This is a genomic window from Mesorhizobium sp. RSR380A (assembly GCF_054719385.1).
Map to the genome: position 1 here is coordinate 841,608 of NZ_JBTTIB010000001.1, position 227,306 is coordinate 1,068,913.

Below are 227,306 nucleotides of genomic sequence, written 5' to 3' on the forward strand. Positions count from 1 at the left end.
ACTTCGGCAAGGAGGACCGGAATGTGGCGGACCGGTCCGCCAACGGCGCTGAGATCATCGCCGTGATCCGCCATCACTCCGGTCGCTCCCCAGCCTTGCCCTCGTGAGCCTTCGTCCCCTGCCGAAGCTGCAAAAGCCTGGCTCGCGCCTGCGCCCCATAGGCGGCCAGCCGTCCAGGCTCCCAAACTTGAAAGAAATTGCCGCGGCCGACAAAGGCCACTTCGCTCGTGATGCCCGTATGCTCGCGGATGAAATCGCTCATCGTGATGCGGCCATCCTGATCGAGCTTCAGGAACGTCCCGTCGCCATGGCAGAAGAACGACATATCGTCCGCCGTCTGCAAAAAAGGGTCTTCCAGCGCGATGCGCTGCTCGTAGCGGTCGAGCAGATCGAGCCCGCCGACATCCATCGCAGGCACGTCCAGTCCGCGCAGCGCGTAGAGCTCCGAATAGCCGCGCTTCTGCACGACCGCGCGGAAATGCGCCGGAACGGAGACCCGCCCCTTCGCATCGATCCTGTTCACCGCGCTTGACACAAACCGGTCCATGACACGCTGCAGCCGCTTCCGCCGCCGCACCCCTCTCCATGTTTTCGTCCGCGCCGAAGCGCGTCCCCTGCCGAAAATCCGCTTCGATCCCAGCGGCAAAACCCCGCAAACGCACAGCCGCCGCGGCTGCCCGATTGGCGTACGCTTTACCCTGACGCGGAACGAAGGCTTTGGTATCGAAATGGGATATCATGGGGCACTATGGGCGTCAACGGGAACAGGCTTCACAAACGCGCGCGCCACAACCGGTGAGAGCAGCTCTGACAACACTCCCGTCTTTATCTCCCATTAAGCCTAACGAACCGTTTAGAGCGGGCTGGCCCAAGCGGAAGCGGCTTGCCGCGCATCACTGCCGCGAATAGCGTCGTCAGTCTTTTCGCTGAGCAACAAGGTCAGAAATCCATGTCCGAAACAGCCAGGTCCCGCGCGGCCTCCCTTGCCCATCTGCGTCGCGACGGACTTGCCAAAGGCGACCCCATCCCATTGCCGCTGACCATGGCCGCTATTTTCCACAACCCGGGCGACGGCGCCGGCTACAGTCAGTACGGCCGTTACAGCAACGCCACCTGGGATGCAGTCGAGCACATGCTGGCGCATCTCGAAGACGCGCCATGCGTCGGCTTCCCCTCTGGAATGGCGGCAATCTCGGCGGTGTTTTTCGGCCTGTTGAAATCCGGCGACCGCGTGCTTTTGCCTTCGGACGGCTACCATGCCACACGCGCGCTGGCCGAACGTTTCCTCAAGCCCTTCGGCGTCGCCTATGATCTGCGGCCGACAGCTACATTCCTCGACGGCGGCTTCGACGGCTACCGCCTTGTCTACGTTGAAACCCCGTCAAATCCGCGATTGGACATTTGCGACATCACAGCGGTCGCCGAGGCCGCGCACCAAGCGGGCGCGATCGTCGTCGTCGACAACACCACGATGACGCCGTTCGGCCAGCGCCCGCTCGATCTCGGCGCCGACATCGTCGTTGCTGCCGACACCAAGGCGGCCAACGGGCATTCCGACGTGCTGTTCGGCCATGTCGCCAGCCGCAATCCAGACATCATCGCGGACGTCACCGGCTGGCGCGAGACCGCGGGCGGCATTCCCGGCCCGTTCGAGGCTTGGCTGGTGCATCGCGGCCTGGAGACGCTGGACGTACGCTTCGACCGCATGTGTTCTTCTGCCGAGGTGATCGCGAAGCGCCTGAAAGACCATCGCGCCGTTAGCGGCTTGCGCTACCCCGGGCTGGAGGGCGACCCGTCGCACAACCTCGCCCGGGCGCAGATGGAGCGCTTCGGCTTCCTCGTGTCCTTCGAACTCGCTTCCGAAGACAAGGCCGAGGATTTCATCAACAACTGCACGCTGATGCAGGCGGCAACGTCGTTCGGCGGTGTCCACACCTCCGCCGAGCGGCGGGCCAAGCGAGGAGATTCGGTTCCGCCCGGCTTCGTGCGCCTGTCGGTGGGCTGCGAGCCGGTGGAAGAACTCTGGCAGGCGATCGAGGCATCGCTGGACAAGATCGGCGTCTGAACTGGTGGATTAAGTCGTCCGCATCGATACTGCGCCGGCCGTGAAGTGCGCGCGGGATTTCAAGCTGTATACGGACCATACTGTACTACAATTGACGTCGCGACCTTCGCTGTGCCACCGAAAAACCCTCGGAGTAAAATTTCAAATACCGAAAACTAAGATGGCAAATATGTCGATAGTAAAAATAACTGACAAAGACCATACGGCCACTTTATATGGCCTAATAACTTTATTTCTTTCCCGTATGAACTCAGGTGTAATTTCTTTGCTTTCCCAATCTATGCGAACTTTTCCTGCCCCATCGTTATGCGCAAAAGATCCATACCCTTGTATTTTTTTACTAGCAGATGGTCCCTGATGTTTAGTGCCATCAAGGAGGTGCCCCAAGAGATTATTGGGAGTAATAAAAGGAGCGACTTGACCAAGCTCAACCAGACGCCTCCTTGCAACAGCTATCTTTCACTTCTGAGAGTCGCCTACCGCGCTTATCGCAGCATATTTGGCCCGCAAGCGCTCAATGAATAGAGGCCCATCCACTTTTCTCCCGCTCTCAAGGTCATCAGACAACCTGTCCTGACGTGCTTTAGCCTTGATCTCGTCCATCGACGCAAATCGTCCCGGGCCGCTGTCGATCCCCTCCTGAAGCAGCCTGCGCAGTTCCTCGACCGTATAGCCGAGCAGATCGCGGCGGTCTTTTCATTGCCGCAGTGCGTCACGGATCACTTCGCTGGCCGAGGCATATTCGCCGGCGGCCACGACGTCGTCGGACCGCCGCCGCCAGCGAAAGCGTGATGCTGCGTTTGTCGACATGACCCATGGCGTGCTCCTTGATCCATCCATCACCATGGTTATGGTACGATTAATCGCACCAGATTCAAGAACGCCATTACTCTCAGCCCACCCTACACCGCTGACTCGAGTGCTGAAGCACATGAGGCAACAGCTGCGCCGTGGGCGCAGACTGCTGATCTCAAAAGATCTTCGACCTCGCTGAGAGTTGCCAGCTGGCCTGTAAGCCGGGTTTTGTATGGCCCTCGCCCCTTTCGGGGCGAGAACGTGGCGGCCATTCATCTTGGGCGCATGTTGCCATGCGCCTCACGCAACCTACCCGGACGGTGAGCCGGAAACAGCCCTCGAAGGTTTCCCCTCGCACCGTCCCTATTCGGTCTTGCTCCCGGTGGGGTTTACCGTGCCGCTCCTGTTGCCAGTCGCGCGGTGGGCTCTTACCCCACCCTTTCACCCTTGCCCCGATAAATCGTGGCGGTTTGCTTTCTGTGGCACTTTCCCTGGGGTCGCCCCCGCCGGCCATTAACCGGCACCGTGTCTCCATGGAGCCCGGACTTTCCTCACCCGCAGCCTTTCGGCTTTGCGGGTGCGGCCGCCCGGCCAGCTGGCAGAGCGTATAAAGGGGTTCACGTTCCAAAACGCAAATGAAAAAGCAGACTTTATGCCGGCGATCCCAATGCCGCCAACTGCACCTTGACCTTGCCGCAATACGCCGCCGACACCGGGTTCATCCGCGTCGCGGCATGGCCGGCATTGTATTTCAGGATCGTGCCGCAGGTGGTGCCGCCGCCGAGATTGCGCGCCATGGCAAGGTACTTCATGCCGTATTTGATGTTGGTGTCGGGATCGAACAGACCCTTGGCGGAGCCGCTATATCCCATCATCCGCGCTGTTGCCGGCTTGATCTGCATCAGGCCGATTTCACCCGCGCTGCCGACGATGTTCGGCCGGTAGTTGCTCTCGATCTTGATGACCGCCTGGGCCAGCGACACCGGCACGCCTTCGGCCGCGGCATAGCGGGCAATGATTGCCGAATACTGGCCGCCAAGCGCGGCTGCCGCAGTCGACTCCGCAGCGGTGCTTGGGCGGATCGATGCGGTCGTCGTCAGGTCGACGCTCTTCCTGTTGCGCTCAAAATGCCTCTTGGCCGTGGCTTTTCTGGCCTTCACCACGGCTGCTTTGCGCACTTTCGCGGTGATTGCCCTTTTTGCTTTCGGGTTTGCCTTCCTCATGGTGGCTTTTGCGGGTGCGGCGATGAAGCCCTGGTCTGCCCTCTGGCTCAGTGGTGCGGCATCGGCCGTGCTGAAGGCAAAAGTCATTACGCCGGCAGCAATAGCTGCCGTTACAACGGTCAATTTCTGCATGTGGTCCTGTTCTGTTTGGCCGCGCGAAGATCTTCACGCAGCAACGCCTAATCAATATCGGAGCATCCGAGGGGCTCGAGGTCCGATAACTTGCACGAACTGCCTTTGAGGGCGGAATTTGTGTCGAACAAGGCGAGGCAATTCACTTTCAGTGACAGGCTGTAACTTGAATATCAGGAAAAGATTATTTAGACGCAACTGACCTAAGGGAAGTCAGCAGGCTTTGCAGCGTGCTAGACGTAGAGCCGTCGGCGACGCCATCCACCATGCGTGGTCGGAAATGCCGCTGAAAAGCTTCGACGACGATTTCGGTCTGGCGGTCGAAGACACCTGATATCTCGACGCCATAGCCATAGAGCGCCAGCATCGACTGCAGTGCCTCGACCTCGGCGCCGGCATCGCCGGCTTTCAGCACCGCGCCGCGCCGAACCGGCGCCGCAGGCACGAGATGGCCGACCCCGGCCGCAAACAGCGCCTTCCAGGGGAATTTCTCGCCCGGGTCGATCTTGCGCCCCGGCGCGATGTCGGAATGGGCAAGCACCCTTTGCGCCGTAATGGAATGGCGTTCGATGATACCAAGGCAAAGCCCGATCACCGCTTCCACCTGCCGCTTGGGAAAGGCCGAATAGCCGAGCAAATGGCCGGGATTGACGATTTCGATGCCGACCGAACAGGAGTTGATGTCGCGACGACCGAACCAGGAACTTGCACCGGCGTGCCAGGCGCGGTCGCTTTCGCGCACCATCTGGATGATGCGGCCATCCTCATGGACGAGGTAGTGCGACGAGACTTCGCTTGCGGGGTCGCACAACCAGGCTTCCGCGGCAGCACCCGTCGCCATGCCGGTATAGTGCAGCACGATCATGTCGGGCCTGAGCGTTTCGCGTCGCGGGCCGAAATTCGGCGACACCCTGACCTCCGCGCTTGGCTCGTCGGGCGGGAAGCCGCTCATGCGTGCCTGAGGCCCCGCTCGATCATTTCATAGGCCGCATTGATCGCCGCGACCCTGGTCGTTGCAATCTTGATGAATTCCTGCGGCAGGCCGCGCGCGATCAGCCGGTCCGGATGATTGTCGGAGACCAGCTTGCGGTATCGCTTCCTGACCTCCTCGAACGGTTTCCCGCGCTCAATGCCGAGCACGATATAGGGATCGCCGGCGCCGAGATTGACGTGCCTGGCCAGGATGGCCTCGTAGTGCACCTCGTCGATGCGGAAAATCTCGGCAATACGGTGCAGGAAAATCCCTTCGCGCTCATGCACCAGCCCGTCCGCCTTGGCGATATGGAACAGACCGTCGAGTATGTCTTCCAGCATGACGCAGTTCGAATGGCCCGAGCCGCACATCTGCGCCATACTCTCGGCATAGGTCTCGAACCCGGCGACGTCGCGCTTGGCCAGATCGTAAAGCCGCGCCACATTGCGGGTCTGTTCTCGCGGCACCTCGAATATTTCCTGGAACGCGCGAACCTCGTCCTGGGTGACGATGCCATCGGCCTTGGCCATCTTGGCTGACAGCGCAATCATCGCCACAGAGAAGGCGACGCGCCGGCGCAGATCGGCGTCACCGGAGAAAACCGTGCGCACGGCCTCGACCACATCGGCGACGCCGGACGTGGCTGAAGATGAAACGCGGTTGATGAAGTCGCCGAGGCGATCCCAAATCGACATGAGCGCTTATTAGGGCCGCCGGCCATCGCTATCAAGCCAAGACAGCGCCGCAGAGGGGATCGAATTCACGCAAGCAACCGACGCGCCAGATCCCAAACCGTAGGAAAGAGCCGGTTCAAGACCCTTGAGCCCCGAATCGACCTAAACGCAGGAAGGCCGGCGCGAAGCCGGCCTCCTCTCTCGTCACGTCAAAGTGACCGAGACTGCTGCTACTGCGCGGGGGCAGGAGCAGGTGTTGCCGGAGCCGGTTCTGCAGGCTTCGGTGCATCCGGCGTCGCCGGCTTCATGGGCTCGGCGGCTGGCGGATTGGTGCTCTGGGTGGTGGTGTTATCCGTACCGCTGTCGCTGCAGGCGGCAACGCCGAACAGGGCCAGGGCGGAAACGGAAGCAAGAATGAGCTTTTTCATGACATCTCTCCTTCAACACACGCTCACATTGCGGTGAACGGTCGAAGGCAAAATGCATCAAACGGCCATGAGTTTCGTAACGTTGCGTTTCCTGATGTAACATCCGCGCACTACCGATTGCGGGCCGGGCGATGCCGAACTAACAGTCTGGACCCAAATGCAATGCCGGAGTTCTGCGTGGACAAGAAATGGGATTTTTGGATCGACCGCGGCGGCACCTTCACCGACGTGATCGGACGTGATCCGCAAGGCGGTTTGCATCCCAGGAAATTCCTGTCGGAAAATCCCGAAGCCTATCCCGACGCGGCCATAGCCGGCATCCGCGAGCTTCTGGGGCTGAAATCCGGCACCGCTATTCCTCCGGGCCTGGTCGGTGACGTCAAGATGGGTACCACCGTTGCCACGAATGCGCTGCTGGAGCGCAAGGGCGACCGTGTGCTTTTGCTCATCACCAAGGGCTTTCGCGATGCGCTGAAGATCGCCTATCAGGCGCGGCCAGACATCTTCGCCAAGGAGATCATCCTTCCGGAACAGCTCTACGAGCGGGTCATCGAGATCGACGAACGCGTGCGCGCCAATGGCGAGGTCGAGCGCTTGCTCGACATCGCCGCCTGCCGCCCCGCCATCGAACAGGCGAAGGCTGACGGGATCGATGCGGTGGCCATCGTCTTCATGCATGCCTGGAAATATCCCGACCACGAGAAGGCGGTGGCGAAAGTCTGCCGCAAGATCGGGTTCAGCCAAGTCTCGGTCAGCCATGAAGTCTCGCCACTGATCAAACTGGTCGGCCGCGGCGACACCACCGTGGTCGATGCCTATCTGTCGCCGATCCTGTCGCGCTATGTGCAAAGAGTAGCGGGAGAACTGGGCGCGACGCCAATCTCCCCACTTCTGGAGGGTGAGGAGCGGTCGGCCAAAGGCCGAGAAAAAGCCAACGATTTGGCTTTTTCAGCGACGAACGCCCGGAGCCATAGCGAAGGGCAGTCCGCAAAGCGGCCAGAGGGGGTCCTCTCGGAAGGCACCGCCAATGCGCTGAGCCCGGTCGATCCAACCCCACCCGGCGGCTCCGCCGCCACCCTCCCCTCGAGGGGGAGGGAAAACCCTCGCCTGATGTTCATGATGTCGTCGGGCGGGCTTACCGCCGCCGACATGTTTCAGGGCAAGGACGCGCTGCTGTCCGGCCCGGCCGGCGGTGTCGTCGGCATGGTCGAGACGGCGAAACTCGCCGGATTCGAGAAAGTCATCGGTTTCGACATGGGCGGCACCTCGACCGACGTCGCCCATTATGACGGCGATTATGAGCGCGCCTTCGACACCGAGGTCGCCGGCGTGCGCATCCGTGCGCCGATGATGCGCATCCATACCGTCGCTGCCGGCGGCGGCTCGATCCTGCACTACGAAGCCGGCCGTTTCCGCGCCGGCCCGGATTCCGCCGGCGCCAATCCCGGCCCCGCCGCCTACCGGCGCGGCGGCCCGCTGGCCGTCACCGACGCCAATGTCATGCTGGGCAAGCTGCAGCCCGATTTCTTCCCAGCAATTTTCGGCCCAGACCAGGACCAGCCGCTGGACGTCGCCGCCGTGCATAAAAAATTCGCTGCGCTCGCCGCCGAAATCGGCGATGGCCGCACGCCGGAAGCCGTCGCCGAAGGGTTCGTTACCATCGCGGTGGAAAACATGGCCAATGCTATCAAGAAGATCTCCGTGCAGCGCGGCTACGATGTCACCGAATATCTCTTGAACTGTTTTGGCGGCGCCGGCGGCCAGCATGCCTGCCTGGTTGCCGACGCGCTCGGCATGGAGGCGGTACTGATCCACCCCTTCTCCGGTCTGCTCTCAGCCTATGGTATCGGCCTGTCGTCGGTTTTCGCGTCGCGCCAGCAGGCGCTCCTGAAGCCGCTTGCCGAAGAATCCAGGACCCAGATCGGCAGCCTCATCGGCACGTTGAAAAAAGCCGTCATCGCCGAATTGGCAGCGCAAGGCATCGCCGAGGACAAGGTTGCGGCAAAGCCGGTGCTGCACATCCGCTATGACGGCACCGACACCACGCTGCCGGTGAATTTCGAAGGCGACTCGATCTTCCAGGCCAGGCGCGATTTCGAAATCGCCCACAAGGCGCAGTTCGGGTTCGTCTATGATGACAAGCCGATGATCGTCGAGACCGTTGGCGTGGAAGGCGCCGAGATCGTCGAGACCACGGCCGAAGCCGTTGCGCCCGCCGGACCGGCAATGGTTGAAGCGGGTGCGTCGGGAACGCGGCGCATCTACACCGAGGGCCGCTGGCATGAGGCCGGCATCCATCGCCGCGAAAACCTGCGCCCATCCAATCTGGTCCCAGGCCCCGCTTTGATCATCGAGCCGAACCAGACCATCGTCGTGGAGCCGGGCTGGCAGGCCGAAATCACCAACCTCAATCACGTCGTCATTCGCCGCACGGAACGGAAAGTTCGCACGGCTGCCCTCGGTACCGAAGCCGATCCGGTGATGCTGGAGGTCTTCAACAACCTCTTCATGTCGATCGCCGAGCAGATGGGCGTCACGCTGCAGAACACCGCCTATTCCGTCAACATCAAGGAAAGGCTGGACTTTTCCTGCGCCGTCTTCGACCGTCATGGAGCGCTGGTCGCCAACGCGCCGCACATGCCGGTGCATCTCGGCTCCATGGACCGCTCGGTCGAAACCATCATCCGGCTGAACTCCGGCGACATCCATCCCGGCGACGTCTTTGCGCTGAACGCCCCCTACAATGGCGGCACGCATTTGCCTGATATCACCGTGGTGACGCCGGTGTTTTCCCTCCCCCTTGAGGGGAGGGTGGCCGCGCAGCGGCCGGGTGGGGTCCTCTCAGAAGGCACCACAAGAGCGTCGAGCACTGCCGCAACGACCCCCTCCGGCGGCTCCGCCGCCACCTCCCCCTCAAGGGGGGAGGAAGTAATCTTCTACGTAGCCTCGCGCGGCCACCATGCCGATATTGGCGGCACGGCACCGGGCTCGATGACGCCGCTTGCCACCACGGTCGACGAGGAAGGCGTGCTGTTCGACAATTTCCGCGTTGTCGATCGTGGAAAATTCCGCGAGACGGAGTTGCACACGCTGCTCACCGACCACGCCTATCCTGCCCGCAACCCACACCAGAACATCGCCGACCTCAAGGCGCAGATCGCCGCGAATGAAAAGGGCGTGGCGGAATTGCGCAAGATGGTCGCCCATTTCGGCCTCGACGTCGTCGAAGCCTATATGGGCCATGTCCAGGACAACGCCGCCGAAAGCGTGCGCCGCGTGCTGGAGCGGCTGCCAGATAGTTCCGAGTACGAATACCCGACCGACACTGGCCAGGTGATCAAGGTGAAGATTACCGTCGATCGGCAAAAGCGCGAGGCGACCGTGGACTTCACCGGAACGTCGAAGGTCGAGAAGAACAATTTCAATGCGCCCGAGCCCGTCGCCCGCGCAGCCGTGCTCTATGCCTTCCGTGTCATGGTCGAGGACATGATCCCGATGAATGCCGGCTGCCTGCGGCCGATCAACATCATCATCCCCGACGGCTCGATGCTGAAGCCCGCCTACCCCGCCGCCGTCGTCGCCGGCAATGTCGAGACCTCGCAGCATGTCACAAACGCCCTGTTCGGCGCCATGGGAGCCATGGCCAATGCGCAAGGCACGATGAACAACCTGACCTTCGGCAACAAGCAGTACCAGTATTACGAGACCATCTGCTCCGGCTCGCCGGCAGGCCGGATGAACTCCGGCCGCGGCTTTGCCGGCACATCCGGCGTCCACACCCACATGACCAATTCGCGCCTCACCGATCCGGAAGTGCTGGAACTGCGCTTTCCCGTCATGCTCGAGGATTTCCACATCCGCGAAGGTTCCGGCGGCAAAGGCAAATGGAGCGCCGGCGACGGCACCAGGCGCACCATCCGCTTCCTCGAAAAGATGGAATGCGCCATCCTGTCCTCGCACCGCAACCGCCCGCCGCAAGGCCTCGATGGCGGCGGTGACGGCGAGGTCGGCTCGACCAAGGTCCGCCGCCAGGACGGCAGCGTCGAGACGCTGAAGGCCTGCGACCAGACCGTGCTCGACGCCGGCGACGCCGTCATCCTGACGACGCCGACACCGGGGGGATTTGGCAAGGCCTGAACTCGCGTCAACAGGCTGTCACCCGCCTGTCATGCCCCTGAGTTACCCGCTTGCGGCAAAGCAAATGGGGAATCACTTTGCCATGACGGACGTCTCCTCGGATCTCGTTTTTCGCCGCGGCAAGGAAGTTGGAAAAGCCGTCTACCAGAACCGCCCGCTTTCGCAGGCCGGCCTTTCCGAACGACTGTTTGCGCTGCTGTTTTCCGGCCTTGTCTATCCGCAGATCTGGGAAGACCCTGAAGTCGACATGGAGGCCATGCAGCTTGGCCAGGGCCACCGCCTCGTCACCATAGCGTCGGGCGGCTGCAACATCCTCGCCTACCTCACCCGCTCGCCTGAACGCGTCGATGCGGTCGACCTCAACGCCGCCCACATCGCCTTGAACCGGATGAAGCTGGAGGCGGTGCGGCATCTGCCCTCGCAGGGCGATCTGTTCCGTTTCTTCGGCGCCGCCGACACCAACCACAATTCGCAAGCCTATGACCGCTTCATCGCGCCGCATCTCGACCCGGTCAGCCGCCACTATTGGGAGCGTCGCAGCTGGCGCGGCCGCCGGCGCATCACCGTCTTCGACCGCAATTTCTACCAGACCGGCCTGCTCGGCCTGTTCATCGCCATGGGCCACCGCATCGCCAAATTCTTCGGCGTCGATCCCGCCGGTCTCATGGCGTCGAAGAGCCTCGCCGACCAGCGCCGCTTCTTCACCGAAGAGCTGGCGCCGGTCTTCGACAAGAAGCTGTTGCGCTGGGCTACCTCGCGCAAGGCTTCGCTGTTCGGCCTCGGCATTCCGCCGGCGCAGTACGATTCGCTGATCACCTCGGGCGATGGTTCGATGGCCAGCGTGCTGAAGGCCCGGCTGGAAAAGCTCGCTTGCGATTTTCCGCTGAAGAACAACTACTTCGCTTGGCAAGCCTTCGCCCGTCGCTATCCCAATCCGGGTGAGGCCGCCCTGCCCGCCTATCTAGAAGAGGCCAACTACAAGGCGATCCGCAACAATGTCGATCGCGTCGGCATCCACCACGCCAATCTGATCGAATTTCTGGCCGGCAAGGACGCAGGCACCGTCGACCGTTTCGTCCTGCTCGACGCGCAGGACTGGATGACGAACGACCAGCTCAATGCCCTTTGGTCGGAGATCACCCGCACCGCCTCGGTCGGCGCCCGAGTCATCTTCCGTACCGCCGCCGAGCCCAGCCTGCTGCCGGGCCGCGTCTCGATCTCGCTGCTCGACCAGTGGACCTACGAGGACGAGGCCTCGCGCGACTGTTTGGCCCGCGACCGCTCGGCCATCTATGGCGGCTTCCACCTCTATGTGAAGCGCGCGGCGTGAGCGCGAGCGAGCTGCCGGCCGACCATGCCGAACTGATGGACGGCGTCTATCGCTGGCAACGCCATATCTACGACCTGACCCGCAAATACTATCTGCTTGGCCGCGACCAGATGATATCCGGGCTGGATGTGCCGGCGAATGGCAGAGTGCTCGAACTTGGCTGCGGCACCGGCCGCAACATCGCGCTTGCCGCCCGCCGCTATCCCGACGCCCGCCTCTACGGGCTCGACATCTCGGCCGAGATGCTGGAGACGGCGAGCAAGGCGATCGGCCGCGACGGCCTGTCCGGCCGCGCCGTACTGGCGCGCGGCGACGCCACCGATTTCGACGCCAAGACGCTGTTCGGCGTCGAGCGCTTCGACCGCATCTTCGTGTCCTATTCGCTGTCGATGATCCCCGGTTGGGAAAAGACGGTTTCGGCAGCCCTTGCGGCACTCGCGCCCGGCGGCTCGCTGCATGTCGTCGATTTCGGCCAGCAGGAAGGCTTGCCCAACTGGTTCCGGACATTGCTGCGCGGCTGGCTCAAGAAATTCCATGTCACGCCACGTGAATCATTGCGCGAAGTCTTGGAATCGGAATCTCGGCGAACCGGCGCAAGCTTCTGTTTCCGCGCGCTTTATCGCGGCTATGCCTGGCTGGCGGTCGTCAAGATCGCGCACTCTTACCTCCCCCTCGATGGGGGAGGTCGCGCCGAAGGCGCCGGTGGCCAGGCACCCCGCCCCGGCGCTACGCGCCGACCCTCCCCATCAAGGGGAGGGTAAAGGGAGCTAGCGCAGTGCCTTCATCAGCGCGCCGACCATCACCTGCGGCCGGTAGCCGAGCTTGGCCGGCGTCAACCCCAGCCGCACCACCACCAGTTGCTCCGACGGGATGATGGCGACCGTCTGGCCGTCATGGCCCTCCATCCAGTAGGTATCGTTGGGCAGGCCGGCGGCGACGCCGGCGCCGGGATTTCCTTCGTCCCCCGGGGCTTCGATCCAAAGTTGCCCCTTGCCGTAGACTTTCGAGGCCGGTGCCGGTTCGCGCATCCAGTCGACGAAACCGGCCGGCAGGATCTGGTTGCCGTTCCAGACGCCGCCCTGCAGCAGGAATTGGCCGAACCGCGCCCAGTCATGCCCCGTGGCATAGAGGTAGGATGAGCCGACAAAGGTACCCTCCTCGTCGGTTTCGAGCACCGCGCTTTGCATGCCGAGCGGCCCGAACAGCGCTGCCCTTGGCCACATCAGCGCCTTGTCCTTGTCGCCGATAGCATCCTGCCACAGCCGCGACAGCATCACCGCCGTGCCGCTCGAATAGGAAAAGACCTTGCCGACGTCGCCGGTCAGCGGCTTGGCCTCGGCGAAGCCCGCCATATCCGGTTCGAGGTAGAGCATGCGCGTCACATCGGCAACGTCGCCATAATCCTCGTTGAACTCGAGTCCGCTCGACATCGCCATCATATCGGCAAGGCTGATGGCGGCGCGGCCGTCCGCCTTCCATGAGCCGAACAGGCCCTGATTGGTCACCGCCATCTTGCCGTCCTTGACCAGCGTGCCGACGAGCGCGGCGTTGACTGTCTTGGTCATCGACCAGCCCAGCAGCGGCGTTTTCGCCGAAAAGCCGTCGCCATAACGCTCCGCAACAATGCGGCCATTTTTGACCACCACCACGGCGCGCATGCCGATGCCGGTCATCGCCGCACCGTCGAGGATCTTGTTGATTTCGGGATTTTGCGAGGCATCGACTCGATCTCCCTCGGGCCACAGATCGCCCTTGGTGGCCGCCGACGCCTCGGCAGAGATTGACGTGCGCCGTGCCTTGCCGACGTCGCCATCCGGAACCGAGGCGCAACCCAGGCCGGCGCGCGCAACGGCAACGCTCTTGCCGAGGAAGCCAAGCAGCCCGGCCGAGACGGTCCCCCTGTTCTTGTCGACCGACACCTTCATCAGCCTGAGCAGCGGATGGCCGGGCGCCTGCACGTCGATGGCCAGCACCTCATTGGGATCACGGCCGGCGATAAAAACATTCGAGCAGACAATCTTGGCGGAATAGCCGGAACCGACGCGGATCAGGTCGGGCGGAGCGACGTAGAGCCAGGCAAACAGCGCGGCTATCGCCAGCACGACCAGGCCGAGCAGCCATTTGATGATCTTCACGGCGATCCGCATCTTTCCGTCCCTGCTTTTCGGCTGCCCGTGGCTTGCGGCCCGATTTATGTCATCGATTTGCCGCCATTGCTTCCGCAAAATCGGTGTTCTTGTCGAGCGCCGTCAACCTGTTATCAACCATGATCGGCGATCACTGGTGCATGTCGCCCAAAAGTGCGCAGCGGTTTTGGAACAACGACATGCACGAAAATAGCGTATCAGGCGATGCTGTGGGGCGATCGCCTGAGGGGCACCTGCAACGACAACCCAACAGCGACCGGCTGATTCCGGCTCGGGAAATGCGATGCGCCGTTTCGCGGCCCTCATCACGTTGACGCTGCTGGCCGCCTGCTCGACCGCCGGCGATCTCGTGCCCTCGATGTCGCCATCCAGCAGCCCGACGGTTGCCGTGCGCGCACCGCGTTTCGAAGATTCCAAGCCGCATGAATGGGATAGCGGCGCGCCTTGGAACTATGCCGTTCACGGCACCGACGTCTCCAAATACCAGACCTCGGTCGACTGGCCGACGGCCAAGGCCAGCGGCATCTCCTTCGCCTTCATCAAGGCGACCGAGGGCGGCGACCGTTTCGACGAGTATTTCAACGAGCATTGGTCCCGCACCAAGGCCAATGGCATTCCGCGCGCGGCCTACCATTTCTTCTATTTCTGCACGCCGGCCGCCACCCAGGCGCGCTGGTTCATCCAGAACGTGCCCGTCGACCGCTCGGCCATGCCGCCGGTGCTCGACATGGAGTGGAACCCGCAATCGCCGACCTGCCGGCTGCGCCCGGATTCGGCGACGGTGCGGGCCGAAATGACCACCTTTCTCGAGATGATCGAGCGGCACTATGGCAAGAAGCCGATCATCTACACCTCGGTCGACTTCTTCGACGATAACGACCTTTCGACCTTCCGCGGCTATCCCTACTGGCTGCGCTCGGTGGCCGGCCACCCCCGCCAGAAGTACGGCAGCCACCCTTTCACCTTCTGGCAATACACCGGAACCGGTATCGTTCCCGGCATGACCGGCAAGTCCGATATCAACGTCTTCAACGGCACTGAGGCAGCCTGGAAAAAGTGGCTGCGGCAGAACACCCGTTGACACCGGCTCTGCCGCCTGCTTTTCGACGTCCCATGCGCACCTACCTGCAACCACTGGGATATCCACGCCGGAAACAGTCGAGGAGCCGATTGCGCTCCGGGCTGCTCGCGGGCCTGCTGCTCGGCGCTACGGCGATGCCGGCGGGGGCGCAGGAATGCGGCGGCGACTTCGAAACCTGGAAGCAAGGCGTGGCGGCGGAAGCCAGGGCGGCCGGTGTCGGCGCTGTCGGCCTTGACGCACTGGAAGCCGCCACCATCGACGACAAGGTGCTGGCGCGCGATCGCGCCCAGGGCGTCTTCGCCCAGACCTTCATCCAGTTCTCCAACCGCATGATCTCGGCCTACCGGCTGAAGCAGGGCGCGGCCAACCTGAAGAAATACGCCGAAGTCTTCGCGCGCGCCGACCAGCAGTTCGGTGTCCAGGCGCCGATCATCACCGCCTTCTGGGGGCTGGAGACCGATTTCGGCGCCGTCCAGGGCGATTTCCACACGCTGAGCGCCTTGGTGACGCTGTCGCACGACTGCCGCCGGCCGCAGCTGTTTCGGCCGCAACTGGTGCCGCTGTTGACGCTGATCGATCGCGGCGTCGTTCCGGCCGACGTCACCGGCGCCTGGGCCGGCGAGATCGGCCAGACGCAGATCCTGCCTTCCGACTATCTCGCGCGCGGCGTCGACGGCGATGGCGACGGCATCGTCGATCTCAGGCGCAGTGTGCCCGACGTGATCATGACCACGGCCAACAAGGTGCTGTCGCGCGGCTGGAAACGCGACCAGCCCTGGATCGAGGAAGTGCGCGTGCCCGAGGACATGCCCTGGGAGCAGACCGGCCGCACCAACAAGCTGCCGCTGTCGCAATGGGCCGCCTGGGGCGTCGCCAACCCCGATGGCACGCCGCTGATCGACAATGGCCTGAAGGCCGGCCTGGCGCTGCCGATGGGCCGCAAAGGTCCGGCCTTCCTCGCCTACGACAATTTCGACGTCTATCTCGAATGGAACCAGTCCTTCACCTACGCGCTGACCGCCGCCAACTTCGCCAGCCGGCTGGCCGGGGCAAAGCAGTTCGACCCGCGCAATCCCGAAACCGGGCTCAATGGCGACCAGATGAAGGAATTGCAGACCAAGCTCGAAGCCAGGGGCTATGACGTCGGCACCGTCGACGGCATTCTGGGCACCAACACCCGCGAAGCCATCCGCAAGGAACAGATGCGGCTCGGCATGCCGGTCGACGGCTGGCCAACGCCGGAGCTGTTGGGGAAACTGTAGCGCTCCTTGCCTTCTCCCCTTGTGGGGTGAGCAGCCGGTTTCGCGGAGCGAATTCATCGGCATGAAGGCTGGCGAACGCCGGGACGCTGCGAAGCAGCGGGGACCCGGCAGGTGGATCGGCCACCACCCCGGCCCTTCGCATAGCTCAGGGCGTCGAAGGCTCGAAAAGCCAAGCAATTGGCTTTTCGTCCGCTGAAGCGGAGAAGGAAGAAACCTAATCCGCCATCGTCTCCAAACTCGCGAATCCCTGCGGCGCATCGCCTTCATCGAAGGGTGTCGTCACCTCGACGAAGGTATCGGGATAAAAGCCGTTGAAGCGGGTTCTTAGCGACAGCGAATAGGCACCGATATGGCCGATCTCGATCCAGTCGCCGGTGTCGACGGTTTCCGGCAGCCAGAACGGCCGCGACAGGATGTCGACGGAATCGCAGGTCGCGCCGCAGACCTTGAAGGGCACGATGTTCTTCTCCTCGCCATTGCGCGAGCGGATCGCCGGATCGGGGATGAAGCGGGCCGGCAGTGTGATCTTGCCGGTCCAAGAATCCGACAGCGACGCCCAGATGCCGTCATTGATGTAGAGCCGCTTGCCCTTGCGCAGCAGCACCCGCACGATCAGCGACAGGCAGCGCGCCACGATCACCCGGCCGGGCTCGGCCACCAACGGGATCTGGTCGAACTGGTATTCCCTCAGGTCGCCCGACAGCCGCGACATGATCTGGCCGAGCGACGGCATCTCGATCTGCTTGCGATTGGGGTCATGGCCGTACTCGGCGGGAAAGCCGCCGCCGACATCGAGGCCCGCAATGTCGAAGGTCAGCCGGTTGCGCACCCAATCGGCGGAGGCCAGCGCCCGCTCATAGGTGTCGGGATCCTCGATCTGGCTGCCGACATGGAAGCACAGGCCGACCTTGTAGCCGGTGCGGTTGAGTCGCTCGGCGAGTTCCACAGCATAGGCCGGCCCGGCGCCGAATTTCTTTGACAGTTCATAGGCCGCCGAGCCCTTGGTCTGGATGCGCACGAACACGCTGATGGAGCCCGGATCGATGTCAAGCGCCCGCACCACCCGCGTCAGCTTGGTGATCTCGTCCTCATGGTCGAGCGAAATGACGCGGATGGCGTATTTTTCCAGCGCAAGCTTGATGTCCGACTGCGCCTTGACCGGATGCATGTAGAGCATCTCGGCGTCGGGTGAGACGGCGCGCACGGCGGCGAACTCGCCGGGCGAGGCCACATCGAAGGCGGTGACGCCGGCTTCGACCAGCGCCTTCAGCACGATCTGCTCGCCATTGGTCTTGACTGCGTAGGCGGTCTTGCCGGGAAACATGCCCATGAACTGTTTGGCATCCGCATTCAGCACCTGCGGGCGAAAGCAGTAGACCGGATCGTCCGGCCGAAGCGCCAGCGCCGCCTCGCGGGCATTCTCGAATCGCTGCATGGACGAATCCCCTGACTTCTCGGCTGCGCACAATTAATCCAAGCTAGCGGCCAAAGAAAACAATTCTGTGTCTGGCGGGCACTGACCCAGCGGCGCACCCTCCTGGCAGCACTGTTGCCAGCAATCAGGTTTCCGGTGGCTCTTGTCGCCGGACCCGATATGCCTTCTGCCTGAGTGGCTGGCATTGATGCCGCGGGGAAGGACGTTCACGATGGCAATAGCCACGACAGCCGTGCAGCGCGGACCGATGACGCTGAGGGACTGGGGACAGCTTCTGCTGCTCGGCGCCATCTGGGGCGGCTCGTTCTTCTTTGCCCGCATCGCCGTTGCCGAAATGCACCCGCTGGTGCTGGTGCTGTTTCGCGTTGCCATCGCGGCCATTGCACTGCAGCTCTATCTCGGCATTCGCGGTCCGTCCTTCCGCCTCGCCTTCCCGCATGCCGGCCTGTTTTTCCTTTTGGCGCTCGCCAACAATGTCGTCCCGTTCTCGCTGATCTTTGCCGGCCAGACCGCGCTTGGCGCCGGCGTCGCCTCGGTGCTCAACGCGACGACGCCGTTCTGGACGCTGATCCTCGCCAACGCGCTGACAGCGGACGAAAAGCTCTCCTGGAACAAGCTTGCCGGCATCGGGCTCGGCATCGCCGGCACCGCTGTCATGATCGGCCCCGGCCTGCTGGCCGGGCTCGGCGGCCCGGTCTGGGCGAAATTCGCGCTGATCGGCGCCTCGCTGTCTTACGCCGTCGCGCTGATGATTGCCCGCCGCTTCAAGGGCGTGCCCTCGCCGGTCATCGCCACCGGACAATTGACGGCGTCGACCATCATCATGATCCCGGTGGTGCTGCTCACCTATGGCCCGGCCGGCCTGTTCTCGGCCTCGCCGCCGGTCTGGACGGCGGTGCTGGCGCTGGCGCTGCTCTCCACCGCCTTCGCCTACATCCTCTATTTCAACCTCGTCGCCTCGGCCGGCGCCACCAACGCCTCGCTGGTCACGCTCATCGTCCCGGCCAGCGCCATCCTGCTCGGCCTCCTGTTCCTCGGCGAGCGGCTCGCTCTGTTCGAGTTCTGCGGCATGGCACTGATCGCGCTTGGCCTGGTGACGATCGACGGGCGGTTGTTTGGTCGGCGCTAATGCCTGTCGACCAAAAGTGCGCAGCGGTTTTGGGACAACGACGCGCTTTAGGTCTGGTAGCGCTGCCATGCCTCGCTTTCGCCACGGCCGCGTCACAATTTATTCACAGGCTGCCAGCGGCTTTTGCCGAAGAGTTTCAAGGCTTAACGACAGGTGGCAGGTCGCAAATTCCACAATCGCGTCGCATTGCAGCATATTTTCCGCTTGCCTGTGGCACAAATGCCCCTAGACTCCACCCATAGCTCTTGAAGAGGAGACTATGACATGGGACTTACGAGGCCAATCAACGCATTGATGATCTGTGCTGCATTTGCCTTCATTGGCGCCCTTATCATAGGTGTTCTTCCGTAACCGCCGGAGCGGAAGAACAGCAGCAATAGCCCACAAATTCGAAAGGCCGGGTGTTTCGCCCGGCCTTTTGCATTTCAGATTTCATACCACGATGAAGCTCAGGCGGCGGCGGATCCAGCTGCCTCTGTTTCATGGGAGCGGATGCCGATCATATGGCAGATGGCAAACACCAGGTCGGCCCGGTTCATGGTGTAGAAATGGAAGTCGCTGACGCCGCGCTCGACGAGATCGAGCACCTGCTCGGCCGCCACGGCAGACGCCACGAGCGCATGCGTCTGCGGATCGTTGTGCAGCCCTTCGAAACGCTCGGCCAGCCATGCCGGCACCAGCGCGCCGCAGCGCGCCGAGAAATTGGCGACCTGGGTGAAATTGTGCACCGGCAGGATGCCAGGCACGATCGGGATGTAGATGCCGGCACGGCGCGCCTTCTCGACATAACGCTCGTAGAGATCGTTGTCGAAGAAGAACTGGGTGATCGCCCGCGTCGCGCCATTGTCGGCCTTGCGCTTCAGCATGTCGAAGTCGGTGGCGAAGTCGGGGCTTTCCGGATGCTTTTCGGGATAGGCCGAGACCGAGATGTCGAAATCGCCGGCGTCCTTCAGCGCTCCGACAAGTTCGGCGCCATTGGCATAGCCATCGGGATGCGGCCGGTAGGCCGTACCGACACCCGCCGCCGGATCGCCGCGCAAGGCAACGAAGCGCTTCACGCCCATATCGGCGAATTCGCGGACCACGGCATCGACCTCATGGCGGGCGGCGTCGACGCAGGTCATGTGCGCCGCCGGCGTCAGCGCCGTCTCGTTCAGGATGCGCTTGACCGTGCGCGCCGTGCGCTCCCGCGTCGAGCCGCCGGCGCCATAGGTCACCGAGACGAATCTCGGCTTCAGCGGCTCCAGCCTGGTGACGGTGTCCCAGAGCCTGGCTTCCATCTCGTCGGTCTTCGGCGGGAAGAACTCGAAGGAGACGCGGACCTTGTCGCCAATGTCGGGACGGCGGGAAAAGCGGAACTGGTTCATCAGGCGATTTCCCCCATAGGGTACGCTTTGGTGGGTTGGGTGTCATTTGAAGGCTCGGCGATCAGCATGCGGCGGTCGCGGCCGAGCCACAGCTTGACGGTGAGCCTGGCTTCGTTGCCGCCGCGCGGCTCGAATTCCTGGGCATCCCCGAGATCGAGCCCGGCATCGGCAAACCATTCGGAGATCTGGCGGTCGGAAAAGCCCAGCCTGACATGCGCATGCTGGTCTCGCAGGAATTCCAGTGCATGCGGCGCGAAATCGACGATCACCAGCCGGCCCGACGGGCGCAGCAGCCTTGCCGCCTCGCGGATGGCGCGGGCGGGATCGTCCAGATAGTGCAGCACCTGATGGATGGTGACGAGGTCGAAGGCGTCGCGCTCGACCGGCGGCGCGAAAATGTCGCCTTGGCGGACCTGGGCATTGGCGATGCCTGCCTTGTCGAGATTGGCCCGCGCCACCGTCAGCATTTCGCGCGACATGTCGATGCCGACACCGCGCCGGTAGAGCGGCGAAAATATCTCCAGCAGCCGCCCGGTACCGGTGCCGAGGTCTAGCATCGACTGGAATGGCCGCTTGCCGACCAGCTTGAGGAGTGCGGCTTCCACCGCGCGGTCCGGCACATGCAGCGAGCGGATGTGATCCCAGCTGGCGGCGTTCTCGGAGAAATACTCGGCGGCACGGTCCTGGCGCTTGCGCTTGACCGATGCCAACCGCTCGAGATCGCGCTCGACCTGTGGATCGGCGCCGCGAATGCCAGAGACCAGCCCCATGACGAAGTCGCGCGCGGAATCCGTATCCGACAGCCGGAAGAAGGCCCACGAGCCCTCCTGGTAGCGGCCGATCAACCCGGCCTCCAGCAGCAGCTTCAAATGCCGCGACACCCGCGGTTGCGACTGGCTGAGGATCTCGGTGAGGTCGGACACGGTGAGATCGCCGCGCGACAGCAGCGCCAGGATGCGGAGCCGGCTCGATTCGGCCGCAGCCTTCAACGTATCAACCATCGTATTGAGCGAAACATGCATCGGCGCGTTCTCGTTGAAAAAGATATAAACATATGTTTATGTCAGCTTTGACGACATGGCAAGGCCTATGTCGCTTCCTGACAAGAAAATGCCGCACACATGATCCCCGCCTGAGAGAACCGCTTTTCCCTGACGATCAGCTGGAAACTTGTGCTAGGGCGAAAGCCATGTTCGAGAAGCGCGACGGCGAAAAGCTCCTGCAGACTGACCCGGCTGACATGCCGGCGGATGGCCATATCGTGTTTATCGGCCGCATCGCCTCGCCATGGACCACGCGCGAAAGCTGCCCGAAGAACATGCGCGCCGCCCGCGAGACAGGACAGGCGGCCACCGTTCTCATCGACCCACCCTATCGCGACGGCCTGCTTGCGCTGGAGCGGGCCAGCCACATCGTCCTCCTGTCCTGGCTGCATCACGCGCCGCGGGCACTGATTGTCCAGAGACCCCGCCATGCGGCTGAGCCGAAAGGCGTTTTCTCGCTGCGCTCCCCTGCCCGGCCGAACCCAGTCGGGCTGCATATCGCCAGGCTGATCGCCGTCGACATCGACCACGGCCGCATCGCCATCGACGCCATCGATGTGCTCGACGGCACCCCGGTGATCGACATCAAGCCCTATTTCGCCTCGACCGACGCCTTTCCCGAGGCGACCATTGCCGGGCGTGACGAAAAATGAGCGCGCCCACCGGCCGCCGCCGCGCCATCGCCAAGGCGCTGACCGCACTGCTGCCCCTGGCGCCCTATGCCGATATGGAGAAAATCCGCACCGAGGCCGGCGCCGTGCACATGAAGACGCTGCCGCCGGGCATCGCGGTCTGGCTGGCGACGATCGCCCATATCAGGCACGGCCATACCGACTATGAAAAGCTGCTGGCCGAGGGCTATGACCGCGACTCGGCGCGGTTCTTCGTCATCGAGCAAACAAACATGGTGCTGACCCGTTGGCGCGCCACGCGCCTGCTCGATGCAGAGGACGAAGAGGAATAACTTCAGCTACCGTCGCTTCAATACGGCAACCGCATTGTAGGGCTGGCCGTCGGCCTGGCCAACCCAGGTCCAGGACAGGTTCCCTTTGAAAAATCGGACGGTGATGCCGCCCCCGTCGATGCACTTGTCCTGGCCATAGCTGATGTTTTCCCGGTATTCCGCCGAACTGTCGTCGCGAGAAATCTGGGTCAACGATCCGCCGCAGCCGAGCGACGGATAGTCGATCGACGCGGCGCCATCGCCGATTGTCATTGCGATCGCCCAATCGGCGCCGGCAGCACCGGCCGGACTTTGATGACCGCTGCCGGTCCAGACGCCGTTGAGCCCCGCCGCGTTGACCACGCAAGGCACGTTCTGAAAGATCGGCGTCAGTTCGCTGCCCGTCTTCTCGCAACGATAGGTCTGGCCGTTCTGGCACAGCGCCTCGCCCTCGCGAGCGCATTGCGCGAAGGCATGGCCAGTGACGAAGACGAGGAAAATTGCAAAGCTGATGGTCCGAAAAGATCTGCCCATTTTGCCCCTCACGGCCGGATATTTTCAGGCCGGACCATAGGGCATATCGAATGTGCTACCTAGGACAAACAGCGATGGTTGGGTGGCCCTATGCCGCCTGCAGGGGACCACTAGCTTGACTCTGCCGTATCAAGCCGAAGGGACCAATCGCCATGAACCGAAGCGCAGCAGCGGGTAGCATCGTGCCATTGCCTTCCATGTCCGACCGCCACATCGATCCGCATTCCTATCCCGACGGCATCGCCTTCCTCGACGGCCAGTATCTGCCGATGTCGCAGGCCAAGATCTCGGTGCTGGATTGGGGCTTTCTGCATTCCGACGCCACCTACGACACCGTGCATGTCTGGGACGGGAGCTTCTTCCGACTCGACCTGCATCTCGACCGCTTCTTCGCCGGCTTGCAAAAACTGCGCATGACGATCCCGTCCGACCGCGATGGCGTGGCCGAGATTCTGCACAATTGCGTGGCGCTGTCGGGCCATCGCGCCGCCTATGTCGAAATGCTGTGCACACGCGGCGCCTCGCCGACCTTCAGCCGCGATCCGCGCCAGGCGGTCAACCGCTTCATGGCCTTCGCAGTTCCCTTCGGCTCGGTCGCCAATGCCGAGCAGTTGCGGCGCGGCCTGCATGTCGCCATTAGCGACAAGGTGCGCATTCCGCCGGTCTCGATCGATCCGGCGATCAAGAACTACCACTGGCTCGACCTCGTGCGCGGCCTCTACGACGCTTATGACCGTGGGGCCGAAACCGCATTGATTCTCGACTTCAACGGCAATGTCGCCGAAGGCCCCGGCTTCAACGTGTTCTGCGTCAAGGACGGCAGGCTGTCGACGCCAGCCGCCGGCGTGCTGCCCGGCATCACCAGGCGCACCGTCTTCGACCTCTGCGCCGAGGCAGCGCTTCCCACCACGGCCGTCGACGTCAGCGTTGCCGCGCTGAAGGCTGCCGACGAAGTCTTCATCACTTCCACCGCCGGCGGCATCATGCCGGTGACAGTGATCGACGGCGCTGCTGTCGCCGACGGCAAGATAGGCGGGATCACAAAGCGCTTGATGGCGCTCTACTGGCAAAAGCATGACGACCCGGCCTGGTCGAGCCCGGTGCGCTATCCCTGACCGGCGAAGGTCCTGCTCCACACGATGACGTGACCAAAAAGATTCCCCCTCGCCTCTGGAAAATCGCTCGACGCACCGTATATCGCGGAAGCGGAGAAGCCTCCGCTTCCCAGTTCACGGCCCGCATGGGCAAGGATTCCACGTCATGACAAGCAAGGTTTGGTTCATCACCGGATCGTCGAAAGGCTTTGGCCGAGTCTGGGCCGAGGCCGCACTCGCTCGCGGCGACCGTGTCGCCGCAACCGCGCGCGATGCCGGCACGCTCGCCGATCTCGTCGCGAAATACGGCGATAATGTCGCCGTGATCAAGCTCGACGTCACCGACAAGAAGGCTGTCGATGCGGCCATCGCCGAGGCGCACAAGCGCTTTGGCCGGCTCGACGTCGTCATCAACAATGCCGGCTATGGCCATTTCGGCGCCATCGAGGAAGTCAGCGAACAGGAAGCCCGCGACCAGATCGAGACCAATGTGTTCGGCGCGCTCTGGGTCACCCAGGCGGCTTTGCCGATCATGCGGGCGCAGGGCTCCGGCCATATCATCCAGATCTCGTCGATCGGCGGCGTCAACGCCTTTGCGTCGCTCGGCCTTTACCATGCCTCGAAATGGGCGCTCGAAGCCTTCAGCCAGTCGCTCAGCATCGAGGTCGCCGAATTCGGCATCCATGTGACGCTTGTCGAACCGGGCGGCTTCTCCACCGATTGGTCCGGCGACTCGGCCAAGGTCTCCAAAGCGATCGAGGCTTACGCGCCGGCCCGCGCCAAGATGGCGGAACGCCGCGCCAACTCGGTCGCCGGCGACCCCGAGGCCACCGGACCGGCGATGCTTGAAATCGTCGACGCGGCCGAGCCGCCGCTGCGCGTCTTCTTCGGCGATGGCGGCCTGCCGATGATCAAGCAGGAATACGCCAACCGCATCGCGCTGTGGGAAAAGTGGGACCACCTTTCCGTCGAGGCGCAGGGCGCCAAGAAGAACCGCAAGGCGGCCTGAGCGCGTCTTGAAATTCGGCTGCGTCGCCCCGGCGGCGCAGCCCGTGCCCTAGCCCGGTACTAGGATCGATAAATCCACTGCTCGGGCACGCGCACCGAGATCTCTTCCCCTGTTGTCATACGACCCGGTTTCTCGACCCAGGCAACGAGGCCGCGCAGCCGTTTCGCCGCCTTCGGGAAGGCCAGCGCGCCGGCCTCCCGATCGGCCATCCCGGCGTTTTCGGCGATCGAACGTCCAGCAAGCCGGCAAGGCCCGTTCTGCGCATCAACCTTGATCGTCACGCCACCTCTAAAGAACAGCAGCGTGCCTGACGGCAGCATCGAGAGATGCGGCACGCCTTCGATCAGCAGATTGGCGCCGATCCATTCCGGCTTGATCTCGGCCAGCCCCATCCGCTCGGCAACGACGCCGAGTTCATTCGCTGCTACGATTGATATCTGCCGCTCGTTGCGGATTTCGGTGCCGCGCGGATACCAGGGTTCGCGACCGCCGGAACGACGGGTGGCGCCGGCGTGGAAGTCGCCGTCGATGCCTTCGAAACCGAGCTGCAATGCTTCCACCGGGCGCGTCTGGAAGTGATTCGACGGTGCGGCGTAGAGCGCCGTCACCCTGGCTACGAGTTTTCGCGCTGAAATGATCTCGATCGGAGCCTCAGGGAAAAGATCCAGCATGGCTTACTCCTTGTGCAAGGCGGCATTAGCGATAGCCATGAGCCCGGTCCAGTCCAAAGCAATGATGATCCGATCAAGCGGGCTGATGGCAGCCGATCACGATCTTCTTACCGCGGATCGCATATCCTATCGTACTGCGCCGCATTGCCGCCGTGCTGCACCGGCCTCATGGTGAGACAAGTCTGCGGAGGTTTCCATGCGTCCCGGGACTGCAATCGCGCTGCTTTGGCTGATCTGGGTCGTGTCCTGGTTTCTAGCCGCCTTCTGGGCCGACCCGGCGAAAAAGCGTGCCGGCATCCAGGAGGAGCTTCGCTATCGCGCTTTGTGGTTGATCGGCGCGGTGCTGCTGTTCATTCCCGCGCATGGCTATGCCGGCCGGCTGCGATTCTGGTTTCCGACCCTTGCCGAAGCGTGGATCTGCGCAGGGCTTGTTGCCGTTGGCCTGTTGTTCGCCTGGTGGGCGCGGTTGCATCTCGGCCGTCTCTGGTCGGCTTCGGTGACGGCCAAGGCCGAGCACCGTGTCGTCGACACCGGTCCCTACAGAATGGTCCGCCACCCGATCTATACCGGACTGCTTCTGGCGATGCTTGCCACAATGGCGGCCAAAGGCACGGTCTGGGGAATCGCCGGCGCGATTCTTCTCACCATCGGCATCGTCATGAAGGCAAGGCTGGAGGAACGCTTTCTGCGCGGAGAACTCGGCAACGCCTATGATGACTATGCCCGCAGCGTACCGATGCTGGTGCCGTTCATGCCGGCCTGATTACAGCATCCGCAAAAGCGCGCCACCGATCGAATAGCCGGCGCCGAAGGCGCACAGCACGCCGAAATCGCCGGGCTTCATGTCGGCGTGGTTTTCCGACAGCGCGATGATGGCGCCAGCGCCGGCGGTGTTGCCGAGCCGCTCCAGCACCATCGGCGCGCGGTCATGGTCGACCTCGTGGCCGAAGGCCAGTTTCAGGATCATGGCGTTCATTCGCGCATTGGCCTGATGCAGCCAGAATCGCCTGATGGCTTGCGGCGTCAGCCCGTGCTCGGCGAGGAATTCGACAATGAATTTGTGGCCGGCGACGGTGACTTCCTTGAACACCTTGTTGCCGACCTGTTTGATCAGATTGCCTTCGAGGTTGATCATGTAAGGATCGTCCTGGGCGGTGCGGGTGTGATAGCCCAGATTGGTGCGGATATTGTTCGACATCTGCGTCCAGGTGCGCGTGTCCAGCACCTCGAAACGCCCCGGCCGCCTCTCGCCCTCGCCCAGCCCCTCGACCACCATCGCCACCGATGCATCGCCGAAGATGAAATGCGTCTGCCGGTCGCGGAAATTGAGATGGCCGGTGATGATCTCCGGCGTGACCACCAGCACGCGCTTGTGCGCGCCCGCCCGGACCAGATTGGCCGCAATGTGCAAGGCGGCCGCGGCCGATGAACAACCAAGCCCCATGTCGAAGCCGGCGCCCTTGGTGCCCAGCGCCTCCTGCATTTCGATGGCGATCGCCGGATAGGGCCGTTGCTGGTGCGAGGCCGAGCAGATCACCAGGTCGATGTCGGACGGCTTCAGGCCGGCATGGTCGAGCGCCTTCCGGGCCGCGGCCACTCCAAACTCGGCCTGCAGCGACAGCGCATCATCGGGCCGCGCCGGAATGCGCGGCGCCATGCGGGTCGGATCGAGAATGCCTTCGCGCTCGATCACATGGCGGGTCTGGACGCCCGAGGCATGGACGATGAAGGCGCTGTCGGATTTCTGCAGCAGCGTCTCATCCGTGCCTTGCCGGCGCGCATTCTCGGTGTCGACCCAGGCGTTGAAGCTGGCGACCAGTTCTTCATTGGTGATCTTGGCTTCAGGGATTTCAACGCCAATGCCGCTGATGATGACGCGATGCATATCCAGTCCGTCCATGCGCAGGCGTTGTCGTTCTCATGTGAACGACCAGGGGGCGCGACACAACACTTTTCTCACCCCACCGGTTTACGCCGGCTTAAACCACAGGCTGTGGCCGGATGTCATCGGGAGTGCTAGCCGGCCCGCTTGGCGACGATGAAAATGCGCGGGAAGCGCAGCAGCACCTTGCCGTTTGCGGTCTTCGGATAGGCCTTGGCGATTTTGGCCGTGTAGCTGTCGAGGAAGATTTTGCGCTCGCCGGCGTCCAGCGGATCGAGGAAAGGCTTCAGCCCCGTCGACTTCACCCATTCGACGATCGCCTCGGCGTCGGTCAGCGGATGATTGTAGGCCGTATGCCAGATATCCACCCGGTCGGAGAGCGGCGACAAGAGATTATAATAGAACGACACCGCCGGCAGCGGTCCGCGCGCAGCACCTGCCATCTTGGCGGCGAACGGCATTTCGGCGGCCGTCTCGCGCATCACCTGATGCGACGGCTCAAGCAGATTGTCGGGCATCTGGACGGCGAGCGCGCCACCGGGGGCGAGAAAGCCCATCAGCCGCTGGAACACTACCGGGTGGGTGGGCAGCCACTGGAATACCGCGTTGGCGAAGATGACGTTGACCGGCTCGGCCGGTCGCCATGTCGAGACATCGGCGAGGTCGAAATTGACGCTGGGCAGGCGCGCCTTCGCCTTCTCGATCATGTCGGGAGAGGTGTCGAAGCCGCTGATATCAGCATCCGGCCAGCGCTCGACCAGCAGCTCGGTCGAATTACCCGGGCCGCAGCCGATGTCGACCACCCGGCGCGGGAAATCCACCGGCACCTGCGCAACAAGATCGCGCGCGGGCCGCGTCCGCTCATCCTCGAATTTCAGATATTGGGCGGCGGACCAGTCAGGTTTTGCGGCTGTGCTGTTCATCGATAAACCTCACGACGGTTGCCAACCTCCACGACCAGCACGACAAGCCGGCTGTCCTGGAACTGAGTAATGATCCTGTGGTCACCGACACGAAACCGCCAAGCTTCTTCCTTTGTGCCCGTCAGGCGCTTGGCAAGGGCTCTCGGATTGGGATGCGCTGAAACTCTCTGATTCAGGAACTCCAGGATGCGCCGTTGATCTTTCGTCGAAAGCCGTTCGATGTCTTTCTCGGCGCGCGGCGTGAACTCGACACGCCAGGTCATTCAGCGGCAGGCTTCTTGCGACGCTCCTCGGCTTCACGACGTTCGAGCTTCCGGATCACTTCATCCAGCGGAATGCGCACACCGTCATCATCTCTCAGGCGTTCGTCCGCAATTGCGGCGTCGTGCCAATCTTCGATGGCCTCGAGGATCGCTTCGGCTGCAACCTGGTCGGCGGTGCGACCGCTGGCCTTGGCCATTTCGGCCAGCAGTTTCTCGGCTTTTTGCGGCAGTTTGACTGTGATCATGGACGACTCCATCCGATCAATTTAGGTCAAACGCACACCGCCTGCAACGGATCGCCGCAGCCCTACCGCGTCAGCCTCTTGTACGTCATCCTGTGCGGGTTGACGGCCTCGGGGCCGAGCCGGCGGATCTTGTCCTGCTCATAATCCTCGAAATTGCCCTCGAACCATTCGACATGACTGTCACCTTCAAAGGCCAGGATGTGGGTGGCCAGACGGTCGAGGAACATACGATCGTGCGAGATGATGACGGCGCAGCCGCCAAAGTTTTCCAGCGCGTCTTCGAGCGCCGCCAGCGTTTCCGTGTCAAGGTCGTTGGTCGGTTCGTCGAGCAGCAGCACATTGCCGCCGGTCTTCAGCATCTTTGCCAAATGCACGCGATTGCGCTGGCCGCCGGAGAGGTTGCCGACCTTCTGCTGCTGGTCCCCACCACGGAAGTTGAACGACGCGCAATAGGCGCGCGTGTTGGCCTCGAACTTGCCGAGCTTGACCACTTCTGCGCCGCCGGAAATCTCCTCCCACACCGTCTTTGACGGATCGAGCGCATCGCGGCTCTGATCGACATAGCCGAGCTTGACCGTCTCGCCGACGCGGACAGAGCCGGCATCCGGGGTTTCCTGGCCGGTGATCATGCGGAACAGCGTCGTCTTGCCGGCGCCGTTCGGCCCGATAACGCCAACGATGCCGCCCGGCGGCAGTTTGAATTCCAGACCCTCGATCAACAGCGTGTCGCCAAAGCCCTTCGACAAGCCTTCCGCCTCGATCACCACATTGCCGAGCCGCTCGCCATGCGGAATGACGATCTGCGTATCGCTCGGACGCCGCTTGTCGGCTGCATCCAGCAGGTCCTGGAACGCCTGGATACGCGCCTTGGACTTGGTCTGGCGGGCTTTCGGGCTGGACTGGATCCACTCGCGTTCGCGACCGATGGCGCGCTGGCGGGCGTCGTCCTCGCGACCTTCCTGCTTGAGGCGCTTGGCCTTGGCTTCGAGGTACTTGGTGTAGTTGCCCTCATAGGGGATGCCGCGGCCGCGATCGAGCTCGAGAATCCATCCGGTGACATTGTCGAGGAAATAGCGATCGTGGGTGATGATCATCACCGCGCCGGGATAGGCGCGCAGGTGTTTTTCCAGCCACGCCGTGGTCTCGGCGTCGAGATGGTTGGTCGGTTCATCGAGCAGCAAGAGGTCGGGCTGACGCAGCAGCAGCTGGCAGAGCGCGACGCGGCGGCGCTCACCGCCCGAAAGCTTGGTGACCTCGGAATCCTTGGGCGGGCAGCCCAGCGCTTCCATCGCCATCTCGACCTGCTGTTCGAGATCCCACAGGTTTAACCGGTCCATCTCGTCCTGGAGCTTGGCCGACTCGTCAGCCGTCTCGTCGGAGTAGTTCATCATCAATTCGTTGTAGCGCTCGATGATGGCGGTCTTGGCGGCGACGCCTTCCATGATGTTCTCGAACACCGTCTTGTTGGCATCGAGCGCCGGCTCCTGCGCGAGATAGCCTACGGTGGCGCCTTCGGCGAGCCAGGCTTCGCCGTTCCACTCCTTGTCGAGCCCGGCCATGATCTTGAGGATCGTCGACTTGCCCGAGCCGTTGGGGCCGAGGATGCCGATCTTGGCGTCGGGATAGAAGGAGAGATGGACATTCTCAAGCACCTTCTTGGTGCCATAGGCCTTGTTGAGGCCGGCCATGTGATAGATGAACTGGCGTGCCACGCGCGCTTTCCTTGATGATTGACCGAAATGTCGGATTGAATGGAGGTTGGCCGCTATGTAGGCGATGCCGGGCCGAACGGCAATCGCTTTTGCCATTTCAAGCCGGGTGTACACCGCACGTTAAGTTTTCCGCCGGTTGTAGGGAGCGTTGAAATCCCCGGTTAACCCTTCAGCGTCAAAACAGGATCGATCGCTGACCTGTCGCGATCGAAAGTAAAGATCGGACCGAAGGTAGTGCTGAACAGTTTCCTGCTCCTTGCCGAAGCGGTCGTCTACTTCAGCGTCATGGTCACGCTGTTCCGCTTCAGGGATCGCATCGGCCTCGGCGTCTTCGTCTGCGCGCTGGGCGCCATGCATTTCCTCGAAACCTATCTCGCCAGCGTCTTCTATGTCGCCCTGCCCTTCGGCATGGTCTCGCCAGGCTCGGCGGTGCTGTTTTCCGGCAAGCTGGTGATGCTGCTTCTCCTCTACATGAAGGAAGATGCGGCCACGGTGCGCCAGCCGATCTATGGCCTTTTGCTCGGCAACGCTTTGATGATCGGGCTGGTCCTGATCCTGCGCCTGCACGATATTTCAGCCTTTTCCGACGGCAAGCTTCCCGATATCGGCTTCATCGACCAGATGGGCTGGCTGATGGTGTGGGGCACGACGCTGCTCTTCATCGACGCCATCCTGATCATCCTGCTTTACGAAAAGCTCGGGCGTTATCTACGCAGGGCGCCGTTCTCCCGCATCCTGATTTGCGTCGCCTGCGTGCTCACCTTCGACCAGGCCGGATTTTTCAGCGCCCTGCATTTCGTCGCCGGCGCGCCGATTGCGGTTTTCTTCGGCGGCTGGTTCGCCAAGATGGGTGCCGCTTTTGCCTACAGCGCCATGCTTGTCGCCTACCTCAGATGGTTCGAAACGCGTCAGGTCGTGGCACCACGTGGGTTGTCCGACGTCTTCGACACCTTGACCTATCGCGAGCGCTACGAAGCCCTGGTCGAACATGTCGGCCGCGACGGCCTCACCGGCCTGTTGCACAGGGGACGCTTTGACAGCGACGGCGAACGTCTGGTCGCTGTCAGCCTGCGCACTGCCCAACCGCTCAGCCTGCTGATCGTCGACGTCGACCATTTCAAGTCGATCAACGATCGCTTCGGCCATGCCGAGGGCGACAGGGTGCTGAGATCGATCGCCCAGGTGCTGACCCAGGCGGCCGGCGCACAAGATCAGGTTTTCAGGATCGGCGGCGAGGAGTTCGCCATCCTTTGCTCGCAGCCGCATGCGGTCGCCAGGTTGCTCGGAGAAAACCTCCGCCAGGCCGTCAAAGCGTGCGTAAACCGGTTCGACATCAGCGTCAGCGCCGGCATCGCCACTGTCGATGAGACCGTAGGCTCGCTTGCCGATCTCTTCGCCCTTGCCGACGAGCGTCTCTACAGGGCCAAGTCCACCGGGCGTGACCGCGTCGTCGGCGAAGCGCATGACGATGCCGAAGACCTAACTGCGTGGACATTGCCCACGCGTGGCGTCAGCGGATAAGGCTGTCAGCTCCGCTTGCGCTGCTGCAACGCGCCGACCGCAACTGAAACGGCTATCAGCGCGATGGCCAGCCATTTCAGCACGGTGATGATCGGACTGGCATCGATGTCATAAGCGATGAACAACAGAATGCCGGGCACCAGCAGGCCGCACATGACCAGCATGATGCGGTTGATCTGCCAAGACACTTTTGCTGCCAGCGCTTCGTCACCGGCTTCGCCGACAAGACCGGCGCGCATCTCCCGGGAGATGGCCAACGCGCTCGACAGGCGCATGGAGATCGGCAAGCCAAGCCCGATTATGAGGAAGGCACACGCCGCCAGCAGAGCCGAGAATTTGAGCGCGCTGGTGTCGGCCGGCACCGGAAACAAAAGTGTCGCCAGCGGCAGGAAGACACAGACGATGCCGAGCGCGGCAATGGCGATGAAGATCGCGGCATTGACCCAAGTGAACAGCTGGTAGCGGCTTGCCCCGATCGGCGCGGCAAGCACGCGCATGCGCGCCCACTCGGCATCGGTATAGGAAAAGCCCGGCCATTCCATGCGGCCGTCTTTTATGGCGGTCATCCCCCTGGCCCAGAAAGCCAGCCGCGCCAGCGCGCCTGATGTCATGCCACTCATCGCCACCCCCGCCGAATGAAACACATCCAGACCATATCACCGCGTCACTGCCAAGCGGCAGACGGATATCCTACTGGAACCCGGCCGCATCGACCGAGCCCTTCGGACAGCCCGCCTTGGTCGTCGGCGCCGAGGCGAGCATGAGAGTGCTCAGCGAACTGTCGGGGCCGATCGGGCCGGTCAGGCCGAGCGTCAGCTCGCCGATCAGCCGCCTGCCGCTCGACGGATCGACCAGGCAGGAGACACGCACCCGCGCGCCCGCCCCGGCTCCGAAGGCGCTGTCGAAGGTGCTGCGGATCTGGTCCGAAGTCAGTTGCTTGCCGACGTTCCTGGTGAAGAGCTCGCGCACAGGCGAGGCATTCACCGCCCGCATCAGATTCAGCGCCTCGGCAAAATACTCCTGCTGGCTCTTGCCGTAGCAGGTGCCGTGCTTGATCCATTCATGCCGTTCGAGCTTGGAGGCGGTGCCAGGCATCACCTGGTCGAGTTCGGCGCGCGTATTGGCATCGAGGTTGACCGGCGGCAGGTCGGCCCAATGGGCCGGATTGTCATTGGCCTTGTCGCTCGCCGGCACCTGGCAATAGAAATTGCCGTTCGGTTGCGGCCACAGACCGTGCAAGGTGAAATGCGACGCGTCGAAGCCGCCCGCCGTCTGCGCCTGGCATTCGGGCTTGCTCGACTTGGTTTCGCAGAAGGCCGGCTGCCAGCTCAGCGCGAAAACATATTCGGGTTTTCCCGAAGCCGCAGGCTTGCCCTGATCGGCGGGCGCGGCCGGCAGGGCGGCTGCGCTGCCGCCGGTGACATGACCGCAGCTGATCTTGACCCAGCGACGCTCAGGATCGGCGCCCGGCACGCGGATGAGGTAATGCGTCGGCGCATCCTTGTTGCCGGCCAGGAGGTCGTAGCTCTGTCCAGCCGTTGTCGCGATATTGCCGGGGTTCTTGCCGCTTTTGATTGCCTGCGTCGCCGGGCAAGCCGCATCGGCCACGAAGGAGCCGCTCATCTTCACATCGGCGCGCGCTAGGCCGACACCGGCCAGCGCCACCAACACCGCACCCCATATCGCCGATATCCGCATTCCAGCACTCCTAGCGTTTCATAGCGCAAGCTAGAAACGTGCGACATGTCAGAATTACGATTTCTTTCGTCCGCCGCAAAAAACAATCGCTCGGTCGATCAGACCCCGCCCTCCTCGACCCGCTTCGTCAACATACGCAGCAGATCAAGCGCTGTCTCGAGCGCGCGAGCCTCGATGCCCTCGCTGATGCGGTTGGCCCAGACATGCTGGCGCGTGCCGATATCCCGGATCGCGGCCCGGCCGGCATCGGTCATCGCCAGGAGCTTCGCGCGGCGGTGCGCCGGGTTGTCCGCATAGGCGGCAAGCCCTTCGGCGGCCAGAATGTCGGCAAGGCGCTGCACGCTCTGGCGGGCAAGCCCCATGTCGCGGGCAATGTCGGCCACCGATTTCGGCTCCTTCAGCACCGCGCCCAGAACCTGCCAGCGCGCCGCCGTCAACCCGGCAGGCTCGGCCAGCCGGTCGGCCGCGTCGAGAAACCCGCCATTCAGCCGGAACACGGCAAGCACCAGTTCGGTGAGCACATCTCCGACTTCGGTCCTGCTTGTCATTTCTGGCCGGCCTCGATGGTGGAAACGAAAGTGTTGACGGCTTCAGCCACCGCCTCCGGGTTGTCAAGCATCACCCAATGGCCGGAACCGGCGACGGTTCTGTGGCCAATTCCGCTGCGCAGCCGAAACAGGGCCGCCGCATTGTCATTGGCCTCCGTGGCCAGCACGAAGATCGGCCCGCGATAGGCGTCGAGCGTCGGTTCGGGATTCCATTCCGCCAGCGCCTTGCCGACGCCTGCCCGAGCCGCCGGATCGACCACCGCCGCATCGGCGAGGACCTGTTTGCGGACATCTTCATTGGGGCCGGCGATCGAGGTGTAATAAGCGCTCAGGACACCGCCGCCGTTTGGCCCCGCCAGATCGCGCACGAACCCGTCGCGAATCTCTTTGGGCAGGGCGCGCGGATCGGTCGCCGGATCGACCAGCAGGATGCCGGCAACACGGTCGGCATGGCCGGCGGCATAGGCGAGCGCGGCCCCACTGCCGCCGCTATGTGCAACGAGGACAAACCGCTTCAGGCCGAACGCATCGGCCACCGCACCGATATCGTCGGCACGGCCGTCATAGCCGTAGTCGGCATCAGCTGCAGGCGCCGATGCGCCATGGCCGCGAAAATCGAAGGCGACCGCCTCACGGCCACCTGCGGTGAGCTGCATCACCCGGTTCCACTGTGTGGCGCGGCTGCAATCACCATGCGCGAACAGGATCGGCAGGCCGTCGCCGGATTTGATGTCGTAGCCGGCAAGCTGGCCCTGCGGGCCGGCAATGGTCTTCATGGTCATCTCCCTGGTTTGGCTGGAAGCAATGCCGGGCAGGAGCATTGCGGATGAAAGGCTCGCCAGCAGAAACGCGCGGCGCGAAACGGTTTTCATGGTCATGCTCCGATCCAATTGACAGTATGCTGTCATATAACCAAATTGACAGCAAGCTGTCAATAGTGGCCCCGGCTGATTTCGACCTCCCCTTGACGTCGGTCCCGCCGTCGCCCAACAGTCGCCGAGGGAGCGAGACATGGCATTTGACAAGCAGACGACGCTGGCCTCACCGACCGGGGCCACGCTCAACCTCTATGTGAAGCACGCGAGCGGCTCTCCACGGGCCGTCGTCCAGATTAACCATGGCTTGGCCGAACACGCCGCGCGCTATGCCCGCTTCGCCGATTACCTCAGCACCCGCGGCTTTCATGTCTACGTGCACGACCATCGCGGCCACGGCGCGACCAAGGCGCCCGACGCGCCGCTCGGCAGGTTCGCCGGCACAAGCGGCCCGGCCAAGGTGATCTCCGATGTCGACGCAGTCCACGATTTGATTGCGAAGGAGCAGCCCGGCCTGCCGGTCATCCTGTTCGGCCATTCGATGGGTGCGTCGGTGGCGCTCAACTACCTGCTGGCGCACTCGCCGCGCGTCCACGCCGCGGCGATCTGGAACGGCAATTTCTCACAAGGCCTGCTCGGCCGGCTTGCGCTCGCCATCCTCGCTTATGAGCGCTTCAGGCTCGGTTCCGATGTCCCCTCACGCATCTTGCCCAGGCTGACCTTCCAGGCCTGGGGCAAGGCGGTGCCCAGCCACAAGACGCCGTTCGACTGGCTGTCGCGCGACGAGGCTGAAGTGGCCAAGTACATTGCCGACCCGCTGTGCGGCTGGGATGCCTCGATCTCGATGTGGCGCGATGTCGTGGAGATGGCGCAGAAAGGCGGCAAGGATGCGGGCTTTGCCGGCATCAGGCGCGACCTGCCCGTCAGCATCGTCGGCGGCGAGAAGGATCCGGCCTCCGACTACGGCAAGGGCATCGACCATCTCGCCAAGCGCATGCGCGCGATGGGCTTTTCGAATCTGGTTTCAAAGGTTTACGCCGACACCCGCCACGAAAGCTTGAACGAGGTGAACCGCGACTCCGTCATGACCGATTTTGCCGCGTGGGCCGATAGTGTGTTGAAACGCTGACATCGCTGGCCCACCGCAAGGCCCGTGACAGCGGCATCCCGGGTTGATAGAGGCTGCGGTTCCGACCCGTTTTTGGTGATTTATGGCTGAACCTCCGCTGAAAGGCGTCCGCGTCGTCGAACTCGCCCGCATCCTGGCCGGCCCGTGGGCAGGACAATTGCTGGCCGATCTCGGCGCCGATGTTATCAAGGTCGAGAGCCCTGATGGCGGCGACGATACCCGCAAATGGGGTCCGCCCTTCGTCATGAGCCATGATGGCGAGAACCTGTCGGCCGCCTATTACCACTCCTGCAATCGCGGCAAGCGCTCCATCGCGGTCGATTTCTCGACGCCCGAAGGGGCCGAGACGGTGCGCCGGCTGGTTGCCACGGCCGACGTTCTGATCGAGAACTTCAAGCTCGGCGGCCTGAAGAAATACGGGCTCGATTACGAGAGCCTGAAGGCGATCAATCCAAAGCTCGTCTACTGCTCGATCACCGGCTTCGGCCAGGACGGGCCTTACGCCCCACGCGCCGGCTATGATTTCATCATCCAGGCCATGGCCGGCATGATGTCGATCACCGGCGAGGTCGGGCGCGAGCCGCAAAAGGCCGGCGTCGCCATATCGGACATCTTCACCGGCCTCTATTCGGTGATCGCCATCCAGGCAGCGCTTCGCCATGCCGAAAAGACCGGCGAAGGCCAGCATATCGACATGGCCCTGTTCGACACGCAGATTTCCGCACTCGGCAACCAGAACCTCAACTATCTCGTCTCCGGCAAGGCGCCGGTGCAGATAGGCAATGCGCATATGAACATTGCGCCCTATGAGGTTGTCCCGGTCAGGGACGGCCACATCATCCTGGCGGTCGGCAATGACGGCCAGTTCGCCAAATTCTGCGCCGCCGTCGGGCTCGACCATCTCTCAGCGAATCCCGATTTCGCCACCAATCCGGCCCGCGTGGCCAACCGGGTGAAGTTGCGCGAGCACTTGATCGAGACGCTGAAGAATTGGGATCGCGACCCATTGCTGGCCAAGCTCGAAGCGGCAAGCGTGCCGGCGAGCCCGATCAACGACATCGGCCAGATGTTTGCCGACCCGCAGACGATCGCACGCGGCATGCGCCTCGACCTCGACGATGGCCATGGCAATCGTCTGCCCTCGGTACGCGCGCCGATGGTGATGTCCGGCACACCGCTGGTCTATGAGCGTCCCTCGCCGCGCCTTGGCGAACACACGCAAGAAATCCTTGCCGAACTGGAGAAGTCTGGACGATGAAGACCGGTGGACAACTGATTGTCGACGCACTCGAGGCGAACGGCACCGACCGCATCTTCTGCGTGCCCGGCGAATCCTATCTCGCGGTGCTCGACGCATTGCATGACTCGCCCATCCGCACCATTGTCTGCCGACAGGAAGGCGGCGCCGCCATGATGGCCGACTGCCAGGGGCGGCTGACCGGCAAGCCCGGGATCTGCTTCGTCACCCGCGGCCCCGGCGCCACCAATGCATCGGCCGGCATTCACATTGCCATGCAGGATTCGATACCCGTCATCCTGTTCATCGGCCAGGTCGCCAGCCACGCCAAGGAGCGCGAGGCTTTCCAGGAGGTCGACTACAAGCGCTTCTTCGGCGACATCGCCAAATGGGTGGTGGAGATCGACGATGCCGCGCGCATCCCCGAACTCGTCACCCGCGCCTTCGCCGTCGCGACATCGGGCCGCCCCGGCCCCGTCGTCATCTCGCTGCCGGAAGACATGCTGACCAGCCTGGTCGACGCGCCTGCGGCCTTGCCGCACACGCCGGTCGAAACCCGCCCCGGCGAAGCCGAACTCGACGCGCTGGAGAAACTGCTCGGCAAGGCCAAACGCCCTTTCGTCATCCTCGGCGGCACACGCTGGGACGAGGAAGCGGTGGCTCGCATGCGCACCATTGCCGAGGCCTGGTCGCTGCCGGTCGGCTGCTCCTTCCGCCGCCAGATGCTGTTCGACCATCTGCACCCGAACTATGCCGGTGATGTCGGCATCGGCATCAACCCGAAGCTGGCCACCGCCATCAAGCAGGCCGACCTGGTGCTGCTGATCGGCGGCCGCATGGGCGAGATGCCGTCCTCCGACTACACGTTGCTGAAAAGCCCCTATCCCGACCAGACGCTGGTCCATGTCCATGCCGACGCCGGTGAACTCGGCCGCGTCTACCGGCCGACGCTGGCGATCAACGCCTCGCCATCGGCCTTCGTCGAAGCCTTCGCCAAGCGCAAGCCAGCCTCCGCGCCAGCCTGGGCGGATGAGACGCCAAAGCACCATGCCGCCTACCTCGACTGGTCGACGCCGCCTGAGACCGGCCCCGGCCCGGTCCAGATGGGACCGATCATGAATTACCTGGAAAAGGTTCTGCCCGACGACGCCATTTTCACCAACGGCGCCGGCAATTACGCCACCTGGGTGCACCGCTTCCACCGCTTTCGCCGCTTCGCCACGCAGGGCGCGCCGACCTCCGGTTCGATGGGTTATGGCACGCCGGCCGCGGTCGCCGCCAAGGCGCTCCATCCCGACCGCACCGTGATCGCCTTTGCCGGCGACGGCTGCTTCCTGATGAACGGACAGGAATTCGCCACCGCCGTGCAATACGACCTGCCGATCATCGTCATCGTCGTCAACAACGGCATCTACGGCACCATCCGCATGCACCAGGAGCGCGACTATCCCGGCCGCGTCGTCGCCACCGATCTGAAGAACCCTGACTTTGCCGCTCTTGCCCGCGCCTATGGCGGCCACGGCGAGACGGTCGAGAACACGGCAGATTTTGCCCCTGCCTTCGAGCGGGCCCGCGCCAGCGGCAAGCCGGCGATCGTCGAGATAAGGCTCGATCCCGAGGCGATCACGCCGACGCGGACGATGACGCAGATCCGCGACAAGGCCTAAGAACTTCGTAGCGAAGCCGAGTTCGTCACACCCCCCTCTGTCCTGCCGGACATCTCCCCCGCAAGGGGGGAGATCAGAAGTCACATCGGCCTTTGCCAATCACCAACGTTGAAGATGAGGGCCGGCGGTCAAGCTGGTAGTGTGCTGAGAGTTCTGCAAATTCGCTGAGAGGGGGCGGTCATGGCAGGCTGGTGATTGTTCACGTCACCTGATTCCCGCGAAGGAACGCCACCATGACCAAGACTGAAGTTAAGACCGCCAGCGCTGCCGTCAAAGACATTTTGCTTTCGAACCCGGATGGATTGCACGAAGTGCTCCGTGCGGTGATGCAGGAGGTGCTTGAGGCCGAGATGGACGAGGCGCTGGGTGCCTCGAAGAGCGAGCGCACGCCCGAACGGCTTGGCTATCGCTCGGGCTATTACGGCCGCACCCTTGTGACGCGGGTCGGCAAGCTCGAGCTGCGGGTTCCGCAGGACCGGGCCGGGCGCTTCTCCACCGAGCTGTTCGAGCGCTACCAGCGTTCCGAGCGGGCCTTGGTGGCGACACTGGCGGAGATGTATGTGCAGGGCGTGTCGACCCGCAAGGTGAAGGCGATCACGGAAGAACTGTGCGGCCATGCCTTCTCGGCCTCGTCGATCTCGGCCATCAACAAGCGGCTGGACGAGAGCCTCGCTGCCTTTGCCAGGCGCCCCCTTCAAGAGCCGTTTCCTTACCTCATCCTCGATGCGCGCTACGAGAAGGTGCGTGAAGCCGGTGTTGTCATGAGCCAGGCGGTGCTGATAGCGGTCGGTATCGACTGGGACGGAAGGCGCCAGATCCTGGCCGTGGAGATGGCCAATCGCGAGAGCCGCTCGGCCTGGAGGGACTTCCTCGTCGGCCTCAAGGCGCGCGGCCTCAAGGGCGTCGAGTTGGTTGTGTCCGACGATCACGCCGGCCTGGTGGCAGCGATCGGCGAGGTGATCCCCGAAGCCGCCTGGCAACGCTGCTACGTGCACTTCCTCAGGAACGCGCTCGATCATCTGCCGAGGAAGCACGGCGACGACTGCCTGCAGGAATTGCGCTGGCTCTACGACCGGCGCGATCTCGCAGAGGCCAGGGCTGATCTTGCCGCATGGCTTGCCAAATGGTCGGCACGCTATCCGCGCCTGACAGGCTGGGCCGAGGATGCCATCGAACAAACCCTGACCTTCTTCAGGCTGCCCAGACAGCACCACAAGCATCTCAAATCCACCAACATGCTGGAGCGGCTCAACGAGGAAATCCGCCGGCGCACCTATGTCGTGCGCATCTTCCCCAATACCGAAAGCTGCCTGCGCCTGGTCAGGGCGTTGGCCGTCGAGACCAATGAAAACTGGATGGAGGCCAACCGATACATCAATATGGACGACCTGCGCGAGCACAAGAAGCTCGCTCTGCGCCAAGCCGCATGACCAGCATCATGGCCGCCCCATTTTGCAGAACTTGACGCACACAACCGTCAAGCTGCCAATCTCCCTCCTTGCGGGGGAGATGGCCGGCAGGCCAGAGGGGGGTGCTGTCCCGCCGACGCTGCCAAGGCGATCGCCCCTTTCCTGATATCTACAAGCGAGCTATCAGACCGCTGCCAGCGCCTGCGTCAGGTCGGCGATCAAATCATCCGGATGCTCGACGCCGATCGACAGCCTGACCGTGGTCTCCAGCACGCCGATGCGCTGGCGCACGTCGAAGGGGATGCCGGAGTGCGTCATCGCCGCCGGGTGGCTGGCGAGCGATTCCGTGCCGCCAAGGCTCACCGCCAGCTTGAATATTTGCAGCCCGTTGAGAAAGGCGAAGGCCGCCTTCTCTCCGCCTTTGATATCGAAAGAAAATGTCGACCCGGCGCCGCTGCATTGCGCCTTGTAGGCGCGTCCCGCTGCCGTGTCCTCGCCCAGGAACGGCAGGTAATGCACCTTTTCCACCTTGGCATGATCGCGCAGGAATTCGGCCACGAGCCGCGCATTGTCGTTGGCGCGCTCCATGCGGATCGACAGCGTCTCCAGCGAGCGGCCGAGCATCCAGCAGGAATGCGGGTCGAGTTGCGTGCCGATGGCGCCGCGCAGCGCCTTGATCGGCTTGGTCACCGCCTTGCTGCCCATGGCTGCACCGGCGATCAGGTCGGAATGGCCGCCGACATATTTGGTCAGCGAATAGACGGAGACATCGGCGCCATGTTCGATCGGCCGCTGGAACACCGGGCCGAGCAGCGTGTTGTCGCAGACGATGATCGGCGTTGATCCTTGGCTTGCGCCGATCTCGTCGGCAATCTTCCGGATCAGTGCGATGTCGACCAGGCTGTTGGTCGGATTTGACGGCGTCTCGATGAGAATGACCGAGACACGCCCCTTCGCCACCGCAGCATCCGCAGCGGCCCGCACCGCCTTGTCGTCGACGCCGTCGGCGAAGCCGACAGCGCCGATGCCGAAGCCGGACAGCGTGCGCGTCAAAAGCGTCTCGGTGCCGCCGTAAAGCGGCTGCGAATGCAGAATGACATCGCCCGGCCGGGCATAGGCGAGCAGCGTGGTGGCGATCGCCGACATGCCCGACGAGAACAGGATGCAGGCGTCCGTTCCCTCATAGACCGCCAGCCGGTCCTCGACGATCTCTGAGTTCGGATGGTTGAAGCGCGAATAGACCAGGCCGGACGCCGTGCCGCTCGGCGGCTCCTTGCGGCCGGATGTGTAGTCGAAGAAGTCGCGCCCCTCCTCCGCCGATTTGAACACGAAGGTCGAGGTCAGGAACACCGGCGGCTTGACGGCGCCTTCCGACAGTTGCGGATCGAAGCCATAGCTCAACATCAACGTTTCCGGATGGAGCTTGTGGTTGCCGATGTGGGTTTTCGACGGGCGCGGCGCGGTCATGGCTTTTCCTGCATCTGGAGGAGTCTCGTGCAGCAATTTATGCGATCCCGGTCCGCCAGTCCTTGCTATTCTCGGCCTCGCATGGCTGCATCCCGGCAACAAATTGCCCAGCGAGAGCAAAAGTGCAGCAGAAGATAGCCGACGATTTCGACCGCAAGATCCTGCGCGAGTTGCAGGCCGACGCCCGCATCACCAACAATGAGCTTGCGGAGCGCATCGGCCTGTCGCCGTCGCCATGTTTGAGGAGGGTACGCCGGCTGGAGGAGGCCGGCATTATCCGGGGCTATACCACGCTGGTCGACCCGGCCGCCTTCGGCTGGAACATGGTCGCCATCGCCACCGTCCGGCTCAGCCGCCAGAACGAGGACGAGATCGTCATGTTCGAAGACGCCATCCGCGGTTGGGAAGAGGTAATGGAATGCCACCTCGTCACCGGGTCGCGCGATTATGTGTTGAAAGTGGTGACCGGCAGCCTCGAACAGTACGAGCGCTTCATCAAGGAAAAGATCGCGCGGCTGAAATGCGTCGCTTCGATCGAGACCAGCTTCGTCATGAACACCATAAAGGAACGGCGCCTCTGACATTTGGTCAAAGGCGCCGCTCTCGAGGTCGAAATTGCCTGGCCAGGCTTATTTGATCGCCTTGTCGGTGATGGCCGTGGTGTAGGCGCCGGTCGGCGCCTTGGTGATGATCTTCTGGTCGAGCAGCGCCTTGGCGGTGCGCTCGTAGGTCGCCGGGTCGAGCTTGCCGTCGGCATTGTCGATCAGCTTGGCGACTTCGCTCATCATCCGCTTCTGGTGGTTTTCGTCCTGGCCACCGCCGTCCATGACAATGCCCGCGGCCTCGTCATTGTTGTCGATGGCATATTTCCATCCCTTCATCGAGGCGCGCACGAAACGCACCATCTTGTCTTCGAAAGCCGGATCCTTGAGCTTGTCTTCCGAGGCATAGAGCCCGTCCTCAAGCAGGTCGTTGCCCATCGCCGAGTAGTTGAACACGGTGAGCTGGTCCGGCTTGTAGCCGGCATCGATCAGCTGCCAGTACTCGTTGTAGGTCATGACCGAAATGCAATCCGCCTGCTTCTGGATCAGCGGCTGCACGTCGAAGCTCTGCTTCAAAACCGTGACGCCATCCGGGCCGCCTTCGGTCTTCAGGCCGAGCTTGTTCATCCAGGCGTAGAAAGGATATTCGTTGCCGAAGAACCAGACGCCGAGCGTGTGACCCTTGAAATCGGCTTCGGTCTTGATCGGGCCGTCCTTCGGGCAGACCAGCTCCATGCCGGCCTTCTTGAACGGCTGGGCGATGTTGACCAGCGGCACGCCCTTTTCGCGCGCGGCGAGTGCCCCGCCCATCCAGTCGACGATGACGTCGGCGCCACCGCCGGCGATCACCTGCTCGGGTGCGATATCGGGACCGCCCGGCTTGATGTCGACGTCGAGGCCTTCGGCTTCATAAAAACCCTTGGCCTTGGCGACATAGTAGCCGGCAAACTGCGCCTGCGTGACCCATTTCAGCTGCAACGTCACCTTGTCGGCGGCCATTGCCTGGAACGCGGCCAGCGACATCGCGCCGGCCAGCATCGGAATGATCAGTCTTTTCATGTTTTTACCCTCTGAAGTTAACACCCGAACCCACCGCCCTATCCACCACGGACAGAGGGATGCCAAAACGTGACGGCTCTCTCGACGAGAGCGACCACGCCATAAAAGACCGAACCCGCCAGTGCTGCAACTGCGATTTCGGCCCAGACCATGTCGATGTTCATCCGCCCGACCTCGGTCGAGATGCGAAAGCCCATGCCGACCACAGGCGTGCCGAAGAACTCGGCGACGATGGCGCCGATCAGCGCCAGCGTCGAGTTGATCTTGAGCGCGTTGAAGATGAAGGGCGCTGCCGCCGGCAGTCTGAGCTTCAAGAGTGTTGGCCAGTAGCCCGACGCATACGTGCGCATCAAATCGCGCTCCATATGGCCGGAGGCGGCAAGACCGGCAACCGTGTTCACCAGCATTGGGAAGAAGGTCATGATGATGACGACCGCGGCCTTGGACGGCCAGTCGAAGCCGAACCACATCACCATGATCGGCGCCACACCGATGATCGGCAGCGCCGAGACCATATTGCCGATCGGCAGCAGACCGCGGCGCAGGAACGGCACCCGGTCCGCGGCGATGGCCACCAGGAAGCCGGCGCCGCTCCCGACGATGTAGCCGAAGATCACCGCCTTGAAGATGGTCAGCCTGATATCGGCGCCGAGCACCGGCAGGGAACTGGCGATGCGCACACCGATGGCGCTCGGCGGCGGCAAAAGGATGAAGGGAATGCCGGCGCCACGCGTCACCGCTTCCCATATGATCAGGATCCAGGCGCCGAAGATCGCCGGGATGATGAGGCGCAGCGCCATCCGCGCCCCTTTTGCCATAGGCCGAAGCCCCGACAGCACCGCCACGCAGCGCCAGGCCAGCAGCCAGGCAGCCGCGAGCAGCAGGAAATAAGGCGCCATTGCCGTGCCTTCGAACCCTGTAATGCCCGAGATCAGCATCCAGGCGACAAGGTGAGCGCCGATAAACAGCACCGCAGCCTCGGCTACCGCCGAAATTCTGATCATCGAGATCAGCCCCGCCAGCACGGCCAGGCCGATCATCGGGGTCTTTATACCGAAATAGGGGTAGTCGAAACTTGCCGTCGGGTCTGCAAGGGTGGCCGCTTCCGGCTTCGACATCGCGCCGAGCGCGACGGCGACGAGGCACAGCGCAATGGCCAGCACGGCTTGCCAGGAGGGCTTCAGCCAGTTCATGCCGGCCTCCCGCCCATCGCGCGGTCAACGAGGCGCCCGGCTATGCCGACCACCATGACCAGAAGGGCCGCCACCACCGAGCCCGCCACAAGGGCGGACCAGATGTCGATGGACTGGCTGTAATAGGCGCCTGCCAAAAGCTTGGCGCCGATGCCGGCGACAGCACCGGTCGGCAGTTCGCCGACAATGGCGCCGACCAGGCTCGCCGCCACCGCCACCTTCATCGAGGTGAACAGGAACGGCACCGAGGCCGGCACCCGCAGCTTCCAGAAGGTCTGCGAGACACTGGCATTGTAGGTGTGCATCAGGTCGAGATGCATGAGTTCGGGCGAGCGCAGGCCCTTCACCATGCCAACCGTCACCGGGAAGAACGACAGGTAGGTCGAGATCATCGCCTTTGGGATCAGACCGCTGATGCCGATCGCCCCCAGCACGACGATGATCATCGGCGCCACCGCCAGAATGGGAATCGTCTGGGAGGCGATGATCCACGGCATCAGGCTGCGGTCGAGCGTCGCCACATGCACGATGCCAACCGCGATGACGATGCCGAGCGCCGTGCCGAAGGCAAAGCCGAGCAACGTCGACGACAGGGTCACCCAGGCATTGTAGACGAGGCTTCGGCTCGATGTGATGGGCCGCAGGAAGGTGTTCTCGAAGAAGTTCACCGCCACCTGATGCGGCGCCGGCAGCGTCGGCTTGGGCTGCGACAGCGTCTTGCCGATGAATTCGACGGTGTCGTGGGTTTCCCCGGCGCGCCGGTCGAGGTCGCGCTGGAACGGCGCGTTGAGGATGACGGCGAAGACATACCAGAGCACCACCACGCCCAGGAGGATGGAGGTCACGGGGATGAGTTTTTCGCGGAAGGTGTCCATCTAGCGCGCCTCGCCAGCGGGGCGCCCTCCTCTCCCCAACGGGGAGAGGGTGGCCGGAGCGAAGCGGAGGTCGGGTGAGGGGGTAGAAATCTTTCCGTCGAGACAAGCCAAGATCGTATCCAGGACCGCTCGGCGCTCAGCCAAAACTTCGTGATTCCAGAAGCGCAGAACCGAATAACCTTGTCCGTTCAGCCAGGCTGTCCCGGCGGGACCGGTCAGTGAATCCGCGTGTTGGCTGCCATCAAGTTCGACAATCAGCCCCTGCTCGCGGCAGACGAAGTCCGCGATGAAAGGTCCGAGCGGCACTTGCCGCACAAATTTGTAGCCGTTGAGATGACGTCCTCTCAATTCCCCCCAAAGCCGGTATTCAGCTTCGGTCTCGTCAAACCGCAGCTTTCGGGCGCGAGCGGTTGCCCCGACATTTCTCTTGGTCGGATCCGTCGGCGCCGCCCCCTCACCCGACCTCCGCTTCGCTCCGGCCACCCTGTCCCCGTTGGGGAGAGGAGCCAGCCGGTCGTTCGCCCCCTCAATCATCATAGCTGTGCCCTGCCCTCAAGCCATCGCGCACGCGGGCCGCGATCGCCAAAAATTCCGGCGTCTCGCGGATGTCCAGTGGCCGCTCCTTTGGCAGCGTCGATTCGATGATGTCGGTAACCCGACCTGGGCGCGGCGACATGACGACGATGCGCGTTGACAGATACACCGCCTCGGGGATGGAATGGGTGACGAAGCAGATCGTCTTGTTGGTGCGCGCCCACAATTCCAGAAGCTGTTCATTGAGATGGTCGCGCACGATCTCGTCTAGCGCGCCGAAGGGCTCGTCCATCAGCAACAGGTCGGCGTCGAAGGCGAGCGCGCGGGCGATCGAAGCGCGCTGCTGCATGCCGCCGGAAAGCTGCCAGGGGTATTTCTTCTCGAAGCCGGAGAGGTTGACGAGCTCCATCGTGCGCTTGATGCGCTCGGCCTGCTCCGCTCTCGAAAGGCCGATGATCTCCAGCGGCAGCGCCACGTTACGCTCGATCGTGCGCCACGGGAAAAGGGCTGCCGCCTGGAAGACGTAGCCATAAGCGCGTTTCTCGCGCGCCTGTTCCGGCGTCATGCCGTTGACCGAGATCGTGCCCGATGTCGGTTTTTCCAGATCGGCGATGACGCGCAGCAAGGTGGTCTTGCCGCAGCCCGATGGGCCGATGAAGGAGACGAACTCGCCCTTGCCGATGGTCAGGTCGACATTGGAGAGCGCCTCTACCGGACCGTCATTGGTCTGAAAGGTAAGGCCAAGTCTGCTTGCCGAGACGACGGCTGGCGATTGTCCCGTCATCGCTTGCTGCCTGCCTCTCGCAGCCGCCCAGGATGAAATGCCGTTGCATTCGCGTTGATGTTGCTTTCCACTCGTCCAATCCCACCCAATCGACGCCCGGAGCCTTGCCGATGTCGCCCAAACCCACTTGTCACCTTATCCGTCCTGAAAGCACTTATGAAGGCAAGCAGGGATTGACCTATTTTGCCGGCATTGCAGCCGAGACGGTCGGCTCGTCCGGCATCTGCATGCATCTGCTCACCCTGCCGCCTGGCGCCCGCGCCAAGGCGCATCTGCATGAAAGCCATGAGACGGCGATCTATGTGCTCTCGGGCGAGGTCCACACATGGTATGGCGACAGGCTCGAGAACCACATCGTCGTCAAGGCCGGCGACCTCTTCTACATCCCGGCCGGCGTACCGCATCTGCCGGCCAATCTGAGCAACGCCCCGTCCTCGGCCGTCATCGCCCGCACCGATCCCAATGAACAGGAAAGCGTCGTCCTGTTGCCGGAACTGGATGCGCTGGTGGCCTGACGCTGACGGGACTGCCGTCATTTGCACCGCGCCACTTCGCCCATGACATTGCCGTCGTCGTCGGCGACCGTCAGCTTCTTGGCGTTCTTGGCGCTGCGCTTGATGGTGAATTTGGTCGGCTCCTGTCCCTCTTCGCCTTCCGCCTCGCATGTTGCCGTCACCACCAGCGACCCATCAGCCTGCGCTTGCTTCTCCGTGAAGGTGCAGGCGCTGGCGGCGGTGACCAATGCCTCGTCGGTCAAAAGCAGCATCCGATCGGCGGCGACTTCCTGGCCGTTGCGGTTGATGCAGCCATATTTGTCCCCATAGGGTTTCGTCAGGTCGATGCCTGCCGCAAGGGCCTGACCCGCAGCCAGAACGACTATCATCGCAACAGACGGCCCCAAACCGCGCGCGCTCATTCCCCCAGCTCCAACGTCACGAACACGGTTGCAACGGCCCCATTTCTTCAAGACCGGGAATGGTCACGAAGAACCCACCCTCGCCCTTGTTGGTGACCACAACGGTTTCAGCCGTCGTCCCCGCCTCGCCTTCGGCGGAACAGGTCGCATCAAGCGATTGCGTGCCCGGCGCCCACGTCAATTGCTGCGCGAACCGGCAGCCGCTGCCATAGGTCTCGATGCCTTCGGCGGTCAGCACGATATAATCGTCCCGGCCCTGAAAACCGGCCTTTGCAAAGACACAGCCGGCATCGTTGCCCCAGGAGCCGGCCAGCCTCTCGGCCCCTGTTGCCGGACCAGCGACCACCATCGCCACGACCAGTGAAATGAGCGCCCCCGGGCTCCGCAACGTCAAACGCCTGTCGCCGGAATGCCGGTGCGTTCCACCTTGCGCGGCGCGGTAATGTCCTTCCAGGTCGACAGAGCCCGGTTGACCGCCGCGTTCGGCTCGCGGGCGACGAATTCGCCATGGCCGGGCTTGGCCTTGACCTCCGCTTCCTCGACCGACAATTCGCCGCGCGAAAAGACGAAGCGCGGCAGGCCGGTCACCTCAAAACCTTCGAAGACGTTGTAGTCGATCACCGATTGCTGCTTCTTCGAGGTGATGGTCTTCTTGGCGCTGGGGTCCCACACCACGATGTCGGCGTCCGCGCCTTCGACGATGGCGCCCTTCCTAGGATACATGTTGAGGATCTTGGCGATGTTGGTCGAAGTCACCGCGACGAACTCGTTCATCGTCAGCCGCCCGGTGTTGACGCCCGTCGTCCACAGCACGGGCAAGCGGTCTTCGAGCCCGCCGGTGCCGTTCGGGATCTTGGTGAAATTGCCGAGGCCGTTGCGCTTCTGCTTGGTGGTGAAGGCGCAGTGGTCGGTCGCCACCACCTGCAGCGATCCCGCCTGCAGGCCGGCCCACAGCGAATCCTGGTGCAGCTTGTTGCGGAAGGGCGGGCTCATGACGCGGCGCGCCGCATGGTCCCAATCCTTGTCGAAATACTCGCTCTCGTCCAGCGTCAAATGCTGGATCAGCGGCTCGCCGAAAACCCGCATGCCCTTCTGGCGGGCGCGGCGGATCGCTTCGTGGCTCTGCTCGCAGGACACATGCACGACATAGAGCGGCACGCCGGCCATGTCGGCGATCATGATGGCGCGGTTGGTCGCCTCGCCTTCCACTTCCGGCGGCCGCGAATAGGCGTGTCCCTCGGGACCATTATTGCCGGCAGCGAGCAGCTTTTGCGACAGCGCCGCAACCACGTCGCCATTCTCGGCATGAACGAGCGGCAGCGCGCCGAGATCGGCGCAGCGCTGGAACGACGCGTACATCTCGTCGTCGTCCACCATCAGCGCGCCCTTGTAGGCCATGAAATGCTTGAACGAGGTAATGCCTCTGTCGACGACGGTGGCCATCTCGTCGAACACCTGCTTGCCCCACCAGGTGATCGCCATGTGGAAGGAGTAGTCGCAGGCAGCCTTCGAGGTCTTGTTGTCCCACATCTGCAACGCTTCCAGCAGCGATTGCTGCGGCGCCGGCAGGCAGAAATCGACCACCATCGTGGTGCCACCGGAAAGGGCCGCACGCGTCCCGGACTCGAAATCGTCGGCCGAATAGGTGCCCATGAACGGCATTTCGAGATGGGTGTGCGGATCGATGCCGCCCGGCATGACGTAACAGCCGCTGGCGTCGAACTCATGGTCGCCATGCAGGTTCGAGCCAATGGCGACGATCTTGCCGTGCTGCATCAGCACATCGGCCTTCCAGGTGCGGTCGGCGGTGACGATGGTGCCGTTTCGGATGACTTTGGTCATTGTCGTGTTCCCTTGTTCTCTTCGCGCTTCTTGTGAGCGTCGTTTTGAATACAGATCTTAGTTCACGCCACGATCCCCGCTGTCTCTACCACCGCATGGAACAGCACGTCGGCGCCGGCGCCGGCCCATTCCTTGGTGATTTCCTCGGCCTCGTTGTGTGACAACCCGTCAACGCAGGGGCACATCACCATAGCGGTCGGCGCGACGCGGTTGATCCAGCAGGCGTCGTGGCCGGCGCCGGAGACGAGGTTGCGGTGGGAATAGCCGAGCCGTTCGGCTGCGTCGCGGATCGCCTTGACGCAGCCGGCATCGAAGGTGACCGGATCGAAAGCGCCGACCTGCTCGACCTTGTACTGGATGTCGAGCGCCTCACAGATCGTGTCGATGCCTTCGCGTATGCGCCCATCCATAGCGTCCAGCACTTCCTTCTCGGGCGAACGGATGTCGATGGTGAAGACGGTGCGTCCCGCAATGATGTTGCGCGAGTTCGGAAACACCTCCATGTGGCCGACCGCGCCGACGGCGTCGGGCTGGTAGTCCATGGCGATCTCATGCACCAGCTCGATCACGCGCGCCATGCCTAGACCGGCATTACGGCGCTTGGGCATCGGCGTCGAGCCGGTATGCGCCTCCTTGCCGGTCAGCGTTACCTGCATCCATTTCAGGCCCTGGCCGTGGGTGACGACGCCAATGTCGATGCCTTCGTCCTCGAGGATCGGCCCCTGCTCGATATGCAGTTCGAAGAAGGCGTGGATCTTGCGGTCGCCGACCTTCTCGGTTCCCTTCCAGCCAATGCGCTCCAGCTCCTCGCCGAACTTTTTCCCCTGTTTATCAGTGTGCTGATACACGTCCGCCTGATCGAGCACACCGGCGAACACGCCGGACGCCATCATCGCCGGGGCAAAGCGCGAGCCTTCCTCATTGGTCCAGTTGGTAACGACGATCGGATGCCTGGTCTGGATGCCGAGATCGTTAAGCGAGCGAATAATCTCCAGCCCGCCGAGCACGCCGAGCACGCCGTCATATTTGCCGCCGGTCGGCTGCGTGTCGAGATGGCTGCCGACATAAACCGGCGGCAGGCTGGGATCAGCGCCTTCCCGGCGGGCAAACATGGTGCCCATTTCGTCGAGCCCCATTTCGAGCCCGGCCGCCTCGCACCAGCGCTTGAACAGATGCCGTCCCTCGCCGTCCTCGTCGGTCACGGTCTGGCGATTGTTGCCGCCGGCAATACCGGGGCCGATCTTCGCCATCTCCATGATGGAATCCCACAAACGGTCTGAATTGATTCGCAGATTCTCGCCCGGGGCGGCCATTCAAAGTCCTCTCATTTCATATAACCAACCGGGCGGCGGTTCCCGCCGCCGCCCGACTGGCTGGATAGATTAGTCGATCGCCTTCAGCACTTCTCTGACATGGTCGATCAATTCGTTGATCTGGCCCTTGGTGATGATCAGTGGCGGCGACAGCGCGATGATGTCGCCGGTGGTGCGGATCAGCGCGCCGCGCTCGAACGCCTTGACGAAGGCCGAGAAGGCCCGCTTGGTCGGGCTGCCGGCGATCGGCGCCAGTTCGATCGCGCCGATCAGGCCGATATTCCTGATGTCTATGACATGCGGCTCGTCCTTCAGCGAATGCAGCGCATCTTCCCAGTAGGGCGCCAGTTCCTCGCCACGGGTGAGCAGGCCCTCTTCCTTGTAGGTGTCGAGCGTGCCGAGTGCCGCGGCGCACGCAATCGGATTGCCCGAATAGGTGTAGCCGTGGAAGAACTCGATCATGTGCTCGGGGCCGGTCATGAAGGCGTCGTGGATTTCCTTCTTCACGAACACCGCGCCCATCGGGATGACGCCGTTGGAGACACCCTTGGCGGTGGTCATGATGTCGGGCGTGACGCCGAAATAATCCGCTGCGAACGGCGCGCCGAGACGGCCGAAACCGGTGATGACCTCGTCGAAGATCAGCAAAATGCCGTGCTTGGTGCAGATCTCGCGCAGTTTCTGCAGATAGCCCTTCGGCGGCAGGATGACGCCGGTGGAGCCGGCGACCGGTTCGACGATGACGGCGGCGATGGTCGAGGCGTCATGCAGGGCAACGATGCGCTCCAGCTCGTTGGCGAGTTCCGCGCCATATTCCGGCACGCCCTTGGAGAAGGCGTTCTTTTCCGGCAGATGCGTGTGCGGCATGTGGTCGACGCCGCCGAGCAGCGTGCCGAACATCTTGCGGTTGGTGACGATGCCGCCGACCGAGATGCCGCCGAAATTGACGCCGTGATAGCCGCGTTCGCGGCCGATCAGGCGGGTGCGCGCGCCCTCGCCCTTCACACGGTGATAGGCGATCGCCATCTTCAGCGCCGTTTCGACCGATTCCGAACCGGAATTGGTGAAGAAGACATGGTCCATGCCCTTGGGCGCGAGATCGACCAGGCGGTTTGCCAGCTCGAACACGATGGGGTGGCCCATCTGGAAGGCCGGCGCATAGTCGAGTTCGGCCGCCTGGTGCTGGATCGCCTCGGTGATCTTGGGACGGCAATGGCCGGCATTGACGCACCAGAGGCCGGCGGTGCCATCGAGCACCTTGCGGCCGTCGCTGGTGGTGTAGTGCATGTCCTTGGCGGACACGAACATGCGTGGCGCCTGCTTGAACTGCCGGTTTGCCGTGAACGGCATCCAGAATGCGCTGAGATCGTTCGGCGTGACTTTCAGCCGGTTGGACATGACCAAGACTTCCCCTTGTAACCTGTTTCGGTGCGGCTAACGCTTGGTCTTTCCAAAGCTTGGTCTTTGCTGCGTTTTCATGCTACGCAAATTTTTGACCGATTGGACAAACGTTAGCACCGCCCTGTCGGCGGTCAAGGGATTACTAGCGGAAATGCGGCCTCCGAAGTGCGCTCCACGGGTAAGAGAAAAACTGGTCCAGAGAATTGGTCCAGATGACCCGCGCGACCAAGGCTCGGCCACATGACCAACGCCGTGGAAGGCTCCGCCCCTCGCCGCACCCGCATCCAGCAGGAAAAGCGCGAACTGATCCTGGAGGCAGCCCTCGAAGTCTTCTCCGCCAACGGCTTTCGCGGTTCGACCATCGACCAGATCGCCGAGGCCGCCGGGATGTCGAAGCCGAACCTGCTCTATTATTTCCGCCGCAAGGAAGACATTCACGAGACACTGATGGAGCGGCTGCTGGCGACCTGGCTGGCGCCGCTGCGCGAACTCGACGATATCGGCGATCCCCTGACCGAGCTCAGGAGCTACATCAGGCGCAAGCTCGAAATGGCGCGTGATTTTCCCAGGGAGAGCCGGCTGTTCGCCAACGAGATCCTGCAAGGCGCGCCACGCATCATGCCGCTGCTGGCGGGTGAACTGAAGACACTGGTCGACGAGAAGGCCAACGTCATCAAGGGCTGGATGCGCGCGGGAAAAATCGCCCGCACCGATCCCTGGCACCTGATCTTTTCGATCTGGGCGACGACGCAGCACTATGCCGATTTCGATGTCCAGGTCCGTGCCGTGCTCGGCGCCGATCGCGGCGGCGACGGCCGCTTCGAGGATGCGGCGCGGTTTCTGGAGCAGTTGTTCATTGATGGGCTGAAGCCGAAGGGCTGACCTTTGGGCGTCAGGCGCTGCGGCGCTCCGCCGGCATCGCCTCAAGCAAATTCTGCAGCTTCTCGATCGAATTCTGTTCGGCCAGCGGCGTGTAGACGATCAGCTTCATGTCCGAGCCGTCGTCGATCGACAGGCTCATATGCTCGAACGTCATGGCGCCGGCTCTCGGATGTCGGACATGTTTCACCCCCGACAATCGGCGTGCCACGTCGCGTTGCGGCCACCAGTCGCGAAACTCCGGACTTGAGCGCGTCATAAGCACGATCAGCCGCTCGAAATCCGCATCGCCCACATAGCGGGCGCTTTCCGCCCGGAACGAGGCCAGCACGGTGCGCGCCAATTGCTCCCAGTCAACCAGCAGGCGCCGGTGATGCGGATTGGTGAAAACCATGTGGACGATGTTGCGGGCGTCGCCCTCTAGCAGGCCATAATCACCGAACACCGCTACCGCCGCCGGATTCCAGGCCAGCACATCCCAGCGCCGCCCGACGACATAGGCCGGCTGCAGCACCAGGCTCTCCAGCATATGCATCAGCGGGCCATCGACCTTTTCCGGCGCAGCCACGCGGTTCTCCGGTTGCTGGCGGCCTGCCAGGATGAACAGATGCCGCCTTTCAACGGCGTCGAGGCGCAGCGCTTCGCTGAGCGCCGCTAGCACCTCCACCGAGGGTCTGACCTCGCGCCCCTGCTCTAGCCATGTGTACCAGGTGGTGCCGACGCCGGCGATCATCGCCACTTCCTCGCGACGCAAGCCTGGCGTGCGTCTCCGCAGGCCGGTCGCGATGCCGGTGGCGGACGGCGTCAATCTTTCGCGGCGCGAGCGCAGGAAGGCGCCAAGCTCGCGCCGGCGGCTGTCTTCAGCGGAGTGCGTGGGGGCATCCATGAGAGCTATTATAGCAGTATTGATACCAGGATAAAGTTTGAACTGTTTGGGCTGGGTCAGGCGCCCCATCTTCCATCCAGAGAGATGGAGGCTCTGAATATGGATCTGAAAGACAAGACAATCCTCATCACCGGTTCGACCGACGGCGTCGGCCGTGTCGTCGGGCGAAGGCTGGGCGCCGGCGGCGCGCACGTGCTGGTGCATGGCCGTGACGCGGCTCGCGGCAAGGCAACCGTCGCAGAAATCGAATCCGCCGGCGGCAAAGCCGAGTTCCTCGCCGCCGACCTCGCCTCGCTAGCCGAGGTCCGCCGCCTTGCCGAGGCCGTACGCGCAAAAACCGACCCGCTCGACATCCTCATCAACAATGCCGGCATCGGCACGGCCGGCGCCAAGCGACAGCTCAGCGCCGACGGCTTCGAACTGCGCTTTGCGGTCAACTATCTCGCCGGTTTCCTGCTGACCTCGGAACTGCTGCCGCTGCTCAAGGCGAGTTCGCCGGCGCGCATCATCAACGTCGCTTCGGCCGGCCAGCAGGCGATCGATTTCGGCGATGTCATGCTGACACGTTCCTATGACGGCGTGCGCGCCTATTGCCAGAGCAAGCTGGCGCAGATCCTGTTCACCATCGACCTGGCCGGAGAGTTGAAAGGCAGCGGCGTCACCGTCAACGCTCTGCATCCAGCGAGCTACATGAACACCACCATGGTCCGCCAAGCCGGCGTGACGCCATGGAGCTCGGTCGAGACCGGCGCCGACGCCATTCTCAACCTCGCGACATCGCCCGCCCTGGAGGGCCGCAGTGGCCTCTATTTCGACGGCCAAAAGGAATCCCGCGCCGAAGCACAAGCCTATGACGCCAAGGCCAGACAGCAATTGCGAACCCTGAGCCTCGACTTCGTCGGCCAGGCTTCCCCACAATCGAAGGAACAGCATTCATGACCGGCAAGATCGAACACACGGTCGTCGTCGGCGGCTCGTCCGGCATCGGCCTGGCAACGGCGCGAAAACTGCTGGGCCCAGGCATGAAGGTGACCATCACCGGACGAAACCAGGACAAGCTCACCAGCGCCTGGAAGAGCCTCGGCGGCGCCGCCGAAAAAGCTGCCTTCGATGCTTCGAAGCCGGACGAAGTCCGCCAGTTCTTTGGGGAACTCGGACCGTTCGATCACCTCGTGCTGGCTGCCAGCGGCGGCAAGGGACTTGGGCGGTTCGAAACCCTCGACCTCTCAGACATCGCCGGCGGCGTCGACGAGAAAGTCAGGCCGCAGCTGTCCTGTTTGCAGGCAGCCTTACCGACGCTCAACAGATCGGGATCGGTCACTTTCATCTCGGCGGTGTCGGCACAATTGTCGGCGCCCGGCGTGGCTGGCATTGCCGCCGTCAACGGCATGCTGCTGACGGTGGTGCCGATCCTGGCGGTCGAACTGAAGCCTCTGCGCGTCAACGTCGTGGCGCCCGGCGTCATCGACACGCCATGGTGGGATTTTCTGGCCGAAGACCAGCGGCAGGCGGTGTTCAGCGAATATGCCGGCAAAACCCCGGTGGGCAGGATCGGCCGCGCCGAAGACGTCGCCGGCGCAATCGCCTTTCTCGTCTCCAACGGCTTCATGACCGGCCAGGTGCTGACCTGCGATGGCGGTTTGCGCTTCGCGGCGTGACCTTACAGCGACTGTGCGATCAGCGTGAGAAAGCCTCCGGCCAGGGCGACGTTGCCGACGAAGCCGTTGATGCGCGAGGCCCGGTCCGGGCCCTGATGGTCCCAGAAATTGTGGAACATCGGCATCGCGACAATGAGAAACAGCACCAGCACAGCACTAGCGATCGCGGTCCACAGGCCGGCCATCACCAGCGCGCCGGCAATGGTCTGCAGGACGATGCCGGCCCACAACGCCAATCTCGCCTGCGGCACGCCGCGCGCGGCCATCAGCCCGGTCAGGAACGCCTCGTTTTGAACATTTACGAAGGCGCCGCCAAGCAACAGGCGGCCGAGAAACAACAGGGTCGAAGGCAAATCGACAGGCATGAAATCTTCCCCGTACTTAAGCATGAACCAGGTGGAGCGCCGCCCTTTCCACGGCGCTCCATGACTAACCGGACGGTCAGGCTGCTTTGGCAGCCGGCATCGGGTGAATGGCGTGGAACGGGATGCAGAGCCGGTTCCAGGTGTTGATCATGCCGATCGCGACCGACAGCTTGACCAGTTCCTCTTCCGAGAAGTGCTCTAGCGTGCGGGCATAGAGTTCGTCCGAAACGCCATTGTTGGCGATCAGGGTCGTTGCCTCGGTCCAAGCAAGCGCCGCGCGTTCGCGCTCGGAAAACAGCGGCGATTCCTTCCAGGCCGAAACCAGATAGAGCCGTGTCTCGGTTTCGCCATCGCGCCTCGCCTCGCGGCTATGCATCTCGACGCAGTAGGAGCAGCCATTGATCTGCGAGGCGCGGAGCTTGATCAAATGCAGCAGGCTCACTTCAAGCCCGCATTCGTCGACCGCCTTGTTAAGCGCCGACACGGCTTTCATGATCTCAGGCGCCTTGGCGAAGAATTGCAGTCTCTGTTTCATCGTCTTTCCTTTCACATCTGTTTGGCGGGGGATTAAATCTGTTTGGTCGAAGCGGGTTTCTGCGGCCGCTGATGGCGCGCCACAAAGGCACAGCTGGCGGCAAACGATCGCGGATCGCCTTCGGCCTTGTAGTCAGCCACGATGTCGGACAACCGGGTTTCCGCGAGAGCGGCACGATAGGCACGCTCGGCTTTCAGCATCGCGGCATTGATGCCGCACGGCTTCACATAGGCCGAAGCATCGATCTTGACCGGGCCGCGCTGGCGGATCTCGCCGCAGCGGAAGGCCGGCTCGCGACCCTCGACCGCAAGCACGATATCGAGCAGCGTGATGCGCTCGGCCGGACGCGCCAGCCGGTAGCCGCCCGCCGGTCCCGGCACCGATTCCAGGATGCGCGCAGCAGTCAGCTGGTTCAGATGTTTCAGCAGATAGCTCGGCGACAGGCCGAAGGACTCTGCCAAAGCAGCACCCGGTATCGTGCTGTTGCCCTCCACGCTGGCCAGTGTGGCCGCGCAATGGATGGCCGCTTCTACACCCTCGCCCAGCTTCACGATGTTGCGCTCCTATTCATGGATATCTTTTATCCTAGATAAATTATATCTGCAATAGGAAAATGAAAAACGGCGCTCGAAAGCGCCGCTTTTTTCTTCGACCCGTCCCCTACTCCGCAGCCACCTTGGCCATCGGGTTGTTCGGGTGCGTCGTCCAGTTGGCATAGACCGGCGACACCGGCTTGCCGGTGCGCTGGTCCATCACGCCGGCGGCCAGCGGCTCCATAGTGATGCAGTTCTCGACCGGGCAGACATTGACGCACAGATTGCAGCCGACGCATTCGGCCTCGATCACCTCGAAATGCCTGACGCCGTCGACCATGTTGGTGATCGCCTGGTGCGAAGTGTCCTCGCAGGCGATGTGGCAGCGGCCGCATTTGATGCAGGCGTCCTGGTCGATATGCGCCTTGGCGATGTAGTTGAGGTTGAGATACTGCCAGTCGGTGACGTTGGGCGTGGCGCGGCCGACAATGTCGTCGAGCGAGGCGTGGCCTTTCTCGTCCATCCAGTTTTCGAGACCGGCGATCATCTCCTGCACGATCTTGAAGCCGTAAGTCATCGCCGCCGTGCACACCTGCACATTGCCGGCGCCGAGCGCCATGAATTCAGCCGCATCGCGCCAGGTGGTGATGCCGCCAATGCCGGAGATCGGCAGGCCGCGCGTTTCCGGATCGCGGGCGATCTCGGCCACCATGTTCATGGCGATCGGCTTCACCGCCGGGCCGCAATAGCCGCCATGCGAGCCCTTGCCGTCGATGGTCGGCTGCGGCGCGAAACTGTCGAGGTCGACGCCGGTGATCGAGTTGATGGTGTTGATCAGCGACACCGCGTCGGTTCCGCCGGAGAGTGCGGCGCGCGCCGGCTTGCGCACATCGGTGATATTCGGCGTCAGCTTGGTGATGACAGGCATGCGGGTGTTGGCCTTGCACCAGCGCACCACCATTTCGATGTATTCAGGCACCTGGCCGACAGCCGCGCCCATGCCGCGTTCCGACATGCCGTGCGGGCAACCGAAATTGAGCTCGATGCCGTCGGCTTCGGTCTCCTCGACCACCGGCAGGATCGCCTTCCAGCTTTCCTCGACGCATGGCACCATCAGTGAGACGACGATGGCGCGGTCGGGCCAATCCTTCTTGACCTGCTTGATCTCGCGCAGATTGACCTGCAAATCGCGGTCGGTGATCAGCTCGATATTGTTGAGGCCGAGCAGGCGCCGGTCCGCCCCCCAGATCGCGCCATAACGCGGGCCGTTGACGTTGACCACCGGCGGACCTTCTTCGCCCAGCGTCTTCCACACGACGCCGCCCCAGCCCGCCTTGAAGGCGCGGATGACATTGTAGGCCTTGTCGGTCGGCGGCGCCGAAGCCAGCCAGAACGGATTGGGCGATTTGATGCCGACGAAATTGTTGCGGATGTCTGCCATGACAGGTCCCTTTCAACCGAGACGAAGGAGCATTTCCACGGGTGCGAGAATGCCGCCTTTAAGCGCGGGGGTGAGATTGGCGATCTTGTTGCCGGCGTTCTCGCCCATGATAAGATTAACGCCAGGCGGCGGCTTTTTTCCTTCCGCCTGCGCCGCAGCCATGCGCGCCCGTATCGTGTCGAAAAATTCGATGGCGAAGGCGCCACGAGGGCGCTCGGCGGTTACAGAGAACCCCGCGGCGGCGGCAGCCGAACGATAGTCGTCGGGCGTGGCAACGAAGGACATGCCCTCGTCGGATGCCCATGGCAGCGGATAGGTCAGCGCACCTGCCTTGAGCCGCATCACATCGTAGACGGCAAAGACGCCGCCCGGCTTGAGCACACGCGCCGCCTCGCTCATCAGCTTTTTCTTGTCGGGAAGATTCATGCCGACATGCAGGATCATGGCCGTATCAAAGCTTTTGTTGCTGAACGGCATGTCCAGCGCGCTGCCCTGCACGAACCGGACTTTGTCGGCCATTCCCACCCGCTTCGACAGGCTGGTCGCGATGTCGACATAGCTTTGCGTCAGATCAATGCCGGTGACATCGGCGCCGGCATTGTTGGCGGCGAAGCGGGCTGGACCACCCACGCCGGAACCAATGTCGAGCAGCCTGGCCCCCGGCTTCAAACCCATCTGGCCTATGAGTTCCCTGGTGGCGGCGATACCGCCAATGTGGAACTCGTCGACCGCTTCGAGATCGCCAGCGCGTAGATGGGCAATTTCCACGCCGGTATCGGCGAGCACGGCAAGAATGTGCTGCTCAAGATCCGAGACGTCGTAGTGACGCGCGATGCCTGATTCCACTGAGGCCATGATCTCTATCCCTGTGCCAGACTCCGGTTGATGCTCTCCGCCGCATCGCGGCCTTGCGCGACGGCCGATACCGTCAAATCGTCGCCGCCAAAAATGCAGTCGCCGCCGGCCCAGACATTGGCGAGCGAGGTGCGCCCTTCTGCGTCGACCTTGATGCGGCCGGCTTCGAGTTCGATCGCAGCACCGCTGCCGTTAAGTGCCGCCGGCACAAAGCTCTGGCCGATCGCCTTGAACACCTGGTCGGCGGCCAGCGTCAGCCGCTCGCCGGTGCCGACAAGCGTGTCGCCGTTCATCGCTGTGTATTCGAGCTCGATGCCCGACACTTTGCCACCTTCGACAATGACCCGCTTCGGCTGCAGCCAGTGGCGGATGGTGACGCCGTTGGCGGCTGCCAGATCCTGCTCGAACTCGGAAGCGTTCATGTGTTCCTGGCCGCGCCGGTAGCAGATCGTCACCTCCTCGGCGCCGAGCAGCTTCGACTGCACGGCGGCGTCGATCGCCGTCATGCCGCCGCCGATGACGACGACGCGCCTGCCGATTGGCAGGCTCGAGAGATCGCTGGCCTGGCGCAGTTCGGCGATGAATTCGACTGCATTGACGACGCCACCGGCCTCCTCGCCATCTGCGCGCAGCGCGTTGACGCCGCCAAGTCCCATGCCAAGAAACACCGCATCGTAATTCCGGATCAGATCCGACAGCTGGTAGTCGCGGCCGAGCGCCCTGCCGTTCTGGATATCGATGCCGCCGATCCCCGTGACATAGTCGACCTCGGCCTGGGCGAAATTGTCGATGCTCTTGTAGGCGGCGATGCCGTATTCGTTGAGGCCGCCGGCCTTCGGGCGGGCTTCCAGTATGGTCACCTCGTGGCCATGGCGGGCGAGCCGGTGCGCCGCGGCTAGGCCGGCCGGACCGGCGCCGACCACGGCGACCGACTTGCCGGTCGATTCAGCGCGCGAATAAAACTGCTTGTGCTCGGCCATGGCGACATCGGTGGCGTAGCGCTGCAGGCGGCCGATCTGCACCGGCTTGCCTTCCGCCACCTCGCGCACGCAGACCTCTTCGCACAGCGTCTCGGTCGGGCAAACGCGGGCGCACATGCCACCCAATATGTTCTGGTCGAAAATCGTCTTGGCCGAACCGATCGGGTTGCCGGTCGAGATCTGGCGGATGAACAGCGGAATGTCGATCGAGGTCGGGCACGCATTCATGCACGGCGCATCGTAGCAGAAATAGCAGCGGTCGGATTCGACCAGCGCCTCGTGGTGATCGAGCGGCGGATGCAGGTCGGAAAAATTCTCGGCGTACTGGTCGGCGGCAAGCCGGCCGCCGGCAATGCCGTCCTTGAACTGGCCTTCTGGCATCGTCAGTTCCCCACGTTTTCGTTTTGGGGAAGGCTAGCACGTTTTATTTTTTTATCAATTGGTCAATTTTCGCCGCAAGCCATTGAAAAGACTAGCTCATAATATGATTTGACTACTCATGTTATGGCTTTCAGCCTATGGCACGGGCGAAAGGCCGGAGCTCGTAGCGGCCATGGATCGACCGGATCTCGTCGGCAACCAGTTGCTGCAGCCGCCACAGATTGCGGTCGCGGATGCCGAATTCCTCGAGGTGGCTGACGGTGTTGTAGAGATATTCCGCGCCTGAGCCGACATGGCCGCAGGCTCTGGCAAGCACCCCCGCCACCGTGTCCAGCGGCTGCCCGAGCGAGGTTCCCCTGCCCGTCACCCCGACCCAGAAGCCGAGCGCCCGTATCCGGCCCTGCTGGGTGCGCACGGGAACCCACCGGACCGAGCTGACACTCTCATGATCGTCGATCTCGCGCCGCAGCAGTCTTTCGATCTGCTGCGGCTTGTCGCCGTCGGGCAGGCGGTAGATGACGCCGTCGCATCGGCCACCGCGTTCGAGCGCCATCATCAGCCCCGGCTGCGCGACGCTGCCGCGCCAGCGCACCATGTCGAGGCAGAAGGAGCGGTGCCAGCCGAAAGCAGTGGCGCGCTGGCGTTCGACGGATTCGAAAGCCGGCTTCCAGATCAGCGAGCCATAGGCGAACACCCACAAAGGCCCCTCGTCTGCTTCTTCAGACAGCCGCAAGGCCAAGGTCCGGTAATCCTCATCGTTCAGCTGCGTCCAACTGCAGTCGGGTCCGGGATCGACCTCTTCGCGATGACACAGTGACACAAGCTCAGGCGTGAGCGACATAAGGCGCATGAAACGACTACCCCTCGTTTGCCCAAGGAAAGTCGAAAACCGCCGCATGTGCAAGCCGCCGGTGGGCCGAAGTGCGGAACGACGTGTCAACGCAGCCGTTGAACTTTCTCCGCTTCGCTGTCGGATTTGCGTCGCTGAAAACGTCCTTTGATGGATCGGACGACGATCTATGCATGAAGGTGAGGAGACCGAAAATGCCGAAATCCCCAATGCCCTTCTTCTGGTACGAGTTGATGACCAGCGACCTCGATGCGGCGCAAGCATTTTACACCACCGTGGTCGGCTGGCGGGCCGAGCCCTTCGACAAAGCGCCCAGCATGCCGCGCTATATCGTGGTGAACTCCGCCGAGCGTGGCGTGGGCGGGCTGATGACCCTGCCCGAGGAAGCAGCCAGGACGGGTCTGAAGCCGGCCTGGTTCGGCTATGTGCACACCAGCGATACCGATGCCTCGACCGAGGCACTGAAAGCCGCCGGCGGGACTGTTCACCGCGAACCCGACGACATTCCCGGCGTCGGCCGCTTCTCCGTCGTCGCCGACCCGCAAGGCGCCGCCTTCATGTTCCTGCAGCCCAATGGTCCCGACCAGCCCGTCCTTCCGGCAACGACGCCGGGCCATGTCGGCTGGCACGAGCTTTATGCGTCCGACCGCCAGAAGGCCTTCGATTTCTACTCCAGCCAGTTCGGCTGGACTGATGCCGGTAGCATGGACGTCGGCGAGATGGGCATCTATCAGACCTTCTCAGCCGGCCCTGAATCCGGCGGCGGCATCATGAACAAGCCGCAACAGCTGCCGGTGCCGGTCTGGCTGTTCTACTTCAATGTCGACGCCATCGACGCAGCCGCCAAACGCGTCACCGACAATGGCGGCAAAATTGTCATGGGTCCGATGCCGGTGACGACCGGCCAATGGATTGCCCAGTTCACCGATCCGCAAGGCGCTTATTTCGCGCTGATCGCGCCGGGCCGCTGATCCCCTCCGGTACTCGCCTGCACGGAACTGCTCTCATCGCGCCGCCGGTGCGATGAGAGGCGCGTCCGGGGCGGTCACTCTGGCGCCAGCACAGCAACCTTGAGGTTCTCTTTCCTGGCGCCGCTGAGCTGGATCGTGGCTGCGCCAGGCGTCAGCTTGAAGCGCACGCTCTTGCGGATGCCGGGGCAGGTCTTCACGCCGGTGAAACCTGCTGATTTCACGGCTTGGCCATCCTGAATGACGTCAACCCAGGCCTCGTCGGATAGGCTGATCTGGAGCTCTCCTTCCGGTGGCACGGCCACGTTTGCCGTCGCGCCGAACGTGCCGGCTGCCGGCGCGCGTTGCGGTGAGACCGTGAAGCTGACCGCATCGACCGGCTCCAGCGCCATATCCGCGGCTTCGCCGAAAGCAAGAGAGGCACCGGACTGCGCGGCGGGCGCCGCCGGAAACAGTTCCTGCTCGCGTGTCACCGGCCATTTGAAGCCATCGCAGCCAGCTTCAGCGGCCACGGCGAAACTGGTGCTTGCGAGGATTGCGAACAGGCTGATGGCGACTTTTTTCATGGCGAAGGAACCCGTTTGGTTTGGAGTGTCTACACGCAGGTATACAACTTAAACGAGCTGTATGCAACCATAACGAGAACAAATTTCGGAGTCCAGACTGGAAGTGATTTCCAATCACCGATTGTTGATGACAGGCCACGCGAAGTGAATGGTCCAGCGCCGGGTGATAATTTATGGCCGGGCCGCAGGGTTGGAAAAATGGAGTTTAGATGAAGCTTTTTGACGGTCTCGCCAGATTTCAGCCGCAGGCACTCGGCGTCCTGCGCATCATCACAGCCCTGCAGTTCGTCGAACATGGCTCGCAGAAACTGTTCAATTTTCCGGTCAGCGCCGAGCCTCACGCTCTTACCGGCCTGACGGCGACGGCAGGCATCCTGGAGTTCGCCGGTGGCATCCTGCTGGCGCTCGGTCTGTTCACCCGCCCGGTCGCGTTCCTTCTGGCCGGCGAGATGGCCATCGCCTATTTCATGGCGCACTACCCGCGCGACTTCTTCCCGGTCAACAACAGCGGCGACGCGGCAATCTCCTTCTGCTTCATCTTCCTCTATCTGGTGTTTGCCGGCGCCGGCGCCTTCGCGCTCGACAACCGCCGCAGCACCTGACGCGCCTGATGCATGTCGCCCAAAAGTGCGCAGCGGTTTTGGGATAACGACTTGCACAAAAAACGACTTGCACAAAACAAGAATCTGAAGCGCCTCGGCGAAGCCGAAGCGCTTCAGGCGCGCATTCGCTCGAAGTTCGCGTCAAAGAGCGGCGCTGCCTGAACGCGCGCCGCGTGGCGCTTGCCCAAAAGTTCGATTTCGAAGCCGTCGCTCTTGTCTGCGATCTCCTTCGGCACATAGCCGATGGCGACGGATTTCTTCGAGTGATGCGCATAGCCGCCCGACGTCACCCAGCCGCGCACCGCGCCATCGTACCAGATCGGCTCGTCGCCGATGACATCGGCATCGTCGGCGTCGAGGATAAATGTGCGCAGCCTGAGCTTGCCGCCCTGCTTGCGCTCGGCAAGAGCGCCGGTTTTACCGATGAAATCGGCATCCTTGCCATAGGCGACGAAACGGTCGAGCCCGGCCTCCAGCGGCCCGTAGATCGGCCGGTATTCACGCGCCCATGAGCCGTAGTTTTTCTCCAGCCGCAGCGCATTGAGCGCGCGCGAGCCGAACAGGCCGAGGCCGAATTCCGCGCCTGCCGCCATCAACGCCTGGAAGGCAGCGCGCTGATATTCCGGCGCCACCCAGATCTCGTAGCCGAGATCGCCGGTGTAGCTGACGCGGCCGACCAGGCACGGCGCCGTGCCGATGTCCATTTTCGCGACCGCCATGAAGGGGAATGCGGTGTTGGCGACATCCGCGCGGCTGACCTTCGCCAGCACCTCCCTCGCCTTGGGTCCGGCGATCGCCAGACCGGTCAGTTTCTGCCCCAGCGCCTCCATGCGCACTGAGCTATCCGCAGGTAAATGCGCCTCGAACCAGCGCATATGATACTGCTCGGCGATACCGGAGCCGGCGATGAACCACTCGGTCCCGTTGGAATTGGTGGCACCGATATTGGCCAGCGTGAAATCGCCGATGAGCTTGCCGTCATCCTTCAGCATCGGCGCCAGCGTCATGCGGCCTGGCTTGGGCAACTTGCAGGCAAAGACCCGGTCGAGCCAAGCGGCCGCCCCTCCTCCCGTCACCTTGTATTTGGCGAAGTTCGAAATCTCCGCCAGGCCGACGCTCTCACGAACAGTCGCGACCTCATTGGCGACATGGGAAAAATCGCTGGACCGCCGCCACGAGAACTCGTCCTTGACACCCTCGGGCGCAAACCAGAGCGGCACTTCCAGCCCATAGGACACGCCCCATTGCGCGCCCTTGGCCGACAGCAGATCATAGATCGGCGTCGTCTTCAGCTGCCGCCCGGCGGGCAGCTCCTCATTGGGGAAGCGGATAGAGAAGCGGCGCGAATAGTTCTCGCGCACCTTGGCGTTGGTGTAGGCCATCGTCGCCCAGTCGCCGTAGCGCGCGACATCCATCGCCCAGATGTCGGCGCCGGGATCGCCCTCGATCATCCAGTTGGACAGCGCCAGGCCGACGCCGCCGCCTTGTGAAAAGCCCGCCATGACGCCGCAGGCGACCCAGAAGCCGGGAAGGCCACGCACCGGCCCGACCAGCGGATTGCCGTCCGGCGCGAAGGTGAAGGGGCCGTTGATGATCTGCCTGATGCCGGTCCTCTCGAAGGCCGGGAAATGCCTGAAGCCGACTTCGAGCGACGGCGCGATGCGGTCGATATCCGGCTCCAGCAGTTCATGGCCGAAATTCCACGGCGTCTGGAATTCGGACCAGACCTTGTTGGCCTTCTCATACGTGCCCATCAGCATGCCGCCGCGCTCCTGGCGCAGGTACAGCTCACCATCGAAATCGACGGCATGGATGATCTCGGTGCCGGTCTTGGCGTTCCAGGCGGCGACTTCCGGCATATCCTCGGTGATCAGGTACATGTGCTCCATGGCCAGCACCGGCAGTTCCAGCCCGACCATGCGGCCGACCTCGCGCGCCCATAACCCGCCGGCATTGACGACATGCTCGGCCACCACTTCGCCCTTGTTGGTGATGACGCGCCACATGCCGTCGGGACGGCGGACGATGTCTTCCACCTTGGTGAAGCGCTCTACTTCCGCGCCCAGTTTCCGCGCGGCCTTGGCATAGGCATGCGTCACGCCGGAGGGATCGAGATGGCCGTCCTCCTTGTTGCGGACGGCGCCGACGAATTGTTTCGGGTCGAGCAGCGGCATCAGCTCGGCCGCTTCGTTGGCCGATATCTCCTCGAGGTCGATGCCGAGGTAACGCCCCTTGGCGACGACGCCGCGCAGCCAGTCGAGCCGCGCCTCGGTTGCCGCCAGAAGCACGCCGCCGGTCAGATGTACGCCGGTCGCCTGTCCCGACAGCTCCTCGATCTCCTTGTAGAGCGAGATCGTGTATTTCTGCAGCTTGGCGACGTTGGGGTCGCCATTGATCGTGTGCATGCCGCCGGCCGCATGCCAGGTCGAGCCCGAGGTCAGCTCGTCGCGCTCCAGCAGCACGACATCGGTCCAGCCATGGCGGGCCAGATGGAACAGCACCGAACACCCGACGACGCCACCGCCAATGACCACGACCTTTGCATGCGATTTCATGAGTTTTGCTCTGTTATCAATGAGTTGAGGAGATAAGGTGAATCAGAAAGGCAGCGCCGCGCGCCGACGCTGAAAAAGTCACGGCTCGCCCTGCCCGATCGCTTCCTTGCGCCTGGCCACATACGCCTCCAGCGCCTCGCGCACGGCGATATCCATCACCGGCTCGACATAGTCTTCCAGCGCCTTCTTCCACAGCCGGGTCGCGCGCGCCGTCGTGTCGAGGCCGCCGGCCTCCTGCCATGCCTCGTAATTCTGCCAGTTGGACAGTATCGGCTGGTAGAAGGCGGTGGCATAGCGTTCCAGCGTGTGCGGTTCGCCGAAGAAATGGCCGCCGGTCGGCACCGCGCCCAGCGCCTCGACAGCAAGCTCCGCCTCGTCGACGACGATCGGGCGCAGGAATTCCATCATGTGCTGGATCATCTCGACATCGATGATGAGCTTTTCGAACGATGCCGTCAGCCCGCCCTCCTGCCAGCCGGCGGCATGATAGACGAGGTTGCCGTGGCCGAGCACAGCGCCCCACAGCGCCATCAGCGTCTCGTAGGCGCCTTGCGCGTCCGCCGCATTCGATGCCGACCCCGGTGTCGTGCGGTAGGGCAGATTGTAGCGCCGCGCCAATTGCCCCGAGGCGATGTTGGCCTTGGTGTTCTCCGGCGTTCCGAAGGCCGGCGCGCCCGACTTCATGTCGACGTTGGAGGTGAAGGCGCCGTACATCACTGGCGCGCCGGGGCGCACCAGTTGCGTCAGCACCACGCCGAACAGCGCCTCGGCATTCTGCTGCGCCAGGGCGCCGGCGAGCGTCACCGGGCTCATCGCGCCCATCAGCGTGAACGGCGTCACCGCCACCGACTGGCCGAACTCAGCCATGGTCATCAGCCCTTCGGCCATCATCTCGTCGAAACGCCGCGGCGAGTTGACCGAGATGATGGTGGCAATGCCGGGATCATCGCGCATCTCGTCCAGCGTCAGCCCGCGCGCGATTGCCATCATCTCGATGCCGTCCAGCGCCCGGCCTCGTCCGATCGCCGAGACATGGAACGATTTGTCGGTCAGCGTCAGATTGGTGAAATAGGTATCCATGTGCCTGGTGTTGGCCGGCAGTTCCACCGGCGCGCAGACCTGGTTGCCGAGCATGTGGATGCAGTTGAAATGCTGCGCCAGCCGGGTCAGATCGGCATAGTCGTGCAAGTTTCCGGCGCGCCGGCCGCGCTCCATGTCGTGCACATTGGGCGGCCCGGCGACGAGGGTGAAATTGATCGTGTTGCCGCCGAGATGAATGGTGTTGGCGCGATTGCGCGGCGTCAGCCGATAGCTGGACTGCGTGGTCTTCAGCGCCTCGGCGACAAGGCCCCGGTCGATGCGGACGTTCGCCGTTGCATGGTCGACCTTTGCGCCCGCCTTCTCGAACAGCGCCAGCGCCCGCTGAGACATCACCTCGATGCCGAAATTTTCCAGAATATGCATCGACGCCTGGTGGATCGTTTCGACCTGGTCGACTGAGAGCATCGCCATCGGCGGATAGGGATTGGTCACCCGCCGCAGTGGAAGTTGCGGGATGGCGGCAGGCCCCCGGTTGCTGGTTCGCTCCGCGCCGCGCTTTCGTCTTGGTTCATTCATGCCTGGCATCAGAGCGCCGGCATCCGGATATCGCTGTCAGAAATCCGCCCTTCGCGGGCGTGATTTTAGCCAAGGCGGCATTTTTGAATTCGTATGGAGACAGAGGCGACGCAAAAGGTCGGAATAATGATACAGGTCCCACTCAGCGGAGCCGGGCCGGCAAGCCGTTAAGAAACGCCGCAAGATTCCCTTTATGATTTCAGCCTATCCGTCTTCCATGCGTAGTTCGAATTTGAGTAAAATTGTAGCGGTTGGCGTGCTGCTGGCTTTGCCGGCCTGCGCGACGCCGCCCAACCATATCAACAATGTCTGCGCCGTCTTCGACCAGAACGACGGCTGGTTCGACAACTGGCAGTCGGCCGCCGAGCGCGCCTCGCAGAAATACGGCGTCCCCGTCCCCGTGCTGATGGCGACGGTGCGCAAGGAATCCGGTTTCAAGAGCAATGCCAGGCCGCCGCGTACCAAACTGCTCGGCTTCATTCCGTGGAAACATGTCTCGTCGGCCACCGGTTTCTCGCAGGCGCTCGACGGCACCTGGTCGCAATATCAGAGCGAAACCGGCAGCTGGGCGGCGCGGCGGACCAAGTTTGCCGATGCCGTCGATTTCGTCGGCTGGTATCATTCCAAGACATCAGACACGTTCGGCGTCGCCCGCAACGACACCTACAATCTCTATCTCGCCTACTATCTCGGCTGGACCGCCTACGGCCGCGGCAACCGTGGCGATGCCGGCGTGCAGGGCTATGCCAGGGCGACCGAAAAGATGGCCCGCGACTATGCCGAACAGCTGCAGCAATGCGGCAGCTGACGTTGCCAAGCGGTCTTGCAGCCACGCAGTTTGCGATCGAAGCAGAACTCAGCCATTCATTCGCTTGGGATCAGGTGGAGGATCGACCTCCCTCCCTTTACCGCTGCCGTCGACAGCTTTCGGTCAAACGTCGCCAATTGGCCGTCACGCGCCTTGGCGAGTCCCAACAAATAGCTATCCGTTACCTGTGCCGGGGTGAGGATCCTGGCTGCATCGATGTCGTTGGAACCGACAAGGCTGATCTCGTCAGGCCAGAACTGATGTCCTGAAAGGGCATGCAGCTTGCCGACAATCTGCGCCACCACGGCGGGCGAACCCGGAGAATTGGGGTATTTCGGGTTGCTTACAATCCTGATGACGCCATTCTCGGTAATGGGACATGTTGCCCATGATAAATGCCCGGTGGATTGAAACCACCGATGGGCATCTTCATGCGCGACGTGAGCCGGATCGATCAACGCAATCAAGACATTGACGTCGAGCAGGAAGGTCACGGCAATTCGTCGCGAAGCGCATTGACCATTTCGAGATCGACCATCGGGCCGTCGGGCCGCGATGCAAGCAAGGGGATGCCGTTGCGTTCACCGCCGGTCGGTGGCCTGCGCAGTGAGCGGCGAGCCAGATCGGAAATGACATCGCCAACGCTGCGATCCTGCTGTCGCGCCATGGCCTTGGCCGCAAGTAGGACATCGTCATCGATTGCAAGTGTGGTTCTCACAATATGCTCCCTATCGCGCATCAAACATCACGCATCACATAAAGCAATGGACAGCAATATTCAAGCGAACGTAGCCTGTCGTTCCTTGAGCTATGGCGACGCTGCGGCAATGCGCCAACGAGCGGCATTGCCTCTTGGCTGGTCAGCTCGGCTTCTTGCCATGCGGGCGCTTCGGCGGTTCGCCGGCGAAACCGGGGCCGATCCCATCCGGTGCGTCTTCCGGCACGCCCTCATGCGCTGCGTGTTCCCTGTCGAACTTGATCACCGGCTCCATCGTCGCCAGCACATCGTCCGACAGCCAGCACAGGCTCATATGGCCATCGCCGAGATGCTTCACCGGCGGCACCTTGGTCTCGCACAGATTGTCCGGCACCAGCCTCTTGTAGCCGCAGCGCGTCTGGAACGGGCAGCCGCTCGGCGGGTTCATCGCCGACGGGATATCGCCTTCGAGCACGATGTGCCGTTTGACCACGCTGGTGTCGGCGATCGGGATCGCCGACAGAAGCGCCTCGGTGTAGGGGTGGTAGGGCGGCGCGAAGATCTGGTCGGTCGTACCCTGCTCGACGATGTAGCCGAGATACATGACGACGACCCGGTCGGCGATGTAGCGCACGACGGACAGATCGTGACTGATGAACAGCATCGTCGTCTTGTTCTTGCGCTGGATGTCCATCAGGAGCTCGGTCACCGCCGCCTGCACCGAGACGTCGAGTGCCGACACCGGCTCGTCGGCCACCACCACCTTGGCATCGCCGGCAAAGGCGCGCGCCACGCCGATGCGCTGCTTCTGGCCGCCTGAGAGCTGACGCGGCTTGCGCGTCTCGAAGGCCCGCGGCAGCTTCACCAGGTCGAGCAGCTCCAGCATGCGCTTGCGCCGCTCGGCGACATTGTTGCCGACTTTGAATTTTTCCAGCGTGCGGATGATCTGCGAGCCGACGGAGTGGCTGGGATTGAGCGTATCGAACGGGTTCTGGAACACCATCTGGATCGACGACACCGTTTCGACGCTGCGCTTCTCGATGCCGGTCGACTGGATCTCCTTGTTGCCCAGCGTCACTGTGCCGGCACTTGCCGTCTCCAGCCCCAGCAGGACCTTGGCCAGTGTCGACTTTCCACAGCCGGACTCGCCGACGATGGCGACGGTCTCGGATTCGCGCGCCATGAACGAGATCGTCTCATTGGCCTTGACGACGCGGCCTTCGCTGGAGCCGAACACTTCGCTGCCGCCGACCTTGTAGTATTTTCTCAAATCCTCGATCTTGAGCACCGGGGCGCCGGGCACGACCTTCTCATTGACCTTCTTGGCGCCGGGAGGCAGCGCTTCCCAGTCGATCTCGTTGAAGCGCACGCAGCGCGAGAAATGCCCTTCGTGACCGGCGACCTCGATCATCGGGATTTCGGCGGCGTTGCAGACGCCCTCGACGAAATGGTGGCAGCGCGGCCCGAAATTGCAGCCCTTGGGCCGCTCATGCGGCAGCGGCAACTGGCCGGGGATAGAGATCAGCGGCCGCGAATTCTTGTCGGCGCCCGGCAGCGGAATCGAGCGGAACAGCCCTTGCGTATAGGGGTGACGCATCCGGTCGAACACGTCCTTGATCTTGCCGGTCTCGACCGCTTCGCCCGAATACATCACCGTGATGCGGTCGCAGGTCTCGAGGATGAGGCCCAGATTGTGCGACACGAAGATCATCGACGTGCCGAACTTCTCGCCCAGCCCCTTGACCAGTTCGACGATGCCGGCCTCCACCGTCACGTCGAGCGCCGTCGTCGGTTCATCGAGCAGAAGCAGCGCCGGCTTCGACAGCAGCGCCATGGCAATGACGATGCGCTGCTGCTGGCCGCCGGACAGCTGGTGCGGATAGGAACGCATCATGCGTTCGGGATCGGGCAATCTCACCGAGCGCACCATTTCGAGCGCCCTTTTGTAAGCCTCTTCCTTCGACACCTTGTCGTGGATCAGCGGCACTTCCATCAATTGCTGGCCGACCTTCATCGCCGGATTGAGGCTCGCCATCGGCTCCTGGTAGATCATGGCGATCTTGTTGCCGCGGATGGAGCGCAACTCCTCGTCGGACAGCTCGCCCATGTCCTTGCCCTGGAACTTGATCTTGCCGCCGACGATCTTTCCGATGTTGGAGAGGTCGCGCATGATGCCGAGCGACACGGTCGACTTGCCGCAGCCGGACTCGCCGACGATGCCCATGGCTTCGCCCGGCATCACCGTGCAGGAAAAGTCCATGACGGCAGGGATCTCGCCCTTGCGGGTGAAGAAGGAGATCGACAGGTTCTCGATCTCGATGATCGGCGCAGCGCTTGGCCCAAGGGTCGGGTTGCCGGGATTTCGAACTGCCTCATTCATGGGTCGCTCCAATCCTATTTTTATGCTCGCGGGGCCGAAACCCGCAGATCAGTCTTTCATCGATTGTTCGCGCAGCGAGTCGGCAAGCAGGTTCAAGCCCAGCACGAACGACATCAGCGCGATTGTCGGCGGCAGCGCCGGGTGGATGAACGAGCGCAGCAGGCGGCTGGCGTCCTTGATCGCGGTGCCCCAATCCGGGCTCTCCGGCGCCAGGCCCAGCCCGAAATAGCCGAGCGTGCCGAGCAGGATCGTGGTGTAGCCGATGCGCAGGCAGGCATCGACGATCAGCGGTCCGCGCGCATTGGGCAGGATCTCCCACAGCATGATGTACCAGGGCGATTCACCGCGCGTCTGCGCCGCCGCCACATAGTCGCGCGTCTTGATGTCCATCACCAGGCCGCGCACGATGCGGAACACGCCGGGGCTGGAGGCGAACACCACCGCCACGAAGATGTTGAGCTGGTTGGGATCGATGTGGATGATCTTGAACGGATCGGCGTCGAACACCAGGCCGGCATAGACCCAGCCGCCGATGACCAGCGTCAGCCCGAGCAATATATAGAGGCGGTCCGGCCGGTTCTTGTAGCGGGTCCAGAACAGCACCGAAAAGAAGATGATCGGGAACAGGAAGAACAGCCCGGCCATGGCGTAGGGGATCGGCGTATCCATGATGCCCGGCGTCACCAGCAGGTAAAACAGCAGGATCACCGGGAAGGCCAGCACCAGATTGGCCAGGAAGGACAGCACAGTGTCGATCCGGCCGCCATAGTAGCCGGCGGGCAGACCGAGCGTAATGCCGACCATCAGCGCGAAACCGGTCGCAGCCGGTGCGATGATCAGCACGATCTGGCTGCCATAGACCATGCGCGAAAAGACATCGCGGGCGAGCTTGTCGCCGCCGAAATAGTAGATGAGTTTCGATACCGGCTCGAGCGCGCCCGGCAGCGCATCCTTCATGATCGGGACCTGGGCGAGCGGATCGAAGGGCGCGACGGTCGACGCGAAGATTGCAGTGAACAGCCAGAACAGGCAGATGCCGACACCGACAATGCCGACGCCGCTATCGAACAGCTGGCCGTAGAGGCCTAGCCTTTTCTTGTAGGCGAAGCTCGCTCCCATCACCAGGGCAAGCCCTAACCAGACCGGCCAGAAACGCCCAATCACGCCGAGCACGACATTGAAGGCACCGATATATTCGACCTGCATCTGCCCCAGCCCCCTATTGAACTCTGATACGCGGATTGAGGAACGCGTAGCCGACATCCGAGATGAGCTGCGTGATCAGCACGATGAACACCGAGACCAGTGAACAGCCAAGCAGCAGATCGATGTCGTTGTTGCCGGCGGCTTCGACCAGCGTGTAGCCAAAGCCCTGGTAGCGGAACATCACCTCGACGATGACGACGCCGGTAAGCAGCCAGGGAAATTGCAGCATGATGACGGTGAACGGCGCGATCAGCGCATTACGCAGCGCGTGCTTGACGACGACGCTGCCGAAGGAAAGCCCCTTCAGCCGGGCGGTGCGGATATATTGCTGCGTCATCACCTCGACCATCGAGGCGCGCGTCATGCGGGCGATGTAGCCGATGCCGTAGATCGCCAGCGTCATCACCGGCAGGGTGAAATTGTAGAAGGTGATGCCCTGGCTTGCCGAGGCGGCCGAACCGTTCAGCCAGCCGAGCCAGGAGGCGAAGATGACGGTGAAGATGACGCCGGACACATATTCGGGCGTCGCCGTCGACGCGATCGAGGCGACGGACAGCGTTCGGTCCGTTCGCGAGCCCTCGCGCATGCCGGCCAGGATGCCGATCAGCAGCGAAATCGGTACCATCACCAACAGCACGCAGAGCATCAGAATGCCGGTGGCGGCGAGTGCGGGGAAGAGCTTTGACGCAACGGAGGTTTTGAACTTCGTCGAGCAGCCGAAATCACCTTCCAGGATGCCGGAGAATTTCGGCTCCAGCGGATCGTTGCAGAAGGAGAAACGCTGCGTCGGCTTGCCGGTCGCCGGATCGGTCACCGGTTGCTTCGGGACGACGCCCAGCCATTGCCCGTAGCGCACGAAGAAGTTCTGCCGGTAGCCATGGTTGACCAGCCAGCTTTCGAGCTGTTCGGCCGATGTGTGCATTTCGGTCTGGCTGATCGCCAGCTTCTTCAAATTCGGCTCGAGGTTGATCAGGAAGAAGACGATCATCGTCAGGCACAGCATCGTCAATGCCATGGTGCCGAGACGCCGGATTACGAAAGAAAGCATGGCGGTCCCCTGCCGGTCTGGTTGGGGTTGGAGCCAGTTCGAAAAACCAGCTTTGCCGTTGCCGGCAGAGTTGGCCGTCAAATCGGCACTCGGATGCAATCAACCCAGTTTTATTGAACGGTCTTTCAGGAGAGTCCGCAACTTTTTGCTGCGGCGGCTTCCGGTTCTGGACCAAGCGAGGCGTGACGGGAAGGAGCGAAGCGCCCCTTCCCTGACGTTCCGATCACGCCTGGTCGAGCCAGACCTTGCCGTAGTCGCGCTCGAAGGTCGGATGCATCTTGTAATTCTGCACCGCCTTGACCGAGTGGCTGTAGAGCTTGCGCCAGTATGGCTGGATCATGATGCCGGAATCCTGCAGGATCTGCTCGATGTCCTTCATCATCTCCTTGCGCTTGGCCGCATCGGCAACGGCCAATGCTGCATTGAGCTTGGCATCCCATTCGGGGTTGGAATAGGCCGACTCGTTCCACGCCTCGCCGGTGCGGTAGCCGATCGCCAGAACCTGAACGCCGAGCGGGCGCATGTTCCAGTTGGTCATCGACAGCGGATACTTGGTCCAGTCGTTCCAGAACGTCGAGCCCGGCAGCACCGTGCGCTTTACCTTGAGGCCGGCGTCGCGCATCTGCGCGGCGATGGCGTCGCCGGTATTCTTGTGCCAGTCTTCGTCGACCGTGATCAGCTCATGCTCGAAGTCGGCCTGGCCGGCTTCCGCCATCAGCGCCTTGGCCTTGGCCGGATCGCGAGCGACTTTGGGCAGCTCGTAATATTCCGGGTGGATTTGGCAGACATGGTGGTTTTCAGCCACCGTGCCGGCATTTCCGTAGCCAAGCTGCAGGACGACATTGTTGTCGACCGCGAGTTGCAGCGCGTTGCGTACCTTCTGGTCGCCGTAAGGCTTGTTGTTGATGTTGGTGCGGCACACGATGGTCGACGCGGTGACGATTTCGGACTTGACCAGGTCCAGTCCGTCGAGGATTGACACATAGTCGGCCGAGGTCTCGAAATTGGTATGGACTTCGCCGGCCTCGAAGGCACTGACCATGGCTGCCGGATCGGTGCCGTAGTCGACGAATTCGATGCCGTCGAGGAACACCTCGCCGTCCCACCACTTGTTGTCCTCGCGGCGCTTGTAGACCACCTTCTGGCCGACATCGTAGGAGACGAGCTCGAACGGGCCGGTACCGATCGGGCAGGCTTTGAAGTCGCCGCCCTTCTCGTCGAAGCTCTTGTGCACGATGAGGCCGGGATAGTCGCACATGTTCGGAATGAGCGCGATGTCAGCCTTGCCGAGCTTCAGCTTGACGGTGTGGTCGTCAACCTTGGTCACGGCGCTTTCGTCGAGCTTGTCGTCCTTGACCAGCGTGCCGAGACGGCCAGGCATGGAATTGCCCTCGGCCTTCTTGTCGGCCCAGCGCTTGAGATTGAAGATGACGTCATCGGCGGTGAAGGCATCGCCATTCGACCAGGTCACACCCTTGCGCACATGCAACGTGTACTCGGTGGCGTCGTCGTTGACCTCCCAGCTCTCCAGAAGGTACGGGCGGAACGTGTATTCGCTGGTGTACTTGACCAGCGGCTCAAGCGCCTGACGCTCGGCATTGGCGATTTCCGACCAGTCGGCCTTGCGCGGATCCTTGGGATCCTTGACCCATTGCGCGACTTTAAGGATGCCGCCCTTCTTGCCCTGCACCTCTTCGGCCCTGGCTTGGGTCGGCACGGCTACGCCGAGCATGCCGTAGGCCATCGCAGTCGACGCGCCGAACACGCTCGCCATGGCGAGGAACTCGCGGCGATCGACTTTGCCTGCCTTGGCTTCTTCGGCCATGGCCAGGATGTGATCGGGAACGCGATCGCCATTACTCTTGTAATTTGTCATACCTTAACTCCCATTGTTGGCTTTCCGCCTTTTAACATTCCGCATCCCTGCCGTGATGTCAAAGACGGCATGGCTACGGAACCTGTTAGGGAATGTGCAACTTTGAAAAGGGAGCGGTTCGCGTGATAACGACAGACTTGGCGCAAAAGTGCTAGCGCGCCCAGATTCCGCCGGAATCTGCTTAGGCGAGTAATTGATACATTTGGGCGGGTTGACACAGCGCCAGTTCCGGTGGCGGTAAGGGCCAGGAACTCAATATTCCTTTTCGTAGAATATGCCGCCCTTGGCCTCGCCGCCATCATTGGCCTCGCCGCGCAGCTTGACGCCGCGTCCGACATTGAGGTCGATCGTCGCCTTGCCCGACCCTGGCCTGTCGCCTTTCTGGATCGTCACATAGGTGCGGTCATTGAGGTACTTGCCCGCCGACACGGCGGTGCCGCCCTGGTCATCGGTGGTCACATCCAGGTCGTCGACGCCGATTGCACTGCGCAGGTTTTCGAGCAGCGAGGTCGAGCCGCCGACGCCGGCCAGTTGGCCGGCGGCCTCGGCCAGCTGCGCGATCTGCAGCGGCGACAGGTTCGACATAGAGCGGCCGAAAATCAGCTGCGCCAGCACCTCGTCCTCGGGCAGCGCCGGCACCGATGAGAAGTCGAATTTCGGATTGGTCGCTTCGCCCGAGACGACGATGGTGACGGTGGCGCTGGTCGTGGTCGATGTCGCGGTCAAGTTGAGGTAGGGCACCAGCGAGCCCGAAAAGCCGACCGTGCCTTCGGTAAAGGTCAGCCGCTTGCCGAGGATCGACAGCCGCCCACGCTGCAAGGTGAAGGTGCCGACCGCCTGCGGCGAAGCCGCCGGGCCGGTCAGCCTCAGCGAACCGCCGAACTCGGCATCGACGCCCCTGCCCTGGATGAAGATCTGGTTCGGCGCATTGACCGTGACGTCGAGGACAAGCCCACTGCCGCCACCACCGCTGGCCGCCGCCGGTCGCAAGGCCTTGTCCTGCGCCCGCACGGAGGCGGGCGCGTTCTTGTGCTTGACACCGAGCGCTGCCAGCGAGCCCGGCAGCTTATCGGGAACGGTGATGACGGTCTTGGCCAGATTGACGGTGCCCGAAATCACCGGCGCCGAGGTGAGCGGCCCCTTGATGGTCAGGTCGCCGCCGAGATTGGCTGTCACCACCCTGCCGTCGGTATAGCGGCCGTCAACCAGCTTGATAGACAAATCGGCTGGGAAACCTTGCGCCGGATTGATGCCGAGGGTGCCGGAGGCCGACAGGCTGCCGCGTGTCGACAGCGTGCCGGTCAGCCGGTTGATCCGGGCAACGCCGTTGCCGATCGAAATGTCGGCGGCAATGTCGTTGACGGCAAGGCCGGAGCGCGCGTCGACCAGGCGGGCGCCCGACGTGCTGACCGTGCCGCCGATCACCGGCGACGCCGCCGGGCCGCGCATCTGGATATTGACGTTGGCGGTGCCGCTGAGCGACAGGCCTTGCGCCGCAAGCTTGGCGGCCAGGAAGGAAAATGGCACCTTGCCGTTGAAGTCGAGCACCAGCGCTGGTGTGCCAGCCGTCGTCACCGTACCGCCGCCCTTGAGGCCAAGCCCGGCGCCGTCGCTGATGTCGGCGTTGAAGGTGAGCTTCTTGCCGGCAAATGTTCCCGACGAAGAGATATTCATGCCGCCAAGACCGGCGCTGCGCGTCTGCGAGGTCTGCACCCCGCCGGCATCGATATCGAAGGCGACAGCCGGATTGCCCAACGCGCCCGTCACCTTCACAGTCCCTGAAATCGAACCGGCGGCCTGGAGGCCCGGCGAAAAACTGTTGGCCAGCGAAGCCGGCACCTTCGACAGCGCGGCACTGATGTCGAGTGCCTGCCCGACCTTGCCGGTCACCGTCGCCGTGCCGCCACCGAGATTGAGCACCAGCTTGTCCAGCGTCGTTGTGCCGTTGGCGATGCTGACGGTCGAGGCCTGGGCGATGGCCGCCTTGATGCCCTGCACCGTGGCCTGGCCGGAAGCGAGTTCGATGGTGGTGGTGCCGCCAGCCACCTTTATCCTGCCCGCAGCCTTCGCCGGAATGCCCTTGACGGTGGCGCCGCCGGAAAACCCGGTCCAGTCGCCGTCGCGCTTCAAATCGACATCGATGCCGCTGATGGCGGTGCCGCCGGAAATGACGCTGTCGGCGCGAATTTTGCCCGAGATGACCGGCGCGGCGAGATAGTTGGCGACCAGCGCATCGATCGACACCGTCTTCGCCTGCAGGTCGCCGCGCGTAATCGAAGCGGTCGCAGCCTTGACGGCGACGTTCGGGCCATCCGCGGTCTTTGAGAAGGCGATGGTGCCGCGCACGTCGCCTTCGGCCTTTTCCAGCGCCAGCGCCGCCAGGGGCCCGATATCCGGCAGGTCGAGCGCGATGGTGCCGACCGGCACGAAAGCCTCGTCGAGCGCAAGGTCGCCGGAAATCTTGTTCTTGCCGAGCGACAGCAGCAGGCCGTTGATGGCGCTCTTGCCGTCCGCCGTCGCCAGCACCGCGCTGCCTTGCAGCGCCTGCCCAGCAACATTGCCGGTCAGTTGCACATTGGCCGCCGGATTGGCGGCATCGGCCTTGCCGGTGGCGGTCAGCTTCAACCCGGTGATTTCGCGTTCCGCCACGAGAAGCCGGTCGCTGCTGACCGTCAGCGACAGATCCGGGGCCAGGCTGGGCCCCTGCGCGTTGAGTGCAAAGCTGATCGCGCCTTTGGCATCTTTCGACAACAGCGAGATGTCGGCCAGTGCACCCTTGATATTTGCGCTAAGCTTGTTGTCGGCGAGGCTGGCCTGACCGTCCGCGGTCAGTGCGCCCGACGCCAGCGTGACCGGATTGGCGCTGACATTGCCATTGGCATCCCGCTTCAGCGTGGCGCTGAGCTGCGTGCGCTCTGCCAGCACGCTGCGCGCCGCCGCCGGCAACGCCGCCGACAGCACGTCGGCGTTGAGGTTGAGGTCGATTGCTCCATCGGCAAAGCCGACACGGCCATTGAAGGCGCTGCCCAGCGCATCGCCCTGCACCGAGCCGCTGTCGATGGTGATCGCATCGGCCGCCAGGCTGCCCGCGACCTTGGCGGTGACTTTGCCGGCGATCAGCGGTGCGATGGTCGGATTGTCCAGACCGATCTTGTCCGCCGTCACCGTGCCCGAGATCGGACCGGTGCGGCTTCTCAGATCAAATGCATCGGAATGCAGCGCAAGCGCAATGCCCTCGACCTTGGCGTCATCCGTCGCCACCGAAGGCAGTACCGCCGAGATGTCGAGCTTGGCTTGCGCAGCCTGCCCGGCCGCCTTCACCGACAGCGCCTGCAATTCGAGCTTGATCGGGCTTTCCGCGCTGCCCAGCGTCAACGGCAGGCTCGGACCGGACGATGTCAGATCGAGCGCGAAATCGCTGGCGCCGTTCGGGTTGACGGTGCCGGCGGCCTTGCCGGAGATTTTTTGGCCCGACAGCGTCGCCTGATCCAGCACGACGCCGCCGGCCGTCGAATAGCTGCCGGCCGCATCGACATCGAGCGGTCCGAGCCCGGCCTGACGGGTCTGGCTGGTCTCGGCGCCGGCCAGTTTTGCATTAAAGCGAATGTCGGGATTTGCTGACGGCCCGGTGATTTGCGCCGTGCCGTCGAGCGTGCCCGCGGCATCGAGGCCGGGCGAAAAGCCATTGGCAAGCGCAGCCGGCAGCGCCGAGAAGGTCGCCGCCAGATCGAGCGTCTGGCCCACCGTGCCCGACAGCGTCACCGAGCCGCCGCCGAGATCGACTACCAGCCTTTGAATGTTGGTTATGCCATCGGCAATGGTCAGGCTCGACGGCTCGGCGATCGCCACCTTGATGCCGCGCACCGTCGCCTCGCCGGACGCGATCTCGACGCTGGTCGCGCCCCCGGCAATCTTCGCCCGCCCGGCAGCTGTCGCCGGAATGCCTGATATGGTTGCGCCGCCGGTGAAATTCGTCCAGTCGCCGTCACGCTTGAGGTCGACGCCGATGCCACTGACGACGGTCGTTCCCGAGGTCACGCTCTCGGCCTTGATCGTGCCGGAGATCGCAGGGCTGTTGAGATAGTTGGCGATCAGTGCGCTGACGGTGACTGCCTTGGCTGCCACATCACCGCGCGCGATCGACACGCTGGCTGCATTGATGGTGACAGTGGGAGCCTCGCCGTCTTTGGCGAACACCACGGTGCCGCCGATATCGCCGGCCGCCGTCTGCCCGGCCAGCGACGCCAGCGGCGCGATATCGGGGGCGGAGATCGTCAGCGTCCCCAGCGGCAGGAATTTTTCATCGAGCGTGAGGTCGCCCGACACCTTGTTGTCGCCCAGCGCTACGCTGAGCCCCTTGATGGAGCGCTTGCCATCGCTCGTCACCAGCGCCGCCTTGATGGCGAGCGGCTGTTCGTCGACCGCGCCGGTCAGCGAGACATCTGCGGCCGGGCTCACAATGTCGGCCTTGCCCGATGCGGTCAGCTTGATGTCCTTGACGGTGCGGCCGGAGGCCGTCAGGCTGGCACTGTCGGCCGAAACCGAGAAATCCGGTGCGTTGCGCGCGCCGCTTGCCGTCAGCGCGAAATCGACCCCGCCGGCGATCGGCACGCCGACCAGCGAAGACAGCACCGAGACGTCGCCGAGCTTGCCCTTGATGTCGGCCTGGATATCGCTGCCTTGCGCGCTGGCGGTGCCGCTGGCGCTCAGCGAACCGGAAGTGAGTTCGATCGAGTTGGCGGCGAAAGAGCCCTGCGGATCGCGCGTCGCGGTCGCCGAGAATTTGACCCGTTCGCCAAGCAGTGAACTGATCTGCGGCGGCAGCGCCGTCGACACCGCATCGGCATTCATCTTGAGCGTCATGGCGAGGTCGGCCAGCGCCACCTTGGCCGTCAGCCCGGCATTGAGCGCATCGCTGCGCAGCGTACCCTCATCGAGCGAGATCTCATCCTTGCTGATCGAGCCGGAAAGAGAGGCCGTCAGCTTGCCGGTGACCAGCGGGGCCAGCGTCGCGACGTCGGTCTTCAGCCCGGCCGCCGCCAGCGACACGCTGACCGGGCCGCTGCGGTTCTCGATGTCGAAACCGTCGGAATGGATCCGCGCATCGAGATTGTTCACCTGAGAACCGCCCGCAACCACCGAGACGAGCGAAGCGCTGGCGTCAATCATCGGCGCCTTGCCGTCACCGAAGGCGCGCGCGGTCACATTGTTGATGGCCACCATGATCGGCTGCGCCTGGGTACCGGCATTGACCGTGACCGGCTTGGCTTTGGCCACGAGTTCGACCGAAAGGTCGCTGGCGCCGTTGGGGTCGACCATGCCGGCAGCGGTACCATGAACTGCGTCGCTCTCGATCGCAGCGCGCTCGATGTCGACGCCGCCGGCCGCGGTCGCGGTGCCGGCTAGGTCGAAGCTGGTCTTGCCGGCAAACAGCGACTTGAACCGTTCCGGCAGGAAGCCTTCGAACGAACCGTCGCCCTTGGCCTCGATCCGGTTGCCCTTGTCGGTGAGCTGGTGCCGGCCGGTGAGCTGGGTAACGATCTGACCGTCGACCATGAAGGTGCCGATGCCGCTCCAGTTGGCCAGCGGCCCGGTGCCCGAGACGACGATGTTGACCGGCGGCGCGCCGGGTAGCTTGAGCAGGTTGGCGATGATGCCGCCGGCCGGCTCGGAAGCCTTGAGATCGAGGTCGAGCTTGTTTTCATCCGGCGCGAAGTGGATGTTGGCGTCGACATTGCCTTGCTTGCCGTCATGGCGGGTAACGTTGAGCACCGTCTGGATCGCCAGCGGCGACGCATCGACCTTGGCCGATCCCTTGGCCGCAAGTTCGGCAATGCCGCTGCCGGCAAGTTGCTGGCCGAGCGCGATCTCCGGCAAATCGATCGCTCTGATATCAAGCGAAACCGGCAGGCCGGTCGACCCGCTCTTGCTCGGCTCGGTGCTCGCCACAGGCAGCCGTGCCAGTTCTATCCGTTCGGCCGCTATGCGGTCGGCGCTGAAATTCTTCGACAACAGCGCCAGCGGCGACCAGTCGACGGCCACCTTGCGGGCCACCAGCCACGCGCCCTCGCGGTCTTCCAGCACGACATGGTCGACCGTCAGCGCGCCGGACCAGATACCGTTAATGCCGCTGACCCTGACTTTGCTGTCCCTTGACGAGGCCATGTCAGAGATGATGCCGGCGAGATTTTCGCGGCCGCGCTCGGTCTTGGTCAGCACGACCAGCGCGCCGATGCCCGCCGCCGCCACGATCAGCAGCGTGTAGAAAAACAGGCGAAGGATGCGTTTCAAAATCTTCATCGTCAGAACGCCTGTCCGATCCCGGCATAGATGCCGAAACGCGGGTCGCCACGGTCGCGGTTGAGCGGCACGGCGGCGTCGATGCGCAGCGGCCCGAACGGCGTGATGTAGCGCAGGCCAACGCCCGCGCCGACCTTCACGTCGGAAAAGTCCGGCGTCGCTGTGGTCGAGACAGTGCCGGCGTCGACGAACGGCACGATGCCGATCGTGTCGGTCAGCGCAATGCGCATTTCGACCGATGTTTCGAAGAAGGAAAGCCCGCCGATCGGCTGATTGTCGATGTCCTTCGGTCCGATGCCCTGATAGGCATAGCCCCGCACCGAGCCGCCACCGCCGGAATAGAAGCGCCTGTCGGCTGGAACGTTCTGAAGGCCGGTGCCGACGATCGAACCCAGCGCGACGCGTTCGGCAAGCACGAATTTCGAGGCCGTGTCGAGCGACTGATAGGCCGACCCCTCGCCCCTGAGCTTGAGGAAGGCGGCGCCGCTCAGAATGTCGTAGCTCGGTTCGGCATAGGCCAGAACCCTGAAGCCGCTGGTCGGATTGAGCCGGTTGTCCCTGTTGTCATAGACATATTGCAGCGGAATGCTGGCGATCAGGTATTTGTGCTTGCCGAAGGCGTCGGTGATCCTGGAATAGTCCAGCGCGATTTCAGCCGAAACCGTCTGCTTCTTGTCGATCTCATAGGACAGGCCGGTGCTGCCCTTGACCGAGAAATGGTCGTAGGCATCGGGATGTTCGAGGACGGTCTTGACGCTGGCGATGAATTTCGAAGCCGGCCCGATCACGCCCGGCTTCTCGAACATGATGCCGGCATTGTAGTTGAGCTCGCTGAGATCGTTGCTGCCGATGCCGCTGATCTTGCCCTCGATGCGCAGCTTTTCGGCCCGGCCGAACAGATTTCGGTGGCCCCAATAGCCTTCCAGGCCTAGCCCTTCGGTGTTGGAGAAAGTGCCGCCGACGCCGAAATAGCGCGGTTTGCGCTCGCTGACCTGAACGCCGATCGGAATATTGCCGTCGGCGTCGAGACTGTCGGCTTCCTTCAGCGTCACGCTGTTGAACACTTCGAGCCTCAGCAGCCGGTCGCGGGCATCGTCGATCTCGTCGGGCGAATATTGCCGGCCGCGTTTCAGCCCGGTCATATATTCGGTGAACTCGCGATTGACCTTCTCGGTGCCATCGACGGTGGTGTCGCCATAACCGGCAACCGGCCCGGCGGCCACAGTCAGCGTCACGTCGAGCGTCGAGGTGGTGTGCTCGGCCACGACCTGCATGTCGGTGATCCGGGCCAGCGGCCGGCCCTCCTGCTTCAGCGCCCGCACGATCAGCGCCTCGGCCTTGAGCACGGCGCCCGAGCCGGCATCGCCGCCGGCTATCAGGCCGAAATCGGTGCTCGCCAGCCCGGCGGCATCGCCCTCCAGCCGAATATTGCCGAGCGTGAATTTGGGCCCGCTCGAGATGCTGATCACCACCGGGATCGGCTGCGGACCCGTAAATTCGGCATCGGGCGGCAAATCGTCGAGCGCCTTGCCCTGGATGGTGATGGTGACGACGCCTTCATAACGGGCGTCGGCATAAAGCGCGGCGACCAGCTGTTCGCGGTCGCTACGCGCCTTTGCCAAAAGGCCGAGCGAGCCGGAAACCGGGCGGTCTTCGTCGGATTTCAGCGACGAGGCGTTTTCGAGCTTCTTGACCAGGTCCTTGTCGGCATCGGGCGCTTCGATGGTCACCGCATAGCGCAGCGGGTCGACGATATCGGCGTCCTCGTCATTCGAAGAGCCCCACAATTTGATGCCGAAGAGCTCGAAGGCGGCCGCCGACCCCGATTCGGCAACGAGCACGGTCGAGCACGCCAACGCCACAATCAGCGCACGCGAAAGCGTGCGCCGTGGCGCACTTACCTTCGACATCTGCGCTTCATACGCCGGCATCAGGACAACCTAGGTTACAAAACTAAAATTGGAATGAAGTTTTGAAGCGCTCGTAAAGGGGCCACAATCCAATTGTCTGAAATAGGCAGGGCTTGGAATTCACACCTTCTGCGTTTTCGCAAGAAAGCGTGATCCCTTTCCCGTGGATGAACTATCGGCATACCGGTCATTGGCCGGTTTGGGAACCGTTGGCGGGCGGAAACCTGCCCGTCCTCGTGTTGACAAGCTTGACTGAAGCTTGAACATGCCGCGGACGTAGCAGTGTTTGGAGGGTGTTATGGCGATGCGCGCGGCGGCTCGTGGTCTGTCGATCTTGATTCTTCTCATTTTCGCCTGGGGGTCTGTAGCGCAAGCGGCCGAAGCCCGCCGGGTGGTGACCTCAAATAATTCCGACTATTTCGGCTTCGATCTCAGATCGGACCAGAATGTCAGCCTCGATCAGTGCAAGACGACATGCCTCGGCGACCCCGCCTGCCGCGCCTTTACTTACAACAACAAGGCCAAATGGTGCTTCCTAAAGTCCGACTATAACCAGTTGAAACCCTTCAGCGGCGCGGTCGCGGGCAAGGTCGTCAATGTCGATGGCGACCCCGATATCGGCGCCCCGCCGGAACTCGCCTTCTTCCCCAACTGGATGGCCGACCAGGCCCAGCAATACCGCAACAAGCTGACCGATCCGGCCTATGACAAGCCGACCGACGGGCTGGAATCACTCCGCGCCGCCGCCGAACAGGCTGCACTGACCGGCGACCATGGGCAGGCCATGAACAAATACGAGGCCGCGGTCTCGGTCCTGCCTGACGACGGTCAGCTTTGGCTCGGTCTGGCGCGTGAAACGCTTGCCATACAGCCGGCCAGCGGCACCTCCGAATCCTACAATCTGCCGGTCAAAGGCACCTCCGCCGCCATCAACGCCTACAAGTTGCTGCGCACCACCAAGACCCGCGCCGAAGTGCTGGCGCTGCTCGGCAACGGCCTCGACCGCCGCGATCTCTACCGTCCAGCCCTGCAGGCTTATGAAGCCAGCCTCGCGCTGGTCAGTTCGCCGGCGGTCAAGGCCGAATATGAGGATCTCAAGGCCCGCAAGGGCTTCCGCGTCATCGATCACTCGATCGACGCCGACACCAGCGCGCCTCGCATTTGCGCGCAGTTTTCCGAGGAGCTGGTCAAGACCGGCGTTGACTACGCCCAGTTCGTCACCGTCGACAACCAGCCGCCCAAGGGCGTCGAGGCAAAGGACAAGCAGATCTGCGTCGAAGGCCTGGAGCACGGCCAACATTACGAAGTGACCTTCCGCGCCGGCCTGCCGGCCGCCATTGGCGAGGTCACCGCCGCTCCGGTCGTGCTGTCGATCTATGTGCAGGACCGCGCGCCGTCCGCCCGCTTCACCGGCGACAGCTTCGTGCTGCCCGCCGGCGCCCGCCGCGGCATCCCGGTCGTCACCGTCAACATGAATGCCGCGCAGATGAAGCTCTACCGCATCGGCGATCGTTCGCTGGCGCAGCTTCTGTCCGGCTATCAGTTCCTAAAGCAGCTCGACGGCTATGATATCTCCAGCATTTCCGACCAGATGGGTGAGCCGGTCTGGCAGGGGCAGCTCGATATCGCCAACGACCTCAACAAGGACGTCACGACTTCGTTCCCGGTCGACGAAGCCTTGCCGCAGCGCAAGCCCGGCGTCTACGTGCTGACCGCGCAAGCGGTAAATGAAAATGACGAGGACAATTACAATTCGCTTGCCACGCAGTGGTTCGTCGTCTCGGACATCGGCCTGTCGACCTATACCGGCCAGGATGGCCTCAATGTCTTTGCCCGCTCGCTCGGAACCGCCAAGCCGATCGCCGGCGCCGAACTGACGCTGCTGGCCAGGAACAATGAAATCCTCGGCACAGCCACGTCGGACGCCGAAGGCCATGCTGTCTTCAACCCCGGCCTGACGCGCGGCGACGGCGGCATGGTGCCGGCCGTTCTGATGGCCAAGCAGGGCGACAACGATTTCGTCTTCCTCGACATGGGCCGCGCCGGCTTCGATCTGTCCGATCGCGGCGTCGCCGGACGCGCCGCACCGGGCGCGCTCGATGTCTATGCCTGGACCGAACGCGGCATCTACCGCGCCGGCGAGGATGTGCATGTCGCAGCCCTTGCCCGCGACGGCGCCTCCAAAGCGGTGGAAAACCTGCCGCTGACCTTCATCTTCACCCGTCCCGACGGCGTCGAGAACCGCCGCATCGTTGCCGATGGCGTCTCGGCCGGCGGCTATGCCGTCGACCTGCCGCTGGAAGCCAACGCCATGCGCGGCACCTGGACGGTGTCGATCTATACCGATCCCAAGCAGGCGGCCGTTTCCAGCCAGATGTTCCTGGTCGAAGACTTCGTGCCGGATCGCATCGAGTTCGACATGAAGTCCGACAAGCAGGAGATCGCACAGGGCGAAACCGCCACCATCGACATTGACGGCCGCTTCCTCTATGGCGCGCCGGCCGCCGGCCTCGCGCTCGAAGGCGAGCTGACGCTGTCGACGGCGCGCGACTGGGACCGTTTCGCCGGCTATTCGTTCGGCCTTGCCGACGAGCAGTCGGCCGAGCCTTCGGTGACCCCGTTCACCGGTCTGCCGGTGGTCGGCGACGACGGCAAGGCGACCTTCCCGGTCACGGTCGACCAATTGCCCGCGACCACCAAGCTGGTCGACGCCAAGGTCACGGTTCGCATGCGCGAAACCGGCGGCCGCGCCATCGAGCGCTCGCTCAACATCGGCATCCGCCCGCAAGGCCACATGATCGGCATTCGTCCGGATTTCGCCGACAATGAGGTGCCGCAGGGCGGCACCGCCAAATTCAGCCTCATCGCGGTCGATCCCGACGGCAAGCGCGAGACGCTGAAGGGCGCGCAGTGGTCGCTGGTCAAGGTCGAACGCAATTACCAGTGGTATCGCAACAACAACTCGTGGAACTACGAACCGGTCACCTTCACCAAATCGATCGCCAACGGCCAGGTCGATCTCAGCGCCGATGCCGAGGCGACCGTGACGATGCCGGTCGACTGGGGCCAGTACCGGCTCGAGATCGAGACTGCCGATCCCGAGGGCCCGGCGACCAGCTATGAGTTCGACGCCGGCTGGTATGTCTCCTCGACCTCCACCGAAACGCCTGACGGGCTCGAGATCGCTCTCGACAAGGACAGCTATGCCGTCGGCGACGTGGCCAAGCTGAAAGTGTCGCCGCATTTTGCCGGCGAACTGCTGGTCACCATCGGCGCCGACAAGCTGCTCAAGACCGTCACGGCAACCGTGCCGGCCGGCGGCAGCACGGTCGACATCCCGGTCGGTGACGACTGGGGCGCCGGCGCCTACATCACCGCAACCCTGTTCCGGCCCGGCGATGCGCAGGAAACCCGCATGCCGGCGCGCGCCATCGGCGTAAAATGGCTGACGGTCGACCCAGGCTCGAAAAAGCTCGCCGTCACCCTGACGCCGCCGGACAAGACGATGCCGCGCCAGCAGCTGTCGATCCCGGTTTCGGTCGCCGGCGTAGCGCCGGGCAGCAATGCCTATGTCACGGTCGCTGCCGTCGATGTCGGCATTTTGAACCTCACCAACTACAAGGCGCCGGATCCGGAGGGCTGGTATTTCGGCCAGCGCATGCTCGGGCTCGAAGTCCGCGACATCTATGGCCGTCTCATCGACGGCTCGCTCGGCACCACCGGCAAGCTCAGGACCGGCGGCGACGGTGCCTCGATGCAGCCGCAAGGCAGTCCGCCGACCGAAAAGCTGGTCGCCTTCTTCTCCGGCCCGGTCCAGCTCGACGCCGACGGCAAGGCAAGGATCGACTTCGACATCCCGCAGTTCAACGGCACCGTGCGCGTCATGGCCGTCGCCTGGACCAAGGAGGCCGTCGGCCATGCCACGACCGATGTCATCGTGCGCGATCCGGTGGTGATCACTGCCGGCCTGCCCCGCTTCCTGGCGCCTGGAGATGCAGCTATCATGCGGCTCGACGTCGCCGACACCGACGGTCCGGAGGGCGACTATGCCCTGTCGATCGCCACGACCGGCGACCTCTCGACCGGCGACAAGCCCTTGCCCGAAAAGCTGACGCTGGCCAAGGGCAAGCGCCAGACGCTGACCGTGCCGCTGATTGCACAGACGGCGGGCAATGCCTCGATCACCATCAAGCTCGCCCATGGCGACGGCACCGCCGTCGAGCAGACGCTGTATGTTCCGGTGCGTCCGGCGCAATTGCCGGTCACCACCCGTCTGGTCGTCGACCTCAAGGGCAATGGCGGCTCGCTGCGCGTCGACAAGGAGCTGCTCGCGGCAAGCCTGCTCGACGGCGCCTCGATCAGTGTCGGCGTTTCGCAGGCTGCCGCCTTCGACGTGCCGTCGCTGCTGATGACGCTCGACCGCTACCCCTATGGTTGCGCCGAGCAGACCACCAGCCGCGCCATGCCGCTTCTCTACGTCAACGATCTGGCGTCCGGCGTTGGCATGCAAAGCGATCCCGAACTGCACGGCCGCGTGCAGGCCGCCATCTACAAGGTGCTGAGCTACCAGGCTTCGGCCGGCAGCTTCGGCCTGTGGGGTCCGGGCTCCGGCGATCTGTGGCTTGACTCTTACGTCACCGACTTCCTGACCCGGGCGCGCGAGCAGAACTACGACGTGCCGGCGCTGGCGATGAGCCAGGCGCTGAGCAATCTGCAAAACTCGGTCGGTTACGACCAGGACGTCCAGGATCGCGGCAGCGAAATCGCCTACGCGCTCTATGTTCTGGCCCGCAACAAGAAGGCCTCGGTCGGCGATCTGCGCTACTACGCCGACACCAAGCTCGAAGCCTTCTCGAGCCCGATGGCCGTCGCCCAGTTGGCGGCGAGCCTGGCGCTCTACGGCGACGCGCAGCGTTCGGAAGCAACCTTCCAGACGGCGCTGCAGCTGGCCAAGTCGACCACCGAATACGACTACTACCGGTCCGACTATGGCTCGCGGCTGCGTGATGGCGCCGCGATCCTGGCGCTCGCCGCCGAATCGAAGCCGGTGCCGACCATCGTGCCGGAGCTGATCCGGCTGGTGGCAAGGGAACGCGCCGATGCCCGCTGGACCAGCACGCAGGACGAGTCCTGGATGCTTCTGGCGGCCCGCGCGCTGAAGTCGGGCAACGACTCTATCACGCTGTCGGTCAACGGCGCGCCGCATGCAGGTGGATATTCCAACCACCTCAGCGGCACCGACATTGCCGACAGCCCGCTGACCATCGCCAACACCGGCGCCACGCCGCTGCAGGCGGTCGTCACCACGGTCGCCTCGCCGGTAGAGCCCTTGCCGGCCGGCGGCGACGGCTTCACCATCGACCGCACCTACTACAAGCTCGATGGCACCGAAGCCAACGTCACCGAGGCGACGCAGAACGAACGCTACGTGGTCGTGCTCAAGGTTTACGAGCAGAACCGCTGGCCTTCGCGCCTGCTGATCACCGACCTGTTGCCGGCCGGCTTCGAGATCGACAATCCGGGCCTTGTTTCCAGCGCCCAGCTGTCGAACTTCACCTGGCTGGCGCAAACCGACGCCGCCCATCTCGAATTCCGCGACGACCGTTTCGTCGCGGCATTCAATCCCAATGACGGCGATGGCGACCGCAACATCATGCTGGCCTATGTCGTGCGTGCGGTGACGCCGGGCACCTACGCCCATCCGGCGGCCACGGTGGAGGACATGTACCGGCCGCAATATTCGGCCCGCACCGCCACCGGTATGATGGAGATCAGGGCGCCGTAAGGCGCCTTGACGAAGATGAACACGCCGATGTCCGCGACCATCTCCTTCTCCCCGCTATGCGGAGAGAAGGAGCCGGCAGGCGGATGAAGGGCACCACCATGCTCTCCAGAAAATTTCTCCGTCGAACAGGCATCGCCGCCGCCTCCCTCGTCGGCTTTGCGGCGATCGCTGCCGCTTCTCTCTGGGAACTCGACCGCGCTTTTCCGCCGCCGCTGCCCGGAAGGCTCACCGTCTCCACCGAGGTCCAGGACCGCGACGGCCAGCTGTTGCGCGCCTTCGCCACGCCGGACGGTTACTGGCGGCTCGACACTCATCTCGACCAGGTCGACAAGCAGTTCGTCAACATGCTGGTCACCTATGAAGACAAGCGCTTCTGGGACCATGATGGCGTCGATGTGCTGGCGCTGGCGCGCGCCGCCGGCCAGTTCGCCACCAGCGGCCGTATCGTCTCCGGCGGCTCGACCCTGTCGATGCAGCTTGCCCGGCTGATCGAGCCACGCGAAAACCGCAGCCTCGGCTCGAAGATCAAGCAGATGCTGCGTGCCATCCAGATCGAGCGGCGGCTGTCCAAGCAGGAGATCCTCGAACGCTACCTGACCTTGGCGCCCTATGGCGGCAATCTTGAAGGTGTGCGCGCCGCCTCGCTCGCCTATTTCGGCAAAGAGCCGAAGCGGCTGACGGTCTCGGAAGCAGCACTGCTCGTCGCCTTGCCGCAATTGCCGGAAAAGCGCCGGCCCGACCGCAATCTCACCATCGCTCATGCCGCCCGCGACCGCGTGCTGACCCGCATGGTTTCGGCAGGCCTGCTTGGCGAGCGCGAGGCCGCGCGCGCCGCCCTCGACGATGTCTCGGGCCTGCGCCGCAAATTGCCGGCGCTGGCGCCGCACGCCGCCTACGCCATGCTGCCCAAGGCCGTGCCCGGCAAGCCACTGCAGCTTACGATCCGCAAAAGCGTGCAGCAAGGGCTGGAACAGGTGGCGCGCGATGCCGCGATCAAGCTTGGCCCGCGCCTGTCGGTCGCCATGGTGATGGCGGACGCACGCACCGGCGACATTCTTGGCGAAGTCGGCTCGGCCGATTTCTTCGATGCCAGCCGCTCCGGCTGGATCGACATGACCAGGATCGTGCGTTCGCCCGGTTCGACGCTGAAGCCGTTCATCTATGGCCTCGCCTTCGAGCAAGGGCTGGTGGCGCAGGAAATGCTGATCGAGGACAGTCCGGTCGATTTCGGCGGCTACCGGCCAAAGAATTTCGACATGGGCTATCAGGGGGATGTCTCGATCCGCCAGGCGCTGCAGCTGTCGCTCAACGTTCCGGCGATCCGCGTGCTCGACTCGGTCGGCCCGGCACGGCTGATGGCGCGCTTCCGCCAGGCCGGCGTCAGCCCGGTGCTACCGGTCAACGAGGCGCCGGGCCTCGCCATCGGCCTCGGAGGCGTCGGCGTAACGCTGCGCGATCTCGTCCAGCTCTATACCGGCCTGGCCAATGGCGGCAAGGCAAACACGCTGCATGACGGCACCGAGCCGGCCAACGACGAGCGCGCCACCGCCACCATCCTCGACGCCCAGGCGAACTGGCAGATCACCGACATATTGTCGGGCGTAAAGCCGCCTGAGGGCGCCTTGCAGCGCGGCATCGCCTACAAGACCGGCACGTCCTACGGCTATCGCGATGCCTGGTCGGTCGGCTTCGACGGCCGCTACGTGCTGGGTGTGTGGGTCGGCCGCGCCGATGCCGGTGCGGTGCCCGGCCTGTCCGGCTATGTCTCGGCCGCCCCCATCCTGTTCGAGGGCTTCGTCCGTTCAGGCCTGACCGCCGTCCCGTTGCCCAGCCAGCCGGCCGGCGTCGTCAAGGCCAGGCGCGAAGACCTGCCGGTGACATTGGCGCGCTTCGGCGCCGGCGCCGACGGACTGGTGCAGGCAGGCCCGACGGAACCGGCGCCAACGATCATTTTCCCGCCCAACGGCGCCCGCGTCGATCTCGCCACCAATTCCGCCGAGGCCTCGCCGCTGGTGCTGAAACTGCAAGGCGGCCGCGCGCCGTTCCGCTGGCTGGCCAATGGCAAGCCGCTCGTCGGCATCGACCGCCGCCGCACTGCGACCTGGCTGCCCGACGGCGCCGGCTATTCGACGCTCACCGTCATCGACGCCGTGGGACGCGCGGCAAGCGTGAAGGTGTTCGTTGAATAGATGGCGCCAAGCGATTCAGGGGATTGGGCTTCTTCGCCCGAGACCCGGCGCGAGGCACCCCCCTCTGGCCTGCCGGCCATCTCCCCCGCAAGGAGGGAGATTATTCGCCTCGCTGCCTTCGCCAATCTCCAACGGTCGAGTAGTAAGCGCGAGGTCCAAACCGCCAATCTCCCCCCTTGAGGGGGAGATGCCCGGCAGGGCAGAGGGGGGTGCCTCGCGCTGTCCTTCGTTGGCAAGCTTCATGGCGGCAACGCTGATGATCCTCGTTGCACCCCCCGCCCACGCCGATCCCCTGCCCGCCGGCTTCGTCCGCCTGGCCGATGTCGATCCCTCGATCCGCCAGGACATCCGCTATGCCGGCCTGGAAAATTTCCTGCATCGCAAGGCCGATGGCTACGACGCCCCAGTCTGCATCCTCACGAAGCAAGCTGCGCAAGCGCTGTCCGGCGTGCAGAAAGCGCTCGCCGCCGACGGCCTGACGCTGGTCGTCTTCGACTGCTACCGCCCGGCCCGCGCCGTTGCCGACATGGGCAAATGGACCAGAGAGGGCGGCCCGCCCGATCCGCAATGGTACCCTCAGGTGCAGCGCGGCGACCTCATCGCCAAGGGCTATATCGGCGAATTGTCAACCCATTCGCGCGGCTCGACCGTCGATGTAGCCATCGCCCGCAGCGACGGCAAGAACAAGTCATCCGCCGCTTGCGGCGCGGCCGGCGCCGGCACGCTCGGTTTCGGCACCAGCTTCGACTGTTTCGACCCGGCAAGCGAAACCGCCCATCGCCCATTGGCGGCAGAAGCGGCGGCAAACCGCAAAAGGCTGCTCGACGCCATGCGCGCCGGCGGCTTCAAGAATTATGCGCGCGAGTGGTGGCACTACACGCTTCGGGATGAGCCGTATCCAAAGCTGCGCTTCGATTTTCCCATCACTGCGGGCTGAACCGCCCGGTGCTACACCGAGCCTTCCCTCGCTTCGGCCTTGCTTCTGCGCTGTCAGCTCCTAGATAGCGTCAAACCGGCCGGATTCGGGTTAGACCAATATGAGGAAAATATTTTCTTCCGAAACCCAATATCGGCGAAAATTTCCTTCGGGGGGACAAAAAATGCAACGTTGAATGCATCTAATTTCTATCAATTCGATAGAGTTCAGCCGTCATCAACGGAGGCGGAAATGACCAAACCTCATTTCAAGAAACTGCTCGGCGCACTGGTCGCCACATCGATCCAGTTCGGCACGCTCGGTTTCGCGTTTGCCGATACGACCATTCTGAACGTGTCCTACGACCCGACACGCGAACTCTACAAGGCCTATGACGAAGCCTTCGTCGCACACTGGAAGGCCGAGACCGGCGAGACGGTCACCATCCAGCAATCGCATGGCGGCTCCGGCGCCCAGGCCCGCGCCGTGATCGACGGCCTCGATGCCGATGTGGTCACGCTGGCGCTCGAAGGCGACATCAACGCCATCGTCACCAAGTCGAAGAAGATCAACCCGGACTGGCGCAAGAAGTTCGAGAACAATTCGGCGCCTTACACCTCGACCATCATCTTCCTGGTCCGCAAGGGCAACCCGAAGGGCATCCACGACTGGAGCGATCTGGTCAAGGACGGTGTCCAGGTGATCACGCCGAACCCGAAGACGTCGGGTGGCGCCCGCTGGAACTACCTTGCCGCCTGGGCCTATGCCAACGCCAATGATGGCGGCGACGAGGCCAAGAACAAGGAATTTGTCGGCAAGCTCTACGCCAATGCTCCGGTGCTCGACACCGGTGCGCGCGGCTCGACGGTCACCTTCGCGCAAAAGGGCATCGGCGACGTGCTGATCGGCTGGGAAAACGACGCCTATCTGGCGCTCAATGAATTCGGAGCCGACAATTTCGAGATCGTCTATCCCCCGACCTCGATCCTGGCCGAGCCGCCGGTGGCGATCGTCGACGCCAATGTCGATGCCAAGGGCACCCGCAAGGTCGCCGAAGCCTATCTCGGCTGGCTCTATTCCAAGGAAGCCCAGACGATCATCGCCAAGAACCACTATCGTCCGGCCAAGCCCGAGTTGGTGGATGCGGCTGACATTCCGAAGACGCCCGAAATCAAGCTGATCTCCATCGACGATCCGCTTTTTGGCGGCTGGAAGAAGGCACAGCCTTATCATTTCGGCGATGGTGGTATATTCGACCAGATCTACAAGCCGGCCCAGTAGGATTTAGATCAGGACGACATGACCATAGCACCCGCCAAGGCGGGGTGGCGATTCAGACAGCCGAGTGTCATTCCGGGTTTCGGATTGACGCTCGGCTTCTCGCTTGCCTACCTCACGCTCATCATCCTCATCCCCCTGTCGGGCCTGATCTGGCGCTCGGCAGCCCTCGGCTGGACCGATTTCTGGGCGATCGCCACCGACCGCCGGACCATCAACGCGCTTCAAATCAGCTTCGGCACAGCCTTCATCGCAGCCGCCGTCAACGTCGTCTTCGGCACGCTCGTCGCCTGGGTGCTGGTGCGCTACCGCTTCCCCGGCCGCCGCGTCGTCGACGCCATGGTCGACCTGCCCTTCGCGCTGCCGACGGCAGTGGCCGGTATCGCGCTGACCACTCTTTATGCGCCCAATGGCTGGATCGGCCATCTCCTGGCGCCGCTCGGCATCAAGGTCGCCTACACGCCGCTCGGCATTGTCGTGGCGCTTGTCTTCATCGGCCTGCCGTTTGTCGTGCGCACGGTGCAGCCGATCATGGAGGAGATCGACAAGGAAGTGGAGGAGGCCGCCGCGACGCTCGGCGCCAACCGCTTCCAGATCATCACCCGCATCCTGTTTCCCGGCCTGGCGCCGGCCATCATCACCGGCTTCTCACTCGCCTTCGCGCGCGGCGTCGGCGAATACGGCTCGGTCATCTTCATCGCCGGCAACCTTCCCTACAAGTCGGAGATCGCACCGCTTCTGATCGTCATCCGGCTCGAGGAGTACAATTATCCGGCGGCCACCGCGATCGCGGCGATCATGCTTTTGCTGTCGTTCGTGATGCTGCTGGTCATCAACCTGGCGCAGTCATGGAGTCGCAAGCGCTATGGCTGACCCCGAGATCAAATCCTACGAACCGCATCACGAGAGCCGGTCGGCGGCGGTGACCGAAAGCCGGCCGGTGCGGCTGCTGCTGATGGCGGTGGCCTTCGCCTTCCTCGCCATCTTCCTGCTGCTGCCGCTGATCATCGTCTTCCACGAGGCGCTGGCGAAAGGCATTGGCGCCTACACGGAATCGCTCTCCAATCCCGATACGCGCTCGGCGATCCGGCTGACGCTGCTGGTGGCGGTGATCGCCGTTCCGCTCAACGTCGTCTTCGGCATTTCGGCTGCCTGGGCGATCGCCAAGTTCGAGTTCAAGGGCAAGGCTTTTCTAACCACGCTGATCGACCTGCCCTTCTCGGTCTCGCCGGTCATTTCCGGCCTGGTCTATGTGCTTTTGTTTGGCGCTCAGGGACTGTTCGGTGAATGGCTGAAGGCGCACGGCATCCAGATCCTGTTCGCCGTGCCCGGCATCGTGCTCGCGACCATCTTCGTTACCTTCCCCTTCGTTGCCCGCGAACTGATCCCGCTGATGCAGGAACAGGGCAACGGCGACGAGGAAGCCGCGCTCTCTCTGGGCGCCAATGGCTGGCAGACCTTTTGGTACGTGACGCTGCCCAACGTCAAATGGGGATTGCTCTACGGCGTGCTTCTGTGCAACGCCCGCTCGATGGGCGAATTCGGCGCGGTCTCGGTCGTGTCGGGCCACATACGCGGGCTGACCAACACCATGCCGTTGCATGTCGAAATCCTCTACAACGAGTACAACGCCGTCGGCGCTTTTGCCGTCGCTTCGCTGCTTGCCGGCCTGGCGCTGGTCACGCTGGTCTTGAAAACACTTCTCGAGATGCGCTACGGCGCCGAGATCGCCGCGACGCGCGGACATTAGATGCATGTCGCCCAAAAGTGTGAAGCGGTTTTGGGATAACGACATGCATCCACTAAAAAGGGACATTTGATGGAAGTTCGCGTTGCCAACGTACGCAAGGAGTTTGACCGGTTTCCGGCCCTCCATGACGTATCGCTTGACATCAAATCGGGTGAGCTGATCGCGCTGCTTGGGCCATCCGGCTCCGGCAAGACGACGCTGCTGAGGCTTATCGCCGGCCTGGAGCGGCCGACGCGCGGAAAGATCTTCTTCGGCGACGAGGACGCCTCGCACCGCTCGATCCAGGAGCGCAATGTCGGCTTCGTCTTCCAGCACTATGCGCTCTTCCGGCACATGACGGTCGCCGACAATATCGGCTTCGGCCTCAAGGTGCGGCATGGACCGTCGCGACCACCGGCGGCCGAAATCCGCCGACGCGCCTCCGAACTGCTCGATCTCGTTCAGCTTTCCGGCCTGGAAAAGCGCTATCCGGCGCAACTTTCCGGTGGCCAGCGCCAGCGCGTGGCGCTCGCCCGGGCCATGGCCATCGAGCCCAAGGTGCTGTTGCTCGACGAGCCGTTCGGCGCGCTCGATGCGCAGGTGCGCCGGGAACTCCGCCGCTGGCTGCGCGAGATCCATGACCGTACCGGCCACACCACCGTCTTCGTCACCCACGACCAGGAAGAGGCGCTCGAGCTTGCCGACCGCGTCGTGGTGATGAGCCAGGGCCGCATCGAGCAGGTCGGCTCCGCCGACGAGATCTACGACACGCCGAACTCGCCCTTCGTCTACTCCTTCATCGGCGAATCGAGCATGCTGCCGGTCAAGGTTGAGAATGGCGAAATCTGGCTCGCCGACCGTCCGATCGGCGTGTCGGCGCCGCACGCACCCGAGGGCGATGCGACGCTGTATTTCCGCCCGCACGATATCGAACTGCTCGACGGCTGCAGCGGCTGCATCGCCGGCACGGTCGCCGCCAGCCGCCGCGTCGCCGGCACAAGACGCGTCGAACTGGAAATCGGCGGCGAGCGCCAGCGCGTCGAGATCGAACTGCCTGTGGACCATCCTGCGGCGCAGAAGAGCCGGGTGGCGTTCAGGCCAAGGCGCTGGAAGCTTTTCCCGGCGGCATAGACATCGATCCGGCGCTACTCCAGCCAGTTCTCGAGCGTCAGGCCCTTGATCCGACGGAACTCAGCGGTGTTGGCCGTCACCAGTGTCGTCCCCAACACACAGGCATGGGCAGCAATGAAAAGATCATTGTGGCCGATTGGCTGGCCTCTGGCCTCCAGCTCGGCACGAAGTGCTCCGTATTCGTTATCCATCGGCACATCGAGCGGCAGCACAGGTAACTCGGCGAGCAATTGCTCGACCTTGGCGAGCAGCTTGGCCGATCCCTTGCGGGCGCAGCCATAACGCAGCTCCGAGGCGACAACGATGCTGGTGCACAGGGCACCGTCTCCCGCGCGAACCGCCGTACTGGCGGCTTTGCCGGCCGGATTTCGGATCATGTCGCTGATGATGTTCGTGTCCAGCATGAACCGCATCAGAAGATGTCCTCGGGCCCCACGGGCGCATCATGAATCTCGGGAAAGTCGTCTTCAGGACCAAGCGGCGGCTCTTTCGCCCATTGGGCAAGGAGCGCGACGAGGCCGGGTTTGCGGACCGGCTCGATGATCAGCCGGTCGCCATCGCGGCTGATCAGGACCTTCTCGCCAGGCAGCTCGAATTCGACAGGGATGCGAACCGCCTGACTGCGGTTGTTGCGAAACAACTTCGCCTCCCTGGGCGGTGGTATCGAGTGACGGTGCTGCGGCATGGCAGCCTCCCCTGTCTGTTCCACTTGTATATGCCATTTGTATATGCCATTCGGCTTCGAATTGCAAACCACAGAAAACCCCAACGCACCGGCATTTCGCCTGGAATGAATTTTCGCCGATAACCTGCTTCAGCGATTTCTTTTTCGCTGCAACGCCATACGTCTGCCCCGTGTGCCTCGCAGTACACCCTCCGGCCCGGCTATGTTCTGGCAACGCATTGCACATCGGAGCCTGTTTTCATGAAGCGTTTTTTGCTAAGCGTCGCCACCGGCCTGGTCCTCGCCTCTTCGCCGGCCTGGTCGGCCGACAAATTGCTCAACGCTTCCTATGATGTCGGCCGCGAATTGTTCGCCCAGGTGAACAAGGCTTTCGTCGCCGGCCATCCGGGCGTCACCGTCGACCAGTCGCATGCCGGCACCTCGGCGCAGGCGCGCGCCATTGCCGAAGGCCTCGGCGCCGATGTCGTCACCTTCAACCAGGTCACCGACATCGACTTTCTGGTCAAGAAAGGCCTCGTCTCCGCCGACTGGCAGAAGGATTTCCCCGACAACGCCTCGCCCTTCTATTCGCTCCCATCCTTTCTCGTCCGCGCGGGCAACCCCAAGCGCATCAAGGACTGGAACGACCTCGTGCGCGACGACGTGCAGGTGATCTTCCCCAACCCCAAGACCTCGGGCAATGCGCGCTACACCTATCTGGCCGCAACCGCCTACGCCAAGGAAGCCTTCAAGGGCGACGACGCCAAGGTGAAGGAGTTCGTCACCAAGCTGTTCAACAACGTGCCGATCTTCGACACCGGCGGGCGCGCCGCCACCACCACCTTCGTGCAGCGCGAGATCGGCGACGTGCTGATCACCTTCGAGTCGGAAACGCGCGGCATCCGCAAGGAGTATGGCAACGACAAGTTCGAACAGGTCACGCCAACGGTCAGCCTGCTCGCCGAATTCCCGGTGGCGATCGTCGACAAGGTCGCCGACGAGCACGGCAGCCGTGACCTCGCCAAGACCTATCTCGACTTCCTCTACACGCCCGAGGGCCAGACCATCGCGGCTGAAAATGGCCTGCGCGCCCGCAACGCTGAAGTCTCGGCAAAATACAAGGCCGACTTCCCCGATGTCCGCCTGCTGACGGTGGAAGACGTCTTTGGCGGCTGGGACAAGGTACAGAAGGAGCACTTCGCCGCCGGCGGTCTGCTCGACCAGACCTATGGCAGCCGCTGATATCAGCAGCGTTCGACCTCACCTCACAAGAAAGCCGGCGCTTTGCCGGCTTTTTCGTTTTCGCGCGCCGACAAACGGCTTTCATGCGGAGTCTGTCGCGATCGGCGAAAAACGTTACAAAGAATGAACGCCTTTGTGCCTAACGTCTCAACCGGGCGGCTTGTTCTACGCGAAACCGGGTTGTTCAGGCGAAACGTCATGATTTGCACACAAACAACCGCCAGATGCGGGTGGTTGGGGTTTTCATGAACTGAAGCGGGCATGCTTACCAAAAAAGGCAAATACGGCCTCAAGGCCCTCGTGCATCTTTCCGGCCTGCCGGTCGGCCAGCTTGCATTCGTCAACGACATCGCGATCGCCAACAACATCCCGAAGAAATTCCTGGATGCCATTCTGGGCGAGCTGCGCAATGCCGGTTTCGTCCTCAGTCGCAAGGGCAAGGAAGGCGGTTATCGCCTCGCCCGGCCGGCTTCCGAAATCAAGATCGGCCACGTCGTGCGCGTGCTGGACGGCCCGCTCGCTCCCATACCCTGCGCCAGCCGCACGCAATACCAGCGCTGCGAGGATTGCGACGAGGCGACCTGCCAAGTCCGGCACATGATGCTGGGAGTGCGCCAGGCGATCGCCGAAGTGCTGGACAATCGCAGCCTCGCCGCCATGCGCGACGCCGACAATGATGATTTTCCGGTCGAGCTGACATCGCAGATCTAAATTAGAGCATGGTCCCGAAAAGTGGGAACCGGTTTTCGGACAAGATCATGCTCAAATGAGAGTCCTCAGACCAGGCCGAGCTTGCCGGCCAGGCCGACGCGCTGGATCTTGCCTGTGGGACCCTTGGGTATCTCCTGAAGAAACAAGATGTGGCGCGGCACCTTGAACTCGACAATGCGGCTGCGCGCGAAATCGCGTATCTCATCGGCGTCGGCGATGGCGCCCTCGGCCAGCACGATAGCCGCACCCACCTCTTCGCCGAGCATGGCGTGCGGCACGGCGAAGGTCACCGCCTGCGCCACCAGCGGATGATCGAGCAGCACATTGTCGACCTCGAGCGGCGAGATCTTTTCGCCGCCGCGATTGATGATCTCCTTCAGCCGCCCGGTGATCTTCAGATCGCCATCCTCGTCGATGAGGCCCTGGTCGCCGGTGCGGAACCAGCCATCGCTGAAGGCAGCTTCATTGGCCACCGGATTGTCGAGATAGCCATCATGGATGTTGGCGCCGCGCACCGCGATCTCGCCCTTTTCACCCGCCGGCAGGATCGTCCCCTTGTCGTCCAGGATCGTCACCTGCGGACCCGCAGGCAGGCCGACCGAGCCTGGCTTGCGGCGTGCCGGCGGCAGGCCGTTGGATGTCATCTGGTGCGCCGCCTCGGTCATGCCATAGGCCTCGACCACCGGACAGCCGAAGACGCGCTCGAGGTCGCGGAACACGGTGTCGGGAAGCGCTGCCGAAGACGAGCGGATGAAGCGCAGCCGCGCAGCCGCGATGGTTTCGCCATTGCGGGCGGCGCGCGCCAGGATCGCCTGATGCATGGTCGGCACCGCGCTGTACCAGCTCGGCCGGAAATCGCCCAGCCAGCCGTAGAATTTGAGCGGGTTGAAGCCCGGCGTGCAGACAACAGCGCCGCCGACTGCCAGCTGTGCGCTGAGCGCCGCCATCAGCCCGTGAATGTGGAACAGCGGCATCACGTTGAGACACATATCGTTTGCCGACAGCGCCAGGGTGCTGGCGATGTTGGCCATCGATGCCTGCAGATTGCGCTGCCGCAAGCCGACGATCTTCGGTCGCGCCGTGGTTCCCGATGTGTGCAGGACAAGCGCGAAATCGTCGGGTCCGTTGAACTGCATATCGTCGAGGCGAGCCTCGCTGGCAGCCTCCACCTCGGCGTCGCCCGCCAGCAGAAACTCGCCGGCCTTGGCGCCGTCGGTCACGACGACGTCGAGCACCGCAATGCCGAGCCCCTTTGCGGCGTTGCGCGCGGCATCGCCCATGCCTTGTCCGCACAGCAGCAGCTTCACATCGAGATCGCCGAGATAGAAGCGGAATTCGTCTTCGCCGTAAGCCGGATTGAGCGGCGCCGCCGTCGCCAACGCCGAGACCGCCAGGAAACAGGCCGCCATTTCCGGGCCGTTGGGCAAGACGATGCCGACGGCCGTGCCGCGGGCAACGCCACGCCTGGCGAGATCGCCGCAGAGCTTGTCGACAAGATTGGCGAGGCCGGCAAAGCTCAGGGACGGCCGGTCCGGCGCCATCAGCGCCACCGCAGCCGGCCGCCAGGGCGCCAGTTGGGGAAGTGCTACCGATAGGGCCTGTTTCAAGTTCGAACCCTGAATGGCGTTCACCATGGCCTTGCCGGCGCCGATTGCGCGCCCGTGGCAGACGCAGTAAAGCGATTTCCGGACGCACGCAAGAACAGGTGGACACCGATCGGATGAGGCTGCCGTGGTTGGGAAAATCCCGGAAAGCCGACCGGACACCATCTTCCGCCGTCATTTATCATACGGAAATCATCGCCGACATCCTGGTGCCCGAACGCGCCGAGCATGTCCGCTTCTTCAGCCGCAAGCAGGTCCGCGCCGGCAAGTTGCGCACCTTCAACAACAGGGATCTCCGCGAGCTGCTGCTGGCCGCCTTCTACATCGGCGTCGCGGCATCGCTGCCGGTCGATTGGTGGGCCGCGGTCTGCAGCCGCGTATCGGGGCTGCGCCTCAAGCGCCATATCCGCAAGGATTTCGTGCGCTACGCCGCCGCGACGCGCGCCGTGCTCGGCAATGGCATCGATGCGCAAAGGCAGTTCAGGGCCTTGCTCTGCGCCAACCACCGCCGGCGTTTGCTGCTTGCCGCGCATCTCATCGGCCGCCGCTGGTCACCTGATATCCGGCTGGAGGGCCTGGAAGGCCTGCAAGCGGCGCTGAAGCGCGGCCACGGCGCTATCATCTGGTGCGATCAGTTCACGGCACAGACCATCATCGGCAAACGCGCTCTCCATGAGGCCGGCATCGAGACACACCAGCTCAGCGTCAGGGCTCACGGCATATCCGATTCGACCTTCGGCTTGCGCTTCCTGAACCCGCCGATGGTTCGGGTCGAGAACCGTTTCCTGAAAAGCCGGATCGTGTTCGACCGCAGCGACGCCTACCAGGTCACCGGCCGGATCCAGAAGATCCTTGGCAACAAAGGCGTCGTATTGGTGACCAACACCGTGCATGCCGGCTCGACATTCACCGAAGTCGGCCTTGGCGAGAGCGGCTGGACTCACCTCGCCTCGGCGCCGACGAATTTCGCTGCCAGAGGCAAGGCGGCGCTGTTTTCCATGTCGACCTTCGAGACCGATCCGTTCCGCCAATACCGCGCCGTCCTAAGTCCCGAACTGGTGCCGGCCCCGGCAGAGGCCGGCGAGCGCGCGGCCAGAGCCGGCGCCAAGAACATGGCGCTGCAGGCCGAGTACATATTGCTCAAGCGCGACCGCTTGCTGGAGGCGCTGAAACTCTATCCCGAGCAAATGATGGTCTGGTCCGGCGCCGACCGGTTCACCGAACGGCCGGAAACCGCCTTGCCCGACGAGGGTGGTTCATGATTTTGCGCCGGCCAGCAGGCTGGCAACGGCGGTGACGATCTCAGCCACTGGAAGTGTGGCGTCGGCCGTCAGCGCCCGCTCGTCGGCGCCAGGCGGCTCAAGGATGGCGAACTGGCTTTCGACCAGGCTTGCCGGCATGAAATGGCCCTTGCGGTTGGCGACACGCTGCTTGGCGGTTGCGGGATCGATCTTCAGATAGATGAAATCGATATCCCGGCGGAAGCCACGCAGACGATCGCGGTAGCTGCGCTTCAGCGCCGAGCAGGCGGCAACCACGCTTTGGCCGCTGCCGGTCAGGTCGGCGATCCGCTCGCCGATGGCATCGAGCCAGCCCTCACGCAGTTGATCTGTGAGCGGCTCGCCGCTCGCCATGCGGGCGACGTTTTCGGGCGGGTGCAGCCTGTCGCCTTCGACAAAGACGGCCCCTTCCTCTGCTGCCAATGCCTTGCCGACAGCCGATTTTCCGCAGCCGGCGACGCCCATCACCACAATGGCCCGAGGCACTGAGCCGGTAGCGCCCATTGGCGCCTTTGCGGTCTTTTCGTCCACGGTCAGCGGCTTGCCGGCGCGCGGCCGTAGAGCAGGAGCATGGCAACGATGACCAGGCCATAGACGATCTGCCGCCCCGCCTCCGGCATCTGCATGACCGAAAGGATGGACTGCAGGAGCGTGATCAGGATGACACCGGCGACGGTGCCGAGATAGGAGCCGCGGCCACCCAGGATCGAGGTGCCGCCCAGAACCACGGCGGCGATCGACGGCAAGAGATAGGCATCGCCCATCGATTGCGCCGCCTTGGAGGCATAGCCGGCGAGAAGCACCCCGCCAAAGGCGGACAGCCCGCCTGAGATAGCGAAGGCGATCATCACCACGCGCCTTGTATCGATGCCGGAGAGATAGGCGGCACGCTCGCGGTTGCCGATGCCGTAGACGGTGCGGCCGAAGCTGGTGCGGGACAGCACGAACACCATCGCAGCGCCAATCAGCGCCCAGATGATGACGGCGTTAGGCACGCCAGGAATGGTAAAACCTGTCGCAAGATAGCGCATGGCGCCGGTGGCCGAATCCTGTGGCGAGTAGCCGCCGGTATAAACGACCATGAGCCCTTGCGCGACAGCGTTGGTGGCGAGCGTGATGATCATCGAGGGTATGCGCAGATAGGCGACGCCAAAGCCGTTGACGATGCCGATCAGCACCCCGCAGAAGATGCCGAACGGGATGGCCAGCGCCACACCGATCGGGCCATAGGCCGCAGCCGCACACGCCATCATCGCGCCCGCCGCCACCGCCCACGGCACCGACAGGTCGATCTGGCCTAGCAGGATGACCAGCATCATGCCTGTGGCGATGACGCCGAGGAACGAGGCCACCTTGAGCTGCTGCAAGAGATATTCAGGCGACAGAAAGCTCCTGGAATAGAGGCTGCCTAGGAACAGCAACAGCACGATGCAGGCGAAGGCCGTCAGCACCGCCGGATCGGCGCGGCGGATGAATTTCGGCATGCGGCCGGCTATGCCGCCCAACGTCGTTTCGCTCACAGGAACCACTCCAGCCGGTTGCGGACCCGAAACAGTGCGAAGGCGCCGAGGCTGACCGCAACCAGCAGGATAACGCCCTGGAACAGTGGCTGCCATAGCGGGTCGAAATCGAACACGAACAACAGGTCGCCGATGGTGCGGAAGGCCAGCGCGCCGAAGATGGCGCCGATGGCGCTGCCTTTGCCGCCGAACAGCGAGACGCCGCCCAGCACCACCGCGGCGATTGAAAACAGCGTATAGGCGTTGCCGCTGGCATAGGCTGCATCGCCCGTATAGGTGAAGAAGGTCAGGAACAGTCCGCCGATCGCGGCCAACAGGCCTGCGAGCGCGTAGGCAGCGAACTTGCCGCGCCTTATCGGCACACCGGACATGTAGGCCGCCGTCTCCGAGGATCCGGCCGCATAGGCCGCGCGCCCGAGCACCGAGCGGCTGAACGGTACCCAGACCACGAGCACGACGGCGAGCAGCACGACCAGGCTCGCCGGCACCACGCCCAACAGGCGTCCGGTCAGCGCGTCGGCGAGACCTTCGTTGACCGAACCGCCGGGAAACGGCCTCAGCAGCAGCGCGATGCCGAAATAGACCGCACCCGTGGCGATCGTGGCGACGATCGGCTGCAGGCGGCCGTAGATGACGATGGCGCCGTTGATCGCCCCGCACAGGAACCCGGTGCCGAGCACGGCGATGACGCCGAAAGCGGTCTCGAGGCCGGTGCCGATGACTAGCCAGGAGGCGAGGCAATTGGTCAGCGTGAAGATCATGCCGACGGAGAGGTCGATGCCGGCGGTGATCACGACCAGTGTCTGCGCCATGGCGACGAAGGCGAGCAGCACGCCCTTGTTGGACGCTGTCTGCACGACATTGGCGGTGAAGCCCGCCGGATGGTTCGAGGTGTAGATGACGAACATGACAATGAATATGCCGAGTGCCATCAGTGTTCCGCGCTGCTCGGCCAGCCAGTAGCGCCACTCTTTCACGCGTCCGCTCCCTGTCTTGCGCCGGCATCGTCTCTCGCGCCGTCATCGCCGTGGATGTTGAGCGCGCTTGCAATGAGCGCCCGCTCGGTGATCTCGGCCCCGACCAGCTCGCGCTTGACCGCGCCGTCATAGAGCACCAGCACGCGGTCGCAGCAGCCGATCAGTTCGTCATAGTCGGTCGAATAGAACAGGATCGCCGCCCCCGCATCCGCCAGCTTGCGCATCAGTTGATAGAGTTCCTGCTTGGTGCCGACGTCGATGCCGCGCGTCGGATCGTTGAGCAGGATGATACGCGGCTGGCGCATCAGCCATTTGGCGATGACCGCCTTCTGCTGGTTGCCCCCCGACAGCGCACCGACCGGAATGTCGAGGCCGGCCGTCTTGATCGCCAGCAGCCCGACCATGTCGTCGATCAGCCGCTGTTCGGCGGCGCGGTCGATGATGCCGGCCTTGGACAGCCGGTCTAGGGCGGCAAAGGAGAGGTTCTCGCGCACCGTCATCGGCAGCATCAAGCCTTCGGTCTTGCGGTCCTCCGGGATCAGCGCCATGCCGATGCGGTCGTCGCGCGCCGCTTGCGGGCTGGCGATCGAAACCGGCTTGCCATCGATAAGGATCTGGCCGCCGAGGCCGCGCAGCACACCGAAAAAGGCAAGCAGCAATTCGCGTTGGCCCTGGCCGTCCAGGCCGCCAAGGCCGACGACCTCGCCTGCCCCGACCGTCAGCGAGACATTGTCCAGCCGGTCCGTCCAGGACAGCTTGCGCGCCTCCAGCACGGGAACGGCGGCGGCTGCGGTGCGCGCGGGTTTCGGCGGGAAAATATGGCTATATTCGCGCCCGATCATCAGTTCGACGACTTCGTTGTCGCTCTTTGTGCCTGCCTTGTAGCTGGCGACATTGCGGCCGTTGCGAAACACCGTGCAGTGGTCGGCAAGCTCGGCGATCTCGTTCATGCGGTGCGAAATGTAAAGCAGCGCCAGCCCTTCCGAGCGCAGTCGCTTGAGCACGCTGAATATCCTGGCGACGTCCGTCGCGGTCAGGGCCGAGGTCGCCTCGTCGAGGATCAGGATGCGCGGCTTCCTGGCCAATGCCTTGGCGATCTCGACCATCTGTCTTCTTGAAAGCGGAAGATCCTTGACCAGCGCCAATGGATGGATGTCGGCCGCACCTGCGCGTGCCAGCGCATCCTCGGCAATGCGGCGCTGCGCCTTGCGGTCGATCATGCCGAAACGCTTCGGCGGATCGGAGATGACGATGTTGTCGGCAACGCTGAGTTCGGGAACCAGCGACAGCTCCTGGAAGATGCAGACGATGCCGGACTTGTTTGCAGCAGCAGGCGAAGCGAACGTCACCTCGCTGCCGTTCAGCATCATGCGGCCTTCGTCGGGCGCGACGACGCCCGCCATGACCTTGATCAGCGTCGATTTGCCGGCGCCGTTTTCGCCGAGAATGGCGTGGATGCTACCGGACGAGACCGAAAGCTCGGCCTTTTCCAGCGCCCGCACGCCACCATAGCGCTTGGATATGCCTTCCATCCGGAAGAGCGGAACCGCACCGTCCATCGGCCCTCCCGAGGCAGTTTGACTTCAAGGGATATCGAGTGGCCGGCGCCGCGGAGATCCCGCGGCGCCGGATATGCCGCCTATTGGTCAGCCCTATTGGTCAGCTTTGGTCTGACCCATAATTTCCTGCGCGGTGAAATTGATGCCGCAGGTCGGGAAGGAATTGCCGACGAAGAAATTGTCGGACTGGTCGGGGAAGAAATCCTGACCGGCCTTGAAGTTCGGATCCTCGACGATCGCCAGTGGCAGTTTCACTGCTTGCGGAACGACGTTGCCTTCGAGCGCGGCAATCGCCGTCTTGATGGCGACCGCGACCTGCGCCGGACCGGTGCCGGCCGATGAGCATTTCAGCCCGTCGCCGGCATGTGCCGCGCAGAACTTGCGGAAACCGTTCTCGGTCTCGCCGCCGAACGGCACGAAAGCATGCTTGGCATCGATCATCGCCTGCACGATGCCGGTGTCGCCGCCTTGCCCGGTGATACCGTCGAACGGACCGTTGGTGGCAATGGCGTCGGCCGTGGCCTTCTGTGCCACGCCGTCGTCCCATTTGCCGACCACCTCGGTGACGTCCCATTTCTTGCCGGAGGCATCGAGCGCTTCATGGATTCCGTTGTGACGGTCGGTGTCGACGGAAGTCCCGGCAACGCCGCGCACTTCGAGCACCTTGCCGCCATTCGGCACATGGCCGACCAGCCATTTGCCCCACAATTCGCCAAGGCCCTTCTGGTCGACATTGACGTTGATGGCGTCCTTGGTATCGAGAATATTGTCGAAGGCGACGAGGATGACGCCAGCTTCCTTGGCGCGCTTGATGACCGGCCCGAAAGCGGTCGGGTTCTGGGCGTTGACGACGATCGCGTCATAGCCGGAATCGATGAAGTTGTTGATCGCCGAAATCTGAGCCGGCACGTCTTCGCCGGTCGAGACGACCTTGAATTCCTTCAGTTTCGCGGCGACCTCCGGCTGGGCCGCATAGGCCTTGGCGGTCTGCACCATCTGGATGCGCCAGGTGTTGGCGATATAGCCATTGGCGAGCGCGATGCGGTATGGGCCGTCTTTCTTGGGGAACTTGAAGAACTGCGTATCGGCCGCCCAGGGCGCAAAGCAATCCGGCTCAGCCGACGGGCCCTTGACGACTTCCGGGTCGGCCATGGCCGACGAACTCAGCATGACGAATGCAGTGGCGGCAACGATGCCACCAACAAGTGACTTGATCATCGATATTCCTCCCAGTTGTAGTTTTATTTGCTGCTGCTTGTTAATTTTGATGCTGTTTGTCGTGGTGTGTTTTCCACGCCTGCCGAAGGCCCTCCAGCCTGGCCGGCGCCACGTCTCAAGGGCCCGAAGCCGGCCCGATCCCCTCCCCCTCGCCGCTTCACAGGCGAGAAACGAAACTAGCATATTATACATAATAAACAAGCATGAGCTGTTGCTTATGTATAATAAACAGGCAGGGCCTCTCATCAAAACGTCTGCCCGACGAAAATGGTAGCGCTACCATCACGTTGTGTAAAGCACCATTTGCTGAGGCCGCCAAAGCCTGTTCAGCGTGCGGTGCTCTCGCGGGGCTTGAGTTCGAAACCGAGATCGACGACCCGCTGCTCAGGCCTTCGTCCTGCGATCGCCGCCAGCGCCATGGCGACAGACCGACGGCCGATTTCATAGCGAGGGGTGCGGATACTGGTGAGCGGCGGGAACGCCGCCTGCATCATTTCGAGGTCGTTGAAGCCGACAATGCCGATTGTTTTCGGTACGTTGAGCGCGGCGCTATGGCATTCGAACAAAACGCCGAGCGCGATGTCGTCATTGTTGCAGAAGACGCCGTCGAGCGCCGGCATCTTGGCCAGCGCATCGCGAAGCAGCTCGCGGCCGAGCGTCACGCTGGACAGTAGCGGCGTGGTGGTGACCAGCCGGGGGTCGAACAGGCCGGCCTTCTCCATTGCCGCGCGATAGCCGGCAAGCCGCCGCTGCGAGCGCGGGTCCATGCGTGCGCCGATGAAGCCGATCCGCCGGTAGCCGGCCTCGATCAGATGCTCGGTCGCGGTGCGGCCGCCGTCAAAATGCGAGAAGCCGACCAGCATGTCGACCGGATCGGACCCGGTCTCCATCACCTGCACCACCGGGCAGCCCGCGCTCTCCAGCAGTTTTCGCGAGGTCGGCGTCTGGTCGATGCCGGCCACGATCAGCGCCGCCGGGCGCTGCGGTGCGAACACCTGCAGCAGGCGCTCCTCCTCGAGGCCGGAATAATGGGTGTTGCCGAGCTGGACGCGGAACGGGCCGTCCGACAGGCTGTCATAGATGCCGCGCACCACTTCGGCGAAGACGTTGTTGGTCAGCGACGGCACCAGCACGCCGAACACATCGGCGCGCGCCGAGGCCAGCGCCCGTGCATTGGGATCCGGGACATAACCGAGTTCGTCGACGGCGGCCTGGATCTGGCGCCGCAGATCCTGGCTGACGCGTTCCGGTTCGCGCAGCGCCCGCGACACGGTGATGGCGCCGACGCCGGCCTTACGCGCCACATCCGATAGGGTCGGGCGGCCGCCGCCGCGACGCGAGCGCGGCTTGGTCATGGACATCCTCCACGTGCCGGGCCCCGGCCGCTGCGCCCTTGCGAAACCATGTCCAGCTTTTCCACCGCCACCATGCCAACCGGCTGCTGCCGCACCCACTCGCCTGCTGGCGTCGCGCAGCCAATCGCCCTTGTCAAGCAACAGGGCAATCCTGCCTTCCTAAGCCATCAGGGCAGCACTGCGTTTTGCTTTCCACAGCAGCAGCCCGATCGCCACTATGTTCAGCAAGTTCCACGCGATCCCGTTGAGGAACGCGGCGGCGTAGGAGCCGGTCAGGTCGTAGATCCAGCCCGACATCCAGCCACCGATCGCCATGCCGAAGATGGTCGCCATCATGACGATGCCGATACGCTGGCCGGCCTCCCTGGCGGGCAGGTATTCGCGCACGACGATGGCATAGCAAGGCACGATGCCGCCTTGCGACAGGCCGAACACCAGCGACACGACATAGAGCGAGGCAAGCCCGTCGAACGGGATGTAAAACAAAAGCGACAGGCATTGCAGCACGGAACCGATAAGCAGGGTTTTCACGCCGCCGATGCGGTCGGCGACAAAGCCGGAGGCGAGCCGGCTGACGACGCCCGCCGCCATCATGATCGACAGCATGTCGGCGCCATGCGCAATGCCGTAGCCAAGATCCATGCAATAGGCGACGATGTGCACCTGCGGCATCGACATCGCCACGCAGCAGCCGAGACCGGCAACGATCAGCAGCACCTGTAACGCCGCCGGCGACAGCGAAATTGACTGCACTGGCCGGCTTCCGGGTGAACCGGCGGCAGCCGCCGCCGGAGCAGCGCGCCGCAACAACAGCACCAGTGGCACCATGGTGACCAGGCAGAAGACACCGATGCCGGCATAGGTGAAGCGCCAGCCTTCCGCCTTGATCAGTGTCGGCATGATGGTTGGCCAGAGCGCTCCGGCGAGATAGTTGCCAGCCGCCGCAGCTGTGACGGCGACGCCGCGCCGACGGTTGAACCAGTGCGAGATGTCGGCGATCAGCGGCCCGAAGATCACCGATGTGCCGACACCAATCAGCACGCCCTGGGCAAGGGTGAATTGCAGGATAGAGGTCGACAGCGCGGCGAGCAGCAGGCCGGCGGCGAGAGCCACCGAGGATAGCAGTGCCGGGATCCAATACCCCATGCGATCGACCGCGCGGCCAACGAGCACATTGCCGGCGGCGAAGCCGACCATGGTTGCGGTGTAGGGCATCGATGCCGCGGCGCGGTCAACGCCGAACTCGGCCTGCACGGCCGGCAGCACGACGACGACGGCCCACATGCCGACCGCACCGATCGTCGCCAGCAGCATGGAGATGGCAAGCCGCATCCAAGCGTAGCTGCTGTCGATGCCGGGGCTATCCGCCTGATTGGCGACGATCGGGGTCAAGGCGTTTCCTGTCTACGGTCCTGGGAAGTCGACCGTTGTGTCGCCACTATCGGCGCATTCACCGCGACGGGCAGCGCCACAGGGCCATGATCCGTGGCTCCAGCGGCCCGGCGACTTTCTCGGGAACCGGCGGCGGCCTGCCCGAGTTTTTGCGACAGGAAGGAGTTTGTCATGACCGCGAAAAAGAAATGGTCGGCCGAGGTGACCGAGCACAGCGATGCGATGGACCTCGAGGACCACATCTTCGAAGCCGACGACGCCAGGAAGATCGCGGCCTCGCTCAAGCGCTCGGCCGAGCACAGCGACCGCCGCAAGGCCGAGCCGTTTCAGTCGGCCATGTCGATGCTGAATTTCTACATCAACCGCGCCGGCAAGAACCTGCCGCAGGCGCGCCGGAAAGTGCTCGAGGACGCCAAGGACGAACTGCGCGCGGCCTTCGGAAGGCCGCAGCAGGATTAATGCATGTCGCTCAAAAGTGGCGCCGGTTTTGAGACAACGACATGCAAAGACCTAAGCGCGTCGACTTAGTCCGTTCAAACGGGACGCGCTTTAGCGCTCCCGATTGGCTCTACCAAATTCACCTCAACTGGACCTAGTGACAGGTCCTCTTTCCCCTCAGTTTGCCGGCCTCGGCTTTGTGTTTCCCCGAGCCCTTTGAAGTAGCGGCATGACGGTCAAGATCGGCATCAATCCCATCACCTGGAGCAATGACGATGTTCCCGCACTCGGCGGCGATACGCCGCTCGCGACATGCCTGTCGGAAACCAGGCAGGCCGGCTATCGCGGCACCGAACTCGGCGGCAAATTCCCCAGGCGAAGCGACGAGCTTGGACCGATCCTGTCTTCTTACGGACTGGAGCTCGTCTCCGGCTGGTATGACGGCCGCATTCTGGACCGCACGGTCGACGAGGAATTCGCCGCCCTCACCTCGCATCTGACCCTGCTGCGCGACCTCGGCGCCAAGGTCGTCGTCTATGCCGACACCTCGCGCGGCCGTCATGACGGCATTTTCGCGCCGATCTCACAGCGTCCGCGCCTCGCTGACGGCGAATGGACCGCCTATGGCGAGAAGCTGACCGAACTCGCCGACCGCATGGCTGCCTTCGGCGTCGGCATGGCTTTCCATCACCATATGGGCACCATCGTCGAGAGCGATGACGAGGTCGACAGGCTGATAGCCGCAACCGGCAAGAGCGTCGGCCTGCTGTTCGATACCGGCCATTGTCTGTTCTCAGGCGGCGACCCGGCCTCCCTCCTGAACCGGCATCTCGACCGCATCGTGCATTTCCATTGCAAGGACGTCCGCGCGGCCGTGCTGGAGAAGGCACGGCGCGAGGACATGAGTTTCATGGCGGCAGTGATGGAAGGAATCTTCACTGTGCCCGGCGACGGTTCCGTCGATTTCCTGTCGCTGTTGAAGCCGCTGGCCAAGCGCGGCTTCGAAGGCTGGATCGTCGTCGAGGCCGAGCAGGATCCGGCCAAGGCACACCCCTTGACCTATGCCACGAAAGGTTACGCTTCGCTTCTCAAATCGGCCTGCGCGGCCGGGTTCGACGTCGCGATACGAGACTTGGCCTAACCACCGCCGGGGGGCTGGTGGTTGGGCCGGTTGGGCGCGCGCCTCGGTAGGGGTAGCGACGCGAAAGCGCCCGGCGATCCGCGCCGCCGCCCTCCCTTGGCGGCGCGGATCGCACAGTTCTTGGCATCGAAATTTTTGCCCCCGAGTTGCCGGCCCGGCGTTTCAAGCTTGAGGCTGGCGACGAGGCATGCCTTGATGCGGATGGAGGAGCGACATGGCATTCGAGGCGGCACTCGGCATGGAACGGCTTTGCACCATCCGTGAGATCGCCGAGAAGGCGGAACTCGGCGCGGCAACCGTTCACCGCGCGCTGAAGAACAGCCGTGAGGTCCGTCCCGCAACCAGACGGCTGGTGCTCGAGACCGTTTGCCTGCTTAACGAAGAAAAGATCGCGCGCGCAGCCAGGCTCGTCGGAGACTAGCTTGGCCGACCACATGCGCCTTTCCCTCGACATCATGTCGGTCGACCGCGGCTCGGACGAACCGATGCACCGACAGATCTATGGCGCCCTGCGGCGCTTCATCCTCGACGGCCAGATCCAGCAGAACACGCTGCTACCATCGACACGCTCGCTGGCCGAGGATCTCAAGGTCGGCCGAAACACGGTGATCGCCGCCTACGACCAGCTGCTCGCCGAAGGGTTTATAGAGGCGCGCGCCGGGTCCGGCACCTGGGTGGCGCCGATCCAGCAGAAACGCCCGCCGGCCGCGCTGCGCGCCGGGCTTGCCGCTCCGCAAAAGCTCTCGCGGCGCGGTCAGACCATCGTCAACGGCCCGCAGCCGCCGCGCAATGCCGGTGTCATCAACTTCCATCCCGGCGTGCCGGAAACCGCGTCCTTCCCCTTCACCATCTGGTCGAGCCTTCTGGTGCGCAACGCACGCAGCCGCGACGAGAACTTGCTCGGCTATATCTCCTTTGCCGGCCATCCCGGTCTGCGCCAGGCCATTGCGTCGACCATCAGCCTGTCGCGCGGCATCAACTGCACCGCCGACCAGGTCATCATCGTCACCGGCGCGCAGGCAGCACTCGACCTCGCTTCGCGCGTGCTGATGGACGAAGGCGACCATGTCTGGATGGAGGAGCCCGGCTATCTCGGCGCCAAGAGCGCCTTTCTCGCCAGCGGCGCGCAGCTCGCGCCCTTGAAGGTCGATCGCCACGGTTGGCATCTCGCAGACCCAGAGCTGCCGCCGCCGCGGCTGATCTATGTGACGCCATCCTGCCAGTGGCCGTTCGGCACCATCATGCGCATCGAGGAGCGGCTGCAACTGCTCGACATTGCCGAGCGCCACGGCGCCTGGATCGTCGAGGATGATTATGACGGCGAGTACCGGTACCGTGGCCGGCCGGTACCGGCGCTGCGCGGCCTCGATCACGCCGACCGGGTCGTCTATATCGGCTCCTTCGGCAAGACGCTGATCCCGGCGCTCCGCATCGGCTATCTCATCGTGCCGCGCGAACTGTCGGTCCCCTTCGACCGCGCCGTCTCGATCACCGGCCAGTTCGCGCCGCTGATCCTGCAGGCGACGGTCAACGACTTCATCACGCAAGGCTATTTCGCCACGCATCTGAAACGCATGCGCCGCCTTTATGCGCGCCGGCAAGCCAATTTCGTCAAGCTGTGCCAGGAGCATCTGGCCGAATGGCTGACTGTGACCGAGAACGATTCCGGCATGCAGCTGCTGGCCAGTTTTATCCGACCCTACAAGGACAGCGACGTCGTCGCCGCCGCCGTCAAGGAGGGCCTCGACGTGCAGGGCATCTCGATCAACTACCATTCGAGCGAGCCGGAACACGGCCTGCTGCTCGGCTATGCCGCGATGGACGAACGCCAGATCCTGCGCGCGGTGCTGGCGTTGCGCGCTGCCTTCATGCGGCTGGACCGGCAATAGGCCGATCCAGCGCTGAGCGCTTCAATTCACACTATCGAATTTCTGCAGATCGACGGGCGCTGCCTTGCGCACCTCGACATCGTCCAGCGAGGCATTCTCCAGCGCCACACGGGCCGCCGCATCGATGTTATGGACCATGTCGTCGATGTCGGCGTCGCCATGCGCCGGATTCGTCGCGATCATCACCGTGCGGTTGAGGATGTCGAGAGAACCCTTGCCGAGATCGTCGGCATAGGTCAGCCGCAGGCCCTTGTTTTCCGGCAGCGTGTACGGATTGAGCGCCGGATGATGCGCGCCCTCATGCATCAGCACCTGGTCCCACTGAGTGAAATTGTGGCGGCCGGTCTTGCCGGCAATGACGCTCGGAATGGTCTTCGAAAAAGTCTGCGCCGCCTGTTCGCTGGGCAGCAGATACATCACCTGCGCCGCGCAATCGTCGTCGGGGCTGTTCATCGGCGACGGCGTCAGACCGAGATTGCCGAGATGGCGCGTGCCGGCCAGCACCTTCTTCTTCTCCGCCCGCATCGCCTCGATGATGCCGTCGAGACGGTCGAGCTGGACATTGAGCATTGCACCCATCAATTCCGAGGCGCGCGCGCCGATGCCGGCGAACGGCTTGATGCTGTCGCTGCGGCCCTGCCAGTAGAAGTGGCAGGGGTCGATGGCGCAGCGCGCGCGCTCGGCCACTTTCGGATCGCTGGTGGCGATGCCGCCGCCCTCGCCCGACGTGATGTTCTTGAAGTAGTTGAAGGAGTAGGCGCCGGCATGGCCGATGGAGCCGAGCTTCTTGCCCTCATAGCCGCCGCCAATGCCCTGGCAGACATCTTCCAGCACGAGCAGACCGCGTTTTTTAGCGATGTCCATGATGGCGTTCATGTTGCAGGCCGCACCCCACATATGTACCGGGATGACCGCCTTGGTGCCCGGGCCGACGGCGTCGCGCAGAGCGGCCGGGTCGATGGTCAGGCTCTCGTCGATATCGACAATGACCGGAATGGCGCCGACCGACAGCACTGCTGTGGCGGTCGCCATATAGGTGTGCGCCGGCACCAGCACCTCATCGCCCGGGCCGATGCCGAGGCCGATCAGGCCGGCGGCGAGCCCATAGGTGCCGCTGGCGGCCAGCGCAAAATGCTCGACGCCGAGATGCCTGGCATAGCGGGCCTCGAAGCGGTTGCACTCGCTGTTCTCGCCATAGCGAAACAGCGCACCCGAGCGGATCACCCTGGCAATGGCTTCGATCTCTTCTTCGCCGGCAGTGTACATGGCAAGTCTCCACATCGCTGATGGTATGAAAGCAGTACGCCTGCGGCCGCTGTTTGAAAGAACCACTCCGCTGCGATCGGACCAAGCCATCCTGCTCACGTCGGAGCGGCGTTTAGCGCCGACTGTGGGCATATCGAATGAAATCGACATTCCAGAATGCAGGCCCGCGGAAAAATCGTACCCATCCGAATTCGCTGAAGTGGCCCTGTCGGAAAGCCCGCATTGGGCGTTCCATCGCGTCCAGTTGGGCAAACGGTCGGTTCCATGCAGCACGGGACACACTTTGGAAGACCCTCGAAACCGGGGTGCCGGCAAGATGGTGGCCGGCAAGATGGTGGCCGGCAAGACGGTGGCCGTCCATGACGCGACAGCTCGTCCTGCATGAAGACGATGTCGGCATGTGCCATGGCGCCAACAGCGCCTTCCTCGAACTGACCGCACTGGGCGCCTGCAGCTCCGGCGCCGTGATGGTGCCGTGCCCATGGTTCCCTGAGATGGCCGAAGCGGCAGCCGCCGATCCCCGGCTCGATCTCGGCGTCCACCTGACGCTGAACAGCGAAAAGCAGCACTACAAATGGCGGCCGCTGACGTCGCCGTCGCGCGCGGCCGGCCTGACGGACGAGTTCGGCTATTTCTGGCCCGATGTCGCGACCACCCGCCGCAAGGCAGCACCGCAAGCGGTGGAAACCGAGCTTCGCGCCCAGATCGACACCGCCTACCGCGCCGGCATCGACGTCACTCATCTTGACGCCCATATGGGGGCAGCGCTGTCGCCCGAGTTTTGCGACGTCTACATCAAGCTCGGCCTGGAATATCGCTTGCCGGTGCTGTTGACCAAAACGCTGTCGGCCTATTCGCCCAACGACAATCTGGTTGGCGTCACCGAAGCGGCGTTCCAGCGCGGCGTCACTGAAGCCCGGGCCAAGGGCTTTGTCATCTTCGACGCCGCCATTCAGACGACCTGGGGCCGTCCACGCTCCAAGCCGATAGGGCCCGCCTACAGGGCATTGGTCGAAGGGGTGCGCGAAGGCCTGACCTTCTTTTGCCTGCACTTCAACGCGCCGGGCGAGTTGGAACTCATCGAGCCGCGCTCCGCCTATATCCGCACCGAGGAATACGAACTCTTCCGCGACCAGGCTTTCCGCGACTGGCTCGGCGCGCAGGACATCGACATCATCGGCATGAAGCCGCTGCGCGAGGAGCTTCGTGCACGGCTCGGGGCATCGACACCGGCAAAGGCCCGCAAAGCGGCCACCCGGTCAGCGCCGTAAGCCGATCCGTCGGCCGAGGCGCAAAGAGGGAATTGGAACTGCAACGACAATGGGAGAATGACATGAAGACTGTTCTGAAACTGGCGCTCGGCGCGCTTGTCTCGATGAGTATGCTGGCGGGCGTCGTGCAAGCGGCCGGCCTGAAGGATCCCAAGGATGTCCGCATCACCTTCGTGGTGCATGGCTCGGCCTCCGATCCCTACTGGTCGGTGGTCAAGCGCGGCGTCGACGATGCGGCGGCGCTGACCGGCGCCAAGGTCGAATATTATGCGCCGCAAGTGTTCGACGTGGTCGAGCAGGCCCGCCTGCTCGACGCGGCCATCGCCACCAATCCAGACGGCATCGCCGTCTCCATTGCCGACGCCAATGCGCTTGGTAAATCGGTCAAGGCCGGCCTTGCCGCCAATATTCCGATGGTCGTCCTGGATTCCGGCGAGAAGGAAGGCGCCGAACTCGGCACCTCTCTCTACGTCGGCACAGTCTCCGAATATGATTCCGGCAAGAAGGCCGGCGAGCGGCTGGCCAAGGAAGGCACGCTCAAAGTCGTCTGCATCAACCACGAGGTCGGCAATGTCAGCCTCGACCAGCGCTGCCAGGGGTTGAATGATGGGCTGAAGCCGTCAGGCGGCGGCACCGAAGTGCTTACCGTGTCGCCCGATCCGGCCGACATCCAGCGCCGCACCGAGGCCTATCTGTCGGCGCATCCCGACACCCAGGCCGTCTTCGCGCTCGGCGCCACTGCCGCCAATCCGCTGATCCCGTTCTTCCGGCAGAAGGAATTGTTCGGCAAGATCAAGCTCTACACCTTCGACATCAGCCCCGAAGTCCTGGATTCCGTCGTCGCCGGCGAAATGGGCTTCGGCATGGACGCCCAGCAATATCTGATGGGATACCTGCCGGTGATCTATCTGGTCGAGCATGCCACACATGGCTTCTGGCCGCAGAACAACGCCTACACCGGTCCGCTGTTCATCGACTCGCCCGATAAGGCCAAGGCGATCCTGGCGCTCGCCAAGGACGGCATCCGCTAAGGCAAGACCAAAACGGATCGGGGAGCCGCCATGCGCTCCCCGTCTCTGGTCGAGATTGCGAAGTGAGCGATTGGGGAGCCTAATGGCTGTTGTGGAAGACAAGGCGATACCTCCAGAAGCGCCGGCCCCCGGGGTACTGGGCAAGGACCGTTTCGGCATGACGTCGAAACGGGCTGCCGGCACTGACGAGCGGCTGGCCAGCACCGGCCGGCTGACGCAATGGCTGCGCCGGCCCGAAGCCGGTGCCGCCGGCGGCCTCATCGCCACCGTCATCATCTTCGCCCTGCTGCCGGGTGCGTCGAACCTCTATTCGCTACAGGGGTCGATGACCTTCCTGACGCTGGCAGCCGAACTCGGCATCATCGCCACGGCCGCAGCCCTTCTCATCATCGCCGGCGAGTTCGATCTCTCCGTCGGCTCGATGGTCGGCTTCGCCGGCGTCGTCATCGGACTGACGGTGAAATATTGGGGCTTGCCGCTGTGGGGCGGCATCGCCTGCGCCTTCGCTGTCGCCATCCTCACCGGCTACGTCAACGGCCTGATCGTTGTGAAGACCCGCCTGCCCTCCTTCATCGTGACGCTGGCGTCGCTCTACATCCTGCGCGGCCTGTCGATCGGCATCACCCGCGCCGTCACCGGCCGCACGCAGATCCCCTACATCCTCGACGGCGCGCCGGACCCGGCAACCGCGGGCCTGTTCAACGGCCATCTCCTGACTGGCTTCTTCCAATGGATGGGCACGCAAGGTTGGATCGCCACCCGCACCGACGGCATTCCCTTCGTCGTCGGCATTCCGATGTCGATCGTCTGGTGGCTCGGACTGACAGCGCTTGCCGGCTATGTCTTGACCCAGACCAAATACGGCAACTGGATCTTCGCCACCGGCGGCGACCTCAATGCCGCCCGCAATGTCGGCGTGCCGGTCGACCGGGTTAAGATCGCGCTGTTCATCTACACCGCCTGTGCCGCGACCTTGCTTGCCACCATCCAGGTGATGGAGGCCGGCTCCGCCGACACCACGCGCGGCCTGCTCAAGGAATTCGAGGCGATCATCGCCGCGGTCATCGGCGGCGTGCTGCTCACCGGCGGCTACGGCACCGTCTATGGCGTGCTGTTCGGCGCGCTGATCTTCGGCCTGGTGCAGATGGGCATCTTCTACACCGGCATCGACACCGACTGGTTCAAGGTCTTCCTCGGCATCGTCATCTTGATGGCCGTGCTCGTCAACAACTACATCCGCCTCAAGGCGCTCGGACGCGGAGGTGGCAAATGACCTATCCAAACCCATCCCCGGCCATCCAGCCAGCCATGGAATTGCGTGGTGTATCGGTCAATTTCGGCTCGGTGCGCGCGCTGCAGGATATCGACATCAAGGTCTATCCCGGCGAGGTGCACTGCTTGCTGGGCGACAACGGCGCCGGCAAGTCGACGCTGATCAAGGTTCTGTCGGGCGTGCACCGGCCGACCAAGGGCGAGATTTTCGTCGACGGCAAGCCCGTCACGTTCCGCAGCCCGCGCGACGCGCAGGACCTCGGCGTCGCGACGGTCTTCCAGGACCTCGGCATGATCTCGCTGATGTCGATCACGCGCAACTTCTTCCTCGGCCGCGAGCCGACCAGAAGCCGCCTGCCCTTCTCGCGCTTCGACAAGGAGCGCGCCAACACAATTGCCCGCCAGGCGATGGCCGATATCGGCATCGACGTGCGCGACCCGACGCAGGCCGTCGGCACGCTGTCGGGCGGCGAGCGCCAGTCGGTGGCGATCGCACGCGCCGTGCATTTCGGCGCCAAGGTGCTGATTTTGGACGAACCGACCTCGGCGCTCGGCGTGCATCAGGCGGCGATGGTGCTGAAATTCATCATCGAGGCGCGCATGCGCGGCCTGGCCGTGATCTTCATCAGCCACAACATCCACCACGCCTACCCTGTCGGTGACACTTTCACGCTGCTCAACCGCGGCCGCAATCGCGGTACATACGCCAAGTCCGAGATCTCGCGCGACGAGGTGATTTCCATCATGTCGGGCGGCGAGGATTTGAAGGCGGTGGAAGCTGAGATTGCCGGGCTGTTGGCGCAGATCGGCAACCGGCCGGCCGCCGCACCCTGAGCCTGGAACACTTTTGCAGAGAGTATTAACAGCATGAGCAGGATACGCGTCGGCGTCATCGGCGCCGGCATGATTTCGCAGGTCGAGCATATTCCAAACCTGTTGCGGCTCGGCGACCTGTTCGAACTGGTCGGCGTTGCCGACCCGTCAAGGATTTCGCGGGAATATGTCAGCGAAATTCACGGCATCGCCAATTTCGAAACGCCGGAGCAACTGTTCGGCCAGAAGCTCGACGCCGTCGTCATCGGCTCGCCCGACCCGCTGCATCACGAGCAGGTACTGGCCGCACTCGGGCGCGGCCTGCATGTCTTCTGCGAAAAGCCGCTCTGCTATTCCCCGGCGGAAATCGCCGAGATCATCGCCGCGCGCGACAAGGCCGGCAAGGTCATGCAGGTCGGCTATATGAAGCGCTTCGATCCGAGCTACCGGCTGGCGCTGGCCTCGCTGCCCGGCACGGCAAAGACGTTGCGGTCCGTCTCGGTCGAGGTCAACGATCCCGATGCCTGGCCGTTCATCGCCCACCAGCGCTACAAGCGCGGCAACGACATTCCCGAGGAGCTGATTGCCGCCGCGCAAGCCAGGCAGAAACAACAGGTCGAGCGCGCCATCGGCCAGCCCATGACCGATCTGGCTTTCCGTGGGTTTACCGGCGCTTACAGCTCCGCCTTGATTCACGATGTGAATGCCGTGCACGGCCTGCTCGACGCGCTCAGCGTGCCGGAGGGCGAGGTTGTCGGCGCGCAGATCTTCGCCAATGGCGATGGCGGCCAGGGCGCGGTAAAACTGCTCGACGGCCAGGCGCTGTGGACGATGACGCATCTCACCGTGCCGAAGCTCGCCGACTACAAGGAACGCATCACGCTCTTCTTCGACGATGCCAGCCTTGAGCTCGAATTCCCCTCGCCCTGGCTCAACCATCATCCGACCCGGCTGACTGTGAAGACCTCGGACGGCCACACACTGTCGACAAGGGATCTGCGTGCCGGCTACGGCGAAGCCTTCGTCGAGGAACTGCGCGGCTTCTGGGGTGCGATCGTCAATGGCGACGAGGTGGTCAACCGCCCCGAGCACGCCGCCCGCGACCAGGCGCTGCTGGTCGCGCTGACCAGGCAGCACCTGGCCACTTCGCAGGCCGGCTGAGCGCTCGCAGGATGTGTTGAGATTCAGGTCAGGCCGCGCCGAAAACGTTGGATTTCGAGAACCGGAGCGGAGCGTACTTAAGTAAGTGAGCACCGGAAGCGCAGAAAGCCGGCGTTTGCAGGCCGGCCTCACCTGAATATCAGCATATCCTACCGGGTGTTGATGACGCCGTCGGTATTGGCGAGCAGCTTGCGCACCGCGTTGCGGGCCGCCTCCGGCCGCTGCAGGCGGATGGCCTTCTCGATCGCCTCGTGCAGTTGCTGTGCATGCTGCAGATCGTCGAGTTCGCGCGTCGTATAGGTGAACAGATGATCGAAGGCGGATTCGATCAGCACGCCGAGCGGCACCAGCAGATCGTTGCCGGAGGCGCGCAGGATGGCCAGATGGAAACGCGTATCGGCGCGCGTGCGCTCCTGCAGGCTCGGCGCCTCGCCCATCTCGCGGCAGGCCTGGCTGATCTCGGCCATCTGCTCTTCGGTGCGTCGCATGGCGGCGAAGGCAGTCGCTTCCGGCTCGATGATATGGCGGAATTCCTGCACCGTCTTCAGGAACACCTCACGGTCGGGCGCGGTCGCGTACCAGGCGAGCACATCGCGATCGAGCAGGTTCCAGCGCTCCCTGGGCTCCACCCAGCTGCCGATCTTGGGGCGCGATGCCAGAAGGCTTTTGGCCATCAGCATCTTGATCGCCTCACGCACCGCCGAGCGGCTGACGTTGAAGGTTTCGGACCATTTGGCTTCATTGGGCAGGATGGTGCCCGGCGGATAGTCGCCGCGCACGATCCGAAGCCCGATTTCGCTGGCCAGTGACGCATGCACGCTGGTGCCGGGCATCCGGGTCGCGTCAGCCCGGCGAAGGGCCGCCGGGCGCTCGGCGGATGCCCCCTTTTCAGGCTTCGTTCCCTTATTCGGCTTTCCGTCCCTCATGCGTCCACAAAGTCCGGATTTCGAAAGCTGTCAAGCAGAGTGCCGGGCGCAGACGGCAAAGCCTGCGCCTGTGCACAGATCAGGTTACAACCTTGCCCCAAAGCCCAATTTGCCAGTCCTATTTGACGTATTTGCGCCAGCTGTGCTCGGGACGGAAGCCGAGCATGTCCCTGGCCTTGCGGTTGGAAAGCAGCGTTTCATATTCGCCGAGCTTCGTCTTGACCGGCACGTCGGGATAAAACCGCTTCAACAGTTCCGCTGTCGGCAGGTCGGACGAGGTGTCGTCATTGGCGGCGTTGAACACCTGGAAGCCGAGCCCGTCCGTTTCAACGGCGCGCAGCGCGATCTGGCCGAGATCGCGCGCGTCGACATAGCTCCAGGCGATGCGCTTGCGAAAGCCCGGATCGGCAAACCACTTCGGAAACAGCGAATATTCGTACGGCTCGATGACGTTGCCGATGCGCAACGCATAGATATCGGTGCCGTTGCGCTGCGCAAAGGCGCGCGCCGTGTGCTCGTTGACGACCTTGGACAGAGCATAGCTGTCCATCGGATCGACGTCGTATTCTTCATCGAGGGGAAAATATTTGGGGTCGCGCGGTTCATTGGCGAACACCACGCCGTAGGTGGTCTCGCTGGACGCGATCACCACCTTGGGGATGCCAAGCTTCACCGCCGCCTCGATGACGTTGTAGGTGCCCATCGCATTGATGCGGAACACCTCATTGTCGGTCGTGATCATGATGCGCGGTATGGCGGCGAAGTGCACCACGGCATCGACCGGCTGCGGGCGCAGCGACGGGTCGAATTCGTGCAGACCCATATAGCTCGACAGCGCGTTGAACACCTGGCCGCTGTCGGTGATGTCGGTGATCAGCGTGCGTACCTTGGGATTGTCGAGCGGCCTGGTGTCGATGTTGAGCACCTGGCAGCCCTGTTCGACCAGATATTGCACGACATGGCGACCGGCCTTGCCGCTGCCGCCGGTGAACATGATCCGCTTCGTCATTTTCGTCTCCAATGCCTAGGATTTCCGTGTATTGTCAGACAATATGGCATTCCGCAACCACCCTCGCCCGCCAGACGGCGGCGCCCACTATCAATCATCGCAACAGGACTTCAAGACATGACCACGACCGCCGCGAGCGAAAAGATCGGCTTTATCGGCCTTGGCCTGATGGGGCACGGCATTGCCAAGAACATCGTGGACAAGGGCTATGGCCTGACCTTCCTCGGCCGCAAGAACCGCAAGCCGGCGGAAGACTTGGCTGGCCGGGGTGCGAAGGAAGTGGCCACCTCGCGTGAGGTGGCAGCGGCATCCGATATCGTCTTCATCTGCGTCACCGGCTCGCGCGAGGTCGAAGCCATCATCCGTGGCCCCGGCGGCCTCAAGGAGGGCCTGAAAAGAGGCTCGGTTGTCGTCGATTGCTCGACCGCCGATCCGGTCTCGACCGTGGCGCTGGCGGCGGAACTGAAGGAGATCGGCGTCGACTTCGTCGATGCACCGCTCAGCCGCACGCCGAAGGAAGCCTGGGAAGGCACGCTCGACGCCATGGTCGGCGCGCCCGACGCGCTGTTTGCCCGTGTGAAGCCGGTCATCGAAACCTGGGCCGGCCGCATCGTCCATATTGGCGATACAGGTGACGGCCACCGCATGAAGCTGCTCAACAACTTCATCTCGCTGGGCTATGCCGCGATCTATTCCGAGGCGCTGGCGCTGGCCGAAAAGGTCGGCATCTCGCCACCGCGTTTCGACAGCGTCATCCGCAACGGCCGCATGGATTGCGGCTTCTACCAGACCTTCATGCGCTGGACGCTGGAGGGCGACCGCGACGCGCATAAATTCACCATCGCCAACGCGTTCAAGGACCTGACCTATCTGGAATCGATGGCGGGTGCGGCCGGCATCGCCAACCCGCTCGGCAACGCCACCAAGAACTCCTTCGCCGGTGCCCATGCCACTGGCCCGGCCGAGCAATTCGTGCCGATGCTGGCGACATATATCGGCAAGGTCAACGGCGTCGACCTGATGCCCAGCAAGGATGGCAAGAAGCAGACGATTTGAGGTGGCGAAAAGCCTGTGTCAGCGCCTCGACCGGCCGATAACATCGTCGGTGTTGGCGAGCAGTTTGTGCACCGCATTGCGCGCGGCCGCAGGACGCTGCAGGCGGATGTTCTTCTCGATCGCCTCATGCAGCGCCTGCGCCCGCCGCTGATCGCTGGTCTCGCGTGTGACGAAGACAAAGAGATGATCGAGCGCCGACTCGATCAGAACGCCAAGCGGCACCAGCAGATCGTTGCCCGAGGCGCGCAATATGGCGAGGTGAAAACGCGTGTCGGCGCGGATACGCTCCTGCAGGTTCAAAGCCTCGCCCATCTCACGACAGGCTTGGCTGATCTCGTCCATCTGCTCGTCGCTGCGCCGCGTGGCGGCAAAGGCCGACGCTTCCGGCTCGATGATGTGACGGAACTCCTGCACCGTGCGCAGGAAGGCCTCCCGGTCCGGCCCGGTCGCGTACCAGGCCAGCACATCGCGGTCGAGCAGGTTCCAGCGTTCCCTGGGCTCGACCCAGCTGCCGATCTTGGGCCGTGAAGCCAGCAGGCTTTTGGCCATCAGCATCTTGATGGCTTCGCGCACCGCCGAACGACTGACATCGAAGGTCTCGGCCCATTTGGCCTCGTTGGGCAGAATCGTGCCGGGCGGATAATCGCCTCGCACGATTCTGAGGCCGATCTCGCCGGCCAGCGAGACATGGACGCTCGCTCCCGGAAAATGCGCGGCACCGGCCCTGCGCATGACAGCCGGACCGCGGCTGGCTTGTGCCTTGGCCCGCTCGGCTCGCTTCTTTGATTTCTCGTCCGGCATTCACGTTCCAATGCGTCGGCCGTCTGCGTCCGGACTGGTCCGAACCTGCACGGCGCGCCGATCTCGTTGCCGAAAATCCAAACTACAGACGCGTCAAAGCCGGAGCCTGCTGCCCCAACCGTTGCGTCCGTCCGGGAAGAGACGGGGCGCCCGTCAAAGGGCGCCCCGAAATCGAGAACCTACTTCTGGATGCAGGTGTCGACCGTGTCCTTGGTGCATTCGTCGAGGCCGGTGAACACCGGATCGGCGACGGCCTTGCCTTCGACCAGATCGATCATCACCGATGGTGCCTTGTAGCCCATTTCGAACGGCCGCTGACCAACCAGAGCAGTTACAAGGCCGTCACGGGCGATCGCCACTTCATCGCCGATCGTATCGGCGGCACCGATGACGAAGTCGTTGCTGGCGATGCGGTCCTTGAGCGGCCCGAACAGGTCGCGATAGGGCTGCGGTGCGCCAAACAGCGGCCAGCCGCCCATGATGCCGAAGGCGTCGAGCTTGGGATTGGCGGCGAGGATGTCGGTCATCGCCTGCACGCCCTTGGCGCCGTCGTCATTGGTGAACACCGGGCAACCGGCAACTTCGGTCCAGCCGCCTTCGCCGGCAAGTGCCGCCAGGCCTTCCTTGCCCGACAGCGCGTCACGCATGCCCTGCGCCCGGCGCAGGATGTTGTCGGCCGCGGGATTGCCTTCGATGGTACAGATCGTGCCGCCGTTCGGCTTGCCCTTCTTGATGTACTCGCCGATCTTGTGACCCATCAAATAGTTGTCGGTGCCGAGATAGGTCTTGCGCAGCGCGGCATCTTCCTTGCTGAGATCGGCGTCGAGCGTCATGATCGGGATCGTCGGATTGGCGGTCTTGATCGTCTGCGCGATCAGCGGCGCGTTGGATGGCGAGATCGCCATTGCCACCGTGTCGGCCTTGCTCAGCATGTCCTGAACGATCTGCGCTTCGCCGGCCTCGTCGGAAGTCGATGCCGGGCCGGTGTAGAAGCATTCATATTCCGAGCTGGCATTTTCCTTGTTCCATTTCTCGCAGCCCTGGTGGATGGCTTCGAAGAATGGATTGTCGAGACCCTTCACCACGATTACGAGCTGTTTCTTGGCCAAAGCCGGCCCGGCGCCCAGCGCCATGGCGGCGACGGCGGCGAGCAAAAGTGTTTTCCTCATGTCAGTCCTCCCTTGAAACAGACGGACACGGCGTGCCCGCCACACAGATCGACCGGATGCTTAATGACCGAGGTTCGTTTCACGAGCACTCGTGTCGCCAAGACAGATCGATAAGCATTTCCAGATGCGGCATTGGCCCGGCTCAACACATGGGTGGCGCCGCAACCTCGACCGATAAACCTCCGCCGATTCCGCCCGGCTAACCGCCAGCGACATCGGCACAATCTCCTCCGACGCTTAGCTAATATCGGCTTGCGGCCAACGTCAATGCTATTTGTCCTACAAAACGGATTTTTGGATAACCAAGGCTTCAATTCGTCCGACAATTGATTGACGAGCGCCGGCTTTTGCGTAAAAGAACGCTGACGCTGTTTCCGGGAGGAGATGGGGAGAGCGGGGCCAAAGCAGCGCCGGCATTCACGCCGGGAACAGCAGCGGGTCGCAAAACACGGGGAGGCAAAGACTGGTGGCGGTTCTCGAACTCACCAATATCTCGAGGCATTTCGGCGCCATCCAGGCGGTCAACGACGTATCGCTGTCGATCGAGCCCGGACAGGTGGTCGGCCTGATGGGCGACAACGGCGCCGGCAAGTCGACGCTGGTCAAGATGATCGCCGGCAATTTCCGCCCCAGCCATGGCGTCATGCGGATGGACGGCAAGGAGTTGATCCTGCACAAGCCGGCGGAAGCTCGCCAGCACGGCATCGAGATCGTCCACCAGGACCTGGCGCTGTGCAACAATCTGACCGCTGCCGCCAATGTCTATCTCGGCCGTGAATTGCGCCGCGGCCTCGGCCCTTTACGCATCCTCGACTATGCCGCCATGTACAAGCGCGCCGGCCAGCTATTCGCCGAGTTGAAGTCCGAGACCCGTCCGCGCGACCTCGTCAAGCAGATGTCGGGCGGCCAGCGTCAGGCGGTGGCGATCGCGCGCACCATGCTGTCGCAGGCCAAGATCGTGTTGATGGACGAACCGACGGCCGCGATCTCGGTGCGCCAGGTCGCCGAAGTGCTGAACCTGATCCGCCATTTGCGCGACCAGGGCATCGCAGTGGTGCTGATCAGCCACCGCATGCCTGACGTGTTCACCGTCGCCGACCGAGTCATCGTCATGCGGCGCGGCCGCAAGGTCGCCGACAAGACGATTGCGTCAAGTTCGCCCGAGGAAGTCACCGGGCTGATCACCGGCGCCATCGAACAGGTTTGATCTCAGCGAATTTCACCACGCACAGCACATGAAGGTCGACGATGGCACTGACAATTGACCAGCCGATCGAACAAAAGCAGCAATCCTTGCCGGCAAGACTGTTTGCCAGCCAGACCTTCTGGGTGGTGATCGCGGTCATCCTGGCCTGCCTGTTCCTGTCTTTTGCCACCGACGCCTTCGCCACGTCGAAGAACCTTTACAACATCACCCGCAACATCACCTTCGTCGCCATCATCGCGCTCGGCATGACCTTCGTCATCATCACCGGCGGCATCGACCTGTCGGTCGGTTCGGTGCTCTGCCTGTCGTCGATGGTGCTGGCCGTCACCATGCATGCCGGCTACTCCATCGAGGTCGGCATCCTCGCCTCGATCGCCACCGCGCTCGCCATAGGCGCCTTCAACGGCATCATGATCGCCTATCTCGGCTTTCCACCCTTCGTGGTGACGCTCGGTATGCTGTCGATTGCCCGCAGCCTCGCCATGGTCGCCTCCAACAACACCGTCGTCTTCCAGTTCGGCCCGGATCACGACAAGCTTCTGGCGCTGGGCGGCGGCGCCTGGGTGTTCGGCATCGCCAATCCGGTCCTCTACATGATCCTTCTGGCGCTGATCACCGGATTCACGCTGCGCTGGACCAAGTTTGGCCGCCACATCTTCGCCATTGGCGGCAATGAGCACGCGGCGACGCTGACCGGCGTTCCCGTCAAGCAGATCAAGGTCGCCGTCTATATGATCTCGGCGCTGGCGGCGGGCATTGCCGGCATCATCCAGACCGGATGGCTGGGTGCCGTCACCACCAATCTCGGAACCGGCATGGAACTGCAGGTCATCGCTGCCACGGTCATCGGCGGCGCCAATCTCGCCGGCGGCGTCGGCACCGCTTTCGGCGCCATTGTCGGTGCCGCGCTCATCGAAGTGATCCGCAACAGCCTTGGTCTGCTCGGCATCAATGCTTTCTGGCAAGGCGTGTTCATCGGCGGCGCCATCCTGCTCGCGGTGCTGTTCGACCGGATCCGCAACTTCAGGCGCAATGACTGAATGTTTTTGGACTGAATCTTCCGGCTGGAAACCGTTGCTTTGACATCGAAATCCCTGTTCGACCTCAACGGACGGCTGGCGCTGATCACCGGTTCCGGCCAGGGCATCGGCCTGGCGCTGGCGCGCGGCCTTGCCGAGCATGGCGCAAGTGTCGTGCTCAACGGCCGCGATGCCGGCAAGGTTGCCGGTGCCGTGGCCGGCTTGCGCGATGCCGGCTTCAAAGCGCACCCCTCGACCTTCGACGTGACGGATTTTCGCGCGGTCGATGCTGATGTCGCCCGCATCGAGGCCGAGATCGGCGCCATCGACATCCTGATCAACAATGCCGGCGTGCAGTTTCGCGCCCCGCTCGAGGACTTTCCCGAGGAGCAGTGGGAGCGGCTGTTCAAGACCAATGTCTCCGGCGCCTTCCATGCCGGCAAGGCGGTCGCCCGCAACATGATCGCGCGCGGCAAGGGCAAGATCATCAACATCGGCTCGGTGCAGAGCGAACTCGCCCGGCCCAACATCGCGCCCTACACGGCGACCAAGGGCGCGATCCGCAATTTGACCCGTGGCATGTGTACCGACTGGGCGAAACACGGGCTGCAGATCAATGCCATCGCCCCCGGCTATTTCCGCACCGAGATGAACCAGGCGCTGATCGACAACCAGGAATTCTCCGCCTGGCTGGAAAGGCGCACGCCGGCCGGCCGCTGGGGGTATGTCGACGAACTGATCGGCGCCGCCGTGTTCCTCGCCTCCGACGCCTCGTCCTTCGTCAACGGCCATACGCTCTATGTCGACGGCGGCATGACGGCTTCGGTTTGACGGTTCTTCCCTTCCCCTGCGGGAGAAGGGGAATCCCTATCGCTCAGTCTGAAAATCCGTCGGCATAAGCGGCCCCCCAAGCTCACCACACCTCCCAGCCTTGACGCGACCCCGAACTCAGCCGCACAATCCCGTTGCAGGCGAAGGGAGGCCAGTCGTCTGCGGGAGGTATACCCATGAAGGACGCGATCAGGCTCTATTGGGGCCGGTTCGGACATGTTTCTGTCCTGAATGTCGCCAGCGACTTCGTCACCCATGCGCATGTCGAGGCCCACATCATCATCTGGCTGGAGGGCACGGCCGGCGAGATGACCGTCGGCCGCGAGACGGTGCCGCTGGGTCCCGGCACCGCCGCCGGCATCAATTCCTACCAGCCACACAGCCACATTCTGTCGCAGAACGGCAGGCCCGGCCTGTTCCTCGCCTTCTACATCGATCCGGATTGGGCGCGTCGGCGCCGCGACCTGCCTTCGTCGGCGCCGTTGTTTGCACAGGCGGCAATCACGCTCGAACCATGGCTGCACCGGGCCGCCGCCAATCTGCTTGACCATTTGAGCGAGAATGAAAGCATCGACGACGTCGCCAATTACGAGATCGAGCGCTTCATCGATGGCGTGCTCGACGCCGCCGACGCCTCGGCGCCGCAGGAGACGCGCATCCGCGTAAACACCATGCAGGATTTCCGCGTCCGCAAGGCGATCCAGCTGATGAAGGCCAATGTCTGCGAGCGCATTTCGTTCGACGACGTCGCCCGCAGCGTCGGCCTGTCGCGGCCGCATTTCTTCGCTTTGTTCAAGGAACAGACCAATCTGACGCCCAATGTCTACTGGAACACGCTGCGCATGGAGGAAGCCGTGCGGCAGTTGCAGTGGTCGCAGGAACCGCTGATCTCGGTCGCCTGCAATCTCGGCTTCACCACCCAGGGCAATTTCTCGCGCTTCTTCCGCGACCATGTCGGGGTGCCGCCGACGCTTTACCGCGAGGCGGCGCGGGCCATGGCCTGAGCCAAGCCGCTCGTTTTTCAGACTCCTTGATAGGGCCGCAAGACCCATTGATAAGCGCAGCACCGGCCGCCGCCCTACCCTGCTGCGTATCGAATTCGTAGGGGAATGATCATATGGCTGAAGTCACCGTCTCCAGCGTCATCGACGCGCCGGTCGAAAAGGTCTGGGCGCGCATACGCGACTTCAATGACCTGCCGGGCTGGCATCCGCGCATGGTCAAGAGCCATATCGAAGACGGCAAGAGCGCCGAAACCATCGGCTGCGTGCGTAATTTCGAGCTCGCCAGCGGCGCGCGTATCCGCGAAAAACTGCTCGACTTCTCCGACGCGAATTTCCGCGTCAGCTACTCCATCCTGGAGACGCCGCAGCCGCTGACCAATCACAAGGCGACGCTGCAATTGCGCCGCGTTACCGACGGCGACCGCACCTATGCCGAATGGACAGCAACTTTCGACGCGGCGCCCGAAGAGGCCGACAAGATCGCCGCCGGCATGGCCGCCAATGTCTTCCAGGGTGGCTTCAATGCGTTGAAGAGCCATTTTTCTGGCCAGAGCTGAGTCAGGGGAGACTGCCATGGCGCTTGCCCTCCAGACCTTTTCGGCCGTCAGGGATGCCAACGCGGCGCTGAAGGCGCCCGGCACCCGCTATCTCGGCGGCGGCACGCTGGTCGTGCGCGCCGCCAATGAAGGCGATGTCTCCGTCACCGGCCTCGTCCGCTCGACCGATCCGACCCTCTCCGGGATCACCATTGCCGGCGGCAAGGTCCGCATCGGCGCTTCGGTGACAATGGCGGCCATCGCCCGCCATCCGGAGCTTGCGGCGCTGTCCAAGGCTGCGCGCGCCGTCGGCGGCCCGGCGATCCGCAACATGGCGACCGTCGGCGGCAATTTGTTTGCGCCGGCGCCCTATGGCGATTTCGCCGTGGTGTTGCTGGCGCTGGATGCGACGGTTGGCACCGATGATGGGGAATTGCCTATCGAGGATTTTCTGGCCAGGCGGGACGGCAGCCGCGCCATCGTCACGTCAGTCGCCTTCGCGCTGCCGAAGGCCGAGAATTTCCGCTTCCTGAAAGTGTCGCGAGTCAAGCCGAAGGGCGTCTCGGTGCTCAGCGTCGCTGCCGTTCTCGAACAGGCCGGCGACGGCACTGTCTCCTCGGCGCGGATCGCGCTCGGCTGCATGGCAGACCGGCCGATGCGCGCCCGTGCGGCGGAAAAGGCACTGATCGGCAGCAGGCTTGACCGGGACGGCGTCGCAGCGGCGCTGGCTGCAGCCGGTGAAGGCACTTCGCCAATCACCGACCCGATCGCCAGCGCCTGGTATCGCGCCGAGGTTCTGCCGGTCCATCTCGGCCGGCTGCTTACTTAACCACCGCTTGGGGGGCGCGCGTCTGTCCGATCAATCGGGCAGGCGCGCTGGGAGGAACACATGGCAAAGGTTCCGGTTCAGTTCACGCTCAACGGCTCGGAGAAGGCCGAATTTGTCGACAGCGGCACGACGCTGCTGCACGCGCTGCGCGACAAGATCGGCGACACCTCGCCCAAGGGCGGCTGCCACCAGGGCACCTGCGGCGCCTGTTCGGTCATCATCGACGGCGAACTCCGGCTCTCTTGCCTGACCCTGGCCGAGACCTGCAGCGGCGCCGACATCCGCACCACATCGGGCCTCGCCGAGGCCGGCGTCCTGCATCCGCTGCAGCGTGCCTTCCTCGATGCCTTCGCCACACAATGCGGCTTCTGCACGCCGGGCATGATCATGGCCGCCAAGGTGCTGCTTGACCACACGCCCAATCCGAGCCGCGAGGATGTGGTCGAGGCGCTGTCCGGCAATATCTGCCGCTGCACCGGCTACGAGCCGATCATCCAGGCGGTGCTGACGGCGGCCCGAGCCAATTCGCAGAACGCGGCCTAAGGATCAAAAGAATGGAACTGCGCAAAAACTATTTCGCCGATCAGCGCAAGGACGGCCTGCACGAGATCGGCCATGGGCGGCCTCGGCTGGATTCGCCGGGACATGTGACGGGCAAGACCGCCTATTTCGCCGACCGCAACTTCCCGAATATGCTTCACCTGAAAATGGTGCGCAGTCCGCACCACCATGCCCGCATCCGTTCGATCGACACTTCCGAAGCGGAGAAGCATCCCGGCGTGGTGAAAATCCTCACCGCCAAGGATGTGCCGCACAATGTCTACACCATCCTGATCCTGATCCAGGTCGGACCGGAAGACGAAACGGTGCTGGCCGACGGCAAGGTGCGCTGGAAGGGCGAGGCGGTGGTGGCGGTGCTGGCCGAGACCGAGCGCGCGGCTCAGGAAGCGGCAGCCAAGGTCAAGGTCGATTATGAGGTGCTGCCGGCCGTCTTCGACATGGAAGAAGCGCTGAAGCCCGGCGCGCCTTTGGTCAACGAATATCACGGCCAGAATTATTACCTCTACGATAGCGGCGAATGCCGCAAGGTGCGCTTTGGCGATGTCGAGGCGGGCTTCGCCGGCGCCGACCACATCCTGGAACAGAGTTATCAATCCTCGCCGATCGAGCATGCGCCGACCGAGACCACGGGTTGCGTCGTGGTGCCGGAAGGCAATGACCGCTTCACCTGCTACACCAACACCCAGGCGATGTTCTTCACCCTCGACAACGCCTCGATCATCCTGCAGATGCCCGGCTCAAAACTGCATTTCGTCGGCGGCACTGTCGGCGGCGGCTTTGGCGGCAAGGTCGACGTCATCGTCGAGCCGATCGCCATTCTTGGCGCTAAACAAACCGGACGCCCAGTCTGTTTCGTCTATAGCCGCGAGGAGGAGATGCAGATCTCCTCGCCGCGCGCCGCCGAAAAGATAATCATCAAGGACGGCGTGATGAACGATGGCCGCATCGTTGCGCGCAAGGTGACCGGCTATACCGATGCCGGCGCCTATTCGCGCCATTCGCCTTATGGCGCGCAGAAGGGAGCGGCGCACTATCCCGGGCCCTACACCATTCCCAATGTCTGGATCGACACTTATTGCGTCTACACCAACCGCACACCCTCCTCCGCGATGCGCGGCTTCGGCGTCACCATCGGCGACTTCGCGCTTGAGGTGCAGATGGACAAGCTGGCGCGGCTGATCGGCATGGACCCCCTCGAATTCCGCTTCATCAACGCCTATCGCGATGGCGACATGAAGGCGCATCGCCAGCCGACCGAAGGAGCGGCGCTGATCGAGTGCATGCAGGAGGCGTCGCGCGCCGCCAACTGGCCGGTGGCGGAGAAGTATATGGCGATGTCCTCCTACACGAAGGGAGCTTGAGATGGCGATAAGGCGCGGACGCGGCGTCGCCGCGATCAACTACCCGACGGGCATGAACCTTGGCGGCGACCCGACGCAGGCGCTGGTGCATTCGACGCCGACCGGCAATTTTATGGTCACACTTTCGTCGGTCGATCTTGGCCAGGGCCTGAAGCAGATCATGGCGCAGATCTGCGCCGAGACCATCGGCGTGCCGACGGACCGGGTTACCATCGACACCGCCGACACCGACACCGGTCCGCACTGCATGGGCACCTTCGCCTCGCGCGGCACCCACCGCGCCGGCAACGCCGTCATCCAGGCGGCCAAGGAAGCGCGCCAGGTGATGTTGGAAGTGGCGGCGGAAGAGCTGGAGGTCAACGCCTCCGACCTTGAGACCGATGGCCAGGGCAATATTCTGGTCAAGGGCGCGCCGCAGAAATCGATCTCGATCTTCGATGTCGCCTTGTCGGCGCATTTCAAGCGCGGCCGCTCGATCTCCGGCCGCGGCATGTTCCTGATCCCGCGCTCCTATCCGGAGAAAGAGACCGGCGCGATGAAGCCGTCGACCTGCTACGCCCATGCCTGCACGGTGGCCGAGGTCGAGGTCGATGACGAGACGGGCGAGGTTACGGTGCTGACCGTCAAGAACGTCTTCGAGATCGGCCGCGCGCTGAACCCGAAAATGGTCGAGCAGCAACTGGTCGGCGGTTCCTGGATGGGCATCAGCCACGCGCTCTACGAAACGACCGAGCCCTATTATCCCAACCGCGACCATGGCGGCACCGACTTCAACCAGTATCTGATGCCGGGACCGGGCGATCTCGCCCAAACCGAGATCATCGTGCTGGAGCGGCCTTCGGCCGACGGGCCTTATGGCGCCAAAGGGCCAGGCGAAATGTGCGCGAACCCGCAGATCCCCGCGGTTGCCAATGCCGTCTTCGACGCCATCGGCGTGCGCATCGACACGCTGCCGATCACACCGGAGCGCATATTGCGCGCGCTGAAGGCGCAAGCGGCGAACTGAGGACGACATGCAGGAGCCGAATGCCGAGACTGTCGCGACCTCGCCGGAGGCGGTGGCACGCCATCTCGCTGCTTCGCGCTACCTCGCCGACGACAGCCTGGCCACCGCCATCTTCCTGGCCATACGGCTCGGCAAGCCGCTGCTGCTGGAAGGCGCGCCCGGCGTTGGCAAGACCGAAGCTGCGAAGGCGATCGCGCAACTGCTTGGCCGCGATCTGGTGCGGCTGCAATGCTATGAAGGCATCGACGCAGCACACGCGCTCTACGAATGGAACTACCAGCGCCAGCTGCTCGCCATCCGCCATGCCGGCGAGCATGAGATCGACATCTATGACGACCGCTTTCTGATCGCGCGGCCATTGCTGCAGGTGCTGCGGGCGCCGGAGCAGCGCGTGCTGCTGGTCGACGAGATCGACCGCTCCGACCACGAATTCGAAGCGCTGCTTCTCGAATTCCTTTCCGATTTCCAAATCAGCATCCCTGAGCGCGGCACGATCCGCGCCGAGGCGCAGCCGATCGTCATCCTGACCTCGAACCGAACCCGCGAACTGGCGGAGGCGCTGCGTCGGCGTTGCGTCTATCACTGGATCGGCTATCCCGACGCCGAGCGCGAAGCCGCCATCATCATGCTGCGCGCCGGCAATGTCGCCGAGACCACCGCGCGCGCCGTGGCGAATGCCGTGCAGTCGATCCGCGCGCGGCCACTGGCCAAGCCGCCCGGCATCTCCGAGGCCGTCGAATGGGCCAACGCCGCCACCATACTGGAGAAAGGCGGCAGCCCATGGCCGCAAGCCTTCCGCCGAGCCATCGGTGTGCTTATCAAGGACGAGGAGGATTTGTCCGCGATCGCGCCGGAGCTTGGCCAGATTGTCGAGGAGGCGCTGGGGTGACGTGTGAGGTCAACAGCTCGTTCATAGCGAGGTGGCCTCACCTGGGCACTCTGCAACGCTGGCGGGACAGCGCCCCCCTCTGTCCTGCCGGATATCTCCCCCACAAGGGGGGAGATCAGCCGTCATCCTGGCTTTCGCCAATCTCCAGCGGCGCAGAAAGAACCGAAGCGCCAAAGCTGCTGATCTCCCCCCTTGTGGGGGAGATATCCGGCAGGACAGAGGGGGGCGCGAAGGAATGATGCGTCAGGGAACCCTTCCTCTCGCCTCCGCGCCCTTCCTCGACTTCGCCCGGCTGCTGCGCCGCCACGCCTTTGCCGTCGCCCCCGAGCAGGTCTGCAGCTTCATGCAGGCCATAACCCTGCTCGGCCCGCGCTCCATGGCCGACATCCGCGAGGCGGCGCTCGCAACGCTTGCCCCCCCGCCCGATCGCCGCGGCGAATTCGAGGCGCATTTTCGCAATCACTTCCATGGCGATGGCCAACCCTCGATCGAAGGCGAGGAAGACGAGGAAACCCGCATCAAAGACGATCACGGCACGCGCCAGGAGGAGAAACAGACGACGCGCCAGGAGAAAGGCGGCGAGCTGTCGTCGGGCCTGGAGCAACTGAGCACGCGCGATTTTCAGCGCGACGATGACAGGCTGACCGCCTTTCGCCGCAAGCTGTCGGCTGCCCTGCCCGCCCGCCGCTCCTTCCGCACCGTGCGCACCCATTCGCGCGGCAAGCTCGACCTGCGCCGCTCGCTCAGGGAAATCGTCAGCGCCGATGGCGATATCCCCTCGCCGCAGCTCCGCCGCCGCCAGACGGTGCCGCGCAAACTGCTGATCCTCATCGACGTCTCCGGCTCGATGAAGCTGCACACATCGGATTATCTCAAATTGGCGCACGCCGCCGTACAAGGTGCTGACCGTGCCGAAATCTTCACCTTCGGCACGCGGCTCACCCGCATCACGTCCGCACTGCGTATCCGCGATCGCGACCAGGCTCTCGCCCGCGCGGCGGCACTCGTCGACGACTGGGACGGCGGCACGCGCATGGGACCGACCCTGCTCGCCTTCCTCTCGGTGCCCCGTTTCTCAGCCTTCGCCCGCGGCGCTGCTGTGATCATCCTGTCGGACGCGCTGGAGCGCGGCGACCATGCCGATCTCGAGACCGCGATACGCCGCCTGAGCGCCCGCGCCTTTCGCCTGTCGCTGGCCACACCGCTGGCCGGTGACCCGCGTTTCCTTCCCGCCACGGCAGCACTCCGCGCCATCCTGCCTGATCTCGACGATCTCATCGACGGCTCGTCGCCCGGGAGCCTCACCGATTTCATCCTGTCGCTCGCCCGCCCTGCCCCGGCGGCGTCGGCAATCTGGAAAAGGGTATCGTGATGCAGAAAGCCATCGACGCGCATTTCCACATCTGGCGCCAGCAGGATCAGCCCTGGCTGGTCGGCCCGATGGTGCCGCGCATTTTTGGCCCCTACGAGCCGATTCGCCGCGACTATCCGATCGAGGAATTTCTCGCCGATCAGCAAGGCGCAGGTGTCGAGAAGGCCGTCTATGTCCAGACCAACTGGGCCAAGGAGGATTTCGAAAAAGAAGTCGCCTTCCTGCAGAAGACTGCCGACGAGACCGGCTGGCCGCACGCTATCGTCGGCTATACCGATATGACTGTCGACGATGTCCGGCCCCAGATCGATCGATTGAAAAAGTACCCGCTGCTGCGCGGCGTGCGCATGCAGCTGCATTGGCACGAGACGCCGGCCTTCCGCTTCGCTGCCTCGGCCGATCAGGTCATCGACCCCAAGGTGCGGGCCAATGTCGCGCGGCTTAAAGACTATGGCCTGTCCTTCGACCTGCAGCTTTTCCCTGCCCAGATGAAGGACGGGCTGACGCTGGTCGGCGAGAACCCGCAGATCAACTTCATCCTCACCCATGCCGGCATGCTGACCGGCATGGAGCCGGAAACCACCGAGGCCTGGAAAGCCGGCCTGAGTACTCTATCAACAGCGCCGAACTTCTACGCCAAGCTGTCGGGCCTCGGCACCTTCGCCCACCGCAACGATCCGGCGTTGATTGCCTACATCGTCGACAATGCGATCGACATTCTGGGCGCTGACCACCTGATGTTCGGCTCCAACTTCCCGATAGAGAAGCTCTGGACCAGCCACGCCGAACTGATCAAGGCGCATCGTGCAGCCGTGGCGAAGCACGGTCCGGTGGCGGAAGCGGATATCTTTTGGAATACAGCAGAGAAGGTTTACAGACCGGCATAGCGCACGCTTTCCCTTCTCCCACAGGGGAGAAGCGAAAGCCGCCCCTCACTTCACTTCAAACTCAGGATCGACCGGAATCTGCATCGCAGTCACCAGATGGTTGGTCTGCCCGGCCAGCCCGATGATCGACGCCAGCTCGCCATGCTGCGCATCGGTCAAGCCTTTGGCGCGGGCAGCTGCCGTATGCGAATGGACGCAATAGGAACAGCCATTGGCGGTCGACACAGCGATGTAGATCATCTCCTTGGTCAGCGGATCGATGGCGCTTTCCGTAGCCATCACCACTTTCACCTGGTCCCATGTCCGTTTCAGCAAGGCCGGATCGTTGGCCAGCCCGCGCCAGAAATTGTTGACGAAGTCCGACTTGCGCGTCGCGCGGATGTCGTCGAACACAGCCTTCGCAACCGGGATTTTTTCGACCTCGGCATCGCTGAGGAGTTTTGTGGCGGCCATGGCGTTTCCTTTCGTTGAATCGGTGGATCAGGTGGTTGAATCAGGTTTCGAGCAAGGGCGGCTAACCGGCTATTCCGATTCAGTTTTTGATGCTGACAGAACCATGGCGATTGGCCGAAGCATCTCAGCTTCGTCATTCACGGGCGAAGCAGGCGCGAAGCGCCGTCGCGGAGACCCGAGGATGACGAAGGCGCTGAGGCCTTCGCCAATTGGTGACGTATGCGCACCGTCAAACACCGACCGGCAACCTAGTGCACTGCCGCATACATGATCTTCTCCTCCGTCGCCTCCGCCGGCGAGAACTCCTCCACGATGCGCCCCTGTCGGCACACCAGAATCCGATCCGACAGGTTCATGATTTCCGGCAGGTAGGACGAGATCACCACCACCGCCAGCCCCTCATCGGCCAGCCGGTTGATGATCTGGTGGATCTCGGCGATGGCGCCGACATCGACGCCGCGCGTCGGCTCGTCGAAGATGACGATGCGCGGCTGCTGCACCAGCCCCTTGCCGATCACCACCTTCTGCTGGTTGCCACCGGAAAGCTCGACCACGCGGGCGTTGTCGTTTATCGCCTTGATGTTCAGCGTCTTCGTCCATTCTGCGGAAAGCGTGCGCATCTCCTGCTGGTTGATCACCCAGGCCTTTTCGCGGCCCGCCGCCAGGAGCCCGCCGAACAAATTCTCGGCAATGCCCATCGTCTCGAAAATGCCCTCGCTTTTGCGGTCCTCGGAGACGTAGACGATGCCGTCGGCGACCGCTTCGCTCGGCACGAGATAGCGTACCGGCCGGTCGTCCAGCTCGATGGCGCCGCCGCGCAGGAAATCGCGCTTGTAGATGCCCGACACGATCTTGAAGGTCTCGGTGCGGCCCGAGCCGATCAGCCCGAACACGCCGGTGATCTGTCCCTGAAAGATCGAGAAGGAGGTGTTGCGCACGACATTGCTCATCGAAATGTCCTGCACCGACAGCACCTTCTTGCCGGCCTTGCGCAGCTTCGCCTCGTCGCGCTGGCGGTAGATCTGTCCCGACAAAGTGCGCCCTACCATGGCGGCGACGATCTTGTCGCGATCGAAGGCCGATGTGTCGTCGGTTATGACCAACTCGCCATCGCGCAGGATTGTGATGCGGTCGGCGATCATTAGCGCCTCTTCCAATGCATGGCTGATGAAGACGATCGAGACGCCGTTCGCCTTCAGCCGCCGGATCAGTGCGAAAAAGTGCCGCTTCTCCTCCGGCGTCAGCGTCGCCGTCGGCTCGTCGAAGATGATGATCTCGGCATTGTGGTGAACGGCGCGCGCGATCTCGACCATCTGACGCTTGGCCGCGCCCAGCGTCGCCACCATGGCGTTCGGGTCGACCGGGAAGTTCAGCGATTGCAAAAACTGTTGCGCCGAAATGTAGGTGCCGCGCAGCCGGTTGAGAAACTTTTCGGTGCCGAGATAGAGGTTTTGCGCCACTGTCATCGACGGCACCAGGCTGGTCTCCTGGAACACCATGGCGATGCCGGCCTCGAGCGCCGCATGCGGCGAGGCGTAGGCGATCTCGCGGCCTTTGTGGAACATCTTGCCGGAAGTGGCGTCGACGACGCCGGCAATGATCTTGGTCAGTGTCGATTTTCCGGCGCCATTCTCGCCGAGCAGCGCGTGGATTTCGCCCTTGCGCAGTTCGAAGCTGACCTGTCTGACCGCGGGCACGCCGCGATAGTTTTTGGTGACGTTTTCCAGGCGCACGATCGGTTCCATCAGAGACCTCCTGCGTCGATGGCCAGCACGCAATCGCCGCCCCTGGAGGCGATGAACAGGCGGCCGTCCGTTTCCGCCACGCTGCAGATGCCATGGCGCCTGCCGTCGGCGCGGCTGTGCAGGCTGAATTGCGGCTGCATGTTCTGATCGAGCCTGACCACCAGCCCATAGGAGCGGCTCGGCGACCAGGGCTTGTGGATGCCCATGGTGCGGATGCCGCCGCATTGCAGCGGTTCGAGGAAGCTGCGATTGGAGGCCAAAGCCGGCGCGATCCAGTAGGCCGGCGCCACCTGGTCTAGCATGTCGCGCCGATAGTGGGTTTCCTGGAGAACGAATTCGATCAGCCGGTTGCGTGGCGCGAACAGAGCCAGCCACGCGCCGCCATCGCCGGCCGGCGCGAGGCGCGCGGGATAGCCGGGCAGATGCGTCAGCACGGTCGAGCGGCTACCGGTCGCACCATCGAAGCGAACGAGCTGGTGACGCCAGCTTTCGCTGACCAGCACATCCCGCCCAATGGGATGCAGCCCATAGGGAAAGGCGATCTCGCCGGCCACTTTGCGGAACCCGCCGCCGGCTGCGTCCCGCCTCCAAAGCGATCCGGACGCGCCCTTCTTCATCAGGTCGGCGGCCCATAGCGACGGCGCATGCTCAGCCGAGCCATTGGCCAGCCACAACGTGTCGTCCTCGGCATAGGCAAGCGCGGTGATGCAGCTGACGCCAGACGGCAGCGAAACCTCCTTGCCGGCAACCAGCAGCTTGCCGCTTTCCAACCCCACCGTCAGTTCGCCCGACAGTGATAGAGCCAGCGCCGTGATGGGGGAAAGAAAGGTCCCGACAACCTTCGGCTCCACCCCTGCGGCAAGCGAATATACCGCATTGCCGCTGGAAACGAGCAGCCGGCCATCGGCAACCAGAAGATTGTCGGGCTCCGTCAAATCGGCGAACACTGGCGCCTCGTCCAGCCGCGTGTTGGGACGGAAGGCACCGTCGAGCGGTGGGATGGTCACCGCCTTGCCACGAAACAGGTCGAGCACAGGATCGAGGATCATGGCTTCGCTCCCCAATAAGAAGCGGAACTGGTCCAGGTCGGGTCCGCGCCCGCAATCTTGTAGCGGCCGATGCGGTTGTTGAGGATGCCGCCGACGAACAGGAAACCCTTGTGCTCGCGCATCGAGGTGACCATCGGATGCGCGCCGCCGGTGAGGTCGCCCATCGCCTCGATAATGCCGCCCTTGTCGTTGAATTTCACCACGCCGCCGGTGTTGATGTTGGGGAACAGCCACTCGTCCTGCGGCAGCCGGCGCGTCATGCGCTTGCGCATATCGGGATGGCGCAGCGACAGGTCGAAGCTCGGCGTGCGCATGCCGAGCCATGCCATCCAGTAATTGCCGTCGGAGGCGCGGTTGATGTTGTCGGGATAGCCCGGCATGTCGCGGATGACGCATTCGGCGGCGCCCGCCTTCGGCCCTTCCAGCCAGTAGCGATGCACGCGGCAGGCCCAGCTCTCAGCGAAGAACAGCGACTTGCCGTCATGCGCCATGCACACACCGTTGGTGTAGCGGTAGCCGTCGAGCAGTGTCTTCGTCGAACCGTCCTTCGGGTCATAGACCAGCAGCCGGCCGGTGGCGCGGTTCTCGATCGAGTCCAGTGCCCAATCGTGGGCGTCATAGCGCTTGGTGGAGTCAGTGAAATAGATGCGCCCGTCCGGCGCGATGTCGCAATCATTGGGGTCGCGCAGCCGCGCATCGTCGACGATCGAGGTCCAGGAGCGCGACGTCTCGGCCGACAGGCGCTTCACTTCCCGATCCGGCGAGACGGAATAGAGCCCCATGGCGCCGACGCAGCTGATCAGATTGCCCGATTTGTCGAAGGCCAGGCCCAGCGGAAAGCCGCCGATATGGGCAAACACCTCCGATTTCACATAGTCCGGCGCGAAGAAGCGGACGATCTCGCCATGGCGCGTGCCGCAATAGAGGTGATCGTCGCGGTCGAGGATGACGTCTTCCGGCCCTTCCAACTCGCCGAGCCCGATATGGTCGGCCGCCGACAGCCGGTTGTCGAGCGCGTAGGGCGTGCCTGAGCCCGGCACCGCAGACTGTGTCTCGCCCATCTTGAGATAGACCGGCGCGACATAGACTTCGTTGAGCACCTTATGGCGGTTCTTCAGCCAGCGAATGTCGATCGTCACCGCCACCGCCAGCATGATGCCCAGCACCATCTGGTTGGTGCCGGTGCCATAGCCCAGCCGGATCAGCCCGTTGGTCATGGTCAGCACGATGATGGCGCCCATCAGCCCCTTGATGACCGAGCCGCGGCCACCACCCAGGCTGACGCCGCCGACCACCGCCGCCGTCAGCGCCATGATCTCAAGGTTGAGGCCGGTGCCCGGCCCTGCCCCACTCAGGCGGCAAGCGATCAGGAAGCCGCCGATCGAGGCGCAGAAGCCGGAAAAGACATAGGTCATGAACACGGTGCGGCGCACGCGAATGCCGGCATTGTGCGCCGAGCGCCTGGATCCGCCGACCGCCAGCACATGCCAGCCCGGCCGTGAGCGCGTCAGCGCGATATGGGTGACGATGGCAAGAATGATCGCCAGCCACACCGAGACCGAAAGCCCCCAGAAGGTGCTGTCGCCGATGAAGTCGAGCACATCGGATGTCGCCTGGGAAAGCTGCACGTCTGCGGCATAGGTGGTGACGAGAATATCGAACAGCGCCCGGCCAAAAATGAAGGTGACCAGCGTAGTCAGAAAGGCGCGCAGCCTGAGATAGCCGACGAGGTAGCCGTTGACGGCGCCGAAGATGAGGCCGGTGGCGAGCGATGCCGCCACCGCCAGCCAGATAGACTGTTCGAGAATGAAGAAGACATAGACGGCGGAGAAGCAGGACAGCGCGAAGATCGAACCGACGGACAGATCGATGCCGCCGCCCAGCATCACCACCGTCATGCCGGTGACCACCATCGAGAACTCGCCGAGCTGGCGGGTCGATTCCTGTAGCGAGGTCAGCTTGAAGAAGCCGGGAATGATCGAGCCGAACACGCTGAGCGTCGCCACCAGCGCCAGGAACGGAATGGCGTTGTCGGTCCAGCGTTTTGTCAGGATTTCGCCGACCAGATGGTCGGGCACGAGATTGTAGCGCCAGGACTGGAGGCGTTCGCGAAAGGACATCGGCGGCTGCTATTCCATGAGGGAACGAGGTGACCGGATTGTCCAGCCACCTCGTTTATTTCAGTCGAAAAAGCGCGGCTTACTTCGCCGCCGCTTCGGCCTGCAGCGCCTTCAGGTCCCAGCAGCTGTCGGGCTTGAGGTCGGCCTTGGTCGTAGCCTTCTCCAGTGTGTAGATGTAGGTGTGCGACGTGCCGGCCGGCTGGCCGCTCTGCAGCAGGAACTTGATGATAGCGTTCATGTCGCCGGACTGGCGAGCCAGATCGGTCATCACCACGGCGCCGTAAGTTCCGTCCTGCAATTTGTCGCAATCGGCCGCCTTCTCGCCGCCGCCGGTGGTGACCAAAAAGACCTTGCCGTCGAGCTTGGCGTCGCGGATGGCGGCGGATGCGCCGGTGGCGTCGCCATCCCAGAAGTCGATGATCGAGCAGATGTCGGGGTTCTGCTGCAGCATTGTCGTCGTCACGTTGCGCGACGTCGTCGGATCCCAGTTGGAGTCGGGCTTGGCCACGACTTTGAAGTCGGGGTGCTTCTCCAGCACCTTCATGATGCCGGCATACTGGTAGAGACTGGACGAGTTGGCCTGATCACCCTGCACAAGGCCGATCTTCTTCGACGAATTCTCGCCGCAGCCCTTGATCGCCGCTTCGGCCTCGAGTTGGCCGAGCCGGTCCCAGTCACTGCCGACAAAGGCGTCGGCCGGGAAGTTGGCGGGATTGTCGACCAGTATGACGTAGGTTCCGGCAGCCTGCGCCTTCTTCATCAGCTTGGAATAGGAGTTGAGATCCGGCGCATGGATGATCAGCACGTCCGGCCTTGTGTCGGACGAGATCGCGTCGGTGATCGCCTGTGCGCCGGCATCGACGACCCAGTTCGGATCGCGTGTTTCGAAGGTGCCGCCCCAGGCCTCGACTTCCGTCTTCAGATAGTGCGACCAGCCCTGCGCAAGGTCGAAGCCCATCGCCAGCGGCACCAGCATGACGCGCTTGCCCTTGAGCGCCTGCGCGTATGCGGCCGGGCCCGGATCGTCGGCGGCGAAGGTCGGCGCGACGAAGGCGGTAGCGGCCAGCGCCGTGGCGGCCGCCATCAGTGTTCTGATCAGTTTCATGTCACATCCTCTGTTTTTCACTTATTGCCGGCCGGTCCGCATGACCCGTCGGGTACCCCTTAGATGTCGCCCTGCTGCGCGGTCTGTTCGTCGCGCGGATTGATGATGCCGTCGACGATGATGGCTCCGAGCAGGATCGCCGCCTTGATCAGGTTTTGATAGAGCAGCGGAATGTCGATGATGGTCATCGCGTTCGACAGGATGCCGATAAGTGCAGCGCCCACCAGCACATTGCGCACTCCGCCCCGCCCGCCGGACAGGCCGATGCCGCCGATCACCGCCACCAGCACGATGTCATAGAGCAGCGTCGAGTTGACGACGCGGGTGTTGATCGAGTGCAGGCTCGACGCCGTCAGCAGGCCGGCGATCAGCGCGACGAAGGCCGAAACCACATAACGCAGCACCAGCATTGGCCGCACCGGAATGCCGATGTTGCGCGCGGCGACCGGATTGTCGCCGGCGAAATAGATGTAGCGGCCCCATTTGGTGTAGCGCAGGAACAGGAAGAACAGGAAGGCGAGCCCGGCGAAGACGAACACTTCGATCGGAATGTCGAGGAAACGCAGGCCGCCGAGCAACTCCACCCAATGGCCCTGAGGCACCGGCACCGCATCCTGCGTGATCAGTTGCGAGCGGACATAGCCGAAGACGAAGGAGCCGGTCGCCAGCGTCACGAAGATCGCCGGCACGTCGGCATAGGCGACGAGAAAACCGTTGAGCAGGCCGATGGCGAGCACGCCTGCCAGCACATAGGCGAAGGCGAGCCCATCAGGCGTTCCGGCGTTGAGCAATTGCAGATACCAGGCGACCGACATCGCCATGATCGCCACCGCCGACAGGTCGATGCCCCTGCCGATTATGACGACCGCCATGCCGAGCGCCAAAATGCCCAGCACCGACACCGAGCGGACGATGGCAACGAGATTGTTGGCAGCGATGAAACCAGGCAGCCCAATGGCAGCGGCGACGAACAGCACCACGGCGATGGCAAAGACAATGCCTTCCTGATTCAGGCTCCTGACATTTGGCCAGCCAATCGTGTTCATGTCTGCATTCGCCCCGATGGCAGCTCTGCCACCCCTTCCGAAGAAAGCTAATCGGCTCGGCGCCGCTTCGTCAAATGAATCCGCGCTCGGAACACCCGTTGGCAGTGATAATCTTCCAGTGGACGCACCGATTGCTAGAACTGGCGCAATCCTAGGAAAAGGCTGCGCTTTTGGCATTTGGTTGCACCATTGCGCGTATGCGCGAAGGTGCCGTTCTGAGGCGAAAGCACAAGGCGGAATTAATTGCCGCCTGAGCGGCGAAAATTGCGAATTCAGGTCCTGGACGTGTGGCCTGAAACTTCGGCGCCTGCACCGGGCGGCAGCACGAGGAACCGCAACGCCGCCGCCAGCCCGATGGCGCCGATGACCAGGAAGGCGATGCGAAAATCGACGAGGTCGAGCGCCGGCCGGTGCCTGACGATCTGCGACAGGTTCAGAATGGCAGCCGCCACCGCTACGCCGAACAGCATCGACATCTGCTGCAGCATGGACGACAAAGTTGCCGCCGAGCTGCGCTGCGCCGCATCGATATCGGCGAAGGCCAGAGTATTCAGCGCTGTGAACTGCATCGAGCGCGTCAGGCCGGCGATCAGCATCAGCGCTACCACCAGCGCCTGCGGCGTCTCCGGCGAGATCGCCGCGCAGGCCATGATCGAGGCCGAGGCGATCAGGCCGTTGACGACCATGACCGTGCGAAAACCAAAGCGCCGCAGCGTCGGCGTCGTCACCGTCTTCATGCCGAGATTGCCGAGGAAATAGGCCAGGATCATCAAGCCGGCATCGACCGGCGAAAGGCCAAAGCCGACCTGAAACAGCAGCGGCAAAAGGAACGGCGTGGCGTTGATCGCCACGCGAAAAATGGTACCGGCGGCAAGCGTAGAGATGGCGAAGGTCTGCACCCTGAACGCGCTGAGATCGAGCAGCGGATGCGGCGCGCGCCGGAGATGCCGCACCGCCAGCCAGCCGATGACGATGCCGGCGGCAACCAGCAGCACGGCGGGCAAGGCGCCGTCTTCCGGATGTGCGATGCGCTCAAGGCCGTAGAGCAGCAGCGCGAGCCCCAGCGACGTGAGGAAAAACCCCGGCCAATCCAGCGGCTTGGGATCGGCCGCGCGGTCGCCCGGAATGAAGCGCGCGACCAGCGCCAGCCCGACGAGCCCAAGCGGGACGTTGATGAAGAAATTCCAGTGCCAGGAGAGATAGGTTGTGATGAAGCCGCCAAGCACCGGCCCGACCACGGGCGCAAACAACGCCGGCCAGGTGATCAGCGCCGTGGCGTTGAGCAGCTCCGATTTCGACGCATTGCGCAGCACCAGAATTCGCCCGACCGGCGTCATCAGCGCGCTGCCAAGGCCTTGCACGACGCGAGCGGCAACGAACTGAGGCAGACTTTGCGAGAAGCCGCAGGCCAGCGAGGCCAGCGTGAACAGTACGATCGCCAGCAGGAAGATGTTGCGCGCGCCGAAGCGGTCGGCAAGCCAGCCCGACAGCGGCACGAACACTGCCATGGTCAGCATATAGGCGGTGATGCCGATGCTCATCGCCACCGCCGGCACGCCGAAGGATTGTCCCATCTGCGGCAGCGAGGTCGAGATGATCGTCGAATCCAGCAGCTGCATGAAAAAGGCGATGGCAACGATCAACGCCACGCGCCGCGCATTGCTGGCGGTTACGGCGGAGGCCTCGGTGTCGGGAACGGCAGTCATGGCGAACCGCGTTGAACAGCATATGGCTGGCCCCGTCCAGAGCTTATCCAACAAACTTCCGTGTCGGCTCGCAGCCTGTTATGGATGGGCGGGCGGCCAAGGACATTGCATGAAGCCTATCTATATCGACTACCTCAATGGCCTCGATATCGAAGCCCTGGAGATGACCGACGGCGAAATCATTGCCGCTGTCGAAGCCGGGCTTATCGCGCAAGGCAATGGCCAGACGGTGATCGAGCCGCGCGTCCATCTTGAACCCGCCCCTTCCTTCCATGGCCATTTCAACGTTCTGCGCGGCTACGTTGCGCCGCTCGATACGGCGGGCGTGAAAATCGTCGGCGACTATGTCGACAACTATCTGCACGGGCTCCCTTCAGAATTTGGCATTTTGAACCTGTTCGATCCGCGCACCGGCACGCCGCGCGCCATTCTCGACGCCACCGTCATCACCGACATGCGCACCGGCGCCGTCACCGCCATTGGCGCCAAACATCTGGCGCGCAAGAACTCCAAGGTGCTGGCCCATATCGGCGCGCGCGGCACCGCCTATTGGAATGTGCGCCTGCTCGACCATCTCTTCGACTTCGACGAGATCCGCGTCCATTCGCGCCGCCCGGAAAGCCGCGACGGCTTCGCCGCCAAACTCTCGGCCGATCTCGGCAAGAAAGTTACCGCGGTTGCCGACTGGGAAAGCTGCATCAAGGGCGCCGACATCGTCGTCGAGGCCTCGCGGCTGCCGGAGCCGCAGCCGCTGCTCAAGACCGAATGGATCAAGCCCGGTGCGCTGGTCGTGCCCTATGGTACGATGAGCGCGGTGGAGCTGTCATTGACCGACATCATGCAGAAAATGGTCGTCGACGACTGGGGCCAGTGCAAAGGCGGCAAGTTCGGCTCGCTGCGCGCCCATGTCGAGACCGGGCGGCTGAGCGAAGCGACGCTGCACGCCGAGCTCGGCCAGATCGCTGCCGGTCTCAAGCCGGGACGCCAGAGCGACGACGAGACGATCCTGTTCTGGCATCGCGGCCTGTCGCTGTCCGACATTGCGCTGGGCAAGGCGATGCTGGCCAAGGCTGCTGATAAAGGCATCGGCCAGAGGCTGCGCTTCGCATGAGCGCGCTCGTCCTCACCGGCGCCGGCGTCAGCGTCGAGGACGTTGCGCAGGTCGCCCGCGGCGGCCGCAAGGTCGAGGTTGAACCGACAGTCATCGAGAGGCTCGACAAAGCGCGAAAAGTGCTCGATCAGGTCGCCGCGTCCGGTCAGCAAATCTATGGGCTCAACACCGGGCTCGGCGCCAATCTCGGCACATCGGTCGAGGGCGATGCCAGCGCCTTCCAGCGCCAGTTGCTGGAAGGGCGAAGCGGCGCTGTCGGCGAACCGTTGCCCCAAGAGGCGGTGCGGGCGACCATGCTTGCGCGCGCAGCGATGCTGGCAGTCGGCGGCTCCGGCATTTCGCCGGCGGCTTTCACCGCCCTTGTCGATGCGCTCAATGCAGGCGTGCATCCGGTAATGCCGCAGTTGGGCTCGATCGGCGCCGGCGATCTCGTGCTGATGGCGGCGCTCGCCCGTCTGCTGACCGGCGACGGCGAAGCTGACTATCAGGGTCGGCGCATGCCGGCGGCCAAGGCGTTGATGATGGCGCGGTTGGCTCCGATCAGCCTGGCGCCGAAAGACGGCCTGTCGCTGATCAACGCCTCGGCGGTATCAGCCGGCACTGGCGCGTTGGTACTGGCCGACGCGCTGTCGGCCTTTGCGCAACAGCAGCAGGCCGGCGCGCTGACCATGGAAGGGTTTGGCGCCAACCGCACCATCCTCGATCCGCGCCTGCATCTGGCGCGGCCGGCAGCCTGCCAGCAACTCGCGGCCAAGGGCTTGCGCTACCTGCTTGCCCGCGACGAAGAGCCGGCGCCGACCACCCTGCAGGACCCGCTGTCGATCCGCTGCATGCCGTCGATCCATGGTGCATTGATCCAGGCGATCGACCAGGCGCGGCTGGCGTTGGAGATCGAACTCAATGCCGCCGCCGACAATCCACTGGTGCTGGGCGATGACGGGCTGGTTCTGTCGACCGGCAATTTCCACACCGCATCGCTGGCGCTTGCCTTCGAGACGCTCGGCCTGGCGATCGCGCAATGTGCCGCGGCAAGCGTTGCCCGCTTCATCCAGCTCGCCGGCTCCGGCCGCAACGGTCTGCCCAGATATCTGTCGCCGGTTGGCGGCGCCTCGGCCGGTTTCGTGCCGCTGCAAAAGACGGCAACGGCAATCCTGGCCAGCATCCGCCACAAGGCCAATCCGGTGATGCTGGATTTCCTGGCCGTGTCCGAAGGCGTAGAGGATCACGCCACGCAGACGCCGCTTGCCGTGTCGAAATGCGCCGGGATGATCGCGCTGTGGCGCCGGCTGATCGCCTTCGAACTGATGGCCGCCGCGCAAGCCGTGGACCTGCGCGACGGTCTCAAGCTGGCGCCCGGCACAGCAGCGGTCCATACCGCGGTGCGCGCGCATGTAGCGATGCTGAGAGAGGACCGGCCGCTGGGAACGGATGCCGAGGTGCTCCATGCCATGCTCGCCGACGGAACATGGCAAGGTGCAGCGATGATCGGCAAGGAGGCCGAGTAGTCAGCCCTTTGCGTCCACCCGTTTCATGAACAGGCTGAGCTCGGCCGGATCCATGCGCACGACATGCCTGTCTTCCGGATAGGCGCCGCTATCGACGTCGGCAACGTACTCGGAAAACGCCGCGACGCGTTCGGCCTGCAGGCGATCGTACTCGGCGGCGAAGTTGCGGTAGACCTTGGAATGGCGCGGCATGTGGCCCCGGTTCTGGCCAAGAATATCGTCGGCGAACAGATACTGCGCGTCGCAGCCGGTGCCCGCACCCATCGACAGCATGATCAGCGAGGTCCGTTCCGAGATCGCCTTCGCCACCTCGATCGGCACCACTTCGATCTCGGCGCCAAGCGCTCCAACGGCCTCATACTGCTTGACCGCCTCAAAAATCTGCATGGCGGTGTCGGCGGACTTGCCGACGGCCTTGAAGCCGCCGGTCCAGGTGGCGCGGGACGGAATGAGGCCGACATGGCCGATCACGGGGATCGCGTCGTCGGCGAGCCGCTTCACGGTGGCGAAACCGGCGCTGCAATAAACGGCGTCGGCTCCCGCCTTGTAGAGCCGGAACGCCCAGCGCAGGAAATCGTCCGCCGTGCCTATTTCATAGAAGTTCTCGCCCGGCATGGTGAACAGGCTGGGCGCCGCATCGCGATACTCAGGGTTGAGCACCAGCTCGGGCGGCACCGAGACGATATCGACCCCTGCCCGCTCGGCAGCCTCGGCCTCGTCCATGGTCAGGACGCGCAGCATGGTCAGCTGGCGCTTGCCCTTCATGGCGCGCAGATCGGCGACGGTCGGTCTCTTTCGGCTCATCGGGATGTCCCTGTTTGCTGGTTGATTTTCCCGGTCACCTTACCGGCCCCGTAACAGGCCGGATAGAAGGCGGGTGGTTTATTCGCTACTCGGCCGCCGCCGACATATCGAGCTCGTGAAATTCACCGCGATAGGGCCGCGCCGTCGGCGGCAATTCGCGCTTGAGGAAATAATCCTCGTACCGCAGCTGCTTCAGCAGCACCGGCCAGACTTCGCGATAGGCATGCCACATGGACGGGTTCGCCGCCGGCAGGTCGTGCTTGATCAGCTCGTGCAGCCTCGGCAGCGCATGGTAGGGCACCATCGGAAACATGTGATGCTCGACGTGGTAATTCATGTTCCAGTAGATGAAGCGGCTGACCGGGTTCATGTAGACGGTGCGCGTATTCAGCCGGTGATCGACGACATTGTCGGCTAGGCCGATATGCTGCAGCAACCCTGTCAGCACCATGTGCCAGCTGCCATAGAGGCGCGGCAGGCCGATCAGCACCAGCGGCAGCCATGACCCCAGCGCGATCGCGAGAGCGATCGCCGCAGCGTACACGGCGACATGCCGGCGCGCGGCAGTGATCGTCTTCGCCTGCTCTGTCTCAGGAATGTAGCTCTTTTCGTCGTCCGACAGCTTGCCCAACGCCTGGCGCGCCAGGATCGGCAGCGAATAGCGGAAATCGAGAATGCCGGTGAAGGCAAGCGCCGCCTTGACCAGATTTGGCGGCCGCATAACCGCGATCTCGGCGTCACGGCCGACGATGATCGTGTCGGTGTGATGCCGCGCATGGCTCCAGCGCCATTGCACCGGATTGCGCACCACCATGAAGCTGGCGATTTCGTAGATCGCATCGTTCATCCAGCGTGTGCGGAAGGCGGTGCCATGGCCACATTCGTGCCAGCGCGAGTCGCTCGACGATCCATAGAGCACGCCATAGACGAGCAGGAACGGCACCACCCACCACGTGCCCCAGAACCACACGATGCCGGCGGCCGAGCCCAGGATGGCTGCGATCCAGATCACCGTATCGCGGATCGCCGGCCCGTCGGAGCGCTGCATCATTTCCTTCATTGCCTTGCGCGGCACGTCGGTGTGATACCACTCGGCCGAGGCCAGCCCGGTCTCGATCGCCCGGCGGGTGCTTTCGCCGACCAGGCCGTAATCGCGCTTTGTCTTGGCCGCCGTCGCCATCACCGTCTCGCCTACCTCAAAGCCCGTTGGCGCGGAACTTCCCGTCGAGAAATGTTTTCGCCCGCGGCACGTCGTCCTCGGTCAGATGCTCGATGATGACGGGAATGTTCGGGTGCTTCTCGCTGAGCCGCTTCAGATAGAGGTCGTAGTTGAGCGAGCCGAGACCGGGCGCCGGTAATTCGATCTCGCCGACGCCGCGGAAGGTCAGCCCCTCATGCGCATCCGCATCGCCGATATCGGCATGCTTTTCCGTCTTGTCGCTGCCGGAGCGTTTCACATCCTTGGCATGCGCGATCCGGATCTTGTCGGCCAGCGTGTCGAACACCTGGTTCAGCACCTGGTCCATGCGGTCGATATTGTGCGCCTCGAAATAATTGGTCGGATCCATCAGCAGGCCGAGGCCTGGATGGTCGACCTGCGCGAACATTTTGACCGTCTCCTCGACCGAGCCGACGACATTGTTGACATAGGTTTCGAGCAGGAACACCGCGCCGTGGTCGTAAGCCGTCTGGGCAAGGTCCGAGATCACCTTGCGGCATTCCTCGAAGCCTTCCTCGGTCTTGTTCCTGGGGTGATGCACCCAGTCGGATTCGGTGTTGTATGTGCCTGTCTCCGAGATCACGTAGGGCGAGCCGAAGGCGCGCGCATTGCGGATGATTTCCTTGAGATAGCCGACGCGCTTGTCGCGCTCGGATTTGTCGGGATGAATGATGTTGGTGTAGCCCGAGATGCAGCAGACCGGCAGATTGTGGTCGCGAAACGTGTCGCGCACTGTCCTCGCCTTGTCCCCGGTGATCTGCCCGGCCGTGAGATCGACATCCCTGAAATGCATGTCGAGCTGCACCGTGTTGAAGCCGAGTGCACGGATGCGGCGGGCGGCCTCGGCGAGCTCATAGGGGAAATAGCCGGTGAATATACCTGCCTGCATCATGATGTGAACTCCTCCCGGTAAGCGATTCAGCCGCCACACTATTCGGCGGGCATGTTCAGTCGATCGATATCTCGGACAGTTTGACGGTGCGGCCTTGCGCCATCGAGCGATAGCCGGCCTCGACCAGTGCCATTGTCTTGACGTTGTCGCCGACGGAGAGCGCCGGCGGCGCGCCTGTCTTCACCGCATGCTGCAATTGCTCCATCACGCCGATGAAGGCATGCGGGAACCACATCGTGTCCCAGCTCGGGCTGACCCATTCGCCGCCGGTCGTCTCGGTCGACGCATAGGTCAGCGTCGAGGCCACACCTTTCGGCCAGCCGATCGTGCCTTTGGCGACACCCTTGGTGCCGTCGACGCGCCAGTTGATGTGCTGGTCGTCCAGATAGCCCTCCTGGCGCGGTCCGGACCAGACATCCTCCAGCGACACGGCGAGCACGCCGGAGGGAAAGCGCAGCGTCGAGACGGTGATGCCGTCGCTATGCTCGAATGTCGTGCGCGGGTCCTTGCGTGTCAGCGTGGTGATTTCCGAGGGATCGCCGAACAGGAAGCGCAGCACGTCGAGATGATGCACGCTCATATTGGCCAGCGTCAGCCGGTCGTAGTCCTGAAGGAAAGTCTGCCAGTGCGGGATCGCATGCATGTCGATCTGCGCAAAGACGATGTCGCCCAGTGCGCCGCTGTCGATGATCTGCTTCAGGACGCGCATCGACTGGTCGTAGCGCATGTTCTGGTTGACCGAGAGGATCTTGCCTGACTTGGCTGCCTCGTCGCGCAGCTTCACGGCTTCATCGACCGACAGCGCCAGTGGCTTCTGCACCAGGATCGCCTTGATGTGAGGCTGCTTCAGCGCATGGCGGATCAGCGCCGGCTGCTGGTCGGGTGGAAAGGCAAGGTCGACGATCTCGACCTCAGAATCCTCGATCAGCTGTTCCGGCGTGTCGTGGACGGTCGGAATGCTCCAGCGTGCAGCTACCTTCTCGGCGCTGGCCTTGGTGCGCGAAGCGATGGCGACGACTGGGAAACCGGCCTGCGCATAGGCGGCAAGATGGCATTCGGCCATGATCATGCCGGCGCCGATGCAACCGATCCGGTATTCGCTGGTGCGAACCCTCACATCCGGCTCGAATCCCTGGCCTGCCATCCGTTCCTCCCTTGGACGACAGGATATAACGCCATGGCCGGCCCATCAGCCAAGGTCCGCTCCATCAATTCCCATCAGAACCATGCCGGGGTGACGGTGCGAACTAGTTTGCGGCAATCAGCACGGTGCTTTCCGGCGACCAGCTGAGCATTACATCCTGGCCTTCCGCCAGCCGGTCATTGCCGGTGTTCTGGACGATCACCTTCAGCATCTGGCCGGCGCGCTCGACGAAATAGGTGCTGTTGTTGCCGGCGAAGATGCGCTTGGAGACTTGCCCCTTCAGCGTGTTGGCATTGCCGCTCGATGCCCCGGCATCGGTGGCGATGCGAATGCGTTCGGGACGCACCGCGCAGCTGGCCTTCGTACCGGCGGCAAGCCGATCACCCACCCCGGCGGCAATCGCCGTGCCGTCCGGCAGGCGGATGCCGTTGCCGGTCGCATCGCCGCGAAAAATGTTGGCGTCACCGAGGAAGGTGGCGGCGAACTCGCTCTTCGGCCGGTCGTAGATCTCCTCCGGCGGCCCTTCCTGCACGAGCCTGCCGTCCCGCAAGATTCCGATGCGGTCGCTCATCGTCAGCGCCTCTTCCTGGTCGTGGGTGACGAAGATGGTGGTGATGCCGATCTCGCGCTGGATGCGCTTCAGCTCGATCTGCATGTCGACGCGCAGCGCCTTGTCGAGCGCGCCGAGCGGCTCGTCGAGCAGCAGCACGCGCGGCTTGGTGACAATGGCGCGCGCCAGCGCCACACGCTGGCGTTGGCCGCCGGAGAGCTGGTGCGGCCGGCGCTCGCCGAGCTTCCCGAGTTGGACGAGATCGAGCGCGCGCTGTACTTCGGTGGCGATCGTCGCTTTCGTTTCGCCGCGCACCGACAGGCCGAAGGCGACATTGTCGGCAACGCTCATATTGGGAAACAGCGCATAGTTCTGGAACACCATGCCGATGCGCCGCTTTTCGACCGGCACGCGTTCCACACTCTCGCCGCCAATGGCAATGCGGCCAGTATCGGGAAAGTCGAAGCCGGCGATCTGGCGAAGCAGCGTGGTCTTGCCGCTGCCCGATGGGCCGAGCAACGCATAAAAGCCGCCATCGGCGAAATCGATGGAGACGTCGTCCAGCGCCTTGTGCGCGCCAAAACTGCGCGAGACGTTCGATACCTGCACGCCGGCCATTATTTCTCTCCGCCGAATTTGAAGAAGCGCGCCGTGAGCAGCATCAGCGCCATCGACACGACGATGATGATGGTCGAGACCGCGTTGATCTCGGGCGTGAACCCCTTGCGGATCGCGGCGTAGATTTCGACCGGCAGCGTCGTCTGCCCCGGGGTCGCCAGGAAGTAGGAGACGACGAACTGGTCGAACGACACGGCAAATGCGAACAAGCCGCCGGCAATGACGCCGGGCATGATCCACGGCAGCGTCACACGCCTCGTCACTTGCCACTGGTTGGCGCCGAGCGAGCGCGCCGCCTCTTCCAGCTCCGGTGCAAAAGTCTGCAGCCGGGCCGAGACGACGACGATGACATAGGGCAGCGCCAGCGCCACATGGCCGAGCAGGATGGCGAACAGGCCGCGACCAATGCCGACGCCGAAGAAGAAGATCAGCATCGCCGTGCCGGTGATCAGCCACGGAATGGCGATTGGCGGAAACAGCAGCGCCTGCAGCACTTTCTTGCCGCGGAAATCATAGCGGAACAGCGCTAGCGAAGCGGCCGAGCCAAGCACCACTGAGATGAGCGTGGTGATGACCGCGATCTCGAGGCTGTTCCAGGTGGCCGCGATCAGCTGGTCGTTCTGCCAGAGCGAGGCATACCATTCCGTCGTCCATTCGAACGGCAATTGGTAGAAGGGCGAGACGTTGAACGACATCAGCGCCATGATGATGATCGGCAGATAGAGGAAGGCGAGCAGCAGTCCGATGTAGAAGCGGCCTAGTCCTTCGAGGATGCGGGTCGTCATCATCAAGCAGCCCTCCGCAGCACCGGCGAGGCAACCGCCAGGATCACCAGCACCACCGCCAGCAGGATGAAGGAAAGCGCCGCCCCCAGCGGCCAGTTGAAGACGGCGACGAACTGGTCCTCGATCACCGTCCCGTAGAACGTGCCGGTGCGGCCGCCGAGAATGCGCGGCTCCATGAACGAGCCGACGACCGGCACGAAGATCAGTGCCGCACCTGCCACCAGGCCAGGCATCGACAGCGGGATGATCACCCGCTTCAGCACCTGCAGCCGCGAGGCGCCGAGCGAACGTCCGGCCTCGATCAGCGAGTCGTCGATGGCCTGCAAAGTGAGATAACAGGTCAGCACCATATAGGGCACGTAGGAGTGCACCAGGCCGATGATGACTGCGGGGTAGGAATACATCAGGTCGATGTTGATCTTGAACGGCAGCACGGCGTTGAGCGCCGTGTCGAGGATGCCGCCCTCGCGCAGCACCATCGCCCAGGAGAAGATGCGCACCAGCCCGTTCGACCAGAACGGCAGGATGACCAGCAGGAAGATCGCCTCGCGGCTGCGCCCCTTCAGCACCTTGGCCAGCACATAGGCGGCGGGGTAGCCGATGACGACGCACCACAAAGTCACTTCGAGGCCGAGCCGCAGCGAAGCGAGCAGCAGCGTCAGGTACAGGCTGTGCGAGAAGAAGGCGGCGTAATTGCCAAGGGTGAACGCCCACGGCTTTCCCGACAGCGGCAGGTCGGTCATGAAGGAGAAGAATACCATGGCCGAGAGCGGCAGGAAGATCGCCACCGTCAGCCAGAGATAGGCCGGCGCCAGCAGCGGCAGGGCCGATCTCAGCCCGCTGCGCGACGCGACCGCACCCTGTACTGCCATGATACCCTCCTCCCCAGGATTGAAGGGCCAGCCGGCGCAACCGCCGGCTGGTCCGGACGTGAGCGTTACTTCACGTCGACCTTGAGCTGCTGCCACAGCGCCAGATAGGCCTCGCGCTGCGAGTCGGTGATCGGCGCCTGGAACTGGATGCGCTTGGCCACCTCGGGATCGCCCATCACCTTGCGGTTGAAGGAGTCTTCAGGCAGCGCTTCCACCGCCTTGGTGTTGGCCGACACCGGCGCGCCGACCTTGGTGACCCATTCGACATAGAATTTCGGATCGATCATCCAGTTGATGAAGGCCTGCGCACCCTCGACATTCTTCGAGCCCACCGGGATCGAGAAGGCGTCGAGCCAGGCGACGGCGCCTTCCTGCGGAACGACCAGCGAGACCGGCAGCTTGAAATGCGTCTTGGCACGGTCGGCCGAGCCGCTCCAATAGGTGCCGATGTCGATCTGGTTGGAGGCGACCATCTGGTTCCAGTCGTTCTCCGAACTCCAGAACGTCTTGATCTGCGGCATCAGCGAGGTCAGCTTCGCCTTGACCGCTTCCATATCCTTGATGTCGTTGATATTCTGACCGGTGGCGATGGCGCCGAACTGCACCGCTTCGACAGCGTCGTCGCGAATGACGACCCGGCCCTTATGCGCTGGGTCCCACATTTCGGCGATCGAGGTCGGCGGCTTGTCGAAGGACTTTTCGTTGATTGCCAGCGCCGTCAGGCCCCACACCCACGGCACGCCATAGACCTTGCCGTCATGGTCGAGCATCGGTGATTGCGCCTTGTCCTTGCTGATGTCGGCATAGTTCGGCAGCTTCGAGACATCGATCGGCTGGATCAGCTTTTCCGCCATCGCCTGATCGTTGAAGGCGGCGTTGATCATGACCACGTCATAGAGGCCCGGATTGGTGCGGATCTTGGTCAGCATTTCCTGTTCGGAATTGAAGAAGTCGTTGACGACCTTGTTGCCGGTCGCCTTTTCGAAGGCTTCGATCGCCCACGGCTCGTCGGCGCCGTAGCCCTTCCAGTTGAGCACATGCACTTCGGCGGCACTGGCGGCCAGCGTGAGCGCGGAGGTGATGACGGCGGTCGCCGTCAGCAGGGCAGTCAGTCTTGGCATGCGCATGTTCGTTCCTCTCTTGTTTGCCCGCTTGGCGGGTCAGGCTGTCTGATGGGCCTTCTGGTTCTGGCCCGGCTCGCCCGTGGCGGCCTGGCTCAGGAAAGTCTGGATCTCGCTGTCGGTCGGCGCCGATGAGCCGCCATGGCGGGTGACGGAAAGTGCTGCCGCCGCATTGGCATAGCGCGCCGCCTCGAAGGGATGCACGCCGCGCGAGAGTGCACTGACGAAACCGCCGATATGGGTGTCGCCGGCGCCATTGGTGTCGATGGCATCGACCTTGAAGCCGGCAATGGTCTGCGTCTCGCCATTGACCAACCTCACGAAACAGCCCTTGGCGCCGGCGCGGATAACGACGCCTTCGGCCTTTGGGCAGTGGTCGGCGAGCAGCCGGGCGGCGAGTGCCTCGACATCGCCTTGCCCAGCGATCTCGACCGCTTCCGTCATGTTGCAGCTCAGCCATGTCGTACGGGCAAGCACCCGCGACAGGATGGGACGCGGGATATCCGCGATGACCGGCGTTGGATCGAAAACGAAGGGAATGTTTTCTGGCAGCGCCTCGATCCAGTCGGTCAGCGCGTTGCGGCTTCCGAGATAGCTCAGCGTGTAGCCCGACGTGAACACCCAATCATCAGACGCGACCACCACGGGCCTCATCATCTCGAGGCTGAGAATGCTCTCCGCACCGGGCCACGACACGAAGGTGCGCTCGGCATCCCCGGAGATCATGGCGACGCAATTGCCGCTGTCCATGACAGGGGATGGCGACGTCAGCGTTATGATGCCTTCGGCCGCAAACGCGGCGCGCAAAAAATCGCCATTCGGTCCGCTGCCGAGCTGGCCGCCGAACACCACCGTCATGCCGGTGCGGCTGGCCGCGACCATCATGTTGAAGCCGCCGCCGGCGACCTGCGCAAAGCTCGACGCGGTCTTCTCGCAGCCCGGCGCCGGCAAGGCGTCGATGCGGTAGACATAGTCGACGACGGCGCTGCCGATATGGACCAGACGCCCACTCATGCCGCGGCATCCTTGCTGGCCTTTGCCGTGCGCGCCGCGACGAGGTCTTCGGCAAGCGAGCGCACCTCCCCCATATCTATGCCGACGAGCCCGGCAATGTGTTGTTGCGGCAGTTGCGAAAAGCCGACGCAGGCGCCGGCCATGCCTGAGGCAATCGCGCCGATCGTGTCGGTGTCGCCGCCGAGATTGGCGCTGATGATTGCCGCTTGCCAGGGATCGCCCTGCGCGACTTCAAGCACGGCGAAAGCTGCCGGCACGGACTCCTGGCTGGCCACACCGGTGCCGACGAGATCGGTGATGAGCCCGATCGCATCCCGCATGGTCTTGCCGCGCACGAGCTCCTGCGCCCAGGCGATACGCGCGGCGATATCGCCACCAGTCACCCAATGTCCGAGCCGGGCGCCTCGCCGCGCGGCTGCTACCGCGCTGTCGGAAGCGGCACGCCAGTCGCCACCGGCGACGCCGTGGCTGGCGGCGGCGGCAACTGCTGCGGCCGAAGCGATGGCGATCGAGGTGTTGTGCGTGGCACGGCAAGTTTCGGCCACCTTGGCGACGAAAGCGTCGAGCGGTTCCAGCGGCATCATGATGCCGACCGGCGCGATGCGCATGGCCGCGCCATTGGTGTCGCCCCGGCTTCCCGCCTCTTCCGCCGGCACGCCGTCATTGATGGCGTCGATGGCGCGCTTGGTCGATGGTCCCAGCAGGTCATAGCTGCCGCGCGCCTTGACCTCGCGCTCCCAGTCGAGCAGTGCGTTCACCCAGCGCGCATGATCGAAGCGGTCGCCGGACTGGACCAGAATGCGACCAAGCAGCAGCGCCTGTTCGGTATCGTCGGTGATGGTGCCGGCAACGAGCCCCTTCGACACCGGATGATCGGCAAACGGCGCCACGAAATCCTCGACATGGCCGTATAGCTCGGCGATCCGCGCCGGCGACAGAAGCTGCGTCGGCATGCCCAGCGCATCACCGAGCGCCCCACCGACAAGCGCGCCCATGGCGCGATCGAGCGTGTCGTTGGTTCTGTCCGGCATCGCTCAAAACCTCATATGCAGCGCGAAATGCGCCGGGTTGAGCAGGCTGGTTACATATTCGATCGGCCGGTCGTCGGCCGCACGCGTCAGCCGGCGTCCGCGCAGGAACGGCGTGCCTTGCGGGCAGCCGAGAATGGCGGCGTCTTCGGCATTCAGCATCTCGATGCCGACCCATTCCTCGCCATGGTCTGGGATGAGGCCGGCGCCGCGCAGCGTCTGGTGCAGCGAGCCTTCGCGCAGACCGCGCAGCGGCACGTCCTCCAGTTCGGGCGACAGCGGCAGGCGGCTGCGTTCGATGGAGATCGCATGGCCGTCGCTGGCATTGGTGCGCACCCGGTCGACGGCGATGAAGAACGGGCTTTCGATGCCAAGCAGCGCGGCAAGATCGGCATCCTCGATCACTTCAAGCCGCAGCGTCCGCGTCTCGGCATTGGCGCCGGCATTGGCCAGCGCCCGCGACCAGCCGATGGCGTCGTCGACCGGCTTGCCGTCGAAGGTCACGAAAGAGCCGATGCCGACCTTGGTCGTTATCAGCCCACGGCTGGACAGCTCCTCAAGGCCCTTGCGGATCGTGTTGCGGCTGACGGAGAAGCGTTGGACGAGTTCGTTCTCGCTTTGCAGGCGGTCGCCGAAGCCAAGCACGCCGGAGCGGATCTCATGTTCGAGAACGGTGGCGATCTGCTCGGGCTTGCCCGTGCCGGGAGACAGTTGAACCACGCGCCGCCTCATATGGGTACCTGTTCAATAAACCTGTATAGTCCTGTTCAATATTGGAGTTGAAGGGCGACGTCAACGATATATTTGGATTCACGCATATGCGTTGTGCTCAGGTGCCCCAGGGCATCGTTTGCTCGCATGGCGACGCTAACCGCGTAGGGCGCTCCCGTCTCCGAGACAGAGCGGGGGCAGCGCTTCCCTCAGACGATTAGCCTTGCGCTCACACCAAGAAAAATTCCTCAATCCGTTGCTTGGCCGTCCGCAGCGCTGGCAGGATATCCCGCTCCATCGCCTCGACGGAGAACCGCGCCGACTGCGTCGAGACGTTGATCGCCGCCACGATCTTGCCGGCGCGGTCATAGATCGGCACCGCTATCGAACGCAGCCCAAGTTCCAGCTCTTCATCGACGACGGCAAAGCCATCCGCCCTCGCCGCGTCGATGGCCTTGGCCAGCGCGGCGCGGCTGGTGATCGTCTTCGGCGTGCGCCGTTCGATCCTCGCCTCTGCAAGCAAGGCCTTCAGCTCATCCGCGCCCAGCCCCGCAAGCAGGACGCGCCCCATCGAGGTGCAATGCGCCGGCAGCCTGGTGCCGACATCGAGCGAAACGCTGAGGATGCGGCGGCCAGGAATGCGCGCGACATAGACGACTTCCTCGCCCGACAGCACCGCCGCGTTACAGGCCTCGTCGAATTGGCCCGCGACGTCGCGCATGATGGATGCCGCGAATGTCCACAGCGAGGCGCCGCCGAGCCAAGAGCGCACGATGGCGAGCAGGCGCGGCGACAGCGAAAACTGCCGGCCGGATTGCGTGGCATAGCCGGTGGCGGTCAGCGTCAGCAGGAAGCGACGCGCGCCGGCGCGGGTCAGCCCCGCCTCCTCCGCCATTTCGGTCAGCGTCATCCCGGCCGGATGCCGGGCCAGTATCTCCATGACTGCAAGGCCGCGCTCCAGCGAGCCGACATGGTCGCGCGTCTTTGCCTCGTCCTCCATGCGGCCTCCGCAAGACAATGCGCCGCCTTGACTCGTCTCGGCGGCGCGATGTAAAAATATCTCATACAAAACAAATGTTCGCAATACGAACTTTTTGAACTTCGGAGTTCTTGGCGATGGTCAATTTCCTGCCGCTCAAACAGGCCGTGGCCGAGAACCTGCATGATGGCGATACGGTCGCCTTCGAAGGCTTCACGCATCTGATCCCGACGGCGGCGGCGCATGAGGCCATCCGCCAGGGCTTTCGCGACCTGACGCTCATCCGCATGACCCCCGACCTGATCTACGACCAGATGATCGGCATGGGCATGGCCAAGAAGATCATCTTCTCCTATGTCGGCAATCCCGGCGTCGGCCTGCTGCGACGCGCCCGCGATGCCATCGAGAACGGCTTTCCCCGGGCGATCGAGATCGAGGAGCACAGCCATGCCGGCATGGCCAACGCCTATGAGGCGGGCGCGGCCGGCCTGCCCTGCGCGGTTTTCCGCGGCTATCGCGGCGCCGGGCTGGCAACAGTCAATCCGAACATCAAGTCAGTCACCTGCCCCTTCACCGGCGAAGTGCTGGCCGCTGTTCCCTCAATCCGCCCCGACGTGACCTTCATCCACGCCCAGAAGGCCGACAAAAAGGGCAATGTGCTGGTCGAAGGCATTATCGGCATCCAGAAGGAGGCGGTGCTCGCGGCCAAGCGCGCCGTGGTGACGGTAGAGGAAGTCGTCGACAATTTCGACGACCTGCATCCCAACCTCACCGTGCTGCCGCGCTGGACCATCGCTGCGATCTCGGTGGTATCAGGCGGTTCGCATCCGTCGTACACGCACGGCTATTATGCGCGCGACAATGCCGCCTATCTCGAATGGGACGACATCGCCGCTGACCGTGAAAAATTCCAGGCCTGGATGCAGGCCAATGTCATCGATCGCACGGCGGACGATTTCGCCGGCCGCGTAAAGCATCTGAGGAGCGCGGCATGAGCGGCTTTACTCCCAATGAGATGATGACGATTGCCGCCAGCCGAGCCCTGAAAAACGACGATGTCTGCTTCGTCGGCATTGGCGCGCCGTCGGCCGCCTGCAACGTCGCGCGACTGACGCATGCGCCCGACATCACGCTGATCTATGAAAGCGGCACCATCGGCACCGCGCCCGATGTTTTGCCGCTGTCGATCGGTGACGGCGAACTTTGCGACACCGCCGTCACGACCGTCTCGGTGCCGGAGATGTTTCGTTACTGGCTGCAGGGCGGCCGCATTTCGATCGGTTTCCTCGGTGCCGCCCAGCTCGACAAGTTCGGCAACATCAACACCACCATCATCGGCGACTATGCGCATCCCAAGACCCGCCTGCCCGGCGGCGGCGGCGCGCCGGAGATCGCCACCTCGTCGAAGGAGATCTACATCACCATGGCGCAGTCCAAGCGCGGCATGGTCGAGAAGATCGACTTCTTCACCTCCTTCGGCCATGGCGATGGGGGCGATCACCGCCAGCGCCTAGGCATCGACACCGCTGGACCGACGCTGCTGATCACCGACCTCGCCATCTGGAAGCCCGACCCGATGAGCAAGGAATTCACCGTGGTGTCGCTGCATCCCGGCGTGACGCGGCAGCAGGTGCAGGACAGCTGCGGCTGGATCGTAAAGTTCGCCGAGGCGCTTGACGAAACGCCGGCGCCGACGGAACTCGAGCTGACGACATTGCGTGACCTGCAGGCCCGCACCAAGGCGGCGCATGAGGGAAGCGGAAAAGAAAAGGCTGCATGACATGACCGAGGCATTCATCTGCGATTACATCCGCACCCCGATCGGCCGTTTCGGCGGCTCGCTGTCGTCGGTGCGGGCCGACGATCTCGGCGCCATTCCGCTGAAGGCGCTGGTCGAGCGCAATTCCGGCATCGACTGGCAGGCCATCGACGACGTCGTCTATGGCTGCGCCAACCAGGCCGGCGAGGACAATCGCAATGTCGCGCGCATGTCGCTCCTGCTCGCCGGATTGCCGCAGGAAGTGTCAGGCTCGACCGTCAATCGCCTCTGCGGGTCCGGCATGGACGCGCTCACCATCGCCGCCCGCGCCATCAAGGCGGGCGAAGCCGAGTTGATGATCGCCGGCGGCGTCGAATCGATGAGCCGCGCCCCCTTCGTCATGCCCAAGGCCGAGACCGCCTTTTCGCGCCATGCCGAGATCCACGACACCACCATCGGCTGGCGTTTCATCAACCCGCTGATGAAGAAACAGTATGGCGTCGATTCCATGCCGGAGACCGGCGAGAACGTCGCCGAGGATTTTTCAGTGTCGCGCGCCGACCAGGACGCCTTTGCCGTGCGCAGCCAGGACAAGGCCGTCGCGGCACAGGCCAATGGCCGGCTGGCGAAGGAGATTACCCCGGTGACGATCCCACAGAAAAAGGGCGATGCGATTATCGTATCGAAGGATGAGCATCCCCGCGCCGGCACCACGGTCGAGTCGCTAGCCAAATTGCCGACGCCGTTCCGCCAGGGCGGCACCGTCACCGCCGGCAACGCGTCCGGCGTCAATGACGGCGCGGCAGCGCTGATCATCGCCTCCGAAGCGGCTGTGAAAAAATACGGCCTGACGCCGATCGCCCGCGTCCTCGGCGGCGCTGCTGCCGGCGTGGCGCCACGCATCATGGGCATCGGCCCTGCCCCGGCGACACAAAAGCTCTGCGCCCGCCTCGGCCTGACACCGCAGCAATTCGATGTCATCGAGCTCAACGAAGCTTTCGCCTCCCAAGGCATCGCCGTGCTCCGCCAACTCGGCATCTCCGAGGACGCGGAGCACGTTAATCCGAATGGCGGCGCCATCGCGCTTGGTCATCCCTTGGGCATGTCGGGCGCGCGTATCACTGGCACCGCGGCACTGGAACTGCGCGAGCGCAGCGCCCGCTATGCGCTGGCCACCATGTGCATCGGCGTCGGCCAGGGCATCGCGGTGGCGCTCGAACGGGTTTGAGTTTGCACCGCCCTTAATAGGGCAAACCGACATAGTTTTCAGCCAGCGCGGTCGACGCCGCTTGCGAATGCACGAGATAGTCGAGCTCGGCTTCCTGGATGCGCTGGCCGAACTCGCCCGTATCGGGAAAGCGGTGCAGCATCGTCGTCATCCACCAGGAGAAGCGCACCGCCTTCCACACTCTGGCCAGCGCCTTGGCTGAATAAGCGTCGAGCCCGCTTGGTGATTTGTCCAGATAGAATTCGCGAAGCCCAGCAAAGAGATAGCGCACATCGCTGGCGGCGAGGTTGAGCCCCTTGGCGCCCGTCGGCGGCACGATATGGGCGGCGTCGCCGACCAGGAACAGCCGGCCGAAGCGCATCGGCTCGGCGACGAAGGAGCGCAGCGGCGCGATTGATTTTTCGAAGGACGGGCCGGTAACGACCGCGGCTGCGGTCTGTTCCGGCAGGCGACTGCGCAATTCGTCCCAGAAGCGACCGTCGCTCCAGGCGTCGACCTGTTCGTCAGCCGGGACCTGCACATAGTAGCGGCTGCGATGCGTCGACCGCATCGAGCACAGCGCAAAGCCCCGCTCATGGTTGGCGTAGACCAGTTCGTGATCGGCCGGCGGCACTTCGGCCAGCACGCCGAGCCAGCCGAAGGGATAGGTCCGCTCGAAGGTTTTCAGCGCCCGCCCAGGCGCCGATTTGCGGCTAACGCCGTGATAGCCGTCGCAGCCGGCGATGAAGTCGCAGTCGATGCAATGGCTGACGCCGTCCTTGTCGTAGGTGACGTAGGGCGCTTCGCCATCGAAACCATGCAGCGCGACGTTGGCCGCCTCATAGACGGTGGTCAGCCCGGCCGCCTCGCGCTTGTCCATCAGATCGTGCGTCACTTCGGTCTGGCCATAGACGGTGACATGCTTGCCGCCAGTCAGTGCCGTGAGGTCGAGCCGGTGCAGGCCGCCGCCGAAGGCAAGCGAGATGCCGCCATGCAGCAGGCCCTCGGCATGCAGCCTTGCAGCTGCGCCCGCCTCTTCGAGCAACTCGACGGTGCCTTGTTCGAGCACCCCTGCCCGCACCCGGCCAAGCACATGCTCCCGGCTCGAACGTTCGAGGATCACCGTCTCGACGCCAATGGTGCCGAGAAGCTGGCCAAGCAGCAGCCCGGACGGTCCGGAGCCGACAATGACAATCCGGGTGCGCATCAGTGTCCCAGGCTTTCGATCTGTCCGGCGAGTTCGGCGGCGAGCCGTAGCGCAGCCGCGGCCGCAACCGCCATCTGCGGCAAGAGCAGCCATTCCAGCGTCCAGGCAGCACCGGAGCGCTCCTGCTCATGCACCAGCGCCTGATGCATGCCGGAAAGCTGGGTGGCGTTGAAGCGCGCCAGCGTCACCAGCACTTCCGCCTTCACCGGGTTCTGCTTGTGCGGCATGGCCGACGAGCCGCCGCCGCCGGATAGCTTGATCTCGGTGCCGCTCTGCGCCATCAGGGCGACGTCCTGGCCGAACTTGCCGAGGCTGCCGGTGATGAGCGACAGCAAACCGGCGAACTCGGCCAGCGCATCGCGCTGGTTGTGCCATTGCGGCGCATCGCCAAGGCCAAGCTTTGCGGCAAGGGCGGCGCGCACCGCAGGCCCTTTGTCGCCGAGCTTTTCCAGCGTGCCCGCAGCGCCGCCGAATTGCACTACCAGCAGACCCTTGGATTGCTCCGAGAGTCTCTGCTGATGCCGTTGCAGCGGCGTGCGCCACACCGCCACGCGGTCCGACGCCTGAATTGGGATCGCCGGCTGCATGCGCGTCATCGCTGTCAATGCACGGCTGCCAAAACGTTCTTCCAGCCCTACCAGCCGCAGAATGTTTTCAGTCAGCAGCAGGTCGAGATGTTCAATGAGCCGGCGCAGCCGAAGAACCAGGCCAGTGTCGATGACGTCCTGGCTGGTTGCGCCGAAATGCACGCCGGCGTCGTGCGGCGCGCCGACCGCTGCCTTCAACTGGCGCACCAGTTCGGGCACGATCACGCCATCCTTCGCCACACCGGCCCGCAGCCGCGCGGTGTCCGGCTTGTATGACAACAGGACAGGTACAATCGCCGCGGCGGCATCCGTGCCGATAGTCCCGCTTTCGGCTTCCGCTTGCGCCAGCGCGCGCTCGAAATCGAGCATGGCGGCGATTTCCGCATCCACCGAAAAATGCCGAGCCGCCTCCTCGTCGCCGAGCAGGCCGGAGAGCAGCGGATGGTCGAAGGGCGATACGGTCATGTCATTGGTTTCCTGACCGTCAGCTGTCGAAGAAGACCGTTTCCTTCTCCCCTTGGAGATGGACGTCGAAAATATAGTTGTCGCCTTGCCGCTCGGCGATCAGCGTCGGCACGCGCACCTTGTGCTCGATGCGGGCCAGGATCGGATCCTCGGCATTGGCCTTGGCCTCGTCGGAGAAATAGAGCCGCGTGTGGAGGCCGATATTGATGCCGCGGGCGACGATCCACAGGCTGATATGCGGCGCCATCAGCCGGCCGTCGCCATACGGCACGCGTCCCGGCTTGATCGTCTGAAAACTGCACAGGCCGGTTTCCATGTCGGTCGGCTGACGGCCCCAGCCCTGAAAATCCGGATCGGCATCGCCGCGCAATTCGGCCGGCGAATTGTAGAAGCCATTGGCATCCGCTTGCCAGATTTCGATCAAGGCATCCCTGAGCGGCGTGCCGGTGCCGTCGAGCACGCGGATGCGCAAACCGATGCGCTCGCCCTTGGTCTTGTCGTTGAGCATCGTCGCGCCGAGGTCTGTCGGATAGACGCCGCCGATACCACCGAAATTCGGCGTCAGCCCGATATGCACGTAGGGCCCGGCGGTCTGCGACGGGCTCTCCTTCAGCCGGGTCAGCGATTGCGCCATCAATTGCCCTCCGGCCGGTTTTCGAACAGCGCGGCGCGGCGCCCGCGCAGCACGATGTCGAACTTGTAGGCGCGCGCGTCGAACGGGATCGTCGCCTGCATGTCGAGCGCCGCGACCAGCGTCTCAACGGCCGCCTTGTCACGGATACCGCGCACGATCGGGCACCGCCAGATCAGCGGGTCGCCCTCGAAATACATCTGCGTGATCAGCCGCTGTGCGAAGCCGTGGCCGAACACCGAGAAATGGATGTGCGATGGCCGCCAGTCATTGGGCCCGTTCGGCCAGGGATAGGGACCGGGTTTCACCGTGCGAAAGGCATAGCCGCCATCGGCATCGGTGATGGTGCGGCCGCAGCCGCCGAAATTCGGATCGAGCGGCGCGAGATAGCCGTCCTTCTTGTGGCGGTAACGGCCGCCTGAATTGGCCTGCCAGAATTCGAGCAGCGCGCCGGAGACGCCCTGGCCGCGCTCGTCGAGCACGCGGCCATAGACGATGATACGCTCGCCGATTGCGCTCTCGCCGGGCTTGGCGAAGTTGTGGATCAGGTCATTGTCGAGTTCGCCGAGCATGGCGTGGCCGAACACCGGACCGGTGATTTCGGACGCCGTGTTGTCGAAGGCCAGCAGCGCCTTTTGCGGCGAGCGCAACACCGACGTCTTGTAGTCGGGCGTCAGCGCCGGCGGATGCCAGCCACGGTCGCGCTGGAAGAAGGCTCCGCTCTCGGGCCTGCGGTTCGAGCCGGCATCAGCTGGCATGGCCAGCCCTGCTTCCGTCCATTTCCGAAAACACCTCCTTGGCGATCCTGAAGGCGCGGTTGGCGGCCGGCACGCCGGCATAGATCGCGACATGCAGGAACGCTTCGCAGATATCGTCGCGCGACGCACCGGTGTTGGCGGTGGCGCGCACATGCATGGCGACCTCTTCATCATGGCCAAGGGCGGCCAGCAGTGCCAGCGTCACGATCGAGCGTTCGCGCCTGCTGAAGCCCGGACGCGCCCACACAGTGCCCCAGGCTGCCTCGGTGATCAGCTCCTGGAACGGCCGGTCGAAATCGGTGACGGCATCCTCGCTGCGATCAACATGCGGGTCGCCGAGCACCGAGCGCCTGACGGTCAGCCCGGTCTGATATCTGGTTTCGTTTTTGGGCAGTTCATCCATGGGTCTGCTTTCTCAGGGGAAGCGCCGCGACGAAATCGCGGATCAGGGTGGTCAGCGCCTTGGGCTGTTCGACGCAAGGGATGTGCGCGGCGTCACGAATGATTTCGAAATGTGCGCCTGGGATCAGATCGGCCAGCCAGCGGACGAGATCCGGCGGCGTCGAGCCGTCCTGGTCGCCAACGACGCAAAGCGTGGGTACCGCGATCCCCTGCGCGGCCTCGGTGAAATCGGCATCGCGCACCGCGGCGCAGGTGCCGACATAGCCGGCGACGGCTTGCCGGGTCATCATGTTCCAGTAGCCGTCGAGCTCGGCGACACGGTCCGCGTGGAAGGCAGGCGTAAACCACATTTTGAGCACGGCATCGGCGATGGCCTGGATGCCTTTGCTTTCGACCGTTTCGATGCGGGTGTTCCAGCTGTCGGCCGTGCCGATCTTGTGGGCGGTGTCGCACAGGATGAGGCCGTCGACGATTTCGGGGCGCCGGGCATAAAACCCTTGCGCAATCAGGCCGCCCACCGACAGGCCGCACAGCACCGCATTGTTCAATTCGAAATGATCGATCAGGCCCGACAGATCATCGACATGCTCGTCGATCGAGCTGACGCCACCAATGTCGGACAGGCCATGGCCGCGCTTGTCGTAGACCAACGCAGGCATTTCGCCACCCAGTTCGGACAACACCTCGTCCCAGATGCGGAAGTCGGTGCCCAGCGAATTGATGAACACGATCGGCCGCGCATTTCCCTTCGCCTTGATATGGCGATGGTGCAGCGTGATGCCGCCAATGTTGACGAATTGCACGATTTCGATCCTCCGTGTTCACATTGCACAAGGCATTTGGTTTGGTAAAATGATATTTTCCGCCGTTTCATTAACTGCTAGGTTATGAGAACATGTCCGAAAGCCGCATAAGGTTCCGTCACCTGCAGGCATTCCTTGAGGTAGCGCGGCAAGGCAGCGTGGCGAGGGCGGCCGACTTTCTCCATGTCAGCCCACCGGCCGTGACCAAGACGTTGCGCGAACTGGAGGAGGCGCTTGGCATCGCTGTCGTCGAACGCGACGGCCGCGGCATCAGGGTGACGCGGCTTGGCGAAATCTTTCTCGGCCATGCCGGCACGGCGATCACGGCACTGAAGCGCGGCGTCGATTCCGTCCGCCAGGACGGCGCCATCAACCGGCATCCGATCCGCATCGGCGCGCTCCCGACAGTGTCGGCCAAGGTGATGCCACGCGCCATAAGCCTGTTCCTGAGTGAAAATACCGGTGCTGCGATCAAGATCGTCACCGGCGAGAACGCGGTCCTGCTGGAACAGTTGCGCGTCGGTGCGCTCGATCTCGTCGTCGGCCGGCTTGCGGCGCCGGAAAACATGACCGGCTTCTTCTTCGAGCATCTCTATTCCGAACCGGTGCTGTTCGTGGTGAGGGCCGGCCATCCGCTGCTGCAGCCGGGCCAGGACATCTTCGCCCGGCTCGATGAATTCCCGGTGCTGATGCCGACGCGGGAGTCGGTCATCCGCCCGTTCGTCGACCGCCTGTTCATCACCAACGGCATGACGGCGCCTGCGACCGAGATCGAGACCGTCTCGGATTCCTTCGGCCGTGCCTTCCTGCGCCAAAGCAATGCGGTCTGGATCATATCGACAGGCGTCGTCGCCAACGAACTCTCCAGCGGCGCCTTCGTCGCCTTGCCCGTCAACACCGACGAAACCAAAGGGCCGGTCGGCCTGACGATGCGGACCGACACTGCGCCTTCGCCGGCCTTCACCATCCTGCTGCAGACCATTCGCGAGGCGGCCAGCCAGAACGCCTGAGCACCTTTCGCCAATCTGGCGCAGAGCGGGCCTTCAGCCGTATTCCATAACCTGTTGGTTAACGAAACACCGCAAAATATCATTTTACCAAACCAAACACCTAGGGCACTGTGACGATGGGAGGATCGAAATCGTGCCGTTATCGGCATTGGCGGCGTTCCGCTGCCGCCTCAAGGCCTGCCGGGGCGATCTCCGATCTTAAGAACGGGCGGCATCGATTTTGAGCAGGCCGGCGGTGACCTCCAGGTGCCGTCAGGAAAGGGAGGAATACCAGCATGACCTCAAGCAAATCCGGCGTCTCGCGGCGCCAGTTCATCGCCACATCGCTCGCCGGCGGCGCGGCACTTGCGCTCAGCCGCGGCCAGGCCTTCGCGCAGGCCGCCGACACGCTGAAGGTCGGCTTTGTCAGCCCGCGCACCGGGCCGCTCGCCGGCTTCGGCCAGACCGACGGCTATGTGCTCGACCTCGCCCGCAAGGCGCTCGCCAACGGCCTCGACATCGGCGGCAAGAAATACAGTGTCGAGATCATTGACCAGGACACGCAATCCGACCCGTCGCGCGCCGGCCAGCTCGCCAAGGACCTCATCAACAACCAGGCCGTCGACCTGATGCTGGCGGTGTCGACGCCGGAGGTGATCAACCCGGTCGCCGACGCCTGCGAAGCCGCCGGCGTGCCTTGCCTCTCCACCGTCATGCCGTGGGAGGCCTGGTATTTCGGCCGCGGCGCCAAGCCCGGCGAACCCTCGCCGTTCAAATGCACCTATCATTTCGGCTTCGGCGTCGACGAGTTCTTCCGGACCTACATCTCGCAATGGAACCTGATCGAGACCAACAAGAAGGTCGGCGTCATGTATCCCAACGACGCAGACGGCAATGCCATCCGCACCCATCTGGCGCCGTTGCTGGCAAAGCAGGGTTTCACCATCGTCGATCCCGGCGCCTACGAGACCGGCACCACCGACTATTCCTCGCAGATCGCGCTGTTCAAGCAGGAAGGCGTCGAGATCTTCAACTCCTTCCCGATCCCGCCGGACTTCGCCGCCTTCTGGCGTCAGGCTGCACAGCAAGGCCTGATCAAGCAGATCAAGATCTGCCAGGTCGCCAAGACCGGATTGTTCCCGTCCGACATCGAGGCGCTGGGCGATCTCGGCAACAAGATTTCGAGCGCCGCTTACTGGCACAAGGCCTTTCCCTACAAGTCGCCGCTGACCGGCGTTTCGGGAATCGAACTGGCCGACGGTTATGAGGCCGCCAGCGGCAAGCAGTGGACGCAGCAGCTCGGCGCCTCGATGTCGCTGCTCGACGCCGGCTTCGAGGCGCTGAAGGCAAGCACCGACGCCAAGGACAAGGCGGCCGTCGCCAAGGCGCTGAGCACGCTCAACACCGAGACCATGATCGGCAAGGTCGACTTCACCAGCGGCCCGGTCGCCAATGTCTCTCCCGGCCCGATCATCGGCACCCAATGGGTGGCGGCCAAGGAAGGCGGCAAATTCCCGCTCGACTACGTCGTGACCGAGAACGCCACCGACCCGAAGGTTCCGGTCGAGGCCAAGCTCCAGCCGTATAACAGCTGACGGTCGGTTAGGGGATCGCATCGTGAACGGTTCAGCAAACGCCGCGATCCTCCGCGCTGCCGGCATCCAGAAACGCTTCGGCGCGCTGGTGGTGCTCGACGATGTCGACTTCGCCATGAATGCCGATGAGGCCGTCGGCATCGTCGGCCCGAACGGCGCCGGCAAGACGACGCTGCTCAGCATCTTATCAGGCGCCTTCCCGCCGAGCGCCGGCACGGTCGCCTTCAAGGGTGGCGATGTGACCGTGATGCCGGCTACAGCGCGCTGTCGTCTCGGCCTGGTGCGCACGCACCAGGTGCCCAAGCCGTTCAGCGGCATGACCACGTTCGAGAACGTTTTTGTTGCCGCGTCGCATGGCGCCGGTCTCGCCCGCGACGAGGCCTATGAAGAGGCGCTGGAGTCGCTGAAACTGTGCGGCATGATGGGCGTGGCCAACCGGCGCGCCGAAACGCTCGGCCTGCTCGACCGCAAGCGGCTGGAACTTGCCCGCGCGCTCGCGGCAAGGCCTACGCTGCTTCTGCTCGACGAGATCGGCGGCGGACTGACCGATGGCGAGGCGAGCGAACTTGTCGATACCATCAAGGAATTGCGCCGCCGCAAGATCGGCATCGTCTGGATCGAGCACATCGTCCACATCCTGCTGCAGGTGGCAGAGCGGCTGATCTGTATGGACGCCGGCAAGATCATCGCCGATGGCGAGCCGCAAGCGGTGATGGCCGACCCGGAAGTCGTGCGCGCCTATCTCGGCGGAGGCCCGAAATGAGCCTGCTCGCAATCGAGAATCTGGTCGTCCGCCATGGCCTGTTGCAGGCGGTGCGCGGTGTGAGCTTTACGATCGAGCGCGGCGAAACGCTGGCGCTGGTCGGCGCCAACGGCGCCGGCAAGACGACGCTGCTGCGGGCGATCGCCGGCGCCCATGAGCCGACGGCCGGCCGCGTGCTGCTGAATGGCGCCGATATCACCGGCGTTCCCTCGCACAAGCGCGTCGGCATGGGCGTCGCGCTGGTGCCGGAAGGGCGAAAACTGTTCGTGCAAATGACGGTCGAGGAGAACCTCCTGCTTGGCAAGACCGCCGGCCGTCCCGGCGACTGGAGCGTGGAACGAGTGCTCGACACGTTCCCCAATCTGAAGCCGCGCCGCCATGCCAAGACCGGGCATCTCTCCGGTGGCGAGCAGCAGGCCACCGCCATCGGCCGCGCTTTGATGAGCAATCCCGAACTGCTGCTGCTCGACGAGGTCTCGCTCGGCCTGTCGCCGCTGGTGGTCGACCGCGTATACGCTTCGCTGCAAGGCCTGATCAGCTCCGGCACGACGATCATCCTGGTCGAACAGGACCTCAATCGCGCGCTCTCGGTCTCGGACAAGGTCATCTGCATGCTCGAAGGACGCGTCGCGCTGGAAGGCCCGAGCAAGGGCATGTCCCGCGATGAAGTGACGAAAGCCTATTTTGGTCTGCACAGAAAAAGCGCCGGGAGTGTGCCGGCATGAGCAACCAGATCGTCCAGGGCATCCTGCTCGGCGGCTACTACGCGCTGATCGCCTGCGGCCTCTCCTTCATGTTTTCGGTGATGCGCATAATCAACCTCGCGCATGGCAGCCTGGCCGTGTTTTCCGCCTACGCGCTGTGGTGGCTCGCCTCGCAATTCCATATCTCGCCCTTCGTCGGCCTGCTCATCGTGCTGCCGCTGATGGCGGCCATCGGCTGGGCGCTGCAGCGCTTCCTGCTCGAGCGCAGCGCCCGCGGCGGCGCGCTCCTGCCGATCCTGACCACGTTCGGCCTCGCCATCGTCATCGACAATGCGCTGTTCGAGCAGTTCGGCGCCGACACACGTTCGCTGGCGCCCTATATCGGCAGCCTCTCCTACGATTCCTGGGAATGGCCGGGCAGCATCTATGTCGGCAAGCTTGCCGTGATCATGTTCGCCGCCGCCGTCATATTGCTTGGCGGACTGCAGCTGTTCCTCACCCGCACCAGGCTTGGACGCTCGATCCGCGCCACGTCGGAAGATCCCGACACGGCCGGTCTCGTCGGCGTCGATGCGCGCCGCGCCAATGCCCTCGCCGCCGCCATCGCCATGGTCACCGTTGGGCTGGCCGGCGCCTTCCTCGCCATGCGCGCCACCTTCGATCCCTATACCGGCGCACCTCAATTGCTGTTCGCTTTCGAGGCGGCGGTGATCGGCGGCGCCGGTTCGCTATGGGGCACGCTGGTCGGCGGCATCGTTCTGGCGCTCGCCCAGACGCTCGGCGCGCAGATCCATCCGCAAGGTTTTCTGATCGGCGGCCATGTCGCCTTCCTGATCGTGCTGTTCATCCGGCTCTCCACCTCCGGCCTTGGCCTGCGCGGCCTGCTGCGCCTGCCCGCGAGGAAAGCATCATGAGCGCGGTTTTAAACGACCCCGTCATCGAGCGCGGCACCTCCGCCTCGCGCATCTCGGCGATTGCGGTCGTCGTCATCATCGCGCTGCTTGGCATCGCGCCGCACTTCCTGTCGGCCGGCGCCGTCGACCGCCTTACCGCCTTGTTCATCTATGTGATCCTGGCAGCGATGTGGAACGCGCTGGCCGGCTTCGGCGGGCTGGTTTCGGTTGGACAGCAAGTGTTCTTCGGCCTCGGCGCCTATTTCGCCATCCGTCTGGCCGATGCCGGCCTCAACCCGTTCGCCTCGCTGTTCGTTTCGGCGATCATCGTCGGCGCGATCTCCTGGCCAATGTCGCTGTTCATGCTGAAGCTTAAGAACGGCGAGTTCGCCATCGGCATGTGGGTGATCGCGGCGCTCACCCATCTGCTGGTCAATCTCGACCGGCTGGTGCAAGGCGAGACCGGGACGTCGCTGATCTCGCTCAACATCTATGACGCCGGTTCCAGGCGGGCGACGATCTACTGGCTGGCGTTGGCCGCGATGACGGCGCTCCTTGCCATCCTGTTTAGCCTGCTGCGTGGCAGCACGGGTGCGGCCATCCGCGCCATCAGGGACAATGAGGAGGCCGCGGCATCGGTCGGCGTGCGCGTCACCGGAACCAAGCGGCTGCTCTTCGTGCTCGCCGCCTTCGGTATCGGCATGGCCGGCGCGCTGTGGTTGGCCACGTCGATCACCTTCCAGCCGAAAACCTACTTCAACGTCCAGTGGACCGCCTACATGATCTTCATGGTGCTGGTCGGCGGCATCGGCACCTTCGAGGGCGCCATTCTGGGTGCGCTGCTGTTCTTCCTCATCGAGACCTGGTTCGGCGGCGCCGGCGTCTGGTATCTGATCGGCCTCGGCGCCACGGCGGTGCTGTTCTCGCTCTTCCTGCCGCGCGGCCTGTGGGGAACGCTGGAGGAGCGCTTTGGCCTGCGCCTGCTGCCGGTCGGCTACCGGGTCAGGCTGCCGGCAAACGCCGGCGATAGTGACGCGACGCCTTCGCCGCAACAGGCCGCAACGCATAGTGAAAAGGCGTGACCATGCTGTTCGGCAAGACCATCCTCATCACCGGTGTCGCCTCTGGTATCGGCGCTCGCACGGCCGAACTTGCCGGCCAACTGGGCGCTGACGTGATCGGCGTCGATATGCGTGAACCGGCAGCATCGGCCGGCAGTTTCGTCAAGGCTGACATCTCATCCAAGGCCGGCGTCGACGATCTCCTCGGGCGCCTGCCGCAGCGCATCGATGCGCTCTGCAATGTCGCCGGCCTCCCCGGCAACACCGGTGCGGTGTCGACACTGGCCGTCAACTTCTACGGCCTGCGCGCGCTCTCGGAAGGTCTCGCACCAAGACTTCGTGAGGGCGGCGCCGTGGCCAACGTCGCCTCGATCGCCGGCTATGGCTGGCGGGCCAATCTCAACCGCGCGGCATCGATGGTCGGCATCGAAGGCTTTCCCGACGTGGCGGAGGTGGTCGCCGACCATCAGGTGAAGAACGAGGAAGGCTATTCCGTTTCCAAGGAGCTGCTGCTGTTGTGGACGCAGCGCGCCGCACATCAGGACCTGTTCAGGAGCCGCGGCATCCGCGTCAATGCAGTGAGCCCCGGTCGAGACGCCGATCCTCAAACAGTTCCGCAATGTGCTGGGTGACGCCCGCGTCGACAGCGACATCGCCAGGGTCGGACGCGCCGGAACCTCGGGCGACATCGCGCCTGTCGTGCTGTTCCTGTGCTCGGACGGCGCACGCTGGGTCAACGGCGCCAATGTGCCGGTTGACGGTGGGCTTGAAGCATCGATCAATGCCGAGGTGCTCGGCTTCTAGACCATGATCCCGAAAAGTGGAAGCCGGTGTTCGGATCAGATCGTGGTCGATAATAGATAGAAAAGACGCTCGATGGCGAGCGAGGGAGAGAACAATGGACATCGGACTTCTGATCGACGGCGACAAAAGGGATGCCTCCGGCTCAGCCTCTTACGAGCGCATGGACCCGTTCACCGGCAAGCTGGCGACCCGCGCTGCCGCAGCCAGCATCGCCGACGCCAATGCCGCGGTGGAAGCCGCGGCCGTCGCCTTCAAGAGCTGGTCGAACACCGGACCGGGCGAGCGCCGCGCTTTGCTGTCCAAGGCGGCCGATGTCATGGACTCCAAGGTCGGCGAGTTCACCAAATTGATGATGGAAGAAACCGGCGCCACCGGCCCTTGGGCCGGCTTCAACGTCATGCTCGCCGCCAAAATGCTGCGCGAGGCAGCCGCCATGACGACCCAGATTTCGGGCGAGGTCATCCCCTCCGACAAGCCCGGCACGCTCGCCATGGCGATCCGCCAGCCGGCCGGCGTCTGCCTCGGCATCGCGCCGTGGAATGCACCGGTTATCCTCGGTACCCGTGCCATCGCCATGCCGATCGCTTGCGGCAACACGGTTGTGCTGAAAGCCTCCGAAATGTGCCCGGGGACACACCGGCTGATCGGCCAGGTGCTGGTCGAGGCCGGCCTGCCCAAGGGCGTCATCAATGTCGTCACCAATGACCCCAAGGACGCAGCGGCAATCGTCGAAACACTGGTCGCGCACCCTGCAGTCAGGCGTGTCAACTTCACCGGCTCGACCAAGGTCGGCAGGATCATTGCCGAACTCGCCGGCCGTCACTTGAAGCCGGCGCTGCTCGAACTCGGCGGCAAGGCGCCGCTGGTCGTGCTCGACGATGCCGACATCGATGCGGCGGTCAATGCGGCGACCTTCGGCGCCTACATGCATCAGGGCCAGATCTGCATGTCGACCGAGCGTCTGGTCGTCGATGAAAAGGTCGCCGACGAATTCGTCGCCAAGCTCGCCGCCCGCGCGGCGCAGCTGCCGGCCGGCGACCCGCGCGGCCATGTCGTGCTCGGTTCGCTGATCAGCAGCCAGGCCGCCGACAAGATGGAAGAACTGGTTGCCGACGCCGTCGCCAAGGGCGCCAGGCTTGTGGCCGGCGGCAAGCGCACCGGAACCGTGGTCGAGGCGACATTGCTCGACCACGTGACGCCGGCAATGCGCGTCTATTCGGAAGAATCTTTCGGCCCGGTCAAGCCGGTGATCCGCGTCAAGGGCGAGGACGAAGCGGTACGTGTCGCCAACGATACCGAATACGGCCTGTCTTCAGCCGTGTTCAGCCGCGACATCCGCCGTGCCATGGCGGTTGCCGCGCGCATCGAAGCTGGCATCTGCCACATCAATGGCCCGACCGTCGGCGACGAGGCGCAAATGCCGTTCGGCGGCGTCAAGGGTTCAGGCTACGGCCGCTTCGGCGGCAAGGCCTCGATTGCCGAGTTCACCGACCTGCGCTGGCTAACCATCGAGGATCCGGGGCAGCACTATCCGTTTTGACTGCACCTTCTCCGACAGGGGGAGAAGGGAAGGAGCCCTCAGGGCCGGTTGCCTGGCGAGCCAACGGATTCCCGCATCAAAACCCGGCAAGGCTCGAGCCGCGCGATCGGCGGCCCCTCCCGGAGTTGTAAATCGTTTAATGGTGGGTATTTTACCCCTCAAGCACATGCCGCCGGACGGCGGCAAGCGGTTTTGGGGACTACCACAAGTGCAAAGCAAGAATACGCGATACGCATCGCGCCGGGGAGGAATCGTTATGCCAAACAAGGCCCTGCCGCTGGTCATCAGCGCGCCGGAACCACGCACGCTCGACCTGATCTTCACCTCACCGCAGCTGGCGCGCCTCAAAGCGCATTACCGCGTCGTCGAGACGACGGCCGAGGGGGTGGCGAACTTGCCCGCCGACGTGCTTGCCGAAGCCCGCTATATTATCGGCCAGCCGCCGATCTCGCCCGAGACCTTGGACCGGATGCAGGCGCTGCGTTGCGTCTTCAATGTCGAGACCAACCTCATCAACAACATGCCCTATGAGACGCTGTTTGCGCGCGGCATCCATGTCGTCACCACCGGCCTCGTCTTCGCCGAGCCGGCGGCCGAGCTTGGCCTCGCCATGGCGCTCAACCTCGCCCGCAACATCGTCGATGCCGACCTCGCCTTCCGCAAAGGCGAAGAGCTGTGGGGCGGCGACGGCAATTTGACGGCGCGGCTTCTGTCCGGCGCCGATGTCGGCATCATCGGCTTCGGCGATCTCGGCCGTGCGCTCAACCGACTGCTGTCGGGTTTTCGCACCCGCACCAAGGTCTTCGATCCCTGGCTGCCGCCATCGATCCTGATCGACAGTGGCGTCGAGCCGGCCTCGCTGGACGAGGTGCTGTCGACCAGCGATTTCGTCTTCGTCGTCGCTTCGGTGACCTCAGAGAATCAGGGCTTTCTCGGTGCCAATGCTTTTGCCTCCATGCGCAAGGGCGCCGCCTTCATCCTGCTCAGCCGCGCCGGCGTCGTCGACTTCCCTGCCCTGATGGCGGCGGTGAAAAGCGGCCACATCGTCGCCGCCAGCGATGTCTTCCCTGAAGAACCGCTGGCGCAGGACCATCCGGTCCGAACGATCCCCGGCTTCCTGCGCTCCGCCCACCGCGCCGGTGCGCTTGACATCGCCTTCAAGCGCATGGGCGACATGGTGCTGGAGGACATGGACCTGATCGACCGCGGCCTGCCGCCGCTGCGCTCCAAGCGCGCCGAGCGCGAGACGGTAGCAAGGATGCGTTCGAAGCCGGCGGACAGGAACTAGTTGTCGCGATAAATCCGCCTGAGATGGATTTCGCAGTTGGGCTAAACCCCTTTGTCATCGCCGCTCAGGATGACCGGGAACCTTCGACCGGTATTGGCGTTTTTCAGCCGGATCGCTCCCATTCGATCCAGACCCTACTATCGATGCCCCGCCAGGCCTAGCCGGCGGGCTATTGATTTGAAAGCAATCGGGCTGTGGGAGGCCTGGCCTACTCCAAGGAGGCTCGTCACGATTCGCGTCGGTGGCGGGCCTTTTTATTCACTCCGAGCAAAGCCGGAGCCGGCCTGCCCGCCTCGCTCTATCCGGCAGCAACGCCGGCTGGCGAGCGATTGGCCAGCACCAGCCCGACCTCGCCGACAACCTGCTCGACGCGCTTCAGGATGGGTTCGGCCCGCAGCACGCCGTCGGAAAAGTCCTTGTCCGTGGCATAGACCCCTGTCGGCAGCGTCAGCGCCTCGAAGAAGCCGAACAACGGCCGCAACTGGTGCTCGACGATCAACGCGTGGCGATCGTTGCCGCCGGTGGCAAGCAGCACCATCGGCTTGCCGCGCAAGGCGGCGGGATCGAACAGATCGAAGAAGTGCTTGAACAGGCCGGTGTAGCTGCCCTTGTAGGTCGGCGACCCCACCACCAGCACATCGGCATTGACGACGCCGTCGAAGATTGCCCGTGCCTGGCCGTCGAGATCGCGCGCCCATTTGGCAGCGCCGAGCGACGGGCCGAGGTCTTCGATGTCATAGGTGCTCGCCGACAGGCCATGCTGGCGCGCAATATCCCTGACAACCTGGTCGACAAAACCACGCGTCTTGGACGGCCTGGTGAAATTGCCGGAAAACCCGACGACGGTTGGATTGGGCATGTTTCTCTCACCTCTCGCGGCGGGGTTTCATACCGAATATTTACAGGCTTGCGCCTGCCGCAAGAAGCAAATGACTGACCTTGCAGCACCATAGTGAGGAATTTTTTTCCGTTTGCCCGCTCGTCTCAGGCCGCGAGAAGCGGGCCATAGGATTCCAGGTAGAAGCCGGGCGACCTGGCGCAGGTCCGCACCGCCTCCCTGGCGGCAACCGTTTCCTGCCACCGCAGCAGGCGCTCGCATTCGGTCGGCATGACGAAGCCCAGATATTTCTCAAGCACGCACAGCTGTTCGAACCAGGGATAGAAGGCGATGTCGGCGGCGCTGAATTCCGAGCCCAGCAAAAACCGTTCGTCCGCCCCTCGCAGGGCGAAGGCATGCTGTTCCACAAAGCGCAGATCGTCGGCAAGCTGGGCCTTGATCCGCTTATGAACCATAGCGTCGGAACTGTGCATCATGGTTGCCGTCCGGGCGTAAAGCTGCGTGTCGGCGAAGCTGATCCAGATGCGCGCCTCAGCGCGGGCCTGAGCATCCCTGGGGAAAATCGGCCGTTCGGGGAATGCATCATCGAGATATTCGCAGATGATCGACGACTCCCTGACATATTGCCCCTGATGGCGCAGCAGCGGCACCTTTCCCGTCGGCGTGAGTTTCAGGAACCACGCCGGCTTGTTGCGCAGATCGATTTCGATTTCCGTCGCCTGCAGGCCTTTCTCGGCAAGGGCGAGCCTGACACGGTGCGCATAGGGACAAAGCTGCGCGACAAAAAGCTCGATTGGCGGCATGAATAACTCCTGAGTTTCGTTATCGCCGACAAGCGGCCTGTCGGGCATAGCTAGGTCCAGTAAGGCCGGCGCGCTATTCGACAGCGTCTGGATTGATTTATCGATCGTCTGTTTCTGGAGCGAAGCGTGGATCTCCTGGCTACCCTCATGCGCGAATTGCACTTCGCAGCCGCCGGGTACCGGCGCCTCGAACTGGCCGCTCCCTGGGCGATCTCGTTCAGCCAGGCTGGGCTTCGCGGCATTCACGTCGTCATCAAGGGGCGATGCGAGGCGGTGTTCGGTGAGGAAGATGTCGAGCCTCTCGATGCCGGCGACCTGATCATTGCACCGCGCGCCGATCCGCATGTGCTGCGGTCGCCCGGCGCGCTCAAAAGCGCGAACGTCTCCGCCGCCGAACTGGCGACCCAAACCGCAGCCGGGCGTATTCGCAGCGGCGGCGAAGGCGAAAAGACCGTCATCCTGTGCGGCGCCTTCGCCTTTCGCGACGCCGACCATCCGGCATTTGCCGGCCTGCCGCGCATCGTTCACATCCGGGGATCGAATGGCCGTCTGCCCAAATGGCTGCGTGGCTATGTCGAGGCCTTGCTGGTGGAAGCGACCGACGAAGGTCCCGGCAGCGACGTGGTCATGGCTCGCCTGTCTGGGGCCATCGTCACGCGCGCCTTGCGCTCCGGTCTGGAAAGCATGGACAATCCAGGTTGGCTGAGGGGATTGCAGGACCCCGCGATCGCCAGAGCGCTCGCCACCCTGCATGAAGCCTATGGCCACGACTGGACGATCGAGACCCTGGCACGCGCGGTCGGGCTCTCCAGGGCAACCTTTGCCGCCCGCTTTCGCGATCTCGTCGGCGAAGCGCCCATGGCCTATCTCTTCGGCTGCCGCATGCGGCAGGCCAGCCGGCTGCTGCACGAGCGCAAGAGCCTGGGCCAAGTCGCCGAGGCGGTCGGCTACAGCTCGGAAGCCGCCTTCTCCACCGCCTTCAGGCGCCACGCCGGCGTCTCGCCCGGCCAATTCAGGAAACGGAAGGATCTGTAAGGCAGAGCGATATTGGCGGCGGCCGCGCCTCGCGCTAGGGCTTTTCCAGCACTATGTCTGATCATATCCCGCCGCGGTTCGCCGCCGCTTTGCCCCAGGAGATGCTTCGTGCCCAAAGGTTCTGACCTGCTTGTTGCCGCCCTCGAGAATGAGGGCGTCGATCGCATCTTCGGCATTCCCGGCGAAGAAAACCTGGACGTCGTCGAATCCATCCGCAAATCGTCGATCCAGCTGATTTTGACCCGCCATGAGCAGGCAGCCGCCTTTATGGCCGCCACCCATGGCAGGCTCACCGGCAAGCCAGGTGTGTGCATCACCACGCTGGGACCCGGCGCCCTGAACCTGACGACGGGTGCCGCCTATGCGCTGCTCGGCGCCATGCCGATGATCATGATCACCGGGCAGAAGGGCATCCGCTCGTCGCGCCAGGCCCGCTTCCAGATCGTCGACATCGTCGCCGCGATGAAGCCGTTGACCAAGCTGTCACGCCAGATCATCTCGGCGAAGACCATTCCCGCCGTGGTGCGCGAAGCGTTTCGGATTGCCGAAGAGGAGCGTCCGGGACCGGTGCATCTGGAACTGCCCGAAGACATCGCGGCCGAGGAGTGCGACGATGTCGCGCTGATCCCGCCGCATCCGGTCGAGCTTCCGCTGGCCAGCCCGCTTGCGCTCGACCGCGCCGCCGAGATGATCATCAAGGCGCAGCGTCCGCTGGCGATGCTGGGCGCCGCCGCATCGCGGCCGCGCTCGACCTCCGACCTCGCCCAGTTCGTGATCAGGACCGGCATCCCCTATTTCACCACGCAGATGGGCAAGGGCACGGTGCCCGGCGGCACCGAACTCTACATGGGCACCGCCGCGCTCTCCGAGCGCGACTATGTGCATGAGGCCATCGAACAGGCCGACCTCATCATCACTATCGGCCACGACACGATCGAGAAGCCGCCCTTCATTATGGGCGACAAGGGACCGAAGGTGATCCATGTCGGTTACCAGCCGGCCAATGTCGAGCAGGTCTATTTCCCGCAGACCGAAGTGGTCGGCGACATCGGCGCTTCGCTCAGGCTGCTTGCCGACCGCCTCGAGGGCAAGATCCCCAACGCGCAGGCGCTACTGCCGCTGCGCGAAGGGATTTTGAGCCGCATTGCCGCCCGCGCCACCGAAGACCGTTTCACGCCGCAGCGTCTGGTGCATGACGTGCGCGCGGTGATGCCGGCCGATGGCATCCTGGCGCTCGACAACGGCATGTACAAGATCTGGTTCGCGCGCAACTACCGCACGCGCGTCGCCAACACGCTGCTGCTCGACAACGCCCTGGCCACGATGGGCGCCGGCCTGCCCTCGGCGATGACGGCCGCGATGCTCTATCCCGGCCGCCGCGTCATGGCGATCTGCGGCGATGGCGGCTTCATGATGAACAGCCAGGAACTGGAAACCGCCGTCAGGCTGAAGCTCAATTTGGTCGTGCTGATCATCGAGGACAATGCTTTCGGCATGATCCGCTGGAAGCAGGCGGTCGACCAGTTCCCCGATTTCGGCATGACCTTCGGCAATCCCGATTTCGTCCGCTATGCCGAGGCCTATGGCGCCAAGGGAACCAGGGTCGGCGCCGTCTCAGAAATACAATCGACGCTTGAACAGGCCTTTGCCGGCGGTGGCGTCCATCTCGTCGTCGTTCCGATCGACTATTCGGAGAACGAGCGCGTGCTGGTCGAGGAACTGCGCCACCGGTTGCCGGCGCCACCGGAGGCCTGACGGTGGAGTAGATACCGCAGCAGCAGCGCTCAGGCGGCCCGGACCTTGGCGCTCCCACGCGCCCAGGTCGGCAGCCAGTCGCCATGTGTCGCCAGCAACTCATCGACCAGCGCCCAGATCTGGTCGAGATCGAGTTCGGCCGCCGTATGCGGGTCCATCATCGCCGCGTGGTAGATGTGCTCGCGGTTTTCGGTCATCAACGCCTGCACCGTCAGTTCCTGCACATTGATGTTGGTGCGTATCAACGCGGTGAGTTGCGGCGGCAGCTCGCCAATATAGGTCGGCTGGATGCCGGAGGCGTCCACCAGACACGGCACCTCGGCGGCGCAATTGTCCGGCAGCGAGGTGATGCAGCCATTGTTGCGGACATTGCCGTAGATCACCGAAGGCTCCCCGGTCCACACCGAGTTCATGATCGAGGACGCGTATTCCTTCGATTGCTCGACCTCGATGCGGTCGGCCGAGCGATAGGCCTCGGCCTGGCCCTTCCAGCGCTCGATCTGTTCGATGCAGCGCTTGGGATATTCGTCGAGCGGAATGCCGAACTTGTCGATCAGGTCGGGGCGGCCTTCCTTGATGAAATAGGGCGTGTATTCGGCGAAATGCTCGGAGCTTTCGGTGACGAAATAGCCGAGCCGCGTCAGCATCTCGTAGCGCACCTTGTTGGGGCAGCGCGGGTTCCAGCCCGGCTTAGGCGCCCTGCCTTCGCGATAGGCGCGGACCAGGTCCGGATAGAGGTTGCGGTAAGAGCCATCCGGCAGCCGGTGCTCGAACTTCAGGTAGAAGGCCATGTGGTTGATGCCGGCCGAGCGGTAGCGTATCTCGTCGTAGGGAATGTCGAGATCGTGCGCCAGTTCCATCGCCGTGCCCTGCACCGAGTGGCAGAGGCCTACCTGTTTGATCTCAGGGTATTTCTCTGAGATCGCCCAGGTGTTGATCGCCATCGGGTTGACATATTGCAGCATGATCGCGTCGGGGCAGACGGCCAGCATGTCCTCGCAGATCTTCCACAGATGCGGCACGGTCCGGAGGCCGCGCATGATGCCGCCGACGCCGAGCGTGTCGGCAATGGTCTGGCGCAGGCCGTATTTCTTCGGCACCTCGAAATCGGTGACGGTGCAGGGCTCAAAGCCGCCGATCTGGAAGGCGACGACGACGAAGTCGGCGCCGGCGAGCGCCCTGCGCTGGTCGGAATAGGTCTCAGCCTTCGCCTTCACGCCCAGAGTCGCGATCAGCTTGTTGACAACGATGGCGCTCTCTTCCAGCCGCTGCGGATTGATGTCCATCAGCGCGATCGTCGCGCCTGATAGCGATGGCCGCTGCATCACGTCGCCGACAATGTTCTTCATGAACACGGTCGAACCCGCGCCAATGAAGGTGATCCTGGGATGTCTTGCCACTATTAAGCCTCCGGCACTTTGCTACGCCACGTCGAAGGCGGCCCTGACGAGCCGTTCGGTGTAGGCGGTCTTGGGATGGGTGAGGACCTCGTCGACGGGCCCCTGTTCGACGATCTTGCCGTTCTGCATGACGATGACGCGATGGCAGAGCGCGCGCACCACCTTGAGGTCGTGCGAAATGAAGAGATAGCTAAGGCCGCGTTCGTCCTGCAGCTTGCGCAACAGGTCGATGATCTGCGCCTGCACCGAAAGGTCGAGCGCCGATGTCGGTTCATCGAGCAGGATGAATTCGGGCTCCAGCGCGATGGCTCGGGCAATGGCGATGCGCTGCCGCTGGCCGCCGGAAAATTCGTGCGGGAACCGCGACAGGATATCGCCGGGCATGCCGGCGCTGACCAGGGCGTCGCGAACCCGACCGACCCGCTCGCGCCGTGTCGCGCCGATCCTGTTGACTACCAGCCCTTCCTCGATGATCTGGCCGATCGTCATACGCGGGTTAAGCGACGAGAACGGATCCTGAAAAACGACCTGCATGCGCGAGCGCAGCGGCCGCATCCCGGCGCGAGACAGGCCGTGGATCGGCTGGCCGTCGAAGCTGACCTCGCCGCGCTTGGCCTCGGTGAGCTTGAGCAAGGCGAGACCGAAGGTGGTCTTGCCGGAGCCGGATTCGCCGACCAGCCCCAGTGTCTCGTGGCGGCAAAGCTTCAGGCCGAGATCGTCGACGGCGACGAGCTCGCGCCAGTCCGGCTTCAGGAAGCTGCCATGGCGCAGCATGAAGCAGACGCGCATATTGCGGGCCTCGAGGATGGTGCCGCTGTTTTCCGGCAGCGGCTGCGGCTTGCCGTGCGGCTCTGAAGCGAGCAGCCGCTTGGTATAGGCATGCTGCGGGTCGGCGAACAGCCGCTCGGTAACGTTGTGCTCGCACATCTCGCCATGCTGCATGACATAGACATAGTCCGAGAATTTCCGCACCACGGTGAGGTCGTGGGTGATCAGGATGACCGCCATCCTGAGTTCCTTTTGCAGATTGCGGATCAAATTGAGGATCTGCGCCTGCACCGTGACGTCGAGCGCCGTCGTCGGCTCGTCGGCAATCAGCACATCGGGGTCGTTGGCGAGCGCCATGGCGATCATAACGCGCTGGCGCTGCCCGCCCGACATCTGGTGCGGATACTGTTTGATGCGCGCTTCCGGCTCGGGGATCTGGACATGCCGCAAAAGCTCGAGCGCCCGCGCCCAGGCTTGCTTGCGGCTGACCTTTCGATGCACCCTGATCGCCTCGACGATCTGGCTGCCGACCGTATAGATCGGGTTGAGCGAGCTCATCGGCTCCTGGAAGATCATCGAAATGCGGTTGCCGCGCAGCTTGCGCCGGGCGCTCTCGGGGAACTTCAGTATGTCCTGCCCGCAATAGTCGATTGTGGATTTCGGCGACACGGTGGCCCGCTTCGACAAGAGCCCCATGACAGCGCGGGCCGTTACCGATTTGCCGGAACCGGACTCGCCGACGATGGCGATCGTCTCGCCGCGATAAAGCTGGAACGAGACATCCTTCACCGCGTCGACGACGCCGTGCTCGACCTTGAAGGCGACCTCGATGTTGCGGGCATCGATGATGGGTTGGTCGTGGCGGCCGGCATGGTCGAGCCGGACGGCTGGTGCGAAGGTGGCTGCGAGCGCTACGGTCATCCCGGCCACCTCAATAAGGATCGACGGCATCGCGCAGGCCGTCGCCCAGCGCGTTGAAGGCAAAGACGGTGATCAGCACAAAGCCTACCGGCGACAGAATCCACGGATAGGTGCCGATGACCGAATAGGTAGCCGTGTCCTGCAGCATCAGCCCCCACGAGATCAGCGGCGGTTTCACCGCGAAGCCGAGGAAACCGAGAAAGGCTTCGAGCAGCACCACCGTCGGGATGGCGATGGTCACGGCGACGATGACGTGGCTCATCACATTGGGAAAAATGTGCTGCATGATGATACGCATGTCGGTGGCGCCGACCGCCATGGCGGCGCGCACATAGTCGATCCGCGCCAGCGCCAGAGTCTTGCCGCGCACCTCGCGCGACATCTGCGCCCAGCCCAGCGCCGACATGACGATGATGACGAAGGCGAGGAAGACGTTGGTCGGCGCGGTCACCGGGATCAGCGTCGTCAGCGCAAGATAAAGCGGCAATTGCGGGAAAGCGAGCACCAACTCGACGAAGCGCTGCATCCAGACGTCGAAGCGGCCGCCGAAATAGCCCGAGACCATGCCGACCGTGGTGCCGATGACGGTGATGATGAACACCACCGTCAGCGCAATCATCAGCGAGACGCGCGAGCCCTGGACGGCGCGCGACAGCACATCGCGGCCGAATTTGTCGGTGCCGAGAAAATGCACCGGCTGGCCGTCGGCCGAAGCGAAGAAATGCCGGTTGGCGGGGATCAGGCCAAGCAGCCGGTAGTCGGCGCCCTTGACGAAGAAGCCGAGCAGGCGCGGATGCTCGTAATCCGGCCCGACGACCGGCTGGAAGGTGACCGGGTCGAGGTCAGCAGAATCCGCCAGCGCATAGACCCGCGGCTGGAGCACGAAATTCCCGTCTCTGTCGTGAAAACTCATCACTTGCGGCGGGGCGAAAGCGACATCGGTCACCTTGGGGTCCATCGGCGCGAAGAAATCGGCGAACAGCGCCATCAGCACCAGAAGAACCACCAGGATCAGCCCGGCCATGCCGGTCCAGGAGCGCCTCAGCCGGCGCCAGACCAGCGCCATATAGCTCTCATTGCCGCGTGGGGTCGCAATCGCGGTTGCTTCAGCCGGGGGCGGCGGCGGGGATGGGTCACGCGCCAGCATCTAGCTCTCCCTGAACTGGCGTACGCGCGGATCGAGCAGCGCGAGCAGCATGTCGGCGATGATGTTGCCGACGATCAGCGTTGCCGACAGCACCATCATGAAGGTCGCCGTGACATAAACGTCGCCGACCGCCATCGAGCCGACGATGGCGGGCCCGACCGTGGGCAGCGCAAAGATGATCGCCGTCTCGATCTCGCCGGTCAGCATGTAGGGCAGCACCACGCCCTGATACATGATGAGCGGGTGCAGCGCGTTGGGCACGGCATGGCGCATGACGACGGCGCTGCCGGTCAGGCCCTTGGCCTTGGCCGTCTCGACATATTGCGCGTTCAGCGTATCGAGCAGATTGCCGCGCATGACGCGCATATTGTAGGCGAGCCCGCCGAAGGTGGCGATCGCCACCACCGGCCAGACATGCTTGACGAGGTCGGCGAATTTCGCCCACGACCACGGCGCGCCGCCATATTGCGGCGAGAAGAAGCTGCCGATCTCCGACACGTTGAACTGGAAGACCAGGAGATAGACGATGATCAGCGCCATCAGGAAGCGCGGCACCGTCATGCCGAGGAAGGAGATGGCCGACAGCACCGAGTCGATCCATGTGTATTGCCTGGTCGCCGCCCAGATGCCGAAGGTGATGCCGAGCACCGAGGCCAGCAGGTGGCAGACCAACGCCAGCAGCAGCGTGCGCGGCAGCCGCTCGCCGACCACTGCGGCGACCGGCTTGTTGTAATAGAGGCTGTAGCCGAAATCGCCGCGGGTGATGATGCCGGCGACCCAGTTCAGGTACTGGACGGGCAGCGGTTTATCGAGGCCGTGCTCGACCCGATAGGCCTGCGCCTGCGCGTCGGCTTCGGCAAAAGACGCCCCGCCCTGGTTGATGAGCTGCGAACGGATATAGTCGGCATAGTCGCCCGGCGGCGCCTGGATGATGGCAAAGGTGACCAGGCTCAGGATGACCATGACCGGCACCGCCGATGCTATGCGCATGGCCAGGAATCGCAGCATCGGACCGTTTCTCCTCCTTGGATCTAATCTGTTGCCGCTGACCTTACTCCGTCCCGGCCGCGCGCGCAGCGCGGCCGGGCGTCAGCCAGGGGAGGAAACTCAGTTCGTCGGACCCTTGTCGCCGGGCTTGCCGGGAAGCTGGTCGGGAAAGAGTTCGTATTTCTGCTGCTTGTCGGCGGCGACGAAGACGCGTTCGCGCACGATCGAATCCTCGGCCCAGTTGAACATGAAGATCGGCGTTCCCTGCGGGATGTTGGAGAAGCGCTTGTTGATGATCAGGGCGCCGGGATATTCGGTCAGTCCGATATTGTAGACATGCTCCGTCGAGATTTTCTGGAACGTCTTCATCAGGCTGGCGCGCTCGTCATTGTCCGACGAGGAGACGAACTTGTTGACGATATCGACAAGCTCCTTTTCGAACGGCATCAGGTCGACCACGCCGCTTTCGGGCGCGCGGTGATCCCAGCTGGTCTTGGGTCCGACGGGCGCGAGTTGAACGGTGTTCTGCACGACGGAGGTCAGCTCCTGCTCGTTGCGCCTGATCAGCCAGTCGAAGCGGCCGGAATATTGCGACGCATCACGCTGGGTGCCGTTGAGGCCGTTGAGCACGACCCTGATGCCAAGCTTTTCCATCTGGCCGACGACGCCTTCGGCGAGGCTCTTGTCAGTGCCGTAGTCATTGTTGACCAGCATCACGATCTCGACATTCTTGCCGCCGGCGGTCCCGGCCGGGAAGTTCACGAAGCCGTCGCCATCCGTATCCTTGAGACCAGCCTTGGCCAGTTCCGCCTTGGCGCCCTCGATGTCGAAGGGATAGTAGACAGTCGAGTTGCGGTCATAGAAGCTGGTGCCCGAGGAAAAGCCACCGGGGTAGATGGCGGTGAACGGCCCCTTGACCAGCGAGTCGCCGAGCGCCTTGCGGTCGAGCGCCATGGTGATGCCCTTGCGGAAGTCCTCATTGCGATTGAGCTCGCGGATCGCCTGGCCGCGTTCGTCGGGATTGCCCCAGCCATTGGCGGAAAAGTTCATGCGCAGATTGTAGCCGATCAAGCGCGGGCCAAAGGCGAGCCGGGCCGGCGCGTCCTTGTCCGCCGCTCGCTTCAGCGAAGCGACGAAATTCTCCGGCTGCTCGAGGTTGGAGAAGTCGGCGGCCCCTGCCACCGCCTGCACGTCGCGGTCGGCCCAGGTCGACAGCTTGTAGTGCAGTTCGTTGAGATAGGGCAGCTGGTTGCCCTTCTCGTCGACCTTCCAGTAGTAGGGATTGCGGCGCAAGACGATGATGTCGTCAGGCCTATACTCCACCGGCACCCAGGCGCCCATCACCGGAATGTTCATATATTCCGGCGGGAACGCGTTCTTGAACTGCTCGTAGGTATTCTTCGAGTACTTCGGATGCTGCGGCTTGAGGATATGCGCTGGGCCGGGGCAGAAGGTGCCATAGGCCATGGCGTAGAGATACTGTTTGGGGAAAGCGTCCTTGAAGGTCCACTCGACGGTGTAATCGTCGACCTTCTTCAGCGTCGTGCCGACACCGAAGGTTTCCGCTGTGGCGCCGTTCAACGGCGAGACATTGGGGTCGACGACCTCATCGTCCCAGTAGAACATGACATCGTCGGCATTGAAGGCAACGCCGTCAGACCATTTGGCGCCTTCGACCAGGTGCATGGTCAGCGTGTGGCCATCCTTCGACCAGTCCCAGCTCCTGGCGAGGTTGGGCAGCGGCTCGGTGTCCTTGGCCTCGACCTGGAACAAAGGCGCGGTGCGCGTCAGGCATTCCGAAAGGCCGATGTCGATGCCGCCCCATCCTTGGGTCTGGCCGGCGCCATAATTCCAGCCTTCCGGCCGGCCGCCAATGACGTGGCGCATGGTGTCGCCATAAACGCCGATGCCGTCCGGCATGTTGCCGGTCTTGAACACCAGCGGCTCCTTCGGCAGGCGATCCTTGACCGGCGGCAGCTTGCCAGTCTTGACGTATTTCTCGGTGACCCACTCGGGCTCGTGATTTTCGGGCAGCGCCTTGAACTCCAGGATGGAATCGCGGGCGACGTATTTGATCTTGCCCTCGGCGGGAAACGCCGCCGGCGCCGGCGGCGTGGTCGGCTCGGACGCGTATGCACTGCCAAGCGCCGATGCCGAGACGCTCAGCGCCAGCCCGGCGAGAATGCCAATTCTTCGCCCGGCGAGAATGCCAATTCTTCGCCCGGCGAGAATGCCAATTCCACGAAAGTTCCTCATTGTGTTCCTCCCAGATGTTTCGACGTCTGCTGCTGCCCGCATCTATTCATGACGGCTGATTGGCGAACCGGCCTCCCGCTGTCCGCCTGCCAGCATTCTCAGCCGGCCTGTTTCAGAGCCGTTTTTTCGGCGCGCAGTTCCTCGATCGAGCGCACTTTGCGCCGCGCCGCACCCGCCCAGTCGCGGGTTTTCACCTTCGATTTCGAAAGCCGCTCCTTGGCGGCCGGCACGGCATCGGCGTATTGCGGCAGCCAACGCGCCTGGGCGACGACCATCTCGTCGACCATCTGCCAGACCTCTTCCGGCGTCGACACCGCACCCACCAGCGGATCGTGCAGCACCGCGAGCTTGAGCAGGTCAATGTCGCCCGTAACAGCCGCATGCACCGACATGCGCTGAACGTTGATCGAAGCCATGCAGGTGGCCGCGCAGGCTTCCGGCAGCGTGATGCCTGACGCCATGTTGATGCCGAAGCGATCGACGAAACCGGGTGATTCGATGATCGCGTCCTGCGGCAGATTGGTGATGATGCCGGTGTTCTTGACGTTGAAGTGGCCGCGATAGACGCGGTTCGTCTCCAGCGCTTCGAGAATATGGCTGGCATGCTCGTTCGAGCGCTTCGATACGTCGAGCGGCTTCGACGCCGCTTCGAGGAATTGCGGATATTCCGTCTCGAACCAGTTGCGGGTTTCCGTGGAGTAGCGAAGATAGCCGCCGGTCTCGCCATGGATCCAGTCGGACATGTCGATCCAGCGGGTGATTTCGTCCGGCCGCTTGCGATACCAGGGCAGATATTCGGAGAGATGACCGTTGCTTTCGGTGGAGTAGACGCCGAAGCGCTTCAGCACGTCGATGCGCAGCTTTTCCTGCTGCGAATAGACCGGATGCGCCTCGAAGGCAGCCACCAGTTCGTCCTTGCCGATCCTGCGGCCGTTGAGCCGCAAATCGATGAACCAGGTCTGGTGGTTGATACCGGAGCAGACATAATCGAGTTCGCTGTGCGACTTGGCGCCGAGCACTTCGGCGATCTGTTCGGCGCCGTGCTGGACACCGTGGCAGAGGCCGACCGTATCGACCTTGCCATATTCGATCGCCGCCCAGGTGTTCATCGCCATCGGGTTGGCATAGTTGAGGAATTTGGCGCCTGGCTCGGCGACCTCCAATATATCCTCGCAGAAGTCGAGGATGACCGGGATGTTGCGCTGGCCGTAGAGGATGCCCCCGGCGCAAATCGTGTCACCGACGCACTGGTCGATGCCGTATTTCAAGGGAATGCGGATATCGTCGGCATAGGCTTCGAGCCCGCCCACCCGCACGCAGCTGATGACGTAGCGCGCGCCTTCCAGCGCCTTGTGGCGGTCGGTCGTCGCCGTCACCCTGGTCGGCAGCTTGTTGGCCTCGACGATGCGGTCGAGGATCGCCTTGATCATTTGCAGATTGTGTTCGCTGAGATCGGTCAGCGCGAATTCGATGTCGCTGAATTCCGGGACGCACAAAATATCGGTGAACAGCTTCTTGGTGAAGCCGACGCTGCCGGCGCCGATAATAGCGATTTTGAAACTCATCACCTCACCTCGATGCATTCGAATGCCGGGTAAGGAGCAACAGGAAAGGGAATGGCGGCTCGCCTCGGCGCGCATGCCATTCGAGCCGGAATTCCGGCTCGTTCTCCTCCCCGCCCGCTCCTAAACCGCGGGTCTTTCGCGTTCTCAGGATTTGGATTATGCCGTTATTCCAGGGCGCGGCCAGAGAACGATTATGCTTTCGAGGGTAATTTTGTGCTGCATGATCTGATCGCCAACGGACAGTTGATGCGCACCATTTCGCTGCCGCGCGGCCGCCAGCGCCTGCATGCCATGCCGACCAGCACCGGCTATGAAGTACGCGAGGGCGTGACCTATGACTGGGATGGGCGCAAGCGCGGCCAGACACCGTTCACCGTGCTGCAGCACACGATCAGCGGCACCGGCCAGCTGCGCTACGAGAACCGCAACTACCGCCTGCAGGCCAACGACACGCTGCTGGTGCTGGTGCCACACAACCATCGCTACTGGCTGGAGAAGGGCGACCGTTGGGAATATTTCTGGATCTCGATGAATGGCGAGGAGGCGCTGCGCGTCCACAAATCCATACTCAGCGTCTCCGGCCCGGTGTTTCGGCTGCAGCCGGAGACGATCGATCATCTCGCCGATTGCAGCCTGCGCCTGATCAAGGGCGGCGCTTCGCCTGGCGCTGCTTCGGCAATCGCCTATGAGGCGGCGATGGCGCTTTACGACGATGTCTTCGGCTCGCACGCCTTCACTGAGAAACAGAGCGTCATGCAGCCGGTCATCGATCATATCAACGCCAATCTCGACAAGCCCTTGCCCGTGGCCGAGCTCGTCCAGATCAGCGGCCTCAGCCGCGCCCATTTCTCGCGCTGCTTCGCCGAGAGCGAAGGCGTTCCGCCGGCCGAGTTCGTGCTGCAGCAGCGGCTGCAGCGGGCGGCGAAGCTGCTAACCAAAGCCGATTTCCTGCCGGTCAAGGAGGTCGCCATCCTGTGCGGCTTCGAGGACGCCAACTATTTCTCGAAAGTCTTCCGCCGGCTCTACGGCATCAACCCGACGCAGTTCCGTACCACCGGCATGTATGCCAGCCTGGGCAGCCTTCGATAGGATTACCCGATGCGGTTGCCGCTTGCGGGATCGAATAGATGCAGCGCCACCGGATCGGCAGACAGCCGCACCGTATCGCGCGGTCGGATAGTGCTGCGTCCCATGACGAAGACACAAACCAGCTGGTTGGCGAGCCGGACATAGAACTGCGTCGACAGGCCGAGCGGCTCGACCACCTCGACTTCTGCCTTGAGCGGACCATCGTCGGCAAGCTGGATGTGCTCCGGCCGTAGCCCGACGGTGAGCACATCGCCATCCTTCGATGGCAAGCCATCAGGCAATCTCAGCTTCTGGCCGTCGGCCAGCACCGCATCCACCTTGCCGCCCTTGGCGACTGTCGCCGGAAAGAAATTCATGCCGGGCGAGCCGATGAAGCCGGCCACAAAAGTGTTAATCGGCCGATCGTAGAGTTCGAGCGGATGGCCGACCTGCTGGACGTAACCGTCATGCATGACGACGATGCGGTCGGCCATAGTCATGGCTTCGATCTGGTCGTGGGTGACATAGACCGATGTGGTCTTGAGCTGCTGGTGCAGCGCCTTGATCTCGGCGCGCATATGGACGCGCAATTTGGCGTCGAGATTGCTGAGCGGTTCGTCGAACAGGAACACTTTGGGATCGCGCACGATGGCGCGGCCCATGGCGACGCGCTGGCGCTGGCCGCCGGACAGTTGCCTGGGCAGACGTCCGAGGAAACTGTCGAGGCCGAGGCGCTTGGCCGCCGCCCCTACCCTGCCGTCGATCGTCGTCTTCTCCGCCTTCTTCAAAAGCAGGCTGAAGCCCATGTTCGACGACACGTCCATGTGCGGATAGAGCGCGTAGGACTGGAAAACCATGGCAATATCGCGGTCCTTCGGCGCGACATCGTTGACCAGCCGATCGCCGATATGGATCTCGCCGCCCGACACTTCCTCCAGCCCGGCAATCATGCGCAAAAGGGTCGACTTGCCGCAGCCGGACGGGCCGACCAGAACGACGAACTCGCCATCGGCGATTTCGAGGTCGACGCCGTGCAGGATGCGCAGCGAACCGTAGTCCTTCTCGACGTTTTGCAGCGTGACGGAAGCCATCGATTATCCTTTGACCGCGCCGGCGGTGAGGCCGGTGACGAGATAGCGTTGCAGGAAGGCGAAGAAGATGCAGACCGGGATCAGCGCCAGGATCGACGCCGCCATCATCTGCCCCCAGTCCACAGCGAACTTGCCGATATAGGTGAGCAGGCCGACGGCAAAGGTCTTCTGGTCGTCGCTGGAGATCAGCATCAGCGCGAACAGCAATTCGCTCCAGGCGGCGGTGAAGACGAAGCCGAGCGTGGCGCCCATGCCGGGCAAGGTCAGCGGCACGATCACCTTGCGCATCGCCTGCGCCCGCGTGCAGCCGTCGATCATCGCCGCTTCCTCCAGATCCTTCGGAATGCCGTCGAAGAAGGACTGCATCAGAAAGGTGGCGAAGGCGGTGTTGAAGGCGGTGTAGATGATGATCAGACCAACCAGACTGTTGGTCAGGCCAAGCTCGCCCATGACGCGGTAGATCGGCGGAATGACCATCACCAGCGGGAAGGTTTGCGTCAGCAAAAGCATGATCGCCAGCGTTGCCTTGCCGCGAAAGGTGAAGCGCGACATGGCGTAGCCGGCGAGCGTGGCGATGACTGTCACCAGGGCCGCCGTCGACACCGAGACGATAACGCTGTTGAGGAAATAGCGGGGGAAGTCAGAGGCTTCCAAGACAGTGATGAAGTTGCGGAAGGTGGTCTGCGACGGCCACAGCGTGATGCCCTCGGAATAGAGCAGCCGCTCCGGCGTCACCGAAATCTTCAGCGTCCAGAAGATCGGGAACAGGGCGAAGATCATATAGGCGGCAATCGCCGCGTAGAGGCCGACGCCGCTGAAGATGCGCGAGGAGGTGGAGCGTCCGGCAATCATCAGACGTGCCTCACCAGCAAGCGGCGGATGGCGATCAGCGCGATCGCATAGGCGATGAGCAGTACCAGTAGCAGCACCGCCACCGCGGAGGCATAGCCCTTGTCCAGCGACTTGAAGGCGCTGACATAGATGTAGACCGGCACCGTGCTGGTCGAGCCGGCCGGCCCGCCCTCGGTCATGACGAAGATCAGATCGGCGAAGGTCGCGATCCAGATCGTACGCAGCATGACGGTGATGACGATGGTCGGCGCCAGGAACGGCAGCGTCACCTTGGTGAAGCGCTGCCAAGGCGAAGCGCCGTCGATTGCGGCCGCCTCATGCAGTTCCGACGGGATCGACTTCAGCGCCGCCAGCAGCGTGATGGCGAAGAACGGAATGCCGAACCAGATGTTGGCGATGATCGGCCCCCACATGGCGGTCGCCGGATCGGACAGCACATTGGTCGGCTCGGCCTTCAGCCCGAGCGTGAAGAGCCAATGCGGCAGTGGTCCGATGATCGGATTGAACAGCCACGCCCAGGTCAGGCCCGACAGGAAAGATGGCACCGCCCAGGGCAGGAACACCACCGCCTGCACGAACTTGCGCCCGACAAACGGTTTGTCGAGCAGCAACGCCAGACCCAGGCCGAGGAAGAACTGGAAGAACAGGCTGGCGACGGTCCACCACAGCGTGTTGACCAGCGCCTGCCCCAGCACCTGGTCGGTCAGCATCGCCTGATACTGGCCTAGACCGACATATTCGGATTTGAAGGCGGAGAACTTCCGGAACGAATAGCTGATGCCGATGATCAGCGGCACCAACAGCACCACGACCAGCAGAACGATCGCCGGCGAAAGATAAAGCCAGGGCTCGATGGCCGCATGCGTCAGCCGCTTCTTTCGCGGCCGGCCGGCGGATCGTATTTCGGACACGGCATAAGTCATTAGCGCTCAACAATCATGGGTGGGTGCCGACAGCGGCAACAGCACCCTTCTCCCCGTTCACGGGGAGAAGATGCCGGCAGGCAGATGAGGGGCGGCGCCAGCCTTGGGGTGCTCGCGCTGCCTCTCATCCGGGCCTGTCTGTGCATGTCGTTGTCCCAAAACCGCTACGCACTTTTTGGCGACATGCATTCGGGCCACCTTCTCCCCGTAAACGGGGAGAAGGTGGAAGAACTACTTCTTGTTCTTGGCCAGCCAGTCCTGCTGTTCCTTGGTCAGGAACGCGGCCCATTGATCGGCAACGTCCTTGGCCGACTTCTGGCCGAGCAGCACTTCCTGGAAATTCTTGATCGCCACCTGGTCGACGAAATTGCCGAGGTTCTCCAGATGTGTCGGCGGCGTCACCATTTCATATTTGGAAGTGTCGCTGAGTTCGGTGAACCAGCCTTTGAACTGCTCGGTCTTGAAGTGGGCATCCTGGTCGGCGCCATTGTGGATCGGCACGACGCCGACTTCCTTGGCCCATTCGAGATTGTCCTTGGGCGACAACAGCGTCGCCATCAGCTTCCAGGCATCGTCCTTGTGCTGCGAATTGGCGAACATCGCCCAGCCGGCATAGCCCAGCGTCGGATAGGATTTGCCGCTTGGCCCCACAGGCAGCGGCGCCACGGCAAAATCGTCGGCACTCATCTTGTCGGCAATGCCGATCAGCGCATCCGGATCCTGGTTGAGCATGGCGCAGGTGCCGGAATAGAAGCCGGTGACAGTCTCGTTAAAGCCCCAGCTCACCGCATCCTTGGGCGCCAGCCCGTCCCTGTACATGTCGGCCAGCATCTGCAGGCCCTTGACCGAGCCCTCCTCGTTGATGGTCGAGGTGCCGTCCTCGTTGAAGTAGCCGCCCTTGCCAGCGGCGATGTTCATGAACATGTGCATGCCGTTGAAGGCGCCGGGGCCACCGCGCAGGCAGTAGCCGTACTTGCCCGGAATGGCGGAGATCTTCTTGGAGTCGGCGATGAAGTCGTCGAGCGTCGCCGGCGGGCCGTCGAGACCGGCCTCCTTGAACAGCTTCTTGTTCCAGAACAGCGCATTCACATAGTAGCCGTACGGGATCATGAACTGGGTGTTGTTGACGGTCGAGCCGAATTGCTTGGCGCGGTCGCCCAGCGTCTTGGCGTCGTCCCATTTGGCCATGTAAGGGCCGAGATCCTCGAGCTGGCCGTTGGTGGCGTACAGGCCCATCCAGCGCTCCGGCATCTCGACGATGTCGGGCGTATCGCCGGCCTGCACCATGGTGAGGAATTTCTCGAAGGCCTGCCCCCAGGGCAGCGAGACCACCTCGACCTTGACGCCGGCATTGGCGGCCTCGAACTCGGCGATCTGCTTCTTCAGGAATTCGGTGCGCTGCGGGCTGGTGATGACCTCGACCAGCTTGAGGGTGGTATCGGCCAGCGCGCCGCTGGCGGACATCGCCAAGCCGGCAGCGGTGGCAAGCATGATGCTCAGTCGTTTCATGTTCAGAACTCCCATTTTGAACCCAGTCATTTTTTTGCTTTGTCGAAGGCCTGGCCGATGTCGGCCCAGAGGTCTTCGACGCTTTCCAATCCGACATTGAAGCGGATGGTTCGGGGGCTGACGCCGAAGCGCGCCATCGAATTGAGACCCGGTGTCTGCTCGAGCGAGGCCTTTGCCGGCACGACCAGGCTTTCATGACCGCCCCAGCTGACGCCGATGCGGAAAAATTTCAGCGCATCGACGAAAGCGGGAATGTCGACATCCTCCGTCACCTCGAAGGAGAACAGCCCGGCATAGCCGGCAAGCGTCTTCTTGCCGGGATGGTTGGAATAGGCGGGATGATTGACCCGCTCGACCTTGTCATGCGCCTTCAAGCGCTCGGCGATGATGAGCCCGCTCTTCATGTGATGCGGCAGTCTCAGCGGCAAAGTGCGCAGGCCGCGCAACAGCAGCCAGCCCTCGAAGGGCGACAGCTTTGCGCCGAGCTGCGAATAGGTCTGGTCGTTGATATGCTTGATGTGAGCGGCCGAGCCAGCCACCACGCCGGCGACGGTGTCGCTGTGACCGCCGAGATATTTCGAGGCGGAATGCAGCACCAGATCGACGCCGTGCAGGATCGGCTTCTGGAACACCGGCGTGGCCCAGGAATTGTCGATGGTGGTGACGATGCCCTGCTCTTTCGCCAGCCGCGTCAGATGCTCGAGATCCTGCAGCTCGAACATCATCGAGGTCGGGCTTTCCAGATAGAGCAGTTTCGCACCGGGAAGTGCCGCGGCCACCGCATCCGGATCGGAGCCGTCGACATAGTCGACCTTGATATGCAGGCGCGGGAACAACCGCTCGAACAGTCGGTAGGCGTCGCCATAGCAGTTGCGTACCGCAAGGATGCGTTCGCCTGCGCCGACGAAAGCCAGCAACGTCGCGCTGATCGCAGCCATGCCGCTCGAAAAACCACGTGCGGCTTCAGCACCTTCAAGCGCTGCGACGCGTGACTCGAATTCCATCACTGTCGGGTTGTCGCCGCGCGAATAGATCGGCTGCTTCCTGCGCCCGGCAAAGGTATCGGCCATGTCGGCATAGCTGGCGAAGGTGAACAGCGAGGTCTGGTAGATCGGCGGCACCACCGCATTGCCGGGGAACGGGTCGTCATGCGCCAGAAGCGTCGCCGCCTCGGCGAGATAGTCGCTGCCGGAAATGCCTGGGTCGAAGCTGTGCTCGTTCATGTGCGGACCGAAAGTTTGAGGTTGGCGGCGCCGCGCTTCAAATCGTCCTCGACCGTGGCGATCAGCTTCAGCGCTTCGGCCCGGGCGCCTTCCGGATCGTGCGCGGCGATGCAGTCGAACATGGTGCGGTGGTAGGGAAAGCTTGCGTGGCCGAAATCGCGCACGCCGAGCGGATGTTCCCAGAAGCGGTGGAACAGTTCGTGCATGGCGGCGATAATCTGCTCGAACAGCGGATTGCCGCAGGCGCGGTAGATCGCCTGATGGAATTCCCAGTCCTCTTCCGACGACATGCCGGCGCGGCTGAGAAACTCTTCCTCCATGATGTCGAGCTTGCGCTCGATCTCGGCGAGGTCGTCCTTGTCGGCACGAATGGCGCAAAGGGCGGCGGCTTCCGCTTCCAGCGCGCGGCGGATTTCCAGCGTGCGCATCAGGCCGGTGAAATCATTGCCGCCGGCAAGCGTCAGCGGCATGTGCAGCATGTCAAGCGAGACGGCGGCCTTGAGATAGGTGCCCGAGCCCTGCCGGCGCTCGACCAGGCCAAGCCCTTCCCAGCGCGTCAGCGCCTCGCGCACCGTGTTGCGGCTGACCTTCAGACGCTCAGCGAGGATGCGTTCGGTCGGCAGCCTCTCACCGGGTTCCAGCTTCTCGCGCATGACGAAGCCGGCCAACGCCTTCAGCACCGCGTCGTCGCGGGCCGTCGTCTGGATCGGCGGAAGGCTGAATTCGGTCACCGGGGCTATTACCGAAGTGGTTCAATGGTCCAACCAATTTCTGCACAGACGAAGGGACCTGTCAACAGTGGAAACGCAGCGAGGCCGAAGGGCCAGGGGATGCACCTTCGGCCTTGCTGCTTCAGCCGTGGATGCGCGCCGGCGCAGCGGCGGCGCGAGCCTCGCGCCAGCGAGCGAAGATTGCCTCGCGAACCCGCCTCGAACCAGAGAGGCGCTTTTTTGCCTGCGCCAGCACCGCAGGCGACGCCTCGGCGGGCGTGCCGGACCGAAAGGGAGGAGCCGGGGCGTATTCGAGCGAGAGCTGCACGATCTCGGCCTCCTCCTGTCCAAGCAGCCTCGCAACCAGCGCCAGGCCGAAGTCGATCCCCGAAGTGACGCCGCCGGCGGTGATGAGCTTGCCGTCTTCGACGATACGCTCGTCGACCGGGATCGCTCCGAACTCCTCAAGGAAATCATGCGCATACCAGTGCGTGGTCGCGCGCTTGCCCCTCAGCAGTCCGGCCGCCCCAAGCACCAGGGCACCGCTGCAAACGGAGGTGATGTAGCGCACCTGCCCCGCGCGCTCCCACACGAAATCGAGGACTGTCTGGTCCTCCAGCAGCGCGTTGACCCCGGCCCCGCCAGGAATGCACAGCACGTCGAGGGGCCGGCAATCGTCAAAGGTCGCCGTCGGGGTGAGGGAGAGGTGCGTCGACGACATCACCGGGTTGCGATCCTTCCAGATCAGTTCCACCTCGGCATCCTTGGCCGATGCCAGGACTTCGTATGGGCCGGTGAGGTCGAGTTGTTGGACGTCGGGGAATACGAGGATGCCGAAACGAAGGGGCATGGAAATCTCCGTGGGTTGACTTCGGGCAATCTACGGCATCATGGTTTGGCACGATTGCCATTCACCCCTCGTTTCAGGCCAAAACCCGATGCGCCGTATCGAAGTGCTTGCCTATCCCGACATCCAGCTCCTCGACGTCAGCGGACCGCTCCAGGTCTTTGCCAGCGCCAACGACTTCAAGCGGCAGGCGGGCGAGCCGGCCCCCTACGAGGTCGTGGTCGTCGCCGCCTCGCCCCGGATAAGGACCTCGGCCGGTCTGGTGCTGGAGGCCACGGCGCTGCCAACCCACGGAGGTGAGATCGACACGCTGCTTGTCCCCGGCGGATGGGGCGTCAACGCGGCCTGCGACGATGCCCAGCTGGTCGAATGGATTGCCAGCCGCTCGCGCGATGCCACGCGAAGCGCTTCCGTCTGCAGCGGCGCCATGCTGCTGGCGACGGCTGGCCTGCTCGACGGCCGCCGCGCGGTGACCCATTGGGGACGCTGCGTGGAGTTCGCCCGGCGCTTTCCCGCGGTCCGCCTCGAACCCGATCCGATCTTCATCCGCGACGGCAATGTCTGGACATCCGCCGGCGTAACGGCGGGGATCGATCTCGCCCTCTCCCTTGTCGAGGCCGACCTTGGCCGGCACACGGCGCTTGCCGTGGCGCGCGAATTGGTGGTCTTCCTGAAACGTCCCGGTGGCCAGGCGCAGTTCAGCCAAACCCTCAAGCTGCAGCAAGGCGACGGGCGCTTCGACCGGCTGCATGGCTGGATCCTCGAAAATCTGGCCGGCGACCTGTCGCTCACGCAGTTGGCCGACCACGCCAATATGAGCCCGCGCAGCTTCTCGCGGCGCTATCGCGAGGCCACGGGCCGGACACCCGCCCGCGCGATCGAGGAGATCCGGATCGAGGCGGCGCGACGGATGCTGGAGCGGGGCCAGCCCGTCAACCAGACGGCCCGCCGCTGCGGTTTCGGCTCGGAAGAAACCATGCGGCGCGGTTTTTTGCGCGTGCTGGGCACCAATCCGCGCGCCTATCGCGAGCGTTTCTGATCGCGAGGGCTTGCGCCATTAAGCCGGCGGTCGACGCCGTAGAAATAGAGCCTCTCCAGCGTTCAGGCGGGATGCTGTAGCTGGCTGAGCCCGCCATCGACGACGAGGGTCGCCGCGTTCATGAACGGGCACTCCTCAGAAATCATGAACACAGCGGCCAGCGCGATCTCGCGCGCCGAGGCGATGCGGCCGCCGGGATGCAGCGCCAGCGTCCTGGCGCGCGCCGCAACCGAATCGGCAAAACTGTTCCAATAGTCGGTCGCCTTCTGCGTCTCGACATAACCGGGCGCCAGCGCGTTCACGCGCACGCCCTGCCCGGCATATTCCAGCGCCAGCGATTTGGTCAGCCCAAGCAGCGCGTGCTTGGCCACGGGATAAGGGAAGGTATGAGGGATGATGGTGAAGCTGTGCGTCGAGGCGATGTTGAGGATCGCGCCACCGCCATTTGCGATCATTCCTGGCAGCACCGCCTTGCTGCAATTCCAGGCGCCCTTGACGTTGACGTCGAAATTGCGATTCCACTCCTCCTCGGTCGCCTCGAGCGGCGTCGAGAACACATTCATCCCCGCATTGTTGATCAGCGCGTTGATCGGCCCGATCGCGTCGGTCGCCCGGCTGACGGCAGCGGCAATCGCGGCCCCGTCGCTGATGTCGGCTGAGACATGTCCGACATGGCCCTGCGGTGCGGCAAGGCCGGCGACCGTTTTGTCCAGCAGCGCGCCGTCGCGATCGACCAGGAACAGTTTTGCCCCTTCGGCCAGGCAGGCCCCGGCGATGGCAAGCCCGATGCCTTGCGCGGCGCCGGTGAGGAAGATGCGTTTGCCGGACAGGCGCTCAGCCATGGCTGTCACTCCACTGCAAGATGGTCAGCGCCGGCCCAGTGCCGACGAACGCAGATTGTCGAGCAAAACGGCAAGCAGCAGGATCACGCCGCGCACAATGTACTGGTAGAAGGCTGGGATGTTGAGCAGGTTCATGGCGTTTTCGGCAATGCCCATGATCAGCACGCCGACGATGACGCCCGACATGGTGGCGCGGCCGCCGGCAAGCGAGACGCCGCCGAGCACGCAGGCCGAGATGACCGAGAGTTCAAGCCCGACCGCCGCATTGGGCTGGCCCGACGTGATGCGCGAGGCCAAAAGGATGCCGGCGATGCCACAGACCACGCCTTGCAGAGCAAAGATCCAGATGCGCGTCCAGTCGACATTGACGCCGGCCAGGCGCGAGGCCTCCGGGTTGCCGCCGATGGCCAGCGTGTTCTTGCCGAAGACGGTACGATTGAGGACAAAACCGAAGATGCAGAACAGCACGGCCAGGACCCAGACCGGCGTCGGAATGCCGAACAGCTTGGATAGCGCCAGCTGGTAGAAATCCGGGCTGTTGATGCCGACGGCGCGGCCATCGGATGCGATCAGCGCAAGGCCGCGCACGATCTGCATGGTGGCAAGCGTCGTGATCAGCGCGTTGATGCGGAATTTGGCGATGACGACGCCATTGATGAAGCCGACGAAGGCGCCGCAGGCGATTGCCGCGAGAAGCCCGAGCAGGATCGAACCGGTATAGTTCGACGCCATTACCGCGACCATGCCGGCAAAGGCGACGATGGAGCCGACCGAGAGGTCGAAGTCACGCGCGGCAAGGCAGAACATCATCGTGCAGGCGACAATGCCGACGGTGACCACCGACTGCAGCAGGCCGAGCATGTTGCGGTCGGTGAGGAAGTTCGGCACCAGCAGCGACACCAGCACGAAGGCGACGATGAAGATGACGACGAGGCCCTGTTCGCCGAGCAGGATCTTCTTCAACTGATCGGTCATGGTAAAGATCCTCAGGATGCGATCGCGTCGGGGGTTTTCTGATCGGGAAGAGCAGCGGCCAGGATCGCTTTTTCGGCGAACTGGTCGCGGGCGAGTTCGGCGCTGATGCGCCCGCCGCACATCACCAGGATGCGGTCGCAAATGCCCATCACTTCCGGCAGTTCGGACGAGACGACGACGATCGCCATGCCGTCTTCGGCAAGCTGGTAGAGCAACTCGTAGATTTCCGCTTTGGCGCCAACATCGATACCGCGTGTCGGCTCGTCGACGATAAGCACGCGCACGCCCTGCTCCGACAGCCAGCGGCCGAGAATGACCTTCTGCTGGTTGCCACCGGAGAGGTTGATGATGTCCTGCTTGCGCGACGGCGTGCGCACCTTGAGCTTCTTGATGAAGGTCTCGGCGGTGGCGATCTCGCTGGCGCGGTTCAGGATCCCGAAGCGCGTGTGATGACGCCGCGACGAGATGTTGATGTTCTCCTCGATCGAGCGGCCCTGGATGATGCCGTCATGCTTGCGGTCTTCCGAGCACAAAACGATGCCGGCGCGGATCGCGTCATGGGGATCGGTGGCATGAACGACCTTGCCGTCGACGCTGATGGTGCCGCCTGAGCGCCGGTCGGCGCCGAAGACCAGCCGCATCAGTTCCGAGCGCCCCGCGCCGATCAGGCCGAAGAAGCCGACGATCTCGCCGGCCCTTGCCTCGAAGCTGGCAGGCGTCGTCAGTTTTACTCCGGAAACAGCGTCGACCTTCAGCCGGACATCGCCGGCCGGGCGTGGGCGAAACCCCCAGATATCGGAGATTTCGCGGCCGACCATTTCGGCGACGACCTGGTCGCGTGTGACGTTTTTCAGCGACGCATGGTGCGCCGCGAGCTTGCCGTCGCGCAGCACGGTCAGGCTGTCGCAGAGGCGGAACACTTCGTCCAGCCGGTGCGAGACATAGATGATGACCTTGCCCTCGCCGCGCAGGCGGTCGATCAGGGCAAACAGGATTTCGCTTTCGCGCGACGACAATGACGAGGTCGGCTCGTCCAGAGCGATGACGCGCGCGTCGAGCATGATCGCCTTGGCGATCTCGACCATCTGGCGCTCGCCGATCGACAGCGTCTTGACCTTGCGGCTGATATCGATGTCGATGCCGGCTGATTTCAGCTTGGCGCCAACATCGTCCAGCATCCTGGCACGGGCGATGATGCCGGCGTTGGCGGGGAAGCGGCCGAGGCTGAGGTTTTCGGCAACAGTGAGCTCGGGAACCAGCTGCAGTTCCTGGTGGATGACGATGACGCCATTGTCGAAGGCATCTCGCGTCGTTGCATAGGCTTGCATCTTGCCGTCGATGAGGATCTCGCCGTCATCGGCATGCTGGTCGCCGCACAGGATCTTGATCAGCGTGGATTTGCCGGCGCCGTTCTCGCCCATCAGGCCGTGCACGGCGCCCTTGTCGACGCCGAACGAGACGTCCGACAGCGCCTTGACGCCCGGATAGGTCTTGGTGATTTCCGAGAAGTCGAGAAAGGACATGGGGCGCCTATCCTTTTGCCATGCCAAACAGGCGGCGACTGTGAGCCGCCGCCTGTTTGTACAGGGAGGATTATTCGATGCCGAGACCCTTGCGGACCGTCTGGTAGTCGTCGCGCTTGGCCAGCGCACCGGCGGTCAGGATGAGCTTCTCGGGTTCCTTGTTGTTGGCGACCCAGTCATACATGTTGAGCGCAGTCTCGTACCCGTGACGCTTCGGCGAGATGATCACCGTGCCGACGAAGCCGGTGGCGGTCGGCTTCTTGAACTCGTTGATCGCCGAATCCGCGCCGCCAATGCCGACGCCGATCACGTTTTCGGCCGGGATGCCGACGCTTTCGGAAGCGCGCACGGCGCCGAGAACGGCTTCGTCGTTGAGGCCGAAGGAGACCCACTTCTTGATGTCGGCATGGGCGTTGAGTACCACCGTCGCCGCATTGAGCGCAGCCTCGGTATCGGTCTTGGCCTGCGGCGCGTCAAAGATGTTTTCGGCCTTGAAGCCGTTGGCCTTCAGCACCGAAATGGCGCCTTCGACCCGGTCGACGGCGGTCGGCAACTGATCATAGGAGACGCGGATGGCGCCGACCTCGTCGGCCTTCCAGCCGCGCGCCTTCATTTCGTCGACGATCGCCTGGCCGACGGCCTCGCCGATCTTGGTCGCCGAAATGCCCATATGCGGCACGTCTTCCAGCGCCTTCCCGTCTGCGCCGACCAGACGGTCATCAACCGTCATCAGCTTGAGATTGTTGGCGGCGGCCTTGGCGACGATGCCGGGGCCGAGCTTCACATCAGGCGTGCAGACGATGAAGCCTTGCGCGCCCTGCGCGCCGAGATTGTCGATCGCCGACATCAGCTTCTCACCGTCCTCGGCGCCGATCTTGACCAGGGTAAAACCCTTCTCCTTGGCAGCCTGGTCGGCGAACTTCCATTCGTCCTGGAACCACGGCTCTTCCGGCTGTTTGACGATGAAACCGATCTTGGTGTCCTGAGCATATGCAGCGATGGTCGTGACGGACAGCACGGCAAGGGCGCCCGCGACGAGCGCGGTCTTCAGAAGTCGCATGATTACCTCCCAGCGATGGCCGGGCGCTCAGCCCGGATGCAGAGTCTCTAATTCTTTTTATCATACTCGTCAATTGATCTGGTATGATAATTGAGCTACATGCTCCGACCAGGGATCGCTGGCGTAAATCATCCGCATCCGGTAAGGCCGGGGACGCGAGATCAGTGGTTTCGCCGCCTTGGAGGAGGGCTGAGGTGACCGAGACTTCGAAGAAGGCATCAGGCGACACCCGCCGCCCGCGCGTCATGCCCGATGTGACCAAGGCGCTTGCCTCAGACATCTTTTCCGGACGCTATCCCGCCGGCTCGTCCCTGCCGACCGAAAACGAACTCGGCGTCGAATATGGCGTCAGCCGCACCGTCATCCGCGAAGCGCTGAAGGTGCTGGCCGCCAAAGGGCTGGTGCTGTCGCGGCCGCGCATCGGCACGGTTGTATGTGAACAGGACAACTGGAACATCATCGACCCGCAGGTGCTGGCCTGGCACGCGCCGCATGCGCTGGACGACAAATTGTTCGACGCCATCCTCGAAACGCGCCGCGCCATCGAACCTCTGGTAGCTGAACTGGCGGCGACTCGTGCGACGCTGCAGGAGATCGCCGATCTCGAAGCCGCCTGGCGCGGCATGGCCAATGCCGGCGAGGATCTCGCCGCCTTCTCGCGCTCGGACATCACCTTCCACCAGATCGTCTATGCCGCGAGCCACAACCCGATCTTCCGCCAGATCGGCAATCTGATCGACACCGGGCTGAAATTCTCGCTCGAAGCAACGGCGACCATTTCGCTCGCCCGGCGCATGGAAGCGGTGGCGGCGCACCGCGAGGTGGTCGAGGCACTGCGCATGCGCGATGCCGCGGCAGCGCGTGCGGCGGCAGGCCGGATCCTCGACCTTGCGGCGCGCGACCTGGTCAGCGCCAAGAAACTCAAGAACAACTGAGACCAGCATGAAAATCATCTCGCTCACCACCTACATCGTCCCGCCGCGCTGGCTGTTCCTGAAGATCGAGACCGATGCCGGCGTCACCGGCTGGGGCGAGCCTGTGGTCGAAGGCCGTACGCTAACGGTGGAGGCAGCGGTCAAGGAACTCGGCGATTATCTCATCGGCAAGGACCCGCGCCTGATCGAGGACCATTGGACGGTGATGCATCGCGGCGGCTTCTACCGCGGCGGGCCGATCCTGATGAGCGCCATTGCCGGCATCGACCAGGCGCTGTGGGACATCAAGGGCAAGGCGCTCGGCGTGCCTGTGCACGAACTGCTCGGCGGCAAGCTGCGCGACAGCATCAAGGTCTATTCCTGGATCGGCGGCGACCGGCCGGCGGAAGTGGCTGATGGCGCCAGGGAAGTGGTGGCGCGCGGTTTTCAGGCGCTGAAGATGAATGGCACCGAGGAACTGCAGATCGTCGACAGCCATGACAGAATAGATGCGGCTGTCGAACGAGTCGCCATGGTGCGCGAGGCCGTTGGGTCCAACATTGGCATCGCCGTCGATTTCCACGGCCGCGTCCACCGGCCGATGGCGCGCATGCTGGTCAAGGAGTTGGAACCCTACCGGCTGATGTTCATCGAGGAGCCGGTGCTGAGCGAAAATCGCGAGGCGCTGAAGGAGATCGCCGCCCTCGGCTCGACGCCGATCGCACTCGGCGAGAGGCTCTACAGCCGCTGGGATTTCAAATCGGTGTTCGAACAAGGCGCCGTCGACATCATCCAACCAGACCTGTCGCATGCCGGCGGCATCACCGAATGCCGCAAGATCGCAGCGATGGCCGAGGCCTATGACATTGCGGTGGCGCCCCACTGCCCGCTCGGCCCGATCGCGCTCGCCGCCTGCCTGCAGCTCGATGCCGTCAGCTACAACTGCTTCATCCAGGAACAGAGCCTCGGCATCCACTACAACGCCGCAAACGATTTGCTCGACTATGCCGCCAACAAGGACGTCTTCCGCTACGAGGATGGCTATGTCGCAATCCCCGATGGTCCCGGCCTCGGCGTCGAAATCGACGAGGACTACGTCAAGGAACGCGCCAAGGAAGGCCACCGCTGGCGCAACCCGGTCTGGCGTCACAAGGACGGCTCCTTCGCCGAGTGGTAGCTCGGCCGACCTTGCGGCCAGGCCTTCAGGACCTCGGGTTCGATTTCGCGGTGGCGCCAGCGTAACGCAGGCCTCTGATGGGCCGCAGCGCCGAGCACCAGCGCATGGGAACCGTCGGCGCCGGCAAGCCGCAACTCGCTGACCGCCTGGGTTGCCGCAAGCGATCGAAAGCAGTCGCTATCCATGGAACATGGCGGATGTCCTGTTCTCATCGACCTTTTCTTGGCCCGCCAGCCGCGTCACCTGCCCGCGGCGTGCCGGCCTGCGTTCCTGCCGGAGAAGATGCAGCTGCCGAGAAATGTCCCTTCCAGCGCATTGTAGCCGTGATAGCCGCCGCCACCGCCGCCGGCCACCTCGCCTGCCGCATAGAGCCCGGCAATGGGTTCGCCATTGCCGTCGAGAACCTGCGAATTGAGATTGGTGTGCAGGCCGCCAAGCGTTTTGCGCGTCAGGATGTTGAGGCGCACCGCGATCAGCGGCCCGTGCCTGGGATCGAGTATCTTGTGCGGCTTGGTCACCCGGAAGATCTTGTCGCCAATGTAGTTGCGGGCGCCGCGGACGGCTGTGACCTGCGCATCCTTGGTATAGGCATGGTCGACCTCGCGATCGCGCGCCACGATCTGCGCCTTGAGCCGGTCGTAGTCGAGCAGATTGTCGCCTGACAGCGCGTTCATGCCGGCGACCAAGTCGGCCAGGTTGTCGCGGACGACGAAGTCCTCGCCCTTTTCCAGGAACGCTGCCACCGATGGTGGCGCCTTGCCGCCGCGCCGGTTCTTCAGCACGGCCCGCCAATCCTTGGCCGTAAAGTCTAGGTTTTGCTCCGAACCCGACAGCACGAACTCCTTCGAAGCGATCGTCTTGCTCAGCACGAACCAGGAATAATCGTGTCCCGTCGACAGGATACGCTTCAAGGTGCCGAGCGAATCGAAGCTCGGGAAGAACGGCGCCTCCATGCGTTGTCCCAGAGCATCGAACCATAGCGGCGACGGCGCCGACAGGATGCGGATGCCGTGGTTCGGCCAGATCGGATTCCAGTTCTTGATCCCCTCGACATAGTGCCACATGCGGTCGGCGTTGATGACGGCCCCGCCGGCGTCCTGGGTGATCGCCACCATGCGGCCGTCGACATGGTGCGGCACGCCGGCAACCATACGCTTCGGCGCTGGCCCCAGCCGCCGGACCGGCCAGACCTTGCGAACCAACTCATGATTGCCGCCGATGCCGCCGGAGGTGACGATCACGACACCGGCCGAAAGCTCGAAATCGCCGACGGCCGTGCGGCTCGACTGCTTGCCGCGCTCGACATCGGATGCCTCCAGGATTTCGCCCGCGACGCCGGTGACCGCGCCGTTGGTCTTGATCAGCCGGCTGACCTGATGACGGAATTTCAAAGTGATCAGCCCTTTGGCGACGTGCTCGCGCACGCGCCTTTCGAACGGCGCGACCACGCCCGGCCCAGTGCCCCATGTCAGGTGGAAGCGCGGCACTGAATTGCCGTGGCCATTGGCCAGCGCGCCGCCGCGCTCGGCCCAGCCGACCACCGGCCACCAGCGCATGCCCATGGCGTAGAGCCACGGCCGCATCTCGCCGGCGGCGAAATCGACATAGGCTTCCGCCACTTTTCTTGGCCAATGGTCCTCGGGCCGGTCGAACTGGGCAGAACCCAGCCAATCCTGCCAGGCGAGGTCGCGGCTGTCCTTGATGCGCAGGCGGCGCTGCTCGGGCGTGTTGACCAAAAACAGGCCGCCGAGCGACCAGAATGCCTGGCCGCCGAGAAAACCGCCACCCTCTTGCTCGACGATGATCACGCGCTTTCCGGCATCGCCGAGTTCCGCAGCTGCGGCCAGGCCGGCCAGCCCGCCGCCAAGGATGATTGCGTCCGCGTCAGCCATTGTCGTAGCTCCTGTGCCGGCTTTTGTTTTCGAGATCGGATGCTCGTTGCTAGCCGCGCAGCGCGTTCCAGATGATGCGCGGCAGCTTCAGGAGGCTCGGCTGGTAGTTGAACTCGGTGATCAGGCGGCCGACCATGTGTGCCCTTTTGTGGGTCAGGAACCAGGCCGGCTTCGGCATGATGCGGAACGGCGCTTCGAGCACGCTGCGTTCCGGTCTGTCGAACAAATAGGTGTTGTGGACGACGCCGATGCCGCTCTGCACGTCGTCGAGCGTGTGGCCAGGGAAAGCACCCCAGGTCGGGCGCAGCAGCGCGAACAGAACGCCGCTCCAGGAATTGATGCCGATGCCGCCATAGCGCAGTTCGGCAATGATTTCCTCGAAGCGCTGCCGGCCGATCTCGGCGATCGTCCTGGGATGGATGAGGATGTTGGCGGCAAGCGTGCCGTGCAGCTTTTCATTGGCGTAGGCGACAGCGGCGCGCAGATAGGATTCCGCATTGCCCGCCGGCAGCCGCATGACGCTGAGCGCCGGCGCGAACACCTCGGCATTTTCGAGATAGGTATCCGTGCCCGGCCGGAACGGCACCACCACGCAGGCCGGCCCGCCGGGCCGCTCGAATTTCTGTACGCTGTCGGCATGCGCCTCGAAGGCGGCGAGGCGCTCGGTCGCGCTGGGATAATAGGCCGGGCGCGACGGGGCTTTCTGCATCACCTTTTCGAGGGCCGCCAGAAGCGCGTCGGATTTGTCCCAGCCTTCGGGCAACACGAGCATTTGGCAGGCGATACAGTTGAAACCGGAATTGTTGAGCTTCTGTGTGGCGATCAGTTCGGCATGGTAGGCGATGTCGGCATTCGACCATGGGCCGGGCACCACGATGGTCGGCGCCACGCCGCCAAGCTCAGAGGTGATACGCCGGCTGTTGCGCGGCGTGCCCGCCGCCTTGTTCTTGCGGCCCTCCTCGCCGGGACCCCAGACGATCGCGTCATGCGAGGCGGCGGCACCGGTGATGTGGATGTCGTCGACGAGATCGTGGTTGCACAGATACGCACCGACATCGGTGCCGCCGCGCACGATGCGCAGCGCGCCGAATTCGATCAGCGGCCGCAGCGCCGGCCGCAGGAAATCAACGAGGTAATCATTGACCGGGTTCATCTTGAGCAGGACGACCTGATGTTCGACGAGCAGCTTGTGCAGGCAGTCGAGCGGCGCGATCGAGGCGACGTTGCCGGCGCCGAGCACGAGGCCGATCTTGCCCTTGCGGCTGGTGCGCGGCGCGTCATAGGCCGATGCGGTGTTTGCGGCCAGGTTCGCCTTGGTCACGCCGGGCTGCATCCAGATCTCGGCCTTCAGCCCGGTGAACAACACCTTGTCCCAGAGCGAATTCGGAACCACCGTCACCGCCACCTGTCCGCTAGGCAAGGTGCGGACCGGCAGTCTGTCGAGGAACTTCTTGCCCTCCATCAGGCTGAGCGTGTGGATGAACTGGTTGCAGCCATCCATCAGCGCCGCCGGGCCAACCAGCCATTCCTCACCTTCCAGCGGCGAGCCGGTCGGGATGCCCTTCTTGCGCGTCGCGGTTTTGACCCACGCCTCGGCGACCTCGCGGATGTGATCCTTGACCTGCCGCAGCAAGGCGATCCGCTCGCCATTCGAGGTCTGCGCCCAGTCGTCCTTCCTGGCGTCGAGATCGGTGAGCGCGAGGTCGAGTTCGGCTGCCCATTCAGGCTGCACGGGCTGGGTTTTGACTGCCTTGGCAACCATCCTATCCTCCTCCACTTCGATCTCTTTGTTTGACGCAATTCCTGTGGGAAAACCGCTTCACACTTTTCCTGGAATTGCTCTACGAAAACGGCAGTGCGGCCCATTGCTCGACGAATTTCCCGCCGGAATAGACCTGGATCGAACCGAACTGCTGTAGCACGAATTCGCTCTGCGTCGGACGCAGGAAGGCGTAGTCGTCAGGCCCGACATTGACGTTGTCGGGCAGCGCCATGAATTGCTGATTGGTCGAAAAGCCGAACGTCTTGTCGGTCTTCATCCCTGTGGGATGGACGGGCTTCGCCATCCATTTTCCGCCATAGAGAAAACAGCCGCGCCGCGGCAACAGCCCGAGCTTCTGCAGCAGCCAGGAGCGCTGGTCGAGGCCCGGCGCCTGGACATCGACCACTTTCAGGATCGGCGTCGCGATGAATGCGGCAGGCCGCAATTGGCTGAGGCTCGGCACATCGAAATCGGTCGGCAGCATAAAAGCCGATCCGATGGACAATTCATTGGCGCCGACCCAGCTGTCATAGAGCAATGCGGTGCTGCTGCCGCCTAGATTGAGGATCTTGCGCTGGTCGGCGGCAAGGCAAGCGACATACTGGCGAAACAGGCTGATCGCCTTGACGCGCGCCTTGGCCGGTCCTCCCAGCAGTTTGGGGATATGGCCGATATGCGCCTCGTAGGCCATGACGCCTTCGCATTTCAGCCGCGGGTAATTCGCCAACGCGGAAACTGCCCGGGCCAGTGAGTCGGGATCGCTGATACCGCCGCGATGAAGGCCGACATCGACCTCGAAGCAGACGCGCAGCTCGCGGTCGAGCTCGGCGGCAAGCGAGCCATAGGCGGCCAGCCGCTCCTCGGTATTGATCAGCCAGACGATGCGCGACGTAGCTTCGCCGAGCCCGGCGAGAACGCCCTTCGTCAGCGCGTGCCTGGCGCCGGCAACCGGCATCGGCTTGCCCAACAGGAGATCGACTTGGGGAAACACTTTCAGCATCTCGGCGCTGATCGGCAGATGAAAGGTCATCAGCCTGTCGGTCGCAAACGCCGCGCGGATATAGTCGATCAGCGGCAGGCATGGCAGCGACTTGTCGACGAGGCGCAGATCGAGGCCCGTGGCGAACTTCGCCTTGATCGCAGCGATGTTGTGATCGAGCCGGTCGAGATCGAGCACCAGGCAAGGCTGAAAGATCCCGGCTGCCCTGAGCGCGCCCGACATTTCCGCGAAATAGGTGTCGGTCAGGCTCATGCCGCGACGCCGAGCAGCCTGGCAATATAGGGCGACACGAAGCGGTTGTCCGGGTCCATCTCGCGGCGGACCGCCATCGCATCGTTCCAGCGCGGATAGAGCGCGCTCAATTCCCTTGATGTCAGGCTGTGCATCTTGCCCCAATGCGGGCGGCCGCCGCGCTTCCTGAAGATCGGCTCGGCGGCGTTGAAGAACGCCATCGGATCGCGCTCGACGCCGTGATGGATGGCGATGGAACAGGTTGGGCGCTTGTAGAAGGGGCTGAGCCAGACATTGTCGGGCGCGACGACGCGCACCTCCATCGGAAAATAGACCTCTGGAAACCGCGTCTCGAGCAGCGCAATGATTTCGCTGAGTGCGGCCGCCCCTTCCTCGAACGGCAGGTGGTATTCCATCTCGTTGAACTTGACGTTGCGCTCGGAGGTGAAGACCTTCAGCCACTCCTCGACATAATCCTCGGCCGGCACCTTGGCGAAGGCCGAGCCGATGAGACGGCGGCGCAGCCAAGGGAGCCAGCTGAGATAGTCGCGCAGTTTTCTCAGCGTCGTCACCGCATCGTCGTCTTCCGTCGGCGGACGCACCGTCGCCGGCGCCTCGGTGATGTCGCTGGCAATCAGCAGCGCCTGGCCCGAAAACGGCACGTAGTAGAACTCGGCCGAACGATGCGCCGTCATGGTGCTTTCGAATTGCGCAAGCACATCGGCGATCGGCGCCGTCCAGCGGCGGTGCCGCATCCGGTAGCTCGCCACGTTGCGGATCGTCACTTCGGTGACGGCGCCGAAAGCGCCGAGCGAAGCGCCCATGGCTTCGATCATGTCGGGGCTCTTGGCACGGTCGAACTCTTTCAGCGCGCCACGCCCGTCGACGATCTGCATCGCCTCGAGCTGGGTGTGGTACGCGCCGAGCGTGATGCCCGAGCCGTGGGTGGCGGTGCCCAGCGCCCCGCCGAACGCCTGCTTGTCGATGTCGCCCATGTTCGGCAGCGCCTGGCCGACGCCGTGCAACAGCTTTGCCAGCGCGCCGATCTTGGTGCCGGCGCCGACCCGTGCTGTCAGCCTTTCGGGATCGTGCGACCTCAGGCCCTCGAAGCGATCAAGCGACAGGATCGTCCCGTCATTCTTAACCAGAGGCGTGAAGGAATGGCCCGTGCCAGCGAATCGAACTGGTCCCGGCGCGTTGCGAATGGCACCACTCAGCTCATCGAGACTCTGCGGTTCGGCAAAAGCCTGCGGCGTGGCCGTGACATAGCCCGACCAATTGCTCCACTGGCTGATAGCCTCTCCCAAAATTGCCTCCCTGGGACGCCGGCTTTGCCGGTCTTTCTCCTAGCGCTAGATAATATGATACATAGTCAGCTTTTCCGGATATGATACATTGTCAGCTTTCTGTCAACCTGGCAATCGGAGGTGTCTTGCGTCCGCGCCGGCCGCATGGATCTACAGCGACGCACGCTGAGCCGGCGTCGGCATTGAACGCAGTTCGTTGCCCCTTCAAGCCAGCCCAAACGTTTCCACGGCCCGCATGATGCCGCGCAATTCGGCCAAGCCCTTCAGGCGGCCGATCAGCGAGTAGCCGGGATTGATCCTTGTCTTGCCGATATCGTCGGCGAGCAGGTGGCCATGGTCCGGCCGCATCGGGATTTGCCAGTCGGCGCGGCCCTCCTTGCGGCGGCGCGCCTCCTCCTGCATCAGCGCCAGGATGACATGCGCCATGTCGGTGCCGCCTTCGAGATGCTCGGCCTCGTAGAACGAGCCGTCATCCTCGATGGTGATGTTGCGCAGATGGGCGAAGTGGATGCGGTCGGCGAATTCCTTGACCATGGCGACGATGTCGTTGTCGGCGCGCGTGCCGTAGGACCCGGTGCAGAACGTCAGGCCATTGGCCTGGCTGTCGACGGCATTGAGAATGAAACGCGCATCCTCGGCGGTCGAAACGACGCGCGGCAGGCCGTAGAGCGAGAACGGCGGATCGTCGGGGTGAATGCACATGCGCACCCCCTCCTCTTCGGCCACCGGAATGATCTCCCGCAGGAACCAGGCGAGGTTGTCGCGCAACTCCTTCGGCCCGATCCCATCGTAGTCCGCCAGCGCCTCGCGAAAACTATCGCGGTCATATTTGCGCTCTGTCGCCGGCAGGCCGGCGATCAGGTTGCGCTCGATCTGGTCCATCCTCTCAGGCGACAATTCCTTCAGCCGCGCTTCCGCCTGCGCAATACGCGCCGGCGTGTAGCTGACAGCTCCGTTCTTGCGCTTCAGCACGAACAGATCGTAGGCGGCGAAATCAACGGCATCAAAACGCAGGGCGTAGCCTGTCGTCGGCAGACGGTAGGCTAGATCGGTGCGGGTCCAGTCCACCACCGGCATGAAATTGTAGCAGATCGTGGCGATGCCGGCCTTGGCCAGCGCGCGGATCGAATCGCGGTAATAGCCGGCATAGCGCTCGCGTTCCTGCGCGCCGATCTTGAAGGAATTGTGGACCGGAATGCTCTCGACGACCGACCAGGTCAGTCCTGCTTCCTGGATAATGCGCTTGCGCTCCAGCACTTCGGCCTCAGGCCACGCCCGGCCGTCATAGATATGGTGGAGCGCCGAGACCACGCCGGTGGCGCCCGCCTGCTTGACATGATCGAGCGTCACCGGATCATCGGGCCCATACCAGCGCCAGCATTGTTCCATTTTCGGCTTTCCTTCTGCGAGAGGTTGGCAACTTATTGTTGGACCCCGATGGGAGTCGATAGAAAATGGAGGAGTTTTTAGAAATGACGGATTTCGACGGCAAGGTCGCCCTGGTGACCGGGACGACCGGAATCGGCCTGGCAACCGCCACACGCCTTGCGGCCGGTGGCGCCGCAATCATCGCCTGCGGCATCGACCGCGCCGCCAACGCGTCATTGAAAGCGCAACTGGAAAGCACTGGAGCAGCAGCGCTGGTCATCGACACCGACGTCGCCGTTTCCGATCAGGTGCGCGACGCGGTCGCGGCTGGCGTCGCGAAGTTCGGCGGCCTGGATGTCATCGTCAATTCAGCCGCCGTCCATCCCTACGGCACGGCGACGACCACCGACTGGGAAACCTGGAACCGAACGATGACGGTCAATGTCGGCTCGATCTACCTGACCGCGCATTTCGGCATCCCCGAAATGATCAAGCGCGGAGGCGGCGCCATCGTCAACGTCGCCTCGGTGCAGGGCTTTGCCTGCCAGCAGAACGTCGCCGCCTATGCCACGACCAAGGGCGCCATCCACACGCTGACGCGCTCGCTGGCGCTCGACTACGCGGCATCAGGCATCCGCGTCAATTCGGTCAGCCCGGGCTCGATCCGCACGCCGATCCTGGAGAAGGCTGCGCGCGGTGACGGCGGCAGCGATGCCGATGTCGAAGAGGCCTACAAGCGCTTCGGCGCGGCGCATCCGCTCGGCCGTATCGGCGAACCGGAGGAAGTGGCGGAACTCATCGCCTTCCTGTGCTCGTCGAAGGCCGGTTTCTGCACCGGCGCGGACTACAGGATCGATGGCGGCCTGACGGCAGGTATTGGCGTGAAGTAGCGCTATGATGGCGTTCTGCGCGCTTGCAGGCAATCGGTGTCCGACCGCGCTACAGCTTCCACATCCGCTTGGCATTGCCCGACAGCAATTTCGTCCTCTCCTCAGGGCTGGCTCCCGCAATCAACGCATGCGTCGCCGCCACCCAGGTCGCAAGGCCACCGCCAAGCGTGCACACCGGCCAGTCGCTGCCCCACACGACGCGGTCCCAGCCGAAAATGCCGATCGTGTGCTCGACATAGGGGCGCAAGGTCTCGACGGTCCATGAGCCGGCATCGGCATAGGCGACGACACCGGAGATCTTGCCGATAACATTGGGACGCCGCGCGATCTCGGTCATATGCTCGCGCCACGGATGTTCCGCACTGGCCTTGATGTCGGGCACGCCGCAATGGTCGAGCACGAACTGCACATCCGGCGCCAGATCGGCGAGCGCAACCGCCCTTGGAATCTGATGCGGCAGGACGACGAGGTCGAAGGTCAGGCCGGTGCCGGCAAGCCGCTTGATGTTTTCGCGAAACAGCGCGCTGTCCGAAAGCTCGTCCGGCATGACGTGCAGCACGCGACGGAACCCCTTGACGAAGGGATCGGCCTGCTGGCGCTCGAGATAGGCGGCGAAACCGGCCTCCTCCGGGCGGCAGGAGGCGATCGCCCCGCGCAACAGACTGCCCTTCTCCAGCGACTGCGCCTTCACATGGCTGGTCTCGGCCTGGATGTCGGCTTCATCGACGTCGACCTCCATATGCAGCGCGGCCTCGATACCGGCCCGGCGGGCCTGGATCGCATATTCTGCGTGCGGGAAATCGCGGTTGAGCGCCGGCTCGCGGCTGAGCCAGGGATAGCGCAGCGCCGACAGGTCGATCAGGTGCAGATGAGTGTCGATGATCATGGCTGTCCCCCTGGGTGATTTCAGATCATCGCCAAATGCCTAAACCCAGCGCATGACACAAGCTTTGGCTCAGGCCCGCTTCGGGATCTCTTTGTCCTCGAGCAGCAGCGTCAGCCCCATGGCGACGAAATAGAGCGCCGCCACCCAGATGAACATCACGTTGAAGCCACTGGAGTAATGGTCGAGCACCACTTCGCGGATCGCGCCCGGCAGGCTCGATGCGAGGTGCGGCGTCAACCCGTTCAGGCCACCCGGCAGCAGGGCGGCGGCGTCTGCAGGAAGCTCGGCTGTCTGTCGGTTCAGCGCCCAGATCATCACCGCGCCGTTCAGCGCCAGACCCAGCGATGCTCCGAGCGTCCGCGCCTGGGTGATCAGCGACGTCACCGCGCCGATATCCTGCAGCGGTGCTGCCGCCTGGATCGCCACGATCAGCACCTGGAACTGCAGGCCCATGCTGATGCCGAACACTGCCATCATCGTCGCCAATACCCAGATCGGCGTATGCTGGTTGGTGAGGACGAAGCCCAGCATCAGAAACCCGCCAATAGCCATGGCGACCACCGGCATCCATTTGTAGCGTCCGGTTGCCGCGATCACCCGCCCGGCGACGATCGAGATGACCATGGAAGTGAGCGACGCCGGCAGGAACAGGAAGCCTACCTCGGCCGGGCTCAGGCCCGTCAGCGTCTGCATGTAGAGGGCAAAATAGAAGAACATGCCCAGCGTCACCGTTCCGGCGACCAGCGACACGCCCGAGACGATGCTGACCGTCGAATTGCCGAACAGCCGCAGAGGGACGATCGGCTCTTCGGCCCGCCGCTCGACCATGGCGAACAAGGTGATGGCGACCAGTGCCAGCAGCGGCAGCGCGAAGGTGATGAGGTCCGGTCCGCTGGGGTCGAGCACGTGGTAGCCCCAATAAACAATCGCCGTCGTGCCGGTGGCGAGCAGCGCGCCGCCGAGATAGTCGATGCGGTGCCGTTTTTCGTTGAACCGGCTGCGCATGGCGAAGGCCAGCACCGCCAGCACGATGATCCCTATCGGCAAATTGACCAGGAACACCCAACGCCAGCCGAACAGGCTGGTGATGTAGCCGCCGGCCAGCGGGCCGAGCACCGACGACAGCGCGAACACCGCCGAACTGTAGCCCTGATATTTGGCGCGGTCGCGCGGCGAAAACAGTTCGCCGATCATGGCGAAGGCCGAAACCATCAACCCACCCCCGCCGATACCCTGCAGCACGCGCGCGGCGATTAAGCTCTCCATCGACCATGCCATGCCGCAGACCAGCGAGCCCAGCAGGAACAGGCCGATCGCCGTCAGCACGACATTCTTGCGGCCATACATGTCGCCAAGCTTGCCGTAGAATGGCGAGACCGCGGCGGTCGAGAGCAGGTAGGCGGCACCGACCCAGCCGAACAAATGCAGATTGCCGAGTTCGCCGGCAATGGTGGGCAAGGCGGTGACGACGATCTGCATGTCGATGGTTGCCATGAACATGGCGATCAGCGCGCCGAAATAGACGATCAAGGTCGTAAGGTCGGGCCTGACTTGGGCCTCCACGGGCGGCGCATCCGGCAGCGTCTGCTCGACAGTCATCGGTGTCTCCGTAGCTTGGGGCGCGATTTATGTCCCCACAACCAAGAGGTGTCAACCAGATATGTGCGCGTAGCATATAATTGACATCAGCATATATTCTTGCTAACGCGCTATGGGATGAGCAGCAACGCATCCGGCAGTCCGGACCGATTTCCAGCCCTGTTCCAGACGCGCGGCGACCGGGATCTCGCCGATCTGGCGCGCGGCAGCGGCCTGTCCGAACCGGCGGCCGAGGCCGTGGCCGCCATCGATGCGGTAATGAGCAAGGTGCGCCGCTCGATCCAGCGCCGCGACTTCGGCCGCATGATCCTGGCGCGCGTAGACCCTTCGCTGGAAGTGAGCCATCTCGATGCGATCAGCGCCATCGCGAACAATCCGGTTTTCAGCGCTACCCAGCAGGATGAGGTGACGGTTGGCGTCATCGCCGAGCGCCTCGAGATCGATCCGTCGCGCGCCAGCCGCATCGCGGCCGACCTCGTCGAACGCGGCTATGCCTGCCGTGTCGCATCGCAACGCGATGCCCGCCGCATCTGCCTCAAACTCACCGCCAAGGGTGAGCGCCTCGTGGCGGCGGTGCGCCAGACCAAATGGCGGATTTTCGCCGGATCTCTGGCACAGTGGGATGAGCAGGACCTAGTAAGGTTCGCCACCTTGCTGGAACGCTTCGCCGGTTGGGCCATGGACGAAGCCGGGATGAAAAGATCCGCCGAGGCCGTCAAGCAGTTGATGGACGAGATGCTGCCCGAAACGAAATAGGCGGCACGGCGTGGACGCTCACCCATGTGTGCGAGCCGTTCGATAGCCCTTGACGCTCGAGTCGCGTCGGATCGTTATCGGTCGAAGAAACCGGCGTCCTCTTCCGCCAGGTATTTCTTCGCCGCTTTGGCATCGATGTCGAGGCCGAGTCCCGGAGCTTCGAGCAGGTCCACCATGCTATCCCTGACGATCTGCCCCTTGGGCAGACCAACAACGATGTCCTCCCACCACGGGTCGGAGGCGCTGGGGTATTCGAAGGCGATGTAGTTGGCCGGCAGCGTGGCGCAGACATTGATCAGCGCGCCGAGGCCCAGCAGACCGTTCGCCGTGCCGTGCGGCGCCATCATGATCGAGTGCATATAGGCATGCTCGGCCACCCATTTGAGCTCGGCGATACCGCCGATGTCGGCGGGATCCGGGCCGATGACGCGCACCGCCTGTGTTTCGATCAGTTCCTTGAAATTATGGCGCAGATAAATCTGTTCGCCCGTATGGATCGGGGTGGACGTCGATGTCGTGAGTTCGCGATAGGCTTGCGGGTTGACCCATGGCACGTAGTCGCCGGTCAGCATGTCCTCCAGCCACATCAGATTGTATTTTTCCACCGCCCGCGCGAAGCGGATGGCGTCGGGCAGGAACCAGCCGGGGCCGCAATCCAGCGCCAGCGAAACCTTGTCGCCGAGCACCTCCTTCATGGCGACGACGCAGTCGATCATATGCGCCATGCCGCGCTCGCTGATCTGCCCCTGGTCCATCGCGCCGTGATAGGTCGGCGGCTGACGCACGCCGTAGTGGAAGCCGGGGACGCTGGTCTTCATGTTGGAATGAAAGCTGATGCCTTGCTTGACCATGAAGAAAGCTTCCGGCCGCTCCATCATCCATTTGACGTCGGCCGCGTAATCCTCCGGCCTGTCGCCGGTGCGCTTCTTGCGGATGGAGCCGTTGTAGACCCGCACCTTGTCGCGCACCTTGCCGCCGAGCAGCTTGTAGACCGGGACGCCGGCGGCCTTGCCGGCGATGTCCCACAGCGCATGCTCTATGGCGCTGACGGCGGCGCCGTAGGGCTTGAACGAGCCGCGCTGCCGGATCTTCAGCATCACGCGTTCGACATCCGTCGGGTCCTCGCCGATCAGCGCGTCGCGGAAATGCAGCACCCAGGGTTTCAGATAAGGCTTGGTGTACTCGACCTCGCCGAGGCCATGGAGGCCTTCGTCGGTGACGATGCGCACGATGGGGTGCCTGCCGATGACGGCGCACCTGAGATCGGTGATCTTCATGATGTCCTCTATTTCACCGACGAGAAGGCGGTTGGCGCGAGAAACTGGCTGGAAATATTGGCCAGGATCGGGCCATCGCGCTCGGACTCGTCGCGGGCCTCGAGCCATACCGGATCGGTGGTGAAGGCCTTCCATTTCACTTCGCGCTCGGCCAAGGATTCCCAGGCGACGAAATAGGTCAGTCGATTGCTGCTTTCGCCGACCACCGTGGTGAAGAACCCGGCTTGGCGGATGCCGTGCTTATCCCACAGCGCCAAGGTATGGTCGTTGAAACGCTTGAGCAGCGCCGGCAGCTGGCCCGGCACGCAGTCGTAAATGCGAAGTTCGTAGATCATGGTTGATCCTTCTGTTTACTTCTCCCTTCGGGGAGAGGTGTAGCGTCAGCTCCAGGTGCGGTCCCAGGAGTATTCGTCGTCCCAGTGGTCGGTCGGCTGCCAGATGCCTTTGACGCCGTCCTGCAGATGCTGGCTGATGACCTCGTCGACCACATCGTCTATGCCGAGGCCCGGTTTATCGTGCACGGTGATGAACCCGTCCTTGACCAGCGGCTTGGGCAGGCCGGTGACGATGTCGTCCCACCAGTCGACTTCGACGCTGTGATATTCGAGCGCCATGAAGTTTTCCGTCGCCACCGCGACATGCGCGGCGGCCATTGCCGCGATCGGGCTTTCCGCCATGTGAATGGCCATGGCGACGCCATGCTCCTGCGCCGCGTCGCCGATCTTCTTGGTCTCGAGAATGCCGCCGGTGGTCAGCAGATCCGGATGGATGACCGAGATGCCGGCGTTGAGCAGCGGCTCGAAGCCTTCCTTGAGGTAGATGTCCTCACCCGTGCAGATCGGCACCGAGGTCGCCTGCTGCAACTGCCGATACTGCTCGGTGTACTGCCAGGGGATCACGTCCTCGAGCCAGGCCGGTGCGTATTTCTCGATCCGCCGGGCCAGACGGATGCCGTCCTGCAGCGAGATGTGGCCGACATGGTCGATGGCGAGCGGGACCTCGTAGCCGATCACCTCGCGGACCTCGTGAATATATCGATCGAGCAGGTCGAGGCCCTTTTCGGTGAAATGGAGGCCGGTGAAGGGATGCGGCACGTTCTGCGCATCATAGGCGGCGTTGCGCGCCCGGCGCTCGTCCAGCGTGCGTGCCGGGCCGCGAGCGGCATGGCTGCGGAAACCGTCGAGCACGCCGGCCGGCGCCACCACTGCGCCCGGGATATGGGAGATCTGCGCCAGCCCGAGGTCCATCTTGAGGAAGGTGAAACCGAGATCCATCCGCGCCTTGAGCCGCTTTCCGGTCTCGGTGCCACTGGGCTTGTCCGCGTCGGTGTCGCAATAGACACGCACCTTGTCGCGAAACCGTCCCCCCAGCATCTGGTAGATCGGCACGCCATACGCCTTGCCGGCGAGGTCCCAAAGCGCGATCTCGACTGCCGAGACGCCGCCACCTTGCCGTCCATGGCCACCAAATTGCTTGATGCGCCGGAACAGCCGGTCGACGTCGCAAGGGTTCTCGCCCAGCAACCGGCTCTTCAGCATCAGCGCATAGGTCGCGCTGGCGCCGTCGCGCACTTCGCCCAGGCCGACAATGCCCTGGTTGGTGTAGATCTTGACCAGCGCGGAGGTGAACGGCGCGCCGACGATCTCGGCAACGCGCAGGTCGGTGATGCGCAGGTCGCTCGGCCTGGAGTTCGTATTTACCCGATTGAGCGCCTCGCCGGCGCTACCCGTCTTTGCCATGGCTTATCCTCGTTCTGATTGGTGGCGCCCCGCACCCCCGGCCTGCATAAGCGTTGCTAGCCAAGCTCTATCTCGTGGGCCTGCAGGTAGTCTCGGTTCATCTCGACACCGAGACCCGGCTTCGACGCCAGCTTGAGGCTGCCGTTCGAGACATCGAGTGGCTCGTCGATGAGGTGATTATATTTGTCCAGGTTCCACTCCGACGTTTCGAGCTTGTAGAAGTTGGGAACCGTCATCATCACCTGCGCTCCCGCAACCACATTGATCGGTCCCGCGGCGTCATGGGGCGAGACCGGGATGTAGTAGGCTTCGCACAGGGCGGAAATCTTCTTCAGTTCGGTAATGCCGCCGGTCCAGGTAACGTCCGGCATGATGTAGTCCGCAAGCCTGTTCTCGAGCACCGGCACGAAATCCCATTTGGTGTGGCCGCGCTCGCCCCACGAGATGGCGGCACTGACCTTCTCACGCACTTGCTTGAGAGCATTGAGGCTTTCTGGCGGGCATGGCTCCTCGAACCAGTCGATCTGGCCGGCTTCCTCGAGGCTTCGGCAGAGGCGAATGGCGGTGGGGACGTCGAAGCGGCCATGCGCGTCGATGAGAATGTCGACATCGGGCCCCGCCGTTTCACGGATCAAAGCCGTTAGTTCGGCAGCCTCGCGCTCGTCCTTGCGGGTCATGCTGCCATCGAGGTAGCCGTCCCGCTGTTCGCGCGCCAAGCCATCGGCGATGCGGCCCTGGTGGGGGAAAGGATCGAACTTCAGCCCGGTGTGTCCGGATTCGACGATGTCTCGAATTTCGCGGACCACAGCCTCCTTGCTGGTAAACTTGGCCTGGTTGGGATGGGTATAGAGCGCGATTTCATCGCGCACCGGTCCGCCCAGCAGCTCGTAGATCGGCTTGCCTAGAACTTTGCCGCGAATGTCCCAGAGCGCTATGTCGATAGCGCTCACGCATTCGACTGCGGCGCCGCGGCTGCCCATATAGGTGAAGCTGCGGAAAATCTTGTGCCAGAGATGCTCGATGCGCACCGGATCCTCACCTGTGACGGCAACACCGATCTGCCGCAGGATCGTGCACAGCGCGCGGTTGGCGAGCCTTGTGGTGGTGGTGATTTCCCCCCAGCCACTCACCCCTTCGTCGGTCGTCACCTCGACGAACAGGAACTCTCCCCAATAGGAAGCATCGGACTTGATCAGCCACGGCCGAACGCTCGTGATTTTCATCTCTCAACTACCTCTGTCTGATGGCTGGACCAATGATGTTCTGGGCTGGAAACTCTATCCGGCCCGAGCGGCATTGCGCGCACGCATCTGTTCGAGGACGTGCCGACCGGAACCCTCGACATGGCGGGAAATGAGTTCGGCCGCCTCGTCGGCATTTCCCGCTCTGATATGCGCGATGAGCTCGCGGTGTTCACGCATAATGGCGGCCCGCCGCGCGAGCGTGAAATTGAAACGCCGGCTCACGGCTCGCAGCACTTCGCGATGCTTCCACCAAAGCTCGGCGGCATGGCGGTTGTAGTGGCGCTGGTACATCACGGTGTGGAAGGCGGTATCCAGTTCACTGTGCCGCAATGTGTCGGTGAAGTTGTTCTCTTCGATCAGAGCCTGGATGCGTTCGAGTTCGGCGATGTCCTCGCCGGTCGCCATGTTCACGAACCATCGCGTCAGGGCCGGCTCGATCAGGACTCCGATCTCGTAGATATCCCGGACAAAATCCTGGTCTATGGGCCGGACGCGCGCGCCACGGTTGGCGACAAAGGTGACGAAGCCCTCCCCTCGCAACAGCTGCAGCGCCTCGCGTACGGGGTTGGTCGAGGTGCCGTGACGCCGGGCGAGATCGGTGACCACAAGCCGTTCGTTGGCGGCGAGCCGTCCCTCGATGATGTCTTCCCGGATCAGCTCATAAAGCGAGGCGCCCTCGCTGGACGCCCCGATGGGATCAATCCCCACGGGTGGCTCTGCTTTGAAATCACTTGTTTCGGCCAAAGCCGGCTCCCCCGATTAGTACATCGCATGCTCGATATCATACACGCGTTTTGCAAACAATGTACGATCGGGTGCGTTGACAGGCAATCCACGATCTGAAAACGTACCAGATGATCGAAGGGATACATTGAGCAGAAGGACGCATCCCGCACGGTCGGACGAGCCCCTTGGCGCACAGCGGCATGGGAGAATCTGGGAGGATACTATGACGAGGATTACACTCGGCGGTGCCGTCCTGCGCGGCACTGTCGCCACTGCTTTGATGGCGTCGCTCATGTCGGGATCGGCGCTGGGTTCGCCGCCAGTCGATTTGAGCAAGTGGTCGCCGGAATATGTGCGCTCCATCGCCGGCACACAGGATTTCGACACGGCCGCCGATTGCGGCAAGGTCACTCCGCTCGACTACAAGGGGCGACTGACGTTCTGGTATCAGGGCGTGTTCGAGGGCGACCCCGACCTGCTGCGTCAGTACTACAAGGATTTCTTCGAGACCTTCCGCAAGACCTATCCGAACATCCAGCTCGAGGATCAGGCCCTCACCTACAACGACCTTCTCGACAAGTTCCGCACGGCGCTGCTGGGCAATGCCGCGCCGATGGCGGTCCGCCTGCAAATCCTGGGCGGAACCGAGTTCGCCTCGAAGGGTTATCTGCAGCCGCTCAAGCCGGAAGATGTGGGCTATCCCACAGAGGATTTCTGGCCCGGCGCCATGAAGGCGGTAACCTGGGATGGCGTGACCTACGGCATTCCCACCAACAATGAGACGATGGCGTTCATCTGGAACGCCGACATTTTCAAGCGTGCGGGCCTCGATCCGGACAAGGCTCCGGCTACCTGGGACGACGTCGTCAAATATTCCAAGCAGATCCATGACAAGCTCGGCATTGCCGGCTACGGCCTCGTGGCGCGCAAGAACGCCGGCAACACGCCGTACCGCTTCATGCCGCAGCTATGGGCCTATGGCGGCGGTGTCTTCGACGAAGCCTCCGCGAACCCGACCTATAAGGAGGTCGAGCTCAATAGCCCGCAGAGCAAGGCGGCGTTGCAAGCCTCCTACGACATGTATGTTCGCGACAAGTCGGTTCCGGTTTCGGCCCTCACCAACCAGCAGGCCGATAACCAGCCCCTGTTCGTCGCCGGCCAACTCGGCATGATGGTCTCGCACCCGTCCGACTATAACGTCATGCTCGACCTGCAGAAGAAGGCAACGGGCGCCGACAAGGACAAGGCGCAGACCGTCATCGACAACATGCGCTATGGCCTGATTCCGACCGGCCCCGACGGCAAGCGGGCGGTCGTGTTTGGTGGCTCGAACATTCACATCCTGAAGCCCGAATATGTCGAGGGCGGCAAGGTGGACGAGCCGGCCGCAAAGGCCATCATCTGCATGTGGACGAGCCCTGAATGGTCGTTGAAGATGGCGTATGCCGGCTCGAACCCAGGCAACCTCAACGGCTTCAAGACCAAATGGATGAAGGAACGTCTGGACAACATCAAGTTCCTCGATGTCACGACCTCGATGTTGCCATACGGCATTCCGTTTCCGGCGCTGCCGCAATCCCCCGAGATCATGAATATCATCGTCCCGGACATGCTGCAGAACGCCCTGACCGGAGCGATGACCGTCGACCAGGCAGCGGACGACGCGGCCGAGAAGGTGAAAAACCTGATGGACGGACTCTAGTCCGGGCCTGACCTGCGATCCGGCCGGCTGCGCCGATAGTGCGTGCAGCCGGTTTGCTCCGAACAACAAGGGCACGCCATCGTGACGATCGTGACCGGGAAGGCCGAGGCTCGCCGAAGATTGCAACCCGGTAGCTCCGGGGTGCTGCGGAATATCTGGGAGCATCGCGCCGACTACGCTTACGTGCTTCCAGCGATCGCCGTGATGCTCATCGTCATCGCCTATCCGATCTACTACACGGTCGAGCTGTCGTTCTTTAAGACGCCGCCTGGCCTGCAGCTCCGCGACAAGACCTTTATCGGATTGGACAACTACACGGCCATCGTCACCAGTCAGGTGTTCTGGAAAGTCACCTTGAACACCCTGATCTGGACGATCGCATCCACCTTCGTTGCCTTTGCCTTGGGATTTGCCGCCGCGCTGGCCCTCCACCGCGAGTTTATCGGCCGGGGTGTCCTGCGCGCTATCCTGATCATTCCCTGGGTCATCAGCGCGGTTGCCGCCTCCTATATCTGGAAGTGGATTTACCATTCGGACTTCGGCATCATCGGCGCGGTGGTGGTCGGCCTCGGATTGGCAGACCGGCCGCCGAACTTCATCGACAACGTCAGCACGGTGCTGCCCTCCTTGATCGTCGTCAACATCTGGCGCGAGTTTCCGTTTGCCATGATCATGATGATGGCCGGCTTGCAGACGGTCCCCGACCAGTTGCTGCGCGCCGCGGAAGTCGACGGGGCCAATGCATGGCAGCGTTTCTGGCACGTCACCTTCCCGCATCTGCGCAACGTCTCGACGGTGACGATCCTGCTGCTCGCAGTGGCCAATTTCAATTCCTTCATCATCCCGTGGATCATGACCGGTGGTGGGCCGTCGAACGCTTCGCACATCTGGATCACCCACATTTATGAGCTCGCCTTCGGCCGGCAGCGATGGGGTGTCGCATCGGCCTATTCGGTACTCCTGTTCCTCATGCTGATGGTGCTGGGCTACTTCTACGTCCGTGCGCTGGCCGGCAACGAGCGCAAAGA

At 63.5% G+C, this 227,306-nt stretch carries 203 protein-coding genes, 1 other RNA gene and 2 pseudogenes (2 of these 206 cut by a window edge); 82 read left to right on the forward strand and 124 right to left on the reverse strand.

Features of this window, described 5'->3' with window-relative positions:
- Together rsmH and mraZ are read right to left on the reverse strand one after the other, a co-directional pair.
- Positions 1–74, reverse strand: the 5' portion of a protein-coding gene (gene rsmH / locus ACYG9Z_RS04135) for a 16S rRNA (cytosine(1402)-N(4))-methyltransferase RsmH (RefSeq protein WP_032904030.1). It extends 940 nt beyond the left edge of the window; the window shows 74 of its 1,014 coding nt (coding positions 1–74); its start codon is at positions 72–74; the stop codon falls past the left edge of the window.
- Positions 74–547, reverse strand: coding sequence for a division/cell wall cluster transcriptional repressor MraZ (mraZ, locus tag ACYG9Z_RS04140; RefSeq protein ID WP_023753059.1), 474 nt, complete (start codon positions 545–547; stop codon positions 74–76). Before mraZ ends, rsmH begins: the two co-directional genes overlap by 1 nt.
- 402 nt (positions 548–949) lie before the next feature.
- Here mraZ and ACYG9Z_RS04145 point away from each other — a divergent pair, with 402 nt between their 5' ends.
- A complete protein-coding gene (locus ACYG9Z_RS04145) occupies positions 950–2,065 on the forward strand; it encodes a cystathionine gamma-lyase (RefSeq protein ID WP_023753060.1) in 1,116 nt (371 codons plus the stop codon).
- A gap of 459 nt (positions 2,066–2,524) precedes the next feature.
- Here ACYG9Z_RS04145 and ACYG9Z_RS04150 read toward each other — a convergent pair.
- The 6 genes and pseudogenes from ACYG9Z_RS04150 to ACYG9Z_RS04175 all read right to left on the reverse strand — a co-directional run bounded on the left by ACYG9Z_RS04150 (position 2,525) and on the right by ACYG9Z_RS04175 (position 6,290).
- Positions 2,525–2,882: pseudogene (locus tag ACYG9Z_RS04150) on the reverse strand (type II toxin-antitoxin system ParD family antitoxin).
- 179 nt (positions 2,883–3,061) lie between these two features.
- Positions 3,062–3,459, reverse strand: an RNA gene (gene rnpB, locus ACYG9Z_RS04155) — RNase P RNA component class A.
- A 51-nt stretch (positions 3,460–3,510) separates the two neighbouring features.
- A complete protein-coding gene (locus ACYG9Z_RS04160) occupies positions 3,511–4,215 on the reverse strand; it encodes a lytic transglycosylase domain-containing protein (protein ID WP_023753062.1) in 705 nt (234 codons plus the stop codon).
- A 184-nt stretch (positions 4,216–4,399) separates the two neighbouring features.
- Positions 4,400–5,167, reverse strand: a complete 768-nt coding sequence (locus tag ACYG9Z_RS04165; RefSeq protein ID WP_023753063.1) for an N-acetylmuramoyl-L-alanine amidase — start codon at positions 5,165–5,167, stop codon at positions 4,400–4,402.
- On the reverse strand, positions 5,164–5,883 hold the full coding sequence (locus tag ACYG9Z_RS04170) for a J domain-containing protein (protein WP_023744594.1): 720 nt from the start codon (positions 5,881–5,883) through the stop codon (positions 5,164–5,166). Before ACYG9Z_RS04170 ends, ACYG9Z_RS04165 begins: the two co-directional genes overlap by 4 nt.
- Before the next feature lie 209 nt (positions 5,884–6,092).
- On the reverse strand, positions 6,093–6,290 hold the full coding sequence (locus ACYG9Z_RS04175; RefSeq protein WP_023668260.1) for a hypothetical protein: 198 nt from the start codon (positions 6,288–6,290) through the stop codon (positions 6,093–6,095).
- A 177-nt stretch (positions 6,291–6,467) separates the two neighbouring features.
- Here ACYG9Z_RS04175 and ACYG9Z_RS04180 point away from each other — a divergent pair, with 177 nt between their 5' ends.
- The 3 genes from ACYG9Z_RS04180 to ACYG9Z_RS04190 are packed head-to-tail and all read left to right on the forward strand — an operon-like array spanning position 6,468 to position 12,518.
- Entirely contained in the window at positions 6,468–10,427 is a 3,960-nt protein-coding gene (locus ACYG9Z_RS04180; protein WP_023753064.1) for a hydantoinase B/oxoprolinase family protein, read from the forward strand.
- Positions 10,428–10,458: 31 nt separating this feature from the next.
- Entirely contained in the window at positions 10,459–11,757 is a 1,299-nt protein-coding gene (locus ACYG9Z_RS04185; RefSeq protein ID WP_031244262.1) for a BtaA family protein, read from the forward strand.
- Positions 11,754–12,518, forward strand: a complete 765-nt coding sequence (locus tag ACYG9Z_RS04190; protein WP_023753066.1) for a class I SAM-dependent methyltransferase — start codon at positions 11,754–11,756, stop codon at positions 12,516–12,518. Before ACYG9Z_RS04185 ends, ACYG9Z_RS04190 begins: the two co-directional genes overlap by 4 nt.
- 6 nt (positions 12,519–12,524) lie before the next feature.
- Here the strand turns inward: ACYG9Z_RS04190 and ACYG9Z_RS04195 are convergent, their stop codons facing one another.
- Positions 12,525–13,904, reverse strand: a complete 1,380-nt coding sequence (locus ACYG9Z_RS04195) for a serine hydrolase domain-containing protein (RefSeq protein WP_023705560.1) — start codon at positions 13,902–13,904, stop codon at positions 12,525–12,527.
- Positions 13,905–14,187: 283 nt separating this feature from the next.
- On the opposite strand from ACYG9Z_RS04195, the gene ACYG9Z_RS04200 reads away from it, so the two are divergent.
- Both ACYG9Z_RS04200 and ACYG9Z_RS04205 read left to right on the forward strand, forming a co-directional pair.
- The gene (locus ACYG9Z_RS04200; RefSeq protein WP_023668254.1) at positions 14,188–14,985 is read left to right on the forward strand and encodes a glycoside hydrolase family 25 protein; all 798 of its coding nucleotides are present in this window, start codon (positions 14,188–14,190) and stop codon (positions 14,983–14,985) included.
- Between the two features lie 32 nt (positions 14,986–15,017).
- Positions 15,018–16,247: a lytic murein transglycosylase gene (locus ACYG9Z_RS04205; protein WP_050586898.1), complete on the forward strand. Its 1,230-nt coding sequence runs from the start codon at positions 15,018–15,020 to the stop codon at positions 16,245–16,247.
- 214 nt (positions 16,248–16,461) lie between these two features.
- On the opposite strand, the gene ACYG9Z_RS04210 is transcribed toward ACYG9Z_RS04205, so the two are convergent.
- Positions 16,462–17,682 carry an alanine racemase gene (locus tag ACYG9Z_RS04210; RefSeq protein WP_023753068.1) on the reverse strand — a complete coding sequence of 407 codons (1,221 nt, stop codon included), beginning with the start codon at positions 17,680–17,682 and terminating at the stop codon, positions 16,462–16,464.
- A 211-nt stretch (positions 17,683–17,893) separates the two neighbouring features.
- Between ACYG9Z_RS04210 and ACYG9Z_RS04215 the strand changes: the two genes are divergently transcribed.
- Positions 17,894–18,811 (forward strand): DMT family transporter, encoded by a 918-nt coding sequence (locus tag ACYG9Z_RS04215; RefSeq protein WP_023682155.1) that lies wholly within the window; start codon positions 17,894–17,896, stop codon positions 18,809–18,811.
- Between the two features lie 449 nt (positions 18,812–19,260).
- Here ACYG9Z_RS04215 and metF read toward each other — a convergent pair whose 3' ends face one another.
- Positions 19,261–20,178 carry a methylenetetrahydrofolate reductase [NAD(P)H] gene (gene metF, locus ACYG9Z_RS04220; protein WP_023690856.1) on the reverse strand — a complete coding sequence of 306 codons (918 nt, stop codon included), beginning with the start codon at positions 20,176–20,178 and terminating at the stop codon, positions 19,261–19,263.
- Positions 20,178–21,200 carry an ArsR/SmtB family transcription factor gene (locus ACYG9Z_RS04225; RefSeq protein ID WP_023753069.1) on the reverse strand — a complete coding sequence of 341 codons (1,023 nt, stop codon included), beginning with the start codon at positions 21,198–21,200 and terminating at the stop codon, positions 20,178–20,180. Before ACYG9Z_RS04225 ends, metF begins: the two co-directional genes overlap by 1 nt.
- Before the next feature lie 167 nt (positions 21,201–21,367).
- On the opposite strand from ACYG9Z_RS04225, the gene tsaA reads away from it, so the two are divergent.
- Together tsaA and ACYG9Z_RS04235 are read left to right on the forward strand one after the other, a co-directional pair.
- On the forward strand, positions 21,368–21,874 hold the full coding sequence (tsaA, locus tag ACYG9Z_RS04230) for a tRNA (N6-threonylcarbamoyladenosine(37)-N6)-methyltransferase TrmO (RefSeq protein WP_023753070.1): 507 nt from the start codon (positions 21,368–21,370) through the stop codon (positions 21,872–21,874).
- Positions 21,871–22,185 carry a DUF2293 domain-containing protein gene (locus tag ACYG9Z_RS04235; protein WP_023668245.1) on the forward strand — a complete coding sequence of 105 codons (315 nt, stop codon included), beginning with the start codon at positions 21,871–21,873 and terminating at the stop codon, positions 22,183–22,185. Before tsaA ends, ACYG9Z_RS04235 begins: the two co-directional genes overlap by 4 nt.
- A 6-nt stretch (positions 22,186–22,191) precedes the next feature.
- Here the strand turns inward: ACYG9Z_RS04235 and ACYG9Z_RS04240 are convergent, their stop codons facing one another.
- Positions 22,192–22,698 carry a hypothetical protein gene (locus ACYG9Z_RS04240; protein WP_023682159.1) on the reverse strand — a complete coding sequence of 169 codons (507 nt, stop codon included), beginning with the start codon at positions 22,696–22,698 and terminating at the stop codon, positions 22,192–22,194.
- Positions 22,699–22,850: 152 nt separating this feature from the next.
- On the opposite strand from ACYG9Z_RS04240, the gene ACYG9Z_RS04245 reads away from it, so the two are divergent.
- Together ACYG9Z_RS04245 and ACYG9Z_RS04250 are read left to right on the forward strand one after the other, a co-directional pair.
- Positions 22,851–23,813 carry a D-amino acid aminotransferase gene (locus ACYG9Z_RS04245; RefSeq protein WP_023682160.1) on the forward strand — a complete coding sequence of 321 codons (963 nt, stop codon included), beginning with the start codon at positions 22,851–22,853 and terminating at the stop codon, positions 23,811–23,813.
- A gap of 145 nt (positions 23,814–23,958) precedes the next feature.
- Positions 23,959–24,801, forward strand: a complete 843-nt coding sequence (locus ACYG9Z_RS04250; RefSeq protein ID WP_023753071.1) for an SDR family oxidoreductase — start codon at positions 23,959–23,961, stop codon at positions 24,799–24,801.
- A gap of 59 nt (positions 24,802–24,860) precedes the next feature.
- On the opposite strand, the gene ACYG9Z_RS04255 is transcribed toward ACYG9Z_RS04250, so the two are convergent.
- Positions 24,861–25,472 (reverse strand): MOSC domain-containing protein, encoded by a 612-nt coding sequence (locus tag ACYG9Z_RS04255; RefSeq protein WP_023753072.1) that lies wholly within the window; start codon positions 25,470–25,472, stop codon positions 24,861–24,863.
- A 196-nt stretch (positions 25,473–25,668) separates the two neighbouring features.
- Here ACYG9Z_RS04255 and ACYG9Z_RS04260 point away from each other — a divergent pair, with 196 nt between their 5' ends.
- The gene (locus ACYG9Z_RS04260) at positions 25,669–26,235 is read left to right on the forward strand and encodes a methyltransferase family protein (RefSeq protein ID WP_023668240.1); all 567 of its coding nucleotides are present in this window, start codon (positions 25,669–25,671) and stop codon (positions 26,233–26,235) included.
- On the opposite strand, the gene ACYG9Z_RS04265 is transcribed toward ACYG9Z_RS04260, so the two are convergent.
- The 5 genes from ACYG9Z_RS04265 to ettA form a co-directional block, all read right to left on the reverse strand.
- Positions 26,236–27,357, reverse strand: coding sequence for a beta-ketoacyl-ACP synthase III (locus tag ACYG9Z_RS04265; RefSeq protein WP_023668239.1), 1,122 nt, complete (start codon positions 27,355–27,357; stop codon positions 26,236–26,238).
- A 131-nt stretch (positions 27,358–27,488) separates the two neighbouring features.
- Positions 27,489–28,277, reverse strand: a complete 789-nt coding sequence (gene tam, locus ACYG9Z_RS04270; protein ID WP_023753073.1) for a trans-aconitate 2-methyltransferase — start codon at positions 28,275–28,277, stop codon at positions 27,489–27,491.
- Entirely contained in the window at positions 28,274–28,540 is a 267-nt protein-coding gene (locus tag ACYG9Z_RS04275; protein WP_023668237.1) for a type II toxin-antitoxin system RelE family toxin, read from the reverse strand. Before ACYG9Z_RS04275 ends, tam begins: the two co-directional genes overlap by 4 nt.
- Entirely contained in the window at positions 28,537–28,797 is a 261-nt protein-coding gene (locus ACYG9Z_RS04280; protein ID WP_031194871.1) for a DUF6290 family protein, read from the reverse strand. The genes ACYG9Z_RS04275 and ACYG9Z_RS04280 overlap by 4 nt, the downstream gene beginning before the upstream one ends.
- A gap of 50 nt (positions 28,798–28,847) precedes the next feature.
- The gene (ettA, locus tag ACYG9Z_RS04285) at positions 28,848–30,497 is read right to left on the reverse strand and encodes an energy-dependent translational throttle protein EttA (protein WP_023668235.1); all 1,650 of its coding nucleotides are present in this window, start codon (positions 30,495–30,497) and stop codon (positions 28,848–28,850) included.
- A 234-nt stretch (positions 30,498–30,731) separates the two neighbouring features.
- Between ettA and ACYG9Z_RS04290 the strand changes: the two genes are divergently transcribed.
- Positions 30,732–32,018 carry a GGDEF domain-containing protein gene (locus ACYG9Z_RS04290; RefSeq protein WP_023753074.1) on the forward strand — a complete coding sequence of 429 codons (1,287 nt, stop codon included), beginning with the start codon at positions 30,732–30,734 and terminating at the stop codon, positions 32,016–32,018.
- A 5-nt stretch (positions 32,019–32,023) separates the two neighbouring features.
- Here the strand turns inward: ACYG9Z_RS04290 and ACYG9Z_RS04295 are convergent, their stop codons facing one another.
- From ACYG9Z_RS04295 to ACYG9Z_RS04310, 4 genes are all read right to left on the reverse strand, one after another.
- The gene (locus ACYG9Z_RS04295; protein ID WP_031194875.1) at positions 32,024–32,638 is read right to left on the reverse strand and encodes a hypothetical protein; all 615 of its coding nucleotides are present in this window, start codon (positions 32,636–32,638) and stop codon (positions 32,024–32,026) included.
- 70 nt (positions 32,639–32,708) lie between these two features.
- A complete protein-coding gene (locus tag ACYG9Z_RS04300; RefSeq protein ID WP_023753075.1) occupies positions 32,709–33,716 on the reverse strand; it encodes a ribonuclease T2 family protein in 1,008 nt (335 codons plus the stop codon).
- A gap of 98 nt (positions 33,717–33,814) precedes the next feature.
- On the reverse strand, positions 33,815–34,264 hold the full coding sequence (locus ACYG9Z_RS04305; protein ID WP_023753076.1) for a MarR family winged helix-turn-helix transcriptional regulator: 450 nt from the start codon (positions 34,262–34,264) through the stop codon (positions 33,815–33,817).
- Entirely contained in the window at positions 34,261–35,142 is an 882-nt protein-coding gene (locus ACYG9Z_RS04310) for an alpha/beta fold hydrolase (RefSeq protein ID WP_023741717.1), read from the reverse strand. The genes ACYG9Z_RS04305 and ACYG9Z_RS04310 overlap by 4 nt, the downstream gene beginning before the upstream one ends.
- A gap of 133 nt (positions 35,143–35,275) precedes the next feature.
- Between ACYG9Z_RS04310 and ACYG9Z_RS04315 the strand changes: the two genes are divergently transcribed.
- The 4 genes from ACYG9Z_RS04315 (at position 35,276) to ACYG9Z_RS04330 (ending at position 40,542) form a co-directional block, all read left to right on the forward strand.
- Positions 35,276–36,208 (forward strand): alpha/beta fold hydrolase, encoded by a 933-nt coding sequence (locus ACYG9Z_RS04315; protein ID WP_023741718.1) that lies wholly within the window; start codon positions 35,276–35,278, stop codon positions 36,206–36,208.
- Positions 36,209–36,290: 82 nt separating this feature from the next.
- On the forward strand, positions 36,291–37,466 hold the full coding sequence (locus tag ACYG9Z_RS04320) for a CaiB/BaiF CoA transferase family protein (RefSeq protein WP_023741719.1): 1,176 nt from the start codon (positions 36,291–36,293) through the stop codon (positions 37,464–37,466).
- A complete protein-coding gene (locus ACYG9Z_RS04325) occupies positions 37,463–39,112 on the forward strand; it encodes a thiamine pyrophosphate-binding protein (RefSeq protein WP_023682175.1) in 1,650 nt (549 codons plus the stop codon). The genes ACYG9Z_RS04320 and ACYG9Z_RS04325 overlap by 4 nt, the downstream gene beginning before the upstream one ends.
- Positions 39,113–39,345: 233 nt before the next feature.
- Positions 39,346–40,542, forward strand: coding sequence for an IS256 family transposase (locus ACYG9Z_RS04330; RefSeq protein WP_286456782.1), 1,197 nt, complete (start codon positions 39,346–39,348; stop codon positions 40,540–40,542).
- A gap of 162 nt (positions 40,543–40,704) precedes the next feature.
- Here ACYG9Z_RS04330 and ACYG9Z_RS04335 read toward each other — a convergent pair whose 3' ends face one another.
- Positions 40,705–41,988, reverse strand: coding sequence for a cystathionine gamma-synthase family protein (locus ACYG9Z_RS04335; RefSeq protein WP_023714797.1), 1,284 nt, complete (start codon positions 41,986–41,988; stop codon positions 40,705–40,707).
- 122 nt (positions 41,989–42,110) lie between these two features.
- Here ACYG9Z_RS04335 and ACYG9Z_RS04340 point away from each other — a divergent pair, with 122 nt between their 5' ends.
- On the forward strand, positions 42,111–42,569 hold the full coding sequence (locus tag ACYG9Z_RS04340) for an Lrp/AsnC family transcriptional regulator (RefSeq protein WP_023714798.1): 459 nt from the start codon (positions 42,111–42,113) through the stop codon (positions 42,567–42,569).
- A 48-nt stretch (positions 42,570–42,617) separates the two neighbouring features.
- On the opposite strand, the gene ACYG9Z_RS04345 is transcribed toward ACYG9Z_RS04340, so the two are convergent.
- From ACYG9Z_RS04345 to ACYG9Z_RS04365, 5 genes are read right to left on the reverse strand one after another with little or no spacing between them, the layout of a single operon-like run.
- The gene (locus ACYG9Z_RS04345) at positions 42,618–43,589 is read right to left on the reverse strand and encodes an ABC transporter substrate-binding protein (protein WP_023682178.1); all 972 of its coding nucleotides are present in this window, start codon (positions 43,587–43,589) and stop codon (positions 42,618–42,620) included.
- A gap of 38 nt (positions 43,590–43,627) precedes the next feature.
- Positions 43,628–44,782 (reverse strand): ABC transporter permease, encoded by a 1,155-nt coding sequence (locus ACYG9Z_RS04350; protein WP_023752978.1) that lies wholly within the window; start codon positions 44,780–44,782, stop codon positions 43,628–43,630.
- Entirely contained in the window at positions 44,779–45,657 is an 879-nt protein-coding gene (locus tag ACYG9Z_RS04355; RefSeq protein WP_023668221.1) for an ABC transporter permease, read from the reverse strand. The genes ACYG9Z_RS04350 and ACYG9Z_RS04355 overlap by 4 nt, the downstream gene beginning before the upstream one ends.
- Positions 45,658–46,194: an endonuclease domain-containing protein gene (locus ACYG9Z_RS04360; protein ID WP_023714799.1), complete on the reverse strand. Its 537-nt coding sequence runs from the start codon at positions 46,192–46,194 to the stop codon at positions 45,658–45,660.
- Entirely contained in the window at positions 46,184–46,975 is a 792-nt protein-coding gene (locus ACYG9Z_RS04365) for an ABC transporter ATP-binding protein (RefSeq protein ID WP_023687997.1), read from the reverse strand. Before ACYG9Z_RS04365 ends, ACYG9Z_RS04360 begins: the two co-directional genes overlap by 11 nt.
- Before the next feature lie 110 nt (positions 46,976–47,085).
- On the opposite strand from ACYG9Z_RS04365, the gene ACYG9Z_RS04370 reads away from it, so the two are divergent.
- Positions 47,086–47,490 (forward strand): cupin domain-containing protein, encoded by a 405-nt coding sequence (locus tag ACYG9Z_RS04370; RefSeq protein WP_031193071.1) that lies wholly within the window; start codon positions 47,086–47,088, stop codon positions 47,488–47,490.
- Positions 47,491–47,507: 17 nt separating this feature from the next.
- Here the strand turns inward: ACYG9Z_RS04370 and ACYG9Z_RS04375 are convergent, their stop codons facing one another.
- From ACYG9Z_RS04375 to aptA, 5 genes are all read right to left on the reverse strand, one after another.
- A complete protein-coding gene (locus ACYG9Z_RS04375; protein ID WP_027050643.1) occupies positions 47,508–47,891 on the reverse strand; it encodes a hypothetical protein in 384 nt (127 codons plus the stop codon).
- A 16-nt stretch (positions 47,892–47,907) separates the two neighbouring features.
- Complete coding sequence (locus ACYG9Z_RS04380) at positions 47,908–48,285, reverse strand: hypothetical protein (protein WP_023668216.1); 378 nt, start codon at positions 48,283–48,285, stop codon at positions 47,908–47,910.
- On the reverse strand, positions 48,282–49,733 hold the full coding sequence (gene hydA / locus ACYG9Z_RS04385; protein WP_023752977.1) for a dihydropyrimidinase: 1,452 nt from the start codon (positions 49,731–49,733) through the stop codon (positions 48,282–48,284). Before hydA ends, ACYG9Z_RS04380 begins: the two co-directional genes overlap by 4 nt.
- A gap of 62 nt (positions 49,734–49,795) precedes the next feature.
- Entirely contained in the window at positions 49,796–51,046 is a 1,251-nt protein-coding gene (locus tag ACYG9Z_RS04390) for a Zn-dependent hydrolase (protein ID WP_023752976.1), read from the reverse strand.
- Positions 51,047–51,115: 69 nt separating this feature from the next.
- A complete protein-coding gene (gene aptA, locus ACYG9Z_RS04395; protein ID WP_023712059.1) occupies positions 51,116–52,444 on the reverse strand; it encodes an omega-aminotransferase AptA in 1,329 nt (442 codons plus the stop codon).
- Positions 52,445–52,687: 243 nt separating this feature from the next.
- Here aptA and ACYG9Z_RS04400 point away from each other — a divergent pair, with 243 nt between their 5' ends.
- Positions 52,688–53,329 carry a TetR family transcriptional regulator C-terminal domain-containing protein gene (locus ACYG9Z_RS04400; protein WP_031203200.1) on the forward strand — a complete coding sequence of 214 codons (642 nt, stop codon included), beginning with the start codon at positions 52,688–52,690 and terminating at the stop codon, positions 53,327–53,329.
- A gap of 10 nt (positions 53,330–53,339) precedes the next feature.
- Here ACYG9Z_RS04400 and ACYG9Z_RS04405 read toward each other — a convergent pair whose 3' ends face one another.
- Positions 53,340–54,212 carry a helix-turn-helix transcriptional regulator gene (locus ACYG9Z_RS04405; RefSeq protein ID WP_023729382.1) on the reverse strand — a complete coding sequence of 291 codons (873 nt, stop codon included), beginning with the start codon at positions 54,210–54,212 and terminating at the stop codon, positions 53,340–53,342.
- Between the two features lie 99 nt (positions 54,213–54,311).
- Between ACYG9Z_RS04405 and ACYG9Z_RS04410 the strand changes: the two genes are divergently transcribed.
- Positions 54,312–55,151, forward strand: a complete 840-nt coding sequence (locus ACYG9Z_RS04410) for an SDR family oxidoreductase (RefSeq protein ID WP_023752975.1) — start codon at positions 54,312–54,314, stop codon at positions 55,149–55,151.
- A complete protein-coding gene (locus tag ACYG9Z_RS04415; protein WP_023752974.1) occupies positions 55,148–55,870 on the forward strand; it encodes an SDR family oxidoreductase in 723 nt (240 codons plus the stop codon). The genes ACYG9Z_RS04410 and ACYG9Z_RS04415 overlap by 4 nt, the downstream gene beginning before the upstream one ends.
- Positions 55,871–55,872: 2 nt before the next feature.
- On the opposite strand, the gene ACYG9Z_RS04420 is transcribed toward ACYG9Z_RS04415, so the two are convergent.
- The 7 genes from ACYG9Z_RS04420 to ACYG9Z_RS04450 all read right to left on the reverse strand — a co-directional run bounded on the left by ACYG9Z_RS04420 (position 55,873) and on the right by ACYG9Z_RS04450 (position 61,810).
- Positions 55,873–56,235 (reverse strand): DoxX family protein, encoded by a 363-nt coding sequence (locus ACYG9Z_RS04420; protein WP_023752973.1) that lies wholly within the window; start codon positions 56,233–56,235, stop codon positions 55,873–55,875.
- A 76-nt stretch (positions 56,236–56,311) separates the two neighbouring features.
- Positions 56,312–56,770 carry a carboxymuconolactone decarboxylase family protein gene (locus ACYG9Z_RS04425; protein WP_023668206.1) on the reverse strand — a complete coding sequence of 153 codons (459 nt, stop codon included), beginning with the start codon at positions 56,768–56,770 and terminating at the stop codon, positions 56,312–56,314.
- Between the two features lie 32 nt (positions 56,771–56,802).
- On the reverse strand, positions 56,803–57,321 hold the full coding sequence (locus ACYG9Z_RS04430) for an RrF2 family transcriptional regulator (protein WP_023668205.1): 519 nt from the start codon (positions 57,319–57,321) through the stop codon (positions 56,803–56,805).
- Positions 57,322–57,430: 109 nt separating this feature from the next.
- Entirely contained in the window at positions 57,431–58,744 is a 1,314-nt protein-coding gene (preA, locus tag ACYG9Z_RS04435) for an NAD-dependent dihydropyrimidine dehydrogenase subunit PreA (RefSeq protein ID WP_023752972.1), read from the reverse strand.
- 12 nt (positions 58,745–58,756) lie between these two features.
- Positions 58,757–59,599, reverse strand: coding sequence for a class I SAM-dependent methyltransferase (locus ACYG9Z_RS04440; RefSeq protein ID WP_023752971.1), 843 nt, complete (start codon positions 59,597–59,599; stop codon positions 58,757–58,759).
- A gap of 5 nt (positions 59,600–59,604) precedes the next feature.
- A complete protein-coding gene (locus ACYG9Z_RS04445; protein WP_023752970.1) occupies positions 59,605–60,960 on the reverse strand; it encodes an NAD(P)-dependent oxidoreductase in 1,356 nt (451 codons plus the stop codon).
- Between the two features lie 130 nt (positions 60,961–61,090).
- Entirely contained in the window at positions 61,091–61,810 is a 720-nt protein-coding gene (locus ACYG9Z_RS04450; protein WP_023682197.1) for a gamma-glutamylcyclotransferase, read from the reverse strand.
- Positions 61,811–62,004: 194 nt separating this feature from the next.
- Here ACYG9Z_RS04450 and ACYG9Z_RS04455 point away from each other — a divergent pair, with 194 nt between their 5' ends.
- Entirely contained in the window at positions 62,005–62,781 is a 777-nt protein-coding gene (locus ACYG9Z_RS04455) for a VOC family protein (protein ID WP_023752969.1), read from the forward strand.
- A 74-nt stretch (positions 62,782–62,855) separates the two neighbouring features.
- On the opposite strand, the gene ACYG9Z_RS04460 is transcribed toward ACYG9Z_RS04455, so the two are convergent.
- Positions 62,856–63,344 (reverse strand): hypothetical protein, encoded by a 489-nt coding sequence (locus ACYG9Z_RS04460; RefSeq protein ID WP_023682199.1) that lies wholly within the window; start codon positions 63,342–63,344, stop codon positions 62,856–62,858.
- Positions 63,345–63,553: 209 nt separating this feature from the next.
- Here ACYG9Z_RS04460 and ACYG9Z_RS04465 point away from each other — a divergent pair, with 209 nt between their 5' ends.
- Complete coding sequence (locus ACYG9Z_RS04465) at positions 63,554–63,946, forward strand: DoxX family protein (RefSeq protein WP_023682200.1); 393 nt, start codon at positions 63,554–63,556, stop codon at positions 63,944–63,946.
- A gap of 113 nt (positions 63,947–64,059) precedes the next feature.
- Here ACYG9Z_RS04465 and ACYG9Z_RS04470 read toward each other — a convergent pair whose 3' ends face one another.
- Positions 64,060–66,501 (reverse strand): GcvT family protein, encoded by a 2,442-nt coding sequence (locus ACYG9Z_RS04470; RefSeq protein WP_023682201.1) that lies wholly within the window; start codon positions 66,499–66,501, stop codon positions 64,060–64,062.
- A gap of 78 nt (positions 66,502–66,579) precedes the next feature.
- Positions 66,580–68,118 carry a trimethylamine methyltransferase family protein gene (locus ACYG9Z_RS04475; RefSeq protein ID WP_023714801.1) on the reverse strand — a complete coding sequence of 513 codons (1,539 nt, stop codon included), beginning with the start codon at positions 68,116–68,118 and terminating at the stop codon, positions 66,580–66,582.
- A 217-nt stretch (positions 68,119–68,335) separates the two neighbouring features.
- Here ACYG9Z_RS04475 and ACYG9Z_RS04480 point away from each other — a divergent pair, with 217 nt between their 5' ends.
- The gene (locus tag ACYG9Z_RS04480) at positions 68,336–68,926 is read left to right on the forward strand and encodes a transglycosylase SLT domain-containing protein (protein ID WP_023682203.1); all 591 of its coding nucleotides are present in this window, start codon (positions 68,336–68,338) and stop codon (positions 68,924–68,926) included.
- A 56-nt stretch (positions 68,927–68,982) separates the two neighbouring features.
- Here the strand turns inward: ACYG9Z_RS04480 and ACYG9Z_RS04485 are convergent, their stop codons facing one another.
- The 8 genes from ACYG9Z_RS04485 to ACYG9Z_RS04520 form a co-directional block, all read right to left on the reverse strand.
- A complete protein-coding gene (locus ACYG9Z_RS04485) occupies positions 68,983–69,420 on the reverse strand; it encodes a TA system VapC family ribonuclease toxin (RefSeq protein WP_023682204.1) in 438 nt (145 codons plus the stop codon).
- Entirely contained in the window at positions 69,417–69,644 is a 228-nt protein-coding gene (locus ACYG9Z_RS04490) for a hypothetical protein (RefSeq protein WP_023668191.1), read from the reverse strand. Before ACYG9Z_RS04490 ends, ACYG9Z_RS04485 begins: the two co-directional genes overlap by 4 nt.
- Before the next feature lie 142 nt (positions 69,645–69,786).
- Entirely contained in the window at positions 69,787–72,003 is a 2,217-nt protein-coding gene (locus ACYG9Z_RS04495) for a dipeptide ABC transporter ATP-binding protein (RefSeq protein ID WP_023668190.1), read from the reverse strand.
- A 48-nt stretch (positions 72,004–72,051) separates the two neighbouring features.
- On the reverse strand, positions 72,052–73,209 hold the full coding sequence (locus ACYG9Z_RS04500) for an ABC transporter permease (protein ID WP_023682205.1): 1,158 nt from the start codon (positions 73,207–73,209) through the stop codon (positions 72,052–72,054).
- Positions 73,210–73,222: 13 nt separating this feature from the next.
- The gene (locus ACYG9Z_RS04505; protein ID WP_023668188.1) at positions 73,223–74,257 is read right to left on the reverse strand and encodes an ABC transporter permease; all 1,035 of its coding nucleotides are present in this window, start codon (positions 74,255–74,257) and stop codon (positions 73,223–73,225) included.
- Between the two features lie 223 nt (positions 74,258–74,480).
- On the reverse strand, positions 74,481–76,133 hold the full coding sequence (locus tag ACYG9Z_RS04510; protein ID WP_023668187.1) for an ABC transporter substrate-binding protein: 1,653 nt from the start codon (positions 76,131–76,133) through the stop codon (positions 74,481–74,483).
- Positions 76,134–76,385: 252 nt separating this feature from the next.
- Positions 76,386–82,433, reverse strand: a complete 6,048-nt coding sequence (locus tag ACYG9Z_RS04515; protein WP_023752968.1) for a translocation/assembly module TamB domain-containing protein — start codon at positions 82,431–82,433, stop codon at positions 76,386–76,388.
- A 2-nt stretch (positions 82,434–82,435) separates the two neighbouring features.
- On the reverse strand, positions 82,436–84,364 hold the full coding sequence (locus tag ACYG9Z_RS04520; protein ID WP_352758085.1) for an autotransporter assembly complex protein TamA: 1,929 nt from the start codon (positions 84,362–84,364) through the stop codon (positions 82,436–82,438).
- A gap of 277 nt (positions 84,365–84,641) precedes the next feature.
- On the opposite strand from ACYG9Z_RS04520, the gene ACYG9Z_RS04525 reads away from it, so the two are divergent.
- The 7 genes from ACYG9Z_RS04525 (at position 84,642) to ACYG9Z_RS04555 (ending at position 97,371) form a co-directional block, all read left to right on the forward strand.
- Positions 84,642–90,128 carry an alpha-2-macroglobulin family protein gene (locus ACYG9Z_RS04525; protein ID WP_352758084.1) on the forward strand — a complete coding sequence of 1,829 codons (5,487 nt, stop codon included), beginning with the start codon at positions 84,642–84,644 and terminating at the stop codon, positions 90,126–90,128.
- A gap of 83 nt (positions 90,129–90,211) precedes the next feature.
- Positions 90,212–92,317, forward strand: a complete 2,106-nt coding sequence (pbpC, locus tag ACYG9Z_RS04530) for a penicillin-binding protein 1C (RefSeq protein ID WP_031244241.1) — start codon at positions 90,212–90,214, stop codon at positions 92,315–92,317.
- A 241-nt stretch (positions 92,318–92,558) separates the two neighbouring features.
- Positions 92,559–93,254, forward strand: coding sequence for a M15 family metallopeptidase (locus ACYG9Z_RS04535; protein WP_023752965.1), 696 nt, complete (start codon positions 92,559–92,561; stop codon positions 93,252–93,254).
- Positions 93,255–93,485: 231 nt separating this feature from the next.
- Entirely contained in the window at positions 93,486–94,514 is a 1,029-nt protein-coding gene (locus ACYG9Z_RS04540; protein WP_023673082.1) for a sulfate ABC transporter substrate-binding protein, read from the forward strand.
- Positions 94,515–94,532: 18 nt separating this feature from the next.
- Positions 94,533–95,384: a sulfate ABC transporter permease subunit CysT gene (gene cysT, locus ACYG9Z_RS04545; RefSeq protein WP_023752964.1), complete on the forward strand. Its 852-nt coding sequence runs from the start codon at positions 94,533–94,535 to the stop codon at positions 95,382–95,384.
- Positions 95,377–96,261, forward strand: coding sequence for a sulfate ABC transporter permease subunit CysW (gene cysW / locus ACYG9Z_RS04550; RefSeq protein WP_023690809.1), 885 nt, complete (start codon positions 95,377–95,379; stop codon positions 96,259–96,261). Before cysT ends, cysW begins: the two co-directional genes overlap by 8 nt.
- Before the next feature lie 69 nt (positions 96,262–96,330).
- Entirely contained in the window at positions 96,331–97,371 is a 1,041-nt protein-coding gene (locus ACYG9Z_RS04555) for a sulfate/molybdate ABC transporter ATP-binding protein (protein ID WP_023673079.1), read from the forward strand.
- Between the two features lie 14 nt (positions 97,372–97,385).
- On the opposite strand, the gene ACYG9Z_RS04560 is transcribed toward ACYG9Z_RS04555, so the two are convergent.
- Positions 97,386–97,784 carry a type II toxin-antitoxin system VapC family toxin gene (locus ACYG9Z_RS04560; protein WP_023725412.1) on the reverse strand — a complete coding sequence of 133 codons (399 nt, stop codon included), beginning with the start codon at positions 97,782–97,784 and terminating at the stop codon, positions 97,386–97,388.
- A complete protein-coding gene (locus ACYG9Z_RS04565; RefSeq protein ID WP_023687970.1) occupies positions 97,784–98,056 on the reverse strand; it encodes an AbrB/MazE/SpoVT family DNA-binding domain-containing protein in 273 nt (90 codons plus the stop codon). The genes ACYG9Z_RS04560 and ACYG9Z_RS04565 overlap by 1 nt, the downstream gene beginning before the upstream one ends.
- 240 nt (positions 98,057–98,296) lie before the next feature.
- Here ACYG9Z_RS04565 and ACYG9Z_RS04570 point away from each other — a divergent pair, with 240 nt between their 5' ends.
- Both ACYG9Z_RS04570 and ACYG9Z_RS04575 read left to right on the forward strand, forming a co-directional pair.
- On the forward strand, positions 98,297–99,277 hold the full coding sequence (locus tag ACYG9Z_RS04570) for a sulfate ABC transporter substrate-binding protein (RefSeq protein WP_023752963.1): 981 nt from the start codon (positions 98,297–98,299) through the stop codon (positions 99,275–99,277).
- A 261-nt stretch (positions 99,278–99,538) separates the two neighbouring features.
- The gene (locus tag ACYG9Z_RS04575) at positions 99,539–99,988 is read left to right on the forward strand and encodes an RrF2 family transcriptional regulator (protein ID WP_023752962.1); all 450 of its coding nucleotides are present in this window, start codon (positions 99,539–99,541) and stop codon (positions 99,986–99,988) included.
- Positions 99,989–100,053: 65 nt separating this feature from the next.
- On the opposite strand, the gene ACYG9Z_RS04580 is transcribed toward ACYG9Z_RS04575, so the two are convergent.
- On the reverse strand, positions 100,054–101,595 hold the full coding sequence (locus tag ACYG9Z_RS04580) for an acyl--CoA ligase (RefSeq protein ID WP_050586895.1): 1,542 nt from the start codon (positions 101,593–101,595) through the stop codon (positions 100,054–100,056).
- Positions 101,596–101,708: 113 nt separating this feature from the next.
- Between ACYG9Z_RS04580 and ACYG9Z_RS04585 the strand changes: the two genes are divergently transcribed.
- Complete coding sequence (locus ACYG9Z_RS04585; protein WP_023699660.1) at positions 101,709–102,854, forward strand: hypothetical protein; 1,146 nt, start codon at positions 101,709–101,711, stop codon at positions 102,852–102,854.
- Here ACYG9Z_RS04585 and ACYG9Z_RS04590 read toward each other — a convergent pair.
- From ACYG9Z_RS04590 to ACYG9Z_RS04620, 7 genes are all read right to left on the reverse strand, one after another.
- Complete coding sequence (locus ACYG9Z_RS04590; protein WP_023673072.1) at positions 102,849–103,403, reverse strand: gluconokinase; 555 nt, start codon at positions 103,401–103,403, stop codon at positions 102,849–102,851. The genes ACYG9Z_RS04585 and ACYG9Z_RS04590 overlap by 6 nt on opposite strands.
- Before the next feature lie 2 nt (positions 103,404–103,405).
- Complete coding sequence (locus ACYG9Z_RS04595) at positions 103,406–104,392, reverse strand: ABC transporter permease (protein ID WP_023673071.1); 987 nt, start codon at positions 104,390–104,392, stop codon at positions 103,406–103,408.
- Positions 104,389–105,369 (reverse strand): ABC transporter permease, encoded by a 981-nt coding sequence (locus tag ACYG9Z_RS04600; protein ID WP_023733121.1) that lies wholly within the window; start codon positions 105,367–105,369, stop codon positions 104,389–104,391. The genes ACYG9Z_RS04595 and ACYG9Z_RS04600 overlap by 4 nt, the downstream gene beginning before the upstream one ends.
- Positions 105,366–106,928 (reverse strand): sugar ABC transporter ATP-binding protein, encoded by a 1,563-nt coding sequence (locus ACYG9Z_RS04605; RefSeq protein ID WP_023752961.1) that lies wholly within the window; start codon positions 106,926–106,928, stop codon positions 105,366–105,368. Before ACYG9Z_RS04605 ends, ACYG9Z_RS04600 begins: the two co-directional genes overlap by 4 nt.
- A 93-nt stretch (positions 106,929–107,021) precedes the next feature.
- The gene (locus ACYG9Z_RS04610) at positions 107,022–108,146 is read right to left on the reverse strand and encodes a sugar ABC transporter substrate-binding protein (protein WP_023682221.1); all 1,125 of its coding nucleotides are present in this window, start codon (positions 108,144–108,146) and stop codon (positions 107,022–107,024) included.
- A 326-nt stretch (positions 108,147–108,472) separates the two neighbouring features.
- Positions 108,473–109,501: an HTH-type transcriptional regulator GntR gene (gene gntR, locus ACYG9Z_RS04615; protein ID WP_023746968.1), complete on the reverse strand. Its 1,029-nt coding sequence runs from the start codon at positions 109,499–109,501 to the stop codon at positions 108,473–108,475.
- A gap of 159 nt (positions 109,502–109,660) precedes the next feature.
- Positions 109,661–110,833, reverse strand: coding sequence for an MFS transporter (locus tag ACYG9Z_RS04620; RefSeq protein ID WP_050586894.1), 1,173 nt, complete (start codon positions 110,831–110,833; stop codon positions 109,661–109,663).
- Between the two features lie 231 nt (positions 110,834–111,064).
- Between ACYG9Z_RS04620 and ACYG9Z_RS04625 the strand changes: the two genes are divergently transcribed.
- The 4 genes from ACYG9Z_RS04625 to mocR all read left to right on the forward strand — a co-directional run bounded on the left by ACYG9Z_RS04625 (position 111,065) and on the right by mocR (position 114,361).
- On the forward strand, positions 111,065–111,352 hold the full coding sequence (locus tag ACYG9Z_RS04625) for a DUF3175 domain-containing protein (protein ID WP_023673065.1): 288 nt from the start codon (positions 111,065–111,067) through the stop codon (positions 111,350–111,352).
- Between the two features lie 208 nt (positions 111,353–111,560).
- Positions 111,561–112,472, forward strand: a complete 912-nt coding sequence (gene iolE / locus ACYG9Z_RS04630) for a myo-inosose-2 dehydratase (RefSeq protein WP_023752959.1) — start codon at positions 111,561–111,563, stop codon at positions 112,470–112,472.
- A 214-nt stretch (positions 112,473–112,686) separates the two neighbouring features.
- Entirely contained in the window at positions 112,687–112,893 is a 207-nt protein-coding gene (locus ACYG9Z_RS04635) for a LacI family DNA-binding transcriptional regulator (RefSeq protein WP_023705614.1), read from the forward strand.
- A 1-nt stretch (position 112,894) separates the two neighbouring features.
- Positions 112,895–114,361 (forward strand): rhizopine catabolism transcriptional regulator MocR, encoded by a 1,467-nt coding sequence (mocR, locus tag ACYG9Z_RS04640; protein ID WP_023829210.1) that lies wholly within the window; start codon positions 112,895–112,897, stop codon positions 114,359–114,361.
- 21 nt (positions 114,362–114,382) lie between these two features.
- Here the strand turns inward: mocR and ACYG9Z_RS04645 are convergent, their stop codons facing one another.
- Positions 114,383–115,627 (reverse strand): DegT/DnrJ/EryC1/StrS family aminotransferase, encoded by a 1,245-nt coding sequence (locus tag ACYG9Z_RS04645; RefSeq protein ID WP_023752957.1) that lies wholly within the window; start codon positions 115,625–115,627, stop codon positions 114,383–114,385.
- On the opposite strand from ACYG9Z_RS04645, the gene ACYG9Z_RS04650 reads away from it, so the two are divergent.
- The 6 genes from ACYG9Z_RS04650 to ACYG9Z_RS04675 all read left to right on the forward strand — a co-directional run bounded on the left by ACYG9Z_RS04650 (position 115,626) and on the right by ACYG9Z_RS04675 (position 121,175).
- On the forward strand, positions 115,626–116,012 hold the full coding sequence (locus ACYG9Z_RS04650; RefSeq protein ID WP_031194894.1) for a hypothetical protein: 387 nt from the start codon (positions 115,626–115,628) through the stop codon (positions 116,010–116,012). The two genes, ACYG9Z_RS04645 and ACYG9Z_RS04650, sit on opposite strands and share 2 nt — an antisense overlap.
- Positions 115,987–116,898, forward strand: a complete 912-nt coding sequence (locus ACYG9Z_RS04655; RefSeq protein WP_023752956.1) for a polysaccharide deacetylase family protein — start codon at positions 115,987–115,989, stop codon at positions 116,896–116,898. The genes ACYG9Z_RS04650 and ACYG9Z_RS04655 overlap by 26 nt, the downstream gene beginning before the upstream one ends.
- Positions 116,899–116,960: 62 nt before the next feature.
- Entirely contained in the window at positions 116,961–117,929 is a 969-nt protein-coding gene (locus tag ACYG9Z_RS04660) for a rhizopine catabolism ABC transporter substrate-binding protein (RefSeq protein WP_023687959.1), read from the forward strand.
- A gap of 157 nt (positions 117,930–118,086) precedes the next feature.
- Positions 118,087–119,202 (forward strand): ABC transporter permease, encoded by a 1,116-nt coding sequence (locus tag ACYG9Z_RS04665; RefSeq protein WP_023687958.1) that lies wholly within the window; start codon positions 118,087–118,089, stop codon positions 119,200–119,202.
- Entirely contained in the window at positions 119,199–120,035 is an 837-nt protein-coding gene (locus tag ACYG9Z_RS04670) for an ATP-binding cassette domain-containing protein (protein WP_023712088.1), read from the forward strand. Before ACYG9Z_RS04665 ends, ACYG9Z_RS04670 begins: the two co-directional genes overlap by 4 nt.
- 33 nt (positions 120,036–120,068) lie before the next feature.
- Positions 120,069–121,175: a Gfo/Idh/MocA family protein gene (locus tag ACYG9Z_RS04675; RefSeq protein ID WP_023673056.1), complete on the forward strand. Its 1,107-nt coding sequence runs from the start codon at positions 120,069–120,071 to the stop codon at positions 121,173–121,175.
- A gap of 149 nt (positions 121,176–121,324) precedes the next feature.
- Here ACYG9Z_RS04675 and ACYG9Z_RS04680 read toward each other — a convergent pair whose 3' ends face one another.
- Both ACYG9Z_RS04680 and ACYG9Z_RS04685 read right to left on the reverse strand, forming a co-directional pair.
- Complete coding sequence (locus tag ACYG9Z_RS04680) at positions 121,325–122,101, reverse strand: FadR/GntR family transcriptional regulator (RefSeq protein WP_023725423.1); 777 nt, start codon at positions 122,099–122,101, stop codon at positions 121,325–121,327.
- 118 nt (positions 122,102–122,219) lie between these two features.
- Positions 122,220–123,110 (reverse strand): NAD-dependent epimerase/dehydratase family protein, encoded by an 891-nt coding sequence (locus ACYG9Z_RS04685; protein ID WP_023752955.1) that lies wholly within the window; start codon positions 123,108–123,110, stop codon positions 122,220–122,222.
- Positions 123,111–123,227: 117 nt separating this feature from the next.
- On the opposite strand from ACYG9Z_RS04685, the gene ACYG9Z_RS04690 reads away from it, so the two are divergent.
- A complete protein-coding gene (locus tag ACYG9Z_RS04690) occupies positions 123,228–124,166 on the forward strand; it encodes an NAD(P)-dependent oxidoreductase (protein WP_023682235.1) in 939 nt (312 codons plus the stop codon).
- Between the two features lie 18 nt (positions 124,167–124,184).
- Here ACYG9Z_RS04690 and ACYG9Z_RS04695 read toward each other — a convergent pair whose 3' ends face one another.
- Positions 124,185–124,967 carry a FadR/GntR family transcriptional regulator gene (locus tag ACYG9Z_RS04695; protein WP_023712091.1) on the reverse strand — a complete coding sequence of 261 codons (783 nt, stop codon included), beginning with the start codon at positions 124,965–124,967 and terminating at the stop codon, positions 124,185–124,187.
- Positions 124,968–125,146: 179 nt separating this feature from the next.
- The gene (locus tag ACYG9Z_RS04700) at positions 125,147–126,136 is read right to left on the reverse strand and encodes a sugar-binding protein (RefSeq protein WP_023673050.1); all 990 of its coding nucleotides are present in this window, start codon (positions 126,134–126,136) and stop codon (positions 125,147–125,149) included.
- Positions 126,137–126,602: 466 nt separating this feature from the next.
- Between ACYG9Z_RS04700 and ACYG9Z_RS04705 the strand changes: the two genes are divergently transcribed.
- The 12 genes from ACYG9Z_RS04705 to ACYG9Z_RS04760 all read left to right on the forward strand — a co-directional run bounded on the left by ACYG9Z_RS04705 (position 126,603) and on the right by ACYG9Z_RS04760 (position 137,638).
- Positions 126,603–127,343: an ATP-binding cassette domain-containing protein gene (locus ACYG9Z_RS04705; RefSeq protein ID WP_023682237.1), complete on the forward strand. Its 741-nt coding sequence runs from the start codon at positions 126,603–126,605 to the stop codon at positions 127,341–127,343.
- A gap of 41 nt (positions 127,344–127,384) precedes the next feature.
- Positions 127,385–128,383 (forward strand): ABC transporter permease, encoded by a 999-nt coding sequence (locus ACYG9Z_RS04710; protein WP_023673048.1) that lies wholly within the window; start codon positions 127,385–127,387, stop codon positions 128,381–128,383.
- 39 nt (positions 128,384–128,422) lie between these two features.
- On the forward strand, positions 128,423–129,193 hold the full coding sequence (locus ACYG9Z_RS04715) for an SDR family oxidoreductase (RefSeq protein ID WP_353018401.1): 771 nt from the start codon (positions 128,423–128,425) through the stop codon (positions 129,191–129,193).
- 176 nt (positions 129,194–129,369) lie between these two features.
- Positions 129,370–130,197 carry an AraC family transcriptional regulator gene (locus ACYG9Z_RS04720; protein ID WP_023752954.1) on the forward strand — a complete coding sequence of 276 codons (828 nt, stop codon included), beginning with the start codon at positions 129,370–129,372 and terminating at the stop codon, positions 130,195–130,197.
- 113 nt (positions 130,198–130,310) lie between these two features.
- Positions 130,311–130,754: an SRPBCC family protein gene (locus ACYG9Z_RS04725; protein ID WP_023696209.1), complete on the forward strand. Its 444-nt coding sequence runs from the start codon at positions 130,311–130,313 to the stop codon at positions 130,752–130,754.
- A gap of 16 nt (positions 130,755–130,770) precedes the next feature.
- Complete coding sequence (locus ACYG9Z_RS04730) at positions 130,771–131,562, forward strand: FAD binding domain-containing protein (protein WP_023752953.1); 792 nt, start codon at positions 130,771–130,773, stop codon at positions 131,560–131,562.
- A gap of 60 nt (positions 131,563–131,622) precedes the next feature.
- Positions 131,623–132,105, forward strand: coding sequence for a (2Fe-2S)-binding protein (locus ACYG9Z_RS04735; RefSeq protein WP_023752952.1), 483 nt, complete (start codon positions 131,623–131,625; stop codon positions 132,103–132,105).
- 11 nt (positions 132,106–132,116) lie between these two features.
- Positions 132,117–133,484 carry a xanthine dehydrogenase family protein molybdopterin-binding subunit gene (locus tag ACYG9Z_RS04740; protein ID WP_023752951.1) on the forward strand — a complete coding sequence of 456 codons (1,368 nt, stop codon included), beginning with the start codon at positions 132,117–132,119 and terminating at the stop codon, positions 133,482–133,484.
- Between the two features lies 1 nt (position 133,485).
- A complete protein-coding gene (locus tag ACYG9Z_RS04745; protein ID WP_023752950.1) occupies positions 133,486–134,490 on the forward strand; it encodes a xanthine dehydrogenase family protein molybdopterin-binding subunit in 1,005 nt (334 codons plus the stop codon).
- A gap of 7 nt (positions 134,491–134,497) precedes the next feature.
- The gene (locus tag ACYG9Z_RS04750) at positions 134,498–135,379 is read left to right on the forward strand and encodes an AAA family ATPase (RefSeq protein ID WP_023752949.1); all 882 of its coding nucleotides are present in this window, start codon (positions 134,498–134,500) and stop codon (positions 135,377–135,379) included.
- A gap of 235 nt (positions 135,380–135,614) precedes the next feature.
- Complete coding sequence (locus tag ACYG9Z_RS04755; protein ID WP_023752948.1) at positions 135,615–136,751, forward strand: vWA domain-containing protein; 1,137 nt, start codon at positions 135,615–135,617, stop codon at positions 136,749–136,751.
- Positions 136,751–137,638, forward strand: a complete 888-nt coding sequence (locus tag ACYG9Z_RS04760) for an amidohydrolase family protein (protein ID WP_023687944.1) — start codon at positions 136,751–136,753, stop codon at positions 137,636–137,638. The genes ACYG9Z_RS04755 and ACYG9Z_RS04760 overlap by 1 nt, the downstream gene beginning before the upstream one ends.
- 45 nt (positions 137,639–137,683) lie before the next feature.
- Here the strand turns inward: ACYG9Z_RS04760 and ACYG9Z_RS04765 are convergent, their stop codons facing one another.
- The 7 genes from ACYG9Z_RS04765 to ACYG9Z_RS04795 form a co-directional block, all read right to left on the reverse strand.
- A complete protein-coding gene (locus ACYG9Z_RS04765; RefSeq protein WP_023736013.1) occupies positions 137,684–138,091 on the reverse strand; it encodes a carboxymuconolactone decarboxylase family protein in 408 nt (135 codons plus the stop codon).
- 248 nt (positions 138,092–138,339) lie between these two features.
- On the reverse strand, positions 138,340–139,836 hold the full coding sequence (locus ACYG9Z_RS04770; RefSeq protein WP_023736014.1) for a sugar ABC transporter ATP-binding protein: 1,497 nt from the start codon (positions 139,834–139,836) through the stop codon (positions 138,340–138,342).
- Positions 139,836–140,885, reverse strand: coding sequence for an SMP-30/gluconolactonase/LRE family protein (locus tag ACYG9Z_RS04775; protein ID WP_023752947.1), 1,050 nt, complete (start codon positions 140,883–140,885; stop codon positions 139,836–139,838). The genes ACYG9Z_RS04770 and ACYG9Z_RS04775 overlap by 1 nt, the downstream gene beginning before the upstream one ends.
- Positions 140,882–143,005 carry an ABC transporter permease gene (locus tag ACYG9Z_RS04780; protein ID WP_023752946.1) on the reverse strand — a complete coding sequence of 708 codons (2,124 nt, stop codon included), beginning with the start codon at positions 143,003–143,005 and terminating at the stop codon, positions 140,882–140,884. The genes ACYG9Z_RS04775 and ACYG9Z_RS04780 overlap by 4 nt, the downstream gene beginning before the upstream one ends.
- Before the next feature lie 79 nt (positions 143,006–143,084).
- Positions 143,085–144,110, reverse strand: coding sequence for a sugar ABC transporter substrate-binding protein (locus ACYG9Z_RS04785; RefSeq protein ID WP_023668177.1), 1,026 nt, complete (start codon positions 144,108–144,110; stop codon positions 143,085–143,087).
- A gap of 59 nt (positions 144,111–144,169) precedes the next feature.
- The gene (locus ACYG9Z_RS04790; RefSeq protein ID WP_023668176.1) at positions 144,170–145,156 is read right to left on the reverse strand and encodes an ABC transporter permease; all 987 of its coding nucleotides are present in this window, start codon (positions 145,154–145,156) and stop codon (positions 144,170–144,172) included.
- 272 nt (positions 145,157–145,428) lie between these two features.
- Positions 145,429–146,862: a DHA2 family efflux MFS transporter permease subunit gene (locus ACYG9Z_RS04795; protein ID WP_023725434.1), complete on the reverse strand. Its 1,434-nt coding sequence runs from the start codon at positions 146,860–146,862 to the stop codon at positions 145,429–145,431.
- Between the two features lie 109 nt (positions 146,863–146,971).
- Between ACYG9Z_RS04795 and ACYG9Z_RS04800 the strand changes: the two genes are divergently transcribed.
- Complete coding sequence (locus ACYG9Z_RS04800; RefSeq protein WP_023687938.1) at positions 146,972–147,973, forward strand: ornithine cyclodeaminase family protein; 1,002 nt, start codon at positions 146,972–146,974, stop codon at positions 147,971–147,973.
- Positions 147,970–149,478, forward strand: coding sequence for an HAL/PAL/TAL family ammonia-lyase (locus ACYG9Z_RS04805; RefSeq protein WP_023752945.1), 1,509 nt, complete (start codon positions 147,970–147,972; stop codon positions 149,476–149,478). Before ACYG9Z_RS04800 ends, ACYG9Z_RS04805 begins: the two co-directional genes overlap by 4 nt.
- Here the strand turns inward: ACYG9Z_RS04805 and ACYG9Z_RS04810 are convergent, their stop codons facing one another.
- The 12 genes from ACYG9Z_RS04810 to ACYG9Z_RS04865 all read right to left on the reverse strand — a co-directional run bounded on the left by ACYG9Z_RS04810 (position 149,479) and on the right by ACYG9Z_RS04865 (position 161,236).
- The gene (locus tag ACYG9Z_RS04810) at positions 149,479–150,282 is read right to left on the reverse strand and encodes a 3-methyl-2-oxobutanoate hydroxymethyltransferase (protein WP_023752944.1); all 804 of its coding nucleotides are present in this window, start codon (positions 150,280–150,282) and stop codon (positions 149,479–149,481) included.
- 85 nt (positions 150,283–150,367) lie between these two features.
- The gene (locus ACYG9Z_RS04815) at positions 150,368–151,462 is read right to left on the reverse strand and encodes a fatty acid desaturase family protein (protein ID WP_460222878.1); all 1,095 of its coding nucleotides are present in this window, start codon (positions 151,460–151,462) and stop codon (positions 150,368–150,370) included.
- A 16-nt stretch (positions 151,463–151,478) separates the two neighbouring features.
- Entirely contained in the window at positions 151,479–152,393 is a 915-nt protein-coding gene (locus tag ACYG9Z_RS04820; RefSeq protein WP_352763116.1) for a sugar phosphate isomerase/epimerase family protein, read from the reverse strand.
- Positions 152,394–152,448: 55 nt separating this feature from the next.
- Complete coding sequence (locus ACYG9Z_RS04825) at positions 152,449–153,537, reverse strand: Gfo/Idh/MocA family protein (RefSeq protein WP_460222879.1); 1,089 nt, start codon at positions 153,535–153,537, stop codon at positions 152,449–152,451.
- 103 nt (positions 153,538–153,640) lie between these two features.
- Positions 153,641–154,705, reverse strand: a complete 1,065-nt coding sequence (locus ACYG9Z_RS04830) for an ABC transporter ATP-binding protein (protein ID WP_023736020.1) — start codon at positions 154,703–154,705, stop codon at positions 153,641–153,643.
- Entirely contained in the window at positions 154,705–155,493 is a 789-nt protein-coding gene (locus ACYG9Z_RS04835) for an ABC transporter permease (protein WP_023696229.1), read from the reverse strand. The genes ACYG9Z_RS04830 and ACYG9Z_RS04835 overlap by 1 nt, the downstream gene beginning before the upstream one ends.
- On the reverse strand, positions 155,493–156,362 hold the full coding sequence (locus tag ACYG9Z_RS04840) for an ABC transporter permease (RefSeq protein WP_023752093.1): 870 nt from the start codon (positions 156,360–156,362) through the stop codon (positions 155,493–155,495). Before ACYG9Z_RS04840 ends, ACYG9Z_RS04835 begins: the two co-directional genes overlap by 1 nt.
- Before the next feature lie 65 nt (positions 156,363–156,427).
- Positions 156,428–157,489 carry an ABC transporter substrate-binding protein gene (locus ACYG9Z_RS04845; protein WP_023749929.1) on the reverse strand — a complete coding sequence of 354 codons (1,062 nt, stop codon included), beginning with the start codon at positions 157,487–157,489 and terminating at the stop codon, positions 156,428–156,430.
- Between the two features lie 33 nt (positions 157,490–157,522).
- The gene (locus ACYG9Z_RS04850; RefSeq protein WP_023752094.1) at positions 157,523–158,497 is read right to left on the reverse strand and encodes a PfkB family carbohydrate kinase; all 975 of its coding nucleotides are present in this window, start codon (positions 158,495–158,497) and stop codon (positions 157,523–157,525) included.
- Positions 158,494–159,528, reverse strand: a complete 1,035-nt coding sequence (locus tag ACYG9Z_RS04855) for an ADP-ribosylglycohydrolase family protein (protein ID WP_023696232.1) — start codon at positions 159,526–159,528, stop codon at positions 158,494–158,496. The genes ACYG9Z_RS04850 and ACYG9Z_RS04855 overlap by 4 nt, the downstream gene beginning before the upstream one ends.
- Before the next feature lie 3 nt (positions 159,529–159,531).
- Complete coding sequence (locus ACYG9Z_RS04860) at positions 159,532–160,257, reverse strand: GntR family transcriptional regulator (RefSeq protein WP_023752095.1); 726 nt, start codon at positions 160,255–160,257, stop codon at positions 159,532–159,534.
- 208 nt (positions 160,258–160,465) lie between these two features.
- Positions 160,466–161,236: an IclR family transcriptional regulator domain-containing protein gene (locus ACYG9Z_RS04865; protein WP_023752096.1), complete on the reverse strand. Its 771-nt coding sequence runs from the start codon at positions 161,234–161,236 to the stop codon at positions 160,466–160,468.
- Positions 161,237–161,352: 116 nt separating this feature from the next.
- On the opposite strand from ACYG9Z_RS04865, the gene ACYG9Z_RS04870 reads away from it, so the two are divergent.
- The 3 genes from ACYG9Z_RS04870 to pcaF are packed head-to-tail and all read left to right on the forward strand — an operon-like array spanning position 161,353 to position 164,202.
- Positions 161,353–162,210 (forward strand): CoA transferase subunit A, encoded by an 858-nt coding sequence (locus ACYG9Z_RS04870; protein WP_023752097.1) that lies wholly within the window; start codon positions 161,353–161,355, stop codon positions 162,208–162,210.
- Positions 162,207–162,995: a CoA-transferase subunit beta gene (locus tag ACYG9Z_RS04875; protein ID WP_023690761.1), complete on the forward strand. Its 789-nt coding sequence runs from the start codon at positions 162,207–162,209 to the stop codon at positions 162,993–162,995. The genes ACYG9Z_RS04870 and ACYG9Z_RS04875 overlap by 4 nt, the downstream gene beginning before the upstream one ends.
- Before the next feature lies 1 nt (position 162,996).
- Entirely contained in the window at positions 162,997–164,202 is a 1,206-nt protein-coding gene (gene pcaF, locus ACYG9Z_RS04880; RefSeq protein WP_023712109.1) for a 3-oxoadipyl-CoA thiolase, read from the forward strand.
- A 13-nt stretch (positions 164,203–164,215) separates the two neighbouring features.
- Here pcaF and pobA read toward each other — a convergent pair whose 3' ends face one another.
- From pobA to pcaD, 6 genes are read right to left on the reverse strand one after another with little or no spacing between them, the layout of a single operon-like run.
- Positions 164,216–165,388 (reverse strand): 4-hydroxybenzoate 3-monooxygenase, encoded by a 1,173-nt coding sequence (pobA, locus tag ACYG9Z_RS04885; RefSeq protein WP_023752098.1) that lies wholly within the window; start codon positions 165,386–165,388, stop codon positions 164,216–164,218.
- Positions 165,388–166,440 carry a 3-carboxy-cis,cis-muconate cycloisomerase gene (locus ACYG9Z_RS04890; protein WP_023752099.1) on the reverse strand — a complete coding sequence of 351 codons (1,053 nt, stop codon included), beginning with the start codon at positions 166,438–166,440 and terminating at the stop codon, positions 165,388–165,390. Before ACYG9Z_RS04890 ends, pobA begins: the two co-directional genes overlap by 1 nt.
- Before the next feature lie 19 nt (positions 166,441–166,459).
- On the reverse strand, positions 166,460–167,074 hold the full coding sequence (gene pcaG / locus ACYG9Z_RS04895) for a protocatechuate 3,4-dioxygenase subunit alpha (RefSeq protein ID WP_023685271.1): 615 nt from the start codon (positions 167,072–167,074) through the stop codon (positions 166,460–166,462).
- A complete protein-coding gene (gene pcaH / locus ACYG9Z_RS04900) occupies positions 167,074–167,829 on the reverse strand; it encodes a protocatechuate 3,4-dioxygenase subunit beta (protein ID WP_023685272.1) in 756 nt (251 codons plus the stop codon). The genes pcaG and pcaH overlap by 1 nt, the downstream gene beginning before the upstream one ends.
- Positions 167,819–168,232 carry a 4-carboxymuconolactone decarboxylase gene (pcaC, locus tag ACYG9Z_RS04905; RefSeq protein ID WP_023685273.1) on the reverse strand — a complete coding sequence of 138 codons (414 nt, stop codon included), beginning with the start codon at positions 168,230–168,232 and terminating at the stop codon, positions 167,819–167,821. Before pcaC ends, pcaH begins: the two co-directional genes overlap by 11 nt.
- Positions 168,225–169,034, reverse strand: coding sequence for a 3-oxoadipate enol-lactonase (pcaD, locus tag ACYG9Z_RS04910; RefSeq protein WP_023752100.1), 810 nt, complete (start codon positions 169,032–169,034; stop codon positions 168,225–168,227). The genes pcaC and pcaD overlap by 8 nt, the downstream gene beginning before the upstream one ends.
- Before the next feature lie 92 nt (positions 169,035–169,126).
- Between pcaD and pcaQ the strand changes: the two genes are divergently transcribed.
- The 9 genes and pseudogenes from pcaQ to ACYG9Z_RS04955 all read left to right on the forward strand — a co-directional run bounded on the left by pcaQ (position 169,127) and on the right by ACYG9Z_RS04955 (position 178,671).
- On the forward strand, positions 169,127–170,044 hold the full coding sequence (gene pcaQ, locus ACYG9Z_RS04915) for a pca operon transcription factor PcaQ (RefSeq protein ID WP_023752101.1): 918 nt from the start codon (positions 169,127–169,129) through the stop codon (positions 170,042–170,044).
- Positions 170,045–170,319: 275 nt separating this feature from the next.
- A complete protein-coding gene (locus tag ACYG9Z_RS04920; RefSeq protein WP_023752102.1) occupies positions 170,320–171,618 on the forward strand; it encodes an ABC transporter substrate-binding protein in 1,299 nt (432 codons plus the stop codon).
- Between the two features lie 88 nt (positions 171,619–171,706).
- Positions 171,707–172,381, forward strand: coding sequence for an ABC transporter ATP-binding protein (locus ACYG9Z_RS04925; protein WP_460222906.1), 675 nt, complete (start codon positions 171,707–171,709; stop codon positions 172,379–172,381).
- Entirely contained in the window at positions 172,378–173,106 is a 729-nt protein-coding gene (locus ACYG9Z_RS04930; protein ID WP_023685278.1) for an ABC transporter ATP-binding protein, read from the forward strand. Before ACYG9Z_RS04925 ends, ACYG9Z_RS04930 begins: the two co-directional genes overlap by 4 nt.
- Positions 173,103–173,999: a branched-chain amino acid ABC transporter permease gene (locus ACYG9Z_RS04935; RefSeq protein ID WP_023685279.1), complete on the forward strand. Its 897-nt coding sequence runs from the start codon at positions 173,103–173,105 to the stop codon at positions 173,997–173,999. Before ACYG9Z_RS04930 ends, ACYG9Z_RS04935 begins: the two co-directional genes overlap by 4 nt.
- Positions 173,996–175,060, forward strand: coding sequence for a branched-chain amino acid ABC transporter permease (locus ACYG9Z_RS04940; RefSeq protein WP_023752104.1), 1,065 nt, complete (start codon positions 173,996–173,998; stop codon positions 175,058–175,060). The genes ACYG9Z_RS04935 and ACYG9Z_RS04940 overlap by 4 nt, the downstream gene beginning before the upstream one ends.
- A gap of 2 nt (positions 175,061–175,062) precedes the next feature.
- Positions 175,063–175,843: pseudogene (locus ACYG9Z_RS04945) on the forward strand (coniferyl-alcohol dehydrogenase).
- Between the two features lie 94 nt (positions 175,844–175,937).
- The gene (locus ACYG9Z_RS04950) at positions 175,938–177,383 is read left to right on the forward strand and encodes an aldehyde dehydrogenase (RefSeq protein WP_023752107.1); all 1,446 of its coding nucleotides are present in this window, start codon (positions 175,938–175,940) and stop codon (positions 177,381–177,383) included.
- 256 nt (positions 177,384–177,639) lie between these two features.
- Positions 177,640–178,671, forward strand: coding sequence for a hydroxyacid dehydrogenase (locus tag ACYG9Z_RS04955; protein ID WP_023752108.1), 1,032 nt, complete (start codon positions 177,640–177,642; stop codon positions 178,669–178,671).
- A gap of 298 nt (positions 178,672–178,969) precedes the next feature.
- Here ACYG9Z_RS04955 and msuE read toward each other — a convergent pair whose 3' ends face one another.
- Both msuE and ACYG9Z_RS04965 read right to left on the reverse strand, forming a co-directional pair.
- Positions 178,970–179,530 carry an FMN reductase gene (gene msuE / locus ACYG9Z_RS04960; RefSeq protein WP_023749945.1) on the reverse strand — a complete coding sequence of 187 codons (561 nt, stop codon included), beginning with the start codon at positions 179,528–179,530 and terminating at the stop codon, positions 178,970–178,972.
- A gap of 125 nt (positions 179,531–179,655) precedes the next feature.
- Positions 179,656–180,474 (reverse strand): glutathione S-transferase family protein, encoded by an 819-nt coding sequence (locus ACYG9Z_RS04965; RefSeq protein ID WP_156931549.1) that lies wholly within the window; start codon positions 180,472–180,474, stop codon positions 179,656–179,658.
- Here ACYG9Z_RS04965 and ACYG9Z_RS04970 point away from each other — a divergent pair.
- On the forward strand, positions 180,460–181,347 hold the full coding sequence (locus ACYG9Z_RS04970) for an AraC family transcriptional regulator (protein ID WP_023752110.1): 888 nt from the start codon (positions 180,460–180,462) through the stop codon (positions 181,345–181,347). The two genes, ACYG9Z_RS04965 and ACYG9Z_RS04970, sit on opposite strands and share 15 nt — an antisense overlap.
- Positions 181,348–181,455: 108 nt before the next feature.
- Positions 181,456–183,102 carry an acetolactate synthase large subunit gene (locus tag ACYG9Z_RS04975; protein ID WP_023752111.1) on the forward strand — a complete coding sequence of 549 codons (1,647 nt, stop codon included), beginning with the start codon at positions 181,456–181,458 and terminating at the stop codon, positions 183,100–183,102.
- 29 nt (positions 183,103–183,131) lie between these two features.
- Here the strand turns inward: ACYG9Z_RS04975 and melA (ACYG9Z_RS04980) are convergent, their stop codons facing one another.
- The 6 genes from melA (ACYG9Z_RS04980) to melA (ACYG9Z_RS05005) all read right to left on the reverse strand — a co-directional run bounded on the left by melA (ACYG9Z_RS04980) (position 183,132) and on the right by melA (ACYG9Z_RS05005) (position 192,146).
- Positions 183,132–184,502 (reverse strand): alpha-glucosidase/alpha-galactosidase, encoded by a 1,371-nt coding sequence (gene melA, locus ACYG9Z_RS04980; RefSeq protein WP_031244103.1) that lies wholly within the window; start codon positions 184,500–184,502, stop codon positions 183,132–183,134.
- A 21-nt stretch (positions 184,503–184,523) separates the two neighbouring features.
- Positions 184,524–186,191, reverse strand: coding sequence for an ABC transporter ATP-binding protein (locus ACYG9Z_RS04985; RefSeq protein WP_031244104.1), 1,668 nt, complete (start codon positions 186,189–186,191; stop codon positions 184,524–184,526).
- A 10-nt stretch (positions 186,192–186,201) separates the two neighbouring features.
- A complete protein-coding gene (locus ACYG9Z_RS04990) occupies positions 186,202–187,338 on the reverse strand; it encodes an ABC transporter permease (RefSeq protein ID WP_031204340.1) in 1,137 nt (378 codons plus the stop codon).
- Positions 187,339–188,346 carry an ABC transporter permease gene (locus tag ACYG9Z_RS04995; protein ID WP_023668135.1) on the reverse strand — a complete coding sequence of 336 codons (1,008 nt, stop codon included), beginning with the start codon at positions 188,344–188,346 and terminating at the stop codon, positions 187,339–187,341.
- A gap of 99 nt (positions 188,347–188,445) precedes the next feature.
- On the reverse strand, positions 188,446–190,581 hold the full coding sequence (locus ACYG9Z_RS05000) for an ABC transporter substrate-binding protein (RefSeq protein ID WP_023752114.1): 2,136 nt from the start codon (positions 190,579–190,581) through the stop codon (positions 188,446–188,448).
- Positions 190,582–190,679: 98 nt separating this feature from the next.
- The gene (melA, locus tag ACYG9Z_RS05005; protein ID WP_023752115.1) at positions 190,680–192,146 is read right to left on the reverse strand and encodes an alpha-glucosidase/alpha-galactosidase; all 1,467 of its coding nucleotides are present in this window, start codon (positions 192,144–192,146) and stop codon (positions 190,680–190,682) included.
- 246 nt (positions 192,147–192,392) lie between these two features.
- Here melA (ACYG9Z_RS05005) and ACYG9Z_RS05010 point away from each other — a divergent pair, with 246 nt between their 5' ends.
- Positions 192,393–193,235, forward strand: a complete 843-nt coding sequence (locus ACYG9Z_RS05010) for an AraC family ligand binding domain-containing protein (protein ID WP_081725414.1) — start codon at positions 192,393–192,395, stop codon at positions 193,233–193,235.
- A gap of 2 nt (positions 193,236–193,237) precedes the next feature.
- On the opposite strand, the gene ACYG9Z_RS05015 is transcribed toward ACYG9Z_RS05010, so the two are convergent.
- From ACYG9Z_RS05015 to ACYG9Z_RS05045, 7 genes are all read right to left on the reverse strand, one after another.
- Positions 193,238–194,305 carry an ABC transporter ATP-binding protein gene (locus ACYG9Z_RS05015; RefSeq protein ID WP_023752117.1) on the reverse strand — a complete coding sequence of 356 codons (1,068 nt, stop codon included), beginning with the start codon at positions 194,303–194,305 and terminating at the stop codon, positions 193,238–193,240.
- A gap of 3 nt (positions 194,306–194,308) precedes the next feature.
- Positions 194,309–195,157, reverse strand: coding sequence for a carbohydrate ABC transporter permease (locus tag ACYG9Z_RS05020; protein WP_023691354.1), 849 nt, complete (start codon positions 195,155–195,157; stop codon positions 194,309–194,311).
- A complete protein-coding gene (locus tag ACYG9Z_RS05025; protein WP_023685296.1) occupies positions 195,157–196,080 on the reverse strand; it encodes a carbohydrate ABC transporter permease in 924 nt (307 codons plus the stop codon). The genes ACYG9Z_RS05020 and ACYG9Z_RS05025 overlap by 1 nt, the downstream gene beginning before the upstream one ends.
- 231 nt (positions 196,081–196,311) lie before the next feature.
- Positions 196,312–197,589 (reverse strand): ABC transporter substrate-binding protein, encoded by a 1,278-nt coding sequence (locus ACYG9Z_RS05030; protein ID WP_023752118.1) that lies wholly within the window; start codon positions 197,587–197,589, stop codon positions 196,312–196,314.
- A gap of 26 nt (positions 197,590–197,615) precedes the next feature.
- On the reverse strand, positions 197,616–198,812 hold the full coding sequence (locus tag ACYG9Z_RS05035) for a PLP-dependent transferase (protein ID WP_023712132.1): 1,197 nt from the start codon (positions 198,810–198,812) through the stop codon (positions 197,616–197,618).
- Entirely contained in the window at positions 198,809–199,543 is a 735-nt protein-coding gene (locus ACYG9Z_RS05040; RefSeq protein WP_023668124.1) for a FadR/GntR family transcriptional regulator, read from the reverse strand. Before ACYG9Z_RS05040 ends, ACYG9Z_RS05035 begins: the two co-directional genes overlap by 4 nt.
- Positions 199,544–199,664: 121 nt before the next feature.
- Complete coding sequence (locus ACYG9Z_RS05045; protein ID WP_023687904.1) at positions 199,665–200,372, reverse strand: DJ-1/PfpI family protein; 708 nt, start codon at positions 200,370–200,372, stop codon at positions 199,665–199,667.
- Positions 200,373–200,460: 88 nt separating this feature from the next.
- Between ACYG9Z_RS05045 and ACYG9Z_RS05050 the strand changes: the two genes are divergently transcribed.
- Positions 200,461–201,408 (forward strand): GlxA family transcriptional regulator, encoded by a 948-nt coding sequence (locus ACYG9Z_RS05050; protein WP_023752119.1) that lies wholly within the window; start codon positions 200,461–200,463, stop codon positions 201,406–201,408.
- A gap of 62 nt (positions 201,409–201,470) precedes the next feature.
- On the opposite strand, the gene ACYG9Z_RS05055 is transcribed toward ACYG9Z_RS05050, so the two are convergent.
- From ACYG9Z_RS05055 to ACYG9Z_RS05070, 4 genes are all read right to left on the reverse strand, one after another.
- Complete coding sequence (locus tag ACYG9Z_RS05055) at positions 201,471–202,250, reverse strand: SDR family oxidoreductase (RefSeq protein WP_023752120.1); 780 nt, start codon at positions 202,248–202,250, stop codon at positions 201,471–201,473.
- Between the two features lie 24 nt (positions 202,251–202,274).
- Positions 202,275–203,225 carry an L-arabinose ABC transporter permease AraH gene (araH, locus tag ACYG9Z_RS05060; RefSeq protein ID WP_023687901.1) on the reverse strand — a complete coding sequence of 317 codons (951 nt, stop codon included), beginning with the start codon at positions 203,223–203,225 and terminating at the stop codon, positions 202,275–202,277.
- Between the two features lie 11 nt (positions 203,226–203,236).
- Entirely contained in the window at positions 203,237–204,748 is a 1,512-nt protein-coding gene (araG, locus tag ACYG9Z_RS05065; protein WP_023752121.1) for an L-arabinose ABC transporter ATP-binding protein AraG, read from the reverse strand.
- A gap of 70 nt (positions 204,749–204,818) precedes the next feature.
- Positions 204,819–205,808, reverse strand: a complete 990-nt coding sequence (locus ACYG9Z_RS05070) for an arabinose ABC transporter substrate-binding protein (RefSeq protein WP_023668118.1) — start codon at positions 205,806–205,808, stop codon at positions 204,819–204,821.
- A 245-nt stretch (positions 205,809–206,053) separates the two neighbouring features.
- Here ACYG9Z_RS05070 and ACYG9Z_RS05075 point away from each other — a divergent pair, with 245 nt between their 5' ends.
- On the forward strand, positions 206,054–206,743 hold the full coding sequence (locus ACYG9Z_RS05075) for a FadR/GntR family transcriptional regulator (protein ID WP_245259915.1): 690 nt from the start codon (positions 206,054–206,056) through the stop codon (positions 206,741–206,743).
- Between the two features lie 7 nt (positions 206,744–206,750).
- Positions 206,751–207,899, forward strand: coding sequence for a galactonate dehydratase (gene dgoD, locus ACYG9Z_RS05080; RefSeq protein ID WP_023752122.1), 1,149 nt, complete (start codon positions 206,751–206,753; stop codon positions 207,897–207,899).
- A 239-nt stretch (positions 207,900–208,138) separates the two neighbouring features.
- Here the strand turns inward: dgoD and ACYG9Z_RS05085 are convergent, their stop codons facing one another.
- The 5 genes from ACYG9Z_RS05085 to uxuA all read right to left on the reverse strand — a co-directional run bounded on the left by ACYG9Z_RS05085 (position 208,139) and on the right by uxuA (position 215,480).
- The gene (locus tag ACYG9Z_RS05085) at positions 208,139–209,791 is read right to left on the reverse strand and encodes an FAD-binding dehydrogenase (protein ID WP_023685306.1); all 1,653 of its coding nucleotides are present in this window, start codon (positions 209,789–209,791) and stop codon (positions 208,139–208,141) included.
- Between the two features lie 49 nt (positions 209,792–209,840).
- On the reverse strand, positions 209,841–211,553 hold the full coding sequence (locus ACYG9Z_RS05090) for an aldehyde dehydrogenase family protein (protein WP_460222880.1): 1,713 nt from the start codon (positions 211,551–211,553) through the stop codon (positions 209,841–209,843).
- Positions 211,554–211,632: 79 nt separating this feature from the next.
- Entirely contained in the window at positions 211,633–212,805 is a 1,173-nt protein-coding gene (locus ACYG9Z_RS05095) for an alanine racemase (RefSeq protein ID WP_023752124.1), read from the reverse strand.
- Entirely contained in the window at positions 212,802–214,091 is a 1,290-nt protein-coding gene (locus tag ACYG9Z_RS05100) for a D-arabinono-1,4-lactone oxidase (RefSeq protein ID WP_023752125.1), read from the reverse strand. Before ACYG9Z_RS05100 ends, ACYG9Z_RS05095 begins: the two co-directional genes overlap by 4 nt.
- 204 nt (positions 214,092–214,295) lie before the next feature.
- The gene (gene uxuA, locus ACYG9Z_RS05105) at positions 214,296–215,480 is read right to left on the reverse strand and encodes a mannonate dehydratase (protein WP_023752126.1); all 1,185 of its coding nucleotides are present in this window, start codon (positions 215,478–215,480) and stop codon (positions 214,296–214,298) included.
- A gap of 83 nt (positions 215,481–215,563) precedes the next feature.
- Between uxuA and ACYG9Z_RS05110 the strand changes: the two genes are divergently transcribed.
- Entirely contained in the window at positions 215,564–216,349 is a 786-nt protein-coding gene (locus tag ACYG9Z_RS05110; protein ID WP_023752127.1) for an SDR family NAD(P)-dependent oxidoreductase, read from the forward strand.
- 49 nt (positions 216,350–216,398) lie between these two features.
- On the opposite strand, the gene ACYG9Z_RS05115 is transcribed toward ACYG9Z_RS05110, so the two are convergent.
- Both ACYG9Z_RS05115 and ACYG9Z_RS05120 read right to left on the reverse strand, forming a co-directional pair.
- Entirely contained in the window at positions 216,399–217,235 is an 837-nt protein-coding gene (locus tag ACYG9Z_RS05115; protein WP_023754431.1) for an amidohydrolase family protein, read from the reverse strand.
- Between the two features lie 69 nt (positions 217,236–217,304).
- Positions 217,305–218,834, reverse strand: coding sequence for an MDR family MFS transporter (locus ACYG9Z_RS05120; RefSeq protein WP_460222881.1), 1,530 nt, complete (start codon positions 218,832–218,834; stop codon positions 217,305–217,307).
- Between the two features lie 117 nt (positions 218,835–218,951).
- On the opposite strand from ACYG9Z_RS05120, the gene ACYG9Z_RS05125 reads away from it, so the two are divergent.
- Positions 218,952–219,590, forward strand: coding sequence for a MarR family winged helix-turn-helix transcriptional regulator (locus ACYG9Z_RS05125; RefSeq protein ID WP_023739519.1), 639 nt, complete (start codon positions 218,952–218,954; stop codon positions 219,588–219,590).
- A gap of 74 nt (positions 219,591–219,664) precedes the next feature.
- On the opposite strand, the gene ACYG9Z_RS05130 is transcribed toward ACYG9Z_RS05125, so the two are convergent.
- From ACYG9Z_RS05130 to ACYG9Z_RS05150, 5 genes are read right to left on the reverse strand one after another with little or no spacing between them, the layout of a single operon-like run.
- Positions 219,665–220,867, reverse strand: a complete 1,203-nt coding sequence (locus ACYG9Z_RS05130) for a mandelate racemase/muconate lactonizing enzyme family protein (protein WP_023752131.1) — start codon at positions 220,865–220,867, stop codon at positions 219,665–219,667.
- A gap of 8 nt (positions 220,868–220,875) precedes the next feature.
- Entirely contained in the window at positions 220,876–221,202 is a 327-nt protein-coding gene (locus ACYG9Z_RS05135) for an NIPSNAP family protein (protein ID WP_023752132.1), read from the reverse strand.
- A gap of 45 nt (positions 221,203–221,247) precedes the next feature.
- Positions 221,248–222,606: a mandelate racemase/muconate lactonizing enzyme family protein gene (locus tag ACYG9Z_RS05140; RefSeq protein WP_023681195.1), complete on the reverse strand. Its 1,359-nt coding sequence runs from the start codon at positions 222,604–222,606 to the stop codon at positions 221,248–221,250.
- A 56-nt stretch (positions 222,607–222,662) separates the two neighbouring features.
- On the reverse strand, positions 222,663–223,829 hold the full coding sequence (locus tag ACYG9Z_RS05145; RefSeq protein ID WP_023752135.1) for a mandelate racemase/muconate lactonizing enzyme family protein: 1,167 nt from the start codon (positions 223,827–223,829) through the stop codon (positions 222,663–222,665).
- A gap of 54 nt (positions 223,830–223,883) precedes the next feature.
- A complete protein-coding gene (locus ACYG9Z_RS05150) occupies positions 223,884–224,594 on the reverse strand; it encodes a GntR family transcriptional regulator (RefSeq protein ID WP_023739522.1) in 711 nt (236 codons plus the stop codon).
- A gap of 205 nt (positions 224,595–224,799) precedes the next feature.
- Here ACYG9Z_RS05150 and ACYG9Z_RS05155 point away from each other — a divergent pair, with 205 nt between their 5' ends.
- Both ACYG9Z_RS05155 and ACYG9Z_RS05160 read left to right on the forward strand, forming a co-directional pair.
- Entirely contained in the window at positions 224,800–226,278 is a 1,479-nt protein-coding gene (locus ACYG9Z_RS05155) for an ABC transporter substrate-binding protein (RefSeq protein ID WP_023668101.1), read from the forward strand.
- Positions 226,279–226,359: 81 nt separating this feature from the next.
- Positions 226,360–227,306 carry the 5' portion of a carbohydrate ABC transporter permease gene (locus ACYG9Z_RS05160; protein ID WP_023830842.1) on the forward strand. The gene runs 13 nt beyond the window's last position, so 947 of the gene's 960 nt are visible here — the first part of the coding sequence; it begins with the start codon at positions 226,360–226,362; the stop codon falls past the right edge of the window.

What these genes read in the sequence shown, in the direction of transcription:
- ACYG9Z_RS04210 (WP_023753068.1), bottom strand. Translation starts at nt 17,682, where the DNA reads ATGCAGCGATTCGAGAATGCCCGCGAGGCGGCGCTGGCGCTTCGGCCG.
- ACYG9Z_RS04565 (WP_023687970.1), bottom strand. Translation starts at nt 98,056, where the DNA reads ATGCCGCAGCACCGTCACTCGATACCACCGCCCAGGGAGGCGAAGTTG.
- ACYG9Z_RS04605 (WP_023752961.1), bottom strand. Translation starts at nt 106,928, where the DNA reads ATGGACGGTGCGGTTCCGCTCTTCCGGATGGAAGGCATATCCAAGCGC.
- ACYG9Z_RS04535 (WP_023752965.1), top strand. Translation starts at nt 92,559, where the DNA reads ATGGCGGCAACGCTGATGATCCTCGTTGCACCCCCCGCCCACGCCGAT.
- ACYG9Z_RS04725 (WP_023696209.1), top strand. Translation starts at nt 130,311, where the DNA reads ATGGCTGAAGTCACCGTCTCCAGCGTCATCGACGCGCCGGTCGAAAAG.
- ACYG9Z_RS04760 (WP_023687944.1), top strand. Translation starts at nt 136,751, where the DNA reads ATGCAGAAAGCCATCGACGCGCATTTCCACATCTGGCGCCAGCAGGAT.
- uxuA (WP_023752126.1), bottom strand. Translation starts at nt 215,480, where the DNA reads ATGGAACAATGCTGGCGCTGGTATGGGCCCGATGATCCGGTGACGCTC.
- ACYG9Z_RS04165 (WP_023753063.1), bottom strand. Translation starts at nt 5,167, where the DNA reads ATGAGCGGCTTCCCGCCCGACGAGCCAAGCGCGGAGGTCAGGGTGTCG.
- ACYG9Z_RS05130 (WP_023752131.1), bottom strand. Translation starts at nt 220,867, where the DNA reads ATGAAGATCACCGATCTCAGGTGCGCCGTCATCGGCAGGCACCCCATC.
- ACYG9Z_RS05070 (WP_023668118.1), bottom strand. Translation starts at nt 205,808, where the DNA reads ATGCGACTTCTGAAGACCGCGCTCGTCGCGGGCGCCCTTGCCGTGCTG.
- dgoD (WP_023752122.1), top strand. Translation starts at nt 206,751, where the DNA reads ATGAAAATCATCTCGCTCACCACCTACATCGTCCCGCCGCGCTGGCTG.
- ACYG9Z_RS05145 (WP_023752135.1), bottom strand. Translation starts at nt 223,829, where the DNA reads ATGAAAATCACGAGCGTTCGGCCGTGGCTGATCAAGTCCGATGCTTCC.
- ACYG9Z_RS04575 (WP_023752962.1), top strand. Translation starts at nt 99,539, where the DNA reads ATGCTTACCAAAAAAGGCAAATACGGCCTCAAGGCCCTCGTGCATCTT.
- ACYG9Z_RS04730 (WP_023752953.1), top strand. Translation starts at nt 130,771, where the DNA reads ATGGCGCTTGCCCTCCAGACCTTTTCGGCCGTCAGGGATGCCAACGCG.
- ACYG9Z_RS04570 (WP_023752963.1), top strand. Translation starts at nt 98,297, where the DNA reads ATGAAGCGTTTTTTGCTAAGCGTCGCCACCGGCCTGGTCCTCGCCTCT.
- msuE (WP_023749945.1), bottom strand. Translation starts at nt 179,530, where the DNA reads ATGCCCAATCCAACCGTCGTCGGGTTTTCCGGCAATTTCACCAGGCCG.
- ACYG9Z_RS05110 (WP_023752127.1), top strand. Translation starts at nt 215,564, where the DNA reads ATGACGGATTTCGACGGCAAGGTCGCCCTGGTGACCGGGACGACCGGA.
- ACYG9Z_RS04770 (WP_023736014.1), bottom strand. Translation starts at nt 139,836, where the DNA reads ATGGAACCGATCGTGCGCCTGGAAAACGTCACCAAAAACTATCGCGGC.
- ACYG9Z_RS04500 (WP_023682205.1), bottom strand. Translation starts at nt 73,209, where the DNA reads ATGCAGGTCGAATATATCGGTGCCTTCAATGTCGTGCTCGGCGTGATT.
- ACYG9Z_RS04520 (WP_352758085.1), bottom strand. Translation starts at nt 84,364, where the DNA reads ATGCCGGCGTATGAAGCGCAGATGTCGAAGGTAAGTGCGCCACGGCGC.
- ACYG9Z_RS04875 (WP_023690761.1), top strand. Translation starts at nt 162,207, where the DNA reads ATGAGCGGCTTTACTCCCAATGAGATGATGACGATTGCCGCCAGCCGA.
- ACYG9Z_RS04455 (WP_023752969.1), top strand. Translation starts at nt 62,005, where the DNA reads ATGCCGAAATCCCCAATGCCCTTCTTCTGGTACGAGTTGATGACCAGC.
- ACYG9Z_RS05045 (WP_023687904.1), bottom strand. Translation starts at nt 200,372, where the DNA reads ATGCCCCTTCGTTTCGGCATCCTCGTATTCCCCGACGTCCAACAACTC.
- gntR (WP_023746968.1), bottom strand. Translation starts at nt 109,501, where the DNA reads ATGACCAAGCCGCGCTCGCGTCGCGGCGGCGGCCGCCCGACCCTATCG.
- ACYG9Z_RS05140 (WP_023681195.1), bottom strand. Translation starts at nt 222,606, where the DNA reads ATGGCAAAGACGGGTAGCGCCGGCGAGGCGCTCAATCGGGTAAATACG.
- ACYG9Z_RS04440 (WP_023752971.1), bottom strand. Translation starts at nt 59,599, where the DNA reads ATGGCCTCAGTGGAATCAGGCATCGCGCGTCACTACGACGTCTCGGAT.
- ACYG9Z_RS04805 (WP_023752945.1), top strand. Translation starts at nt 147,970, where the DNA reads ATGAGCGCGCTCGTCCTCACCGGCGCCGGCGTCAGCGTCGAGGACGTT.
- ACYG9Z_RS04170 (WP_023744594.1), bottom strand. Translation starts at nt 5,883, where the DNA reads ATGTCGATTTGGGATCGCCTCGGCGACTTCATCAACCGCGTTTCATCT.
- ACYG9Z_RS04360 (WP_023714799.1), bottom strand. Translation starts at nt 46,194, where the DNA reads ATGATGATTGAGGGGGCGAACGACCGGCTGGCTCCTCTCCCCAACGGG.
- ACYG9Z_RS04540 (WP_023673082.1), top strand. Translation starts at nt 93,486, where the DNA reads ATGACCAAACCTCATTTCAAGAAACTGCTCGGCGCACTGGTCGCCACA.
- ACYG9Z_RS04375 (WP_027050643.1), bottom strand. Translation starts at nt 47,891, where the DNA reads ATGAGCGCGCGCGGTTTGGGGCCGTCTGTTGCGATGATAGTCGTTCTG.
- pcaQ (WP_023752101.1), top strand. Translation starts at nt 169,127, where the DNA reads ATGTCCGAAAGCCGCATAAGGTTCCGTCACCTGCAGGCATTCCTTGAG.
- ACYG9Z_RS04650 (WP_031194894.1), top strand. Translation starts at nt 115,626, where the DNA reads ATGGCAAGTCTCCACATCGCTGATGGTATGAAAGCAGTACGCCTGCGG.
- ACYG9Z_RS05000 (WP_023752114.1), bottom strand. Translation starts at nt 190,581, where the DNA reads ATGAGGAACTTTCGTGGAATTGGCATTCTCGCCGGGCGAAGAATTGGC.
- ACYG9Z_RS04525 (WP_352758084.1), top strand. Translation starts at nt 84,642, where the DNA reads ATGGCGATGCGCGCGGCGGCTCGTGGTCTGTCGATCTTGATTCTTCTC.
- ACYG9Z_RS04890 (WP_023752099.1), bottom strand. Translation starts at nt 166,440, where the DNA reads ATGACCGTATCGCCCTTCGACCATCCGCTGCTCTCCGGCCTGCTCGGC.
- ACYG9Z_RS04205 (WP_050586898.1), top strand. Translation starts at nt 15,018, where the DNA reads ATGCGCACCTACCTGCAACCACTGGGATATCCACGCCGGAAACAGTCG.
- ACYG9Z_RS04765 (WP_023736013.1), bottom strand. Translation starts at nt 138,091, where the DNA reads ATGGCCGCCACAAAACTCCTCAGCGATGCCGAGGTCGAAAAAATCCCG.
- ACYG9Z_RS04860 (WP_023752095.1), bottom strand. Translation starts at nt 160,257, where the DNA reads ATGAGGCGGCGCGTGGTTCAACTGTCTCCCGGCACGGGCAAGCCCGAG.
- ACYG9Z_RS04390 (WP_023752976.1), bottom strand. Translation starts at nt 51,046, where the DNA reads ATGGCCGCCCCGGGCGAGAATCTGCGAATCAATTCAGACCGTTTGTGG.
- tam (WP_023753073.1), bottom strand. Translation starts at nt 28,277, where the DNA reads ATGAACAGCACAGCCGCAAAACCTGACTGGTCCGCCGCCCAATATCTG.
- cysT (WP_023752964.1), top strand. Translation starts at nt 94,533, where the DNA reads ATGACCATAGCACCCGCCAAGGCGGGGTGGCGATTCAGACAGCCGAGT.
- ACYG9Z_RS04685 (WP_023752955.1), bottom strand. Translation starts at nt 123,110, where the DNA reads ATGACGAAGCGGATCATGTTCACCGGCGGCAGCGGCAAGGCCGGTCGC.
- ACYG9Z_RS04445 (WP_023752970.1), bottom strand. Translation starts at nt 60,960, where the DNA reads ATGCCAGAAGGCCAGTTCAAGGACGGCATTGCCGGCGGCCGGCTTGCC.
- ACYG9Z_RS04835 (WP_023696229.1), bottom strand. Translation starts at nt 155,493, where the DNA reads ATGATGACGACCCGCATCCTCGAAGGACTAGGCCGCTTCTACATCGGA.
- ACYG9Z_RS04415 (WP_023752974.1), top strand. Translation starts at nt 55,148, where the DNA reads ATGACCGGCAAGATCGAACACACGGTCGTCGTCGGCGGCTCGTCCGGC.
- ACYG9Z_RS04510 (WP_023668187.1), bottom strand. Translation starts at nt 76,133, where the DNA reads ATGACAAATTACAAGAGTAATGGCGATCGCGTTCCCGATCACATCCTG.
- ACYG9Z_RS04920 (WP_023752102.1), top strand. Translation starts at nt 170,320, where the DNA reads ATGACCTCAAGCAAATCCGGCGTCTCGCGGCGCCAGTTCATCGCCACA.
- ACYG9Z_RS04345 (WP_023682178.1), bottom strand. Translation starts at nt 43,589, where the DNA reads ATGAAAAGACTGATCATTCCGATGCTGGCCGGCGCGATGTCGCTGGCC.
- ACYG9Z_RS04855 (WP_023696232.1), bottom strand. Translation starts at nt 159,528, where the DNA reads ATGCCGGACAGAACCAACGACACGCTCGATCGCGCCATGGGCGCGCTT.
- ACYG9Z_RS04420 (WP_023752973.1), bottom strand. Translation starts at nt 56,235, where the DNA reads ATGCCTGTCGATTTGCCTTCGACCCTGTTGTTTCTCGGCCGCCTGTTG.
- ACYG9Z_RS04280 (WP_031194871.1), bottom strand. Translation starts at nt 28,797, where the DNA reads ATGGAGTCGTCCATGATCACAGTCAAACTGCCGCAAAAAGCCGAGAAA.
- ACYG9Z_RS05075 (WP_245259915.1), top strand. Translation starts at nt 206,054, where the DNA reads ATGCCCGATGTGACCAAGGCGCTTGCCTCAGACATCTTTTCCGGACGC.
- ACYG9Z_RS04145 (WP_023753060.1), top strand. Translation starts at nt 950, where the DNA reads ATGTCCGAAACAGCCAGGTCCCGCGCGGCCTCCCTTGCCCATCTGCGT.
- ACYG9Z_RS04950 (WP_023752107.1), top strand. Translation starts at nt 175,938, where the DNA reads ATGGACATCGGACTTCTGATCGACGGCGACAAAAGGGATGCCTCCGGC.
- ACYG9Z_RS05090 (WP_460222880.1), bottom strand. Translation starts at nt 211,553, where the DNA reads ATGGTTGCCAAGGCAGTCAAAACCCAGCCCGTGCAGCCTGAATGGGCA.
- ACYG9Z_RS04425 (WP_023668206.1), bottom strand. Translation starts at nt 56,770, where the DNA reads ATGAAACAGAGACTGCAATTCTTCGCCAAGGCGCCTGAGATCATGAAA.
- ACYG9Z_RS04795 (WP_023725434.1), bottom strand. Translation starts at nt 146,862, where the DNA reads ATGACTGCCGTTCCCGACACCGAGGCCTCCGCCGTAACCGCCAGCAAT.
- ACYG9Z_RS04215 (WP_023682155.1), top strand. Translation starts at nt 17,894, where the DNA reads ATGGCAATAGCCACGACAGCCGTGCAGCGCGGACCGATGACGCTGAGG.
- ACYG9Z_RS04850 (WP_023752094.1), bottom strand. Translation starts at nt 158,497, where the DNA reads ATGAGTGGGCGTCTGGTCCATATCGGCAGCGCCGTCGTCGACTATGTC.
- ACYG9Z_RS04700 (WP_023673050.1), bottom strand. Translation starts at nt 126,136, where the DNA reads ATGAGGAAAACACTTTTGCTCGCCGCCGTCGCCGCCATGGCGCTGGGC.
- ACYG9Z_RS04820 (WP_352763116.1), bottom strand. Translation starts at nt 152,393, where the DNA reads ATGATGCAGGCAGGTATATTCACCGGCTATTTCCCCTATGAGCTCGCC.
- ACYG9Z_RS04625 (WP_023673065.1), top strand. Translation starts at nt 111,065, where the DNA reads ATGACCGCGAAAAAGAAATGGTCGGCCGAGGTGACCGAGCACAGCGAT.
- ACYG9Z_RS04635 (WP_023705614.1), top strand. Translation starts at nt 112,687, where the DNA reads ATGGCATTCGAGGCGGCACTCGGCATGGAACGGCTTTGCACCATCCGT.
- aptA (WP_023712059.1), bottom strand. Translation starts at nt 52,444, where the DNA reads ATGTCCAACCGGCTGAAAGTCACGCCGAACGATCTCAGCGCATTCTGG.
- ACYG9Z_RS04480 (WP_023682203.1), top strand. Translation starts at nt 68,336, where the DNA reads ATGCGTAGTTCGAATTTGAGTAAAATTGTAGCGGTTGGCGTGCTGCTG.
- ACYG9Z_RS04410 (WP_023752975.1), top strand. Translation starts at nt 54,312, where the DNA reads ATGGATCTGAAAGACAAGACAATCCTCATCACCGGTTCGACCGACGGC.
- ACYG9Z_RS04985 (WP_031244104.1), bottom strand. Translation starts at nt 186,191, where the DNA reads ATGACCGTAGCGCTCGCAGCCACCTTCGCACCAGCCGTCCGGCTCGAC.
- pobA (WP_023752098.1), bottom strand. Translation starts at nt 165,388, where the DNA reads ATGCGCACCCGGATTGTCATTGTCGGCTCCGGACCGTCCGGGCTGCTG.
- ACYG9Z_RS04955 (WP_023752108.1), top strand. Translation starts at nt 177,640, where the DNA reads ATGCCAAACAAGGCCCTGCCGCTGGTCATCAGCGCGCCGGAACCACGC.
- ACYG9Z_RS04470 (WP_023682201.1), bottom strand. Translation starts at nt 66,501, where the DNA reads ATGAAATCGCATGCAAAGGTCGTGGTCATTGGCGGTGGCGTCGTCGGG.
- ACYG9Z_RS04940 (WP_023752104.1), top strand. Translation starts at nt 173,996, where the DNA reads ATGAGCGCGGTTTTAAACGACCCCGTCATCGAGCGCGGCACCTCCGCC.
- ACYG9Z_RS04335 (WP_023714797.1), bottom strand. Translation starts at nt 41,988, where the DNA reads ATGACCGCGCCGCGCCCGTCGAAAACCCACATCGGCAACCACAAGCTC.
- ACYG9Z_RS04670 (WP_023712088.1), top strand. Translation starts at nt 119,199, where the DNA reads ATGACCTATCCAAACCCATCCCCGGCCATCCAGCCAGCCATGGAATTG.
- ACYG9Z_RS04675 (WP_023673056.1), top strand. Translation starts at nt 120,069, where the DNA reads ATGAGCAGGATACGCGTCGGCGTCATCGGCGCCGGCATGATTTCGCAG.
- ACYG9Z_RS04930 (WP_023685278.1), top strand. Translation starts at nt 172,378, where the DNA reads ATGAGCCTGCTCGCAATCGAGAATCTGGTCGTCCGCCATGGCCTGTTG.
- ACYG9Z_RS04465 (WP_023682200.1), top strand. Translation starts at nt 63,554, where the DNA reads ATGAAGCTTTTTGACGGTCTCGCCAGATTTCAGCCGCAGGCACTCGGC.
- cysW (WP_023690809.1), top strand. Translation starts at nt 95,377, where the DNA reads ATGGCTGACCCCGAGATCAAATCCTACGAACCGCATCACGAGAGCCGG.
- ACYG9Z_RS04305 (WP_023753076.1), bottom strand. Translation starts at nt 34,264, where the DNA reads ATGACAAGCAGGACCGAAGTCGGAGATGTGCTCACCGAACTGGTGCTT.
- ACYG9Z_RS04175 (WP_023668260.1), bottom strand. Translation starts at nt 6,290, where the DNA reads ATGAAAAAGCTCATTCTTGCTTCCGTTTCCGCCCTGGCCCTGTTCGGC.
- ACYG9Z_RS04815 (WP_460222878.1), bottom strand. Translation starts at nt 151,462, where the DNA reads ATGGCGACGGCGGCCAAGACAAAGCGCGATTACGGCCTGGTCGGCGAA.
- ACYG9Z_RS04620 (WP_050586894.1), bottom strand. Translation starts at nt 110,833, where the DNA reads ATGCGGCTTGCCATCTCCATGCTGCTGGCGACGATCGGTGCGGTCGGC.
- ACYG9Z_RS04775 (WP_023752947.1), bottom strand. Translation starts at nt 140,885, where the DNA reads ATGATCCTCGATCCTGTGCTCGACCTGTTTCGTGGCAAGGCGGTGACC.
- ACYG9Z_RS05095 (WP_023752124.1), bottom strand. Translation starts at nt 212,805, where the DNA reads ATGAGCCTGACCGACACCTATTTCGCGGAAATGTCGGGCGCGCTCAGG.
- ACYG9Z_RS04295 (WP_031194875.1), bottom strand. Translation starts at nt 32,638, where the DNA reads ATGAGTGGCATGACATCAGGCGCGCTGGCGCGGCTGGCTTTCTGGGCC.
- pbpC (WP_031244241.1), top strand. Translation starts at nt 90,212, where the DNA reads ATGAAGGGCACCACCATGCTCTCCAGAAAATTTCTCCGTCGAACAGGC.
- ACYG9Z_RS05025 (WP_023685296.1), bottom strand. Translation starts at nt 196,080, where the DNA reads ATGACTTATGCCGTGTCCGAAATACGATCCGCCGGCCGGCCGCGAAAG.
- ACYG9Z_RS05020 (WP_023691354.1), bottom strand. Translation starts at nt 195,157, where the DNA reads ATGATTGCCGGACGCTCCACCTCCTCGCGCATCTTCAGCGGCGTCGGC.
- ACYG9Z_RS05085 (WP_023685306.1), bottom strand. Translation starts at nt 209,791, where the DNA reads ATGGCTGACGCGGACGCAATCATCCTTGGCGGCGGGCTGGCCGGCCTG.
- ACYG9Z_RS04935 (WP_023685279.1), top strand. Translation starts at nt 173,103, where the DNA reads ATGAGCAACCAGATCGTCCAGGGCATCCTGCTCGGCGGCTACTACGCG.
- pcaG (WP_023685271.1), bottom strand. Translation starts at nt 167,074, where the DNA reads ATGGCGCAATCGCTGACCCGGCTGAAGGAGAGCCCGTCGCAGACCGCC.
- ACYG9Z_RS04645 (WP_023752957.1), bottom strand. Translation starts at nt 115,627, where the DNA reads ATGTACACTGCCGGCGAAGAAGAGATCGAAGCCATTGCCAGGGTGATC.
- ACYG9Z_RS04200 (WP_023668254.1), top strand. Translation starts at nt 14,188, where the DNA reads ATGCGCCGTTTCGCGGCCCTCATCACGTTGACGCTGCTGGCCGCCTGC.
- ACYG9Z_RS04810 (WP_023752944.1), bottom strand. Translation starts at nt 150,282, where the DNA reads ATGAGCCGAAAGAGACCGACCGTCGCCGATCTGCGCGCCATGAAGGGC.
- ACYG9Z_RS04690 (WP_023682235.1), top strand. Translation starts at nt 123,228, where the DNA reads ATGACCACGACCGCCGCGAGCGAAAAGATCGGCTTTATCGGCCTTGGC.
- ACYG9Z_RS04665 (WP_023687958.1), top strand. Translation starts at nt 118,087, where the DNA reads ATGACGTCGAAACGGGCTGCCGGCACTGACGAGCGGCTGGCCAGCACC.
- ACYG9Z_RS04750 (WP_023752949.1), top strand. Translation starts at nt 134,498, where the DNA reads ATGCAGGAGCCGAATGCCGAGACTGTCGCGACCTCGCCGGAGGCGGTG.
- ACYG9Z_RS04370 (WP_031193071.1), top strand. Translation starts at nt 47,086, where the DNA reads ATGTCGCCCAAACCCACTTGTCACCTTATCCGTCCTGAAAGCACTTAT.
- ACYG9Z_RS04970 (WP_023752110.1), top strand. Translation starts at nt 180,460, where the DNA reads ATGCGCGAATTGCACTTCGCAGCCGCCGGGTACCGGCGCCTCGAACTG.
- ACYG9Z_RS05115 (WP_023754431.1), bottom strand. Translation starts at nt 217,235, where the DNA reads ATGATCATCGACACTCATCTGCACCTGATCGACCTGTCGGCGCTGCGC.
- ACYG9Z_RS04405 (WP_023729382.1), bottom strand. Translation starts at nt 54,212, where the DNA reads ATGGATGCCCCCACGCACTCCGCTGAAGACAGCCGCCGGCGCGAGCTT.
- araG (WP_023752121.1), bottom strand. Translation starts at nt 204,748, where the DNA reads ATGTCCTTTCTCGACTTCTCGGAAATCACCAAGACCTATCCGGGCGTC.
- ACYG9Z_RS05055 (WP_023752120.1), bottom strand. Translation starts at nt 202,250, where the DNA reads ATGGCTGAGCGCCTGTCCGGCAAACGCATCTTCCTCACCGGCGCCGCG.
- ACYG9Z_RS04505 (WP_023668188.1), bottom strand. Translation starts at nt 74,257, where the DNA reads ATGCTTTCTTTCGTAATCCGGCGTCTCGGCACCATGGCATTGACGATG.
- ACYG9Z_RS04790 (WP_023668176.1), bottom strand. Translation starts at nt 145,156, where the DNA reads ATGAACACGATTGGCTGGCCAAATGTCAGGAGCCTGAATCAGGAAGGC.
- ACYG9Z_RS04320 (WP_023741719.1), top strand. Translation starts at nt 36,291, where the DNA reads ATGGCTGAACCTCCGCTGAAAGGCGTCCGCGTCGTCGAACTCGCCCGC.
- ACYG9Z_RS04450 (WP_023682197.1), bottom strand. Translation starts at nt 61,810, where the DNA reads ATGCGCCTTATGTCGCTCACGCCTGAGCTTGTGTCACTGTGTCATCGC.
- ACYG9Z_RS04195 (WP_023705560.1), bottom strand. Translation starts at nt 13,904, where the DNA reads ATGCGGATCGCCGTGAAGATCATCAAATGGCTGCTCGGCCTGGTCGTG.
- ACYG9Z_RS04655 (WP_023752956.1), top strand. Translation starts at nt 115,987, where the DNA reads ATGACGCGACAGCTCGTCCTGCATGAAGACGATGTCGGCATGTGCCAT.
- ACYG9Z_RS04495 (WP_023668190.1), bottom strand. Translation starts at nt 72,003, where the DNA reads ATGAATGAGGCAGTTCGAAATCCCGGCAACCCGACCCTTGGGCCAAGC.
- ACYG9Z_RS04845 (WP_023749929.1), bottom strand. Translation starts at nt 157,489, where the DNA reads ATGCGCATGCCAAGACTGACTGCCCTGCTGACGGCGACCGCCGTCATC.
- ACYG9Z_RS04265 (WP_023668239.1), bottom strand. Translation starts at nt 27,357, where the DNA reads ATGCATCGCGTCATCATCAGCGGCATTGGCGTTGAAATCCCTGAAGCC.
- ACYG9Z_RS04325 (WP_023682175.1), top strand. Translation starts at nt 37,463, where the DNA reads ATGAAGACCGGTGGACAACTGATTGTCGACGCACTCGAGGCGAACGGC.
- ACYG9Z_RS04235 (WP_023668245.1), top strand. Translation starts at nt 21,871, where the DNA reads ATGAGCGCGCCCACCGGCCGCCGCCGCGCCATCGCCAAGGCGCTGACC.
- araH (WP_023687901.1), bottom strand. Translation starts at nt 203,225, where the DNA reads ATGACCGATCAGTTGAAGAAGATCCTGCTCGGCGAACAGGGCCTCGTC.
- ACYG9Z_RS04250 (WP_023753071.1), top strand. Translation starts at nt 23,959, where the DNA reads ATGACAAGCAAGGTTTGGTTCATCACCGGATCGTCGAAAGGCTTTGGC.
- ACYG9Z_RS04830 (WP_023736020.1), bottom strand. Translation starts at nt 154,705, where the DNA reads ATGGCCGGCGTGCAGGTATCGAACGTCTCGCGCAGTTTTGGCGCGCAC.
- ACYG9Z_RS04990 (WP_031204340.1), bottom strand. Translation starts at nt 187,338, where the DNA reads ATGCTGGCGCGTGACCCATCCCCGCCGCCGCCCCCGGCTGAAGCAACC.
- ACYG9Z_RS04475 (WP_023714801.1), bottom strand. Translation starts at nt 68,118, where the DNA reads ATGAATGAACCAAGACGAAAGCGCGGCGCGGAGCGAACCAGCAACCGG.
- ACYG9Z_RS04185 (WP_031244262.1), top strand. Translation starts at nt 10,459, where the DNA reads ATGCCCCTGAGTTACCCGCTTGCGGCAAAGCAAATGGGGAATCACTTT.
- ACYG9Z_RS04610 (WP_023682221.1), bottom strand. Translation starts at nt 108,146, where the DNA reads ATGATCAAGTCACTTGTTGGTGGCATCGTTGCCGCCACTGCATTCGTC.
- ACYG9Z_RS04365 (WP_023687997.1), bottom strand. Translation starts at nt 46,975, where the DNA reads ATGACGGGACAATCGCCAGCCGTCGTCTCGGCAAGCAGACTTGGCCTT.
- ACYG9Z_RS04780 (WP_023752946.1), bottom strand. Translation starts at nt 143,005, where the DNA reads ATGTCCTTTCGCGAACGCCTCCAGTCCTGGCGCTACAATCTCGTGCCC.
- ACYG9Z_RS05015 (WP_023752117.1), bottom strand. Translation starts at nt 194,305, where the DNA reads ATGGCTTCCGTCACGCTGCAAAACGTCGAGAAGGACTACGGTTCGCTG.
- ACYG9Z_RS05155 (WP_023668101.1), top strand. Translation starts at nt 224,800, where the DNA reads ATGACGAGGATTACACTCGGCGGTGCCGTCCTGCGCGGCACTGTCGCC.
- ACYG9Z_RS04995 (WP_023668135.1), bottom strand. Translation starts at nt 188,346, where the DNA reads ATGCTGCGATTCCTGGCCATGCGCATAGCATCGGCGGTGCCGGTCATG.
- ACYG9Z_RS04745 (WP_023752950.1), top strand. Translation starts at nt 133,486, where the DNA reads ATGGCGATAAGGCGCGGACGCGGCGTCGCCGCGATCAACTACCCGACG.
- pcaF (WP_023712109.1), top strand. Translation starts at nt 162,997, where the DNA reads ATGACCGAGGCATTCATCTGCGATTACATCCGCACCCCGATCGGCCGT.
- ACYG9Z_RS04720 (WP_023752954.1), top strand. Translation starts at nt 129,370, where the DNA reads ATGAAGGACGCGATCAGGCTCTATTGGGGCCGGTTCGGACATGTTTCT.
- pcaC (WP_023685273.1), bottom strand. Translation starts at nt 168,232, where the DNA reads ATGGATGAACTGCCCAAAAACGAAACCAGATATCAGACCGGGCTGACC.
- ACYG9Z_RS04255 (WP_023753072.1), bottom strand. Translation starts at nt 25,472, where the DNA reads ATGCTGGATCTTTTCCCTGAGGCTCCGATCGAGATCATTTCAGCGCGA.
- ACYG9Z_RS04160 (WP_023753062.1), bottom strand. Translation starts at nt 4,215, where the DNA reads ATGCAGAAATTGACCGTTGTAACGGCAGCTATTGCTGCCGGCGTAATG.
- metF (WP_023690856.1), bottom strand. Translation starts at nt 20,178, where the DNA reads ATGAACCAGTTCCGCTTTTCCCGCCGTCCCGACATTGGCGACAAGGTC.
- tsaA (WP_023753070.1), top strand. Translation starts at nt 21,368, where the DNA reads ATGTTCGAGAAGCGCGACGGCGAAAAGCTCCTGCAGACTGACCCGGCT.
- ACYG9Z_RS04350 (WP_023752978.1), bottom strand. Translation starts at nt 44,782, where the DNA reads ATGAACTGGCTGAAGCCCTCCTGGCAAGCCGTGCTGGCCATTGCGCTG.
- mraZ (WP_023753059.1), bottom strand. Translation starts at nt 547, where the DNA reads ATGGACCGGTTTGTGTCAAGCGCGGTGAACAGGATCGATGCGAAGGGG.
- ACYG9Z_RS04865 (WP_023752096.1), bottom strand. Translation starts at nt 161,236, where the DNA reads ATGGAGGACGAGGCAAAGACGCGCGACCATGTCGGCTCGCTGGAGCGC.
- ACYG9Z_RS04710 (WP_023673048.1), top strand. Translation starts at nt 127,385, where the DNA reads ATGGCACTGACAATTGACCAGCCGATCGAACAAAAGCAGCAATCCTTG.
- ACYG9Z_RS05050 (WP_023752119.1), top strand. Translation starts at nt 200,461, where the DNA reads ATGCGCCGTATCGAAGTGCTTGCCTATCCCGACATCCAGCTCCTCGAC.
- ACYG9Z_RS04755 (WP_023752948.1), top strand. Translation starts at nt 135,615, where the DNA reads ATGATGCGTCAGGGAACCCTTCCTCTCGCCTCCGCGCCCTTCCTCGAC.
- ACYG9Z_RS04555 (WP_023673079.1), top strand. Translation starts at nt 96,331, where the DNA reads ATGGAAGTTCGCGTTGCCAACGTACGCAAGGAGTTTGACCGGTTTCCG.
- ACYG9Z_RS04560 (WP_023725412.1), bottom strand. Translation starts at nt 97,784, where the DNA reads ATGCGGTTCATGCTGGACACGAACATCATCAGCGACATGATCCGAAAT.
- ACYG9Z_RS04740 (WP_023752951.1), top strand. Translation starts at nt 132,117, where the DNA reads ATGGAACTGCGCAAAAACTATTTCGCCGATCAGCGCAAGGACGGCCTG.
- ACYG9Z_RS04680 (WP_023725423.1), bottom strand. Translation starts at nt 122,101, where the DNA reads ATGAGGGACGGAAAGCCGAATAAGGGAACGAAGCCTGAAAAGGGGGCA.
- ACYG9Z_RS04400 (WP_031203200.1), top strand. Translation starts at nt 52,688, where the DNA reads ATGACCAACGCCGTGGAAGGCTCCGCCCCTCGCCGCACCCGCATCCAG.
- ACYG9Z_RS04260 (WP_023668240.1), top strand. Translation starts at nt 25,669, where the DNA reads ATGCGTCCCGGGACTGCAATCGCGCTGCTTTGGCTGATCTGGGTCGTG.
- ACYG9Z_RS04785 (WP_023668177.1), bottom strand. Translation starts at nt 144,110, where the DNA reads ATGAAACTGATCAGAACACTGATGGCGGCCGCCACGGCGCTGGCCGCT.
- ACYG9Z_RS04460 (WP_023682199.1), bottom strand. Translation starts at nt 63,344, where the DNA reads ATGAAAAAAGTCGCCATCAGCCTGTTCGCAATCCTCGCAAGCACCAGT.
- ACYG9Z_RS04825 (WP_460222879.1), bottom strand. Translation starts at nt 153,537, where the DNA reads ATGGCAGGCCAGGGATTCGAGCCGGATGTGAGGGTTCGCACCAGCGAA.
- ACYG9Z_RS04330 (WP_286456782.1), top strand. Translation starts at nt 39,346, where the DNA reads ATGACCAAGACTGAAGTTAAGACCGCCAGCGCTGCCGTCAAAGACATT.
- ACYG9Z_RS04240 (WP_023682159.1), bottom strand. Translation starts at nt 22,698, where the DNA reads ATGGGCAGATCTTTTCGGACCATCAGCTTTGCAATTTTCCTCGTCTTC.
- ACYG9Z_RS04300 (WP_023753075.1), bottom strand. Translation starts at nt 33,716, where the DNA reads ATGCGGATATCGGCGATATGGGGTGCGGTGTTGGTGGCGCTGGCCGGT.
- ACYG9Z_RS05035 (WP_023712132.1), bottom strand. Translation starts at nt 198,812, where the DNA reads ATGAACGAGCACAGCTTCGACCCAGGCATTTCCGGCAGCGACTATCTC.
- melA (WP_023752115.1), bottom strand. Translation starts at nt 192,146, where the DNA reads ATGAGTTTCAAAATCGCTATTATCGGCGCCGGCAGCGTCGGCTTCACC.
- ACYG9Z_RS04800 (WP_023687938.1), top strand. Translation starts at nt 146,972, where the DNA reads ATGAAGCCTATCTATATCGACTACCTCAATGGCCTCGATATCGAAGCC.
- preA (WP_023752972.1), bottom strand. Translation starts at nt 58,744, where the DNA reads ATGGCAGACATCCGCAACAATTTCGTCGGCATCAAATCGCCCAATCCG.
- ACYG9Z_RS04310 (WP_023741717.1), bottom strand. Translation starts at nt 35,142, where the DNA reads ATGACCATGAAAACCGTTTCGCGCCGCGCGTTTCTGCTGGCGAGCCTT.
- ACYG9Z_RS04735 (WP_023752952.1), top strand. Translation starts at nt 131,623, where the DNA reads ATGGCAAAGGTTCCGGTTCAGTTCACGCTCAACGGCTCGGAGAAGGCC.
- ACYG9Z_RS04695 (WP_023712091.1), bottom strand. Translation starts at nt 124,967, where the DNA reads ATGCCGGACGAGAAATCAAAGAAGCGAGCCGAGCGGGCCAAGGCACAA.
- hydA (WP_023752977.1), bottom strand. Translation starts at nt 49,733, where the DNA reads ATGACCAAAGTCATCCGAAACGGCACCATCGTCACCGCCGACCGCACC.
- ACYG9Z_RS05120 (WP_460222881.1), bottom strand. Translation starts at nt 218,834, where the DNA reads ATGACTGTCGAGCAGACGCTGCCGGATGCGCCGCCCGTGGAGGCCCAA.
- ACYG9Z_RS05030 (WP_023752118.1), bottom strand. Translation starts at nt 197,589, where the DNA reads ATGAAACGACTGAGCATCATGCTTGCCACCGCTGCCGGCTTGGCGATG.
- iolE (WP_023752959.1), top strand. Translation starts at nt 111,561, where the DNA reads ATGACGGTCAAGATCGGCATCAATCCCATCACCTGGAGCAATGACGAT.
- ACYG9Z_RS04515 (WP_023752968.1), bottom strand. Translation starts at nt 82,433, where the DNA reads ATGAAGATTTTGAAACGCATCCTTCGCCTGTTTTTCTACACGCTGCTG.
- ACYG9Z_RS04870 (WP_023752097.1), top strand. Translation starts at nt 161,353, where the DNA reads ATGGTCAATTTCCTGCCGCTCAAACAGGCCGTGGCCGAGAACCTGCAT.
- ACYG9Z_RS04355 (WP_023668221.1), bottom strand. Translation starts at nt 45,657, where the DNA reads ATGGACACCTTCCGCGAAAAACTCATCCCCGTGACCTCCATCCTCCTG.
- ACYG9Z_RS04660 (WP_023687959.1), top strand. Translation starts at nt 116,961, where the DNA reads ATGAAGACTGTTCTGAAACTGGCGCTCGGCGCGCTTGTCTCGATGAGT.
- ACYG9Z_RS05010 (WP_081725414.1), top strand. Translation starts at nt 192,393, where the DNA reads ATGCGCACCATTTCGCTGCCGCGCGGCCGCCAGCGCCTGCATGCCATG.
- ACYG9Z_RS04275 (WP_023668237.1), bottom strand. Translation starts at nt 28,540, where the DNA reads ATGACCTGGCGTGTCGAGTTCACGCCGCGCGCCGAGAAAGACATCGAA.
- ACYG9Z_RS04245 (WP_023682160.1), top strand. Translation starts at nt 22,851, where the DNA reads ATGAACCGAAGCGCAGCAGCGGGTAGCATCGTGCCATTGCCTTCCATG.
- ACYG9Z_RS04315 (WP_023741718.1), top strand. Translation starts at nt 35,276, where the DNA reads ATGGCATTTGACAAGCAGACGACGCTGGCCTCACCGACCGGGGCCACG.
- ACYG9Z_RS04585 (WP_023699660.1), top strand. Translation starts at nt 101,709, where the DNA reads ATGAGGCTGCCGTGGTTGGGAAAATCCCGGAAAGCCGACCGGACACCA.
- pcaH (WP_023685272.1), bottom strand. Translation starts at nt 167,829, where the DNA reads ATGCCAGCTGATGCCGGCTCGAACCGCAGGCCCGAGAGCGGAGCCTTC.
- ACYG9Z_RS04225 (WP_023753069.1), bottom strand. Translation starts at nt 21,200, where the DNA reads ATGCATGTTTCGCTCAATACGATGGTTGATACGTTGAAGGCTGCGGCC.
- ACYG9Z_RS05135 (WP_023752132.1), bottom strand. Translation starts at nt 221,202, where the DNA reads ATGATCTACGAACTTCGCATTTACGACTGCGTGCCGGGCCAGCTGCCG.
- ACYG9Z_RS04840 (WP_023752093.1), bottom strand. Translation starts at nt 156,362, where the DNA reads ATGGCAGTACAGGGTGCGGTCGCGTCGCGCAGCGGGCTGAGATCGGCC.
- ACYG9Z_RS05125 (WP_023739519.1), top strand. Translation starts at nt 218,952, where the DNA reads ATGAGCAGCAACGCATCCGGCAGTCCGGACCGATTTCCAGCCCTGTTC.